A 226,684-nucleotide genomic window follows, 5' to 3' on the forward strand; every position below is an offset into this window, starting at 1 on the left:
ATCCGCCCAATATCACCGGTAGTCCACGCCCAACACCTCCTGCCTCCGGCGGTTTAAGGACTCCGCCCTTAAAAATCCCGAGCGCGCACAGACCGGGTGCGTGTAGAAGGCGCAGCCGTCACCCCTGTCAGGCTCCCGTTCGAGGAGATGTTCTTTATGGGGGCTTTGTGCCCTAAATGGGCGGCGAGCATCATTAGGAGTCGTCGCCCAGCACCTCCTGCCTCCGGCGGTTTAAGGACTCCGCCCTTAAAAATCCCAAGTGCGCACAGACCGGGTGCGTGTAGGAGGCGCAGCCATCACCCCTGCTAGGCTCTCGTCCGAGGAGATGCTTTTTATGGGGGCTTCAAGTCCTAGAAGGACGGTGAGAATCCCTGTCCTACGGTTCCCCTTTTTGTATTGTGTAAATTCCATTGTCCCTACACCTATTCAGGCCCACCACCACACGCCCGCCACCAACACCCGCGTAAAGCTCCCGGTCAGCCCGCTGATCCTGCCACACAAAAGTGGACCATCAGTTAAGCCACTTCCTTCATGTCGAGATGCTTTTCGAATTCTGCGGGCGACATCCAACCATTTGAGGAATGTCTCCGCCTTCGGTTGTAGTAGGCCTCGATGTATTGAAACAACGCCAGCTCCGCCTCAAAACGGTCTGAAAACCGTTGATGCCGGATGAATTGGGTCTTGAGGGTGTGGAAGAAGGATTCTGCCACGGCGTTGTCCCAGCAATTCCCTTTACGGCTCATACTCTGGTTACAGCCATGCCGTTTCAGTTCAGCTCGGAAATCGTAGCTGGCGAACTGAATTCCCCTGTCGCTGTGGACCAGAAGGCCGGGCGACGGTTTCCTTCGCGCAAGAGCCTTGTGAAAAGCCCTGATGGCCGAATGTCTTTCGAGCGAATCGCTTAAGTCCCCACCCAACGATAATGCGCGAGAACAGGTCGATGAAAACCGTGAGATAATCCCATCTGCGGCCGACCTTGAGATAGGTGATATCTGTGAGCCAAGCGATGTTGGGGGGCGATACCGTGAATTCTCTATTGAGCAGATTGGGAGCAATCGGTTCGGCATGCTTCGAGTCCGTTGTCACGACGAACCGGCGAGAGGTCTGGCAGCGCAATCCAAGCTACCGCATGAGACGAGCAACCCGTTGGCGACTTCCATGCCGGAAGTCGGTTTCGGCACGGAGATCGGCAGTGATCATGGGGCTGCCTACACATCCAGAATGCTCTTCGTAGAGTTGAGAAATGCGATGACGGAGCCGTGTCGTCTCGGCGGTCAGCCGTGACGGCCTGCGGCCTACCTATGCATAATATCCGCTCTTGGAAACCTTGAGCGCATGACACATCCTCTTCACCGAATATTGCGAGCGGTGGTCCCTGATGAAACAGAATTTCATTTAGGTGCCTTGCTGAAGATGGCCAATGCTTTTTTTAATATATCCCGATCAAGTTCGGCATCCTTGAGCTGCTTTTCAAGCTCCTTGATGCGCTGTTGTTCCGCTGTAAGCGATTTCGTTGCCTTGGCCTGGAAAAGCGATGTGCCCATGCAGTTGTGTTTCACGTCGCCAGCGGTAAATGAGGTCGACGCCAATTCCAAGGCTCTTAGCAACCTCAGTCGCTGTGCGAGCTGATTCCTCAACCATGAGCACAGCGTTTCGTTTGAATTCTGCATCGTATGTCCTGCGAGTTTTGCTCATCCACGTCTCCTGTTTGGTCGTCAGGATAGTGGCTTAACTCCGTGTCTACAACGTTGTAGCAGGATCACATCTTGTATGGTAAAATTACACGCGAAATTCAACCTCAAATGGAGCTCTAAACATGAAAACTTCAGCCATCATTTCAGACTGCGGCCAATACCGTTACGAACTACGTCGAATTTGGAACTCCTCAAAGCCCTTGGCCCTATTCATTTGTCACAATCCTTCAACCGCAGACCACGCCACTGACGACAGAACTTCTAAACGCTGTATCAATTATGCAAAGGATTGGGGCTACGGAGGACTACTCATGGGCAATCTCTTCGCATTTCGATCCACAGATAGAACGGCACTTAGGCACACACCTGACCCAGTTGGTCCGGAGAATGACTATCATCTTCGCCGCATGATTAATGAAGCGAGCATCACAATCTGTGCATGGTCTTGCTATAATGTACCACTTAAAAGAGATCTCGAAGTTATCAAATTTATTCCCAGCCCTATGTGTCTAAAAATAAATCCAAAAGGGAGGCCTTATCACCCTTTAATGCAAAAAAAGACGCTCACACCAATTCCATATGTGGTGTCATCTTGCTAAAGCGGAAACTCGGCTGCTGCCATTGAGCGGATGAGCTCGCGGGGGGATTTCATCCGTAGTCCTTTGTGGTGTGTCTCACGTGTACCGTTGAACCCTCGGGCAGTTGGACGAACAGTGGTTCGTGGCGGGCCGATCATGCACCTAGGCATAATTGCGCTTCGAGGTGTGCACAAAGGCCTCGCGAACTACGTACTGGGTGAAACAGCTCTCCAGTCCCAGCCAAGATACGAATTCAATGGTTTCCTGCGCTGTGTAGCAGAAGCTCCCTCTTGCCGGCCATCTTCTGAGATGGCCGGTTTTTTTGTGCCCGGCGTCTGGTGGCGGTGTTGGTAATCAGGCTGGGGAGGGGCTGACAGCCGCTTTATATAGTCGCTGGGGAATGCCGGGAAGGGGGATGCGGTGAGCATAAAACGTCCTGAAAACACGGACAAATGTTGACGCCTCAAGTTGAAATTGAATATAGATTTCATTGTTTAAGGTGTTGAACTCAGTCTGCGGGGAGTGGCGGTGCCTGCATGAACATATGACCAACCGTGAGAGGGTATTATGGCGGAGATGAATCGTCGTGAAATGATGAAGGGTGTGGCGGCGTTTGTAGCGGCTGCGTTGTTGCCGTCTGGCGTGTCTGCAGCGGTAGACACGGAGCAGAGGAGTAAGGGGCTGAGAGTTTTTGAGTCGTTTCGTGGGCGCGTGGATATTGAGGCCGCGGACAACAAAATCTATGCCTTTCTGGACGCAACTGAAAGTGGACTGGAGATGGCAGAATCCGTGGACATCATGCTGATTCTGCAACGCACGTCTGCCCCGACACCGTGGCCGGAATTCACACTACGTGACGCGAAACTCCATATGTCGGATCGGGGCGCTGTTTTGTATTCCGACGTAGACAAGGTTGTGGTGTGCCTCTTCCTTGACGAGGGAAGTGAGTTTCCGGACCTTGAGGTGTTTCAGGGGTACCGCAAGGTTGTGTACAAGGGATTTGGTTTTACCCGAAGCGTGTTCCCTGCCGAAACACCCAATCGCGTGCTGGCCGGAAAGGATGTGAAAACACAGTGCCCAGCCACCACCAGCGCAGGTGGTCCGGGGGCCACTGCGTGCAGCTATTTTGCTTATGGCTATGGATGCCGCGTTTCGTGCACAAAGGGATACTTCCCTTGCGCAGGGCCGGAGGGCTGCGGCTGCGTGGAAGGCCACGGCACCATTGTGAAACAGTAACCGGCAGGAGGGCGTTCCCAGCCCCGGCTTCGCTGTTCGCTCCGGTGGGGAAGGCCCTACGCCCGACACCGCATGACCGCCCAGCCTGCGCCCACTGCGCGCCCGTGGGGGAGTGGCGCGGGCGGAGCGGCGAGGCCCTTTTCGGTCAAGGCGTCTTCGGGCGAGGGCAAGGCCTCATCTTTTCGCTGACGGCGCTTCGCATAGACCTGAACTCTCCGTAACTCTCCGCCGACATCTCGTTTTTCACCCTCCCGTGGATTTTTCTCATTCTTACGATTCGTGGCATTGACCCGCAACATCCCGCGATTGCAGACAGTTGGGAGTCGCCGCCACACGGGGCTTTTGAGAAAAGCATTGGTTGCTTGACCAAACAATCACATACTCCTTGACAGAACGATGACGACATTGCATGTTTCACATGTTTCGGGCGTATTTTTGACATGTCCGAAATTGACGGAAGCGTACCATGACCCGGCCTTAGCGCCAAGGTGACAAGGAGAATTGATGCGGATTGCGTGTGTTGGCCCTTCTGATTCCATAGCAGTGATGCAGGAAGCTGTGGAGCGCTACTTCCCCGACGTGACGTTCATCATGTACGTTCGGGAGAAGACCGAGGATTCGTGGGAAGTGCTCGAATCCTGCCAGCGCGAGGCCGACGGCATTCTGTTCTCCGGTATTGGTGTGCAGGAGGCCGCCAAGGCGCGCGGCATTGTCACCAAGCCGTATGCGCACATCCCGCGCGGGGCGTACAGCCTGATGCGCGTGCTTTCCGAAATTTCCCGCAGCGGTCTGCCCCATGGCCGCATCAGCATTGACGTTGTGCTGGATAATGTCCTGCACGAGGTCATCCGCGAGTTCGGCATTTCCTTCGATAAAATCCACTCCATGCCTTTTGCCATCCACCGCCGCGAGGACGACTACCTTGAGCGGCATCTTGACCTGTACCATTCGGGCAAGGTGGATGTGATGGTCACGGGTTTTGGCTCCGTGTACCACCGGCTGTCGGGCATGGAACTTCCCGCCTTTCGTATGTACCCCAGCGCGCTGCAGGTGCGCGAGACGGTGGAACGCCTCATTGGCATGATTGACGCCCGCGGCCTGCGTTCGGCTGGCATTGCCATCCAGAACGTGAAGCTCAACGGCATCAGTCAGGACTCCATCAATCAGTACGACGACATGAAGAACAAAGGGCGCTTCTATCTGGAGCTTCTGGAGTATGTCCGGGCGATTCAGGGCAGTATCTTCAACTTCGGCAAGGAAGAGTACGTCATTTTCTCCACGCGCGGCGTCATTGAGAGCGAGGTCCATATGGACATGTTCCGCCGCCTGTTGGAGTGGGGCCGCCGGAACAATATTCTTTTTGCCTCGGGCATCGGCATTGGCGGAACGGCCTTCGAGGCCGAAAAGTCGGCCCGTAAGGCGCTGAGTAATGCCATTCGCCTGCCGCAGGGCGGGCTGTTCATTGTGAATGGCGATCATATGCGCGGCCCCGTGGGCGAAGAGGGCGAGATTGCCTTTCGGACGCGGGTTTCGGACGAGGCCTCGCTCAGGGCCTCCCGCGAGATTGGCATCAGCGCCAGCCATGTGGAGAAAATCCGCGCGCTGATGGACAAGACCGGTAAAGACACCTTTGACTCGGGCGACCTGGCCGCACGCCTTGGTATAGGCGAGCGCAGCGCCCGTCGTCTCTTGAAAAAATTCCTTGATAGCGGCTACGCCGAGCTTGTAGGCAAGGAAACGGCCCACCATGTGGGGCGTCCGAAAAACGTGGTTCGGATTCTTTTGTAACAGGGTCTTTTACGGCCATTTTCGGACATGTTTGTGACATGGCCGAAAGGGGGCGGAGGGATGGGCCCGCGTAGACCAGGGAAAGGGGTGGCACACAACACGAGGCAGCAACACAATCAGAGGGTTTGATGTTGGGGATGCATCACATGGGGCTTTGGTTTGAGGCTCCAACGCGCAGGTGGCTGCCGTGGTGGTGCGAGGTACTAAGATTTTTAACGTTGTAGGGATGACTTATGATGGAAGCAATCAAGAACGTCAAAGTGCACCTTTTGGTGTTGGCGCTCGTTGTGGGTTCGGAGTTCATCGGCATTTTGGGCTTTAACGTTGGCCCCGGCAAGCTGGTGCTGCTGCCGATGTTGTACGCCGTGTTCATCGGCACATTTCTTGGCCCGAAGTTTTTGAAGGTGGTCAACGACAAGGACATGCTGAACGCCAGCTCCCTTGTCAGCCTGACCCTGATGCTGCTCATGGCGCGTTACGGCACGCTGGTGGGCCCCAAGTTCTTTGAGATTCTGAAGGCCGGCCCCGCGCTTATCCTGCAGGAGTTCGGCAACATCGGCACGCTGCTGATTGGTATTCCGCTGGCCATGTTCATCGGCCTGAAGCGCGAGTCCATCGGTGCGGCGCACTCCATCGCCCGTGAGCCCAACGTGGCTCTTATCGGCGAGGTGTACGGTCTGGACTCCGCGGAAGGGCGCGGCGTTATGGGCGTGTACATCTGTGGTACGGTCTTTGGCACCATTTTCTTTGGCCTGACCGCATCCTTCCTGTCCATTCTGGGCATCTTCCATCCGTATGCTCTGGCCATGGCCTCCGGCGTTGGCAGCGCGAGCATGATGACGGCAACCGTCGGCAGCCTGAGCGCCATCTATCCTGACATGGCCGAAAATATTCAGGCCTTTGGCGTTGCCAGTAACACCCTGTCCGGGCTGGACGGCGTGTACATGTCCATGCTCATTGCCCTGCCCATGTCCAACAAGCTCTACAGCCTGTTGTACCGCCTGAAGTTTGGGAAGACCCAGGAGGCCTAGTCATCATGAATAGCATTGTTGAATCCGCTATCGTTCTGCTGCTTGTCGCTGCCATCACTCTTGTCGGCAACAGCATTGGCTACGACTTTGGAATCGTTGAGGCTATGCCCGGCATGGCCGTTCTCTTTGGGATTTGCTTGGCTGGTATTCTGGCCAACCACTTTGTGTGGAAAAAGCTGCCCACGGTTTTGTATGTCATCACCTTTGGCATGATTGTGACTCTGCCCGGCTTCCCCGGCGCTGAAACCTTTACCGCCTGGGTGAGCAAGGTGAACTTCCTCGCCCTGACCACGCCTATCCTCGCGTACGCTGGTGTTGGCATTGGTAAGGACCTTGACGCGCTCAAGAAGACCGGTTGGCGCATCGTGGTGGTCAGCATCTTTGTCATGGCTGGCACCTACATCGCCTCCGCCGGCATTGCCCACGTCGTGCTTAACGCTTTGGGAGAAATCTAAATGCCCCTGCATCCTGAGATTGAGGCCCGTTTCGACGAATTGAAAGCCATTCGTCAGTATCTGCACACGTGTCCGGAAATTGGCACCGATACCAAGGAAACCTGCGACTACATCAAGGCCCGCCTTGACGAATGCGGCGTGGATTACGAGGACATCGGCGAGAACTCCGTTCTGGCAAAGGTTGAAGGTCGCGCCGCTGGCAAGACCGTGGCCTTTCGCTGCGATATGGACGCGCTGGAAATGCAGGAAGAGACGGGTCTGCCGTACGCCTCCAAGACGGACGGCAAGATGCACGCCTGTGGTCACGATGGCCACACGACGACCCTTTTGGCCTTTGCCGGCTATCTGGCAAATCACCGCGATTTTGACGGCACGGTTTTGCTGCTGTTCCAGTCCGGTGAGGAAGGCTTTGGCGGGGCCAAAAAGGTCATCGAAGACGGTTTGTTCGAGAAGTACAGCATTGACTACATGTTCGGCTACCACAACTGGCCCGCACATGGAGAAGATAAGGTTGTCATCCATATGGGTGCGGCCATGGCTTCCGAAGACCGCTTCACCGTCCGCGTGACCGGCCGCAGCGGCCACGCTTCCGTGCCGCATGGATGCATTGAGCCCTTCGCCGCTGTGGCGGACATCATCAAGGGCGCGCAGTCCATCATCGCCCGCAAGGTCGATGCGCACGAGAAGGCCGTCATCAGCATCACGCAGGTGCACGGCGGCAGCGCGTTCAACATCATCCCCGATGATGTGCTTATCTGCGGCAATGTCCGCACCTGCGACGACGCGGTGCAGGACCTTGTGGAACAGTCCATTGGCGAAGTGGTGGAAGGCGTTGCCAAGATGTACGGCGTTACCACCGAGCTGACCTACACGCGCAAGCACCCGGTGCTGACCAACTCCACGCCGGAGCTGGCCGTGGCCGCTGCCGAGCGTGTGGTGGGCAAGGACAACGTCTGCACGGACGTTTTGCCCGCCATGGGCTCTGAGGACTTCGCCTTCTACCTGCAGAAGACCAAAGGGTCCTTCCTGTGGGTGGGCAACGGCGTGGATTCCCCTGTGCTCCATAACAGCAAGTATGACTTCAATGACCACGGCATGCTCATTGCCGCCAGTGTGTTCATTGAGCTGCTTGAGGAAGTCCTGTAACCGCCGCGGAGAGACGACGTATGGATTCCTTGAAGGAACTCTACAAGCTGGGCAACGGTCCATCCAGCAGCCATACCATGGGACCGCAAAAGGCCGCCCGCCTGTTCCGGGAGCGCACGCCAAGCGCGGCGCGCTACCGGGTCACGCTGTACGGCAGCCTTGCCGCCACGGGCAAGGGTCACCTGACGGATTGGATTATCGAGGAGACCCTGAAGCCGCTTCCGACGGACATCGTCTGGAAGGCGGACGTGGTGAAGCCGTTCCACACCAACGGCATGTACTTCGAGGCGCTGAGCGAGCAGGGCGAACTTATCGACCTGTGGGAGGTCTACAGCGTGGGTGGCGGCACCATCGCCGAAGCCGGTCAGAATGACCGGGGAGCGCGCAATGTGTACCCGCATACCAAGCTGATGGACATCATGCGCTACTGCCGCGAAGAGAACATCGAGCTGTGGGAATACGTGGAGCGGCATGAGGACGAGGACCTGTGGCCGTTCCTGAAGGACATCTGGCAGGGCATGTGCGAGAGCATAGAGTCCGGCCTTGGCAAGACGGGCGTTTTGCCGGGTTCGCTCAAGTACCCGCGCAAGGCCAAGTCGTTCTTCAAGAAAGCGCGGTTGCAGTCCAAGCGGTTGCGGTCCACGGGCATGACCTTTGCCTACGCCCTTGCCGTCTCGGAAGAGAACGGCTCCGGCGGACGCGTGGTCACGGCGCCCACCTGCGGCTCTGCCGGGCTGGTTCCGGCCGTGTTGCGTTCTCTCAAGGAGGAGTACGACATCAGCGAAGACGAGATCCTCCGGGCGCTTGCCATTGGTGGGCTTGTCGGCAACCTGGTGAAGGAGAACGCCTCCATCTCCGGCGCTGAAGTCGGTTGTCAGGGCGAGGTTGGTACCGCGTGTGCCATGGCCGCCGCCATGACCGCTTATCTCTTCGGCGGAACGCTGAGCCAGATCGACTATGCGGCAGAGATGGCCCTTGAGCATCATTTGGGCATGACCTGCGACCCCATTGGGGGATACGTGCAGGTGCCCTGCATTGAGCGCAACGCCGTTTCGGCGGTGCGCGCCATCAATGCCGCTGAATATACGCTGTTTACGGACGGCGAACACTGCATAAGTTTCGACCAGGTCGTGGTGACCATGGGAGAGACGGGCCGCGATTTGAAATGCGGCTACAAGGAGACCTCCCTGGCGGGGCTGGCGAAATATACGCCGGACTGCCGTTTCCAATTGTAGGAGGGAGCGCCTCCGCGCCGCGTCCGCCCAACTGTTGGGGTTGTGGAGCGGACGCGGTTTGCGAAGAAGTGGGTGGATGCAAGCCCCACCCGCATGACAGGCCCGGAGGAGCAATCCTCCGGGCCTTGTTTTATGCTTTTCAAAGGGATGGTTGCAGTGTGATGCCGCTGTCGCGAGCGGCGCGCTGGCGGCGCCCGGTGTGTTATGGCCCGTTCGCAACGTGGGCGCGGTGGCGCGGCGGATGCGTTGTGGAGCGTTTCCGCGTCGCCGCGTAACGTGCCGCAGTGGATGTACTTTTTTCGCGTATGAGTTTCCCTTGCCGTGTGGTTGTGGTATCGTTTGCCCACTCTCTCCTGCAATCCTACTGTGAGGACGGTTGGTTATGGATATTCGCGGCAAACGGCTTCTGGTCATTGGTGGTGGGGGATTCATCGGCTCGCACGTTGTGGACCTGCTGACGCGGGAGGACGTGGTGGAGGTCCGGGTGTTCGATAACTTCTCGCGCGGCAGTGAGGAGAACCTGCGCGACGCCCTGCGCGACCCGCGGGTGAAGGTTTTTGAGGTGGGGGGCGAACTGCTCCAGCGTGATGTGCTGTCCGCCGCCATGCAGGGCATAGACGGCGTGTTTCATCTTGCGGCCCTGTGGCTGCTGCACTGTCAGGATTATCCGCGCTCTGCCTTTGAGGTGAACATCGGCGGAACCTTCAACGTGCTGGAGGCCATGCTGGAGCGTGGCGTGAAGCGGCTGGTCTATTCCTCGTCCGCCTCGGTGTACGGCGACGCTGTGGCCGAACCCATGACCGAGGACCATCCCTACAACAATACGAATTTCTACGGCGCGACCAAGATTGCGGGCGAGCATATGTGCCGCGCGTTGCATCACCGCTACCATGGCACGGCCCAGCATTTTGACTATGTGGGCCTGCGCTACATGAATGTCTATGGTCCGCGTCAGGACTACCACGGTGCGTACATCGCCGTAATCATGAAGATTTTGGACCGTCTGGATAAGGGCGAGCCGCCGCAGGTGTATGGCGACGGCGCGCAGTCCTATGACTTTGTGTACGTAGAGGATTGCGCGCGGGCCAATGTGGCCGCCATGAAGGCCGAGGCCACGGACCGCTTCTATAACGTGGGCACGGGCATCAAAACATCCATCCGCGAACTGGCGGAGCGCATTGTGGATGTGGTGGGTGTGGACGCGGCCATTGAGTATTTGCCCGGTGGGCAGACCTTTGTGAAGAACCGGGTGGGCTGCCCCGAGCGTGCGGCCAAGGAGCTTGGCTTCCGCGCCGGCGTGGAGCTGGCGGACGGGCTGAGGCAGTTGGTCAGTTGGCGGGCGGCGCATATGCAGGACGTGGAAAGGAGGCGGCGCGATGCAGGACTGGAATGACACCGAGCGCATCCCCCTGACGCGCCCGGCCATTACGCAGGCCGCGCGCGAACGCGTGATGGCCGTCCTTGAAAGCGGATTCTTGACCGAAGGCGCTGTGACGCGTGAGCTGGAGGAGAAGTGGGCGCGGTTTACGGGCGCGCGTGAGGCCGTGGCCGTTACCTCCTGCACCACGGGGCTGGAGCTTGCGCTGCGGTGCATGGGCATTGGCGCGGGCGATGATGTCATTGTGCCGGATTACACCTATCCGGCTACGGCGCTGGCCGCGCTGTCCCTTGGCGCGACGGTGACGGTGGTGGATGTGTCGCCCCGGACCATGCTCATGGAGCCGCAGGCCCTGTGGGACGCGGCCGGGGAGCGGACCCGCGCCGTGATTCCGGTGTCGCTTTTTGGCAATCCGCTGGACGGGGCGTGGCTGGCCGCCGTGCGGGAGCGGGGCATGGCCGTTATTGAGGACGCGGCGTGCAGTCTTGGAGCCATGTGGAACGACCGCCACGCCGGGCTGGATGCCGACGTTGCCGTGTTTAGCATGCACCCGCGCAAGACCCTGACCACGGGTGAGGGCGGCATGATTATCACGCAGGACGGCGCACTTGCCGCGGCCCTGCGCTCCGCCAAGCATTTTGGCATGGAGGCCGTGGCGGGCAGTCCGCGTCCGGCTTTTGTCCGTGACGGGACGAATTTAAAGCTGTCCGATGTGTTGTCGGCCATGGGCGTGGCGCAGATGGATGTGCTGGACTCCCTGCTGGACCAGCGCCGCAAGCTGGCCGAGCGCTACACCGCTTTGTTTACGGACATGCAGGGGGTGACGTTGCCGACGGTGACGCCCGGTGGCCGCCATGGCTGGCAGACCTTCGCGGTGTGTGTGGAGCGGCGCGACGCGGTGATGGACCGCCTGCGCGCACGCGGGGTGGAGGCGCAGATTGGCACCTACGCCCTGCATATGGAGCCGGTGTTTTGCGGGACGGAGCGGGTGCGCTTTCATGGCGAGATGCGCGGCAGCGCCCGCGCTTTTGCCACATGCCTTGCCTTACCGCTGTTTCCGGGCATGACCGAGGCCCAGCAGGACCGCGTGGTGCGCGAGTTGCGCCGCGCGCTGGATGCCTGCGCGGCCGGGGCGGCGTCCGCATGAGCGTATCCGCGGCCAGTGTGGCGCGCGATGGGCGGGGGGCGCGCTGATGTGCGGCATCTGCGGCATGCTGGACTTTCGCGGCGCGCCTGTGGTGCCGGATGTTTTGCGGCGGATGACGGACGCCCTTGCCCACCGGGGACCGGACGGGCGGGGCGTCTTTATTGATGGCGGGGTGGGCCTGGGGCACAGGCGGCTGGCTATTCTTGACCTGACCCCTGCCGGACGCCAACCCATGACCACTCCGGACGGGCGCTTCACCCTTGTCTACAACGGCGAGGTGTACAACTACCGCGACCTGCGTGCCGGGTTGGAGCGGCAGGGCGCCTCATTTGTGTCGCAGTCGGATACCGAAGTTGTGCTGCATTTGCTCTCGCGCGAAGGGCCGCAGGCCCTCAGCCGTCTGAACGGCATGTTTGCCCTTGCCCTGTGGGACAGCCGGACGCGGCGGCTGCTGCTGGCGCGCGACAGGTACGGCATCAAGCCGCTGTACTGGACCATGGCCGGGGGCGCGTTTCTGTTTGCCTCGGAGCAGAAGGCCATGCTCCGGCATCCGGCCTTTTCGCCGCGCCTCGATACCGAGTGCCTGCTGGAGTATTTTACCTTTCAAAATATGTTCACGGACCGGACGTTCTTTGACGGCGTCCGGCTCTTTCCGCCCGGTTCGTACGCGGTGGTGGACGCGCGCCGTCCCGGCGCGGCGCTGTCGCCCGTAACCTACTGGGACTACGACTTCCGCGAGCCGGACGCCCCGGCGGATGAGGGCGAGTATCTGGAGGAGCTGGAGCGGCTGTTTGCGCAGGCGGTGACGCGTCAGCTGGTGAGCGATGTGCCCGTGGGCGGCTACCTGTCCGGGGGGATGGACTCCGGAGCCATCACCGCCGTGGCGTCGCCGCGTTTGCGGGAGATGCGCACCTTCACCTGCGGGTTTGACATGCACTCGGCGTCCGGGCTGGAATTTGGCTACGACGAGCGCGAACTCTCGGAACTGATGTCCTACCTCTTTCAGACTGAGCACTATGAGATGGTCCTCAAGGCGGGCGATATGGAGCGCATTATGCCCCGGCTGGCCGCCGCCATTGAGGAGCCGCGCGTGGGGCAGAGCTATCCGAACTACTACGTGGCGCAGCTGGCCGGAAAGTTCGTGAAGGTCGTCCTTTCCGGCACGGGCGGGGATGAACTCTTTGGCGGGTATCCGTGGCGCTATTACCGCGCGGTGGTGAACCATGATTTTGAGGCGTACGTGGACAAGTATTACCTCTTTTGGCAGCGTCTCATTCCAAACCGCGCCATCCAGAGCGTGTTCGCCCCCATCTGGAAGGATGTCTCCCACGTGTGGACGCGCGATATCTTTCGCGACGTCTTTGGCCGTCGTCCGCCGCGTCTGTTGTCGCCGGAGGAGTACGTGAACAGCTCGCTGTACTTCGAGGCGCGGACCTTTTTGCATGGGCTGTTGGTGGTGGAGGACAAGTTGACCATGGCGCACGGGCTGGAAATGCGGGTGCCGTTTTTGGATAACGACCTTGTGGACTTTGCCATGCGTCTGCCTGTGTCCATGAAGCTGGGCAACCTTGGCGAGGTGGTACGCATTAACGAGAACGAACCCGGCAAGCTCCGCCGTTTTTACGCCAAAACCCGCGACGGCAAGCTACTGCTGCGCAAGATGATGGCCAAGCTGGTGCCGCAGGAGATTGCAGGCGGGGTGAAGCGCGGCTTCTCCGGCCCGGACGAGGCGTGGTTTAAGGGCGAGAGCCTTGAGTACGTGCGCCGCACGCTCCTTGGCCGCGACGCCCGCATCTACGACTATATGGACCCGGCGGCGGTGCGCGCGCTGGTGGAGGAGCATCTGGACGGGCGCACGAACCGGCGCCTGTTTATTTGGTCGCTTCTGAGTTTTGAGTGGTGGCTGCGGACCTATTTGCCCTAGGCGCAGCCTGGGCGGCGCGTTCTGCGTCTGGCCCGGCGTCCTCCTGTACAACGCTTTCCTCTGTTTCCCTTTCTGCCATGGCCTTGGTGCGCGTCCGTGTGGTTTGCGCCGTTAGGGCGTGCTCTCCGCCGATCCGTTGTAGCCCAGCAGAACAAGGGTGAGGTCGTCGCGCGGGGGGGCGCCGTTGCCAAAGGCCATAACGTCCTGCACCACATGCTCCACCATTTCCGGCAAGGGCGCGTCGCGGTGGGCGGTGAGCGCCTGCGTGAAGCGTTCCATCTCGTAGAAGTCATGTTCGGCGTTTTGGTGCTCGGTGATACCATCGGAGTACATGGCGATGCGGTCTCCGGCGGCGAGGGTGATTTCGCCCTCGGTAAAGGGCAGCGCGCCGCTGAGGCCGATGAGTGGCCCACCCTTGTCCAGAAGGGCGGTGCTGCCGTCGGCGCGCAGCACAATAGGGGGCGGGTGCCCGGCGACGGAATAGCGCAGGGTGCCGGTGCGGATGTTGAGCACCATGTAGAGGATGGTGAAGAACCGGTTGCCAAAGCGCGCCATGGGAAATTGCCGGTCCAGAAAGTCCATGACGATGGCCGGGGGCAGAATCTCCCACCCGCGTTGGGGCGGAGGCTTGCGCCGCGCAAGATACTGCGGTTCCAGCACCTGCGAGACGGAAACCGCCACCAGCGCGGCGGGGACGCCGTGCCCGCTGACGTCCAGCACGTAAAAGGCGTAGTGCTCGTCGTCCAACTGCACAATGTCGAAAATATCACCGCCGATGTGCTCGCTGGGCATAAAGCTCCAGTGGATGTCAAAAAACGGCGTCTGCGGCGGCGCAGGCGGGATGAGGCTTTTTTGGATTTCCGCCGCGGCCCGCAGGTCTTCCTCCAGCCGCGCCTGCTTGTGGCGCAGGTCGTTTTCAATGAGGCGGCTGTGCGTGATGTCGCGTATGATGCCCTGCACCACCTGACGGCTGGGATATTCAATGATGTTGGCGGTTATCTCCGCCCAGAAGGTTGTGCCGTCCTTGCGGCGCAGTTGGGTCTCAAAGTGTGTGCTTCCCTCGCGCGCCACGTCCTTGACGGCGTTTTTCCCTTCATGCTTCGTCTCGTTCGTACTCAGAAAAGTGACGTGCTGGCGGATCATCTCCTGCCGGCTGTAGCCGAACATGTCCTGCGCCTTGACGTTCACGTCCAGAATCTCGCCCTCGGGAGTGTGGATGATGATGCCGTCATTGCTGTGGCGAAACAGCGCGCTGTAGCGCTCTTCGCGTTCTGTCAGGCCCATTTCGATGAGCTTTTGCCGGGTGATGTTCCGGCGCATGACGATGTAGTGCGACGGCTCGCCCAGTGCGTTGGTCATGGGGACGATGGTTTGTTCCTCGTGGTAGATGCCGCCGTCCTTGCGGCGCGAGGTTATCTCCCCCGTCCATGTGTCGCCGGAGCGGATGGTGCTCAGGATGCCTTGGTAAAATTCTTCGTTATGCTCGGGGGAGCGCAGCACCTTGCCCGCCACGCCAAAGACCTCGTCCAGCCCATAGCCTGTGGTCTCCGTAAACATGGGGTTCACCCATATGATGCGCATATCCGCGTCCGTAATGACGATGGAGTATGGCGCGGTGATAAGGGCGGTCTGATAGAGCTGAAACTGCTCAAAATCGAATTGGTCCGGCAGCTCGCGGATGCCCAGCATGACGACGGGGCCCTGTTCGGTTACAAGGCGCGAGCCCGTGACTTCCACCGTGACAATGCCTGAGGGGGTGGTGAGGTTCACAACCTCTCGCGTGGCGGTTTTGCCTTCAAGCAGGGCGGAGAGGGGGTGCGCCGCGCGGGGGAGGACGGCGGCGTCCTTGCGCATGGGCAGCAGTCTGGCAATGTCGCGCCGGACAATGTCGCTCTGCGCCTGCTCCGTGAGGGCGGCAAAGGCCGCATTGCACCAGATGCCCTGCCCATCGGCCCCCACAAGGACAAAGGCGTCCTCAAGGCTGTCAAGGCCCTGCTGAAGTAGGCCAAGGGTGAGGCTGGGCGCGGTGGGCGTTTGCGGCTGAGACATAGTCGTGGCTCCTTATGGACGAAGACGAGTCGTCAAGGGAGTATACCACACTGCGCCCTGTGGCGCGCAAGGGGGTGCGTGTTGCGCCGTGGGCAGCTGGCGCGGGCACCGCTTAGGGGATGATGGGGCGAGGCGGCGTGGCATCTGGCCGGGCAAAAAGATAGCCCTGCACAAGGTCCGCGCCGTTGTCCTTCAGCCACAGCCATTCCTCGCGTGATTCCACGCCCTCGGCAATGATGCGCACGTTGAGCTTGGCCGCAAGGTCCAGAAGGTTTTTGGTGATAACGGCCTTGTACGGGTCGGCGTGCACGTCGCGCACAAGCTCAAGGTCCAGCTTGATGTAGTCCGGTTGCAGTTGCGCCAGAAGATTCAGCGAGCTGTACCCCGCGCCGATGTCGTCAAGGGCCACGCCAAAGCCGCGCTCCTTGTAAAAGGAGAGAATTTTGACAAGGTGCTTGGTGTCCTTGACCTGTTCGGACTCCACCACCTCAAAGGTCACTTGCTCCGGGCGCAGGTTGTGTTTGTTGATGGCGGCAAGGGTGGTTTGCAGGCAGAATTCCGGCGCGTAGATGGCGGTGGGGATGAAGTTGATGAAGATATTGCCGGTGATGCCCGCCAAGGCCGCCCCACGTACCGAGGCAAGGCGCGCCGCGCGGTCGAGGTTGAACATAAGGTCCGCCGCACTGGCGATGGAGAACATTTCGCCGGGCATGATGAGGCCGTCCTTGCCTTCGCCCCGCAGCAGGCATTCGTACCCAAACACCTCGGCAGGGTCGGCGCAGGAAACGATGGGCTGAAAGTGGGTGACCAGTTTATCCGTCTGGAGCAAGTCAATAAGCCACTCCCCCTGAATGCGCGAGTTCAGCACCGACAGCGGCTCCATCTCCGTCAGGTGATAGACCGTAAATTCTTCCTCCTCCTCAAGGATGAGGCACTTGGTGTCCTCCTGTTCCGCAAAGCTGAGGGTGCAGAAATATTGTGAGCACAGGTTCTTGAGGTCGTTCTTGTGGAAGGAGATGACGTAGATGTTGGGCAGGGGCTGTTCATACCGGAAGCCCAACGAGGTGAGAAAGCTCTCAATCACCTGCCCGGTGTGCGAAATGGGCGGGACAATATACAAGACGCCGCGCTCGGGCAGGGGGGAAGGAAGCGTTTCACAGCGGCTGCATGTGCCGTGGCTTTGATCCTGATGGGGCATGCGAAGCTCCTTGCGCGTCTGATTCTGGCTGAATAGTCTTATGATTATCGGAATTGCACTTTTCCGTCCAGACTGCGCAATGGGACGGGTGCTCACATGGCAGTCCGGGCCACTTTGCACGCCGGGGCTGGCGTGGTAGCATCGCGTCCATATTGAAGAAGAACAAAGACCGCACAACAAGGAGAAGCGCCATGCAAAAGCTGGAACGCGACTACAAGGGCTGGACCATCCGCCTGACGCCGGACGGCGAACTGTGCTCGGAATTCGCCATGGTCCTGCTCAATCCCGAGGGCGAAGAGGTAAAGCACGTCAAGGCCGCCGGCGCCACGGAGGACCGCGCCTTTGAGCGTGGGCAGGAAATGGTGGATATGGAACTTGCCATCGCCGGCCAGCAGTAGCCGTCGCCTCGTGCCCTCCGCCGGGGCTTCCGGCCGGGGACAGGGGGGGGACGAAGAGAGCGAGGCCGAGCCTGCCGCCGCGTCCCATGAGACGGAAACGCCCAGCGGCGTGCGTGAGCGGGGAGGCCTTCACGGGCACCTGCGCGAGGTGAGAGGCCGTACTGATCCCGTGGCCCCCCGGCAGGGGGTGAGCCAATTGGGAGCACCCTTTGCAAGCGGCGCGGGCCTACGAAAACGGCGCCGCCCACGCGCAAAAGCGCAGGCGACGCCGGGGTGTGCCGAGAGTGGCGGTTGCCGCGCCGCTGGCGGTGGTTAGGCCTTGGCGCTGTCCTGTTTCCCTGCGGCGATGGAGGCCGCTTCGGACAGGAAGGCGTCCAGCCGGTCCGTGAGGTCCTGCAGGGAGTCGAGACACAGGTGCTCGTTTGGGCCGTGCTGGCTCATCTCGCCCTGCGCGCCCCAGATTACGGCGGGCACGCCGCTGTCCGTCAGGAAGCGGGCGTCGCTTGCGCCGTGGGCGAACTCGGCCTCAAGGCCGGGGTTCTGCGCACGAAGCAGGTCCAGATAGGGGGACGTTCCGGCGTAGAACATGGGTTCGCGCGCCAGCACGTCAATGGTGCCGTGGGTGGCGGCGTCCATTTGGGCCAGCAGGTCATCCACGTCGTCATGTTCGGTGTAGCGGATGTCGATGATGGCTTCGGCCGTGCCGGGAACCTTGTTCGCGGCGTCCTTGCCCGCGCGCACGATGCCGAAGTTCATGGTGCGGTGCCAGTGGGCGTCGTCGTCACCCATGGGGAAGAGCGCCTTCAGGGCCGCGTAGTCTTCCACCAACAGGTCAAAGGCGCTTTCGCCCAGCCACGGACGTGCGCCGTGGGCGGCAGTGCCGTGGGTGGTCAGGCGCACATCAAGAATGCCCTTGCCTTTGGTGACCACACGCTGCGGCGCGCCGCCGTCGATGGCAATGCTGAAATCCGTGGAGATGCGGCGCAGAACCTTGCCCGCGCCGTCGTGCCCGCCGCGCTCCTCGTCGCCGGTAAACAAGAGGCCGAAGGGCATGTCCGCAAGGCTGCCCCCGGCGGTTCGGATGGCTTCCAGATGTTTTTTGAACAGCGTCAGGGACAGGGCGACGGCGTATTTGTCGTCAATACTGCCGCGGCCGTAGAGGCTGCCGTCCTTGATGACGGGAGTGAACTGTTCCTCGCTGTCGGCCGCGACGACGTCAAAGTGGGCCATGAGCAGCACCGGGGCGTAGCGCTCCTTCGGCAGGGCGGCGACGCAGGGCACGCCGTTGAAGGAAAAACGCTCCGGCCGCACGCCAAGGGCGCTGATGTATTCCGCAATGGTGTCGGCGCAGGCCGCGATGGCCTCCGGGTGCGCCGCCGTGGACGGAATGCGCATAAGGTCTTGGGTGAGGTCGAGGATGTGTTGCACGTCGTCGGAAAGTTGCATGCTTGTGCGCCTTGTTGCTGCGTCGTGGTGTCCCGCTGTTTGGGAGGGGCGCAGGTTGTGGTGAGTGATGGTTTGGGGCCGGCCAAGGCCTTCACGAATAGCCCTTTTGCGCAGGCCCTGCAAATGTCTGAAACGGCAGTATTGTCGCTTTGCGGACGGTTTTGACATTCTTTCAAGACAAAAGGATACCAGTCACTTGCCAAACAGGGCCCCCTTGGGGCAAAGAATTGCGGCACAGGTTACACCGAGCAAACCTTGAAACGGGGATAGAATGGGCTACACGAATTTACAGGATTGTCTGAGCGACCTTGAGGCGCGTGGCGAACTGGTCCGCATCGATACCCAGATGGACCCGTCCATCGAAATCGGAGCGGTGCAGCGCCGGGTGTTTGAAGCCGGAGGTCCGGCGCTCCTGTTTACCAACGTCAAGGGAACCACGTTCCCCATGGCGGCCAACGTCTTTGGCTCGTTGGACCGCGTCCGCTACATCTTTCGCGACACCTTGGACACCGTTGAGCGCCTCTTAAAGCTCAAGGTGGACCCCTTTGCCGCGTTGAAGCGGCCGTGGCAGTACCTTGGCGCGCCCCGCGCCATGTGGAACTCCATGCCCCGTACGGTGCAGGAGGGTTCTGTCCTCGCCAACACCACCACCATCAGCGAGTTGCCGCACCTGAAGTCGTGGCCTATGGACGGCGGCGCCTACGTCACCCTGCCGCAGGTCTATACCGAAAGCCCCAATAAGCCGGGCTACGCGCGCTCCAACCTTGGTATGTACCGCGTGCAGCTCACGGGCAACGACTTTGAAAAGGATCAGGAAGTGGGCCTGCACTACCAGATCCACCGCGGCATCGGCCACCACCACGCCGAGGCCATCGACCGCCGCGAGCCGCTGGACGTCAACGTCTTTGTCGGCGGCCCGCCTGCCATGACCCTTGCGGCCATCATGCCCCTGCCCGAAGGCATTGCGGAGCTGCTGTTCGCTGGCGTACTGGGCGGCCAGCGCATGCGTATGGTGCGCCGGGGCAAGGAGCTGCCCATCCTCGCCGAAGCGGATTTCTGCATCTGCGGCAAGGTCTACTCCACGCACCAAAAGCCGGAAGGGCCCTTTGGCGATCACCTTGGCTACTACAGCCTCAAGCACGATTTTCCCGTCCTGCACGTGGAGAAGGTCTACCACCGCGACGGTGCGGTGTGGCCGTTTACCACGGTGGGCCGTCCGCCGCAGGAAGACACCATGTTCGGCACGTTCATCCACGAACTCACCGCCGAGCTTGTGCCCTCGGTCTTTGCCGGTGTGCACGAGGTTCACGCCGTGGACGCCGCGGGCGTGCACCCGCTGCTGCTGGCTATTGGCAGTGAGCGCTACGTGCCCTACGCCGAGGAGCGCATCCCGCAGGAGCTGTTGACCTGCGGCCTGTCCCTGCTTGGCAACACGCAGACCTCGCTGTCCAAGTATTGCCTCATTGCCGCGCGCGAGGACGACAGCGCCCTGACCGCGCACAATGTGCCGGGATTCTTCCGCCATATGCTGGAGCGCACGGACTTTACCCGCGACCTGCATTTCATCACCAGAACCACCATGGACACGCTGGACTACTCCGGCATCAGCCTGAATCAAGGCTCCAAGCTCCTGTGGGCGGCCACAGGCCCCAAGCGGCGCGACCTTGCCTATGAGCTGACCGGGCATCTGCCGCTGCCGGAAGGCTTTGGCGAGCCGCGCGTCTTCGCTCCCGGCATTCTTGTGGTGCAGGGACCGGCCCACGACAAGGGGCGCGACCAGCACGACCCGCGCATGCGCGAGCTGGCGGACGCGCTGGAGCACGCCGAGGGGCTGGACGGTTTCCCGCTCATTGTGGTGGTGGATGACAGCAGCTTTACTGTGGAGGACTGGAACGCCTTCCTGTGGGTGACCTTCACCCGTTCCGACCCGGCCACGGATATGTACGGCGTGCATGAGTTCACGCATTGCAAGCATTGGGGCACGCGCGGCCCGCTCATCGTGGACGCCCGCCTCAAGACCTACCATGCTCCGCCGTTGGAGCCGGACCCCGATGTGGAAAAGCGGGTGGACGCCCTTGGCGCGCCCGGTGGACCACTGCACGGCATCATCTAAACGCACAGCGCCGCGGCCCGGATTCGGGTCGCGGCGCTTTTTTCGTATGGGGGACGGGCGCGCAGAGCGTTGCCGGGGACCAGTCCGGCGCGGTGGAGATGCTGATGCCGCTTCATGCCAACCGCTGCGGGGCGGCGCGCAAAAAGCCGTTAAGGGATGCGTTATCATGAAGCAGGTACCGGCCCTGCATCCCGCCTGATGGAAAGAAGACTCCGGCATGATGTACACGGCACGGGAATGCCGCTATGCTGAATGCATATCTCCCCCGCGCGATTCTTGTGCATGGAGGTGCCTGTGAGAGCGGCTCTTTACTCTGTGTTTGCCGCAGTTGTCATCACGCTGTACAGCGGCAAGGTCTGCCCGCTTCTGGAGGGGCTTCCGGTTTGGAAGCTGGCAGTGCTGATTAGTCTTCCACTGGCGTTGTGTTTTGGCCTGCGGCAGTGGCTGGAGCCTCTTGTTGTGGATGGCAGCGCGGTGCGCTTACGGCCGCTGCGGCAGTTTCGGCTGGATTTTGGCTTGTTCGTCATCGCGGGGCTGGCGTCCGGGATTGGCGGCGCTGTGCTGTTTGGGTTTTCGTTTCTTTACAGCGGGTCCAAGGTGGTGCTGGGGATGCTGACCGTTGGGGTCTTTGCGGCGCTGGACCTTGCCCTTGAACGAGAGCGCGGCTTAGTGCGCAGCGCCATCCGCACCTATGGCCTGATGCATGCTCCGGTGCATTTTTCGCCGCTGGCGCGGCGCGTTGCCTTTGTGGCCATGGTGGTGGGGGTGCTGGCAACCTGCATTCTGCTGCTGGTGACCATGGGCGACCTTGTCTGGCTGGCGGATGTGGCCGGGGAGGGCGCGTCGCCCGTGGATATGGCGTACGCGGTGCTCAAGGACATTGCCGTGGTGATGGGCGTGTTCCTTGTGTTGCTGCTGAATCTTCTCTTTTCGTATTCCCGCAATGTGAAGCTGCTGTTTGGCAACCAGACCAAGGCCCTTGCGCGCGTGAGCGAGGGCGATTTTGACGTGTGGGTGCCTGCCATGACCAATGACGAGTTTGGCGTTATTGCCGTGCACACCAATAGGATGATTGAGGCACTGCGGGGCAGGATGCGGCTGGTGGAGGGGATGTGCTCGGCCCGCGAGATGCAGCAGGCTGTGCTTCCGGATGCGCCGCCCTTGGTGCCGGGGCTGGATATGGCGGCCATGGGGCGCTTTCATGGCGAATTGGGCGGCGGGTATTATGATTTTGTTCGTGTGGGAGCGGGGGAGAACGCGCGCGTTGGCGTGGTGATGGGCGATGTGACGGGTGGCGGCATTGGCGCAGTGCTACTGATGGCGTCGGTACGGGCTGTGACGCGCATGCGTCTGGAGCATGCGGGCGCGCTGGCTGATGTGCTGCGGGAAGTAAACGCGTTTGCGGCCCAGAATCCGCACGGCACCGGACGTGTTCGGGGGCTGTTCATGCTGCTGGTACGTGAGGCGGACCGTGAACTGACGTGGGCTGGAACAGGCCATGGAGCCGCTTTTCTCTATGACGCCGCCACAGATTCCTTCCGCGAACTTTCGGGCGGCGGCGCGCCTCTTGGGGCGGCGAGGGACGCCGAGAGCCGTGAGGCCGAGGGAGCGCGGCTGGATGCGGGGCAGGTGGCGCTTGTGACGGGGCATGGGCTGTGGGGAGCGGTAAATCCCCATGGGGAAATATTCGGCAAGGCCCGCCTGCGAGAGGCAATCCGCCGGAACGCCCACCGCAATGCGGCGGAAATGGCGCAAACCATACTGGACGCCGTGGAGGACTTTACCCACGGCGCCCCGCACCGGGGCGACCTGACGCTGGCGGTGGTACGCGCCGCTGGCGCGCCAGCCGAGAAGCCAGCCGAACTGCCAAATGAGCATCCGGGCGCGTAGCCAGCCAAAAGGCCAGCCGGGGGGCGAGGCGATGAGCCGGACGAGATGCCGGGCGATGCGTGTGGCGAGCGGCCGGACACCCCCCGCGCTTGGAGGCGGTTCCGCGTGCGACTGAACAGTGTGTCCCGTTGCCGGAAATGTTGAATACGCCGTGGTTGTTTTTCTGCTGCCCGTGCGCGCCCCGGCTCCGTCCTGTGCCGGGAGCCGTTGGTCCGCCATGACCTGTCCCCACACGCCGCACGGGCTTCCTCCCGTCCTTCACCTCGGGAAAGGGATGCCTGTTTTGGTCCTGAATGCCCCGCGCGTTCTTCTGCGTGATGGTGCGTGTGGCGGCACCTGTTTTCAGGCGCGTTTGCTCCACGAGTGGCCCCGGCGGTCCACAATGTCCTGCATGGTGTCGTTCATGATGGCATAGGCGACGCTGATGTCGTGGTGGTTCAGGGCGTATTCCCGCGCCGCCGCGCCAAGGCGTGAGCGCAGGTGGGCGTCATCCGCCAGGTGACCGATGGCTTCGCCAAAGGCCGCCTCGTCCGTGCCAGGGACAATGCAGCCTGTTTCACCGTCGCGGACCACCTCCTTGGCGGCTTCGGTATCGGTGGCGACCACGGGCAGTCCGCAGCTTTGCGCCTCCAGATACACCATCCCAAGTCCCTCGGTACGGCTGGGAAAGGCAAAGATATCCGCGCCGCTAAACACCTCGTACAACTTGGCGCGCGGCATCATGCCCAAAAAGCGTACCTTGCCGGGCATGAGGTTGACGGCAAGGCGCTCCAGCCGGTCCCGCTCCTTTCCGTCGCCAGTGACGATGAGCATGATGTCCTTGCCCTTTTCGCGCAGGGCGGCGCAGGCGCGGATGACGGTTTCCACACCGTCTGCCTTGACGCCGGGACGCATCACCGCCGCCGTGGTGACGACAACGCTTTCCCGCGCGCCCCAGCGGCGGCGGTATTTTTGCCGCATCAGCATATCCGGCCGAAACAGGCGCACGGGAATGCCGGGACGAATCTGGGTTAACCGCTCCGGCGGCAGGATGCGCTGGAGCGGCTCCATGTCCGTTGTTTTGTTGACGAAGATATGGTCCGCCGCCTTCAAGGCGCGCAGGTTCAGGAGAGCGCCGGGCAAGGTCTTGGGCGAGCGTTTGCGCTCTGCGGCGTAGGCGCCGGAAAGGATGAAATAGGGCAGGCCCATGCGGGCCAGACGCGGCCCCAGCAGGTCCGGGGATTTGTAGAAACTGTGGTAGGTCAGCCAGGCGTGGATGCCCTGCGAACTGCACGTCCGCCGCGCAAGGATGTACTCCAGCAGGGCGTCGGGCCAGCGCCACGGCTTCCAGTAGAGCCAGGTGGTCTCAAGAGGCGAGATGACCGAGGTGCTGTGTCCACTGCGGACAAGGAACTCCATGGCGTCGCGGGCGATGGTGACATCGCTGGAGATGCGGGCGTGGTTCAGTGGCTTGAACGGGGCATAGAAGGCTAGACGCATCATAACGGTGGCTGTGTGTCCGCTGTGTTGCCGCGGGCGGGCGCGGGGTCATTTGCCGGAGCGGGCCGGGGTATGCCGCCGCGCTCGAAGGCGCGGGCAAGCTCGGGAGCGAGCTTGCGGTTGTCGAAAATCCGTTCCACCTGTCGGTGCAGGGGCGTCCCCTCCTCGCGGGGAGCCGGTGCCGGGAGAGGGCACCTCCTCCGTCTGCCCTCGGGGAGTGACGGCGGTGCGGATGGCCTGCGCACAGGGGCCGCCGTCGCCCAGAACATATGAAAATGCCATACGCTTTTTCTTCTGTAACGCCAATGCGTGTGGCGCGTCTAGTCGCCCTTTCTTGGGCGATCGGCGCGCTATGGACATGATGCGGCAGGGCGTGTGGGGCGGGGCCGGACCCTGTGACGCGGGCGGTTCGGTTCTGGCCATATCCGGCAGTGATTTGCAGTGCAGGTCATACGCCGCAGGAGTGCAGCGCAAGGCTTATGCGCGGCGGCGGGCAGGGGGCGTCGCACTCAATGGCGCGGGCCGTTTTGGTCAGGCGCGCGCCGGCGCCATATTCCGGCAGGGCGCGGCAGATGCTGATGGCTTGCTCGCGTTTGCCAAGGGCGGCAAGGGTGGCCGCAAGGTTTGCCGTGAATGTGGGGTTGCCCGGTTCGTTTTTGAGCGCCATGGCAAAGTGCCGCTCCGCTTCGGACAGGTTCTGGCAGTCAAATTCGATGACGCCAAGGTTGTTGGCGGCAGGGGAGAGCGAGGGGTTCAGGAGCAGGGCGCGGGTGAAGGCGGCTTTGGCCGTAGAGGTGTCGTTGACGAGGCTGTAGCGCAGCCCCTCCACCATGGCGCGCTGGGCGTCATTGAGCACCACGTGGTCCAGTCCCCGGCAGGGACAGCGCGACACGCGGCAAGGCTCGGGCGCGTCGTTCAGGCGGACGCCGTCAAGGATGTTGCCCATGATGGTCATGTCGCCGGAGCAGCGGTAGACCGTTCCGTCCGGCTCCATGCGGATGAACGTCCGCCCGGCATTGCAGGGCACGCCCTTGAAGTTGAAAAGCATTTTTCTGCCGGCATCCGGTGTGCCCGCGAAGATGCGCTTGGCTGCGGAGCTGTAGGCGGCGGGATATTTGTGCCCATCATGGGCGCCCTTGAAGGGACGCGGCACCAGCGTAATGCCGTGGCGCTTGAAGAATCGTGCATCCTCCGGGTAGCGCCGGACAAGGGTGGGATGCAGCACGTAGTTCACCTTGACCCGAAAGCCCCGTTTGCGCAGCAGGCGCACGTTGTCGATGAATTGCTGCGTCCCGCCGATGCGCTCGCGCTCTTCAATATGCAGGGAGGCGTGAATGTCCTGCACGCGCTCCGGCGGCACGGTGTCCGCCAATTCGCGCACCTGTTCCGTCAGGCTGAGGTTGGTGTCTATGGCCAGCCGGTGCGTCTTTGCCAGTGTTCGGCAGACCTCGGAAAAGTTTGGGTACAAAAGCGGCTCTCCGCCCGTCATGAAGATGCCCCATTGTTTCCCCGTGGCGTCCAAAAAGGATTGAACTTTTTCGGTTGGAATCAGGGGGCGCTCCGGAGGCGTGGCGTGCGGGAAGGAGCAGTAGGCGCAGTGCAGATTGCATGCGTGGGTCATGTCCCACGTGAGATTGTGTGTATCTGGTTTCATATGATGTATGTGCAATATTTGGCAAAAAATGTCCAACCGCTGTGTGGTGTGCGTGGGGGGCGGTGCAGGCGGGGTGGGGCGGCGTGGACGCGCTGAGACAGGACAAGGAGCAGGGCGCGTGGACCAAAGGACAAGCGCGACGCTTTGCCCGTGCAGGCCGGTGGAAGTTGCGCCGTCGCGGCCCGTGCAGGGGCGGGCCGCCGGGATACGCGGAGGCTCTTCTCCGCAGGCGTGGCCCCTGCGGCTGGTTAGGTCAGGGAAAGCAGGATGGGGGCGAGACGTTCGGCATCGATGAGCGGGGCGCTGGCGTCGGTGACAAGGTCCGTGTCGATAACGCGCACGCCAAGGGCTTCCAGCTCACGGATATGAACACCGCCGGGATAGTCTCCGCGTTCGGAATCCACCAGAATAAAGTCCACCAGCCGGGCGACGGGCGTTGTGGCCATGGTGTCGCGCCGCAATTGCACGATAAGCCGCCGGACCTGCTCCGTGAGGGGGATGGCGCGGCTTTCCGGGTCGTCCCCAAGGTTGGGGATGAAGACTTTGGGGCAGTCCGTGCCTGCGATGGCGCGTCCAACGCCCCGCGGCAGCAGGTTGGCCATGAGGCTGGAGTAGAAGCTGCCCATGGGGTAGCAGATAAGCTCCGCCGAGTTGATGAAATCCTGAATCTTGTCGGGGATGGCGGCGCTCACCGGCGCGGTGTCGTCAAGGGACGCCGTGAGGTGGACCTCCGCGATGGGGGTCGGCGGGGGCGGCGTTTCCTTGCCCGTCAATTTGTGCTGCCCCACGATGACGGAGCCGTCCTCAAGGCGCGCGGCAAGGTGCAGGTCCGCGTTGAGAATGGGGTGCACTTCGCCCCGCACCCGGACCAGCTTGGAAAAAATGTAGATGACCGGCGAGACATGGCGGCGGTTTTCCAGATAGCCCGCCGCCAGAACAATGTTCCCGATGCTGGCCCCGCGCAGGTCGAAGGACGCGGGCATCTTCTCCAAAAAGACCGACAGGTAGTGCCGGATGATTTTCCGCATGGGGTTCGGGATGTTCGCCACAAGGGGGTGCTCCCCGGCGTTCATGCGCCCCAGCTCGCGCAGGAGCTGCGGCGCGGGGGCGGCCTTGGGCAGGCGGTAGGCGAACAGTTCGAAAATTTGCGGATTGCCGTGCAGAGAGTGGTCCGCAAGGGCCATGAGGCGATTGCGGATGTCCCCAATGGCGGGCATGGCAAAGGCCTTGCGCAGTTTGGCGGAGCTGCCTCCGGAGTCAAAGGGCGTGATGAGGTGCACGGAGTTGTAGGTGGAGCGGATGAGCGTGCTGGACAACTCGCGCAGGGCCGTGCCTCCGCTAAAAAAGAGAATGCGCGGCCCAAGCTCCGGGCTTTTTTCGTAGCGGGCCAGCTTTACCGGGTCCGGTAGCTGCGCCTTGCGCGCGATGCGGATGCTCCGGGGGCGCCTTGTTGGGGACGTGTCGCTCATTCGCATATGATTACGGGAAAATCGGTTCAAAATCCAGAATGTTGACGCGGGCGTGCCCGGTTGCGGGCGCGGATACGGCGCTGGGCCGCGCATTTTGGGCCGATGGCTGTTTTGAAAATGCCGCGCTTCGTAGTATTATGCGCTGAATTCTGGTCCGTGGGGGATTGGAGCGATCTGGAGGGGGGAGCATGATTGTCCAGTGTGTAACCTGTCAGAAAAAATACCGCCTCAAGGCCGAGGCCGTGCCCGAAAGTGGGGCCAAGGTGTCGTGCTCCGGCGGGTGCGGCAAAGCGCTCATCATCTCGCCGCGAAAGAACCTTGTCGCCGACGCCACGGGCATTCCCGTCACCAAGCGCAAGCATCAAAAGGAAGTGAAGTGGTTCGGCCGTATGGCGCAGCTCCTGCGCGATTGGGGCTATGAGAAGAAGACCGCGGAATACAACATGCTGTTCTATTTCCTGCGGGAGCTTCGCAAGCGGCGCGGCATCACTTTTTTTGACATTTCCTGCGCCACGGCGCTGATGCGGTACGACAGGGAGCTTAAGTACAATTGCCTCGCCTTTATGGGCGCGTGCTGCGTCCCCCCGCGCGACGGCGTAGAGAGCTGCGTGCCGGATATTATCCTCGCCCTCGCCGAGACCCTGCGCGGCCACGACAGCGCGGGGGTGTTCACGGTGGATGCCGTCATGACCACGCCCTACGAGGATTCCTTTCCGGCGGTGTTCAGCTTTGTCCATGGCGCGCAGTTCGCGGCGTCGTGGGGGGAGCAGGTGTACGGCAGCGTGACGGAGGTTCTCATCTCCGCCGATGCGGTGCGCGAAATACCACCGGACTTTGACTTCTCCCGTCTGCACGAAGTGGCGCGGGTTGAGGTTTCCCGCGCGCCTGTGGACAACGGCAGGCTGTCCTTTCGCGACAAGGTCGCTCCGGCGCGCATCGTGAATCCCGAGCCTGACCCCGAACTGCGCTGTGCGGATAAGGAGCTGAAAAAGCTGCTTGAGGGATACACGGCGTAGATCGTTCCAAAGTTCACAACCGGGCCGAAATTCAGCCCTCCCGCAACAGTGCGGGAGGGCGCTCTTTTTGCGCGCCGGATGAACGCGCGCTGGAGAGGTGAAGGTGCAAAAATCCATGTCGCGCCGTGCAAAGTGGGGCAAGATGCGCTTTTTGAGGTGTTCATTACCATAATAGTATGCAAAGAATGAACGGCTTGCTGGATTGCAAAGCGATTCCGGTGTATACGCCTTGGCAGGTCCCGCATGTTTGGGCGGCGGATGGCTCGCTGATGCGGCAGAGCGGGGCGGGGGTGTCGCCGTGCTGACAGTCTTTTCCATTTCGGCAACAGAATATGTGAAAAGATGTGCAAGCCGGGGCTGCGCGGCGATTGGGCGCAAAAGCTTCCCGTTTTTATGGTGATTGCAAAACGTGTTGAATTTCAGTGTGTTAGAACTTGAGCGAAACGTTCACGATTGAAAAAATGGGCTTGTGATGTCCTGAAATATTTAGGCGCGTTATGGGCAAAATTCTGGACAAACCCAGTGTGACAAGTTTAAGGGTGGTCGGGAAACTTCAAAGCATTCGAGAAGATACACAGGATATCAGAAAACCCCAAACCGTGTGACGCCACCGGCGTTGGAAGGAGGGCTATGGTGGTTTCTGCAAAATGGAACTGGGAACCGGGCGAGCGCGTAATTGCGGACCTCGGGGCCAGCAGAGACAAGTACGAGTGGGTAGAGGAACTTCATGCAAGCCCGGACGGCGAACAGATTGCCGCCGTGGTCAACGTGGAGGGAGAGTTCACCCCGTCCATCAATGGTGAGGAACCCTGGGAAAACACGTATGAACGTGTGTGGGGTCTTAGGTACTCTCCGGATGGACGTTTGTGCGGTTTTGCTCAGGACATGGGCGAATGGTACGTCGTTGTCGACGGCACCGCCTGGGAAGGCTCCCTCGGTTACGCATGGAATTTCATGTTCAGCGAAGACGGCTCCAAAATTGGTTGCGCCGTGCAGCAGGACATGAGGTACGGCATCGCGGTAGAGGGACAGCTGTGGGACAACCTCTACGCAAACGCCAACAACTTCATCATGAGTCCCGATGGCACCGCCACGGCTGCCGCTGTGCAGACTGTGGACATGGGACAGGCCGAGATCTACAAATTTGAAGAGGGCACCTACTCCGCCGCCATCAATGGTCAGGCGTGGGATCGCAACTTCACCAACATCTTCGGATTGGCCTTCTCGCCCGACGGCAAACGCCTTGCCGGCGAGACCCGCCTGTCCCTGTATGACTACACCATCACCGTCGACGGCAAGCCCTGGAACCAAGTGTACCAGAGCGTGTGGCGTCCTGCGTTCAATCCGTCCACCGGCTCCGTTGTCGCCCCCGTGCGACAGGGCGGCAAGTGGACCATCGCGCAGGACGGCAACGTGGTGTGGCCGTTCTTTATCCAGTGTTGGCACGCGCAGTACAGCGCGGACGGCAACGCTCTGGCCGCCGTCGTGTCGCCCAAGTTCGGCCAGTGGACTGTGGCCGTAAACGGCACCGCCTGGAACACCACCTTCGGCGAAATGGTTACGGACCTCACCATCTCCCCCGACGGCAAGACCATTGCCGCACTGGGCAAGGAGAATGGCAAGTGGACCGTCATGGTCAACGGCGCAGCATGGTCTGGCCGCTACGACATGGCTTGGGCCCCCACCATCAGCCCCGACGGAAAGCACGTTGGCGCGCTGGTCGAGAAGGGCGGCAAGTATACCGTTGTCGTGGACGGCAAGGAATACGGCCACGCCTGCGAATCCTGCTGGACGCCGACGTTCAGCCCGGATTCCAAGAACGTGATGGTCCGGTGTGTCGAAGGCGGCAAGTACTACCGCCGCGTGATGCCTGTTTCCGAAATCACCGGATAGGAGGGAGAGATGCAAAGCGTATACAACTTCGTAAGCGGACCTCTTGTCTGGGTGACTTTTGCCGTGTTCATCATTGGCAGCATTTGGCGTCTTGCCTCGCTGTTGAGCCTTGCCAAGCAGAAAGACAACTACGTCTTTGAGTACTGGAGCTGGAGCCACGCGCTCAAGTCCATGCTCCATTGGCTCATCCCCTTTGGCAGCACGAACTCCCGTCTGCAGCCGGTGATGACCATTGTGACGTTCCTCTTCCACGTGGGACTCATCCTCGTGCCCATCTTTACGCTGGGTCACGTTGTCCTTCTTGAAGAGAGCTCTCTGGGCTGGAGCTGGCCCACGCTGCCCGATCAGGTGGCCGACATCGCCGCCTTTGTGGTCGTGGCCGGCTGTCTGTACTTTGGCTGGCGCAGGATTGCACTGCCTCACGTCAAGTATGTCACCAGCGCCTCCGACTTTGCCATCCTGGCTGTTGTCGCGGCCCCGTTTTTGACCGGCATCCTTGCCTACCATCACATTGGTGATCCGCTGCTGCTGACCACCCTGCACGTGCTGGCTGGCGAACTGATGCTGGTGTGCATTCCGTTTACGCGGCTTGCGCACATGCTCTACTTCGTCTTTACCCGTGGCTACACCGCGTCCGAATTCGGCGCTGTCCGTCACGTGAAGGACTGGTAGGCAAGGGACGCGACAATATTTCTTGAAGGAGAAAGGAATATGGCTGAAAACACCGAACGTGTGGAAAACGCCGAAGCCTCGATGACATACGTTGAGAAGGTTCGTGCCAAGGCCGTTACCGATAAGGCCGACGGCAAGTACGACTTTGACAGCATTGAGGACTACGCCCTCGAAGAGGGCATGAAGAAGCTGACGCCCGAAAAGATTGAATCGACCATTAATCAGGTGCTGCAGGGCGAGTGCGGCGCACGCCTCAAAGCGTACGTGGAAACCTGCGTGCACTGTGGCCTGTGCTCCGAGGCTTGCCACCACTACCTCTCCAACGACAAGGACCCCAAGTACTCCCCCGTTGGCAAGGTAAAGCGCACCATCTGGCAGATGCTGAAGAAAAAGGGCCGCCTGACCCCGGAAGAGGTCCGCGAGTGTTCCGTGATTTCTTCCACGGAATGCAACCTCTGCCGACGCTGTCAGCAGTACTGCCCCTTTGGCATTGATATCGCCTATATGCTGCAGACCGTGCGCCGCATCTGCTCGAAGCTGCGCATGACTCCGCAGTACATTCAGGATACCGCCAACAGCCACTCCGCCACCATGAACCAGATGTGGGTCAAGGAAGACGAGTGGGTGGACACCTTGCAGTGGCAGGAAGACGAAGCCCGGGACGAGTTCCCAAAGCTGCGTATTCCCGTCGCCAAGGAAGGCGCGGACTTCATGTACTCCGTCATCGCGCCGGAGCCGAAGTTCCGTACCCACCTCATCTATCAGGCCGCAGCCATCTTTGAGGTGGCTGGTCTGGACTGGACCATGCCCGAGGAACCCGGCTGGGATAACTCCGACATGGCCATGTTCACCGGCGACTTCGAGACCATGGGGCGCATCAAAAAGGCCCACTACGAAGCCGCTCAGCGCCTGCGCGTGAAAAAGATCGTCATGGGCGAGTGCGGACACGCCTTCCGAAGCGTCTACGACGTGGGTAACCGCTGGCTTGGGTGGCGCATGCCTCCCGTACCGATGGTGCACTCCATTGAGTTCTTCTTCCAGCTTATCCAGGAAGGCAAGCTCAAGTGCCGCGAGAAGTTCCCCGAAAAGGTGACCTTCCACGACCCATGCAACACCGTGCGTGGTCGCGGCCTGCACGAGCTTGGCCGCCATGTCGCCAATGTCTTCACGCAGGGCGTTGTTGAGATGGAGCCGAACCGCGAACACAACCTCTGCTGCAACGCAGGTGGTGGCGTCATCAACTGCGGACCGCCGTGGAAGACCAAGCGCGTGCTGTCCAACAAGGCCAAGGCCGAGCAGTTGGCACGCATGAAGGATCAGGGCATCAACACCATCGTCTCCCCGTGCCATAACTGCCACGGTGGACTTGATGATATTATCCATCACTACGGCTTGGAGATGGAGCTCAAGTTCTTGGGCGATATCATCTTCGAGTATATGGAAAGGCCCGAATCCGAATAGCGGAAAGCCACGACTTGTAATCAGCTGTGTGCCCGCCGCCGTGCGGGCCGCGCAGCAGAGGGGATACGACCATGAAAATGAAGAGACTGGGCATCTTCGCGGCCGTGGCTGCCTTGGCGACGTTCCTGTTCATCGCCACGGCCTATTCGCAGGACGACATCGTCGAGCTGAGCGACCCGGCCTTTATGACGGACCAGCGTCCGCCGGCGACCTTTAAGCACGATGAACATAACGACAAGGCGGAACTCTACGACTGCGCCTCCTGCCATCACTACTATGAGGATGGCGAGCTGGTCGAAGATATGGACTCCGTTGGCATTCCCTGCGCGGACTGCCACACTCCGGAGCCTCAGGGTTCCACCCCCGGACTGCGCCTCGCCTACCACAAGCAGTGCAAGAGCTGCCACGTGGAAATGGGCAAGGGTCCGGTGACCTGCGGTGGCTGTCACGAAGTGAAGTAAGCACCCGCCATAGCGCCTATAAGGCCGCCTCTTCGTAAGAAGGGGCGGCCTTTTCTATGGATATGGGGCATGAGGGGTGGGGCCAGTTCAGGGGGAGGGGGGGGCAACCCGGAACATGGGTAACACTTCTGTCCGGGAACAGAGGTAACAGGTTATGGCGGCACAGGGGCGTGCGGCATGGCGGGAGTGCGGGGCGGGGCGCTCTACGCGCTCTTTGGGGGCGGAGTCTTTGTCCGCGCCGCCAAGCCAGGACCCTATGCTGTCGCCTCTCCTTTCTGCGTGTTTCTGGCATCCAAAGGGCTATGCCGCTCGTGGTGGCCGCAGGTTGGACCGGGCGGCGTTGGCAGGTGGGTAAGGCAGGGTGCGCATCCGCGCGCCGCGCGTCTCTCAGGTTGGAGCTACCATCTGCAGAGTCATTACAGGCCACTTGCTTCCGCCACTTTGGGCGCTTTACGTGCCCTTGCGCGGGCCGCGCATTTTGGGCTTGACGGGGTGGCGGGAGTTCTTTAAGTTCCCGCCTCAAGGCACCGGGGTTTCTTTGGAAACCAGAGCGTGCAACGGTTTTAGGCACTGCCATAAAGAAAATGACACTTTCTCAAAAAAACCGTTGACAAGCGCAGGGTGTCTGGCTATTTAGCTGTTCCCGGTTGCGGGGAAAGGCGGGGCGGTTAGCTCAGCTGGGAGAGCATCGGCCTTACAAGCCGAGGGTCACAGGTTCGAGCCCTGTACCGCCCACCACCACAGCCACAATGCGGAGCCGTAGTTAAGTCGGTTATAACGCTGGCCTGTCACGCCAGAGGCCGCGAGTTCGAGTCTCGTCGGCTCCGCCATTTGAAAGTACAGGCCCGGTTCGTCCGGGCCTTTCTCAAGCCCCAAAGTGTGTTCGGGTTTTGCGGCGGGGCGCCGCATCATGGTGAGGGTTCCCAGGGGAAGCCCGTGTCCGGAGGGACATAGCCAGATAGAGGCAAGAGCCTGACCCGGCAGATCATTTATATAGCGGAGCCGTAGTTAAGTCGGTTATAACGCTGGCCTGTCACGCCAGAGGCCGCGAGTTCGAGTCTCGTCGGCTCCGCCATGCTTACTTTGCCCCGAAAGCGGGCCTTATATAGATTATGGCCGGGGAATTTCCCCGGCCACATTACGCCGAAATCTGTCTGCTCTTGCTGGCAGTTTCCATATAGCGGAGCCGTAGTTAAGTCGGTTATAACGCTGGCCTGTCACGCCAGAGGCCGCGAGTTCGAGTCTCGTCGGCTCCGCCACAGAAATCAAAGGGTTACACATCACTGTGTAACCCTTTTTTTGTGTGGTCTTCCCACTGAGCGTGGCGGCGTCCGCGTGCTCTGTCTGCTCACTCCCGCGCTTTGTTCAGTGCTCTCACGGTCTGTCTACGCCGCCACCATCCTTACCAACCAACAGCGCGCGCCCCTATTCCTCGCCCCACGCCTTGGCGCTGCGGTCCACCTTTTTGCGGACGCTTTTCCATGCGGTATCGCGTGTGAACATGGACTCCGGCAGAGCGCCAAGCATCTTCTCATACAAACTTAGCGGCGTGGTGAACGTGAGTTCGTCGGTTTTCATGAACTTTCTGGCGGAAGGATCAAAGCCGCCCAGCACGGCCTTTTCCTCGCCCCGCTCCTTGTAGTAGAGCGGCCAGCCAATCATGTTGGTGCAGCCCGCGCCAAACGGCGACACCACACACTGCATGTCGCCCGTGGCGAACGTGGCCTGGGTGAACAGCCCGGACACAACCTCCGGGCGCGCGAAGAAGATGACGAATTCCGGCTGCTCTTCCTCCGTAAAGTGCGACAGCGGCTTGAAAATGCAATACTTCGCAGGCGCCTTGCGAGGGTTTACCTCAAGCATGAAGTCGCGCATGGCATCGGGATTTGGCATATAGCGTTCGCCCTCCACAGGTGTGCCCTCAAAGCCCGTCGACACATACCGCTCAATGAAGCGAAGGTGCGGCGTGAGCATGGAACAGTAGTACACGCCGCCGGGACAGCCATAGTGCTCCGCCGAGATGAACGCGGCCGCCTTCTTTTTCCTCGCCAGCCACACGTTTCCCATTACGCAGGAGAACGATTTCATAACCTCCTGCATGTTCAGATCGCCCTTGTCCTCCAGCTCCCGCGAAATCGGTACCCCTTTCTTAGGGCCGAACGACTTTTCCGGCGTGGTGTCCGCAAAGTGCACACCGAATGGCTCTTCCGTGAGGCCAAGGTGCTCCATGAAGGTTGCTGTCTCATCCAGCACTGATTGCATCGGCATGCTTGCCTCCGTATCTTTTGATCGTTTTCGCAGACGGTTGCGGGCGTATTGCCTTTCTTTGACCCTTCTCATACCATGCTCATGAGTAAAATAAACACCTGAAAAGGAAAACTCTGTCCCATGAATGAGCATAGTCTTCAAGGCTTCTTGAGTGATATTCCGTTGCTGGTGGAAGTGGCGAAGCACAAGAGCTTCACCAAAGCGGCCAACTCCCTCGGGATAGGCTCCTCCACGTTGTCACGCCGCATTCGGCTGCTCGAAGAGCGCATGGGCGTGCTCCTCTTCTACCGCGACACGCGAAATGTCGAGCTCACGGATAACGGCGCGTATCTCCTTGATCGCTGTGGTTACATTCTTGATGAAGTGCACAAAGCCCACGACGCCGTGGTGATGAATATGCAAGATCCGCAGGGGCTTGTTCGCGTCTGTATGTTTTTGGATCTCTACGACGGACTTCTCAAACGTGTGCTTCTTGATTTTGCCGCAAAGTGGCCGGACATTCAGCTTGATGTCACCTTTAATGATCAACCCGTGGACATGCGCACCGCGCCCTTTGATGTGGCCTTTGTCACCGGCACAGCCATTCATCCCGCCCTTATCACCAGAAAACTCCTTACCATAGAGCCGCATCTTTACGCGTCGCCAAGTCTTCTCAAGCGCTACCCCGCCCCCAAACAGCCCGTCGACCTGCATCAACTCCCCTGCATTGTGTTGCAGCGCTACGGTCGCCGCTGGCCCATGCACAACGGAAACCGTCAGATCATCGTTGATATCGACCCGCAGTACAGCTTTAGCTCCGTCGAGATGTGCCGCGATTTTCTCTTGGCAGGGCGCGGCGTTGCCATGCTGCGCAAAGAGCGCGCCGCACCCGACGAACGCGAAGGACGCCTCGTGCGGCTGCTGCCAGACTGGAGCGGCGGCTTTATTCACGACGTCAGCATGGTCACAGGCAGCCGACAACTCCCCAAACGTGTGCGCCTCTTCATGGACCACGTCGCAGCGCATGTGGCGCAGTGAGGGTGCCTTTGGATGGGCCGGGTCGTTACGCCGGGGTCAAGAGGGTGCCTCCGGCGGTTTAAGGGGTGCGACCCCTTAAAAATTCCGAGGTTTTCGGGCTGGAAGCCAGCCCGAAAAAAGGGGTGGGAGGCTTTTTCCTCGCGTTGGGGGAGTTGCCCGCGTGGACGTGGCGCCGTTGCGGGGGCCTGATAGAGGCCGCGTGTCTGGTACGCATCACTGGCGTATAAATGGGATAGTTAAGGGCCCACGGCCCTTAACCCTGCGGAGCATCTTCTTTGTGCCGGGCCGGATCGTTATGCCGGGGTCAAGAGGATGCCTCCGGCGGTTTAAGGGGTGCGCCCCCTTAAAAATCCCGAGGTTTTCGGGCTGGAAGCCAGCCCGAAAAAAGGGTTGGGTGGCTTTTTCCTCGCGTTGGGGGAGTTGCCCGCGTGGACGTGGCGCCGTTGCGGGGGCCTGATAGAGGCCGCGTGTCTGGCACGCATCACTGGCGTATAAATGGGATTGTTAAGGGCCCACGGCCCTTAACCAGCTCTGCTATCTTTATCTCTAAGCCCCTTCGCCCTTTCCAGGCCGAACGGACTAAGAGCTAAAGCCGCCGGAGGCATCTTCCTCTTCCGCAATAGCTTCGCTCTTTCATCCCTTACGATTCTTCCACCTGAATATCAGCAACCAGCGGCAAATGATCGGAAGCGACCTTGGCTTCTGGGGTGTTGTGGCGGGCGAGATGGCGCAGTCGCCCTGCGGGGGTGACGTGGATGCGGTCGAGGGCGAAAAGCGGGCAGCGTGCGGGGAAGGTGCGGGGGGCTGGGGCGTGGCCGAAGGCGAGGCGGAGCCGCCGCCGAAGGGGGCTGAGGGGAAACCAGTCGTTGAGGTCGCCCAGCAGGATGTTGACCTCTGGCGCGCCGCGTTGAAAGAGCGTGTACAACTTGGTGAATTGGGCGCTGCGCTCTCTGGCGCTGAGGCCGAGATGCGTCGCGAAGATGCGCACGGTTCCGGCGAAGGCGAACGTGGCTTCAATGACGCCGCGCGGTTCGCGTCCGTGAATGGCAAGGGAGTGATGCTTGACGATTTGCGGCTTCTGGCGGCTGAGGAGTGCGTTGCCGTAGCGCGTGTCGGGGCGAAGCATGGTCTGGCCGAAAATGGCGTGATAGCCAAGCTCCTGAGCGAGCTCCGTAAGCGAGCAGGGGACGCCTGCCGCATTGGGTGAGACGACCTCCTGCAGGGCGATGACGTCGGCGTTAAGGGCCGTGATGACGCGGAGAATGCGTTGCGGGTCGGCTGTGTTGTCTGCGCCTTGCCAACTGTGAATGTTGTAGGTGGCAACGCGCAGATGCTGGGCGCCGGGGCTGGTCACGATTGATCCCCGCTTGGTTTGGCGTCGAGATCGGCTTTGACGCGCCTGAGGCGGCGGCGCAGAAGCATGCCAAGGCCGATGACGAGGGCAATGATGGCGCCCAGCACCCCAAAGGTCATGGGACCGGGGTTGCGGATGGCGTTCATGAGTTGGCCGCCGAAGAGCGTCATACCGATGATGCCGGGAATCATGCCAAGGACGGTGCCGGTAAGGAAGACGCGCCGCTTGATGTGCGATGCTCCGGCAACAAGGTTGATAATGGAGAAGGGGGCCACGGGCAAAATGCGCACGACCACGATGGACGCAAGACCATGCTTGCCTAGCTGCTGGCTGAGGGCGTTGATGCGCGAGCCTGCAAGCTGGCGCACGGAGTCGTGCCCGAGGTATTCGCCAATGGAATAGACCGTGAAGGCGGACAGCAGACACCCGGCGGTGGAGATGGCAAAGGATTCCGCAGGCGAAAAGATGCTGGCGGTGAGGACGATGAGCAGCGTCACCGGGAACATGACGAGCCCGCCAAAAACGAAGGCCAGCGGCGCAAGCAGCGGCGCGAGGGGCAGCTCGCGAATGTGCGCCGCCCAGTGCAGGAGTGCGTCCGGCGTTACGTAGCGCGAGAGCGGAGTGTACCGCCACAGAACGGCGAGGAGGACGAAGGCGGCGAGCATGGCGCTGAAGGCGAGTATTCGGGCAAAGCTCTTCTGCGAGTTGTCCGGCCCGGAGTACTCGTCAAGGATGGAGTCGTACAGCGCGGGGTGTGGGGAGTCCAGCGGTCGCGCAAGCTCTGGGTCCACGGGCAGCGGCGCGGAGTAGCGGCTTTCTGGTTCGGGAAGCAGGCGGCCCTTGCGTGATTGGAGGGCTTTGACGGCCTCCAGCATACCGGAGCGTTCCTCTTCGTTGGCGTATTCTTCATCGCTCACGCCAAGATGGTGGGCGATGAGGTGGCGGCGCAGGTCCCGAAGCGAAGCGGCGTCCCCGTCAGCTTGCCGCAGGGCAAGGTTGCATTCGGAGTCCAGCCCCATGGAGCGGTCGTTGAGGTTGGCGGAGCCGACAGTGACGAAAGCGTCGTCAATTAGCAGCAGCTTGGCGTGGACCTTGACGGAGGTCTGGAAATTTTTGTCCGCATAGGGGCAGTAGACCGCAAGGCGGCCGTGCGTGTCCTGCTCGTAGAGCGCATCGAAGACGTCGGATTGTAGCGGCTCCATGACGAGCTGCTCCAGAAGGCCTGTGGGCATCTCGTTAATGACGATGAGGATGTCCGGGCCGTTTGCTTCGGCAAGGCGCTTGGCGATGGCGTCGCGGATGCTGGCGGAGGTGAAGTACTGATTCTCGATGTAGATGCGCTGCTGGGCCTTGGCGATATTGTCCAGATAGAGCGCTTCAATCTCGCGCCGCGCCCGGCGGCCTTTGTAGGGCGGCAGCGTCAGCGCCATGGCGAGCACATGGTCCCGGAGCGCCGGGGTGACGCTTTCTGGCCATGGGTCGCCAGCGGGTGACGGCGGCGGGGAAAGGGCTTCCTCTGTGGCCCACAGCCAGCGCTTTCGGGCCATATTGCCCAGCAGAGTTGCCATTTCGTCATCAACTACCATCTGAATATCGTGGTAGGGACCGTATTCGTCGCCACCCGGCGTGGTGCGGCGTGGGTCCTGCGGTTGGTGCTCCGGTGTATCCCACCGCGCTCCTGTCACGTCCATGCCGCCTACATAGGCCACCGCGTCGTCAATCACGATAACCTTTTGATGGTGCGACGAGCCGACCGGGAGTTCGTCATCAAGGTGAAAGTGGATGTTCTTGTGCGTTTTGCGGGGGAAGTTGACTTCCTGCAGGGGTTCGCGATCAAAGCTGTAGGGCAGGGGAAAGTCCCATATCAGCACGTGGATGTGCAGGTCCGGGCGCTCTGTGACCACGTGGTTGAGGAGTTCGTGCAGGCGCATATCGTCGTCACCGCGCAGGCGGATGCGGCTGTCTATGTCCCAGCCGAGAATGATGACGGAGCGCTCCGCCTTGATGATGGATTCCGCAACGGCCCGGAAATAGTCCTGCGCGTCAATGAGAAACGCCGTGCGGTTGCTGCGCGCTGTCGCGGCGTCGGAGGTGGCTGTATCTGGAAGGTTGTGAATCTGCATATGTTCCGTTTTGGCTGAGGTGACTTGAGGAAGCGGACGCTGGGCGGGACGTGATGCGGTCAGTCCTTGTGCGGCGTGCCCTCCACGTCTTGCTCCTGCTCCTTTTGTTGTTCCTGTTTTTGTTCGGCAACGGCCTCCACGTGGGCTATTTCGCCGCCGGTGCCGCTGCGTCTGTCGTCCAGACTGCGGATGGCTCCGGCGCGGCCATAGACGACAAGCGTATCCGCGGCGCGCAGGGTGGTGGCGCCCTTCGGCGTTCCTAGGAATGTACCGTCCGCACGTGTGATGGCGAGCACCACGACGCCTTCGTCCTGCAAGCGCAGTTCGGCAAGAGTGCGGTTCGTCATCCAGTCCTGTTTCTGTACGAAGACCTCCCCAATGGAGTAGTCGCCCGTCAGGTGCAGCAGTGCGGCATAGTCGCGGACGTTAAGCGCCGTGTAGCGCTTCATTGCCCGGAAAACGATGCGCGATAGGAGCCTGTCGAACCGTTGGCTGGTGGTCAGCGCCAGCAGTGCGGCAAGGCCAACAATCAGTAGCCCCGCCCGTAGCCACAGCGACCCGGTATTTTGCACATTGATGAAGCCGATAAGCAGCGTGACAATCGCCGTCGCCACACCCGCATTGCCCAGCAGCATCAGCAGAAGCAAAATGCGCCGCCGCACAGGGTGATTGACCACCTTTTCGGACTCCGACGTGGTGAATCCAACACCAGTAAATGCCGACCGTGCCTGAAATTTCGCGGCCTGACGCGATAGGCCCGTGTGAGTGAGCGCTAGGCTCGCCATGCGCGTGAGGATCATCGATACGATGAGAATAAGCAGTAATGTGGCAATCGCTATCATTGTGTTCCGTCTGTATTGTGCCGTGTTATAAAGTGTTTCCGCCCTTTTGGGAGTTCCTAAGACCATAGGCGAATTGTAGTGCCGTATCAAGGTCGTCCATCTTTTGCTCTGTACGTCGCAGTGTGTTCGCGTATTCCACAGTCATCCACCTCGCCTTGTGTGGTCATGGATCTCCTGCGGTGTATGGACGCTTTTCCTGCACCTGCGTTGCTCTCATCCTCCGCAGTCTACCATCGTCTTACCATGCAAAATTACACCGCATTGTGCCGCTTCAGGAGGTGAGAAAATCGGGCGAAATTCGCTGTTTTGCGTTGACATACCGGGCAAAATTCGCCATTGTCTCCTCAGACGACGCGAGGCGTTGTCTCAAATGCGGAGCCGTAGTTAAGTCGGTTATAACGCTGGCCTGTCACGCCAGAGGCCGCGAGTTCGAGTCTCGTCGGCTCCGCCACGCAAATCAAAGGCTGCACCACCAAGGTGCAGCCTTTTTTTGTGCCTTGTGTCTCGCGCGTTGTGCGCCGTGCGACGCCGTGCGGGTGGGGTGCGCGTGGATGGGCCGGGTCGTTATGCCGGGGTCAAGAGGATGCCTCCGGCGGTTTAAGGGGTGCGACCCCTTAAAAATCCCGAGGTTTTCGGGCTGGAAGCCAGCCCGAAAAAGGGGGTGGCCTTTTCCTCCACGTTGGGACAGTTGCCCGTGTGGGTGTGGCGCCGTTGCTGGGGGCTGATAGAGGCCGCGTGTCCGGAACGCATTGCTGGCGTATAAATGGGATCGTTAAGGGCCCACGGCCCTTAACCCGCCGGAGGCAAGTTTTTAATGCCGGGCCGGGTCGTTATGCCGGGGTCAAGAGGATGCCTCCGGCGGTTTAAGGGGTGCGACCCCTTAAAAATCCCGAGGTTTTCGGGCTGGAAGCCAGCCCGAAAAAGGGGGCGGGTGGCCTTTTTCTCCACGTTGGGACAGTTGCCCGTGTGGGTGTGGTACCGTTGCAGGGGCCTGATAGAGGCCGCGTGTCCGGAACGCATCACTGGCGTATAAATGGGATTGTTAAGGGCCCGCGGCCCTTAACCCGCCGGAGGCAAATCTCCCCTTTTCCTCTTCTTCCCTCTTTTTGGGCCTTCTTCGAGTACACCACCCGCATGGTATCCTCCATGATAGTACATGACAAAAAAGACCGTACTTGCGCAAAAGTCTTCGTGTGCAATAGAGTGTCGTGCATATGCCCCAGAGGTCTTCGCGACGCGTATTGGCATATGAAATGGTGTTCAAAACGGACTGTGAAGCGGCCTGTTACGCAGGGTTCCTGTGTGTGCGGCAAGATGGTCCTGTGACATGCCGCGACATGCGGCGCTACTGCGAATAAAGGAGTCTTGGTATGTACGTTGTTGCTATTAATGGAAGCCCTCGCAAGGGCGGGAACACGGAGAATTTGCTTCGCACTGCGCTTGAGCCGCTGGAAAAGGCTGGCTGGGAGACGGAGTTTGTGCAGCTGGGTGGGAAGAAAATCCGCGGCTGTATGGCGTGTGGCAAGTGCTGGGAAAAGCAGGACGGCCACTGTGTGGTGGACAACGACGCGTTCAACGACGTGATGGATAAGATGGTGAAGGCGGACGCCATAATTATTGGTTCGCCGACGTATTTTTCTGATGTGAGCGCGGAGACCAAGGCGCTGCTGGACCGCTCCGGATTCGTGGCGCTGGCCAATGGCGGCCTGTTTGCGGGCAAGATTGGCGCAGCGGTGGTTGCTGTGCGCCGGGGCGGCGGTATCCATGTGTTTGATACCATTAACCATATGTACCAGATGTCGCGCATGATTGTGCCCGGCTCCACGTATTGGAACCTTGGCTACGGCCTGGAAAAGGGCGAAGTGCAGGGCGACGCCGAAGCGCTTGCAAACATGCGGAATTTGGGCGAGACCGTAAGCTGGCTCGGCAAGGCGATGGCTCCGAATATGGCCAGCTTCCCTGCCGCTCCCTAAAATATGCCGTATAACGCGCCGTAAGAACCTTACGGCCAGGAGAAGGAATGCATACAGATATGGTCGTTGTCAGCGCGCGGTTTCGCGCGCTGCCCGGACAGGAAGAGATGCTGAAAAGTATGGTGCAGCAGCTTGTGCAGGATTGCGAGGGGCAAAACGGCCTCATCCTGTACAGCGTGCATCAGGACGTTGCCGACCCGGCGCTGTTTCAGTTTTATGAGCAGTTTGCCTCGCAGGCGGCGCTGGACGAGCACGCGGTCTCGAAGCCGCTCAAGGACTTTGAGCGCGACGCCGCGCAGTATATGGACGGCGAAGCGGAAGTGCGCATTATGCGTATGCTGGCCCGGGTGACGGGCTAGCGCCAAGGGCTAAAAAAGCCAGTATGAAAAACGCCCCGGCGGGTTCCTGCCGGGGCGTTTCGTTTTAGGCTTTGGCGGCGATGACGGTGAGCGGGTCCTCGTCGCTGGTGTCGGCAAAGAAGAATTCTTTATCAAAGGGGCCGACGTGTCCTTCTGCGGCCATGCGCTCAAAGAAGTTCAGGCGCGTGTAGCGGCGGGTGCGCTCCGGCGAGACCTTAAACTTTACGTAGTAGTCGAACTTGGGCATGGAGTGGCTGGACTCGGTGAGGTCGATGACCCTGTCCGCGAACTCGCACCAGCCGTGAGTCTGCCACGTGCCGTCCTTGAAAATCCAGCCGTGGACGACTTCGGTCTCGGGGTTTTCGCTCGCGGCCTCAAGGCAGGACTCGAAACTTGTGGGCTTGCGGTCGAACATGAATACCTCCGTTGGCGTGTTGTCGGCGCTGTGGCCTGTGACGGTGTGCACGGGCGGGCATGGCCGCCGCGCGGTTTACTGGTCGGCCTTGGTGCCGATAAGGGCCGCGCCAAGGGCGTTGCCGACTTCAAAATGATCCGGGAAATGGATGGGCGCGCCAAGGCGCTGCGCCACTTCGGGCAGCAACATCCGGGCGGCTGCGCCAATGCCGACGATGGGCACGTTGAGGGCGGCGCTGAAGCGGACAAGGGACATGGAGTCCTTGCGGGCGATGAATTCGGCCATGCTTCCGCCAACTTCCTTGCGCACCACATGGTCGAGCAGGGCGTTTTCAATCTTGCGCTGGGCTGTGGTTATGACTGCTTCGCAAAAGGCCTCGGCGTCCATGCCGTGACGGCGGGCGAGAACCTCTGCCGCGGCCTTGGCCTGCGCGGTGTCGCCGATGCTCAGGCGACCGAGCACGTGCAGGGCGTCCGTTGGGGTGAAGCCGATTTCCGCCACCTGCTGGGCGCGGACAAGGCGCTGCAGGTGCGCGGACAGCGCAATTTCGCTAAGGCCCGTGGCACGCATGAGGGATGCGGCAGACATGGGCCCGGCGCCGCTGAGAATTGTCAAAATGGGGTCGGCGGCGATGACGTCCGGCTCCGGCGCTTGGTCCATGGTGATGAGGCGCGAGGCGTCGCCAGTGTCCAACCACGACTCGGGAGCCGGGACGTTTGTGGCCATGCAAACGGGCAAAACGCGTGCTGGTCCAACGGCGATGGACCCCGCCGCTGTGGTGCGGACCTGCGAGTCTCCGCCGATGCCCACGGTGAACATTTCCACGGCTTCGACGTGCGTTTCCCATTGCCCTATGCGGCTGCCGCCCTTTTTGATGGTGGGCTGGCCTGCGCGGATGAGGGTGACGTCTGTGGTGGTGCCGCCAACGTCCACGATGAGGGCGTCGTCGCCGGGGGCGAAGGCCATGCCGTAATGGGCAGTGGCGGCGGGACCGCTGGCGAAGGTCTCGGCCGCGCGGCGCAGGGCGCTGTCTAGCGTCATGGGCGCGCCGTTGCCGCGCACGATGCGTACCGGACAGGTGAGGCCGTGTTCTGCAAGGGCGGCGCTGACGCCGTCGATGAATTCCTGCATGACGGGCATAAGGCGGGCGTTGAGCACAGTTGTGGCGGCGCGCTCCTTCATGCCTGCCTTGCCGCTGACCTCGTGGGAGCAGAAGACGGGCTTGGGGTCCACCAGTTCGATGGCTTTGGCGGCCACCTGCTCATGCGTGGGATTGGCGTAGCTCATGGCCGCGCTGACGGCGTAGGCGTCCACATGGCCGCGCAGATTGCCCACGCCATCGACGATGGCTTCCACGTCGAGGGGGGCTTCCTCCTTGCCGACGATGGAGTGCCCTCCGGCGGCGTATTGCACGGAGACGACGGGCAGGTCGAAGGCCTTGGTCATGCCGATGACGAACAGCCCCACGCGTGCGCCTTTGTCTTCCACCACGGCGTTGGTGGCGAGGGTGGTGGACACGGCGACCACATCCACCAGCTGGGGCGGAGTGGCGCTTTCGCGCATGACGCGGGACAGGGCGGACGACAGGCCGATACTGAGATTTTTGTGTGTGGTCGGTGTCTTGGCGGAGGCGACAACGTCACCGGACGCGCGGTCCAGAAGAATGGCGTCCGTGTAGGTGCCGCCGGTATCGATGCCTATTGCATAGCCGTGTGTCTGTGTCATGATGAATCCTTTGCCGTTTTCGTGGTCTGTGACGGCTGTATGTGCAGTACGTGGTGATACTGCCAAGGCGCGCGGTTGGCAACCGTGCATCGTGAAAAATCGGCCAAGCGGGCGGATGGGAGCGGATTTTCACGCTATGCGGGGTTTTGTGGCGTATAGATCAGGCTCTTTTTTGTGGAAGGGATACACTGTTTGGGGTAAGGGAAGTTTGGAAAATTTCCCTAAGTATTGGTGAGCTATTGACGAGTGGCGCAAAATCTACTAATTGGCGCGCTCCATCATATCGGGCAGGCGTGGGCGGCGGTTTCGGCGCAGTGTAACACTGGCGCGAACAGCCACCCTGTGCGGCTTTTCCCCGAAAAGTTCCGATGGGTAAGGAGGGTGCTGCGATATGGCAAAGAAACCCGTGCTTGAGCAGTGGAACGCAACGTGTTCCGCCGACCTGTATGGCGTCAATAACTGGGGCAGTGGGTACTTTGGTGTGTCCGACTCCGGCGACGCCGTCATCACCCCGTTTGCAGAACGCGGCCCGGCCGTCTCCATCCCCGAGGTCATCAAGGGCCTTAAGGAGCGGGGCATGGACCTGCCCGTGCTTCTGCGCATCGAAAATATTCTCGATTCCCAAATTTCCGTCCTGCACGACTGCTTTAACCACGCCATGCGCGACCTTGAATACCAAGGCGAATTCCGTGGCGTGTACCCCATCAAGGTGAACCAGCAGGAGCAGGTGGTGGAGCGCATCACCGAATACGGCGAGCCGCATCACCATGGCCTTGAGGTGGGCAGCAAGCCCGAACTCATCGCCGCGCTGTCCTACCTGCATGACCGCGAGGCCTGCATCGTCTGCAATGGCTACAAGGACCGCGAATTCGTGGACCTTGCCCTTTATGCCAACAAGATGGGCTATAACTGCATCCTCGTCCTTGAAATGCCGAGTGAGCTGGCGCTTATTCTGGAGCGTTCGCGCGCGCTGGGCATCCGGCCGCGCATGGGCATCCGCATCAAGCTGGCGGCCCGCGCCGGTGGGCACTGGACCGAGTCCGGCGGCGACCTGTCCATCTTTGGCCTGTCCACGGCCGAGGTCGTTGACGTGGTGGACGAGCTGCGAAAGCACGACATGCTGGACTGCATGCACCTGCTGCACTTCCACCTTGGCTCGCAGATTCCGAATATCCGCGACATCCGAAACGCCCTGCGCGAGGCCTGCCGGGTCTATGCCGGGCTGGTGGATGAAGGCGCGGCCATGGGCTATCTGGACCTTGGCGGCGGGCTTGCCGTGGACTACGACGGCTCGCACACAAACTTCCTGTCCAGCCGCAACTACACCCTTGGCGAATACTGCGCCGACGTGGTGGAAACCGTGATGAGCATTCTGGATGAGCGTGACATTGCGCATCCGCACATCATTACGGAGTCCGGCCGCGCTACGGTGGCGTACTACTCCGTGCTGTTGTTTGAGATTTTGGACGCCAGTCGCCTTGAGGACCGGGCCATCCCCATCGACCTGCCCGAGGACTGCCCCGAGCCGACGGAGAACCTGCTTGAGGTCTACCGCTCCATCTCGCTCAAGAACCTGCAGGAGTGCTACAACGACGCCATTTTTTACCGCGATGAAATCCGCCAGATGTTCCGCATGGGCACCTGCTCCCTGCGCGAGCGCTCCGTTGCGGAATCCCTGTTCTGGGCCATCATCAAGGAAATTGCCGCGCGCGTGGACGAGGTGAAGCGCCCCACCAAGGAACTGGCGGGCATTCAGGATTCACTGGCCAGCATCTACTACGCGAATATGAGCATTTTCCAGTCTCTGCCGGATTCGTGGGCCATTGACCATCTGTTCCCGGTCATGCCTGTGCACCGTATGGACGAACAGCCCACCGAAAAGGTGGTGCTGGCGGACATTACCTGTGACTGCGACGGCAAGCTGGACCGCTTTATCGACGAACGCGGCGTCCGACGCACGCTGGACGTGCACGACCTGCGCAAGGGCGAGCCTTATTACATGGGCGCCTTCCTCGTCGGCGCGTATCAGGAGACGCTGGGCGACCTGCATAACCTTTTTGGCGACACCAACGTCGCCTCCATCCATATCAATGAGGACGGTTCGTTTGACTTCGTGCGGGAGCTCGATGGAGATTCCGTGGCTGACGTGCTGTCCTACGTCGAGTATGATCCGAAGATGGTCCTGGAGCGCTTCCGCAACGTGGCGGAGCGTGGCATCCGGGAGGGGCGCATTACCCCTCAGGACAGATACGCCATCATGAAGGCCTTTGAACAGGGCCTGAGAGGATCGACCTATCTGAACGGCTTGCGATAGCACAATCCCTTTTGACAAGGAGGGACACAAGGATGTCCAGAGTACTCATCGTCGGCGCTGGCGGTGTGGGTCAGGTTGTGGCTCACAAATGCGCGCAGCTTCCCGAAGTGTTTCACGAAATATGTCTTGCCAGCCGCACCGTCTCCAAATGTGACGCCATTGCTGCGCAGCTTCCCCGCCCCATCCGCACCGCACAGGTGGACGCGGACAACGTCCCCGAGATGGTGGCGCTGATCAACGACTTTAAGCCGGACCTCGTATTGAACGTGGCCCTGCCGTATCAGGACCTGAATATCATGGACGCCTGCCTTGAGACCGGCGTCCACTACCTCGACACGGCCAATTATGAGCCGCTGGACGAGGCCAAGTTTGAATACAAGTGGCAGTGGGCCTATCAGGACCGCTTCCGCGAAAAGGGCCTGATGGCGCTTCTTGGCAGTGGCTTCGACCCCGGCGTGACCAACGTCTTCTGCGCTTATGCCCAGAAGCACCACTTTGATGAAATCCACCAGCTGGACATCATCGACTGCAACGCGGGCGACCATGGCAAGCATTTTGCCACCAACTTCAATCCGGAAATCAATATCCGTGAAGTGACCGCGCGTGGCCGCTACTGGGAGCGCGGCGAATGGGTGGAGACCGATCCGCTGTCCTGGTCCATGTCCTATGACTTCCCCGAGGGCATTGGCCCCAAGAAGTGCTACCTCATGTACCACGAGGAGCTGGAGTCGCTGGTGCAGAACCTGCGCGGCATCCGTCGCGCCCGCTTCTGGATGACCTTCTCCGACAACTACCTGAAGCATCTGGAAGTGCTGGAGAACATCGGCATGACCCGCATCGACGCCGTGGAGCACAACGGCTGCGAAATCGTGCCGTTGCAATTCCTTAAGACGCTGCTGCCGGACCCGGCTTCCCTCGGCCCGGACACCAAGGGCCGCACCTGCATCGGCTGCCTGATGCGCGGTGTGAAGGACGGCAAGGAAAAGCAGGTCTACGTGTACAACATCTGCGACCATCAGGACGCCTACCGCGAGGTGAAGTCGCAGGCCGTGTCGTACACCACGGGCGTGCCCGCCATGATTGGCGCGGCCATGATGTTGACCGGCAAGTGGAAGGGCGAGGGCGTCTTCAACATGGAAGAGTTCGACCCCGACCCGTTCATGGATATGCTGAATACACACGGCCTGCCATGGAAAGAGATCATCTCCTAGCCGCGTTGGAGCGCGTCCCCGCCACGCCATGCTTTGTGGTGGACGAGGCGCTCCTGCGCCGCAACCTGTCGGTGCTGGACACCGTCCAGCGCCGGACAGGGGCCAAGATTCTGTTGGCCCTCAAGGGGTTTGCCATGTTCAGCGCGTTTCCGCTGTTGCGGGACGCGCTGCATGGCGTCTGCGCCAGCTCCCCGCACGAGGCGCGCCTTGGCCGCGAGGAATTCGGGCGCGAGGTGCACGCCTTTGCCGCCGCCTATTCCGAAGCGGATATGCGCGAGCTGGTCACCCTGTGCGATCATATTTCCTTCAACTCCTTTGCTCAGTACCGGCGCTTCAAGCCGTTGGTGGCCGCCGCGCCCGTACCCATTGAGTGCGCCATCCGCGTGAATCCGGAGCACTCCGAGGGCGCTGTGCCCATCTATGACCCGTGCTCCCCCGGCTCGCGCCTTGGCGTGCGTCTGCGTGATTTTGAGCCGGACGCCCTTGGCGGCATCTCCGGTCTGCATTTTCACACGCTGTGTGAGCAGAATGCGGATTCGCTGGATCGCACCCTTGCGGCGTTTGAGGCTTCATTCGGTCCGCATCTGCACGGCATGAAGTGGCTGAACATGGGCGGTGGGCACCACATCACGCGCGAGGATTACGACGTGGACCTGCTGTGCCGCCTCATCAACGGCGTGCGCGAGCGCTACGGCGTTGGCGTCTATCTTGAACCCGGCGAAGCCGTGGCGCTGGATACCGGTTTCCTCGTCGCCACGGTGCTGGACGTCATCAACGCGGATATGCCCGTCGCCATTCTCGATGCCTCCGCCGCCGCGCATATGCCCGATGTGTTGGAGATGCCGTACCGTCCAGACGTCATCGGTTCCGGTCAGCCTGCGGAAAAGGCGTGGACGTGCCGCCTTGCCGGGCATTCCTGCCTTGCGGGCGACGTGATAGGCGAGTACTCCTTCGACCGCCCGCTGCGCCCCGGTGACAGGCTCATATTTACGGATATGGCCCACTACAGCATGGTGAAGACCAACACCTTCAACGGCCTTAAGCTGCCCTCCATCGCCCTGCGGCGCACGGACGGGACGCTGGAGGTCGTGCGCGAGTTCGGGTACGAGGACTACAAGACCCGCCTGTCCTGACCGTTTTGCGTTCAGGCGCGGGCATGGGCGGCGCTTTTTCATTTTCGCCGCCCCAAACGCCAACGACCATATCGACCAGCGAAACAAGGAGCAGAGCCGTTGAGCGGACTTTATCCTGATTTTATGGCCACAGACCTGGAACCCACCGCTCCGGGCGAGAGCCTGTTTCATATCATCCCCGTTCCCTACGAAAAGACCGTCTCCTATGGCGGCGGGACCGTTGACGGGCCACAGGCCATTCTTGAGGCCTCGGACCAACTGGAAATGTGGGACGGCTTTTCCGTGCCCGCCCGCCGTGGTATCGTCACGCACGACGCCGTCGAGTGCTCCGGCGCGGCAAAGACCGTTATGGACCGCATCGCCGACGCCGTGAAGACCGTGCGCGGCCATAACGGCATGCCCGTCGTCCTTGGCGGCGAGCACACCGTCACCCTCGGCGCGCTGCGCACCCTTGCCGAGGAGCACGGCACCTTTGGCATTGTGCAGTTCGACGCCCACGCCGACCTGCGCGACAGCTACGAAGGGTCGCCCTACAGCCACGCCTGCGTTATGCGCCGCGCCGTGGCCGACCTCGGACTGCCCCTTTTCCAGCTTGGTGTTCGCGCCCTGTGCGAAGAGGAAGTCGAGTACCGCCGCGAGCAAGGCATAGGCCACATCGACGGCTGGGAACTCGGTACCATGCCCTTCCCCCGCGCGCTGCTCCCCGAAGGATTCCCCGACAAAATTTACGTCACCTTCGATGTGGATGGCCTTGATACCTCCATCATGCCCGCCACAGGCACCCCCGTGCCCGGCGGCATTATGTGGCATCAAGCCATGCAGCTGTTGCGCATGGCCATTCGCGGACGCCGCGTTCTCGGCTTCGACGTCGTCGAACTCGCCCCCATCCGCGACATGCACGCCTGCGACTTCACCGCCGCGCAGCTCGTCTACAACATCATGGGCATCATCGACCGTGACGCCGTGTTGCCCTAAGCCGGGCGCGCCCCTTGGACAAAAGAAAAGGCCGACGATGGATTCGTCGGCCTTTTTCTTTTTTCGGGAGGAAGAGGCGGACGGGGAGAGGGGAAATTGCTCCGCAGGGTTAAGGGCCGTGGGCCCTTAACAATCCCTTTTATACGCCAGTAATGCGTTCCGGACACGCGGTCTCTATCTGGCCCCGGCGTTGGTGCCACGCCCACGCGGGCAACTCCCCCAACGTGAAGAAACGGCCACCCAACCCTTTTTTCGGGCTGGCTTCCAGCTCGAAAACCTCGGGATTTTTAAGGGGTCGCACCCCTTAAACCGCCGGAGGCATCCTCTTGCCCCCGGCATAACGACCCGGCCCGGCACAAAGAAATTGCTCCGCAGGGTTAAGGGCCGTGGGCCCTTAACGATCCCATTTATACGCCAGGAATGCGTTCCGGACACGCGGTCTCTATCAGGCCCCGGCGTTGGTGCCACCCCCACACGGGCAACTCCCCCAACGTGGAGGAAAAGGCCACCCACCCCCTTTTTCGGGCTGGCTTCCAGCCCGAAAACCTCGGGATTTTTAAGGGGTCGCACCCCTTAAACCGCCGGAGGCATCCTCTTGACCCCGGCATAACGACCCGGCCCATCCACGCGCACCCGTCAGGCGGCGCCGTTTTCGTAGCGGCGGGTGACTTCGTACCAGTCCACGAGTCTGTCGAGGATGGCTTGCACGTAGGCTTTTCTGCGGTTTTGGTAGTCGAGGTAGTAGGCGTGTTCCCACACGTCCACGACGAAGAGCGGCACGTGTCCCATGGTGATGGGGGTGTCGGCGTTTTGTGTGCCGATGATGTCGAGGCCGCTGCCAGTATCCACCAGCCAGACCCAGCCGCTGCCGAAGACGCTGGCGGCCTGTGTGACGAAGCGTTCGCGCAAGCGCCCGAAGGAGCCGAAGGAGGCCTCTATGGCGGCGGAGAGGGTGTTGCCGGGGCGGCCGCCGCCGAGGGGGGCGAGGCCGCGCCAGTAGAAGGTGTGGTTCCATGCCTGCGCGGCGTTGTTGAAGATGGCTTTTCGGTCGGCGCGGCCGGATGTGGCGGTGATGATTTGGGTGAGCGACATGTCCTGATAGGGCGTCCCGCTGATGAAGCGGGCGGTCTTTTTGTAGTAGCCGAGGGTGTGCTTGCCGTAGTGATAGGCCACGGTCTTGGCGGAGATGATGGGTTCAAGGGCGCTGACGGGGTAGGGCAGTTGATGCGCCATGCCGTGGTGCGCGGCCATGAAATGCATGGGCATGTGGCGGTAGCCTTTGTCTTTGGCCATGTGGTGCCCGGCGTGGGCGAAGGCGGCGGGCAGCAGTCCTGCTCCGGTGAGGGCCGTGGCTGTTGCCGCCAGCTTGAAAAATCGGCGGCGGCTTATGTGGGGGGCACGATTGGAGCTCATAGGGCCTCCTTGGGCTTTGCATGGTGCTGAGCACGGATTCTTCAATCGTAGCCCATCAGGATGATGACGCAACAAAAAAACCGGCCGGACGTGAAGGCGTCTGGCCGGTTTTGCGTTGCGTGAGGGGTTATTCCGTTGGCACGTGGTAGTTTTTGACGAAGGCCTTGACGCGGCGCTGAATGCGTATGGTGCGCCCGATGAGCTCGGCAAGGCCGAAGAGCGCAATGGAGAGGATGAGCGAGAAGAGGAGAAAGCCGCACCCGCCGAGGATGAACAGCAGGTTGATTTCATCGTTTGGGCTGTCCGTTTGCCAGAGGAAGGTGATGCACCCGATGGTCCCGAGGAGCCATGACAGATGCGCCACCACGGTCAGAATGTGTTCCATGGGCAGACGTGAGATGGGGTTGACCATCTTGTAGCCCACAAAGTCCTCGCTGCCGCATTTGGGGCACTCGCGGTAGCTTTTGCTGAAGGTCTCGCCGCAGACTTCGCACTGGAACATCTTTTTAACGATGGTACGTGTGGGCATGAGTGTGCTCCTGTGTTGGCGGTCATGCCGCTGCGGTATGCGGGGTGCCGGACTGCGTGCGCATGCGTTGCATCATCCACACCGCGCCCCAAATGATCAGCCCGGCGGGGTAGACCCAGTAGCGCTGGTCGTGCGGGATGCCGGTTAGCTGGGCGATGAGGTCCGGGCGCATCATGATGAGGGTGATGCTGAGCAGAATGGGGACTTCCCAGAGCTTATTGCGCGTGATGAACCACCCCTGCGTTGCCGAGGCAAAGGCAAAGTTGCCCACGCAGGCCATAAGGAAGATGAGTCCACCTTGCAGCCAGCTATCCACATTGTGGAGGATGAGGTCGTGGTTGAAGATGAACATAAAGGGCAAAATGGCTGTGCGTATGTCGTAGAGGAAGCCCTGAATGCCTGTGGGAATGGGTGGCGACTCGGCAATGGCCGCCGCGGCGTAGGCGGCAAGGCCCACGGGCGGCGTATCGTCGGCGAGAATGCCGAAGTAGAAGCAGAACAGATGCGCCGCCATAAGCGGAACGATGAAGTCCTGCGTTGCGCCAAGGGTGACGATGGCTGGCGCGGTGAGGGACGCCATGACGATGTAGGTCGCCGTGGTGGGCAGACCCATGCCGATGAGCAGGCTGGCGGCGGCGGTGATGACGAGCATCAGGAAGATGTTGCCACCGGAAAGCTGGTCGATGACCTGCGTGATAAGGCCGCCAAGGCCAAGGGCCACAACGCCCACGATGATGCCCGCCGCGGCGGTGGCCATGGCCACGCCCGCCATGTTGCGCGCGCCGTCGGCCATGGCGAGTACGATGTCGCGTATGCCTTGTCCAAAGGCGGGGCGCATGGGCTTGCCGCTTATGCGGGCGCGGATGGGACGCTGCACCAGCATGATGACCGTCAGCACGATGATGGCGCGGAACGCGGCAAGCTCGGGAGAGTGCCGCAGGATAATCAGTTCATACAGCAGCATGGCCAGCGGCAGCAGAAAATGCAGCCCGGCGAGAAGCGTGGGCACAAAGCGTGGAAGCTCGGCGCGCGGGATGCCCTGAAGCCCCAGCTTGCTGGCCTCGATGTGCGAAATGTAGATGAGCGCCGCGTAGGAGACAAAGGCCGGAACCGCCGCCGCCTTGACGACCTCAATGTACGGCACGTTGACGTACTCCGCGATGATGAAGGCCGCCGCGCCCATGATGGGCGGGGCCAGCTGACCGTCTGTTGAGGCGGCTACCTCAATAGCCCCGGCCTTGGTGCCGGGGTAGCCGACTTTTTTCATCATGGGGATGGTGAAGGTGCCGGTGGTGACGATGTTGGCAATGGATGAGCCGGACACCATGCCGGTGAGTCCGGACCCGAGGATGGCGGCCTTGGCCGGTCCGCCTTTGAAGCCGCCCAGCAGGCACAGGGCTAGCTGAATGAAAAAGTGTCCGGCTCCGGCCTTCTCCAGCATGGTGCCAAAGAGGACGAAGAGGAACACGATGGTGGCGGAGACGTCGAGGGGGATGCCGTATATGCCCTCGGACGACATGGTCATCTGCCCGATGAAGCGGTTTAGGGACACGCCCTTGAAGGCGATAACATCGGGCATGTACGGCCCGAGAAAGGCGTAGATGATGAAGAGAAGCGCGATGACGGGCAGGGCCGGACCGATGACGCGCCGCGTCCCCTCAAGCAGCAGCGCCACCAGCAGGATGCCGAAGACAAGGTCGCGCGTGGTGGGCGCGCCGTAGCGCATGGATATGCCGTCATAGTCCAAAAAGATGTACAGCGCGGCCAGCGCCGCAAAAAGGGCGAGGATGTAGTCCAGAATGGTCACGCGGTGCATGGCGAGGAAGAACCGCAAGTCCGGCCGCCAGTTGGGCGTGAACTTGAACATGGGAATATTCAGATACACCAGCACTATGGCGAAGCCGAGGTGAAAGGCCCGGATATAGAGCGTATCCAGAATAAGCCAACTGGCCGTGGACAGCTGGAACAGGGACCACAGCACCGCAATGCCAATGGTCAGAGCGCGCGTGACGCCGTAGCTGTCGCTTTGCAGGCCGTGTTCGGCTTCGGCAAGGCGCTTGGCGTACTCCACACCTTTGATGTCGGGGTCGTGTTCAGTCTGGTGGCGCGGTGCGTGTGGCATGCGTGGCTGCACTCCTAGGCTGCGGGTTGCGGAGGACAGTCGTCCGCCATGCGGGGATGACCGGGGACCGGGACGCCGCGCGGGCGTCTGTAACGAAAGGCGAGGGAGCGCGCCGGACCGGCCTTGGCCGGTCCGGCGCGCGTGGAAGCTACATCAGCCCGGCTTCCTGATAGTAGCGCATGGCGCCGGGATGGATGGGAGCGGACAGGCCCTGAAGCATGCCGCGCTTGGTCAGCACCTTGTATGCGGGGTGCAGTTTTTTGAATTCCTCAAAGTTTTCAAAAACTTCCTTGGTGATGGCGTACACCACGTCGGCGGGGACCTTGGAGGAGGTCACAAAGGTGGCCTTCACGCCAAAGGTCTTCACGTCTTTTTTATTGGTGGCACCGGGGTAGAACTCGATGGGGATGTCCGAGGGCGCGTAGTAGGGGTACTCGCTGAACAGGGAGTCCACGCCCGTGATGTCGATGATGCGCACGGCGCGCTTGCCGGCGGTGGCTTCCTTGATGGCGCCGGAGGGGTGGCCAACGGTGTAGAAGAAGGCGTCGATGCGGCCGTCCTGCAACAGGCCGGGAGCCTCGGCGGCTTTGACGCCCTCGGCGGTGAGGTCCTTATCAATGTCGAAACCGAGGGCCGTCAGCGCGTCAATGGCGTTTTGGCGCTGGCCGGAACCGGGGTTGCCGATGTTGATAATTTTGCCCTTCAGGTCCTGCACGGTGGTGATGCCCGCATCCTCTGCGGCCACCAGCGTGACGGACTCGGGATGGATGCTGAACACGGCGCGCAGGTCGCGCTGCGGTCCGCTGTCCTTCCATTCGGCCATGCCCTTCATGGCCTGATACTGCCTGTCGGACTGCACAATGCCGAATTCCAAATCGCCCGCCATAATGGCGTTGACGTTAAACACGGAGCCGCCCGTGGATTCCACGGTGCAGCGGATGCCGTATTCGTCTTTCTTTTTGTTGACGATGCGGGCGATGGCGCCGCCGGTGGGGTAGTAGACGCCGGTGATGCCGCCGGTGCCAATGGTGATGAAGGTGGTCTTGGCTGCTGCGCCCGTGGGCATGGTGCCCATGAGGAAGACTCCCAGGCACAGGGTGAAGGTAAGCATGAACCATTTCCGCATGTGTCGCCTCCTGCCGGATGAGGTGTGGACTCGGTGGCCCCCGGGGTGGAGGCTGCCGTGTGGTGGTATCGACCTTCCCTGATGTCAGGGACGTCAGCGCAGTTGTGATAACAACCTGTTAGCAAAGACCATTTGTGATTATTCATCGTTCGTTACCAAAACTTAAGAAAAATGGCAAATTTTGTCGTAAGTTTTGTAGTGATCTGTGAATTTCTTCATTCTTTCATGCAGTGTGCGATGAAGTCTTGCGTTTTTTGGGAAATAGGGACAACACTTTATGGCATACACCGCCATCAAGCGAAGGGGCGCATATGTACCGCCAGTTTGTCCGTCTTGAAGATGGGGTCTACTACGTCGTCTACGTTGGCGAGGTAAAGGCCTGCTGTCTGAATGCGTACGTCGCGCAGGCGTTTCGGCGCAGTATTGGGCAGGAAGTGCGTGTGATTTCAATCGTTCCCGACATGATGATGGAGTATCGGTGGACTGACGTGATGGTCGTCAATCCACCTGCGGAGCGGCTGCGGTGGGTGCTGGGGCGCGATGTGGCGCGCCGGGTGCCGTCCGCGGCCTTTGCCGCCGGAGTCTGCGCCGACGCCGCGGTCCTGCGCCTGCTGACGGAGCTGGTGCGGCGGCAGGGCGAGGTGCCGGTGTGGATGTTCGAAAGCCGTCCGGAGCTGAGTGTGCGCCTTGCCGGGGGCGTGCGCCTTGTGGGGCCGGACGCGGACCTGACCCGGCTCATCAACGACAAAACATGGCAGTACGCCGCCTTTGCGGACATTGTGCCCGTGGTGGAGCACAGGGTGTGCTCCGGCCGTGAGGCCATGTGCCGCGCGGCGGGTGATATGCTGGAGTATTGCGCCGAGGGCGTGTTCGTCTCCATGGCGTACTCCGCCGGCGGCGGGGCGAGCATGGTTGCCGCCACGGTGACCGATTGCGCGGCGCGGTTTGAGGAGGCGGACGCGCAGTATTTCGTCTGCCGGTACATGCCGCACTGCTTTGATCCAACGGTGCTTGGCGTGGTGGCGGGACCGGATGACGTCTATGTGGCGGGCGTGGCGGATATGGCCATTGAAAACGGCACCGCCTTTCGCGGTTCCACCTTTCCCTCCATCTTGCCCGCCAATGTGCAGCGGAGCCTGCGCGAGGCCACGGAGCGCGTGGGGCGGCGGCTTGGGGAAATGGGCTTTCGGGGTATCTTTGGCTGCGACTACATCGTGGATGAGCGCGGCGAGTATTATTTCATTGAGGTAAACCCCCGCAAGCAGGGCACAACCATGGAGTTTTGCGCGTATCTGGAGCAGCACCTGCCCCCCGGCGCGCCCAACCTGCCGGAATTGGAATACCACGCCGTGCTGCATGGGCGCTTTCCGCCGAAGACGGTGCGCCCCGGCGAGGCGGGAACGCGTAGCGCGCCGCTGTGGTGGGGGACGTACAATTACAAGACGGACGTGGGGGTGACCACGCACGACGCCGCGCCCCAGATTATGTCGGAGCGGGAGTTGTTCGCCTCGGTGGCGGAGCATGGCGGGCGCGGGCACATTGTGCGCGAGCATGTGGGCGCGGGGATGATGGTTCTGCCCGGAACCTTCCTTGCGCGGGTAGTGGCGGCCGCGCCGACGCGGGACGCCATGCTGGAGGAGCTGGAGGCGGGCAAGGCGCGCATAGCGCAAACGGTGGCGGTGGACGGCGGATGCGGCTGTGTGGCCTAAGGCCCGCGTGGGCAGCAGAACCTGGAGGTAAGCGTGATACAGGCCAAGGAGACGGCGGTGGATGCACTGACGAAGGACTTTTTGGACAAGCTTGCGGGAGGCGGCGCGCCGTCCACGGAGCAGCGCGAAACGGTGATGCGCCTGTATGCGCTGGCGCGCGAGGCCGCGGGCACGGCGGCCATTGTGGCCTTTTTCGCCGCCTTGCGCGAGATGAAGCGCGCCAGCGGTCTTGGGTACGAGGCCTTTGGCCTGACGCGGGAGGCGCTGGTGGACATCGCGCGCCTGCATGCGGAGCGCGATGAGCACGGCGTGAGTGTCGGCGGACGGGTTGGACGCGCCTATGATGTGCTGGAGGCCGCCAACGACCGCGTGGAGACCTATCTTGCCCAGCAGGAGGCTGTGCCCGACGGCGAGGCGCTGTGGGAGCGCATGCAACAGAATGCGGCGCGCATCAGGTCCGTCCTCGGCATGAGCGACGATGACTGGAACTCCTTTTCCGGCCAGCTACGCCACGCCATAAACGACGTGGATACGCTGGCCAAGTGCGTGGAACTGCCACAGGCCACCATCCGCGAGGTCACGCGGGTGACGGAAAAGTACCGCATGCGGCTGACGCCGTACTACGCCAGCCTCATTATGCCCGGCGTGGTCAACGACCCGGTGCTGCTGCAGGCCGTGCCCACAGCCGAAATGGTGGACAATATGGGTGTGGAACTGCCGCCCGTGGCGTCGGACCATTCCCCGGCGCGGCTTATTGATCAGTTCTACCCCCGCGTGGTGGCGGTGAAGGTGACCAATATGTGCGCCATGTACTGTACGCACTGCCTGCGCATTGCCCACATTGGCAAGGCGGACCGCGTCTTCCCGCGCGAGGCGTATACCGAGGCGCTTAACTACATCCGCAGCAATCCCCGCATCCGCGACGTGCTCATCACTGGCGGCGACGCTTTTATGCTGCCCAATGAAACGCTGGGGTGGCTGTTGGAACAGCTGGACAACATCCCCCATGTGCAGATGAAGCGCCTTGGCACCCGCGTGCCCGTGACCACGCCCCAGCGCGTGGACGAAGCGCTTCTTGGCATTCTTGCGGCGTCCAATGACAAAAGCCCGGTGCGCGTGGTGACGCAGGTGAACACCGCGCAGGAGCTGACGCCCGTCTCTCGCGCGGCGTTCAAGGCCATCTCCGGGCAGGTGAGCGCCATTTTGAATCAAGCCGTGCTGCTGCGGGGGATTAACGATTCCAGACCAAAAATGTGGAAGCTGTGCGAAACCCTGCACGCTTCGTATATCCGCCCGTATTACGTCTTCAACTGCAGTTACAGGAACCCGCAGTATACGCATATGCGCGTGCCCGTGGAAAAGGGGCGCGACATCATCGAAAGCATGTACGGCAACATCTCCGGAGACGCCATCCCCCGATATATCGCGGCGGCTGGCGGCAAGATTCCCCTGCACCGCAGCAACGTGGTGGGCCGCGCCGAGGACGGCGGCCTGCGCCTGCGCAAGCCGTGGAACGGCGAGGAGACCGTGTACCCCGACGCGGACGCGGACCTGTATGCGGACGACGACCACTTTGCCTTTGCCCGGACGGAGGGAGAGGACACGTGATGCGCGCTGAGGTGTTTCGACAGATTCGGCGGAACGTGGCCGAGCGCGAGGGCGAGATGCTGGCGCTCCTTGAACGCATCGTGCGCATGAACAGCCATTCCGCCAATCATGACGGCATCAACGCCGTGGCGGGCGTCTTCGCCACACAGTTGGAGGCGCTGGGCTTTGCCGTGGAGGTCCGCACCCGCCACCACAGCGGGAACATGGTTCTTGGCCGCAGTCCAGCCCGGATGGCCGCGGGCAGCCGCACGCCGCAGGTGCTTCTGGTGGGGCACATGGACACGGTCTTTCCCGTGGATGCGGGGTTTGACTGCTTCCGGCGCGAGGGCCGCAATATCATCGGTCCGGGCATCATCGACATGAAGGGCGGTCTTGTGACCGCCCTTTTTGCGCTTATGGCCCTTGATGACGCTGGCGAATTGGGGGACATGCCCGTCACTTTCGTCCTGAATCCGGACGAGGAAATCGGCTCGCCATGGTCGCGTGAATGCATTGAGGAGGAGGCGCGGCGCAGCGGGTGCGCCTTTGTCTTTGAATGCAGCGGCCTGCTTGGCGAGACCGTGACCGGGCGCAAGGGGCGCATGCCCTTTACTTTCAGCGTCAGCGGGCCGGGGGGGCACTCCGGCGCAACGGGCATGCACAAGCCCAGCGCCATAGTGGAACTGGCCCGCCGCATTGTGACCGTGGAGGGCTTGAACGAGCCATACCGGGGCCTTTCCGTCAATGTTGGCGTGATTGAGGGCGGCACGGGGCCTAATGTGGTGCCCGAGCAGGCCACGGCGTACGCGGAGGCGCGCTACATGGAGGAGGCCGACGGCGACACCCTGCGCGCCGCGCTGGAAAACGCCATGCTGCGGCCCGGCATTCCCGGCACGGTATGCCGCGTGGAGTTTGGCAGCGGCCGCCCCGCCATGGAGCCAACGCGCGAGAACCGGGCGCTGTTTGGCGTGGCGGGCGTTATGGCTGCGCGTCTGGGCATTCCCATTGGCGAGGACTTCCGGGGTGGGGTGTCGGATGCGAATTTCATTGCGCGGGCGGGGTGTCCTGTGCTCGACGGCATGGGGCCATCCGGCGCGCGCGACCACTCCCACGACGAATATATGGTTGCGGATTCCCTTGTGCCGCGCACGCAGCTTGCCGCCATGACCATGACCGAATGCTGGCGGCTGCTCGCGCGCGGGCGGCTCTTTGACGATTAGGGCGGCGGGTGCACGGCGGGAACACTGCGCTGCTTTGGCGCAGGCGGCGGGCGGCGTATGGCCTTGCCGCTCGGGAAAAAAGCATGTCCGCAAGCTGACGAACGGCAGGTGAGTACTTGCGCAAAACAGGTTTCGGGTATAGTTCAAATAACCGATCACTCAGTTTTTCGAAGCGACATGGGGGAGTTATGCAGAGTCGCTTGCGGATTCTGTTACGACATGACGGTGAAGACGACCTGTTGCACCTGCGAGAGGGGCTGGTGCGGGAGGGGCTTCACTGCACCCTAAAAATCGTCCGTGATGACGCCGCCCTTGACGCCGCACTCCGTGAGGAGTGGGACGCCATAGTCTATGTCCCAGCCCGCGGCGTTGACCTTTCCGCCGTTCTCCGCCGTATTGAGCGCAGCCCGCGCCAGCCGTCCCCCATCGTCCTGCGCGAGGAAATGTGCGCCGAACACACCATGCAGGCCCTGCACGCTGGTGCGGCGGACTGCATCTGCCCTATGGATATGGCGCGCCTTGCCGACAGTATCCGGCGCTCGTGCATGGAGCGGCGGCTGCCGGGGCTGACCTGCCGCGTGCGGCGCAAGCTCCTCGACACCGTGATGAAGTGTACGCTGGCCGGGGTGTTCATCACTGACGAGGACGGGGAGTTCCTGTTCATCAACGACGCGGCCGTGCGCATGCTTGGCCTTGGTGGCGACTGCCTCAAGTGTTGCCCCGGCGCGGACCTTGGCACCATCTTTCAGCCCGAAACATCGGCCAGCATCATGCAGCGGTTGCGCGGGGAGGGCGAATTCCGGTTCGATACCCGCATCCATGCGCAGGGCGGGCATGTGTTCCCTGTGGAGGGCGTGCTTTCCCTTGTGGAGGAGGCCGGACAGGCCTACTGCATTGGCGCGGTGTACGACGTGGCGGACCGCCGCGCCGTGGAGATTGCGCTGGAGGAAAAGGAAGAGCGCTACCGGCGGCTGTTTGAGGACTGTCCCATATCGCTGTGGGAGGAGGACCTTTCCGGCTGCCGGCAGTATTTCGACACCCTGCGCGAGCAAGGGGTCACGGACTTTTACGACTATTTCCGAAGCACCCCCCAAGCCGTGGCCGAATGCGCGCGGCGCGTGAAAATCCTCAACGTGAACAAGGCCTCGTTGGACCTTTTGGAGGCCCGCTCCAAGGACGAGTTGATGCAGTCCTTAGGGCGCATTGTGTCCCCGGCGTCTTTGCCCGTGCTGGCGGAGGAATTCGGGGCGCTGGCATCCGGCGAAACGAGCTACGACGGCGAGCTGGAGCATATAACGCTGAAGGGCGCCATCAGGCGGGTGGAGGTGCACTTTCGCGTTGCGCCGGAAAATGTGAAGGACCTGCGGCGCGTTGTGGTGTCGCTGCTGGACGTGACGGAGCGCCGCACCGTGGAGCGCCAACTGCGCGACGTGCGCGCCCAGTTGGAGCAGCGCGTGGAGGAACGCACCCGCGAACTCAACAGCGCCAACGCCCGCCTGCGCGCTGAGGTGGCGGAACGCCGCCGCACGGAAGAATCCCTGCGCCGCAGCGAGACCGCCCTGCGCGAGGCCCAGAGCATAGCCCGCCTGAGCACGTGGGAGTATGACCCCGTCGCCCGGCGGTTTCATCTGCCGCGCGAGGTGTTTGTCCTCTTCGGGTATCCCGCCAATGATGACGGCATCAGCACGGAGATGTTTTTACAGCTCGTGCATCCGGGGGACCGGGATGAGGTGGTGCAGTCCTACTACACCGCCCTTGAGGGCGAGCAGCCGTATGACATGGAATTTCGGCTGCGGCGGTGTGATGGCGGCTACCGGTGGGTGCATGTGCGCTGCCGGGTGCGCCACCGCGAACAGGACGGGACGCCAGTCGCCTTTGGCACCGTGCAGGACATCACCGACAGCGCCGACGCGCGCGAGCAGATCCGCCACCTGTCGCAGGAGCTTATCCGCGTGCAGGAAATTGAGCGCCAGCGCATGAGCTTGGACCTGCACGACAACGTGGCGCAGACGCTACTCTCCATCAAGCTCGCCAGCACCACTCTTTTTGACGATTACGAAGACATCCCGGAGGAACTGCGCCGCCGTTTGGCGCGGCTTTCCAGCGGCTTGCAGGACGCCATCAACTCCGTGCGCGATTTGTCCTACGACCTGCGCCCCCCGCTTTTGGACCAGTTTGGTCTGGCCCGCTCGCTGGAGCTGCACTGCCGCGAGTTGCAGGACAAAACCGGCGTCAGCATGGATTTTGCCGCAGCGGGGATGGACAACGTCCGTCTGGATTCCGAGATGGAGATCAATTTGTACAGGCTTGTGCAGGAGGCCCTGCGCAACGCCGTGAATCATGCCAAGGCCCGGAACGTGGCGGTACGCATTGTCTCGTCATCGCCGGACATCCTGCTGCGAGTGGAGGATGACGGTATGGGCTTCGACCTTGAGCGGCGGCGGACCCTCGCCCTGCGGGAGCGGCGCATGGGCCTGTCGTCCATGGAGGAACGCGCGCGACTCGTTGGTGGATCGCTGACCGTGAAGAGCCAGCCGGGCATGGGGACGAAGATACTGGCCGAAGTGCCAGTCAGGGAGAGACAACGTGCCAGATGAAAACAAACTGAGCATCATCATTGTGGATGACCATCCCATGTTTCGGGAGGGCCTCAAGTCCATTATCCGCCGCGACACGCGTTTTGAAATCGTCGGCGAGGCAGGAAACGGCCGCGAAGGCATGGAACTGGCCTACAAATTCAAGCCGGACCTCGCCCTTGTGGACATTTCCCTGCCAGACCTCAACGGCATCCACCTGACCGCCGAGCTTAAGCAGACTCTGCCGGAAACGCGTGTGGTCATCGTGAGCATGCATTCCAAGATTGAGCACATCACCGAGGCCTTCAAGGCCGGCGCGTTTGGCTATGTGGTGAAGGAATCCGCCTCCGAAGGATTGCTCAAAGGACTGGAGACCGTGGCCCTTGGCGATTATTTTCTGGATAGCTCGGTTTCGCCCACGGTGGTCAAGAGCCTTATGGAGTCTCCCTTGCGGCGTGGTCCGGGCAAAGACGCCGAATACGGCACCCTGACCCCGCGTGAGCAGGAAGTCATGCGCCTGTTGGCCGAGGGACTGACCACCCGGCAAATTGCCACCAAGCTCTACATCAGCCCGAAAACAGCGGAAAACCACCGCGCCAATCTGATGCGCAAGCTGAACCTGCAAAGCAATATCGAGCTTATCCGCTACGCCGCCCGTCTTGGGCTTATTGACCTTGATTTATGGGTGGATGCGTCCGAGGCAGGTAAAGTATAAGCGCAAATTCAATTTTCTTGGCTTTTCCCAGCCTTTTTGGCGGAAAGCTCCCGGAGTGGGAGCATCCCCCAGAACCTAGGACGGAAACGCAAAAACGCACCAAAGCCCCTTCGGTTTCGAGGGGGCTTTTTTTCATTTCCTTCCGTCATCCTTGGATTTTATGACCCCCAGACCGTCTAGGGGTTTCCCCTATATAAATGGGTGTAATCCTGAAAGTTTGGATAGATTTCCCTATATACAAAGTTTCGTGGATTTTTTTAGATGCATCATCGGCAGAAATCCTAAGCAACTCAATTGAATAGGAGAAAAGCGATGACCAAGGCTGGGATGGTGGAACAGATTAAGGACAAGGCAGGCCTGCCCACGAAGGTCGCGGCAGAAAAAGTGTACGACGCTGTTTTGGACACCGTGCGCGAAGCCCTTATCGGTGGCGACTCCGCCATCTTTACGGGACTCGGCTCGTTCCATGTCGTGCAGCGCGCGGAGCGCGCGGGCCGCAATCCCGGAACCGGTGAAGTGATTCGCATTCCTGCTTGCAAGGTTGTGCGCTTCACTCCCGGCAAAAAGATCCGGGCGATCCTGAACTAGCACAGCTGCTTCGGGGAGAGCCTTGTAGAGACCCCGCTGGGCGAGGCGGGACGATGCGGCACCGGCTTTTGCCGGTCTGTGCCGGGGGACGCGACGCACGCGTTGCGGCCTTGGCAATGATGTCCTGTTGTCTGGTGGCAACAACCAACTTTCAGCGCCTTCTTCCACTTTGTCGCTTCATGGAAGCGCTGGCGCGGTGAGGAACCAGAAACAGCAGCCACCTGTCCGGGGAAGCGCCCCCAGAGGGCGAGAGAGGGACGGGGGTTGTGGCTATGTGGAAAGCAGGGTGACGAGCATGGCTCGCCGCCCTGTTTTTCGTTGGTGGACGGGGGAAAGTGTGGGCGTGGTGTCGTAGGGGCCGCATCGCCATCTGCGCAAGGGACAAGGCCTGCAGGGCTTAGCATGCGGCGCCTGTTTTGTGGAGCGCAAAGAGGAGCGGTGAGGCGGGTGATGAGGCTGTGCTGCGGACGTGAACAAGCTTGAGAGGATTGGATGGCGTGTAAGGTGTGGGCGGAAGCTCTGTCATCACGGAGTGGGGCGAGGTCGGGAAGGCCGAGAAGCAGAGGCAATTGATGGAGCGGTGAGGCGCTGTGAAATGACTCCGGGTTGCGGCTGTCTTGTGGCGAGGGGGGCCGGTGCTGGTTGGTGCGGCGGCCGGAGTGCGGGATGTCCAGCCTCAGGTGGAGGGTCTGCGTGCTTGCCCCGGTCTTGTTCCGGTAAGGACGGCCGCGGCCTCCACGCGCAGGATAAGGGCGTGTGTGGGGGGGGGCGCGCTTTTCCGCGTTATTCGGCGGCTTCGCGCAGGGCGGCGTCGATGCTGGCGGCGAGGTCCTTCTTGAGCATGGGCTTGAGCAAAAAGCCCCTGATGCCGATGCTGCGGGCGCGTTCGGCGCTGATGTCCTCGGAGTAGCCCGTACAGATAATGATGGGCACGTCCGGGCGCAGGGCCAGTATTTCTTTGGCGAGGGCTTCGCCGGTCAGGCCGGGCATGCTTTGGTCCGTGACCACAAGGTCAAACTCGTCCGGCGCGGATTTGAAGACCTCCAGCGCGTCTAGACTGCTGGTGGTCACGCTGGTGGTAAAGCCGAGGCTGTCGAGCATTTCGCCGCCGATGGTGGCCAGGGCCTTTTCGTCGTCAATGAACAGGGCGCGGCCCTTGGCGCTGGGGCGCGGCGTGGCCGGTTCTTCCGTTCCGGTGGGGACGATGTCCGCTGCGGGCAGCACCACGCGGAATGTGGCTCCCTCGCCGGGGGGCGAGTCCACGGATACGGTGCCGCCGTGGCTGCTGACAATGCCATGCACCATGGCCAGCCCCATGCCGGTGCCCTCGTCGGGTTTCTTGGTGGTGAAGAAGGGGTCAAAGACGTTGTCGAGAATATCATCGGGGATGCCCGTGCCTGTGTCCGCTACGGTCAGCAGCACGGCGGCGCGGGCCGTGCCGTCCTCGGTGACGAGGGTGGTGTCCGCCAGCGACACGCGCAGGGTGCCGCCTGTGGCGCGCATGGCGTGCGCGGCGTTGGTGCACAGGTTCATGATGACCTGATGAATCTGGCTCAGGTTCGCCATCACTGCGGCGGATGCGGGCGGCAGGTCCGTGATGATGTTCACGTTGGCGGGCAGAGACGCCCGGAGCATTTTGGTCACTTCCTTCACCACGCTGTCCAGTTGCAGCGGGCGCAGGGCCAGCTCTTCCTGCCTGCTGAAGGTGAGAATCTGATGAATGAGGTCGCGGGCGCGGCGTCCGGCGTTGATGATTTCCGTCAGGCGGCGCTCGGTGACGGTCTCCGGCGTGGCGTCCTCCAGCGTCATTTCCGCATAGCCCATGATCACGCCGAGGATGTTGTTGAAGTCATGCGCGATGCCGCCGGCAAGGGTGCCGATGGCCTCCAGCTTTTGGGACTGGCGCAGTTTGGCTTCCAACTGTTTTCTGCTGCTGATGTCGTGGGCGACCAGCACAAAGCCGTCGGCGTCCTCGTCCACGGCGCGGTCCACATGAAAGGGCGACACCGAAACAAGAAAGACGCCGCCAAGGCCGGGCAGATCCATTTCCACCACTTCGCCGTCGCTTTGGGACATGGCGCGCAGTTGATGCAGGGCGGAGCCGTGGTCATCCATGGGCGGCAGCAGCTTGGACCAGTGCAGGCCCACGGCCTGCTTGGGATGCAGACCAAGGCGCGTGGCAAGGGCCATATTCATGCGCCGCAGGGTGAAGTTGCGGTCCAAAATGGCGATGACGTCGGGCACGCTGTCAAAGGTGCGCTCCCACTCCTGCTTGGCGCGGATAATCATGGCCTCCACGCGCTTGCGCCGGTCGATGTCCTCAATGGAGCCTTCCACAGCGGAAAATTCGCCGGACTCGCCCCGGATGGCGCGCGCGGAGAGCGACACCCAAATGGACGAGCCGTCCACGCGGTGGATGCGGGTTTTAAAGTCGCGGATGCGTCCATGCTCCTCCACCAGCGTGAGGATGCTTTCCTGCGTTTCGGCGTCGAGATGCGGCAGGTCCAACGCGGCCTTTCGCGCAGTTTCAAAGGCTTCCGGCGATTCGTAGCCGAGGATGCGGGTAAAGGCCGGGTTGTAGCTGGTCAGCCGGCCCCACGGCGTACAGCGGAAAATGCCAACCATGGAGTCATCAATGACGCGGCGGTATTTTCCCTCGTTCATGCGGTGGGTTTCGAGGGAGATATTCAGTTGGCGGTAGGCGTTTCCATGGATAAGGGCGCGCTGGACCGCCGGGGCAAAGCTCCAATCCGTCAGGCACAGGTAGTCGTCGGCGCCGTCGTGCATGGCGGCGATGGCGGCCTGCGCGCTGGGTTGCTCGGCAACAAGGAGAAACGGCAGATGCTCGCGAGCGGCGCGGGTGATGGCAAGGCTTTCCTCCCATGGCATACCGGGCAGTTCCGAGGCGGCCATAACGATGTCCCACGGCTCATCCGCCAGGGTCTGCGCCAGCCGGAGCGGCGAAGACACGACATTATACGCGGGTTCCAGCCCGTGGGCCGACAGGCGGGTGACAATGGCGGACGCCAGTTCTTCGGAGTCCGAGATGACGAGCAGACTGAATCGGGTCATCGCAGGGCCTTTGCTGGATGCCGTGCCTTCGGGGCAGGGGCGCGGGGCATCCTGTGTTTTGCGTTTCCGGGCAGGCGGTTAGGATGCTAACCGTCGTCACGATGGATACCAGATTGCCTGCTGGCCGTAAATCGCGCGGGCTGTTGACCCACCCGTGCGCGCCCCGTATTCTTCAGGATGAAAACCTGTAAAAACTATGGGAGGCCGCATATGGCGGACCGGAAGTTACCTCTCATCTATATTGCCAGTAGTGGCCGCTCCGGGTCCACTTTGCTGGATATGCTTCTTGGCGCGCAGCCGGGCATATGGACGGCGGGCGAGGTGCAGATGCTGCCCTTTGAGCTGGCTCGGGGCAAATCCCCCTGCGGATGCGGTGAGCGCGTGGCGGAGTGCGACTTTTGGACCGAGGTCGCGGCCCGGTGCCCGCAGGCGCTGGCTTCGGGCGAGATTGGCCGCTTTCGTGATGAGAATGGCTATGGCAAGGCGCTGCGCTGGGCTGAGATTCGCGCCCTGCGTACGCCCGTGCGGGAGGTTGGGCCGGACCGTTCGGCGGAGTACTTCCACCACGGCAGGGCCAACCGGGAACTGCTGGACACCGTGCGCGCCGTGGCCGAAGAGCGCACCGGAAAGCCTCTCTCGTGGCTGGTGGACGCGTCCAAGGATGTGTACCGCTTGTCGTGGCTTATCCGGAGCGGACTCTTTGACATCCGCGTCATCCATGTTCTCAAGGACCCACGGGCCTTTGTGTACTCCAAAATTCGCCGTCTGCCGCGCCTTGGCGGCTGGCGTTACGCCCCGCGCATGACCCTGCGCTGGGTGGTGGAAAACCGACTGCTGGCGCGGGTGTACCGCACGGAGCTTCCTTTGGAGCATGCCTTGCTGCTGCGGTATGAAGACCTTGCCGGACAGCCGGAGAGGACCATGCGTATGGTCCTCCCGTGGCTGGGGCTTGTGGATGCGGAGCCGAAGATGGATTTTCGCAGCGGCAACCACGCCCTGTCCGGCAACGCCATGCGTGCTGCTGTGGGCGGCATTATGCTTGATGACCGGTGGCGGTCGGCCATGCCCGCCCTTATGCGTGGGGCCGTTGGACTGGCCACGGCCATGGAGGCCCGCCGTTACGGTTATTGACTGGCGATGACGTCGGCCTCGCAGGGGAGCCATGGTTCATTGATCATGCGCCGGGAGCTGGTGAGGGTGATGGCGTCCGCCAGCATGCCGCCGATGAGTGGCGTTACCGGCGTATACGGACAGCGGACTTCCACCTCCATCATGGCGCAGGGGCGTCCTGCGTTGCCCTCGGTGGGCGCGCCTGTGCCCAAGGTTGTGGGCCAGCTCCGTACGGTGATGGTCAGCGGCCCTGTCGGCTCCGGCAGGGCGATGGTATCCGACAGGGTGCGGACCGTGCCCGTGATGCGCGCCAGTCTGTCCCCTTCCATGTCCCCTTGGCCGGTCACGGCAAAGCGTGCTCCGGCGGAGGCGGCCTTTTCCAGTGTGGACTGGGTGAAGTACAGGTTCCCCAGCTCCACAATCAGCAGAATCATTCCCAGCACAACAGGCAGCAGAAGACTGAATTCCACCACGGACAGCCCGCGCTGACGCGCGCGCCTGCCACGGCGGGTGGGGCGTGTGTGGTGCATGGTGTCCTCCCTTGGGCTAGCGCAAAAGCCGCCACCCCAGCTGGCGTCCTATCTTTTTAAACACGTCGCCAATGTCGTAGGGCGAGGGCGCGTTGAAGTAGTGGTCGTCCGTTCCCGGCGTGCTGGACGCCGCGGCTTTGAGCAGGCGTACGTCTTCGGCGTCGGAGGCGCCATAGCGGATGCAGAAAACCTCAATACCGGCGTTGCGGGCGAGCATGGCCTCGGCGAGCAGGTCCTCGTTCAGGCGGCCGCCGTCCTCGCAGTGGGCGTCCATGTCCAGCATGCCGAAGTAGGCGTTGGTCCAGTAGTTGTTGGGGTGGTACGACACCGCGTGCGAGCCGCCGCACATGCCGTCTTCGGTGTCGCCGTCGGTGAGCAGGATGAGGATTTTGCGCATGTCGCCACTGGCGTCGCCCTCGGTAAAGGGGGCCTGCGGCGTGAGGACATGGCGGCCCCACTTGATGCCCTCCGAGATGACGGTGCCGGACCAGTCCCCACGGCCGTCCTGTTCGTGAATGGCGCTGAGGATGGCGTATTTGTCCTGCGTGAGGGCGTGGGTGAAGGGGATGCTGTCGCAGGTGCCGGAACTGACGCGCAGGCTGGACCATGAGGGCACGCGGTATTCGCGTTTGTAATATTCTTCATTCAGGCCGTCGTTGAAGGTGCCGTCGGCGTTGCGGCACCCGGCGGGCAGGCCGTCCACCCCGGCGGGGATGCGGACCTTGCCGCGAAACGGCACCAGACCGATGCGGACCGAGGCGGCCATGCCGTCGGGCATGACAAGGTCCACCAGTTGGCTGGCGGCGGCGTTGGTCTCGTCAATGGGCGCGCCCTTCATGCTGCCGGAGTTGTCGATGACGAAGACGATTTCCAGATTGTTGAACCCGGCCATGGCGCTGGCCTCAATGCGCTGTGAGCTCAGGCCAATAACGGGCAGGAGCATCAGGTCCACATCCGCTGCGGCGGTGATTTCCACACTGCGCACCGCGCCGCCGGGTGTGAGGCCTGTCAGCTCTGCGCCGGGGTGGTTTTCATCCAGATATGTGGTTGCGGCATCCCGGACGAGGCCCTTGTCCATGTCCGGGTCGTAGGGCAGTTGCAGGCTGGCGGCAAGGGCTGCGGAGTCCACAGCGGCTTGCAGCCGGGAGTGGGCAAGGTACAGATTGGCGGAGTCGAGTGCGAGGCCCATCAGGGCGAGGAGAGCGGGGAGGAGGACGGCGATGAGAACGGCGGCGGAGCCTGAGTCGTGACGGTTAGAGCGCTGGCATGCTGGTTCGCGCCCGCAGGGTGAAGGAGCGCGCGCCGGACTGCCCAAAGCCGGGCACGGCGGCGAGAAGCGTTGAATAGACATAGCTGACCTCGACGGTGAGTTTGTCTGTGCTGTCGTCTGTGGTCACGGCGGCGGAGAGCATGTCCGCGTCCAAATCGGGCGCGAGCCGCCGGACCAGTTCCGTTACATCGGGCGGGGCGGGCGAGGACGCCAGAAGCCGCGCAGCCTGTCTGCTGCAGTCGCGGATGTCCGTATAGGCGCCCAGCATGTTGCCGCCCTCCACGAGGGTGGCGATGAAGACGGCCAGAAGCGGCAGGATAAGTGCCACTTCCAGTGCCGCCAAACCGCGTTCACGGTGGTGTCGCATGGGTGCTTCCTCCTTGTGCGTCAGGTGTTGCTTTTGGCCCCGGTGGCGGGGGTGCGCTTGATGATGCGCAGGTTGCGGTAGCCGTGGTCCCGCTTCAGGGTGCGCTGGAGTTGCTGCGCGCTTTGCAGTTCCATGAATTCACCGGCGGTGACGCGGTACCACTTGCCCTTGCCGCGCACCTTCACACTGGACACATGGGCGTTGTAGCCCTTGCGGATAAGCTCGCGCGCAATGCGGCGGGCCTTGCCCACGGAGCGCCATGAACAGACGTGCACCGTGTACACGGGCAGGTCGCCAAGGGGTGTGGGTTCCAGCGTGCTGTTGTCGATGCCCACGGAGTCGAGGAGGAAGTTCAGGGTGGAGTCGGCTTTGGTGACCGGGGTGCCGTCTGGGGTGTAGGAGCGCACGTCGTGGGCGCGCTGCGCGGGGGCGGCCTTTGTCGGCGTGTGCGGCGCGGACTGGGCAAAACTGCGGGCAAGGCGCGCGCGGCGCAGATTTTCGCTGGCGCGCTCGTAGTATCCGGGCTCAAGGCGGATGGCGGTTTCAAAGCAGGTGATGGCGTCGTCGTAGCGCTCCTGCATCAGGTGCACGTAGCCGAGGTTGTTGTAGGCGCCTGCGTCGCCCTCGGCGCTGCGGAAGGCCTCCAAGGCTTCGGGGTAGCGGCCCATGCGCGCAAGGGCGAGGCCCATATTATTGGAGGTGCGGCGCAGGGGCGCGCCAAGGCGCAGGGCCTTGGCAAAGGCGCGTACGGCGTCGGCTTCGCGCTCCATCATGGTGTAGGTCATGCCGAGGTTGTTCCATACGGCGGCGCTGTCTGGAGTGCTTTCGGGCGCGATGTCGAGAGCAGTGCGGAAGGCCGTGACCGCGGCGGCGAATTCGCCCCGGTAGTTGTGGATGGCCCCAAGGTGCGCGTAGGCGCGGTGCAGGGATGGATCAAGGCGCGCCGCGTGGGTGAGGCGCGCTTCGGCTTCGTCGTACAGCCCGTTTCGAAAGGAGACGATGCCCGCGCCTTCAAGGGCCTTGGCGTGGTCCGGGTCTGCACTGAGGACGGCGTTGAAGGCCTCAAGGGCGCTCTCGCTACGTCCTTGCTGGAGGAGCGCCATGCCCATGTGATAACGCGCGGGAATGCACGAGGGCGCAAGGGCGGCGGCGCGGGCGTACTGGCTGAATGCGGCTTCGCTGCGGCCTGCGGCGTCGAGGCGGCGGCCCTGGTCCACGAGGGCGAGGGCCTGCGTGGCGTTCACGGAGGATGCGGCGGACCGGACCTGTGCGTCTTGCGCGGGATGGGCGGCGCTTTGGCCCGGTGTGTGCGCGGCGCAGCCGCACAGCCCTGCAAGCAGCAGAGCCGCCGAAGCCGTCAACAGTGAAGTGGTGCGTCGAGTCATATGCCGTCTCCCTCGGTGTTAGAATCTGGAAAAAACCTTCATAAGCTGGATGGCAGCCGGACCCATAATGGCGACGAACAGCGCAGGCATGATGAAGAAGACAAGAGGAAACAGAAGCTTGACCGGCATCTTGGCCGCGCGTTCTTCTGCGCGCTGGGTGCGGGTGGTGCGCAGCGCGTCGGAGTAGACGCGCAGGGTGCCCGCAATGCTGGTGCCAAAGGTGTCCGCCTGATTAATCAGCGTCACTAAGCTGTTCATGTCTTCAAGGTCCACGCGCCGGGCAAGGCTGCGCAGTGCGTCTGCACGTTTCATGCCTGCCCTCAGCTCAAGAATCAAGGTCTTGAATTCTCCGGATAAAGTTGGCGCGGCGGCGCGGAGCTCGCTCCCCACCCGCGCAAGGGCCTGATCCAGCCCCATGCCTGACTCCACGCAGACCACAAGCAGGTCCAGCGCGTCGGGCAGGGCGTGCAGAATGGCCTGCTTGCGGCGCTTTATGGCAAGGCTCAGCCAGATGTCCGGCAGGTACAGCCCCACCGCCGCGGGGACGATGGTCAGCAAAAGTGACCCACCAACGCCCTGTCCATCCAGCAGAAATTTCCCACCAAGGCCGATGAGGGCACCTGCAACCGTAGCCGCCAGCTTGGCCCCCCAGAATGCGGCGGGTGCGCCGCTGTCGGGGTAGCCGGCGCGCAGCAGCCGCAGCGCCAGCTTGGACATTTCGTCCGGGTCCGCAGGGGCAACGCGCTGGCCGAGGGTGGCGGCGGTGCGTCCCATTGTCCCCGCGAGGCGTTGGCGTAGGGGGTGCTTGGCCGCCTGCCGGCGCGGGCGTCCGCTGAGGCGTTCCTCCAGCCGCGAGAGCTTCCCGCGTGAGGACAGCGCCCCGCTGATGCCAAGGACCAACAGCAAAACGGAGACGAATCCGGCGCAGGCCGCCGTGATGGGGAGCAGAAGTGGTGCCGACATAACCGCGCCTCCTTTAGACCTTGATGGCGATGAGCTTTTTCAGCACCGCCGCGCCGACGCCCATCATGATGATGGCCATGGTCATGACGGACCGGCCCTGCGGTGTTTCGTAGAGCAGGCTCATGTACTCGGGGTTGATGAGATTGATGACCAGCCCCACGCCGCCGGGCAGCGCCAGCAGAATGTAGGCCGTCAGCCGTCCCTCGGCGGAGAGCACGCGGATTTTGCCCTGTAGCTTGAAGCGCTCGCGTATCAGGCGCGAGATGCCCGCGATGATTTCCGCGAGGTTGCCGCCGGTTTCGCGCTGAATGTTCACGGAGACGATGAAGAAGCGCAGGTCCGGGCAGTCCACACGCGCGGCAAGGTTTTCAAAGGCGTCGTCCATGTCGACGCCGAAGTTGATCTCCTCCAGCGTTCTGCCGAATTCCGGCCCGATGGGCGGGGCGAATTCGTCCGCGACAAGGCGCAGGCCGTGGGTGAAGGCGTGTCCGGCCTTGAGGGCGCGGGCGACAAGGTCGAGGGCTTCGGGCAGTTGGCGCTGAAAGGCGCGCATCCGGCGGTTTTTGGCGCGGCGAATCCAAAAGAACGGGGCGTAGCCCAGTATTGTGGTGGGCACCATGTGGAAGAACATATTGTCCGACACCGCCCGCGCCAGATGAAAGCCCACCGCCGCGCCAAGAAGCGCCATGAGCAGGAGCGTGCCCACGCTGATGCGCTTGCCGGATTGGCGGATGAGGGTGTCCAGCCGCTGGGTCCACGACAGCCTGCCCAGCAGGCTGTGGAGCCACGCCACGTCCGAGAGCGAATGCTGGCGCTGGATGTCTACCTCCTGCGGGGCAAGGCGCGCCAGACGCTGCATGCGGCGGCGGGCGAGGCGTTCGCCTTCGTCACGGCGGCTGCGCAGCAGGGTGATCACGGCGCAGGCCGTGGAAAAGAGGCCTATGACGGTGGCAAGGGCGATGAGGGTATTCATGGCGTTTCCTCCCCAACGCTGAGCAGGGTTCCGGCGCGAAAGAGGTCGGCGTCCAGTTCCACGCCGAGGGCGGACAGGCGCTGGGCGAACTTGGGGCGGATGCCCATGGACTCAAACACCCCGCGCACGCCGTGCGTGGCCGTGACCCCCGTCTGCCGGAAGCGGAAAATCTCCTGCATGGTGATGGCCGGGCCTTCCATGCCCGTAATTTCCTGCACGCTGATGAGCTTTCGCGTGCCGTCGCCAAGGCGGGTGGCCTGAATGATGACGTCGATGGCCGAGGCAATGGTGCGCTTGGTGGATTCGCCAGTCAGGTTCAGTCCGGCCATGGCGGTCATGGTTTCAATGCGCATGAGCGCGTCGCGCGGGGTGTTGGCGTGCACGGTGGTCAGGGAGCCGTCGTGGCCGGTGTTCATGGCTTGGAGCATGTCCAGCACCTCCGCGCCGCGAACCTCGCCCACGATGATGCGGTCCGGGCGCATGCGCAGGCAGTTTTTGACGAGGTCGCGCGCGGTGATTTCGCCGCGGCCCTCAAGGTTGGCCGGGCGGGTTTCCAGACGCACCACGTGGTCCTGCTTGAGCTGCAGCTCCGCCGCGTCCTCAATGGTGACGATGCGTTCATCGTGGGGCACAAAGCGCGAGAGCACGTTAAGCAGGGTGGTCTTGCCGCTGCCGGTGCCGCCGGAGATGAGAATATTCAGCCGCGCCCGCACAATGCCGCGCAGCACGTCGCCAATTTCCCGTGTGAGCGCGCTGAAGGCGATAAGGTCGTCCAGCTCCAGCGGGTCGCGCGAGAAGCGGCGGATGGAGAGGCTGGGCCCGTCGATGGCCAGCGGCGGGATGATGGCGTTAACGCGTGAGCCGTCCTCAAGGCGGGCGTCCACCATGGGCGAGGATTCATCAATACGCCGCCCCATGCGCGAGACAATGCGCTCGATGATTTGCCGCAGGTGGGCGTCGTCCTGAAAGCGGGTGTCCGTGCGTTCCAGCTTGCCGCGCCGCTCCACGTAGACCTGCGCGTAGCCGTTGACGAGGATGTCCGACACGGCGGGGTCCTGAAGCAGCGGCTCCAGCGGCCCAAGGCCCAGCACCTCGTGGCGCATTTCGCTGATGATGCGTTGGCGCTCGGCCATATTCAGGGGCGCTTGGCGGAAGTCCTCGGCAAGGATGCGTTCCACAAGGGCGGCGATGCGGCGGCCGAGCTCCTCCGGGTCCAGCCGCTCCACGGCGGCAAGGTCGATGCGCTCGATAAGGCGTTCGTGGAGCTTGGCCTTGACGGTGTAATATTCATCGCCCGTGGCATCGGGGGATGCGGGGCGCATGGGACGCTGGGCGGCGTGCTGCGCGCTGGGCGTGGGCGGGGCGCACGGCGTGACGCCGGGTGCGGGGGCCGGGCCTGTACCCGGTGCGGGCTGCGCCGCGTGCGTAGGTGTTGCCGCGCCGGGGCCGGGCGTTTGCGGGCGACGCTGCGGCGTGTTCCACGCGCCGGTGTTGCGGCTGAGGCGGTCGGTGAGGCTCATGATTCACTCCGTGCGGCGCGCGGGGCGGGCGTCAGGCTTATGGCGCGGGTGCGCGAGACAAGGCGCGACAGAATGCCCCGCGCCGGGGCGGCCTCGGTCTGCGCGGTGTGGCCGAGGGTGGCGGCCAGCCGCGCGATGGAACGCGCCACCGGCGAGGTGGGCGCGCATTGGCGCAGGGGGCGGCCCTGATTGATGGCCGATAGCGTGGCCGCGTAGTCGTTTTCAATGCGCCAGAAGACCTTGCGCCCAAGGAGTTCTTCGGCCTCGCGCACGGAGATTTCCGCCTTGGAGAGGTGGCGGTTGACCACAAGGCGCACCTTTCCGGCAAGGCCGGGGCGCATGGCGTCGAAGTTTTCCAGCAGCTTTCGGACATTGGCGAGGCAGGGCAGGCTGAGTACGCAGACGAGGTAGATATCGTCGGCGTGATCCATGGCGGCTACGGAGATGTCATCCAGATGGGGGTTCCCGTCCACCACGGTGACGGCGTAGTCCGCGCGCAGCCGCGCCATGAGCGCGTCCACGGCATCGGCGGAGACGGCTTCGGCGTCGTCTGGGCGGCTGGGGGAGGGCAGAATATCCAGCCCGCTGGCGTGGCGGACCATGAGGCTGGCGAGGAAGGTGGCGTCCAGCCGCGAGATGTCACGCGCGGCCTCGCCCCAGGTGTTGGCGTATTCAATGTCCAAAAACAGCGGCACCTCGCCAAGGGGAACGCGCATGTCCATAAGGGCCACGCTTTCGCCGCCACCGGCCAATTCCACGGCAAGGTTCACGGCCACGGTGGTGGCCCCCACGCCGCCCTTGCCGCCGATGACGTGGATAATGCGTCCGCCCGCGTCTTCGCCCTGCGCGGCTGTGGGCGCGGCGGTCTGGGGCGCGTCGTAGCGCTCCACAAAGCGCGAGAGCGCAGCGGCAAGGTCGTCATCGTCGCACGGGGCGGGGAGAAATTCCGACGCCCCGGCGCGCATGGCCGCAATGATGAGGTCCGGACTCTTTTCCCCGGCGGTGACGAACACCTCGTGCACCAGCCCGGTGTAGAGCATGCGGCGGATGCGGGCGAGGTCGCTGTCGTGGTCGTCGCCCATCTCGTACAGGCAGGCCCCGCCCGAGCGCGTATCGTCCGCGCGGGTGGCGGTGAAGCGGGGGTGGCGCTCCACAAGGGCCGTGACGCGCCGCTGGGCGTCGTGGTCCCTGAGGATGATGCGTATGGGATACATGGTCTGCATGGCGTGCTCCGCTTGGGCTTGGGTGCGTCGTGGCTACGGTCCGCCGGGAGTGACGGTGCCAAGTTCCAGCGACATGGTCGCTTCGCCGGGCGCCTCCTGCGGCGTGGCGTAGCGCCGCGCCGCGTGGTCAGCGAGTGTGCCGCTCAGGCCCTCGACGGGCGTGGGCGGGGCCGGGCCGGGGGTGACCTGCTGGTACAACAGCTGCTGGTGGTAGGCCGCGCCAAGGGGCGTGGTCTTTTGGGTGGTGCAGGCCGCGCAGGTCAGGGCCGCGCACAGGGCGGTGATGGCGATGAGGCGTGTCATGGTGCGTCCTCCCGCAGGGGCAGAATGTGGCCGAATTCGCCCTCCATGCCCGAGGGCGGCGCGCCGTCGCGTCCGCCGCGGGAGCGCACGGAGGCCGGAGTGATGGACAGGGGCGCGCTGTCGTCCGTGTCGCCTTCCATCTTGCCGAGGACGAAGAATTCAAATTCATCCGGCTCCGTAAAGTGGTCCGTGGGCAGGGTTTGGCGGGCCATATCCGTTGGCTTGGCAAGGTGGGGGGTGACGATGATGACGAGTTCGCTCTCGGCCTTTTGGAACTGCTTGGAGCTAAACAGCATGCCAAGGACCGGGATGTCGCCAAGGGCGGGGTACTTGTTCACGTCCTCGCGCACGGCGTTTTGCAGCAGACCTGCGATGGCAAAGCTCTGCCCGTCGCCAAGCTCCACCACGGTCTCCGCGCGGCGCGAGGTGATGGCCGGGATGGTGAAGCCCTGAATCTGGAGGGCGTTTTGGTAGTCCAGCTCCGAGACCTCGGGCCGTACGTCAAGGCTGATGCGGCCATCGGCCAGCACGGTGGGGGTAAAGCTGAGGCCGACGCCGTAGGGCTTGTATTCAATGGCGACGGAACCAAGGGCTTGCGGGACGGGGATGGGGATTTCGCCGCCGGCGAGGAAGCTGGCCTTCTCGCCGCCGCGGCAGACGAGGGTCGGCTCGGCCAGAATTTTTACGAGTCCGTTTTGCTTCAGGGCCTGTAAAAAGCCCGTGATGGTGGCTTGTCCGCTGTGGAAGCGGAACATGCCATTGCGCGAGGGACTGATGCGGACCTGACCGCTGCCAAGGCCGCCGTTTTGCGCGGCGGCAGGGCCGACCACGGGCAGGGGGCCGTTTTTGTTGTCCAGCGCCCACAGGTCGTTGAGGATGGTGTAGAAGAAATCGCCATTCATGTAGTAGCTGAGGTCAATGCCCAGCTTTTCCATGACGGTGCGCGACATTTCGGCGACTTTGACCTCCAGCAGCACCTGATGCACGCCGCCGACGCGCAGCAGGTTGGTCACGCCATCCGGCGCGGGCGCAAAAGCGCGGGCGAGGTCAAGGGCGGTGGAGAGGCTTTCGGTGCTGGAGACGGTGCCGGAGAGGGTGATGCTTTCATGGGCGGCCATGACCTGAATGCCGCGCTCATTGGGCAGGATGCGGTGGAGCATCTCCTTCAGGCGGGAGAGGTCCGGCGTGACGGTAACGGTGAAGACGCGCAGGACGGCGTCGCCGCCGGCCCACAGGGTGAGTGTGGTTGCGCCGGGGGTCTTGCCGGTGACGTAGACCTGCCGGGGCGACAGAACCATCACGTCCGCAATGGCCGCATCCGCTACGGAAACGCGGGTGACCGGACGCGGCGCGTCCACGACCATGGATTGCCCGGTGGCGATGCGGACGGTACCGGGCGGATATCCTGCGGCCTGCGCTGCCGCCCCACAGGGCAGAAGGCTGGCCATCAGCAGCAGGAGAAGGATGGTGACGGGGCGCGACGGCATGGCGTCTCCCTCCCTGCATGCGCGGCGATGCGCTACATGCTGCTTGTCACGAGGACCTCAATGCGGCGCACGGGCTGAAGGTGACCCTCCGCCACGATGGTTGCGCCATCGATTGATGTACTCGTTTGGTTCGTCTCCGCACTCATGGTGGCGCTGAGGGACGCGGTGCTGGGCGAGGACGAAGGACGAAGCGTGACGGTCGCGGCGAGGATGGCCGTGAAGATGAGCATGCCTGCAAGGATGTGTTTGGGAGCGGAGAGCATGATTAAAACCTCAAGGTTGTGCGTGTTGTTCCTGTAATAAGCTCCACGCGCTGGCGGCGCGGGGCCGGGGCGGCCTGTTCGGGGGCCTTTGCTGTGCGCAGTGCGGCCAGCGTGCGCGGAATGTCGGTTCCGCTGGTGCGGATGTTGTCGTTGTCTGCCGGATTGCGCAGGGCAAAGTGCAGGGTGCCGCGCGTGGCGGCCAGGGCGAGGCGCTCGGCCTCATCCGGCGTCAGCTCCAGCGTGTAGGTGTCCACGGAGGCTGGATCGTCGCTTGCGGTACGTTCCCACTCGGTGCCCGACGCCAGTACGCGGATGTTTTGGAGCACCATCTTGGTGACGGTGCGTTCGTTTCGTGAGCTGTCGTCGTCAATGGTGACGAGGACGTCTACGCGGTTGCCCGGACGGACGAATCCCGCCAGCCCAAGCACCTTGTTGCCCTTAACGCCAACGGCGCGCTTTCCGGGCGCCACAAGGGCGCTGACGCCGCCGGTCTGCACGTCCGGCGCCACAAGGCGTGATGCCGTCACGGCTTCACCGGCGGCAAGGTCCGTAAGCAGGACGCGCCCGGTCAGGGCCTCGGCGCTGTCGTATGCGCCGTCCGGGCGGTTGGCGGGCAGAAAGTCGGCGGAGCGCAGGTGCTCCGTAGTGAGGGCCGTGCCTTTGGCGAGCGGGGCGCTGGCGACGACCACGGCCACCGTGGCGGGCGCGGCGTCGGCGTTGGGGCCGGCGTTTTGGGCGCGCATCCACAAAAAGATGAGTCCCCCGGCAAAGAGCGACAGCGCAAAGGCAAGGCTCAGTTGTACGATGGTTGTCCTGTGCATGGCGTCCTCCCTGTCCTACAGACCGCTTGCCGGGGTGAGCGCGCCGGAGCCAAGAAGCATGGCGCAGATGCTGCCGAAGGCGATGGCGACGCCGTAGCAGAGCTTTGGCAGGTGCGCGGCGCCGGGGTGCGGTGCGTAGTCGAAGTGCCGGGTGGCGGGCAGCAGCACGGCCGCGCGCCAGAAGTTGCGCAGGATGGCGCCAAACAGGCGCTGGTGCAGGAGCAGAATGCCGCAGGCGTACAGCCCGCCGAGCAGGGTGGTCAGGATGAAGGCGTCCAGAGCGCCGCCAAGGCCCAGTAGCGCGCCCACGGCGGCCATGAGCTTGACGTCGCCCGCGCCCATGACGCCGAGAAGGTACGGCGCCAGCATCACGCCAAGGCCAAGGGCGAGGCCGCCAAAGCTAAACAGCAGGCCGTCCGTGCCATTGGTCAGACCGTGATAGACCAGTGCGGCGATGATTGCGGGGTAGGTGAGGGCGTTGGGGATGCGCTGGGTGGTGAGGTCGGTAGCCGCCGCTACAAGGAGTATCGCGGTGAGGGTGAGGTGCATGGGTGTCATCATGACGTTCTCCCTCCGGGTGCTTCGAGGTGAGTTGTGGCGGGACCGGGGGGATTGAGGGGGAGAGTTCCGGTCCCGCCACATCTTCGCTACGCCCAGTGCGATGCGAATCCTCGTGATAAGGGCTGTTCTGCGGGTTGTGGTGAGGGGGTACAACCCGCGGAATGCGCCCGGCTGTTGGCATGTCGCTCCGCCATGCAGCTGACGGGGGCGGACCATTCGGGGAGAGAGGGGATGTCTGGTCCGCCGGTGCGACGCGCCGGGTATTGGAGGCTATCTCCAAATATGGGTTTCCTGCGTGTACTAGGGCAGGGCGTTCGCGATGGTTTCAAATGCACTGTTGACCTTGGTGCCAAGGGTCGTCACAGCCGTAACGATGACGGCGGCGATGAGGGCAGCGATAAGGCCGTATTCAAGGGCGGAAACGCCTTCCTCGTTACGGGTAAGGTTGATGAGCCTGGTCATGGTTCTCCTCCTTGCCTAGCGACGGAAAAAATTTTCCATTGTGGCGGTGGCGCCATGCGCCGTTGCCCCTTTGCGCTCTCCTTAGGCAAGGCGTGTGCCATGGACGGGGGATGGTGCGCAGAAAGTGTTTAACATGCTGAATTTGTATGCAAAAAAAATTCTCATCGTGCGAGTGAAGACCGAGCGATGCGGCGCAGGGACGCGCACCCGGCAAAAAAGTCCAAAAAAAATAGATTGCAAAGAGCGGTGTTTGTGCGTGCAATCAGCAAAAAAATCCCCCAGAACCGCTGGGGTGGCGAGTAAAATGGAGAATCTAATAAATATAGACTAAACAGCGGGCGGCGAGAGGCGGTGGCGTCTGGCGATTGCGCAGGGGGAAAGAGTTGTGTCGTTTCGCCCCGTGTGCGTCACGGCAGTGCAGGAAAAGGTGAATCTAAAAAAAGTAGATTACTGGGTGATGGTCTTGGGGTCGATGCCGTGCTTTTTGAGCTTGGCCCAGAGGTTCTTGGGCGTCAGCCCAAGGGCGTTGGCGGCTTCGGTCTGGCGGCCGCCCGCCCCGCGTAGGGCCTTGATGATGAGGCTGCGCTCAAAGGCGGTGACGGCGTCCTTGAGGCTGCGGGTGGGCTGGGGTGAGGCAGAGGGGCCACCGGTCCCCATGGCGCGGCGGATGTCGCCTTCCTCAATGGTGCCGGTGGCGCTGATAGCCGCGCCTTCCAGCACGTTGGAAAGCTGGCGGATATTGCCGGGCCAGTGGTACTCGCAGAGCAGGGTCAGCGCCGCCGGAGACACGCCCTCCAACTGAATGCCGAGGTCGGCGCGGATGCGGCGGCAGAAGTAATCCACCAGCAGGGGGATGTCTTCGCTGCGTTCGCGCAGGGGCGGTAGCTGAATGGTGGCAACGTTGAGGCGGTAGTACAGGTCCGCGCGGAAGTCCTTGGTGCGGATGCGGTCCAGAAGGTCCTGATTGGTGGCGGCAATGATGCGGACGTCCACGTCCACAGGGCGGGCGGCGCCAAGGCGCTCCACCTGCTTCTGCTCCACCACGCGCAGCAGTTTGGGCTGGATGGAGAGGGGCATGTCACCAATTTCATCCAGCAGGATGGTGCCGCCGCGGGCGAGTTCGAACTTGCCGGGCTGGGCGGAGTTTGCGCCGGTAAAGGCGCCGCGCTCGTGCCCGAAGAGTTCGTTTTCAAACAGGTGCTCAGGGATGGCGGCGCAGTTGACCTTGATGAAGGGGCCGGAGGGGCGCTGGGACAGGGCGCGGATGGTGTCCGTCACCAGCTCTTTGCCGGTGCCGGATTCGCCGGTGATGAGCACCGTGGTGTCCAGCGGGGCCACGCGCTCCACCTGCGCGATAACGTCGCGGATGGCGTCGCTGTGGCCGATGATGCGTGTGGACGGGCCTTCGGTACGCAGCGAGGCACGCAGGGTGCGCACTTCGCTTTGCAGGCGGCGCTTTTCCATGGCCCGGCGGACCACGATTTCCAGCTCCTTCAGGCTGAAGGGCTTGGAGAAGAAGTCGTACGCGCCAAGGCGGACGGCCTCCAGCGCCATTTCGCGGCTGGAGTAGGCCGTCATAACGATGATGTCCGCCCCGCGTCCGGATTTGAGCAGACGCGGCAGGGCTTCCACGCCGGACATGCCGGGGAGCTTGACGTCCGTCAGGATAAGGTCGAACCGGTCCTGCGCCAAGTGGCGCAGGCCGTCCTCCGCCGTGGAGACGGGGCTGACCGTGTGGCCGCGTCCCTGAAGGGCTTCCACGAGCATGGTGCGGAAGGCGGCGTCGTCTTCTATAAGGAGTATGTTGCCTGCTGGTGTGTTCACGGCGGGAGTGTACATTGGCTTGGCAGTATTGACAATCTGCTTGGAACATCACCCCTCTTGTGGCAGGATTGGACCTCTGTGTGCGAATTTGCGCGTGCCCTCGCCCTATTGGGCCGTGAGCGCGCGCTGCAACGCGAAATCAATGGACAATCAGCAAGGAGTCAATCTGTGACTGGTCGATACCGGTTTGTATGCACTATGGTGGCGGCGCTGGTGCTGCTGCCCGTCTTTGCCATGGCGGCGGGGCAGGAAGGTGACGAGCGTCAAACAACCTTTGGCGCGGCGGTTGGCCCGCTGGACCGCGAACCCTTTGCGGTGGAGGCCTTTGGCGGCGTCATCGGTGCGGGGGATGTGGAGGACACGGACGGCGACGTCAGTGTGACGTCCGCCGGGGTGGTGCTCCAGTACGGGAACTTCGGCCTCAAATACAATGGCGCCAGCTACGACTGGGGCAACGTGGACGACCTGCCTTTTGGGTCCGGTGACGAGGACCCGTGGGACGCGCTGCACTCCCTGTCTCTGACCTACCGCCATGTGGCTTACCGCGAGGGCGAGGTGACGTGGATGGTGTCCGGCTCCCTGCTGTCGGGCTTTGAGGAGGAGATGGACAGCTCCGTCAGCGCCGGGCTGTCCACCATTGTGCGCTACGCTTTTGACGATGACTGGAGCGCGGGCATCGGCGCGGCGGTGCAGGTGGAGCCTATCGGCATCCGCGCGTTTCCGGGCCTTGTGGTGCTGTACCGCTCCGCGCGGCAGGAGGGGCTGTCCGCCATGTTCGGCATGCCTACCAGCACGGTGGCGTACCGCTTCTCGCCGCAGTGGGCCGTGAAGGCGCAGGCCAGCATGAGCGGCGGCCTTTACCGCCTTGCCGATGACAGCAGTGTGCGGGAAAAGGGCTATGTACGCGTTTCCGGCGTGGCTTCGGGCCTGTACGCCGAGTGGACGCCAACCCCGCGCGTGCGCGTGACGGCCGGACCGGAATACCACTTTGGCCGCGGGTACACGTTGTATGATGACGATGGCGACGAAAAGGACACCTACGATGTGGACGCCAGCATTGGCGCGTCTTTGAAAGTGTGGGTGACGTTCTAACCGCGCCACATTGCGTGCGGTGGACGAGAGTTGTGCCGCCCCCGGCCATGTGGTCCGGGGGCGGTTTTTCGTGGTGGAGTGGGGGGAGGGTTTGCGCGTGGGCGTCAGGATGGTATGGTGGATGGATGTGTACTACGAGCCATGAACCATAACGCACCATAACCGCCCATGGGCGGGAGGAGACGGGACATGACGGACATTACCAAACTGCTCGGCGATGACGCCGGATATCTGCTGGACCACACCTGCACGACCTTTACCAAGGAGACTCTGCACTTGCCGGGGCCGGACTTTGTGGACCGTGTGATGGTGCAGACGGACCGCTCGCCCCGCGTTTTGCAAAGCCTTGGGACGCTGTACGGGCACGGGCGTTTGGCCGGGACGGGGTATATGTCCATCCTGCCGGTGGACCAGGCCATTGAGCATACCGCCGGGGCGTCCTTTTCGCCCAATCCCATCTATTTTGATCCCGAAAATATCGTCCGGCTGGCCATTGAGGGCGGATGCAGCGCCGTGGCGTCCACCCTTGGCGTGCTGGGGTCGGTGGCGCGCAAGTACGCGCACAAGATTCCCTTCGTGCTCAAGGTGAACCACAACGAGCTTATGACCTACCCCAACAAGTGGGATCAGATTCCCTTCGCCGCCGTGGTGCAGGCCTTTGAGATGGGCGCGGTTGCCATTGGCGCAACGGTGTATTTTGGCGCGCAGGAAAGTAACCGCCAGCTCCGCGAAATTTCCGAGATGTTCCGGCAGGCGCATGACCTCGGCATGGCGACCATCCTGTGGGCCTATACCCGCAACGCCGGGTTCAAGACCATGGATGCGGACTACCACACCGCCGCGGACCTGACCGGACAGGCCAACCACCTTGCCGCCACTGTGGAGGCGGATATCGTCAAGCAGAAGCAGCCCACCACCAACGGCGGCTTTACCGCACTGAGCTTTGGCAAGTCGCACCCCGCCATGTACGACAGGCTGTGCACGGACCATCCCATCGACATGACGCGGTATCAGGTTGCCAACTGCTACATGGGCCGCGCTGGCCTCATCAATTCCGGCGGCGGCGCTGGCGGCGACGACCTTGCCGACGCCGTGCGTACGGCCGTTATCAATAAGCGCGCTGGCGGTATGGGCCTCATCCTTGGCCGCAAGGCCTTCCAGCGCCCCATGTCCGAGGGCGTTACCCTGCTGCACGCGGTGCAGGATGTGTATTTGAACGGCGACATCACCATCGCCTAACCGGCAGGGCTGAAGGAGAGGGCGGGCGCGCCGCTGGCAGGTGGCGCCGTGCCCCGCAGCGTTCTTCCCAGTGCTGGCTCCGGCACGGCGAAAGGCTTTTGCCGTATACGGCACGTTTGGCGGCCCGCATCCTGTGGAGGGTGCGGGCCGTTTTTTGGCGAGGGGGCGGGCGCGCGGTCAAATTCAATCAAACGATTGACTTGCTGGCGATGCGTGCCTATATCCTCAAAAGAACAGGACTCTTGTGACAGGATGAAGAGAGGAGGAGACAGCCCCGCATGACGGCATCCGGGAAAGCACAACAGCGGACAACACCGCGCGGCGTGGCAACGCGCATGCGCCTTATTGAGGAGGGCGGCAAACTGTTTGCCGCCAAGGGGTTCGACGGCGTCAGCACCCGCGACATTGCGCGGGCCTGCGGCGTGAATTTGGCGTCCATTGCCTACCACTTCGGCGGCAAGAAGGGGCTGTACAACGCCGTGCTGGAGGACATTTTTGCCAACATGCAGCGCGCCAGTCAGCCGCTGGTGGCCGCCGCCATGTCCGGCGCGCGCGAGGCGGACGGCGACGCCCGGCGTCTTGCGCAGGTGGCGCGGCGGTTTGTGCACGGCTTTTTGGAATTTTCCCTCGGCAATCATAAGAACTACTGGGCCGTAGATTTTTTGCAGCGCGAGGTCATGAACGGTTCGGACACGTTGGAGCGGTTTTACCATACCGTTATCGGCCCGGTGTACGAGGCCGGGAGCGAACTGTGCCACGCGGCCAGCGGCGGCCGGCTTTCCGCGCAGGAGCGGGTGCTGCGCGGGCACGCCCTTGTGGGCATGTGCATGAGCTTTGTGCGCGGGCAGTGCATCTTGCTGCACCGCGCCCAGTGGGACGCCTTTACCCCGGAGCGTGTTTCGGCCATTGCCGGGACGGTGGCGGAAGCCGCGCTGAATATGCTGGGGCTGCCCGCAGTGGAGCATGCCGGTAATGAGGGCGCGTAAACGCATGATGAACGCCCTTCGCGTGAACCCCGCGCGGAGGAATCCATATTCTCCGCGGCCATGCGCCGCGAAAGGACGGACAATGGTTCCATTTCGACACAGGGCGGCGCTTGGCCTGTTTGGGGCATGGGCGGCCGTATTTCTGCTGCTGGTTGGCGCGCCGGCGCTACACGCGGCGCAGTCGCGCGTGGTTATTGGCGTGGTCTGCGACGGCCCGTCCCCGCAGGCGCGGGCGGTGCTGCGCGATGTACAAAAGGAACTCGCCCCCCTTGTGGACGAGGGGACCGAGGTGGTGTGGAAACGGCCCGCACAGTTCAGCGCCGGGTGGGACCCGGCGGCGTCTGCCGGCGCGCTGCGCGCCGCCCTTGCGGACCCGGAGGTGGACATGGTGTTCAGCCTTGGCATCATGCCGTCCTACGCCGCCACCCTTGGCGAGGGGGCGCTCCCGAAGCCCGTGGTGGCCGCGCCGTTTCTGGACGAGGAGACCATGCGTCTGCCGTACCGGGACAACCGCTCCACACGCCGCAACCTCAGTTATATCGTGCTCCCCCAACGGGTGAAGCGCGACCTGACCGCCTTTAAGGACCTTGCCACGTTCAGCCGTCTGCATGTGTTGGTGCAGGCGGAGTATCTGGACGCGTTGCCGGGGCTTCAGGACGTGGCGGACAAATACTCCCGCCTGCTGGGGGTGGATATTCAACTGGTGCCCGTGGGGGACGATGTGGAGGCCGCGTTGGCCGCCCTTGGCGACGCCGAGGCGGTGTACATCACCCCGCTGATGCGCCTTGATGACGCGCGCCGCGCTCGGCTGGTGGCGGGGCTGAACCATCGTGGCGTGCCGTCCTTCTCCTTTGTGGGGCGGCAGGATGTGGAGCAAGGCGTTTTGGCCGGGATGGCCAGCTTTTCCGGCACGCACCTTGCCCGCCGCATCGCCCTGAACCTGCGCGACATTATGGACGGCGCCGCGCCGGATTCGCTCCCGGTCATCCTGCCCGAGGAAGAGCGTCTGTTCGTAAACATGCGCACCGCGCGGGAGATTGGCTTTTCCCCCAAGTATGAGACCCTGCTTACCGCCACGCTTCTTGACATGGAGGAGGACGAGGGCGGCGGAAAGCCCCTGACCTTGGGCCGCGCCATGCGCATTGCCGCCAAGGAAAACATCGACCTTGCCGTCAAGGACGCCGAGGTGGCCGGAGCGGAGCAGGACAGCTTGCTTGCCCGCAGCGCCATGCTGCCGCAACTGGGCGCGGGCATGAATTACACGCAGATTGATCAGGACCGCGCCGTGGCCTCACAGGGGCTGTACCCGTGGGACGTCACCACCGCCGGGCTGAACCTGACGCAGATGCTCTATGACGACGCGGTGGTCAGCCGCTACCGCGCCTCCACCCGCAGTGTGGAGGCGGAGCGCCTCTCGCGCGAGGCCGTGCGTATGGACGTGATGCGTACCGCAGGGCGGCGCTTTTTGGCCTATCTGTCCGCGCGCTCGCTCCTGCGCATTGAGCGGGAGAACTTTGCCCTTATCGGCAAGAATTTGGAGATGGCGCGCGTTCGCCGCAGCGCCGGAGTTTCCGGGCCGGAGGAAGTCTACCGCTGGGAGGCCGCGCAGGCCGAAAGCCGCGCCCGCGTCATCGCCCGCAAGTCCGACGTGCAGTCGGCGCTGACGGCGCTGAATCAGTCCCTTGACCGTCCTGCCGGGACGCAGTGGGAGGTGAAGCCTCTGACGGCGGATGAGGCGCGGCGCGCGTTCTTTGGCGTGGAGGCGTCCACCATTGGTGGGACGCTGAAGCAGCTCTCGCGCATTAGCGAGACGGCGGCGGAACTTTCGGACGACAGGCCCGCCGTGCGCGCTGTGGCGCACTTGGTGGAGGCGCAGTCCATTGTGCTGGCGCAAAAGCGCCGCACGCGCTGGGTGCCCAAGGTGAGCGCCTCGGCGGAGTATGGGCACGAGATAGACAAGCACCAAGCCGGGCCGCGCATCATTCAGGACCCGGACCCCAACGAGGATACGTGGACGTTTAGTGTGGACGCCAGCCTGCCGCTGTTTGCGGGCGGCGCCATCTCCCACGACCAGCGCAAGGCCAGCGCCGAACTGCGGCGGCTGGACGCCACGCGCAGGCGGCTGACGCAGCTTGCCGAACAGCAGGCGCGTACGGTTGTGGACAACATGGCGCGCTCGTACCCCAAGATGGAGCTTGCGGCCCTTGCCGCGGACCGGGCGCAGCGCAATCTGGACGTGGTGCGTGACAAGTACGCGCGCGGCGCGGTGTCCATTTTGGAGCTGCTGGACGCGCAGAACCAGTCCCGCGTGCAGGAGCAGTCGGCTGTCCTGGCCGTATATTCCTACCTTGGCGACGTGTTGGACTTCCAGCGCGCTGTTGGGTGGTTTGAGATTGACAAAACCCCCGCCGAGCGGCGCGAGTTTCTTTCGCGCTTTGGCGTCGGGACCAAGGAGTAGCCATGCGATTTTGTGGAAAACGAGTCCCCGTCCTGTGCGCCGCGCTGGCGCTGTGCCTTGCGCTGGCCGCATGCGGCGGGGAGCAGAAGCAGGAAAAGCCCGTGCTGCGGCCCGTTGTGACCATGACGGTGCCGGACCCGCAGGCCGGACGCGAGCGGACTTTTCCCGGCACGGCCCGCGCCGCCATTGAAACGCGCCTGAGCTTTCGTGTTTCCGGCGAGATAGAGCATCTGCCCGCCCGCATTGGCATGCGGGTAAAGCAGGGGGACGTGGTGGCCCGTCTGGACCCCACGGACTACCGCCTGCAAGTGGGCCGCGCCGAGGCCGCCGTGGCGCAGGCCGAGGCGTCCACCGCGCAGGCGCGCTCCGACTGGGAGCGAACCCGCGCCCTGTATGAGGTGGGCAACACCTCCCGCCGCGACCTTGACCGCGCCCGCGCGCAGATTGACGCGTCCGAGGCGTCCCTGAAGGCGGCGCGGCGGCAGCTGGAACTTGCGCGCCAGCAACTGCGCTATACGGTGCTGCGCGCGCCCATGGACGGCGCACTGGCCGAAGTGCCGGTGGACGTCCACCAAACGGTCGCCGCCGGACAGCCCGTGGCCCTCTTGACCGCTGGTCAGCGCATGGAGCTTGAGGTGGGCATCCCCGACAGTCTTATCGCCAGCATCCACGCGGGCGACGCCGTTACCGTGCACTTTGACGCCCTTCCCGGCGAGGCCTTTGACGGCTCCGTGGTTGAGGTGGGCGTGGAGTCGCGCGCCGTTTCCACATACCCCGTCAAGGTTGCCCTGACCAACAAGGCACAGGGCGTGCGCCCCGGCATGTCCGGCGAGGCGACCTTTGCCTTTGACGCCAAGAGCGCCTACGTGCTGGTGCCGCCCGTTGCCGTGGTGGGCGAAGTGGAGCAGAAGCGCTCCGTGTGGGTGGTGGACGAGGCGTCCGGCACCGTGAAACAGCGCGCTGTCACCATCGGCAAGCTGACGTCCAGCGGGCTGGAGGTGCTCTCCGGCCTTACTCCGGGCGAGAAGGTTGTCATCCGCGGCGTCCACCGCCTGAAGGACGGCCAGCGCGTGAAGGTGCAGGAGGGCAAGGCGCAGGAGGCGTGGTCGTGAATATCGCCGATTGGTGCCTGAAGAATAACCGCACGGCGGGCGTGGTCATTGTGCTGGTGGCGCTGGCGGGCATTTTGTCCGCCGTGACCATGTCCAAGCGCGAGGACCCGGACTTTACCATCCGCGTGGCCCTTGTGATGACGGTGTTCCCCGGTGCGTCCCCCCAGCGTGTTGAAGAGCTGGTGACCGACACAATAGAAGAGAGCATCCGCGATATTCCGGAGGTGACAACGCTGGAATCGCAGTCACGCACGGGCGTTTCCATCATCAAGGTGGAGTTCCACGACGGCATCCGCAATATGGAGCCGCTGTGGCGCAAGCTGCGCGAGAAGGTTTCGGATGTGACGCCGTCCTTGCCCGAGGGGTGCCGCACGCCCATGGTCAACGACGAATACGGCGACGTGTTCGGCATCTGCGTGGCGCTCACAGGCGATGGCTACTCCTACCGCGAGCTTAAGGACGCCGCGGACATGACCCGCGACGAACTGCTCAAGCTGAACCTTGTGGGCAAGGTGAACCTGTGGGGCGTTCAGGAAGAGCGCGTGTTTGTGGACTTTTCCAACGCTCGCGTGGCCGGGCTTGGCATTTCGCCCTTTACCCTTGCCCGCGTTATCGACGCGCAAAATACCATCAAACCCAGCGGCCACGCCAAGGTGGGGCCGGAGCGCATCGTTATTGAACCAACGGGCGAGTTTACGTCCGTGGACGACCTGCGAAACCTTACCCTGCGCCAGCCCGGACAAAAGACGGGCATAGCCCTGTCCGACATTGCCACGGTGCGGCGCGGATTTGTGGACCCGCCATCGCGCATGGTGCGCTTTAACGGCCAGCCTGCGCTGCTGCTGGCGGTGTCCATGGCCGAGGGCGGCAATATCCTTGAGCTGGGGCGCGAAGTTTCGGCCCGGCTGGACACGCTGCAAACCATTCTGCCCGTTGGGCTGGACTACCATATGGCGCTGTATCAGCCGCAGTACGTCAAGGACGCGCTGGGCGACTTTGGCGTGAACCTTTTGGAGTCCTTCGTCTTTGTGGTTGTGGTGATGCTGCTGTTTGCGGGGCTGCGTACTGGCCTTGTGGCGGGCACGTTGGTCCCCATGGCTATGCTCGCCTGTATGGCGGTGATGCCCGCCTTTGGCGTGGGCCTGCAACGGATGTCCATTGCTTCGCTGATTATTTCCCTTGGCATCCTTGTGGACAACGGGGTGGTGGTGAGCGAGAACATCCTTGTGCGCATGGCCTCGGGGCAGGAGCGGCGCAAGGCCGTGACCGAGGCGGTGCGCGAGCTGTGGATGCCGCTGCTTGCGGCGTCGCTGACGACAATCTTCGCGTTTTTGCCCATCCCCTTTGCGCCGTCGCAGACGGGTGAGTACACGTTTTCGCTGTTTGTGGTTATCACGTGCACGCTTTTGGCGTCGTGGCTGCTGGCGCTGACCATGGTGCCCATGTTGTCCTTTCATGTGCTGCGGCCCAAGCTGCAACGGCAGAACTTTGAAAATCCCGCCTACCGGGCTTACCGCAGCGTGCTGGAGTGGTCCTTGCGCCACCGCGTGCAGTTTTTGCTGGCGGTGGTGGCCGTCTGTGCGGTGAGCGTGTGGGCCTTTCGCTACGTGCCGAAAATCTTCTTCCCACCCAACGAGCGCGACCAGTTTATGGTGGACTTTTGGCAGCCCTACGGTTCGGACATCCGCACCACCACCGAGCGGGTGGAGCGCCTTGAGCGCGTGCTGATGGACGACCCGGAAGTCAAGGACGTGCTGACCTTTGTGGGCGCAAGCGGTCCGCGCTGGTACCTGCCCCTGGACCTTGAGGAAAGTTCGCCCAACTATGCCTCCCTTGTGGTGCGCACCACGGATACGCAGGCCGTGCAGGACGTGATGCCCCGCGTGCGCCGCGCGCTGGACGAGGGCTTCCCGGACTGCCGCCACACGGTGAAGGAGCTGATGTACGGCCCGCCCGTGGGCGCGCCCATTCAGGTGCGCATCTCCGGGCCGGATATCACCACACTCTACGACCTGCGCGCCAAGGTGGCGGACGTTGTGTCGGGCACGGATGGCGTGGTGTCCGTGTGGGACGACTGGGGCCAGTGGACCAAGAAGCTGGTGGTGGATGTGAATCAGGAACAGGCCCGCCGCGCGGGGCTGACCAGTACGGATGTGGCGCTGTCCCTGCAAACGCATATGTCAGGCATGCAGGCGTCCACCTACCGCGAAGGTGACGACGCTATCCCCATTGTCCTACGCTCCGAGGACGCCATCCGCGACGACCTTGGCAGGCTGGAGAATCTGAACGTGTATTCCTTCTCCGGCGGAAATTCCGTGCCGCTCTTGCAGGTGGCGCGCACGCGCCTGACGTGGCAGCCGCCGGACATCCGCCGCCGCGACGGCGCGCGCACCCTGACCGTGAAGGCCGACCTTGAGGGGCGCTTTCCCTCGCAGGCCATGGCGGACATTGCCCCGCGCATTGCGAAGCTGATGGACTCCCCGGATTGGCCGGTGGGCTATTATGTGGAATACGGCGGCGAGCAGGAAAAGAACGGCGAGTCGCAGGCGTCCATTATGCAGAACTTGCCATGGGCGCTGGGGCTGCTTGTGTTCATCCTTGTGGCGCAGTTTAATTCGCTGCGGCGGCCCACGATTATCCTGCTGACCCTGCCGCCCATGATGGTGGGCATTACGTGGGGCATGCTGGCGACCAATGCGCCTTTTGGCTTTATGGCTATGCTGGGCATGATTAGTTTGACGGGCATTATCGTCAATAATGCCATTATGCTCATAGACCAGATTGAGCTGCTGCGCGCCACGGCGCTGGAGGCGCGGGACGCGGTGATGCTGGGGGCGCTGAAACGCGCGCGGCCCATCCTGATGACCACCGTGACGACCATTATCGGCATGATTCCGCTGGCCCTGCAGGGCGGCGAGTTGTGGCGGCCCATGGCGGTGTGCATCATCTCCGGATTGGCCTTTGCCACGGTGCTGACCCTGCTCTTGTGCCCCGTGCTGTATTCGCTGGCCTTTGGTATACGCTTCAAGGGCTGGCACTGGGACCCGGACGTTGCTGACAAGGCAGACGGCTGACGGGCGACACAAAGACGACACGCGGCCCGCATTCCCTTAGGGGGAGTGCGGGCCGCTTTTTTTGCGCTGTGGTGGCGGGGCGGGCCTTAGGGCGCGCCCACCTTGTCGATGACGGCGTCGAGCAAAACGCCCATGTCCGCAAGGGGTTTGATGAACACATCGTCACTGGTCATGCCGATGTCTTTAAGCTCCGAGGGCAGCTTAAAGTTGGTGGAGCCGGTGTGGATGAGAAAATACGTGTGCGGGCTTTTGCCATGGGCCTGCACGATGAATTCGCTCCCGGCCATGCCGGGCAGGCGCATGTCGATAACACCGAGGGAGATTTCCCCGGTGGCGATGATGGTCATGGCGTCCTCGCCATTGGAGGCGGTGCGCACCTCGAAACCTTCGTCCTCGAAGTAGGCTTCCAAGTTTTCACGCACCATCTGCTCGTCATCAAGGATGAGTATGATCGGGTTCGTCTGGCTCATTGGTTTCCTGCCCGATTGGCAGCCACAGCTTGAATGTCGTCCCCTTGCCGGGTTCGGCCTCAACATCAAAGCGGCCACCGTGATTGTTCGTTATGATGAAGTAGGACACTGACAGGCCAAGGCCCGTGCCTATGCCTACATCCTTGGTGGTGAAGAACGGTTCAAAGACGCGCTTGCGGGTCTTTTCGTCCATGCCGGGGCCGTTGTCCTGCACCTCTATGCGGGCCATGGACCCTTCACGCGCGGTGCGTATGGTGATGCGCGGCTTCCAGCCCTCGCCGCCTGTATATTCGCTCATGGCTTGGGCGGCGTTTTTGAGAAGGTTCAGCAGCACCTGCTCCAGCTCCGAGGCAATGCACGAGATGCCGGGGAGGCTGTCGTCGTATTCCCTGATGATGGCCGTGTTGCGGAAGTCGTACTTCTTTTTCAGGTCGTAGTCGTTTTCGGCCAGCTCGATGCTTCTGTCCAGCAGGGAGCCAATGTCCTCCATGGACCGGCGCGACTCGCTCATGCGGCTGAAGTTGAGCATGTTGCGCACAATGCGCGCGGCGCGTTCGCCGGATTCGCGGATGCCGTCAAGAAACCGCAATATCTTTCGTTGTTCCATGAAAGCGCGGATGGCGTCAATTTCACAGCCCACGTCCTGCGCGGCTTTGACCGATGCCGGCAGCTCGGTGGACAGGCGGCGCTGGATGTTCTGCACGCCCTGCAGGATGGCCCCGAGGGGGTTGTTAATCTCGTGCGCCATGCCTGCGGCCAGCCCGCCAACGCTCATCATCTTCTCCGTCTGGATCATCATGTCCTCAAGGCGGGCGCGCTGGGTGACGTCGTCTATGCGGATAACCGCGCCCACGACGCCGCTGACCACCAGCGGGTAGATGAGGATGTCCACATACACGTCATCGCCCGAGGGGCCGGCCATGGTGACCTTTTCCTCCGTGACCGGGGCGCTTTGGCGGATGGCGCGTGTGGCGGAGGCGGCAAAGGGCGCAAAGCCCGGCCAGCAGGATGTAATATGCTGTTTGATGGCGTTTTTTTCCTCGACGCCGGTGAGCTTCTCCGCCGCGCGGTTCCAGTGGGTGACGTGCCCGTGTACGTCCACACCGATGATGACCGAGGGCATGGAATTGATGATGTTGTCCAGATAGCCCTGCGTTTGGCGCAGTTCCTCTTCGGCGCGTTTGCGGTCCGTGATGTCGCGCACGCTGGCAAGGATGAGGTCGCGCTCGTTGATGGTGATGGGGCAGAGGTAGACCTCCGCCAAAAAGTAGGAGTCGTCCCCCGGGCGGCGCGTTTCCCATTCAAAGAGGTCCGTTTGTCCGCGCAGGGCCTTTTCCCAATGGTGGCGCAGGGTGTCCACGGGCGCGCCGGGGCCGGAAAGGTCGCGGCTGATGGACAGGGTGAGCGCCTGCTCGCGCGTAACGCCAAACATCTGGAGCATACGGGCGTTGGCGTCCACAATGAAGCCCTTGTCGTTATGCAGGATGACGGCGTCGTGCACGCTGTTGAAGATGGTCAACAGCGACTGCTCCGACTCGCGCAGGGAGCTTTCGGCGCGGCTGAGTTGGCCGATGCGCAGTTCCAGCACTTGCAGGGTTTCCTGCAGGCGTGTGGTCATGAAGTTGAACGCCTGCACCAGAATGCCCACCTCGTCGTGCTGGTCGAGGGCGATGCGGCGGCTGTAGTCGCCGTCGGCAATGGCGAGGGCCATGTCTTTCGCCATGGTGATGGGGCGGGCAATGCGCGCGGCCACAAACCACATCACGCCAAGGCCAAGGAGGAGCAGCAACGCCGAAATGCCGCCAAGGGTCCACGCGCGGGTTTTGGCCTGCTGGTGAATGATGCCGGAGGGCAGGCTGACGTACACGCTCCATGGCGCTTCCAGCGCGCCGAACTCAATGGGGAGGAAGACCTCGTACACGTCTTCGTCCGTGGCGGGGGAGGCCCAGGAGTCGCCGCGCAGGATGCGGTCGAACGCGGTGGTGTAAAAGTCGGTGATAAGGGTGTTGGCGGGCTGACCGAAGAGGTCCGGCTGTCTGGTGACGCCGGCCAGCATGCCGCTGTTGGTGATGATGGCCAGCGTGCCTTTGTCGTGCATGATGTTGGCTTCATCCACCATGCTTTGGATAAAGCCGACGCTCAGGTCCGCCCCGGCCACGCCGAGAAATTCCCCATACACGATAATGGGCACGCACACACTGACCATAGCCAACTGGTGCCCGCGCACAAGGTATGTTTCCGGGTCGAGTATGAGGGGCTTTCGGTAGAGTTTGGTGAGGGTGTAGTAGTTGCCGCCGGGTTTGTCGTAGTCCACGCTGGGCTCCAGATGGATGCCGCCCCAGCGGTTCCAGTAGGGCAAAAAACGGCCCGTGCTGTCGTGTCCGGGCGCGTTGCGGAATTCCTTGTCGCGCCCGTCAAAGGCGTCCGGCTCCCACACGCACCATACGCCCAGCAGGTCGGGGTGCTGGTCCAGCACCTCTTTGAGCATAATGTTCACCCGTTGGCGGTCGTTCGGCATGCCGCCCTTTTGGGTGCTTTCCAGCACAACGCCGATATTGAGCGCGGTGTTGACGACCTCCAGAAGCTGGTTGCGCACCACGGATGCGGCGTCCGCCGCCACGGTGCGCGCCCGCTGCACGCCCAGTTCCGTGGCGTCGTTCCAGAACTGTATGCCTGTGTAGACGCTGAGAATGATGGCTGTGGCAACAAGGCACGCCCCAAAGGAGAGGATGATTTTAAGCTTGAGGGAGCGCAGTTCCAGCATCGTCCTTCCGGGTGGCTCCGCCAGAGCTTGTGCGGGCCGGGCCAAATGTTGTGCGGGGTACGAACGTGAACGCTCTTTTACAGATAGCAGAAAAGCGCAGATAGGTGAATGTTGCCGTGCTGTGGGGATGCATTTGGGATGGCGGAAACGCGCAGGGCACCGGCAGTGCATGACGTGCCAGCGCCCGGAGCTGAAAAATCAGGCGCCCCGCCTCTTGTGCGCTGGGTGGCGCAGGCCGCTTGGATAGAGGTGCCCGCACATTGTGTATGGAAGGCGCGAAGGTGCACGGAGCGGGCGGTTGGGGGACAGGGGCCGGATGGGCCAAAGGGAGCCGTACACTGTGGCACAGCGGCGGAGCGCCGGGCGTCACGTCAGGCGTCACGCAGGTCGCGGCGTGGGGCTGTGCCGAGCGCGGTGGCCGGGAGCCGAGCGCGGGAGCCGGGAGCCTCGGCCTTTAGGCCTCTGCTGCGGCGCTGTGCAGCATGGCGCGCACGCAGCGGAGCTGCTCGTAGGAGTAGGCGCCGCCAAAGGCCTCGTGCACCGGGCCGATGCCGGGGATGCCCTTCTCCTGCGCCGAGGTGATGGCCGTGGCGATTTCCGTGGCGTTGGATTCGCTGAGTCCGGCAACGTCCGTGGCGGCAAGAAGGTCATGCTCCACGGCGGTGATGAGGTGCTTCCAAATGGTGGTGGCGGCCAGACCGCGCGCCTCGGTCACGGCGTCCACGGAGCCGTGCTCCCGGAACAGGTCGATGCTCTTTTGGACTGTGGCGGTGATGGCTTCGCGCTTGGGCTTGGGCTTGGGCTGGGCGACGGGGACGTCCGGCAGGTCCGGCACATCGTCCGGGCGGCCGTTGTCCTCTTCCCACTGACCGATGGCGTCCAAAAAGGGCGCGGCGTAGGCCTTGAGCTTGGCCTGTCCCACGCCGTGCAGGACGCCCATCTCCTCCGGCGAGTGGGGGCGGAAGCGGACCATCTCAAGCAGGGTCCGGTCCGGCAGGACGGCGTAGGGCGGCACGCCCTGCTGTTTGGAAATGGACAGGCGCAACTCGCGCAGGACGTCGAAGAGGCCGCGTGCGTCGGCTGTGGCGAGGGTGTCGTGCTCGTCGGCGCGCACGGCCTTGGAGCGCGAGCGGCCAGCCCCGCGCGCGGTGACCGGGTCCTTGCGCAGGGTGACGGTACGCTCGCCGCGCAGCACTTCCCAGCTTGCGTTATTGAGCAGCAGACTGCCGTAGCCTTCCATATCCACGCGCAGCAGGCCAACGGCGGCAAGCTGGCGGTACACGGACTGCCAGCCCTTGCGGTCCAGCTCCTGCCCGCAGCCAAAGGTCTTGAGGCAGTCGTGCCCCATATTCTTGACGCGCACGGTCTCCTTGCCCATCAGCACGTCCGCAAGGTGGCCTGCGCCAAAGCGTTGCTCCGTGCGGAAAATGCAGGACAGCGCCTTCTGCGCCGCGATGGTGGCGTCCCATGTTTCCACGGGGGTGAGGCAGTTGTCGCAGTTGCCGCAGCCGCCGGAGTGCTCCTCGCCAAAGTAGCCGAGTAGGGCCGTGCGGCGGCAGGTGGCTGTTTCGCAAAAGCCGAGCATGGCGTCCAGCTTGCGGGCCTCCACGCGCTTTCTGTCCGTGCTGGCGCCGCCGGAATCCAGCATGCGGCGGAGCATAACCACATCCGCAAGGCCATAGGCCATCCACGCATCGGCGGGCAGGCCGTCGCGGCCCGCGCGGCCGGTTTCCTGATGGTAGGCCTCCAGACTCTTGGGCGGGTCCATGTGCGCCACAAAGCGGACGTTGGGCTTGTCCACACCCATGCCAAAGGCCACCGTGGCGACCATCACAAGGCCTTCCTCACGCATAAAGCGCTCCAGATGCAGGCGGCGTTCCGCCTGCGAAAGGCCCGCGTGGTAGGGCAGGGCGGCGATGCCCTGCTTGCTCAGCCAGTTGGCGGTGTCCTCCACCTTTTTGCGCGACATGCGGTAGACAATGCCCGCGTCGCCCTTGTGCCGCTGGGTGATGAAGCGCAGTAGCTGGCGCTTGGCGTTGTCTTTGGGGACGATGGTGTAGGTGATGTTTGGCCTGTCGAACCCGGCGGAAAAGACGCGTGCGCCCGTAAAATTCAGTTGATTGATGATGTCCGCGCGGGTGGGGCCGTCCGCCGTGGCGGTGAGGGCGATGCGCGGCACGCCGGGCCAGTGGTCGGCCAGTGTGCCAAGCTGGGTGTACTCCGGGCGGAAGTCGTGCCCCCACTGCGACACGCAGTGCGCCTCGTCAATGGCAAACAGGGCAATGGGCAGGCCCTTGAGCATGTTCAGAAAATGCGGCTGAAGCAGGCGCTCCGGCGCAACGTAGACGAGGTCGTACTCTCCGGCGACCATGCGGCGCTCCGCGTCGGCGGCCTCCTGCGGGGGCAGGCTGGAGTTGATATACGCGGCGCGCACGCCCATCTGGACAAGGCTTTGTACCTGATCCTGCATCAGGGCGATAAGCGGCGAGACCACAATGCCCACCCCATGGCGAACCATAGCGGGAATCTGATAGCACAGGGACTTGCCGCCGCCCGTTGGCATCAGCACAAGGGCGTCGCCCCCGTCGCATACATGTTCAATGATGGGCTGCTGGAGTCCCTGAAAGTCGCGGAATCCGAATGTGTCTCGAAGAATGTCCAAGGGTGCGGGTGCCATTATACCTCCTGACCTGCGTCGTGCCCCGGCGTGATACCTGAATCCGCCGCCGAACACAAAGGGGGAGGCAGGGGGGCGGGTCATGAAGATGTCACACAGAATTCACATCCGGGTCACCTGCGCTGCAATGAGTGGAGTATGTGTCGGACGCGAGGCGCCCACGGGAGGGAACAACCGGTGTTGTCCGGGGCGTTTGGCGTAACCATTTACGGGGAGAGACCATGCTGGAAGCCATACGTGGATTCGGGCAGGGATTGTTATTTGGGCGCGAGGATGCCGCCCGCCTTTCGCAGGATGATGCAACACATTTTGCCTTTTTGACCGGGCATGGCCGCCTGCGGCTGGAGCGTTTTTTGGGGCAGGGGAACCCTGTGGCCCTGTTTCTGCTGGAGGCCGACAACTTTGTGGTCTTCCGCGATATCTACGGCAGCCTTATTGCCGACCGCATCAACAGTGCCATGCTGGACGAGGCGCAGGCGCTGGCCGATGAGCTTTTGCGCGGGTGCCACGTGCGCTTTGTGGAGAGCATTGAACCCGGACGCGTGGTGGTGCTGTGCGGCGAGGACGAATGGGACAGGGACGCCCTTGAGGACGTGGCCCTCGCCTTTCGCCTCAAGGTGCGAAGCCGCATCAAGCAGGAGGCGTTGAACCTGACGGGGCAGTCGCTGAACGTGCAGTCGGGCTTTGGCCTGTTGGATGGCGGCGACAAGGACCTTGAGGCCAGCGTCTACCGCGCCCTGAGCGATGCGCGCCGCGTGGCCGCCGGAACGCTGGACAGCACCAAGCTGGCGCTGTTGACGGAGTTTCGTGATGTGCTGGACCGCCAGCTTATCCGCGCGGTCTACCAGCCCATCGTGAGCCTGTCGTCCGGCAATATTTTGTCGTGGGAGGCGCTGACGCGTGGCCCGTCCGGGTCCAATTTCCGTTCCCCTTCGGTGCTCTTTGACTTTGCCGAGGAGGTGGAACAGGTCTTTGCGCTGGAAAAGGCCTGCCGCGAGCGCGCCATCAGGGACGTTGGCCCCCTTGGGCAGGGGCGCAAGCTGTTTTTGAACGTGCATCCGCGCACGCTGGTGGACCCGCAGTTTTCGCCGGGGCAGACCGTCCACCTTTTGCGGGAGTATGGGCTGGAGCCTGTGGACGTGGTGCTGGAAATTACCGAGCGCCACAGCATCAAGGACTTTTCGCTCTTCCACCGGACGCTGGAGCACTACCGCAGTCAGGGCTTTCGCATTGCCGTGGACGACGTGGGCACCGGCTACTCGGGGCTGTGGTCCATCGCCCAGCTCCGGCCGGAGTATCTGAAGGTGGATATGTCCCTAGTGCGGGACGTGGACGCGGACCCGGTGCGGCGGGCGCTCCTTGAGACGCTGGTGACGTTCTCGCGCAATATTGGGTGCCAGCTTATTGCCGAGGGTGTTGAAACGGCGTCGGAGCTGAACACGCTGATGCGCCTTGGGGTGCACTATGGGCAGGGGTATTTTCTGGCGCGTCCGGCCTACCCCAAGCCCGACCTGACGCCCGAGGTGCTGGGGAACTTCTCCCGCGTGGGGCACAGGGAGGAGGCCTCGCGCCGCTCATCGCCCATTGGCTCCCTTGCGTTGACGGTGCCCACGGTGCCGCGCGGGGCAACGGTGAGCGAAATTCGGCAGATGTTTGGCGACACCTCGCAGCCGCTGAGCTCCGTTGTGGTGGTGGACGACAAGGAGCGCCCGCTTGGTCTTGTCATGAGCCATCATCTGGACCACGCCCTCAGCACGCAATACGGGCTGTCGCTGTATATGAACCGCGCGGTGGAGCTCATCATGGACCCCGCGCCCCTGTACGCCGAAAGCTCCGCGCCCATGGAAAATGTGGCGCGGGAGGCCATGCAGCGGCCCAAGGCCAACATTTTTGACCATGTGGTGGTGACGCGCGGGGAAACGCTGGTGGGCGTGGTGACGGTGCAGGCCATGCTGGACGCCCTCGCCACCGTGCAGGTGGAGATGGCAAAGGGCGCCAACCCCCTCACCGGGTTACCGGGGAATGTGGTCATTGAGGCGGAAATGGAGCGGCGCATTGCCGCGCGCGAGTCCTTTTCCATTGTGTACGCGGACCTTGATAATTTTAAGGCCTACAACGACGTGTATGGCTTCCGTAACGGCGACGACATCCTTTTGCTGTTGGCGCGTCTGTTGCGCTGGGCGGTGAATCGCCATGGCGATGGCGGGACGGATTTTGTGGGGCATGTGGGCGGCGACGACTTTGTGGTCATGTGCACCAGCGCGCGGGCGGAGCGCATTGCCAAGGCGGTGACGCGCTGCTTTGGGCGGCTGGTGCGCAAGCACTACTCCCCGCAGGACCGCGAGCGCGGCACGGTGCGCGCGCGGGGGCGCGATGGGGTGGTGGCGGAATTTCCTCTGGTGTCCGTCTCCCTCGCTATTGTGGATTGCCGGGGAGAGGGCGAGATGGGCGCGTTGTCGCGCCACGCGGCGGAGATGAAGCACTACGCCAAAACCCTGCCCGGCAATGTGTGGGTGCGCGACCGCAGACGTATCACCGCGCGCGAGGGGGAGGCGGATGCGAAAAGTGCCAGTGCGCCGGGATGTTGCCAGCTTGAGACCTGTGCAGAGGACGCCCCGAAATAAGCGCCATGGCGCTGGAGGGGGGCAGGGGGCGAGGTGGGCGCTGCACGGGATGCGGCGTGAGGGAAGGAATTTCGGCGTTTGGCTGCGCTTTGGCGCTGTCTTTCATGGACAAGGCGACGTGATTTTTCTATCGTTCCCGTTTCGGTGGATGCGCCGGTACTCCAATGCGGAGCCGGCTACAGGCCGCCGTGATGCGCCGTGTGAGATACAGCGTGAATGGCGCTGGCGTATCGCAATGCTCCGCCGCGTGTGCTGCATGGGGCATGGCGCGTCCGTGGGAAGGGACAACGCAACATTTCATGAGAGAGATTCGCATGCAGAAGACCGTGTACTATATCGAGGGCGACGGCATCGGTCCCGAAGTGTGGGCCGCAGGCCGCCCCGTATTGGACGCCGCAGTGCAGAAGGCCTACGGCGGCGAGCGCCGCATTGAGTGGGTGGAACTGCTGGCGGGTGAAAAGGCCCACCGCGAAACGGGCGAATATCTGCCGGGGGCCACCATGCAGGCGCTTCGCGGCGCGCAGCTTGCCATGAAAGGCCCGCTCACCACTCCGGTGGGGCAAGGCTTTCGCAGCCTGAACGTCACCCTGCGCCAGACGCTGGACCTGTACGCCTGCATCCGCCCCATCCGCCACTTCAAGGGCGTGGAGTCGCCTGTAAAGCACCCGGACGCCGTGGATATGGTCGTCTTCCGTGAGAATACCGAGGACGTGTACGCGGGTATTGAATACGCCGCAGGCTCGCCCGAGGCGCGCCGACTGCTGGAATTTCTGCGCGACGAACTCGGCGCCAATGTGGACGCCGCCGCAGGTGTGGGCGTGAAGCCCATCACGGAGCACTGCTCCAAGCGGCTGGTGCGCAAGGCCATCACCCACGCGCTGGATACCGGGCGCTCCAGCGTCACCCTTGTGCACAAGGGCAATATTATGAAGTACACCGAGGGCGCGTTCCGTGGCTGGGGCTACGAGGTCGCGGCCGAGGAATTCGCCGGACGCGTGGTCACCGAGGATTCCGGCCAGAGCGCGGATGTGGTGATTAACGACCGCATTGCCGATGCCATGTTCCAGAACGCGCTGATGTACCCGGAGCAGTACGATGTGCTGGCCACCACCAACCTGAACGGCGACTACCTCTCCGACGCCCTTGCGGCGCAGGTTGGCGGGCTGGGGCTTGCCCCAGGCGTGAACATGGGCGACACCCTCGCCTTTTTTGAGCCGACCCACGGCACCGCGCCCACCATCGCGGGCAAGGACAAGGCCAACCCCGGCAGCCTCATTCTCTCCGGCGCCATGATGCTGGAGCACGCCGGAATGCCCGAAGCCGCGGCCCTTATCCATGCATCCATGGACAAGGTTGTGTCCTCGGGCCGTGTGACAGTGGACCTTGCCTCCCAGATTCCCGGAGCCACCACCATCGGGTGCGCGGCCTTCGGGCACCTGCTGGGCGAGCATCTGTAGAGTTTTCTCCTCCCCGGTTTTCCGGGGCAGGGACAACGCGTAAAAAAACGGCGCGGCCAATGTGGCCGCGCCGTTTTGTCGTTTGTGCGGTGCCAGCGTCAGCTGGGGCTGACTGCGTGGCGGTTTCGGTGGGGGAACAGGCCAATAAGCCGCGCGCCAATGCGCCGGGACCGGCCCGGACGGGGCGGCGTATCGTCCGGCGTGGACGTGGCAGTCAGCGCTTCCTGCTCGCGCAGGTAGTCGCAAATATCCATATGGCCGTAAAATTCGGCAATCTGGATGGCCGTGTGCCCGTCAAAATCCGTCTGGCCGATGTCCGCGCCGTGCTCCACAAGCTGGCGGACCACGGCAAGGTGCCCCTCCATGCTGGCGGTGACGAGGACCGGCTCGTCAAACTCATTGCGGATGGACGGGTCCGCGCCATGCTCCAGCAGAACCCGGACAACTTCGTCATTGCCCTCATAGGCGGCGATGCACAGGGGCTGTTCGCCGTCCTCGTCCGGGGCGTTGACATTGGCCCCTGCGGCAATGGCGTCTTCCGCCGCGTCCGGGGCGTTGTCCAGTATGGCCTGCATCAGCCGTCTGGCGCCTGCGTATTCGTCGTGCATGGGACCCTCCTCTGGGATGCCCCGCCGCTTGTGGAAATCAAAACAGGGGGAATCCTCCATGCTCCGGTTATACACCGAAGGGTCCGCGCTTACAACCGCGAGTATGCCACAAATCTGTGACAATACTGTCAAAGTCAGGCGCTTCGGGAGGTTATGGCGTGCCGAAACCGCCGCCGCCCGGGGTCTCTATGCGAACGCGCTGGCCCGCCTTGAGGGCGGCGTGGAATTTTCCGGGGCAGTCGCGCGTGGTGCCGTCCGGGTCGATGATGCTGTTGCGGCCCGGCGTGCCGGGTGCGCCGCCGTCCAGACCATAGGGCGCGGTGGCGCGGCGCTCGGACAGGACGGTTATTTCGCAGTCCGACAGCAGTTCAATGTCGCGGATAAGGCCGCTGCCGCCGGTGGTTTTGCCCGCGCCGCCCGTGCCGCGCCGTACGGCGTATTCGCGCACGCGGAAGGGGTAGGCGTATTCAAGGGCCTCCACCGGGGTGTTGAGGGTGTTGGTCATGTGCGAGTGCACGGCGCTTTCGCCGTCGCGCAGGCGGGTGGCACCGGTGCCGCCCGCGAGGGTTTCGTAGTAGGCGAAGGGCGTACCCGTCCGCGCGTCAATGCCGCCGATGGCGGTGTTGTTCATGGTGCCCTGACTGGCGGCGGGAATGTCCGGCGCGCCCTCGCCGCGCGCCTGCGCCAACGCGCCAAGGATGACGTCCACAACGCGCTGCGAGGTTTCAACATTGCCGCCAGCCACGGCGGCGGGGGGCAGGGCGTCGAGGATGGAGCCGGGGCGCGTCACCACGCTGATGGGCCGCATGCAGCCCGCGTTGGTGGGTATATCGCGCCGCACCAGACAGCGGAACACGTACAGCACGCCGGAAACCGTGATGGCACGCACGGCGTTGACACTGCCCGCCACTTGGTCGGCGCTGCCGGTAAAGTCCAGCCGCGCGGTGTCGCCCTCGATGGTGACGGCGACGCTGATGCGCATGGCGTGGGCGTCCACGCCGTCGTCGTCCATCACGTCCTCAAAGGCGTATTCGCCGTCGGGGATGCTGGCGATGGTGGCGCGCATAACGCGCTCCGAGTAATCGTTGAGGGCTTCGGCGTAGAAGCGGACCTTCTCAAGGCCGTACTTGTCCATCAGCTCGCCAAGGCGGCGGGTGCCCGTGATGTTGGCCATAATCTGCGCGGAGAAATCGCCCTCGCGCTCGGCGGGGGTGCGCACGTTGTTGAGGATGAGGCGCATTAGGCTGGTGTCTATCTCGCCACCGCGCACAATGCGCACGGGCGGGATGATGATGCCTTCCTGATGGATGGAGGTGGACAGGGGCATAGAGCCGGAGGCCATGCCGCCAACGTCGGCGTGGTGGGCGCGGTTGGCCACATAGAATACGGGCGCGTCCTGCTCCGGGGCAAACACCGGGGCCACGATGGTGATGTCCGGCAGGTGGGTGCCGCCCTTGAAGGGATCATTCACCATCACCATGTCGCCGGGGGCAAGGTTGCCGTGCTCGATGGCGGCCTTGACGGACATGGGCATGGACCCAAGGTGCACGGGAATATGCGCGGCCTGCGCAATCATGTCGCCCGCAGCGTCGAACACGGCGCAGGAGAGGTCGCGCCGCTCCTTGATGTTGGGCGAAAAGGCCGTGCGGGTGAGGGTGACGCCCATCTCCTCAGCGATGGACGAGAACCGGTTCTTGAACACTTCCAGCAGGATGGGGTTTACGGTGGGCTGGTTCATGGGGGCCTCATGTGCGGGGCGGACGCTGTGTGGTCCGGTGGTGTGCGTCTGGCGCGTGGTGGTGGTCTGCATCAGCGTGCCTCAATGTCCATGATGATGTTGCCGAAGGCGTCAACCCGCGCCGTGGCGAAGGGGGGCACCGTCACGGTGGAGCTGTATTCAATGAGAATGGCCGGGCCGGGAACGACGTTGCCGGGCAACAGCTCCCCGCGCGCAATAATGCGGGTTTCGCGGATTTCGCCGTCAAAGACCACGGGCTGTACGCCTTTTATGGCGGCGTCTGGCACCTGCTCCGTCAGCGTCTGCGCCGGGGTGAGCTCCGGCTTGGCGGCGCGGCCTCTGGCGCGCAGGCGGATGTTGACGATTTCCACGGGGCGGCCGGGGTTGCGGTAGCCGTAGCTGCGCTCGTGCAGGGCCTCAAAGGCGTCCACAACGTCGCCCTCCATGGGCACCATGATTTCAAAGGACTGTCCGGCGTAGCGCATATCAAGAAAGCGCTCGAACGCGATGGCGTCGTCGGCAAATCCCTCGCCGCGCAGTTCCGACAGGCCTTGCTCCTCCAGCGGGGCAAAGCTGCGGCGCAGGTCGTCTGTGGTGACGTCCTGCGCGGTCTGCATGACGGTTTGACTGTAGTCCTTGATGACGTCGGCCATAAGCATGCCCACGGCGGAGAGGATGCCCGCGTTCACGGGGACGAACACACGGGGCATGTTCAGCAGGCGCGCAAGGAAGGCGCAGTGCATGCCGCCCGCGCCGCCAAAGGAGAACAGCGTAAACTCGCGCGGGTCAAAGCCGCGCTCCACGGAGATGACGCGGATGGCGCGCTCCATGTTGGCATTGGCGACGTCGAGAATGCCCTCGGCAAGTTCCTGCGGGCTGAGGCCTGCCTCCTGCGCCATGGTCTCCATGGCGGTGCTCAGGCGCTCCGTCTCAAGGCGCATTTCGCCGCCGAGAAAGTGGTCCGGAACAAGGCGGCCAAGGTAGAGGTTGGCGTCCGTCACCGTTATGCGCGTCCCTTTGCCGTAGCAGATGGGACCGGGGTCCGCGCCAGCGCTTTCGGGACCGACAGCAAGGCTGCCGCCTTCGTCCAGCGAGGCAATGGAGCCGCCGCCCGCGCCCACGGTGTGGATGTCGATCATGGGCACCTTGACCGGGTAGCCGGAGATGGCGGACTCCATGGTCAGGGGCAGGTCGGCGTCCAGCAGGGCCACGTCCGACGAGGTGCCGCCCATATCAAATGTAATAAGCTGGTCGTAGCCAGCGGCTTTGCCGATGCTCATGGCGCCCACCGCGCCGCCCGCGGGGCCGGAGAGGATGGTGCGGACGGATTCGCTCATGGCGGTATCCACGGAGATGGATCCGCCGTTGGACTGCATGACGCGCAGGGGATTGTTGCCCACGGCGGTTTTCAGGTCCGTGAGGTAGGCGCTCATCTTGGGCGAGACGTAGGCGTTGACCACCGTGGTGGATGTGCGCTCGAACTCGCGGAATTCCGACAGGATTTCATGCGAGGCCGACACCGGGATGTTCAGTTCGGCCAGCATGTCGCGCATGGCGCGCTCGTGCGAGGGCTCCAGAAAGGAAAAGAGAAAGCACAGGGCCACGCTTTCGGCCCCGGTTTTACGGATGGCCTCCACGGCGGCGCGGGCCGAAGCCTCGTCAAAGGGGGCGACTTCCTCGCCGTCCTGCCCAATGCGGCCGCCCACGCCAAAGCGCAGGTCCGCCGGGACGATATGCGGCTGGCGTCTGTAGCCAAGGTCGTAGAGGTCCGCGCGGTTTTGGCGGCCGATTTCCACAACGTCCGTAAAGCCCTCGGTACTAATGAGGGCGGTTTTGACGCCCTTGCGCTCAAGGATGGCGTTGGTGGCCACAGTTGAGCCGTGAACAATGTTCATGGAGGCGGGGGGGATATCGCCGCCGCATATATGCCGGATACCTTCAATGACGGCCTTGGACGGGTTGTCCGGTGTGGACAGGCGCTTGTGGACGCCCCAATTGTCCCCGTCCCTGTAGATAAAATCCGTGAAGGTGCCGCCAGTATCGACGCCGAGAATGAGCATGAGTCCTCCAATTTTCCAACTTTGGCAAAGTGGCGACCAAAACGCCGCGTTATGCCGTCCTGCCCTGTGAGCAAAATGTATTCCATGCGGGCATCAGCGGAAAAATGCCGTTTTTTTGGTGGAATATAGGGCTTTCGCGCAGAATTTGTAAAATTTCGAATGCCTGTTGACTATTGGATGAAAAACACAATAATGTCAAAGCGAAAGCTGCAATTGGCAATATTGTGAAATTTTGGCTGATCGGTGGCGGCGGGTGGAACGTGTGGAAAACCGCATGGTTTCTTGCCCCGGAGCAAAGTGGAGTGGGCTGGTGCAACATGGCATGCACATTGCTCAGTCAGGAGTGTGGCCGAGGTCTCTCGGTCGACGTATCGCAACACTCCCTTTGACCGGGTTTCAGGGGGCCAACGCGTCTCCCCACGCTTCGCGCCCCCTGTCCGGTCCCCCTCACAGTCACCTCAAGGAGGCCCACATGCTCAAGCGAATTCTGCTTGTCCTTTGTCTGCTGCTCATCGCGGCCCCCGCCAGCGCCGCCACGGTGCGCATGAACTGCAACGCTATCTATGGTCCCAATAATTTCCATACGAAGGGTGCGGTCAGCTTTGCCGAAAAGGCGAAAAAGTACACGGACGCAACGGTCGTAATCGAGGTGCACCCCGGCGGAAGCCTTGGCTTCAAGGGGCCGGAACTGCTCAAGGCCGTCAAGGACGGCACCTTGCCCATGTCCGACATCCTCATGGGTGTTGTGGCGGGCAGTGACGAGGTCTTTGGCCTGTCCACCATCCCGCTGATTGTGGACTCCTACGACGAAGCCATGCGCTACTACGAGGCCTGCCGCCCCCAGTACGAAAAGGCCTGCCGCAAGTGGAATCAGAAGCTTCTTTACGCCGCCCCGTGGCCCCGCAGCGGCCTGTACACCAAAGGCCCCTTTGAAAAGCTGGCCGACATTGAAGGCCTGAAAATCCGCACCTACGACAAAAACGGCGCGGACTTCCTCAAGCGCGCCGATGCCAGCCCGCAGTCCCTGCCGTGGGGCGAGGTGTATTCCGCGCTGTCCACCGGCCTTATCGACTCCGTGCTTACGTCGTCCGTGTCCGGCGTGGACGGCAAGTTCTGGGAAGTGCTGAACCACTTCACCAAGGTGAACTACGCCTATCCGCTTAATATGCTCACTATCAATATGGACTACTGGAACGCGCTGGACGCGGGCCAGCAGAAGGCCCTGATGCGCGCCGCGAAGGAAGTGCAGAAGGAACAGTGGGCTGCCTCGCGCAAGGCCGTTGAAGACTCGCTGAAGATTCTGGCTGAGAACGGCATCGTCATCACCGAGATGACGCCCGAAGTGGCCGCAGGTCTCAAAGCCGTTGCCGACGACATGCTGAAGGAATTTAAAAAAGACGCCCGCAGCGGTTCGCTGAAGGCGTTGGCCGCCTACGGCAAGTAAGAAGGACGCTATGTCTCGATTGATTGCCGCGCTGGAGCGCCTCTCCGTGGGAGGGGCGCTTCTGTCCGCAGTATTTATGGGCCTGACGGTCCTGCTTATTGTGGTGGAGATTCTGCTCCGCGCCACCAGCGGAGCGTCCACCTTTGTCGCCAGCGAGTACAGTGGGTATTTTCTGGTGGCCATTGTGGTCTTTGGGCTGGGCTTCACCCTGAAGGAGGAAGCCCATATCCGCATCACTTTGCTGCATTCGCGCCTTTCCGCGCGGTGGCGCAAGGTGGTGGATGTGGTGGTGGCCCTGACCTCCATGGCCCTGACCATGTATATCCTCGTCTACTCCGTTCAGCTCGTTTACGAGACGTATTCCCTTGAAATGACGGCAGACACCATTTCCGAGACGCCGCTGTGGATTCCGCAGTGCGCCATTCCCTTGGGGTTGGCGGTCTTTTTGCTGCAATTTGTGGCGTTTATCGCCGGGAGGGTGCGAAAATAATTTCCGATCCGCTTCTTCTGGCCGTGGCCGTTATGGCCGTGATGATGATTCTGCTCCTGTCCAGTAAATGGATTGGGTTTTCGCTGTTCGCCTCGGGTGTCGCGGGAATGCTGCTCTTTGAGGTGCATCTGCCGCCCACCATTTCCATATGGGACAAAATAGGCGACCTGCTCGCCAACTCCGTGTGGAATTCCCTGAACTCGTGGGCGCTGACGGCGCTGCCCCTGTTCATCCTGATGGGTGAGATTCTTTACAGAACGGCCATCTCCACGCGCCTGCTCAATGGCCTTGTTCCGTGGCTGTCCGGGGTGCCCGGACGTTTGTATCATATCAATGTGGTGGCGTGTTCGCTGTTTGCGGCCGTATCTGGCTCCAGCGCGGCAACCACCGCCACCGTCGGAAAGATCACTCTCAGCGAACTCACGCGCCGGGGCTACCGCAAAAGCCTCGCCATCGGCTCCCTTGCCGGGGCCGGGACGCTGGGGTTCCTCATTCCGCCAAGCCTCATCATGATCATCTACGGCGTGCTGTCGGATACATCCATCGGCAAGCTGTTCATTGCCGGGGTCATTCCCGGTGTGGTGCTGGCGACCATGTATTCCGTCTACATTGTGGCGCGTGCCAAGATGGACCCGGATGCCATCCCCGGTGAGGATGAAACCTACACATGGGCGGACCGCTTCGCGGCCCTGCGCGACCTTGTTCCGGTGTTTGGCCTCATTGTGCTGGTGCTTGGCGGCATCTATGTGGGGCTGACCACGCCCACCGAGGCTGCGGCCATCGGTGTGGTGGGCGCGCTGGGGCTTGCGCTGTATTTCCGTAACCTCACGTGGGCGAATTTGCAGCAGGCTCTGCTGTCCGCCGTAAAGACCAGCGGCATGATTTGCTTCATCATCGCTGGCGCGGCGTTTTTGTCGCAGGTGGTGGGCTTTGTGGGCATTGCCCGCGCCATCAGCACCAGCATTGCGGACCTGAATCTGTCCCCGTACACGTTGATATTGGTGCTGGGCCTGATGTATCTGTTCCTCGGCATGATTTTGGACGGCATTTCCATTGTGGTCATGACGCTGCCCATCGTGCTGCCCATTGTGCAGAGCGCCGGGTTCGAGGCGCTGTGGTTCGGCATCTTTGTAGTGTTTATGGTGGAGCTGTCGCAGATTACGCCGCCGGTGGGCTTTTCCATCTTCGTCATTCAGCACATCGCCAAGGAGGACGTGAGAACAATCCTCAAGGCGACGTTCCCGTTCTTCTGCATCATGGTCATTATGGTGATATTGGTGACGGTGTTCCCGGACATTGTCTTCTTCCTGCCGCGGCATATGATGTAGCCGTCTGGCCGGAGTGTGCCCAAAACGAAGCCCCCGTGTCCGTTTGTGATGCGGGGGCTTTTTGGTGGGTGTGTGGCGGGGTTAGTCCGCGGTGGCGATGGTGTTGCCGCCACGCTTTTTGGCGCTGAGCATGGCCGCGTGAGTGCGGTCCAGCAGGGCCTGGGCTGTGGAGTCTTCATCGGCAAGCTCTGCAACGCCTATGCTTATGGTGGCGCCAAGTTCCACCCCCGCGCATTTGAACGCTGTGGTCTCCGTGCGCTCGCGGTGCTGCTCCGCCGAGGCGTACGCGCCGTCAAGGGGTGTGCCGGGGAGCAGGATGCCGAATTCGTTGCCGCTGAGGCGGGCAACGGTGTCGGTCTTGCGGCTGTTGCGGGCGATGGAAGAGGCTAGTTGCTTGAGCAGCGCGTCACCCGTGCCATGCCCGTGCTGGGTGTTGACCTTCGAGAAGTCGTCAATGTCAAAAATGATGCACGACAGCGGCGTCCCGTAGCGCACGGCGCGGTTGTATTCGCGCTGGGCAAAGTCCATGAATGTTGGGCGGTTGTAGACGTGGGTGAGTTGGTCTTTGGTGCTCATGTCCGACAGCGACCCCGCGCACCGGGCAAAGACGGCGGCGCTACGTACGTGCCAGACGCACGAGGTCAGCACAAGGAGCGCCGCGCAGATGCCGAGGATGATGTAGGGCGTGAGCGAGGTGTACAGCGGGGCGTCCACGCTGGAAGTGGGCTGGACGGCAAAGGCGACCAGCGGCGCATCGCGCAGTTCAGTGACGGCCACGAACCGATCGTTGCCGTCCAGCGGCGATTCCACAACAAAGGGCGATTCCGGGATTCTGTGGTGGGCGGTGATGTTTTGGTGCTCCAGCAGCATGCTGGTGCTGGCCTGGGTCTCGGGCAGGGAAAAGACGGTTTTGCCGTCCTGCCCCAGTATGCCAATGCTTTGGCCGTCCGGGATGGCCATGTCGGCAAAGGTGTCCTCCAGCGCCTTGATGGAGACGATGGCGACGATGATGTTTTCAATATTGCCGCCCGGGGCGCGCATGGCGATGCTGGTTCCGATGAAGCGGCGGCCGCTGACGCGGGACTTCAGCGGGGTGCCGACAAAAAGACCCTTGTGCCCGTGGGTCAGGTGCGCGGAGGCGTAGTCGCGGTCTTGCACGTAGGGCGGGGAGCCGGTTTGCGTCCAGTGGGTGATGTGTCCGCGTTTGTCGAGCACCATCATATCCAGCAGGTAGGGCAGGTTCTCCTTGCGCCGTTTGAGGAGCGAGATGATTTCCTGCCGGGTGGCGTTGCCGTCATTCTCCAGCGCGCTGATGGTGTCGCGTACGCCGATAAGAACCTGCCGCGTGCTGAGAAAGGCTCTGTTCGTCTCAATGGCGACAACGTGGGAGCGGTGGGCAAGGCGGGCGAGGGTGGAGTCGATAAGGTGCTGTTTTTCAGCGTTGGCCGCGTAGGCAAGGATGAGGGCGAGGAGCACAAAGATGGCGGCGGAGAGGAGGAGCGCACACACAACGGCGCGCTGCGACGTTTCAGGCGCATGCGGCTGTGCGGCAGGAGCATCGTGTGGGACTTTTTCCATCACGTCTTCGTCCACCGTGCAAGGAGTTGACCGGTATGTCAGAGACCCTCAGTTGTCCTTGTATTGTATGGATGGACAGGGAAACTGTAAACCTTCGCCCTCGCGGGAGCGCGTACAGGTGCTAACCTGCTCCATTTCTTCACGAAAGGGTGCGTTGGCGGGAGTCGCGGCGTCCTCCTTGGGCGTTTGGGGTGGCGCGCGCAATGAGCGGGCGCTATCCGCCGAAGAGGACGGTCAGTATCACCACAAGGACCAGCGACGGAAGAAGGTTTGAGAGGCGGATGCGCTTGATGTCCAGCACGGTGAGGCCGATGCCAAGGATGAGAATGCCGCCGGTGGCCGTCAATTGGGTGATGATGGGGTCCGAGAACCAGCCCTGAAGCGCGCTGGCAAGCAGGGTCAGCCCGTACTGAAAGATGAACAGCGGAATCACCGAGAACAGGACGCCAACGCCAAAGGTGGCGGCAAGAACGATGGCGGCAAATCCGTCGAGCATGGATTTGGTCAGCAGTAGGGTGGGGTCGCCGCGCAGGCCCTCGTCAAATGCGCCGATAATGGTCATGGACCCGACGCAAAACAGTAAAAATGCGGTGATGAGGCCGTCAATGAACAGGTCGTTCTTGGAGCCGACGCGTTTTTTGATTGCTCCGCCGAAGTTTTCAAAGAGGGTTTCCAACTTGCACAGCTCGCCAATGATGCCGCCAATGACAAGGCTGAAGATAATGGGGAGCGGATTGGTCATCTTGAGCGCCATACTCATGCCAAGGACCAACGTGAAGAGTCCAAGACCCTGAAAGACGATGCTCCGGATATTCTCCGGCATGCGGGTGCTGATTATGAGGCCGGCTGTGCCGCCTGCAAGAACTGCTGCAACGTTGATGAGGGTGCCTGTTGGAATAATCATGGGGCCATGTTGTAGTGGAAAATAAGAGAGGATACAAGAAGGAACTCGGCGCGCCGCAGTGTTTTGTGCCGAAGACTGCGGCGCGTTGCCTCTGGGCTGCGCATGTTGACCATTCTTGCACGCAGCGGCAGGGAATCGCTGCTTTTGATGGGGGGCGTAGGCGCGGGGCGCGGCAGGAAGGCGGTAAGGATTAGGGGGGGGCGACGCGGCAGGAGGCGCGCGGCGTGGCGCGCATGACGAATTGGCTTGACGAAAAAGCAAGGGCTTCATAGTGAACCCCGGGGGGTGCAAGCCCTTGCGTAGGACCACGTTCCCGAAATGGCGGTATAATCCTTTGCGCCGGAAGGCCTCTGATGAATGCAAACAACCTGATAAACCTGCAAAAAATACTCGCCGCGGTGGAGGAACTCCGCCGTGAGGCCGGTGAAACCATGCCCTCGCACCAGATGGCCGCGTTTTTGTACATTGCGGCGTCTGGCGGGTGCTCCATGGCCGCGCTTGCGGAATTCCTTGGCATGGCGCAGTCCACGGCCTCGCGCACGGTAACCACCCTCGGCCCGCGCCACGCAACCATCAAGGAGCGCCCGGGCTACGACCTCATCACCGCAGAAGAGGACCCCCGCGAACGCCGCCGCAAAAACCTGCGCCTGACCACGAAGGGCAAGGCGTTGGCAACGCGCTTGTCAAAAATTATAGGTGATGACAAAAAGATACAAGGTGATGGCGCGATTAACGCTTGACCACGCGCCGCGCATCATATAAATGCCAGTCCCAGCCGCTGAGGACACTCTCCCAGACGGCACTTTTCCCCATACCTTGGCCCACGCCAAGGACCAATATGGCCGGGTGGTGAAATTGGTAGACACGCCGGACTCAAAATCCGGTTCCAGCGATGGAGTAAGGGTTCGAATCCCTTCCCGGCTACCACAAGTATATCAAGGGTTTACGACGATTTGAGCAATCGACGTGAACCCTTTTCTTTTGCCCAAATTCATTCCAGTCCCATAAGAGTCCCACATCTGTCCCCCAACTGTCCCCCATTTTTGAGGCAATGGGGGCCTTCCATTGTCTTTGGTCCATCGCCCGCCAGTTTGTATTCTCGAAGAGTGCTGCTGTGAGATGAGAGATTTTTTGTACGAAAAGGAAGGAGAGAGAGGGCGGGGTTGTGGAGCGGCCCTGTGGCGAGCGTTGTGGGCCACAGGGCCGTTTTGTTATGCGCCTAGGGCCCCTAGGTGGTTGTGGCGACCACGGAGCGGATGAGCCATGCGGTGTAGGCTGCGTAGACGAGGACGAGGGTTGTTCCTTCAATGCGGTTGATTCTGCCGGGGCGGTTCCAGAAGCCGTAGCCGAGGATGAACAGGGACGCGGTGAGGCCGCCCATAAGGAGCATGTCTCGGGTGAGCGTCTCCGGCGCCACGGCAAAGGGGTGGATGGATCCGGCGATGCCGACCACGGCCAGCGTGTTAAAGAGGTTGGAGCCGATGACGTTGCCGAGGGCGATGTCGTGTTCGCCTTTTCGCGCAGCGATAACCGACGACGCCAGCTCCGGCAGTGAGGTGCCGATAGCGACGATGGTCAGGCCGATGACCATGTCGCTGACGCCGAAGACGCGCGCGATATCAACAGCGCCCCAGACAAGCAGGCGTGAGCTGGCGATGAGCAGTACAAGGCCGCAGACAAGCCAAAAAACCGCGCGTGCGAGGGGCATATGTTTTTCATGGCCCTGCGCGGCGATTTCGTCGCCGAGGGCGTCTGGCTTGCGCCTCATCCCTTGGACAATGGTCCACGTCATCAGCAGGGCGAAGACGGCAAGCAGAATGGCGGCGTCTTGCCGCGAGATGGAGAAGTCTAGAATCAGCGCGGCGCTGAGCAAGGTGACGGCCAGAAGGAGAGGCAGCTCTTTACGCAGCACCGTAGACTGCACCCGGATGGGGTGAATGAGCGCCGTAACGCCCAGAATCAGCGCGATGTTGGCGATATTTGAGCCATAGGCGTTGCCGAGGGCAATGCCCGGACTGCCTTGAACCGCCGCGAGGGCGGAGACCACCATCTCTGGCGCTGACGTACCAAATCCGACGATAATCATACCAATGAGCAGCGGTGGCATGCCGAAATGGCGTGCAGTTGCAGCTGCACCTTCCACAAAGCGGTCCGCACTCCAAACAAGCAGTGCAAGGCCGCAGACCAAAGCGAAAAGTGCCAGTTCCATTCGATGTTCCTTATCGATGTGTTGCATGTGAGGCGGTGTGACTGATGGCTTTGTAGCGGCAATGGCCGGTACGGGCGTGCGGCGTCAGCCTTGGGTGAAGGCGTGTTGTGGGCGCACCATGTATGCACGGTGGCCGGGCCACCATTGCCGTGAGCCGTCAGGGAGGGAATTCATCCCTTAGGATGGAGCTATAGCGAAATGCGTGTTGGGGCTCAAGCGTGGTGTTGGGTGAGATAAAAAGAAAATGAGCTAATGAAATAGAAGTGTTGCCCTTTTGAGGCTTGAGCCAGAGAAAAGAGCCTCTTGTGCGTGATACGTCGCGTTTGTATATTATAATTTGAGGTGCGTGTGTTGTGTGAAGAGTTAATGGATGAAACTCAATGAATTGAGGGGGGCAGTTATGGAAATTCGTTGTCAAAAGTGCGGGCATACGGAGGAAACTACGCTTGGCTTTTTTGTAAGTCTCATAGGTGGTGCCATGCCATTAGGAGGGTTCTGGGCTTGGACTGCGTATATTTTTGCAGGCACAGGGTTTGCGATGCCGATAGTTATTGCCATTATAACAGGGGGGGTCGGCTTGCTTGCGTTTAAAAAACAGATTGTAGAGTGGGTAATTAACAAAGGATATACGTGTTCAGGTTGCGGCGCGATAGATTGGGATGCCTAGCCCTTCCGCCCCTTGAGGGCGCAAAAAAGCCCCCGGTTTGTGCCGGGGGCTTTGGTTGTGGTTGGGGGCGATGGTGTGCCGCCGGGTGGCGGGGTTAGGCGTCGCGCAGGCGGTCGATGACGGTGGAGAGCCTGCCTGCGAGGGTGGTCAGCTCCGTGACGGCGCGGGTGGACTCGTCCATGGCCTGCGCGTTTTCCTGCGCGATGGTGTTCACCTCTTCCGTGCTGTGGCTGATTTGCTCGCTGGCGGCGGACTGTTCTTCCGAGGCTGTGGCGATGTTGCGGACCTGATCGGCAGTGGAGTCAACGATAGAGACGATGCGCTCCAGCGCTTCCCCGGCCTGCTGCGCCAGTTCCGTACTCTTGGTGACCTCGGCCGTGGCCTGCGCCATGTTTGAGATGTTGGTGTGTGTGCCGTTCTGGATGGATTTGACGGAGTCGCCAACTTGTTTGGTGGCGGCCATGGTCTTTTCCGCCAGCTTGCGCACTTCGTCGGCAACAACGGCGAATCCGCGCCCGGCTTCGCCAGCACGTGCGGCCTCGATGGCGGCGTTGAGCGCCAGCAGATTGGTTTGGTCCGCAATGTCCGTAATCACATTCATAATTTGACCAATGCCCTCGGCCTGCTCGCCCAGCTCGCCAAGGCTGCGCTCCAGACTGGTGGACATCTCGTGCACGCGGGTGATGTTGGTGACCACGTTGCCCACCACATCGCCGCCGGACTCGGCTTCCTTGCGGGCCTGATCAGCGGATTCGGCGGCCTGCCCGGCGTTCTGCGCCACTTCCAGCACGCTGGCGTTCATCTGCTCCATGGCGGTTGCGGCTTCACTGGTGCGCTCGCGCTGGACATCTGAGCCGCGGTTGGATTCTTGAATCTGCGCGGCAAGTTCTTCGGTGGCGCTGGAAACCTGCGACACAATGCCCGCCAGTTCGTCGGCGGCCTCAAGCATGCCTTCGCGCTTGGCGTTTTCCGCCTCTTCGCGCGCCTTTTCGGCGTCCCGCAGGGCGACTTGCGCCTTGGCGGTTTGGTCCTTGGCTTCTTTGGTCATCTCCTCGGCCTTGGAGATGTTTTTCACCAGCCCGGCAACCATGGTCTCCATGGCGGAATGCAGGGTGAGAATTTCGCCCCCAAAGCCAGAAGCATCGACCTTGGCGTCGAAGTTGCCCTGCGCCACTTCCTGCGCGGTTTGAGCCATGATGCCCATGGGCTTTGAAATGCTGCGCGCCACAAAGTACAGAGCGACGAGCAGGAGAAGTACGGTGATGACGGCGGCAACGATAATGGCCTGCGACAGCGCCGTGGCCTCGGCGGTGATTTTCGCGATGGGCGCGTTGATGCCAAGGTACCAGTACTGCCCGGTCTGCCCGAGGGGGATGGGGATGTACTGTACAAGGGAGCGCTCGCCGGTCACCTGCGAGGTGTGTTCGCTGGAGAAGGGCTTGCCCTGCGCCATGGCGGAGCGCAGGTCGCGCTCGTGTTCCAGGTTCACCACGTCAAAAATATTTTTGAGGACGTAGTCCTTGTTCGGGTGCGCCACCACGCTGCCCCCGCGGGTCATGAGAAAGGCGTAGCCCGAGTCGTAAGGGGTGATGGTGTCCACCATGTCGTTCAGGCCTTGAATGGACAGGTCGAGGGTGACGACGCCCTTGAACGCGCCGTGGACCATGATGGGGGCCGACGTGGTGGCCAGCAGCAGTTCATTGCCATTGATGGTGTAGTGGTAGGGCGGTGTGACGAAGGACTTTCGGGTGCGCTTAGGCACCAGATAGTAGTCGCCATCGCCGGGGACGTCGTATTCCGGCAGGGCCGTGACTTTGTACGTGCCGCCCTCGGGGTAGACGTAGGGCACAAAGCGCCCGGTCTTGTCGTGGTAGGGGGCGTTTTGGAACTGCGCGTCCATGCCGTCAAAGGCGTTCGGTTCCCAGCCCGTGCTGCCGCCCTGATAGAGCGTGTTCTTCGCGATAACGCTTTGGACCAACTGTACGGCGAGGTCGCGGTCCATTACGTCGCCGTTTTCGCGCATGCCGGCAAAGGCGCGCGCTAAGGCCTCGGCCTGATTCAGCCCCACCTCAATGCGCGCCTTGACGGCGTTGCCGTATTCTCCGCCAAGGGCCTCCATCTCGCGCTGCGCCACGTGCCGCAGCGCGTCCGTGCTTTTTTGTGAAATGGTGTACCCGATTGCGCCAAACGCGACGATGAGGAGCAGCGTCGTCGGCAGCATGATCTTGTACATGGTTTTGAGATTTCGAAACACCTTCACGATCGCCTCCTGATGGCCGTGGGAGCACGGCGCTGACTAAAACGGTTCCTTAAGAGCAGGATTGTGTGAGAAATACGTAAGTCTTTTGACAAATTATCGACAGGATTGTTGAGAAACTTAGGGATGTATTGAGAAAAATGCAGGAATAACGGGTGGCAAGAGGCGAGAGCTGTGCCACAGCGGGTGACTGTGCGCACAGTTTGGGCGGGCAGTGTCGCCCTGCGGACAGGGGTGGGGTCCGCTTTGTAGAACAGCGAAAATCAGCCTGCCATAGTCGATTTTGGGGAATTGGGCAGAGGCAGGAGTGGGCGAAAACGGAAAAAGCGGTGGGAGAAAGGCAAAAGGGGGGAGCCTAGCGGCTCTCCCCCCAGAAAAGGTCGATGACGCGGGGGTGTGTGGGCGGTCCTGCAAAGGAGCCAAGAACGAACGCCACAAGGGACGCCAGCGTTGTTGGCACAATGGCGTGCACGCCGCCCATGTCCGGCTTGGCGATGGTCAGGACGAAGAAGGTGCTGACGCCTACAAGGATGGACGCCACCGCGCCGGTGCTGTTGGCCTGCTTCCAGTACAGTCCGAGGATGATGGGCCACAGGAACACGGCCTCCAGCCCGCCAAAGGCAAAGAGGTTAATCCACACCAGCAGGTCCGGCGGCTCAATGGCGGCCAAAAAGACCAGCAGACCGATGACGGAGGTGGAGATGAGGCTCTTTTGCTTGAGGCTGGCGGAGGTCATGCGCGAGGCGTCGCCCCCGAGGCGGTAGTGAATGTACAGGTCCTTGATGATGGCGGCGGAGGCCAACAGGAGCATGGAGTCCACGGTGGACATAATGGCCGCCAGCGGTCCGGCGATGAAGACGCCCGCCCAAAACGGCGACAGGAGCTGCATGATAAGGCTTGGCATGGCAAGGTCGCCCGCTGGCAGGTCCGGGAGCACGGCGCGGCCAAGCGTGCCGGACAGATGCGCGCACAGAATCATGAAGCCAATGATAACGGTGCCGATGATCATGGCGTTGTGCATGGCGCGCGAGTCGCGGTAGGCCATGCACCGCTGCGTGGTCTGGGGCAGGCCGAGGATGCCAAGGCCAACCAGTATCCAAAAGGACAGGATAAAGGGCTGAGGCACGGCGTCCTTGGGACCGGTGGGAGTGATCAGGCCGGGATCAATGCTCTTCAGCGTGGCGATGCACTGGCTCATGCCGCCGCCTGCGGTTACCACCGCGTTGAGCACCACAACAGCCGCCACCACCATAACAATACCCTGAATGGCGTCCGTCAGCACCACGGCGCGAAAGCCGCCAATGGCGGTGTAAAACACCACGGAGATGCCAAACAGCGTCAACCCGACGATGTAGGGATAGCCCGTCACGGCCTGAAACAGCCGCGCCCCGCCGATGAACTGCGCCAGCATGGCCGCCATGAAAAAGACCAACAGCGCCACACTGCACAGGATGACGACGGCGTCACTTTTGTACCGGGCGCGCAGAAAGTCCGTCAGCGTTACGGAGTTGGTCTTGCGCGCCATGATGGCAAAGCGCTTGCCCAGAACGCCCAGCGTCAGGAATGTGGCCGGAACCTGAATCATGGCCAGCAGTACCCAGCTCAGGCCAAGGGCGTAGGCCACGCCCGGTCCGCCCACAAAGCTGCTGGCGCTGGTGTAGCTGGCGATAATGGTCATGGCGAGGACAAAGCCGCCCATGGACCGACCGCCAATGAAGTAATCCTCCAGAAAGCCCTGCGAGGAGCTTTGCGCATTGGCCTTGCCCCGTGCCCATAGCGCAACGGCAAAGGAGAAGGCGAGGTACAGGATAACGGGGATTATGGCCTGAACGTGCACGCTCATGAGGCTTCGCTCCCGGCCGTTGTGGTGGCGGGGCGCTTTCGGGGCGGCTCGTCCGTGCCGCTGTGCTCGGCGACCTTGTCGTCCAGCGGGATGTCCTTAAAGAAGACCCGCACCATAACCCACAACAGGCCCACCACCAGCGGGTAGCCAACGATGCAACTGTAGAAGAACCATGCGGGAAGGCCCAGCACGTATGTGTATGTGTCCGGGTCGCCGTCGCCCAGTCCGTAGGCGCAGACATACCACCAGATGAAATACAGCCCGTATGCGCCAAGGGCGAGGAGCGCCTCGCGGTTGGCTTGCGCAAAGCGGCTGTCGGTTTTGTGGGTGCTCATACTTGAATCCTTGATGGATGAACAATGCGCCATCCACGCGGGGCAGCGTTCCCCATGCGGAGCGGGCGCGGTAACGAGGCAATGCAAAAACACGGTTGCCGCTATGTGTCTACTCGAATTTTGCGGGTATTTGCAAATGATTATGTGTTTTTTTGTGGCCTTCGAATTTGTTCCCGTATGGCGGGCGCTTGCCAAAGAGCTAGGGGCCGCGCGTGCCACTGCGTACACAGAAAGAGGAAATTTTAGTTTGACATTCAAACAATCCGAAGACTAGAAAGTTTGAAAATCAAACTTTATGGAGCTGTAGGTATGGATGCTGGGACCTATTTTCTTGTGGCAGTGCAGAGTGGGCTTGTGCTTGGGCTGATTCATGGTGTGAATCCCTGCGGGCATTCATGGGTGGTGCTGGCGCCCTTTGTGGCGGGGGAGAAAAGCGGATGGCGCGTGTCGCTTTTGACGGCGGCGTTCATCAGCGGAACGGCGGCGGGGTGCATTGCCATTGCGGTGGCGCTGGGCGCGCTGTCGACGGGCTTGCCGGAGTCCGCGCGCTATGTGGTGGACTGCGTAACGGCGGGGCTGATTATTATCTTGGGGGCCATTATGTTGGTGAAGCCCCAGGTGCTCCACAGCCACGACCATGATCATGACCATGACCATGAGGACGGCGGGCACCATCACCACGGGGCAACGTGCTCGCACGACCATGCGCACGACCACGACCACCACGGCGCATGCCAGCATCACGGGCACCACAGCCACAACGGGGACATCCGCCGCAAAACCGCCTTTGGACTGGCCACCATCGGCTTTGTGAACGTTATTGTTCCGTGCCCAACACTTGCCATGATGTATTCCTACGCGATAGATGCGGCCAGCATTCCCCGCGCGGTTGGGGTGTTTGGCGCGTATGCCTTGAGCACCGGCGTTGCCTTGGCGGGCGTGATTTTTGTCATATTCAAGGTGACGAGTATGATTCGCCGCTTGCAGCAACCGTGGATTGAACCGCTGGTCATGCGCACCGTGGGGATGATGACGATGGTTTTCGGCGCGTGGTCGTTATATATAGACATGGCCTAGGAGGCGGAGTGAGCGATATATCGAATCTGACGAATCAGATTGTGGAATTTTATGAAAAGCTGTCTTCGTGGGAGCTGAGCGTGGTGCGCGAGCAGGGCATGACCCTGCCGCAGATGCATACGTTGGAAATCCTCGGCACGCACGAGCCGCTGCGTATGAAGGAGCTTGCCCAGCGCATGGGCGTGACCACCGGCACGCTGACTATTCAGATCGATAAGCTGGAGCGGCTGGAAATGGTCCGCCGTCGCCCGCATGAGGAGGACCGCCGCTCCATCCTTGTGGAGCTGACTCCCAAGGGCAAAGCCCTTGCCGAAGAGCACCACACCCTGCATGAGCAACTCACACGTGACATTACAGCGCAGCTTGGCAGTGAGGAGCGCCGCGCCCTCGAAGAAGCCTTCCGGCGCATGAACTGCGAATTCTAGAACGCTTCACATCACATGCACTATAGCGCCCCGGTGGAAAGGACACAGCTCCTTCTGCCGGGGCGCTGTGCGTTGGGAGTTTTTCCTTGTATGACGGGAAGATGTGCCAACTTAAGAAGGCAGACTGTTGCCCGTGGTTGGCACGTGTGGGCCGGAGGAAAGGGGCTTTTCAGAATGGGACGAGGCGGGATGTTCCAATAAATCAGAGTGTTATGCTTCCATAGCGCGCGGTGGGCAAAGGTGGAACCCTTTTTGCTGAGAATGTGGTTTGTTTCACAAGGCCCGCGATATGGGGAAAATCACGTGACGAGGAAAGGAAGGGGGAAGTCTCTTGTTGAAGAGTGCTCAGACGCTGAAAGTGAAGCTGGCCGGAGTGGTTGGTTTTTGTATTGTGTCCATTGCGGGCATTTTGCTGCTGTCCTTCATGGAACTATTGCAGGTGGAACGCGACTTCAAAATCATGAAGCAGGAAGCCTTGGACGGACAGATGGCTTCCCTCGCCATCACGCGCGATGTGAACTATATCAGCCGCCTGACGCGAAACATTATGCTGGGCAGCGATATTGAAAAGGACCTTGGCAAGCTCAATGCGCGCATCGCCGCCATAAAATCGAATTTTGACGTGCTGGAGGCTTCCGCCACTTCTCAGAAGGAACGCCAGCTTATGCGGCAGGCCCGGTCCGCCGCCCTTGGCTTTGTGGAGGACGGCAGGCGCTTTGCCCGCGAACTGCGGGGGCTCCCAAAGGCGGAGCGTTACACGAAGTATCCGGACTACGGGCGTTCCGCCACGCCGCTGGCCCAGAAGTCCCGCAAGCATTTTGGGACGTTGGTCAAGCAGAAGGATGAACTCTACAAGGCTTCCGTCGCGGCCTATGACGCGCAGCTACGCGAGGCGCGGCGGACGGTGGTTCTTGTAGGCTCTGTGGTCACGGGCTTCATCGTTGTGCTGAGCGTTTTGCTTCTGCGGGCGGTGCTGGGGCCGCTCCGGCAAGCCACCGCGTACACCGAGCGTATCGCCGCAGGCGAATACGACGCCAGCGTTGACGCCTCGGCCCTGAAGGGCGAAGTGGGCGACATGGTCAAGGCGCTGCAGCATATGGCCGACAATCTCAAGGTGAGCATGGCCGAGGCGCGAGAGCAGGCCGACAAGGCGTGCGAACAGGCCGAGAGCGCCCGCCGCGCGCAGGAGGAGGCCGACGCCGGACGCCAGCGTGTGACGGCGCTCCTTGGCGAAGTGACGACTGCGGCGCAGCGTGCCACGGGCATCAGCGCGCAGATTGGGCGCGAATCCAACGAGCTGTCCGAGCAGATGCAGGGCATCAATAGCGGCGCCAGTCTGCAGCGCGACCGCGTGCAGGAAACCGCCACCGCCATGGAGGAAATGAACGCCACCGTGGCGGAGGTGGCCAGCAACGCCGCCCGCGCCGTGGAGGAGGCCGACGTCGCCCGCAGCAAGGCGCGCGAGGGCGCGGATATTGTCCATGAGGTGGTGGAAGCCACGGCCGAGGTCAATACGCAGGTGGACTCCATGCAGACTGCCTTTGAGGATTTGGGGCGCCGCGTGGAGGAAATCGGCCAGATTATGAACGTTATTACCGACATTGCGGACCAGACGAACCTGCTGGCGCTCAACGCCGCCATCGAGGCGGCGCGCGCGGGCGACGCCGGGCGCGGATTTGCCGTGGTTGCTGACGAGGTCCGCAAGCTGGCGGAAAAGACCATGCAGGCCACCAAGGAAGTTGGTGGTTCTGTTACCGGCATTCAGGCCGGGGCCAATTCGAATATGGCGGCTATGGAAAAAGTGGCCGCTGCTGTCTCGCGCAGTAGCGATTTGACGCACAACGCAGGCCAGGCACTGGGTCAGATTGTGGACATCGTCAGCGAGACCGCCGACCATATCCAGTCCATCGCGACGGCGGCGGACCAGCAGGCATCCGCCAGTGAATCCATCACCCGCAGCACCACGGAAGTGAACCGCGTGGCGAATGAAACCTCGGAAAACGTGCACCAGTCCGTGGAATCCATCGCCAACGTGGCGCAGCTAGCGGAGGATTTGAACACGCTGATGGCGCAGCTTGAGCAGCGCCGTGAGGCCGGAGCCTAAGCGCTTCGCCTCTGCCGCAACAGGCAACAAGCGGGCGCCCCCGGGACGAGATGTTCCGGGGGCGCTGTTGGTTGCGCAGTGTGCCCCCGCGCTAAGGGGGGCAGGCCGGGGCGGCGCGTTTGCCGGGCGGGGTGTTAGGCCGCAAAGCCGAAGTGGACGATTCTGTTGGACAGGTACGGGCGCAGTCCGGGGCACCGGCCGATGTAGCCCCACCATCTCCAGCGGTCCTTGAAATAGTCGTAATAGTCCCACTCCTCAATGAACGTGAGCTCCGGACTCCAGCTTTCGATGTCGCGGCTTCTTTTGAGGCCCCACTTGAAGTCGCTCAGGGTGCCCAGTTTGTTGATGGCGTCGTGGTGTTTGCCTTTGCCCACAAGGAAGGGCGGCAGCATGTCAAAGAGCATTTCGCTGCCGGGAAATCGCTGGGCCAGGCGGCGGAACAACGGGCGCAGGTGCCGCTCGTCAATGTACATGAACAGCCCCTCGCAGATGAACAGCACGGGCTTGTCATGGGCGTCTATCCGGTCCATCCAGTCGTGGTCAAAGGCCGAAGCGGCAAGAAATCCGTTGCGTTTGCCCTCCGTAAAGAATTGCCGCCGCATGCCAATGGATTCCTGAACGTCGAGGTCGTACCAGAAGGTGATGTTTTCGTTTTTCATGCGCTCCACGCGCGTATCCAGCCCGGCCCCGATGTTGACGATAACCGCGCCGGGATGGCGGGCGATAAAGTCGCGCGTTGCGTTGTCGAGCAGCATGGTCCGGACGGACACGCCAACCTGCGACATCCACGATTTTTCAAAGACCGAAAAGTCATAGGCAATGCGAGAGACCATCTCGACGGCTTTTTCGTCGCGGATGATGGGGTGGGGTTTGCCGGTTTCCACGGCCCGCGCCCAAAGGGGGATGAGCATGGTTTCCGGAATCCCCGTCAATGTATCCTGCATGGTGTTCTCCAAGAACCGTCCAAAAAATCGGGTGATGTGAATGAATGATGAAATTCACACCTAGCGCCAATTGATGTTGAAAGTCAATATCAAGAGTGGTAGGGGTGAAGCACACAAGGGGAAACGAGGTGAAGGGCGCCCAGCCCGAGCCCGCCGCGCGGCCCTTCTGCCTCCCCCTTGCCGCCGCCATGGCGCGGGCTGGTAGCGGGGACGCGGGAGTTGGACGCGCGAGAAGACGAGAAGGACACACAAGGACGACGAAAGATGACGCACATGGAGCTCACAGGATTTTTGCCACACATGGCGCCTCACTGTATGGAACTGCTTTCCCCGTGCGGGAAAGCCCGGTGCTCTGCGTGAGCACGATATCAATTCGATATGCAGAGAGGTTTGTATGAGTAAAGTACTGGTCGTCTACGGTTCCACCACGGGCAACACGGAAAGCGTGAGCGAGGTTATCGCCAAGGCACTGACCAACGGCGGGCATGCTGTCGAGGTGCAGAGCGCAGGCGATGTCAGCGCTGAGAACCTCGCGGAAGGCTACGACGCCGTCTTCTTTGGCTGCTCCACGTGGGGCGACGACGAAATTGAACTCCAAGACGACTTTATCCCCCTGTATGACGATTTGGACAAGGCCGGACTCAGCGGCAAAAAGGTTGCCGTCTTCGGCTGCGGCGATACGTCCTACGAGCACTTTTGCGGCGCGGTGGACGTTATTGAAGAAAAATCCGAATCCCTCGGCGCCATCCTCCTTGGCGACACCCTTAAAATAGACGGCGACCCAGAAGCGGACGAGGTCGCCACCTGGCTCACCCCCATCAGCGCCAAATTGTAATCCGCTTCGCCGCGCCACCGCATGAGTATCAAAGGGAACAGCCCATGGGCTGTTCCCTTTTTGTGTGGAGCAGGGGAGAATGATTTTTGCATCAATGCAGGCGAGCGCGCCGCCACAGCCGCTTGCGCCGAAGCCGGGGGCGCAGTAGTGCTGTGTGGACGCGTCTTCCGTGAGGCGTTGAAAGATGAGTCGCCCGTAGGTTGGTAGTAAAACGTCGACCGATTCAAATGCAGCAACTCGCGCTGCCGTCGGATACTGAGCGCTGGGTGGCCCTTATCGACCAGCCCACGCCTTCGCGCGCAGCTCAGATTTTGGCGAAGGCTTGTTGTAAAAAATCCTTTTCCACCGTTAGCTGACCAATTTGGGCATGTAATTTTTTAATTTGTGTTTCATAGCTCTGCTGATCATTTGGGATCTTGCAAGTGAATGACGAGACCACCTCTTCTTTGGCCTGCTTTTTCTACTGGGAAATTTGATTGGGGTGAACTCCATACTTGGTGGCCAACTCGGAAAGAGTGAGTTCCCCGGTCATCGCATCAAGCGCGACCCGAGCCTTGAACTCGGCACTGAATTTTCTTCTTTTTTAGACATGAACTGCCTCATCGCGACAGCTTATGTCCACCTTAGCGGCTGGTCCAGTTTTCTGAGACCATTTCTATGTCCGAGCTTTCCTCTTAAATGCTTTTCAGTGAACTGCGGGACATCGTAGACGTCCTTGAGCACGTCGGCGAAAAGGTGGACGGAGCCGAGAGCGTGGCGCTGAACTACCTTGCTGAAAAGCTCCACGCCTTGTCCAAGGCCATGCATCCCGCTGCCCCGTCGGTGATCTCCAACGCCGAAGGGGATGCGTCATGGCTGAACTAACACGGAGACGCAACAAGAGGCCGTGGCAAATCTCATAGATGCGGCTGCAACTTTACAGGCCTTGGCTAAGTGCCACGAAGACGACGAAACCAACCTCGTCCCCGCACTTCGCCTCCTGAGCCGCTGCATCTACGACAATGTAGAAAAGTTCCTGCCTCTGTATTCCGGGCAGGAGTAAGACAAAAACAAGCCCCGGTGCCGAAAGGTGCCGGGGCTTGCTAGTGCATTCTTTGCACTGACTTCTTGACTGAGTGCAAACAGTGCACTAGTTTGGTGGTAACGAGGAGCACAATGCCGACCATCGTACGCTTTAGAAACAACGTGATTAGAATCTACGCGTCAGACCATTTTCCGCCGCATTTCCATATTGTTGGGCCAGATGGCGCGTTGGTGGTCGAAATTGCTACCCTGAATGTTCTTGCCCAGAAAGGGCGCATGGATAGCCGCGAGGCTATGGAGTGGGCGAAAGCCAACACTTCGACCCTTTGGGCAGAATGGAATAGGCTGAATGCTTAGCAAGGAGGCAGGCATGGCTAAGAAGCATGAACTTCCGCAGATCAAGACGGCAAGCGCCCTTGCCCCGCACACTGTGCGCGTTACGTTTGATAACGGCGTAACGGCCACCGTAAGCCTGACCAGTCACCTGAACCGTCATAAGAAGGTGTTTGCCTCCTTGCTGGAGGACGCCGAACTGTGGCGGCAGTTGGCAGTGGATGAGTGGGGGTGGGACATCAACTGGGGCGAAGATGTGGCCGTCCCGGCGGATCTGCTCTGGAGACTCCACCTCTACCAGTCCGGCGAGGCCATGGCTCCGCAGGACTTCATAGACTGGATGGACCGCCACAGCCTCACCCTCGACAAGGCTGCCGCACTTCTCGGCATAAGCCGCCGCCAAGTGGCCTACTACAAGAGCGGTGAACAGCTCATCCCCAAGACGGTGCGCTTGGCTTGCCTAGGCGCAAGCGTGGAGCTTGGGAAGGCTAGCTGACGGAAAAGAGAGAACGAAGGAAACGCCCCGGTGCCGAAAGGTGCCGGGGTTTTTATGTGAGGTGTCATAAAAGTTGCGCACGCATCTACCCCGCCGAAAAAACGAACTTTCACCCACCCCCGCCTGCGGTGTTTTTCGTCGTTTTTTGGCAAGTTCGGTGTGTGGTGCAATGGGATGTGGAGGGTGTGGTGGGCGGTGTTTCGGTGGAGGAAGGGCGGTTGCACGGTGTGCTAGGTTTGGCAAGATCGTGCAATGGGAGTGGGGGAAAGAGTGGAAAGAGCGTTCACGTGGGAAGGCTGATGGAATAAGGGGCATTGTCACCTTTTTCCGGAATGGAGCGTCAGGCAGCGCCGAGGGACAGAATGGGGTAGCATTTAGGGTCGCACTGGCGGATGGCCCGGAGTGAGGGACAAACGAGGGACAGGCGCTCGGGCTGCCTTTGCACAGAATGGCGTGGGATTTCAGGCGGTCCCCAGAGGGAGGGCGCAATCACGATGCGTAAAGTTTACGCACGTTGGGTAGCAATAGGGTAGCAAGACAAGAAAAAGGGTTTACGAGAAATCCTCGTAAACCCTTGTATTCTCTGGAGCCAGCGATGTGAATTGAACACACGACCTGCTGATTACGAAGAATATGAGAAGTGACGGTATTGCTTGGTTTGCGGGGGGACTTTACGCAAATTTTACGCGTTACTTGATTCGGACAAGGGGGAAGTTTACGCGCTGGATTTCGTCCTGCAGGTGGTCGTCAGACAGGTGGGCGTAGATTTCTGTCGTGGCGTATCGGGTGTGACCGAGGAGGTCTTGCAAGGTTCGGAGATCGCCACCGCCTTCGAGGAAGAGCACCGCGAAAGAGTGGCGCAGATCGTGGAGGCGCATATTGCCGAATCCCGCTTTGACGAGTGCGGCCTTCACGTTGTGGCTGATTGTGTCCGGGTGTTCCCAGCGCGAGAAAATGCGGCCTTTGCCTTTTGGGATACTGTCCAAGATAGTCTTGAAGGTTTGAGACATTGGATACCAGCGGCAAAGATGGGTTTTGCTTTTGCGGATAAAGTAGCGGTTGCGCTTCCAGTCTATGTCTGGCCACTCGAGGTTGAGCAGTTCCGCACGGCGGCGGCCTGTAGCAAGGTAGGCCATAACGAGGGCGCGCAGATCGGCGTCTTCGATGGTCGAAATAATGCGGGCAACATCTTTCTTGTCGAGGAAGGCGGGGGCCTTTTTCTCAGCACGCAGTTCTTTGACGCCCTTGAACGGATTGCTCTTGAGGTACTTCCATTCGACGGCTTTGTTGAACACTGAACGCAAGTGGCGGATGTAGTTATTTATGGACGTTGGTTTCAGCCCGCGTTTACGGCAGGCGGTGATGAGCTTGTCGGCTTCTTTAGCGCCGAGCCTGTCTAGGCGTGTGGTGCTTCCCGTGACTTGCCTGAGGTTTTTGACCGCCAGCTTGTCAGCCCGAGCGGTTGCAGGGCTTCGGTTTACGTCGGCCCATTCTTCATACTCTGCGGCGAACTCCGCCAGCGTGATGCCGCATTCTCCCGTAAGGGATTGTAATTTGCCCGCAAGGTACTGGCGCTTGATTTCATTGAACAAGCGTAGAGCTTCCGCTTTATGAGGCGTTCCGAGGGAACGCCTCTTGCGGTTCAGCTCGTAATAGTAGTTTGGCGAGCCGGGTATTTTGAATGGTTTACGAAGCCCCATGCCTTTCATTACCGCAGGCCTCTCACATGCTCAAGCACTCTTGCTTTAAGTTCACTGCCCTGCAACAGGGCATGGCAGCTATCTTCGGATATTCTCCAGTCCATCCGGTTTCCGGCCGGGATTTGCTCCGCCTCGACGATGCCTTCAACACAGTAGCGCCGCATGGTCTTGCGGCAGACGTTGAGCAGTTCGCAGGCTTGTCCCATCTTGAGGAATCTACTCATACCGCCTCCTTCGTATTTGATACTGCCAACCACGCACAGTTCGCTTTAGCGAGCGCTGCGGCGAGAGGCGGGCAGACAGAATTTCCACACATCCGTACTTGGGCAGCGCGAGAGAAGTTCTCGCCGTCGGCTCCGTGCTCGATGATGTAGGATTCTCGGAACCCCTGCGCGCGGAACAGTTCCCGTGGGTTCAGCATCCGCATTCCTATGTCTGCGATGACGTATGCTTGTCCACGAACGGTGACCAAGCCGAAGCGGTCCTTGGTCGTCGCTGTGCCCATGGGACGCTTGAGGTTGTGCCCGCCTGCTTCACTCCCGTAGTATTTCATAAGGAAGGCTCGCACCTCTGCATGGTGCTGACCGCCTGCTGATACCGTGCGAAGTGGCTCTTGTTGAGGCTGGCCGATATTCTGCCCGCGCATCTTGATGAGGCTACTTGCGATAAGCGCGGACTTTCCACCACCTCCTGCTGTAGTGGTTCCAAGCGGTGCCTTGACCGCGTTGCCGTGAGATTCGCCGAACTGGCGATCAATATGGGCCATCACAACGGCGTTGTGGTCTTTGGTTGTGATGGTCGGGACCGGGGTACGCGTGTCCGCGCCCACTACGCCTGTGAAATGCTTGGCGAGGAACGCGCTTACGAGCGCATGCTTCACGCCGCCGGCTACAGCCGTCCCAAGAGGCCTATCCAGTCCCGGAACACGCGGGCTTTGCCCTGCCCGTTCGCCGTATCCGGTCTGAATAAGCGTCGGGCACACCACCGCGTGCCTGTTTTCCGTGGTTTGTGTTCGCAGCGGGACACGCAAGGATTGCCCCCGGAATTCGCCGGGGTGGATTTCTCCATAATAGGTCGAGAGGAACGGGGCGACCACGGAAAACCCCGGCGCTTTGGTCACGGTTTGCAGTGGCTCGGCAATGCCCTGACCACGGAAACAATTATAATAGCTGGCCGTGTGATTTGATTTGACGATGAAAGGCTCGGCAATCTCCAGAACGTACCGCCGGATGCCTTCCGCAATACGGCGCAGAGTGGCGTCGGCCAAGGGCCGCTTGGCCCGGAGTCCGTATCGCTCTTTTATTTTCGCGCTGGTGTCGAAAATTGACGGGCACGGTTGTGTCCAGTCGATGCACTCAGCGGCAGTTCGCCATGGCGCGCGCAGGCCTGCCCTTACAGCTTCGCTCTTTGGGTCTCCATGGGTCGGCTCAGGCCACACAATAGGCAACCCGTCCCGCCGAGCAATGAGGAACAACCGCTTGCGGATTGTTGGCGCTCCGTAGTCGCATGCCCGCAGTTCACGGTACTCAACGCGGTAGCCGTGGCGACGAAGGCGGCGGAGGAACATCCGCCAGGTATCGCCGGCGGACTCCTTGATGGGACGCCCCTGCGCATCAAGCGGTCCCCATGTCTGCATTTCCTCCACGTTTTCCATGATGATCACGCGGGGGTGGGTTTCGGGCACCCACTTGTCGGTGATGACCAGCGCAAGGGAACGGATTTTGTCGTTTCGAGTTGGGGCGCCCCCCTTGGCTTTGCTGAAATGTGTGCAGTCCGGGCTTGCCCACAACAGGCCCACGGGACGGCCCTTGGTGGCATAGGTAGGCGGGACATTCCAAACATCCTCGCACATGTGCAGCGTATCGGGGTGGTTGGCCCGGTGACAGGATACGGCCTGCGGATTATGATTGATGGCTATGTCGGGGTTGCGCCCCATGGCCATACGGATACCCTCAGACGCGCCGCCGCCACCTGCGAACAGGTCGACGATGATTTCTTCTCCCGCGTCAGCCGGACCGCCCAGCATGTCGTATAGGCTACGCATGCGGCCACCCCTCCGGCTTCTCGCAGCGCTCGAACTGGATGACCCACACCCACGGGTTGTCGGCCCACCGCACGCCGGACTTGGCGAGGTCATCCCAAAGGACCGCAAATCCTCCAATATAGTTGAGAAGGGGGCAGCCATTTTCGCGCTGGCAAACGTCCATTGTGCAGTCTTTTGGGTCAACGCGACATTCAATTGATACGCCTTCGGCTACCGCATCTGCCTCTGTGATGTCCTGTAACCGCTCAACCCGCACATCGACGACACGGAGCCACAGGCGGCAGGCCCACTTGGGCATGTGAATGGAGGGGCACCACTTGGCGCTTGGCCCAATCTCCCATTCGTCCCGCTCTGCCGTTGCGCGATAAACGGCGGAACCGCCGCCCGCTATTTCCGCCCACGTCTCACGCACCCACAACACGTCGCCGACGGCGTAGGGCGCTTTCACCTCGCAAAGATCGGCATCGCCATTTCCGTCGAAGACAGCCCAGCCCTCCAGCAAGGTAGACCAAGCGAGACGCCCACGTGTGCAGCCTGTCTGTTTCGCGATTTGCATAAAATCGATAACCCGCCGCGTCTGAGTCTTCTGGCCCGCGAGGATGGTGCGGACCATAGACCCGTTGAAAAGGATTGGTTTAATCATGCAGCACCTCCTCGGGGTCGGGCAGGTCGGGAATGTTGTCGGCGAGGTTGTTGAACAGCTCGTCGTCTGGGTAGTGCAGAAGGTAGAGCACGCTAATCATTCTGCGGAGTTCGTGGAGCCTGTTTTGCGCCTCGTCGAGGAAGTCGAATGGCAATACTTCTTGGTGCTCTTCGACAAGCCTCACGATGTCGGCGTATGCATCGCCGAGGGCGAGGCGCAGGCCGTCTATGTTCACAGACATCACGCAGCCCTCCTTTCCATTTCGTCAGCTCGTTCCCGCATGGCTTTCATAATGTCTTTTACGGAGTCCCATGGGATGAAGAGCTTTTCTATGGTGGCTTCGTCCTCATCGCCCACGATTTCGCGGGTAAAAGAGAACTCGCCTGAAAACGCGACCTTGGTTGCTTTGGTCGGTTTGATCACCTGTTCGAGGGCTTCGCAGCGGGTTTGCGTCGCGCCGAGTTGGCGCGTCAGTTCGGCGTTTATGGTGTCGAGCTGGTGCAGTCGGCGTGCGATCTGTCTGAGGAATCTTTGAGACAGGGGGACGCTTGTTTGCGCGATGGTCCGTATGAGTTCGTCCGTTGTCGGTTCCTTCATTGTCTAAACCTCGCCGTTACACAGCGCTTCAAAGAGCGCGTTGAAGGGTGTGTATCCTTCATTCCAGAAGGCCCACCACTGGCCGCCCCAGCCTTCCCTTGAATCAAAGGTGGCGATTGCTTCGGGGGCGAAGCCGAAGTCTTTGGCCGCCGTGTGGGCCAGCTCCTGCATCCAATCCGTGAAGAGTGCCATAGTCGTATCTCCAATGCGTTCAGAGTGTCGGCTGATGCATCAGGCCATGAACAGGGGCCGCGCCCATGCGCGGGCCTTGGTGATGGCGTGATGGCAAGGGGGCCGGGGAGGGGAGGCCCGGCCCCCTTGGGTGGGTTAGGCGATCACACTCACGCCTTCGGGCAGGTTCGTCTGGAGGTACTTCCGAATGGCGATGGCTACGCCCTGTTTCCATGCGCCGCCATCGGCGTCGATGAGTCTGCACACGACACCGCGTTCGCTCTGCGACATGCGGAACACGAACTGGCGTTCGGGCTGTTCGATTTCATGGAACGTGCTGTACGGGTACAGCTTGCAGGGGTTGGGCAGCTCTACCTGCTGCAAGCGTGCGACTCCGGCGCGGGCGTTGACGTGCTGCGTGACGCCGTCGTCGATGATATCGGTGGAGGATTCCACGCGGACTCCTGCAACAATTTTCAGCATGGCTTCTCGGTCGCCGCCTTCGCCGAACTGCGCCTGCAAGTTCGTGATGAATTCATCCGTCGAAATCCACTGGTCGAAGACATACGAAGGAAGCAGGGGGGCGGCGGTCACGTAGTTCGGGCGCTGGAGGAAGTCGTCCGTCAGCTTGTCGCGCACTGCCACTTTGGTCGGGCCATCGACGTGGACGACAAGGTTTTCCAGTTCCAAGTTGTCACGGTTGTCGGTGAGGTAGTTGACCAGCGCGGTCAGCGTAGAGACGCGCAAGGTTTCCGGCATGGGGGCCAAGACTTCGTGCGCCGATTTGGTCAGGTACTTGCGTCCCTCAATTTCAATGACTTCGGGGCGTTCATTTTCTGCGCCCACTTTGAGAACGCTTTCGAAAAGGGATTTGAGCATTAGTTAGCGCCTCCTGCTTTGCGGAACGGGGTGACGTTATCGGGTTCGACTTCAGGTAACAGGTGCTGGCCGGGGTTGTAGGGGCCAAGCTCGGCGGCTACGGCCGTTCCGGTCTGGTCCTTATCCACATAGAGGGTGGAATCCATGGGGGCCTGTGGGGCAAGGGCCGTCTTGGTGCCGATCTGGCACGTGACGTTCTGGCGGTCCGCGCTCGGTGTGAGGGTGATTTCCAGCGTGACCTTGCGTTTTTTCTTGGGGTCCGTGTTGGGGTCCAGAATGTTGTCCCACGCCTCGCTCAAGCAGTAGTCGAATGCCTCGATAGCGGCACCGCCTTTGAGGTTGGCAAGAGAGACGTATCCATCTTCCATAAGAAGAACCTCCGGTTGCGGGTTTGGTTGGTTTTGCATCTGTCAGTACTGTGCGCTATTGGTCTGGCTGTATCTTGCTTCACCTATTAACCAGTAAAGGAGTATGAAAGATGCAGTTCGAAGGTGCCCTGATAAAAGAACAGGGCGTGACATTTGCAATTGTCGTCGTGAAACAGCATGTGCTGAATAATTCCACTCAGCGGGAAGATGTTCAGCGACAATTCACGCATTTTTTCCAAAACCCTGTTGTGCTGATGGCTCAAGATAGCAGCGGACGTTCTAAGTTTTGGGGACGCCCGGATTTAGTGGACTTCCTTGTGAATGTCCCCGTTTCACTTATTCCGTGGAAGAAATACACCATCAGTAATTGATAGTTGCCTAAGGTACTCCAGCGCTTTCGTGAGGGCCTCGGAACTTTCGCGAAGGCGCTGGGGTGAGGTGGACAGCAAGACGTTGTTGTCGGCGTAGAAGCCAAAGATCACTTCATTGCCGTCTGAGACTTCAATGTTGACTCCATTCGGTCTCCATTCGGCTTGCCTGTTGTCCTCATCAGGCATTTTCCCTCCTTTTACTTTGCGGGTTAGATGGTGCCGGTTATCCACTGCCCTGCGGCCACGAGGGCCATGTATGCGGCGAGGAAACAAACGGCTCCTACGGTGCGCCACGCAAGAAGGGCGACGGTATGCAGGGTTCTACGGAACTGTGCAGGCATGGTGTTGCCCTCCTTGTGTGGCGGGTTTTGGTTGTTGATGATTTTGTGGAGTCAGTTAGCGGTTGCCTTCGGTATGTCTGCAATCCAAGCAAGCATGTCCTCCACGGGCATGCTTGTTAGCTCTGCGAACGACCATCCTGTGTAGTTCGCAAGAAGAAGCACGCACCGCCGCGCCTCAGGCGGCGTTAAGAAAAAAAATCCCGGTAGGCCTCCTGAAGCTTGGTATAGTCCTTGAGGTCCATGTCTTTGAGCACCTCGGGTGACACCTCGCACAAGTTTGCGAACAGGTTAAACTCCTGTTCTGCGCTGCTCTCTGTCTCGCTTTGGACGGCGATTTGGTCACGTACCTTAGGGCGGCGCATGTGGAGGGTGTCCAGACGCTGGCCTTTAAACTCCACAGGGTAATCAAGCGATATCCGCTCCACTGCTTCCTCCTTTTGATGTCGCAGATGTCGGGCAGTTCTGAATGGATCGGTATTCACAGACAACGGGGTACTTGCCGGGGATACGCAGCTTCCGGCGTGCTCCAGTCCGCCGCATGTTCGTCTAGCTCCGGGGAGCGCCTAGCGAACGGCTCAGAGTGGGAGGAAGTGTTGCGTTGAGATAGAGTGTTTCATCAGCGGAACATTTTGGTCAAGAAAAATTTCACCGATGAAACAGGAAGGGCAAAAAGAAACCCCGCCGGGGCGGGGTTGGTGAATTAGTTCGCGGTGTAATCTAGAAGATTCGCTTGTTCTGAAAAGGGTTCCGAAGCAAATTTAAAATTCTTTAAAGAGGATAGAGGAACGGAATCTGTGCGAGGCTCTCCAATACCTATGATGGTGGCATGCTTTTCGCCATTAATGATGTCTAAGTTGATTTGTAGGTTTAGTCGCGGGGATGTTCCTGCATGCATGTACTCAGATGCTAGCTTGCATATAGTCTGTTTATCTTTTGGGTTTAAGTCTGTCATGCTCGCATTGATGTACGTGCTTCTATAAAGACGGGCTAAACATTTTTCAAAGCTGTAGTCTGTGACTTTGTATAGTCCATCTATATGAAATCTATCGTGAGAAATCTCTTTCTTTTTGTCTGCAACGACAAGCCTTAATTCTGATCCGGATATGGGAGCAGTATTGCCTAATGTTACGGTTGCGTTGTCGCTTATAAATTCTGAAACATTTTTAGGTGTTCTATGGTTTTTTTTGAGTATATTCTGAGTCCTTGCTATTTCAGCGGTATCAATATTCGCCTCTGCCTCGATTTTCTTGATCATATAGTCGATTTCTTTGCATCTGACTTGAGCTTCTGTCTCAAGCTCTTTGCATTTTGTTTCGGCTTCTGCCTTTATGCTCGCACAATTTTTTTCAGTGTCAGAGCTTATAGCTTGGCATTTTATTTTGGTGTAAGAATCGATTGCACGCCCTGAAAGCCATGCAGTGATGGAGAAGCCAATGATGCCGAATATGTATTTAAGAACTAGCATTTTATTTTCTGGTGAGAATTGGGATGCATAAGCGAAAACATCGTGCATCCCTTTCCATACATATTCGAGGCAGCCGTCGTTCAATTCTACTTTTACAAGTAGTTGTTCATGTTTATGTACGTCTTTGAGGGCAATGTGTTGCCCCGTGATAGCATTGTATATACCAAGTATATCTTTTTGGAGACTTTCTACAATTCGTGCTGATTTATAGTCAATGATTGTGGAATCATGCCACCCTTCGTCGTCGATTTTCAACACGAAATGAAGATTTTCACTTATGAGAAATTCATCAAGTTTAATTGCTCCCGACATTTGGAGTAATGAGGCGAGCAGTAAGCCATTGGGAGTTCTTGCCGTGAAAGTTTTTCTCATAAGTATTTCGTTGGGCGTAATGTTTTGAGAGTGCGGTGTCTAATAATTTATTGGCGTTTAAAGCTTTTACTATACAGGTAGATATACCAATGCTTCTCAGGATCATACCTCACCGTAGGCCGCGGTCGGCCTCCTCCCTCAACCACCCTTAGGCTGTGTGCCTAGTGGTGTGGTCGTCTCCTGATTCTTCTTCGTAGAGTTCGGTGGCCCGTTCGAGAATTGTCGTCGGGGTTATGCCGATTGCTTTGCAGATGCTTATAAACTCGCCGACGGTCATGGTCTGATCGCCGCTAAGCATGTCGTGGACGTTTTGTGGCTTTGTTTGGTCGCCGAACGCTTTATAGGCAATGGTCTCGGGTTTTTGGCCGAGGGCTGTGGTCGTGGCTTTGAGAGCTGCGGCCACGTGTTTTTCGTAAGGCGTTGGGATTGGGAGGATAGGGGCGTCTATGTCTATGCCGTAGACTTCTTCCAGAGGAATGCGAAGGGCATCGATGTACCTGACCATGTCACGGAAGGAGATGCGGTCTCCCCCTGCGCCATAGTCCAGCCATCTCTTCACTGTCGCTCGGCTTACTTTCAGTAGTTTGCCGATGGCGTCGAGAGTTTTTCCTTCCTCACGGAGTTTGCGAACCCTAAGCATAACCGCGCCCCAAGCGCGTTCATTAACCCTGTAACTTTCCATGCTTTCATTCATAGGATGTTCCTTGTTCCGTGGGTGAAAAACGTCGTTGACTAATCTGTTACACTGTGGAAACATTTCGGGCATGCCAAACGTACTTGAACAATTTCGGCTGTGTAACGCGCTGAGTTTCGCTGAAATAGGCAGGCGTGTCGGGCTTAGCCGCGTGTCTGTCCTTATGCACTGTAAGGGTGAGCGGCCAATAGGTGGGGAAGCGGCCATCCGTTATTCCGTCCATTTGGGTATCCCGCTCCAGCAACTGCGTCCGGATTTGTTCAAGGCGTTTACATGCGTCGCCAAAGGTGCGCCAAAGAAGGTCGCCTAAGTTTGGCACAGTATAACCCAAAAAGCTGCGCGTCAGCTAAGCGAACGCGCGGGGTGGTGTCTCCAAGGGGGCGAGGATGAAAGATGGTCTGCAACCGTGGGAGATGATGCGCGAGGCGAAAGACGCGCTCGGCATCGCGGCCTTGCAACGGATTTACGTTGTTGGGGTCAAGAGTTTGTACAAGCAAATGAAAAATCCGGATTACGCGGGCGAGACGCACAAGCCTGTCATCCAGCGTGTTCGGATGATGCTGCACGACCTCAACAACGCTGGAGCAAGTGAGCTTGCACGGGCCATGCTGAACTACATGGCGGTACCCCTTGAGGTTCATGTCGTGCCCAACGCCTCGGCTAGGCCGGACAAGGACAACATGCAGGATGAGTGCTTGGACGACTACCCGTGTCTCGTCGCCCTGCATGATGCAATTCGCTCCGGTCAGGACGTGCGGGCGATTGAGAGCTTGGCCGAGGAGGTTAAGCGCGAAGTGGATGAAACCGTGGTGGCATACCGCAACGAACAGGAAGGGAGGTAGCTATGGCGCAAAACCGCTGCCCGATCTGCGGCGCGCCGACTGCGCGCCCGTACTGTAGCGCCGGGTGCTTCAATGGGCGTAACGGCCTGCGCAGGTATCCTGATGTTGGGAAGGTGAAGACGGTTGGTGAGGTGAAGGCCGTGAAGATTAAGAACGTAAGGAGGTAAGGACGATGGCGGAAGCTGAAAAGGTACAGCTCAAGACGAAAGTCGAGAGTGAGCTTGGTTGTGAGCTGGTGGATATCGTGAATGTCCTTGGAGACTTGGGCGTCCCCAAGGACAAGATTTTAGACGTGCTTGGTTGTCGGCTTAACGAGGCTTTCTGTCAGCTTCGTTAAGGGCGTCAAGTGTGCTCTCAAAGACTGCGCTGGGGCTGAGGTCTGCACCGCCTTTTGCGGCTGCATAAGCGAGTACATAGGCAAGCTTATAGTTGTCGGGTTTGTCATTCAGCAGAGATCTGATGTGATACAGCTCATTTTTAGGGGTAGATTCTGACATGATTTCTCCTTTCTGGTTAGGTGGTTAATGAATTGGACAAGAAAGGCGATACCAGAAAGGCGAATGCAAAAAAAGCCCCCCGGCGGCTACCGAGGGGCAGGGTTCTAGCGAGCGCTAGATACCTAAAAGACGAAACCAAAGTATGCCACGGAGCATGCGAAAACGCAAGGAAATGGGTCGCATGAAAACATACGCTCCCTTGACAATACTTCGGACCTTGGGCAATGGTGGCCTCACTAAATCTGCTGGGGGTCCCTCCGCCCTCGCGTCTCAGGCTACTGGGTCGCATTCGGAGGTTTTGTTTTCTAAGGCTTCTCAGTGCCGCGTCTTTGGACGTGGTAAAAAGAGCGGCACAGTGTCCGGTATCCGTGAGGACCGGGGGTTCCCAGCAGAACCTAGTAGCACTGTGTCGCTCTTTTTTTGTTATGGGCGACACCATACTAAATCTGCTGGAGGTGCCGTTATGGTCCCGACCCCCACCCCTTCCCCTCAAGAGGCTGTTTGCCGTCTCTTCACCATCAGTGACGCCCTGTCTGAGATTTCCGATCTGGTTGAAGATGAGCGCCCCGGTGTGGCCGCCCTTGTGCGCGTGCTAAGCGAGCAACTTGGCGATTGCGCGGAAGTTATCGACGTTGCCCACCCAAGGCCGATCTACGACGAGAAGGGGGCGGCATGAACAAGGACTTCCGAGTTTCCACAGGCTTCTTCCGCCACCACAAAACCATCAAGCTCAAGCGCCGACTTGGATTAGCAGGGCCGTATGCCGTGCTGGCCTTGTGGGCCTATGCCGCCGAGTTGAAGCCGGATGGCTCGCTCATAGGTATGGATGCGGAGGATATCGCCATTGCCGCAGAGTGGGAAGACGACCCGCAGGCCTTGGTGGAAACCCTCTGTGAGGTTGGCTTCTTGGAGCAGTGCGAAGAGGGCATCTACCACCTCCACGACTGGCAAGAGCACAACCCGTGGGCGTCCGAGGCAAAGGAACGTAGCGACAAGGCGCGGCTCTCAAAGTTGAAGCAGTTCAACAAGGCGGCGTTCCTAGAGTGCGAGGCCAGGGGAATCGACCGCCTGACCCCCAGCGAATACGCAGGGTGGAAGGACTATCGTCCAGCGACTGCTGGGGAACCCCTGAGCGATTCGCCAGCGACCCCCGACACACCCGCAGGGTACCCTGTGGGTACCCCCGGGGTACCCCAAGACACCCCCGGGGGGCACCCTAGGGTTTCGCTAGCTCCTTCTCCTTCTCCTTCTCCTGCTCCTGCTACGCAGGAAGAAGAGAAGAGAGCTTCTTGCGAAGCTTCGTCACCGTCTGCCGACGGCGACACGTCGCGCCCTGCTCCTGAACAGCCTGAAACGACCTGCGAAGTGGAAGACACCGAGCCTACACCAGAAGCGCCAAAGAAAGCCGCTTGCCCGTATAAGCGCATCGTGGAGGCCTACAACGCACGGCTTGGGCAGTATCTTCCCTCCGTTCGTGAGTTGACCGACAAGCGCAAGAAGCACTTGCGCGCACGGTGGCAAAGCAACCCGGAGCGGCAGAGCGTCGAGTGGTGGGACAGCTATTTCGAGTACGTCTCTCGTTCGCCGTTCCTGTGCGGCCAGAAGAATGGCTTCCGCGCCAACTTTGATTGGCTGGTAAACCCGAGCAACCTGACCAAGGTTGTCGAAGGCACGTACCACGATCAGGCCGAGGCAAGCGCCAAGGGGGCGCCGAAGGGTAAGCAGAGTGTGAGCGAGAAGAACCGCAGCGTGTTCGAGCGACTGGCGGCGGAGGGGTAGCGACATGGAATGGAGCAACAAGAACGAACGGATGCAGTTTTTGGCGAGCTTTGCGGCCTTGTGCGAGACGTTTGGCAAGGAGTGCACAGAGCAATTGCCCAAGATTTATCATCGCGCCTTGCAGGACTTCACCGTGGAGCAGGTGAAAACGGCCATCGGCAAGGCCATTATGCACGGCCGTTTCTTTCCGCGCCCGGTTGAGTTGCGCGAGCTGGTGCAAGGCCGAGTTGAAACCCGCGCTGAGCTGGAGGCAGACAAAGTGCTCAAGGCCATTGCGGAGTATGGCGCATACAACGCCGTAGCCTTTGACGACCACGTAACCGCCGCCGTGGTGTGGCGAGGGTTTGGAGGTTGGGGGCTGCTGTGTGACAGCGTGCGCGAAGGCGAAGAAAAGTGGTTCCGCAAGGACTTCGTGCGGCGGTATGTGGCGTTTGCCGAGGAAGGCATCACGCACGCCAAGGCGTTGCCCGGACGCAGGGGGACAGAAAGTGTTGCCCTTGTCGGTGATCGGAAAAAGGCGCTCGCCGTTTTGGAGAGGGCCGAACCGAAGAGGTTGCAGTGATGGGGTGTTGGATAGAAATCCCGGCGATGGTTGCCGGACGCCTCCCGGTGGAGTTCCTGCCGCCGCGTGGCGAGGTGGTGGAGTTTGAAGTTGATTGCCATGAGCATTTGGGCGGGCGGCGTGTGGACGTGATTTTGATGCGGGGTGCTTTCGATGGCGAGCGGTTTGACGTCTTCGAGAGGACCATCAACACCGTGTACCCAATCATGCGCGCGGCACGCTGGCGGCAGATCTGCGCCACCGAGGCCGCATAGGAGCGATGATGTTTTATACCTGCAAGTGGTTTCGCATTGAAGAACTGGTGCCGCCGCCGGAGTTGTTGCCGGAGAATATGCAGCGTGTGTATCGGCATTACCCGGCTATGCTGTTCCGGTGCTTTGATCGTCGGCTGTTGGTGACGCTGGACCTGTTCCGCAAGCGGTACGGTGTCTTTACCGTGAACGACTGGCTATGGCGCGGGGATGATCCGAACGCTTTGCGGTATAGCGGATGGCGTCCCTTTGGGTGCGGCGTTGGCGCGGACCTGTCCGAGCACTACTGGTTTCGCGCCTTCGATGGGCACTTCCGCTATGTGACCCCGCAGGAGATTTGGGACGACATGCTCAAGAATCCCACAGACCCGACCTTCGCACATGTAGAACGCATCGAAGCCGGGGCCGGGATGTCGTGGGGGCACATCGATGTCGGCCAGCACAAGCGCTACGGCCAAGCCATCCGCGTCATCCCCGGCCCACACGGGGACCGGGCTGGCTTGCCGGGGTATATTGAGAAGGTGGCGGCGTGAAAGGGTGCCGCCCGCTAACTGAGGACGAAATCCGCCGAGCGTTTTCGTCGTTCTCTGGAAGGCTCGCCGTGCGCAATAGGTGCTTGTTTGTACTTGGCGTTACGGCGGGCTTTCGCGTTTCCGAAATGTTGTCCCTGCATGTGCAGGACGTTGTGGCGCAGAAGCGCGTACGGCGTTCCGTGCGGGTGGCGCGGCGGCATATGAAGGGGCGACACGAAAGCCGGACGGTCTACCTCGCGCGCGAGGCCCGCGTGGCGATCTTGGAGCAGATCAGGGCGTTGGGGTGGCCGTCGCCGGATACGCCGCTGTTTCTTTCGCAGTCGGGCCGAGGGGCGATCTCGCGTTCACAGGCGTACCGGGTATTGATTCATGCCTTCGAAGCCAGTGGCATCAGCGAGAATCTTGGCACGCACACATTGCGCAAGACGTTTGCGAATCGGCTCTATGATTACATGTTGGAACAGGTGGCGGCGGGCAAGGCCGTGGACCCCTTCACGGAGGTGAGCCTTGCCCTCGGGCACAAAGACCCGGCCAGCACGCGCCACTATTTGAGTTTCCGCGACGAGCGCCGTAGGGCCGCTATCCAATTTATGGGAGGCATTTTTGATGGGGAAGACGCTGACGGTGCGGCAGGTCGCCGAGCGGCTTGAATGCCGCCCGGAATACGTCCGGGGGCTGATCCGGCGCGGGGAACTGCGGGCCAGCAACCTCGGCACGGCTGAACGCCCACGCTACCGCATCCGCGCGATAAGCCTTGAGGCGTTTTTGGATGAACGTGAAGTGGTGGGGATAGAGGAAGACTAATGCTCAGTTGTCCACGGTGCGGAGCGGATACGATGGTTGTGCGGTCCTTGGATGATTACAGAACTGTTGTCCGTCTGCGGGAGTGTAAGCGCTGTAGTCATAGGTTCACCACAACGGAGCTGATGAATACAGAAATGAATGGATTTATCGAGGCTCTGGCCCGGACGCACATGCAAGAAGAACAGACATAGAATAAAAGATACCGCGTATCCATGTATATAGGCGTCGCCATTATGGCGGCGCTTTTTTATTTTGTATGGCGATTGTGTTTTATCGTCTCAAAATTGTGGAGGTTAGCATGGACGATGTGAAACCTATCTATCAGTCTCGCACCTTTTGGGGTGTGGTTGTGTCCTTCATCAGCACCATTGCGGCCCTGTGGGGCCATGGTGTGGGCGCAGAGGCGCAAGCGGGCATGGTTGATTGCGGGGTGGCTATCGGCGCGGCGGTGGGCGCTGTGGCGACCGTGTATGGCCGCATGAAGGCGTCCAAGAAAGTGAGCGTCAAGAAGGGGGCAAAAGGGGGCGCAAAGCCCCTTGTGGTGCTGGCGCTGTGCCTACCGCTGTCCTTGCAGGCGTGCGCGTTGGCCGATCTGTCGCCGCAGGATCGCGCCCTCGCCGTCGGGGAGGAGCTGAGGATCAACTATGTCGGCCTGTATGCCGAGTATGGCGAATTGCATGACGCGTTGCCGCCCGAAGGCGTGGCGTTTCTGCACGCCAAGGTGGCCCCGGCCATGGATACCGCCAAGCGTGCCATCGTGGCCTATCGTGACGCCGCACAGGTCTACGCCCGGACCGACACGGAGCCGGAAGGATATGACGCCTTGCTGCGCGATGCGCGGCGGGCGTTTTCGTCGTGCGCGGCATTGCTCATGGACGCAAAGCAGTATCTCCACGGAGGTGACAAGTCATGAAAGCTGGAACCCTTGCCCTGATTGAATCCGGACTGCGCCTTGGCGTGCAGGCCTACGAAACCGCCATGCGCTTGAAGGCGGAAGGCTATGACGTTCCGGCTTTGGATGACTTTCAGCGCCGGACCGATGAGCTGCGCGACCTGCCTGATCTGGCTCCCAAGGGTGCCCACGGACTGCGCGTGGTCCCCCCGTCGGACGGTGACGGGGCCGCGTAATGCCGGAGCGCATGAGCATTGAATCCTTGATGCAGTTGATGGGGGGCGTTCTGCCCCCTGTCCTGCTGGCGTTGTTTGGCGGCACTGTGCGCGTCCTGCGCGGGCCGGGAGCGTGCTCCGCCCGGTATGTGTTCGCCACCATCGTTACTGCGGCGTTCACAGGATACATGGTTCACCTGCTACTGGAGCCTGTCGCCTTCGTTCCCGAAGGGATGCGGCAAGCCTGCGTCGGCGTTGCCGGCTACGCGGGCGGGCAGCTCCTCGACATTATCGCAGACCGTGTGTGCGCCGCCGCCAAGACCTTTAACCCAACAAACAAGAGGTAAGACACCATGCAGGCGTTGCCTCCTTTGCCGCCGACGGCGCAGGTCGTGGCGGAAGTCATCGGCAGAGCGCGGACGCTGGCCCTTGCCAAGGCGTGCCGCTTTCGTTCGTTGTACGTGCCCCAGCGTTTGCCCGCCTGCCATTGGTTGCGGGATGTGGTGGGTGATCAGGCAGCGCAAGCGCTGGTGGATGAGTTCAGGGGGATGCAGTTGCCGTTAGCCCGCTGCGCACGGGTGGAAAAGGCCGAGCGCGACGCACGCATCATTCATATGCGGGCCGAGGGCTTGAGCGCAGGGGAGATAGGGCGGCGGCTTGGAGTGCCCGCAAGCACAGTGAGGACGGTGGTTCACAGGCACAGGCTTGCCGCCGCAGCATGATTCTAGGCAGCGAAATGCAACATTCCCCATAAAGTTTACGGATTGAGAGCTAGACGCCGCTAGACGCTTGCAAACGAAGCTAGGAACACAACGGGTCCTTCCCGAAGGGGGGAAAAGAGTGGGTCGAGCTGAGGCACGAAGTTTTCTTTCTGCGTGGCTTCGGGAAATGACTTTCTGTTTCGACGATCAAAACCCTGTGAACAACTTTGATAACTGGTTGAAATAATGGGCGAAGTGAAAAAGAAAAAACAGAAAACGGAGAAGCAGACCGCACAAGCCGTGGTGGACATGCAGGGACTGGCCCTTGCGCTGGGCCTGTCCTTGCCCACGGTTCGGGCGCGGGTGCGCGAGGGGATGCCCTGCGTGCAGGAGGGGGGCAGGGGTAAGGCGTGGAAGTTTGACCTTGCGGAGTGTGTCGCGTGGCACACGGAGCGGGCGGTGTCCAAGGCGGTTGGGGATGTCGAGGACGGCATCAGTAAGGGGGAGTTGGAACGCTTGCTCCTTGTTGAGGAGCTGAAGATCAAGCGCGTGTCGGCGGCGCGGGAGTTGGGCGAGGTCGCGCCCATTGAAGAGATGGAGCGCGTCATAGCTTCCGCCTTTGTGGAGGTGCGGCAGGCGATGCTTGCCTTGCCTGACAGGCTGGCGCTGCGCGTTATGGCCGCCACTGATGAAACGGCGGTGAAGGAGATACTTCGGGAGGAAATAGACTTGGCGTTATCCTCGCTCGCGGAAACTGATTTGCTGGAGAAGATTGAAGATGCCGCAGACTGATATAGACCTGAGCAATGAGGAAGGCATTCGGCGGGCTATCCGTGGACTTATGGGAATGTTTAGGCCGCCAGAGCGCTTGACGGTTTCCGAGTGGGCAGACAAGTACCGCCGCGTCAGCGTCGCCAACGCGATGCCCGGCCCATGGCGTACGGACAATGCGCCGTATCAGCGTGGGCCTATGGACTGCATGAGCGATGCGCGGACCTATAGGGTGTCGCTCATGTGGTCGGCGCAGGTCGGCAAGACCGAGTGCGAGAATAACGCGATTGGGTATTACATCGACTTGAACCCCAAGAGCTGCATCATGATGCAGCCCACGCAGTCCGACGGCAAGGTGTGGCTGGAAACCAAGCTCACGCCGCTTATCAATGAGACGCCGCAGGTTGGGGAGAAGGTCGCCAAGCCGAGGGGACGTGACGGCGTGAACAACGCCACCATGAAGTCATATCCCGGCGGCTTTTTGCTGCTCGCCTACAGCGGCAGCACGCGGACCATGCGCGGCAGATCTGCGCCAATAATCATATGTGATGAGGTGGACGGCTACAGCATGACCGAGGAAGGCGATCCGATTGAATTGCTGTGGCAACGTGCCTCGACATTTGGCGATCAGAAGAAGCTGATCGAATCCAGTACGCCCACCATCAAGGGATTCTCCCGCATCGAAAAGGCGTTCGAGGCTGGCGACAAGCGGCGCTATTACGTGCCGTGTCCGCATTGCGGAGCCTTCCAGACGCTACAATGGGGAAATGTGAAATGGGATCATGATGAACAGGGCGGGCATCTTCCGGAAACAGCATATTACGTGTGCGAGTCCTGCGGGTGTGTGATCGAGGACAAGGACAAACCCGCGATGTTGGCGGCTGGTGAGTGGCGCGCGGAGAAGCCATTTCGGGGGCACGCGTCGTTCCACTTGAATGAACTGTATTCACCGTGGCGGCGCTGGCGCGATATTGCGCAAAGCTTCTTGGACAAGAAGCACAGGGGCGACCTGCAAAGCTTCGTGAATGTTTCGCTTGCCGAGACATGGGAAGAGGAAGGCGAGCAGGTTGACGAGACGGGGCTTCGCAACCGTTGCGAGCAGTACGCCGCGCCTGTGCCCTTGCGTGGCCTGATATTGACCGCTGGCGTCGATACGCAGCCGGACCGCTTAGAAATTGAGCTGGTTGCGTGGGGCCATGAGGAAGAATCGTGGAGCATTGATTATCACGTGATCTACGGTGATCCGGATCACTCCTCCGTGTGGGAAGCTCTCGACGATTACCTTGACCAGCGCTGGTTGCATGAGTCCGGGGTGGAGCTGTCGATCCATGCGGCGTGCATCGACTCCGGCGGCAGCAATACGCAAGCCGTATACAACTACTGCCGGAGTCGCTGGGCCGCCCGTCGTTGGGCGATCAAGGGCAAGGGCGGGGAGGGCGTGCCGATTGTCGGTGCTCCCCGCAAGCTCAAGACCGGAAAAGGAAAGGGGCGGCCTGTCCGCTTGTTCTCCATTGGCGTCGATCAGGCAAAGACGTTGCTCTACAAGCGCTTGCCGTTGGACGGATCAGGGCCGGGGCGTCTGCACTTCCCGGCGACATATGCGGAGTTCGACGAATACTTCCAGCAGCTCACTGCCGAGAAGTGCATAACCCGTTACGTTAAGGGCTTCCCCAAACGTGAGTGGGTGAAGACCCGGCCACGTAACGAGGCGCTGGACTGCCGAGTCTATGCCTATGCGGCCCTCCTGATTGCCCGTCCGAATTTCCAGAAACTTGAATCCCGTCTGCAATCCCAAAGCGAAGTCGTGGCTCTCTCTGAACCTGCCGAAGCGTCCCAAAACGCAGTGGTTTCAAAAGCCGAGGTGCAGGAAAATCCTCCGAAAGAACGGAAGAAGAGAAAAGTCAAAAAACGTCGGAAGCGTCGTTCTAACTTCGTGATGGGATGATGATCAACGAGCTACCACGCCAGATTGCCATAAGCGAAAGCACCTCCTGTAGAATCCTCCTTGGGCTTCCTGCATCCGAGGGGTGGGCGGCAACGCTCGCCCTTCGGGGGCAGGGTTCCACTGATGTTGAAGGCGTTGCCGATGGTGATGCCTTTGTCTTTTCGTTTGTTTGCACACTGCCTGCGGGGCGGCACTGGTGGCAGATCATTGCCACGCGTGGCGATGAGCAGCGTGTTGTGCAGTCCGGAAAGCTGGAGGTGGTCCCTAACTTCCTTGGCGTCGGTGGACCTTATGACGGGCGGACGGAAGCCGAGAAGGCTCTAGAGGCCGTGGACGCCGCGCTGTCTGGTTGCGCGGGGGATGCCGTGTGGTCATACCAGATCGCAGGGAGGCAGCTCCAGCGCTACAGCATTGACCAGCTGCGGAAGCTGCGTGGCCAGCTAGTTGTCCGCGTTCGTTCTGAGCGTGGGCAAAACGGATTCAAAACCATAGGGGTTCGCCTGTGAGCCTGTTGGATATTTTCCGGGGGCGCGCGGTTGAGGCAGACCCGGCCCCACGTCGCAGGACGCTGCCGCCCCGGTTTGGGCGGCGGAATTATGGGGCCGAGTCCGGCTCGTTTGACGCTGCGTCAGCGAATCGGACAACCGCAGGATGGACCAGCGAGCCGATGAGCGCATCCGTATTGGTTGAACGCTCGTGGCGTGTTTTGTGCGCGCGTGGGCGCGAGGCCGCAAACAATATCGACCATGGCAAGCGGTTCCTGCGGTTGGTGCGGACAAACGTTGTTGGGCCTCGCGGTGTCGCTGTGGTGCCGACTGTACAGCTTGCGGATGGAAGCCCCGATGCGTTGGCCCGGCAGGCGTTGTCTGATGCGTGGAAGCATTGGGGCCAGAACCCTGAGGTGACAGGCACACTGACATGGCGCGAACTGCAAGGGTTAGCCGTTCAGACCGTCGCTCGGGATGGCGAGGTCTTTGTCCGCCGGCTGCGCGGTCGGCGCTTTGGAGCCTATCACTACCAGCTCCAGTTGATTGATCCCGTGCGTGTCCCGGTGCAAATGCGCGAGAAGCTGACAAACGGGAATCGCATTCGGGCTGGTATTGAGTTCACGCCGGAAGGCCGTCCTGTCGCGTACTACCTGCGTGGCGATCAGGACGACTACATCAGTGGTGTCGATTACGGCGGCGCGAGGTACGAGCGTATCCCCGCAGAAGAGATGTATCACCTCTTTGTACCGGAGATGATCAACCAGCCGCGTGGGGTGTCGTGGATGGGGACGGCCCTGACACGTATGCACCACCTGTCGAAGTATGAGACAGCCGCAGTCATCAACGCCCGTATCGGTGCTTCTAAGATGGGATTCTTTGAGACCGATCCCGAAATGGAAGTTCCGGAGTTTGATGACGAAGACGAAGAGGTCTTCCCCATGGACGCCGAGCCGGGAACCATGGAGCGCTTGCCCTATGGGTACAAGTTCCGCGCATGGGATCCGCAGTACCCACAAGGCGAGTTCGGTGTTTTTGTGCGGTCATGTTTGCAATCCATTTCCGCAGGCCTTGGCGTGTCCTACGCCTCGTTGTCTGGCGACCTGTCAGGCGTGAACTATTCCAGCATCAGGGCCGGAGTGCTCGACGAGCGGGACCAGTGGATGGACCTGCAACAGTGGTTCATCGACAAGCTGGTGCAACCCGTCTTTGAAGATTGGGTGGCGACGGCGGTGTTGGCCGGGGCTATCAAGATTGGCCTGACTCCCTTACGCGCTGAACGCGTCGAGCAGTATAAGCGCGCGCGATACCAGGCGCGGCGCTGGCAGTGGGTTGACCCACAAAAAGACGTGAAGGCCGCCCGTGAAGCACAGAACGGTTTGATGCGTTCTGTTTCCGACACGATCAGGGAACAGGGGCGTGATCCTGAAGAGGTCTTTGAAGAGATCAAGGAAGATAGGGATCGGTGGGAGGAATTGGGACTGGCCCCGGCCCCGGTGAAACAAACCGCTCCGAAGGGGCATGAGCATGGAGGCGATGATGCCGAAGACGAAGCCGACGCTTGAGCAGATTCAGAGCCAGAATTGCCGAGCGTATTTCCCGGTTGAGATGGTCCGTTCCGTCGATGAGGAAAAGCGCACGGTGGAAATCGCGTTTTCCTCGGATCGGGAGATTGAACAGTTTTGGCTCACGATCCTTGTGTTGGAGCATAGCGCATCCGCATGTGACCTGAACCGCCTGAACAACGGCGGGGCTGTGTTGTTCAATCACAACCGCTCGGCTCATATCGGCGTTGTGGAGTCGGCCCGAATTGATGGAGACGGCAAGGGGCGCGCGGTTGTGCGCTTTAGCCGATCACCACTCGGGGAAGAGAAGTTCCGGGACGTGGTTGATGGCGTTCTGCGGCATGTTTCCGTCGGGTTTGAGGTGGATGAAGTCAAGCTGGTGGAAAGCCGCAAGGATGATGTGGATGTGTACAGGGCGACGAAATGGACGCCCTACGAAATTTCGTTCGTGACCATCCCCGCTGATGATTCTGTGGGTGTGGGGCGTGACCACGGTGGCGCGCCGAAACCTGAAACGATGGAGGGAAGAGGAATGCCCCAGAAAGGCGCAACTCCTAAAGGTGAAAACGGCGCGGGCGTGCCCCCTGTTGATGTGACCGCCGAGCGCGACGCCGCTGTGCTGGCCGAACGGCAGCGCATGGACGATCTGTTGAAGATGGGCCGGGAGTATAACGCCCCGGAAGAGGCCGAGCGCTTTGTCCGTGAAGGCAAGTCGCCGGATCAGTTCCGTCAGCTCCTGCTGGAGCGGATGAACCAGAAGGCTGACAAACCCAGCCCCGACGAGATGAACGCTGATGTGGGCCTGAGCGAACGTGAACTCAAGCGTTATTCCTTCGTGAAGGTGCTGCGAGCGCTGGACCCGAACAATCTGCGCGCACGCGAAGCCGCAGCCTTCGAACTGGAAGTTTCCAATGCCGCCGCCCAGCACCTTGCGCGTGAAGTGCAGGGCATCGTTGTCCCCCCTGAGGTGCTGCAAACGCCGCTCGCCCGCACCTACACCACCGACAGCGGGGCCGCTCCGCACGGTGGTGCACTGGTCGGCACCGAGTTGCTGGAAAGCAGTTTCATCGAGCTGCTGAGGAAACGTTGCCTGCTGATGCAGCTGGGTTCCAAGCTCGGCGGACTTGTCGGCAACGTTGATATCCCGAAGCAGATCAGCGGGGCTACTGGATATGTTGTTGGTGAGGATCAGGACGTGCCGGAGTCAGATGGCGACTTTGGGACGTTGAGTCTGTCGCCGTACACCATTGGTGGAATGTGCGAGGTCTCGCGTCGCCTGCTGATGCAGACCAGTCTGGACGTCGAGGCGACGATCCGTTCCGACCTGTCGAAGGCCGTGGCGCTGAAGCTGGATAGCCTTGGTTTCTACGGCACCGGCACCGACGAGCCTTTGGGCCTCAAGTTTACCGCCGGGGTTAACGCCATCACCTTCGGAACGGCCAGCCAGCCCACGCATAAGGAAATGGTCCAGATGGAAAGCGAAATCAGCGCCGACGACGCTGACGTTGAAAGCATGGCCTATTTGCTTAACGCGCGGATGCGGGGACACTGCAAGACCACACCGCGTATGCCGAGTGGCGAGAAGGCAATTATGACCGATGGGGGGCAGATCAATGGCTACCCCGTCGGCGTTACGAATCAGGTGCAGGGTTCGGATGTCTTTTTCGGCAACTGGGCTGACTTGATGATCGCCATGTGGGGTGGGCTGGAATTGACGCTGGACCCGTACACTCACAGTCAGAAGGGACGCCTGCGCATCATTGCCATGCAGGATGCGGACATCGGTGTCCGTAATGCAGAATCCTTCTGCGTGGGCACGAGCGCCTAAAGGGGGAGTCATGAGAAAGCAGAAGAAAAAGGAAATGACCGTCGTTGTGGTGGCACCGGAGGGTGCCGCCAATGTGGGTATTCTGATTGATGGGGAGATGTGCCGCGAGGGTGATGAAGTGACGGTGCCTCTTTCTGTGGGAAAGAACCTCATCTACCGCGAACGTGCTGTTCCGGCTGGCAGTGCTGCCGCCAAGGCTATTGTAGCCTCCGCCGAGGAATCCCGAAAGGCTTCCGCAAAGGGTGGGGGCAAGGGCGGCGGGAAGGGTAAGTGATGCTTACTGACCTCGACGGTTTCTTCACCGGGCTGGACGCAAAGGACGTGACGGCGGTCTTGGCAGACGGAACCCGGCGCACGTTCAAAGCCTACTTTGATGCGCCTTATCTGGAGCCGCGCTTGGAAGACTTCGCGGTGGAAACTGCCGCGTACAAGTTGACGTGTCAGGCTCGGGACGTTGCAGGTGTCACAAGGAAGAGCACAGCGGTATGGGTTGATGGTGCTGAATACGCCGTAAGTGCCGTGCGTCCTGATGGTACGGGAATCGTCGAGGTCATGCTGGACGCCACATGTGATGTAACCGTGCAGGTGGACTGGTAATGTCCACCTGCGGTGTGGCGGAAATCCCCTTGGACGCGGCAAGTGCAGACCGGATCGCGCGGCTGTTTGCTGCGGATCAAAAGCAGATTGAGGCGGCCATGCGGCGTGCCGTCAATAAGCTGGGGCGCTGGGTGCGGTCCACAGCGCTGACCGAGGGGGCGCGGGATTCGGGCGTACAGCGAAAGGTTTTAGCCGACCGCGTACGCCTGACTCTTGGAAAGAACAAACGAGGTGTTCAAGTTTGGTTTGGCCTGTGGCCCGTGCCTTTGAGGTTGCTGAAACCGAAGCAGACGGCCACTGGTGTCACTGCTGGTCCGGTAGATCGCCGACATGCGTTTATCGTTACAGGCCGTGACGGTCAGCGGGACGTTTACCGTCGTTCGGGTGATTCGGCGTATCCAATCTTTAAGCAGTACCACAGTGTGGATGATGAAATTCGCAGAGTTTTAGAGGTTGATGTGTTCCCCCGTTTGGACGCGCAGTTCGCAAAGTTTTTTGAACAAGAACTCCGCTGGGAAGTGAGTAAGGCGCGGTGAGGTGGGTGGTGATTGACGCGGTTCATGCTGAGATATGTGCGGCGCTGAGGCAGGGGCTGCCGGGGCTGCGGGATGTGGTGGACTATGGCGTTGAGAGGAAGCTCAACGCGCCGCTGGCCGTGGTGCATTTGGCCGGGATGGAGCGGGCCGGGGAGGCTGATGACGGCACAGAGCGCCTGTGGGTGCAGTGCCGCTGGGAGGTGTTCCTGGTGGTGGCCGCGCGCGTTTGCGGCGTGGAGCAGGAGCTTCGGCGTATGGCGGCGGCTGTGGCTACGGTAGTGCAGGGCAATCGGTTTGGGGCGCAGGTCGCGCCCGCGCGGTTTTTGACGGCGGAGCCGAACGAATTTGAGCCGAGCTTTTCCGGCGCGTTGTCGTGGCGGGTGGAGTTTGAAATTGACGTGCCGCTGGGCGAGAGCGTGTGGGATGGCGAGGGCGTGCCCGTGCAGCAGGTTCTGGCATCGTATGCGCCGTTGGTCGGCGAGGACCACAAGGACAAGTACACCGAGGTGACGGCTGATGAACTTCCGAGTCTCTGACATGGAGCGGCGGCTTGCGTCGGTGATCCGCGTGGGCACCGTGGCCGAGGCTGACTATTCTGCCGCGCGGCTGCGCGTGGCCTTTGGCGAGGCGGTTTCGGACTGGCTGCCGTGGCTGACGCTTCGCGCCGGGAATGACCGTACGTGGTGGGCGCCGGAAGTTGGGGAGCAGGTGGTGGTGCTGTCGCCGTCGGGCGATACCGCGCAGGGCGTAGTGCTTGGCAGCATCTACCAGTCTGCGCACCCTGCGCCCGCGTCTTCGCCTGATGTTGACCGCCGCGTCTACGCGGACGGGGCCGTCATCGATTATGACCGCAGCGCCCATCGCCTGCACGCCGTCATCCCCGGCGACATCGTGGCCGAGGCGTCCAAGAGCGTGACCGTGCAGGCTGGCGGCGTCATCAGCGCTACGGCCGGGAGCGCCGTGGAAGTCACCGCGCCGCAGATCACCTTGAACGGCACCATATTCCTAAACGGTCCTATGACGCAGGGTGGCGGCTCCGGCGGCGGCAACGCCACGTTGAAGGGCGATCTGCACACCGTGGGCGATATCACCACGGACGCGGATGTGCATGCGGCGGTGTCCCTGAACGGCCATGTTCATCCTTGTCCGCATGGCGGCGACACCGGAGGACCGAAGTAGTGCGCGGCATCGATGCCACAACAGGCCACGATCTGTCCGGCCTCGACCATCTGCGCCAGTCTGTGCGCGACATTCTGACGACGCCTATCGGCTCGCGCGTGATGCGCCGGGAATACGGCTCGCGTTTGTTCGAGCTGGTGGACGCGCCACTTAATGGCGAGACGCTGGTGGAACTCTACGCGGCCACGGCGGAGGCTATCGCCATGTGGGAGCCGCGCTTTCGTGTGGAGCGCGTCACCGCGCGCGAGGCAGGGCCGGGGCATGTGGAGCTGGATGTGGTGGGCACCTACCTGCCGGACGGCAAACCCGTGACCATGGAGGGCATCATCATATGAGCGGGTTCTCGGATATTGATCTTTCCCTGCTCGCGCCGCCGCAGGTGGTGGAGGAGCTGGACGCCGAAACTGTGCTCGCTGAAATGCTGGCGGACTTTCGCGCGCGGCATCCGGAGCATACCGCGTTGGTGGAGTCTGACCCCGCGTACAAGATTCTGGAGGCCGCAGCCTACCGGGAAACCTTGCTCCGCCAGCGCGTGAACGATGCGGCCCGGAGTGTGATGCTGGCCTATGCCGGGGGGACGGACCTTGATCATCTTGCGGCCTTGGTGCCGCTGGAGCGCAAGCTTGTTGCCCCCGGCGAGCCGGACGCCTATCCGCCCGTGCCGCCGACATGGGAGGCCGATGCCGAGTTCCGCCGCCGCATCCAGCTTGCGCCCGAAGGCTTTAGCGTGGCCGGGCCGGACCGCGCGTATATCTTTCATGCCCTGACCGTGCCGGGTGTGCGTGATGCTGCCGTAAGCAGCCCCGCCCCCGGTGAGGTCGTGGTCCATGTGTTGGGCCGCGAAGGGAGCGGCACGCCGGACCCCTCGGTGCTGTCTGCCGTGGAAGCCGTCTTGATGGCGGCGGAGACGCGCCCGCTGACGGATCATGTCACGGTGCAGGCGGCTGAGGTCGTCACCTACGCCGTGCGCGCTAGCCTTGCCATTCAGCCCGGCCCCAGCGCTGAGGCCGTCCGTGATGAAGCCTTGGTCGATATGTGGACCGTGGCCGAAGCGGGGCATGTGCTGGGCGCGGGCATGCCGCTGTCCAAGGTCTATGCGGCCTTGCAGGTGGAGGGTGTCGCGCGCGTGGCGCTTATCGAGCCTACGGCGGATGTGGCGTGCGCGCCGCATCAGGCTGCCTACTGCACAGGCGTAGAACTGGAGGTAGAGCGTGCCTAGGCACCTGATGCCGCCAAGTGCCACGGCCATGGAACGGGCGCTGTCCGAAGCCGTGGCGCGGCTGTCTGCCGTGGGCGTGCCGCTACGCGCCGTGTGGCGTGCAGGGGATTGCCCTGAGCCGCTGCTGGCGTGGCTAGCGTGGTCGCTGTCCGTGGACGCATGGGACGAAAGCTGGACCGAAGCACAAAAGCGCGAGGCCATCCGCGCTGCCGTATGGGTGCACCGGCACAAGGGAACGCGCGGCGCGGTGGACCGGGCAGTGCGCGCCCTTGGCTACCGGGTACGCATCCGCGAATGGTGGGAGGAAACTCCGAAGGGCGAGCCGTATACCTTCGCCATTGAGATCGAGGTGGATGATCGCGGCGTGGATGCAGACCTGTACGGCATGCTGACGCGCGTGGTGGATGCGGCAAAGAACACCCGCTCGCACCTGCGCGGTTTTGCCGTGGTCTCGACCACGCGCGGACGCGTTTATGCGGGGATGGCCCTGCACACTGGTGCGGCCCTCACGGTGCTGCCGTGGCGTCCGGAGAATATCGAGCAGGCTTCGCCGCTGCATGTCGGCGCGACGCTGCAAACGTTTACGACTGTAACCGCTCAACCCTAGCGAGGACGATATGGCTAAGGATTTTTTTGTCATCCTCACCGAGACGGGCCGGGCCAAGCTGGCGAATGCCGTAGCGCTTGGCCGGACTGTATCCCTGACGCATTGCGCCGTAGGCGATGGCGCGGGGCAGGCGGTGACGCCGGATGCGGCGCAGACGGCATTGACCCGCGAGGTCTACCGCGCCCAGCTCAATACGCTGGAAACGGACCCGGACAACCCGGCGTACATCGTGGCCGAACTGGTCATCCCGTCCGAGGAAGGCGGCTGGACTATTCGCGAGGCAGGCATCATCGACGCCGATGGCGATCTGTTTGCCGTGGGCAACCTGCCCGAAACGTACAAACCGCAGATTGCCGAAGGCTCTGCCGCCGAACTGCGCGTGCGCCTTGTTATGGAGGTGAGCAACACCGCCGCCGTGGAGCTGAAGGTGGACCCGACGGTGGTGCTCGCAAGCCGCGGCTATGTGGACGCGCAGGTTGTAGAAGTCCGCACCCTGCTGGAAACCCACACCGCCCGCACCGACGACCCCCACCACACCATCCCCGAAGGCGGCGAGCCGGGGCAGGTGCTGGTGATGCAGGAGGATGGCAGCGTGGCGTGGGGAAGTGTCGCGGGGGTCCCCGTGTCTCAGCTGTGCTGGTCAACCACAGGTGTCCCCCTGCCCGGAACGGTCCCCGCCAACGTCAAACAGAAGTTCCTGAGGGGGACGTATCCGCAGCTGGACGAGGCCGTCCTTGCCGCCGGGAACTACCTGACGGACGAGGCCGCGTGGGACGCGGAAGCGGCGGCGCAGGACGGCTCGTGCGGGCGGTACTGCGTGACGGCGGAGCATATTATCCTGCCGTGCTACCGCCACTACATTGCGGCGGCGCGTTCGGGTGTAGCTGGGAAAGAGGCTGGTGATTGGTTGGCGGATGAGACGGAGAAACATCAACACACAATACCATGGGGTGCTGTACCAGCAGAAAGTACAACTTGGACACCCTGGGGTGTAAATCCCGATTATACGGACAGATACGGTGCAAATACTGCAGACACAGACAACACGTGGGTAATGTCCGAACCAGTTGGTGGAGAAGAAACCCGCCCCAAAACCCTCTACGCCCTTCCCTGCATCAAGGTCGCCGACGTGGCCATCAACGCCGCGCAGGTGGACCTGCTGGCGCTTGCTGACCAAGTGGCGGCTATCAACGGGAGCAAGGTAGATAGAAGCGAGTGGACGCAGAATCTGGGGACCAGCGGCTGGCAGAAGTTGCCGAGTGGGTTGATTTTGCAGTGGGGTGTTGCACCAGAGGTCACGAACGGAGTACGTACTCCGGTTAGCTTTCCGATAGCTTTCACAACCGCATGCTTATCTTTACAGATTACGCTAAGAGACAATGGCTCCGGGCAGGGCGTTGGCGTTTCACCAGCATATGAAAACCTTGCGGTGACGGGTTTCGATTTCTCATGTCAGAATGGATACCCCGGATTATGGCAAGCGATTGGCTACTAAGGAGACACCATGAAATATAGCGCTACAACGAACGCATTTTACATCCCGGAACTGCATGGCAACAACATACCCGCCGACGCAGTAGAAATCACCGCCGCCGAACACCGCGCTCTGCTCGAAGCACAGGCTCGCGGCAAACTCATTCAACCCGACGCCAACGGCCGCCCCGTCGCCGTGGACCCGCCCCCGCCGCCAGAACCCACCGAGGCCGAACTCGCAGAGCGCGCCCGCGCCGAGCGGGACCGCTTGATGCGTGAGGCCTATGACCCCGCCGTGATGCAGCTGCTGCGGAAGCGGCGCGTTATTGTGGCTGCCTCGGGCGATCCGACGGGCATCGAAGCGGAGCTTGCGGCGTGGGATGACTACGCTAACGCCCTTGAAGCCGTTCCGGATCAGGTAGGTTTTCCCCGTGACATCATTTGGCCGCAAGCCCCTGTCGAGCCGTCTTTAGCCGGAAGTGAAGACGCTTCCGGTGAGTCTGCCTCTGAACCTGCAACCAGTGAGGGTTAAGCAATGCCTGAACAATTTCTGCATGGCGTGGAAGTCGTCGAGATTGACGGTGGTCCGCGTCCCATTCGTACCGTGAAAAGCTCCGTCATCGGCATTGTGGGCACGGCTCCCGACGCCGACGCCAGCGTCTTTCCTCTGAATACCCCGGTTCTCGTCGCGGGGAACCGCCGCGAGGCCGCCAAGCTGGACACCGTGGGTGACGGCGCGGGCACGCTGCCTGCCGCCATGGACGGCATCCTTGATCAGTCCGGGGCCATGGTTGTGGTGGTGCGTGTGGACGAGGGCGCGGACGACGCCGCGACCATGACCAACGTTGTCGGCGGCGTGGACGAAACCACCGGGCAGTACATGGGCGTGCAGGCCTTGCGTGCCAGCGCGTCTGTCCTTGGCTTTACCCCGCGCATCCTGCTTGCTCCCGGCTTTACGCATCAGCGCGCCGAGGATGCGGACAATCCCGGTACCTTCTTCAAGAACCCCGTCGCCGCCGAACTGGAAGGCATTGCCGAGCGCCTGCGCGCCGTCGTTATCGTGGACGGTCCGAACACCAATGACACTGACGCCATCGCCGCCATGGGCGACTTTGGCACCGCCCGCGTGTTCATGGTGGACCCGTGGGTGAAGGTCTACCGCGATGGCGCATATGTCGCGGAACCAGCGTCTGCCCGTGTAGCGGGCATGATTGCACGTTCCGATAACGACCGGGGCTTCTGGTGGTCGCCGTCCAATCGGCAGGTCTTTGGCATCTCCGGCACCGCGCGCCCCGTGGACTTCACCCTTGGTGACGTCAATTGCCGCGCCAACATGCTGAATGAGAAGAACGTGGCCACCATTATCAACGAAGGCGGTTACCGCCTGTGGGGTAACCGCACCGGATGCACCGATCCCAAGTGGTCCTTCCTGTCCGTGCGCCGTACGGCGGACATGATCAACGAGTCCATCCTTGCCGCGCACCTGTGGGCCGTGGACCGGAACATCACCAAGACCTACGTGGACGACGTGGTGGAAGGCGTGAACGCCTACCTGCGCCACCTTGAGGCCGTGGGCGCGATTCTCGGCGGCGAGTGCTGGGCGGATCCGGAACTGAACACGCCCGACCAAGTCCAGCAGGGCAAGGTCTATTTCGACTTTGACTTCACGCCCCCGTACCCGGCGGAGCACGTCACGTTCCGCAGCCATTTGGTCAATGACTACATCGAGGAGGTCTTCAAGTAATGCCCGCAGAGAACATCCTGAAAAACTTTGCCCTGTTCGTGGACGGGCGCGGCTACGTTGGCGAGTGCAAGGAACTCCAGCTCCCGGCGTTGAGCCTTGTGACCGAGGACTTCCGCGCTGGCGGTATGGACACCTCCATCGCCATTGATATGGGCATGGAGAAGATGGAGGCCACGTTTACGCTGTCCAAGCAGTGCGAGCATATCCTCGGCAGCTTTGGCGTCATTCAGAACAACGGCATTCAGCTTACGGCGCGCGGCGGTCTGCAAAGCCTCGACGGCGTGGTGACGCCCGTGGTGGTGAAGATGCGCGGCACTGTTACCAAGATCGAGGACGGCGCGTGGAAACCTGGCGAAGCGGCTTCGCTGTCCGTGACTGTGGCGCTGACGTATTTCAAACGCGAACAGAACGGCAAGACGCTGCACGAAATTGACGCCCTGAACATGAAGCGCGTCATTGGCGGCACCGATCAACTCAAAGAACTGCGCGACGCCTGCGGCATCTAAAGGAGGACACAGTGGAACGGATTACGCTTGAGTACCCGGTGGAATACAAGGGGCAGAAGCTGGAGACGCTGAACATGCGTCGCCCCAAGGTGCGCGACCAGATCGCCGTGCAGAGCGCCGGGACCGACGTGGAGCAGGAGCTTCGGCTGTTCGCCAACTTGTGCGAGGTGTCGCCCGAGGTGCTGGAAGGCATGGACCTGAAGGACTACACCAAGCTTCAGGAGGTGTACCGGGATTTTTTGTCCTAACGCCGCGAGAGGCGCGGCGGTGCGTGCTGCTTCTTGCGCGCTACACGGGGTGGTCGTGCGCGGAGCTGACGGGCATGGCCGTGGAGGACATGCTTGATTGGATAGCTGAACTACCGCAGGAGAACGCGAGCTGATGCGCAAGAAAATGTCCGCCGTGGTCGAGATTGGCGCGGCGGTATCCGATTCCTTCCGCACGACGACCAAGGCCGTGAAGGGCGACTTCTCCGGCATTGGGGAGTCCATCCGTACCGTGAAGGAGCAGCAGGACAAGCTGCAAAAGTTCAACCCGCAAGGGGTGCGCGAGGCGGGCCGCGAGTACCGGACATTGAAACGGGAGGCGGCCCGCCTTCGCCGTGAGTATGAGCGCTCCAAAAAGCCGACCAAGCGGGCACGGCAGCAGGTGGAGCGCGCCGAGAAGGCCGCGCGCAAGGCTGGCCGCGCCTATCAGTCCCAGCGCGAGAAGTTGAAGGGGCTGGAGAAGCAGCTTGAAGCCGTGGGCGTGGACACTAGCGCGGCGGCGCAGGAGACAAACCGCCTTGGCCGGGAAATGGATCGCCTGCAAACGAAGTACAAGCGTATGCAGGACGTGCAGGAGCGCGCCGCCCGTCTCAAGAGCATGATCGGGACCACGGCGCGCTATACCGCAGTGGTTGGCGGCACCGTTGGCGTTGCTGGCGCGGCCATGACCATGACGAACCAGCTCACGGCCAAGCAGACCGCGCTTGCCAAGTCCCTCAACGTCAGCGCCGACACCTTTGCCGCGTGGGGCGGCATTGCCAAGGAAGCCGGGTTCGAGGCCGACCACGTTGGCGACCTCATGGAGGAGATGAACAACAAGCTCGGCGAGTCCGCAGGGCTTGAGGAGATCACCCCGGTTAAGGAGTCTCTGCAAATCCTTGGCCTCGGCTTTGAGGACTTGCAGAACCTTGCGCCGGAGGAGCAGTTCCTACGTCTTGCCGCAGCCATCAAGGGTGTGGACGACCACGCGCAGGCCGTGAGCGCCGCAGACATCCTGATGGGCGGCGAGGCGAATAAGTTCTTTGGCTATCTGCGCACCCGTGAGGAAAGCGTAGAGACGCTGCTTGCCCAGCAGCAGGCGTTGAACCAGCTTTCCGACGAGGGCCGCGCCGGGGCGGAGCAGTACAACCGCGCTTTCGGGCGGCTGAGTACGGTGGTCGGCAGTACGGCGGGCGAGTTCGCGGGGTTGATCGGCGGCGCGCTTGCGCCGCTGGTGGACGGTATAGGCATCCGGATGGCGGCGTGGGTGCAGGACTTGCGCGACGGGCTGTTTGGCGTGGGCGATGCCGTGAGCATGGCCGGACGGGTGGCCGCATGGGGGACGCTGACGGCGGCCATTGGCGGCGTGGCGTTCGTGGGCGCTAAGGCGGCGATGGGAATGGCGCGCCTTGGCCGTGGCATTGTCGGCACCGTTGGCGCGATGGGCAAGCTTGGCCGTGCGGCCAGCGGCAAAGGCGGCGGGCGCGGTGGAGCCATTCCCGTGCGCGTGGTGAACGGCGGTGGCGGCTATGGCTCCGATGATTTTGGCGGCTCGGGCAGCAAGGGCAAGGGGCGGCGCTCGCGCCGTTTGGGCAAGCTGGGCAGGCTGGGAAAGCTCGGCAAGCTTGGGCGCGTGGGGAAGCTCCTGCGTGGCGGCGGACGGTTGCTTGGGAAGTTCGCCAAGCCCCTCGGCGTGATGATGGCGGGCGCTGGCCTGTACAGCGCAGTACGCTCCGGCGACAAGGAGGGCGTGGGCAAGAACCTTGGCAGCCTTGGCGGCTCTGCTGGCGGCGCGTTGGCCGGGGCTGCAATCGGCTCCGTGGTGCCGGTTGTCGGCACGGCTGTGGGCGGCCTGATCGGTGGCATCCTCGGCGGGTTTGGCGGCGAGGCGCTGGGCGGTAAGGTGGGCAGCATGCTGGCCGAGAAGGAGAAGAGCACGGCCAGTGGGGCGCGCACCGCGTTGAACGTGCCGGAATCCCTGCCTAAGGCGGGCGGCGCGGGCGTAGCCATGGAGGTCGGCGGCATCACCATTAACGCCGCGCCGGGGCAGGACGAGGAAGCCCTTGCGTCGGCGGTTATCCGGAAACTGAACGGCATGCAGCGCACCGCAGAGCGGCAGGCGCTGTATGATTGGTAGGCGATATGTCGGACATCATGATGAAGCTGGGGCGGTATGCCTTCGGACTGAACTCCGCCGCGTATGATCAGTTGCAGCGCAGCACCGCGTACCGCTGGGCCGCGCAGGAGCGGCACGGGCGCGAGGCGGCGCTTCAGTTCCTTGGGCCGGGAGAGGAATCCATCAGCCTGTCCGGCGTGGTGTATCCACACTTCCGTGGTGGCCTATCGCAGGTGGAGGACATGCGGCGCGAGGCAGGGCAGGGCAAGCCACAGCTCTTGGTTGATGGCCTTGGCCGTATCCATGGCAGGTGGGTTGTGCTGAACGTGGACGAAACACGGGGCACAGCCTTTGCCGACGGCGTGCCGCGTAAGATCGAATTTACGTTGAAGCTGAAATACTATGGAGAGGCCGATGCGCAGTTCTCGCCCCCGGTTAGAAGAACGTTGTCTCAAGGGGTAACGAGTGGAGGTGTACAGGGTGATCGTAAAGAGCATCCTGATATCGCGGGCGCGATGCCTGCGGGAATTGCGGATTCGGCCAAGGCAGCGGGGCTACTCAAGCAAGCTGTGGGCGGCATGAACTCCCAGTTGGCAAGTGATGGGCTGGGCATGCTGTCGGGCATTGGTGTGTCGAGCATGGGGGATATTGCCAAGGCTGCGGAGGGAATGGCGCGACGTGGCGTAGATAGTACAATGTTTTCCAGTATGGTTGACCTTGGCGCGCCGAGCATCAATACATTTGCGGATGCTGCCGGACTTGATGGATTAGGCGCGTTGTTCTCTATGGGAACAGGGATGCAAATGATCAAGATGGGCGCGGATAGTCTTGGTGCGGCAGGGGTAAATACAGCCGTCATGAAGACTTTGGCCGGGGGCGCTGTCGATAAGCTGACGGGGTTGGGGCTGAATACGGCCACTGCGTCCGGTAGGCTGCCGGGAGTTGATAATGTTGTGGGGCAGCTAATAGCCAAGGCCGATGCTGGGGCGGAGTTGGGTGCTGTGTTTGAACCGGATGTGGTTGATACTTTTCATGGCGTCGCATCAAGTTATCGAAAAAGAAACATGCTTGGTGGCTTGAATGATTGCGTCAGCGGGGGGGCTGATTATCCCGCTGGAATGTTCCTCAAAGGGGACGCGTGATGCTGTATCGCACCAAGGATGGTGACATGGTAGACGCCATTTGCCAGCGCCATTACGGGCGTACGGCGGGCGCGGTGGAATCGGTGCTGGAGGCGAATCCCGGTCTTGCTGACCTCGGCCCTGTGTTGGATGCGGGCGTGGTTATCGTTCTGCCGGAGCTGCCCGAGCCGGAGCCTGATGAAGGGGTGAGTCTGTGGGATTAGACCGCAAACTCTACGCGCCCGCCTTCCGCGTTGTGGCAAACGGGAGCGACATCACCAGCGCGATCCGCGAGCGGTTGGTGTCGCTGTCCGTTACGGACGAAGCCGGGATGCAGTCCGATGCGCTGAGCATCACCCTTGCTGATACTGCGCCGCACATCCGCCTTCCGGCCACGGGCGCGGAACTACGCGTGTGGTTGGGGTACGGTGACCGCGCGCGATATATGGGCCTGTACGTCGTGGATGGCCTTACCGTGTCCGGTCCGCCGGAACAATTGGCCATCACGGCTAGCGGCGCACCCTTCGAGAAGAGCGGTACCTATTCGCAGCTCCAGACGCAGCGCACGCGCTCATGGACGCCGGGGACTGTGGGCGACGTGGTGCGGACCATAGCGGCGGAGCATGGCCTTGCCCCCGCCATTGCCGAAGACGTGGCGGGCGAGCCGCTGGGGCACCTCGACCAGATCGGGGAAAGCGACATGAACCTTCTTACACGCGTTGCGGCAGACATGGGCATGATCGCCAAGGCCAACGGCGGAGCGCTGGTGTTCGTGAAAAAGGGCGAAGGCAAAACCGCCAGCGGCAAGCCCCTGCACACCGTGACGCTGACGCCTGAGGACGTGACCAGCTGGAGCGTGGATATCACCGAGCGCGCTGCCTATCGCCGCGTCATAGCAACATGGCGCGACAAGGACGCCGCGCAGGACGTGGACGAAACCGTGGGCGAAGGCGAACCAGCCTTCCGCATACGCCACACCTACCCTTCCCGAAAGGCTGCAACCAAGGCCGCCCGCGCCAAGCTGGAAGCCTTTCAGAAAGGAAAGCAAACGGTAAGCCTAACACTCCCCGGAAGGCCAGACCTGCAGGCAGAGTGTAAAATGGAACTGAGAGGCTTCCGCCACGGCATAGCCGGAACGTGGAACGCCACCAAGGCCGTGCATCGACTCGGTGGCGCTGGGTTTGTGTCGCAGGTGGAGGGGGACGTTTGTGCGTAAACTCTTTACGCAAACTTTACGCATCGGTGCGTAAAATTCGGCCTAAAATTGCCTAGTCTTTCCTAGTACGAAAAAAGGCCCGACAGGGATAAATCCTTGTCGGGCCTTGTATTCTCTGGAGCCAGCGATGTGAATTGAACACACGACCTGCTGATTACGAATCAGCTGCTCTACCGACTGAGCTACGCTGGCTAAGTGCGAGAACGGAAATAAAGCATGACCCTGTGGGGGTCAAGGGAAAAATTGGTGTTTGGTGAACTTTTTTGATTTTAGCCTACTTGGGTGGTTTCGGGAAGGGGTTTTGTTGGGGGAGGTGGTGGTGTTAGGTGGTGGCGGCGACGGCTTCGGCGAGGGCTGTGGGGGGGAGGTTTGTGGCGGTGAGGGTGAGGGCGAAGGGGGATTGGGTGCTGGTGAGGAGGTGGCAGTGGGTGTGCTTGGGGCGGAAGGTGAAGAGGTGCTCCAGCGGCAGGCTTGAGGCCATGCACAAGGCGACGCGGATGACTCCGGCGTGTGTGACGGCGAAGGTGATTTCTTTTGCTTCTGCCAAGCTGGTGATAGTGGGGAGGCAGCGGGCGGCGAGGTCCTCGAAGCTCTCACCCTGCGGTGGGCGGAAGCCTGCGATGTTGTGTCCCCGTGCGGCGTAGTCTGCGGGAAAGCGTGTGCGGATGTCGTCGAATGCAAGGCCGTCCCACGTACCGAGGTTGATTTCGGCGAGTTCGGGGATGGTGGTGATGGGCAGGCCGCATGCCTCCGCCACGGGCTGCGCTGTGTGCTGCGTGCGCTGCAACGGGCTGGCCGCGAGGGTGGCGATACTCCCCTGTGGAACATGCTGCGCCAGCCACAGCGCCTGACGTCTCCCGGTCTCAGACAGCGGGAGATTCGTTTGCCCAATGGCGCGTCCGCGAGCGTTTTGCGCCTCCCCATGGCGGCAGAGGATCAGCATGACGGTGCTCCGCTCATGGCCTCCGTCAGCAGGTCCGGCAGGTGGGTGCGGGCTTCGGTTTCGTAGCGGGTTTGCAGGGCTTTGGCGCGGTCAAGGCGGCCCTTGATGGCTTTGACGGCGTCCGGGTCGTGCATCCATTGGCGCAGGCGCTGGCCGTAGCGCTTCTCCAGAGCCACGATGTGGGTGCCCCGGACGTACTTGTCCGCGAGGAAGACCATTTCCCGTTCGCTGAGGGGGGCGTCGGGGGTGATGTTGGTGTCGCGGTGCGAAGCCACAATGTCGGCGATGTCCGAGAAGCCGTAGCCCGCGAGCAGACTGCCCCCCGTGGCCTCGTGGTTGCGGCTGCCCTTGGCGACATCATGCAGCAGGCCAGCGGCGCGGATGATGGCGGTGTCCAGCTGCAGGGCAGGATTCACGGCGGAGAGGCGTTCGGCAAGGATGCAGGCGGCATCGGCCACGCAGCGGCAGTGGGCGCGGGTGGCCTCGGGCGTATCTGCGATGTCCCACAGCGCCTGACATTCCTCCGGAAGCGGCGTGTTGTGCAGGCGCAAAAGCTCCTTGGCGCGCTCGTATTCCGTGGGGATGTCCATGTCATTAAGGATATGGCTGTCGGGCATGTCCTTGTCGCAGGCGTCGCTTTCAAAGCGGGCGAGGACGCCGCGCATGCCGTCGTGCTCATCGTCGTCAAGAATAGCCGGGATGAGCCTGGCGTTGATGAGCGGCGGATGGCCGCGTTCGCCATTGAAGCGCGGATAAATGATGGCGGGTTGGCGTTTGAGGAACGTCAGCATCAGCGAGCGGACTGTAGAGGACCGCACAAGGGGGATGTCCACGGGGAGCAGGAAAAAGCCCTCCGCGTCGCGGGGCAGGGCCTGCACGCCTTGGCGGATGGAGGTGAACATGCCTTGTTTGTAGTCGGGATTCATCACGGCGCGGGCGCCGCAGCGTGCGGCCTCGGCGCTGACGTCCTCACTGCGGTGGCCGGTGACGACGGTGACGTCCATGGCGCCGCCGTCGAGGAGGGTATGCACGCACCGCGAGAGCACGCTCTGGTCCCCAAGGGGCAGCAGCGCCTTGAGGCACCCCATGCGCGAGGAGAGTCCCGCCGCGAGGACGATGCCGTGGAGCCTCATGCTAAGGCTCCTGAGCGGATGGCGATGAGTTCGGCAACAATGCTGACGGCGATTTCCTCGGGGGTTTGCGCGCCAATGCTGAGGCCGATGGGCGAGTGGCAACGGTCAATATCCTGTTGGGTAAAACCGTCGGCCAGCAAGGCGTCGTAAATGGCGTTTCGCTTGCGGGTGCTGCCTATCATGCCGATGTAGCGGGCTGGAGTGCGCAGGGCCTGCGCCAGCACGGTTTTGTCGTGAATATGCCCGCGCGTGACAATGACGATGTAGGCGTCCTCGTCCACATCCGCGCCGGTGAGGGCGGTGTCGAAGTCGGACAGGATGCGCAGTTCGTCGGCGTGGGGAAAGCGCAGGTCGCTGGCGAATTCCGGCCTGTCGTCAAGGACGATGGTGCGGAAGTCCACCATGGACGCCAGTTGCGCCGTGGGGCGGGAAACGTGCCCCGCGCCGTAGATGAAGAGGCTGGGCATGGGGGAGAAGCTTTCGGCCACAAGGCGCGCGCCGTCCATGGTGTGGATGAGGGGCTTGCCCGAGGAAAGCGCCGTGGCGCATAGGGATTTGGCATCCTCTGGTTGGAGGCCGGACCATGCTGGGACGGGCTGGTTTGCCGTGAGGACGGCGCGGCTGCTGACGCGGGGCGAGGGGCCATCCTGCAGCAGGGTGAGCAGGACGGTTTTTTGGCCGTGGCGGAGTCTGTCGTCCAGTGTGGCGTAGGCGGCGCTGGCCCAGCTGGTGGCAGGCAGATGCTCCAGCATAACGCGGACGTGCCCGCCGCAAATCATGTCCGCATTGGCTGCGAGTTCGTTGGAGAGGTCAAAGTCCTGAAAGGTCGCCGCGCCCTCGCCTGCGTTAAATAGGTCTGCGGCGGCGCGCTGGACCAGAGCTTCCACAAGGCCGCCGCCGACGCTGCCGTCAATGCAGCCGTCGCGGTGGATGGCCATTTTACTGCCGGATGAGCGGGGCGTTGAGCCGTCGTGGTCCACGATGGTGGCAAGGACAAGATCGTTGCCGGATTCCAGTTGCTGGCGGATGCTGTGAACGAGTTTTTTCATGGGAGTGCAACCTCTTTATGGCGGTAGGCGATGGTCCGCTTTGCAAATGCAGTAGCGATGGTGCCATCCGACGCTTCGACACTGGCGCAGAGGCGCATGCCGCCTGCGTCCATGGCATTGCTGATTGCGGGCAGGGCGCTGAGCGCCGTGGTGAGGGTGGAACAGCGCGGCGGTACGGCGTGCTCCCCCGTGGTGTACAGATGAACGGTAAGGGTCGCCGATGGCGGGTCGTAGGTGGCTGTCACGTCAAGGACGCCGGGCAGGGCGAGGGCCACGCGGTCGATGTCGCCCATGGTGAGGCGGGTGTTGTCCGGAAGGGGAATGCCGCCGTCCAAGCGTCCCGAGAGGGCCTCTAGACGCGGAAGCGGCGAGCCGCAGGGGCATACCCCCGGAGCGATGCGGGCGACATCGCCCGTGCGGTAGCGGATAAGCGGCATGGCGCGGCGCGAGAGCGTCGTCAGCACAAGCTCCCCGTCCGCGCCGTCCGGGACGGGAGCGCCCGTTACGGGGTCAGTCACTTCGCAGAAGAGGTCCGGGGCGCGCAGGTGCATTCCGGTGCCCAGCAGGCAGTCCACCCCGCCGCCGAGGCAGGTTTCAGTCATGCCCCAGTGGCGGAAAGTCACGCAGCCGAGGGCTTTGGTGATGGCCGAGGCCACAGTGTCGTGTACGGTGTCCCAGCACAGCAGGGCGGCGCGCATGGGCGAGTCGGTCTTCCACGCGCGAAGGAGCCGCGCAAGAGCCAGCACATGCACCGGCGGGCCCACAATGCACCGGACCTTGGCGTCCAGCACTGTGCGGCAGAGCGAGGGAATGTCCGTAGGGTCGGCGGCGGTATGCACGGCCCCGCCGCATCGCGTGACTGCATCCCCAAGAATATGGCTGACGCCGCCCGGACGCGACGCCGGAAGAATGGCCAGCACGCTGTCGCCGGGTGCAATGAACTGCGCCATGCCATGCCGGAAAAAGTCCGTGGTGCGTTCGAGGTCACCCGCTGTGAAGAACAGCCGCTTGGGTGCCCCACTGGACCCGGAACTGGATAGCGTGACGGCGCGGGCGACGTCGTCCTGCGAGGAACACAGCAGGTCATGCGGCCTTTCGCGCAGGATGTGCGGCTCCAGCCGGGGGACGCGTTCCATGTGCGCGGTGGCGCACAGCGATTCCGGGGTGATGTGCGCAAGCTGATGGCGGTAAAAGGGGCTACGCTCTTTGGCATGGGCAAGAGTGCGGCGCAGGCGCTCCATCTGCCAGCGGCGAAGCTCATCCGGGGAGGGCGGCGGTCCATCTGCTGGCCGCCCGAGGCGCTGGTTGACCCAGCGGTCAAGAGGCCGGAGTGGCATGGGTTGTCTCCCTGTAGAGGGTGGCGCCGTCATCGGCCGTCAGGTTGTAGGCGCAGAAGGGCACAAGGCGCCCGTCCGGCGCGGCCACATGGATGCAGCACCCGCGCAGGCGCTCAAGGTCGAGGGTCCACGCGTCCTGAAAGGCCATACCCGACACCGCTAGAATGTGCGTTTTGGCGCGCAGGATAAAGGCGTCGAGGTCATCCTGTGGGGCGTCTGGCTGGCCGGCGGCTGTGGCCTGCGGCGCGGCCCACTGGCGCTTGACGAAGGCGCGGGAGTTTTCCGCACCTTCGGCGGCGGGCTGTGGCGTACAGCAGCATGATTCGCGCCCGGCGGACAGGCGTTTGAGGCTGCCGTCCTCCATGACGAGGTAGTTGCCGTGGAAGGAGCACCGCGCGTGTTCGCAGCCGGGAGGCAGAAAATCGTTCGCCTTCACTGCGCCGCTGGTTTGCGCCTCCAGCCCGGCCATGATTTCCGGCAGGGTGATGCGCATGCTGTCTGCGGGATGTTGGGGGTAGCGGCCAAAGTAGCTGACGGGCTGAAAGTGTACGCCCCGCACGCCCGGCGACAGCGAGGCTGCCAGATGCAGAATTTCGCCGAGGTTGTCGTCATTGACGCCGGGAACCACCGTGGGCACCAGCACAACGCCAATGCCCGCGCCGACAAGGTTCTCTATGGCGCGGAGTTTGGTTTCCACTAGCGCGCGGCCGCGGATGGTGCGGAAGATTTCGTCCCGTGTGCCGTCGAATTGCAAAAAGGCCGAGTCCACACCGCCATTGGCCAGCCGGTGGGCGAACTCCGGATGCCGCGCCACGCGCAGGCCGTTGGTGTTGATTTGGACAAAACCGAAACCGCGGCGTTTGGCGAGGGCGGCGATTTCCGGCAGGTCATCGCGCACGGCGGGCTCGCCGCCGGAGAGTTGCAGATTGCACGTTGGCGCGGCGCTGTGCACTCTGGCAAGGAGTGTGTCCAGCTCGGCAAGGCTTGGGTCCGGTCGGACGGGACCGCCAGCCGAGGCAAAGCAGAATTCGCATCCGAGGTCGCAGCGCCACGTCACCTCGACAAGGGTGGTGCAGGTGTGCTGGTTGTGGTCCGGGCACAGGCCGCAGTCAAAGGGGCAACCCTTGGCGGCATCGGTGGCGGTGACGGGCGGACAGGATGGCGTTTTGGGGCGCGACCATGCACTGAACGCCGGCTCGCCGCGCCAGACCGGCGTGGAGAATTCCCCGTGCTCCGGGCAGGTTTTGACGAGGCGCGTTTCGCCGCCCTGCGTGACGTTGCGCGCCGGAATGCGGCGCAGGCACACGGGGCAGACGCTGGCCGTGGCGGCGGTGAGGTCAAATTCACGAGGCATCGGCATCATCCCGGCTGAGGGTGGGGTCAATGCCGTTGTCGGCGAGGATGCGCAGCACTTTGTCCGCGGCTTCGGCAAGCAGGGTACCGCAGCGGTCAGGCGAGGGCGTGGGACAGTCCGTGCCCGCAATGTCGCCGCAGGTGATGCCGCCAAAGCGCTCCACGGCGCGGCCAGCGAACCAGTCCCGGAAGGTTTCCAGCAGCAGGGGCTGCCTGTCGTCCGGGGTTTCGGTGTCCTCGCCTTTGCCGGCGTACAGGGACAGGGCGCATGCGCCGCCTGTAAGAATGCCGCAGGTTCCGGCGCAGTCTCCGCCCCCGACGCACAGGCCGCTGACGGCGCGAAGCAGGTCGGGGTTATCGCGCTGCATGGTGTCGAGGCACAGTTTGACCATGATTTGGGCGCAGCAGTAGCCCTGTCCGGTCAAGGTCATGATGTGCAGGGAAGTATCGGTCAGCATGGCATGTCTCCGCATGATGTTGGCGATGTGGCGAGAAAAAGCATGTAGCCGGGCGCACGGCAACCGCCGCCGGGGAGCGCCTGCGCCGGAAGCCCGGCAAAGACGAGGCGCGCCGCCAACTCCGCCAACTGGCGGGAGCGGTCTTGCTCCTGCGTGATGGTGTAGCCGAGGCGCGCGAGGCTGGCGCGCAGGGCGGCGGGGTCCAGCGCGTTGGTGGCGCAGGAGGGTGCGGTGTCCTGCGCCGTGCATTGCGGCGCGGCGTCTGGGTTCGTGTGATGTACGGTGGTGTTCGCGGAAGGGCGGGCGCCCGGGCAGGATGGGGCGCGCCGCCGCTGCACAAGGTCCGCGATGATGAGGTGACCACCGGGCCTGAGAATATGGGCTATTTGGTGGAGAACGGTTTCCGGGTCCGGCATGAGGGAAAGAACGCATTCACAGAAGACCGCGTCAAACCCGCCCCGGCGGTAGGGCAGGTGCATGGCGTCGGCGCAGACAAGGGCCGGAGCGCCCACGCCAGCAGCGGGCGCGGGGTGTGCGCCGCTGCGCAGTTGCCGGAAGGAGAGGTCGCATCCGGTGGCGCGCAGGCCGTGGACGTCACGCAGGTGGCGCACTGTGGCGCCAAGGCCGCACCCAATATCGAGGACCCGCGCTCCGCGTGGCACTGCGGCAAGGCGTACGGCTGTGTCGGTAAGGGCAAGCCCGCCGGGGCGGAGGGTCTCTCCGGCAACACGCCGCAAAATGGGCTGTTCCCAGAGGGGGCGGGCAGCGGTTTGCGTCACTTGTCCTCCAGAAGTCGCTCCACTTCGGCCATCTTGCCGAGGGCGATGTTTTCGGGAATGAGCACAAAGCCGCAGTCCGGACAGGCCGGAAGTTCCACATTGAACCGGCTGTCCAGATACACAAGCTCCACGGGGCTGGGCGTCAGGCGCGCGCCGCAGTGGATGCACTCCCAGTTGGAAAAGTCGTCGTCCAGTATCTTTAACGTACTCACAGTGTGCCTCCGGCGATGCGCATGCGGTGGCTCCACAGATTGTGGACCACGGCGGTGTCGCCATCCATTTCGTATTCCACCCAGTATGTCACCACGGCGGGGCGGTGCGCGGCCAGCAGGCGGCCGTTTGTGGTGTTGCGCAATCCTTTGCCCGAGGCGTGCGCGGCAAACAGCGTTTTTTGCACGTCGGAGAGCAGAATGCGCCGCTCTTCCATGCGCTGTGCGGCTTCGTCCGTGAAGCGAACGGCAACGGATTCATATGCGGGCCGGGGGGCGGCGTCGGTGTCCCATAGCTCTCGGAGGAGGGATTCACGCAGGCGGACGCGGTTTTCGCGGCGCGTGGAGTGGGTGGGTGCCGGGCGCGCCGCCGGGTCGTCGTCCCCGCCGGGGAGGATCAGGTCAAAGACGTGCAGACAGCGCTTTCCCGCCTTGGCCAGCAGATCGCGGCACATGGCGCAGTAGGTGACGGCGTCGCCGTCAAGGCGCTGGGCGCGCTCCGCCGCCACGGTGGCGGCCAGCGGGGCGTTGGCATCGGCCAGCAGACCGCCAAAGCCGCAGCATTCCGTCAGCAGGCCCGAGAGTTTCGGCTGGGTGACGGTCACGCCAAGGCGTTCCAGAAGGTGCCGCACGCTGTCCTGCATGGCGCTGTTGTGCCGCGCGGTGCAGGGGTCGTGCAGGGCGAAGGTGCCCTGAGCAGGCGCGGGGAGGGCGTTTGGGTGCTCTGCCAGCACGTCCCACAGGGAGCGGATGTCCGCGCCGTTGAGGGCGGCTGTGAGCATGGCGGTGCAGGTGGGGCAGGCGGTGATGATGACCGGTTGCCCCAGTTCGTCCCACTGCTTGTGGATGGTGGCGATGACCTCGGCAAAGCGCTCCGGGCGTCCGCCCCATTCGGCGGGCGCGCCGCAACAGCGCAGCATAAGGCCCACGCCGCCGTCCAGCGTGTCCTGCAAGAGCCGGTAGGACTGGCGCACGGCATCCGGCATGGACGCGGTGAGCTGGCAGCCCGGAAAATACATGAATGCGCTGGTCTGTGTGCCCGGCTGGTGCGCGGTGAGCGCGCAGGACTCGCTGCCCGCAAAGTCCATGTCCCGCAGGGCGAATTCGTGGGCCGAGGGCGGCATTTTGTCGCGCTGGACCATGTCGCGCCGGGCGTCCAGACATAGGTCCGTCATGGAGAAGTCTTCGGGGCACAGTTCGGTACACAGGCCGCAGAGCATGCAGGAGTTGATGAGTGTATTGGCCTGCCGCGTGCCCATGACGATGGAGGCGTTGTTGTAGACCTGCCGGGCGTAGACCTTGGGATAGCTGCCGAACTTGCGCAGGTAGGCGCAGTTTTTGACGCACTCCATGCACTCGCATTGCAGGCAGCGGCGGGCCTCCTGCGTGGCGGCGTCCGCGTCGTAGCCTTCGGCCGGGACGGGGACGGCGGGGGCTGGCGCGACGCCCTCGGTGTTAGTGTACAGGGGGGAGGTGTACGGGTCTTCGCGGTCGCGGCCCTCGCTGATGGAGGCCTTTTGCGCGGTGCGCTCAATGCTGAGGGCGGCCTTACGCCCAATGGCGGCGAGGGCGGCGGCGGAGAGTGCGCCGCCGTTTTCGTCCGGGCGCGTGGCCGCAAACAGGCCCGGCGTGGCGGTGGTCAGGGTCGCCGGGTCCGGCGCGGGGATGCCCAGACAGTCCGCCGGGCACACCAGCGGGTCCGCAAAGATGAAGTCCACATCGCCGGAGATGGCGGCCACGGTGTCCGGCGTTGGCTGCGCGCCTTTGTGGAAGGTGACGCCCATCTTGGCGAGGGTGGCGATTTCGCGGTGGAGGATATCCGGGTCAATCTGCGGCAGATGCGGATGCGCGGAGAGCATGTCGTCCGGGGATTGGCAGTGGATGACCACCGTAAAGCCCTTGCGCCCAAGGTCCCATGCGGCGGCAAGGCCGGGGAGCGTGGCGCCAAGGATGCCTACACGTACGCCGCGAGCGGGCATGGGGCGAAGCGGCGGTGACTTGCGTGCATTTTCGGCGCAGAAGCGCTCCAGCGCGCCCATTTCGATGCCGCCGCCAAGGGGGGCGCGTAAACAGGCGGCGCGGCAGGGGGCGCTGCATGTGCGGGCAAGAACGCCCGGCAGGGGCATGGTGCGGCAGAGGGCGGCCCATGCGGCGTCCACCTTGCCTGCGGCGATGTTGCCGCATACGGCGCGTGCATCCACATGCAGGGGGCACGCGGCGCGGCATTGGGGCGGCTCTTCCTGAATACAGCGTGCTTCCAAACGGCGCAGTTCGGCCTGATCCATAGTGCTGGTGCTCGAATAAATGCGGCCTGACCGCGTGCCGCAGAGGGCGCGCGGTCAGGCCGGTTTGGGTGCTTAGTTGGCGTCAGAGGACGCGCCGAGTGCGGCGAGGACCTTTTCCGGACGTGCCGGGAGCTTGGTCACGCGGGCGCCGCATGCATTGTAGATGGCGTTGATGATGGCCGCGTGAGGCGTGGTCAGCGGCAGTTCGCCGACGCCGGAGGCGCCGTGGGGGCCTTCGGGACGGGCGGTTTCAACGTAGATGATCTCCATGTCGTCGGGGATCTGCTTGATGTAGGGGAAGCCTGCGCCCACCATGGTGGAGTGCTTCTTGATGTCCTCGTAGTCCTCGGAGAGGGCGAGGCCAACACCCTGCGCCAGACCGCCGTATATCTGCCCGTCAACAACCAGCTTGTTGTTGATCTTGCCGATGTCTGCGACGGCCACAAGGCGTTCCACAGTGGTCTTGCCGGTGGCGATTTCCACCGCCACTTCGGCGAGGAACAGACCGTACATGTAGCAGGCAAAGGGGCTGCCCTGACCGTTTTCGTCGCAGTCGGTCGCCGGGGCGGTCCACTTGCCGTTGTAGCGCACGGCGATGTTTTCCTTCAGCATCTCGTCGTAGGTGCGGTAGGAGCCGTCGCTCTTGCGCATGCCGCCAAGGAGCAGCTCGCACGCGGCCTTGATGGAGCGGCCAACCACAACCTGCGAGCGGCTACCGCCGGCGGGGCCGCCGTTGGGGCAGTAGCGGGTGTCGTTCATGACCAGCTTGATCTGCTTTGGCGTCAGGCCGAGGGGACGCAGGGTTTCGTGGGCCGTGCCCAGAACGCCCATGTCCGCGCCCTGACCATGGTCGTGCCAGCAGGCGTAGACCGTGACGGTGCCGTCGGCGTTGAGTTCCACTTCGGATTCGGCGGTGTCCGGGCCGTCGAGGCCGGAGCCGTACACGCCGAGGGCGATGCCCACGCCGCGCTTTACGTCGTCCGTGGAGTTTGCGGCGACGCGCTTTTTGGCTTCCTCGTACTTGGGACGCATGGCCTCGAAGATCTCAGGCAGGCTGAGGACTTCCGGCGTCTGGCCCGTGGGCGTGGTGGAGCCTTCGCGGTAGATGTTCTTGAACCGCAGTTCAAAGGGATCCATGCCCAGCTTTTCGGCCAGTTCGTCCATGAGCACTTCGGACGGGAATTCGCTTTCCGGCGCGCCGTAGCCGCGGAAGGCGGAGCCCCATGCGTGGTTGGTGCACACGGTGCGGCCTTCGCCGCGGATGGCCGGGATGTCGTAGCCCGCGCCAATGAACTGCGCGCCGCGCAGGGTCAGCAGGTCGCCGAACTCGGAGTAGGGACCATGGTCGCAGGTCCAGTCCGTTTCCATGCCAAGGAGCTTGCCGTCCTTGGTGGCGGCCATGCGCACGTTGGTGAAGAAGGGCGAGCGCTTCCCGGTGTAGGTCTGCTGCTGGTACCAGCTGTATTTCAGGAAGACCGGACGGCCGGTGGCAAGGCTGGCCGCGCCGACGAGAGCCTCCATGGTGGGGCTGAACTTGTAGCCAAAGGTGCCGCCCGTGGGGTTCTGCACCATGATGAGCTTGGCCGGGTCCACGCCGAGGCCGGGGGCAATCATCAGGCCGTGCAGGTGCAGGCCGATGGACTTGGAGTGGATGCACAGGTTGCCTTCGTCGTCGGTGTAGGCAAAGCCGACGTCCGGCTCGATGGGCATGTGCGGCTGACGGCCGACGTAGAAGTCGTCTTCCACGACAACGTCGGCCTTGTCGAAGATGGGCGCGGTTTCCTCGCCCTTGGCAATCTTCTGGGTGAAGTAGATGTTGGGGGTGCCGGGGTGGATTTCCAGCGCGTCCTCTTCCATGGCGGCGTAGGCGTTCATGTATTCGGGAAGCTGCTCCAGCTCCACCTTGACCTTTGCCGCGGCGGCCTGCGCGTTCTTTTCCGAATCCGCACAGACGATGGCGATGGCGTCGCCGTACTGGAAGACCTTTTCATCGCAGAGGATGGGACGGTCCCAGCCGTCGCCCTTGTTGGACGGGAAGGTAATCAGGCCGGTGATGCGGTTTTTGCCCTGAATGTCCTTGTGGGTAACCACCTTGAACACGCCGGGCATCTTTTCGGCTTCGCTGGTGTCGATGGACAGAATCTTCGCGTGGGAGATTTCCGCCTGCACCAAGGCGCATTTGAGGGTGTTGTCGGGCATCTTCAGGCCGAGGTCCGCGCCGTAGTCCAGCGTGCCGGTCACCTTGGCGACGGCGGTAGGGCGGGGGTACTTGGAGCCCCAAATGCGGCCGTCCTCGGGCATCTTAAAGAGCAGGTCGTCCAGCTTCATGTCGCCACGCATAACGGCGGCGGCGTCCATAACCGCGTCCACAAGCTGCTTGTAGCCGGTGCAGCGGCAGGCGTTGCGGTGCTTCTGGAACCAGTCGCGGATGTCTTCGCGGCTGGGCGAGGGGGTGCCCATGATGAGGGCGTAGGTGGACACGATAAAGCCCGGAGTGCAGAAACCGCACTGCGCGCCGCCGTGTGCCATCCACGCAACCTGAATGGGGTGAAGCTGATTCGGGGTGCCGATGCCCTCCAGCGTGACGATTTGCGTGCTGTCGGCCACGCGTTTCATCTTCAGGGAGCAGGAGCGCTTGAGCTTGCCGTCCACAATGACGGTGCAGCTGCCGCACTGGCCGGTCCCGCAGCCAACCTTGACGCTTGTCAGGCCAAGGTTTTCGCGCAGGACAGTGGCGAGGGATGTATCGTTTTCAACGATGACCATCCGCTCTACGCCGTTGACGTTGAGGGTCCTTTTGATCATGAAATGATCCTCCTTCTGATTACTGCTGTTGCCTCATATGGAAAGGGTGTCCGTACAGGGCACCGGACCATCACTACTTGCCAAAGGAGCAGAGCGGATAGCGGCAGGTTTCGCATCCTGCACAGAAGCCGCCATGTCCCAGTTCCACGATGTCCTCGCGGGTGGGCGTTTCGCCCGCCACAATGCGTGGGACGACGAGGTCGAAAATGCTGGCGCGGTAATACATCACGCAGCCGGGAAGCCCGACGATGGGGACGTCGCCAAGGTAGGCGAGCAGGAACATCACGCCGGGAAATGTGGGGGAACCGTAGGTGACCACCTCCGCGCCTGTGGCACGGATGCTGGCGGGGGTCTGGTCGTCGGGGTCCACGCTCATGCCGCCGGTGACTACCACCATCTGCGCTCCGGCGCGGACCTGAGCCAGAATGGCGTCGCGGGTCATGTCCGGGTCGTCGCTGACGAAGGTTTGGTCCATGACTTCGGAATTGAGCGCGGCGAACTTTTTGCGGATGACGGGGCCGAATTTGTCCTTGATGCGGCCTGTGTAGACCTCGCTGCCGGTGGTAACCACGCCAACCTTGAGCTGGCGGAAGGGCTTCACGCTGACCACGGGGCCGGTTTCGGCGCAGATGGCCTCCACCTGTTCAATCTTCGCTTCGTCTATAACCAGCGGCACCACGCGGGTACCGGCCACGGCGCGCGACGCGCTGACCTGCAGGCCGTTGTGCATGGTGGCGAGGACGACTTCTTCGATGGAGTTGATGCGGCGCAGGGCGTCCACATTGATGGACAAAAGTCCGGGGGCGGCGGTCATGTTGATGCGGCCTTCGCACACATCGGAGAGGGAAATTCCGGGACCTGCAGCAGCGGCGGCAATGCGCGCGGCGGCGTCGTCCTCATGGAGTTGACCGTCTTCAAGGGACAGCACGTAGACGTGCTCCTTGCCTATTTCGAGGAGTGTGGGGATGTCTTCCGGGCTTATGACGTGCCCTTTGCGGAAGGCTGGACCCTTAAATTCGCCGGGGACGATACGGGTCATGTCGTGGCAGAGAACACTGCCAATGGACTCGTGGACTGGGACGGCTTTCATCATTTCTGGTCGACTCCGAGATTTTTCGCTCGCAGTGCGCACCTGCGGGCGACCTGTCGCTATCTGTCGGAAAAAGGCCTTTTTTGTCCGCTGTTTCCATGTATTGGGAATTTTATATGTTCGGCAAAACATAATAAGTCAATCCCTTTCCCGAAAAAATCTGTGACATAGCGCTTGGGTAGGGTACGGATGAAATGCTAGAAATCCCCGGCAGTCGTGATTTATGACTTTTTTAGGGGGGAATTGATTTGTCGATGAAAATGCGAATGAAATTGTGGCTGGAGAAGGACGGCGAAATGGCCTTCGGTCCCGGACCGGCAGCTATCCTGCGCGAGGTGGAGCGTACCGGGTCGTTGGCCGGTGCGGCGCGGGCGCTTGGCATGTCGTACCGCACGGCGTGGGGGCGGATGAAAAAGCTGGAAAATGCGCTTGGTACGGCGCTTGTCGCCAAAAAGGGCGGCAACAAGGCGGGCAGCACGCTGACGGCGTACGGGCAGGTGCTTCTGGAGGCCTATGAGGCGTGGGAGGTTTCAGTTCGGGCCGAGGCCGCGAAAAAGGCCGAGGAGCTGTTTCCCTTCCCCGTGGAGGTGAAACGCTGACGCAGGCGCGCCCGTGAAGCTCTTTATGGTAAAGGGCCGGGGGGAAACTGGAGGGGGAAATTGCCAAGGGGGCGAAGGCGCACGGTGCGTCTTCGCCCCCTTGGCCGTGAAGGAGGACGGTGGAAAGAAACTGGCCCAGCCAGTTGGCTACATGCTTTCGCAGCAGAAGCGGTCCCAGCCCATAAGGTCGGCGGCCGCGGCGATGGTGGTGCCAAAGAACAGCACGGGTTTTTCGCCAAGGAAGGTATCCACGGTGCCGTTGACGAGGGTTGACCCCGTGACCAAGAGCAGGTCCGCCCACTGTATGGCGGCGTCCGTATCGTCCGGACCAAGGACCGTCAGCCCGCACTTGTGCGCGCCGATATTGTCCGGGTCGAGGTCCACGATGCGCATGGAAAAGCGCGGGGCGAGGGTTTCGAGCATTTTGGGCTGGTAGCCGATTTGCGTGATGCGCACGCCCGCGCCGTAGGTTTCCGTGATGTAGTCGGCCAGCTTGGGCGCGCAGTGGCTGGGGCCTTTGTCGCGGCAGTGGATGGTGTGGTCCGTTTGCGCAAGGCGGCGCTGCACGGCGTTGAGGGCGGCGACGAACAAGGCGCGGCGGAAGTTGTTTTCAAGGGGCATGTCGCAAATCTCGCGCAGGGAGGCGTCAAAGTCGCCGTAGCGGTCCGTAAAGGCCTGCCCGCGCGCGTCGCCAAAGGCGGCTTCCATGAGCCGCTCCTTGCCGCGCTGAAGGGGAAAGTCGTCGCCTTCGGGGTCGCCGATGGCTTCCTCGACGCTGAGGGTGCGGGCGTGCACGCTGACGCGCTCGTCGAGGATGCCGTTTTTGTGCCAGATGTCGCGGGCCTTGGTGCGGACGGATTCCAAAATGGGAGTATGCATGTGAAGGGCCTCCTTGCGCCGCTTTAGACGGCGGACCATTTTTTAAGCAAGGTGAAGATGCCGACGGATGCCACGCCGATGATAACGGACAGGACGGCGGCGCGTTCGAATTCGCCGTTGTAGACGGCGTTGTAGATTTCAAGGGACAGCGTGTTGGTGCGGCCAATGACGTTGCCGCCGAGCATGAGGGTCATGCCCACTTCCCCAAGGGCGCGGCCAAGGGCGAGGAGCATCCCCGCGGCGATGCTGCGCTTGGCGCAGGGGATGAGCACGCGCAGAAAGATGGTATGCGGGGCCTTGCCCAGCACGGCGGCAACCTCCGCCAGCCGCGCCGCTTCCGCCGAACGTAGCGCCGCCTGAATAGGCTTGACCGCAAGGGGAAGTCCCGCCACAAACGCGGCCACAACAAGGCCGGGAAAGCCAAAGATGACGCCCTCGCCCAGCATGCCGCCCAGCGGACCGCTCCGGCCAAGGAGCAGAAGCAGCACAAACCCCGTGGCTACGGGCGGAAACACCAGCGGCAGGGTGACGAGGGTGTCCACAGCCTCACGCAGGGGGCCGCGCGCGTGCGCCAGCCAGCATGCCAGCGGCACGCCCAAAACGAGCAGCAGGCACCCCGCCACGCCAATCACGCGCAGGGAGAGTGTGAGCGGGTGGATGGTGGCGGCGTCCGTAAGGATGTGCAGAACCGGCATGAATTCGTCCTACAGACCGTGGCTGGCGACGATGGCCCGCGCCTGCTCCGTCGCAAGGAAGGCGGTAAAGTCCGCGCACTGCTCGGGATGCGGCGCGTCCTGCATGCGGGCGATGATGATGGCGATGGGGTCGTAGGTGGACTGGTCCAGTACGGTGTAGCCGCCAATGGCGTCGCCGAGGCGCCGCGCGTGGGTCAGGTTGATGAAGGCGTAGTCCACCTCGCCGCTGGTAACGTAGGACGCGGCCTGCGGCACGGTGAAGACGATGAGCAGCTTTGTCTGCACGGCGTCCGCTACGCCTGTGCTTCGCAGGTAATGCGTGGCGGCGTTGCCGTAGATGGCGCGGACCGGGTCGGGAATGGCGATGCGGGTGACGGCGTCCCTCAGCAGGTCGTCAGGGCCGGAGTACGCGCCGCCCTTGGGGTAGGCTACCACCAGGCGGCCCATACCCACAGGGGTAACATCCGCAAAGCTCAGGTTGGCGGAATCCAGATACGCCTTGTCGCCAAGGACGAGGTCCACAGCCCCCGTCAGGCGCGCTTGCGCCGTCACGCGGGCCATGTTGCCGTAGATACGGTCCACGGCGCAGCCTGTTGTGGCGGTGTAGGCGTCGGCAAGGTCGTCCACGAGGGAGCGGTAGCCTGCGCCGGCGGCAAGGACCGTGGCGGCGTGGGCCAGTGCGGGAGAGGCGAGAAGCGCGGCGATGGTTACAGCGAAGAGGAAACGGCGCATTGCTGTGGCTCCTTGTGGGGCATGTCGGTACCGGGGATGGGCGCGCGGCGCGAGGTCTGGCGCGCCAGCCATTCGGGCGAGGCGTGGCCGTCCTCCACGGCGACGATGTGGTCTGCGAGGTAGAAGGCTTCCTCAAGGTCGTGGGTGACGTGGACCACCGGGATGTCGAGGTCCTTCTTGAGGGTTTTCAGCTCCCGGCGCAGGGCGTCGCGCGTGGCAACGTCCAGCGCGGAAAAAGGCTCGTCCAGAAGCAGCAGGGTGGGCTTTCGGGCCAGCGCCTGACAAAACGCCGCGCGTTGGCGCTCGCCGCCGGAGATATTGGCGGGCTTGCTGTCTGCGATGTGCGTGATGCGAAAGCGCTCCAGCAGGTCATCCACACAGCCGTCGTCCTCGGCGGCGAAGGCGACGTTCTTGCGCACCGTCAGGTGCGGAAAGAGGGTGTAGTCCTGAAAAACAAGGCCCAGCCCGCGTTTTTGCGGCGGCAGAAAGGTGCGGGCGGCGGTGTCGTTCCACACGGCGTCATTAAGGGTGATGGTGCCGCGGTCCGGGCGGGCCAGCCCGGCGATAATGCGCACCAGCGTACTTTTGCCCGCACCCGAGGGACCGACAAGGGCCGTCAGGGTGCCGGGCGCGCAGGTGAGGCGCATATCCAGCGTAAAGTTGGCCAGCGCCTTGGTGACGTTGACGCACAGGGTCATGAGTTCCTCCCATTGACGCGGTTGATGGCAAGCAGCGCCACGAAGCTGACCGGGATGAGCGCCAGCGACATGTACATGGCGTCGGTGTAACGCAGGGCTTCCACGGCTTCGTAGATGGCGATGGAGGCGACCTTGGTGGAGCCGGGGATGCTGCCGCCCACCATGAGGATGACGCCGAATTCGCCAAGGCTGTGGGCAAAGACCAGCATGGCCGCAGCCGCGATGCCGGGCAGGCTGTTGGGCAGCACCACACGCAGGAAGGTTGCCGAAGGGGACAGGCCAAGGACGGCGGCGCTCTCCAGCAGGCGCACGTCCAGCTTTTCAAAGGCGGCGCGCATGGGCTGGACGGCAAAGGGCAGGTTGTACACCAGCGAGGCCAGCACAATACCGGTGAAGCTGAATACCAGTCTGTCGCCCGTGGCGGACTCCCAAAGGCCGCCCAGCGGTCCTTCGGGACCCATAGCGATGAGCAGGGCAAAACCGAGGACCGTGGGCGGCAGGACCATGGGAAGTGAGACAACAGCGTCAATCAGACTTTTGCCGCGAAAGCGGCAAAAAGCGAGAATATAGGCGGCTGGCGCGGCCACAATGGGGATAAGTACCGTGGTGACCAGCGCCAGCTTGGCGGAAAGCAGAAGCGGAGTCAGGTCCATGCTATTTGTAACCGTACCTGCTCTTGATGGCTTGCACTTCGGGGCTGGCAAGGAATTCCACAAAGCGCTGTGCGGCGTCCTTGTGCTGGGCGTTTTTCAGGATGCAGGCGGCCTGCACTACGCTTGGCGCGTTGTCCACAACAACGTAGGAGCCAGCGCGGCCCTGGTCCGAGAACATGGACGAATAGGCGCAAAAGCCCGCGTCAGCCGCGCCGGTTTCGGCGTACTGAAACACCTGCGCGATGGTTTGAGCATAGACAAGGCGCGGGGCCAGCGCGTCCCACAGGCCGGCATCCTTGAGGGCGTTCATGGCGGAGGTGCCGTAGGGCGCGGTTTCAATATTGGCAATGGCGATTTTGCTCAGCTTCGGGTCGGTGACGGCCTTTTGCCATGTGGTGGCGGAAAAGTCGGCGGACTTGGACCAGAACACAATTTGGCCCTTGGCGTAGACAAAGGGTTTTTCGGCCTTGCCCGCGGCAAACAGCAGGTCTGGGCGGCGCTGGTCGGCGGCGAGGAAGACGTCAAAGGGCGCGCCGTGGGTAATCTGCCCATACAGCTTGCCGGTGGAGGTGTAGGTGGCCTGTACGTCAAGGCCGGTCTTCGCCTTGAAGGCGGGGATGATTTCCTGCATGGCGGGCATAAAGTTAGCGGCCTGCGCGACAAGCAGGTCCGCGGCCAGCGCCGACGAGGCCGGAAGGCTCAGTAGCGCGGCAAGGACAAGGGCGAAAAGGCGTTTCACGGTGAATCTCCTGAAATGTAAAAGGATTCAGCGGTTGACAGAACCGTCAGCGCAGGGACAATACGGTCAGAACACGGAGAAGAACAACCCGGTCACGCGAATGCGTGAAAGCGTGACTGTGAAGGAGAAAACGGCATGACGCAGGATTCACCGCGCGGCACCAACGCGGACAGGCTGACGCCTTCGGACGTGTTTGAAGTGCCCGAGGGTGTGGAGCATCTGGACGCAGGCGCATTGGCGCGGCTGGAGCAGGCCTTTCGCCGTTGGCGCGATGGCGCGCAGCGGGTGGACCACCAGCGTTCGCGCACGCGGGTGCTCTTGCTGTTTCTTGTTCTGCGCCACAGCGGTGCCAAGCTGGGCGAAGTGCTGGACCTTGATGAGCGCGAGCATGTGGACGGCGGTCGCGATATGGTCCTGCTGGGCAAGGGCGAAGCCCGGCGCGAGGTGCCCCTGCCGCGCGCCGTCTGCCGCGAAATTCGGGCCTTTATGGAAAGTCCTCTTGCCGCGGGGCTGGACGGGCAGGTCTTTCATCTGGACCCCGGCTACGTGCGCCGGATGTTCTATTCTCGCGCCGAGGACTGCGGCATACCACGGCGGCTTGGCGCGCCCAGCGCCTTGCGCCGGTCCCGCGCGGTGGAGATGCTGCGTAGCGGCGTCCCCCTCGGCGTGGTGCGCGAGGTGCTGGGGCAGTCGTCCGCGAACCTTGCGGAGGTGTACCAGCAGTGGTCGCGGCAGGATGTGCGCAGCATTGTGCGGCGGCTGGCCATTGGCGATGGGCCGGTGAAGTCCAGCGCGCGCAACTCCTTTGCAGGGCATGTACGGCACGTGCGGCGTGATGTGGTCATGGCGGAAGTGGAGCTGGAGACGGCTTCGGGCCAGCGGCTGTGCGCGGTCATCACGGCGGAGAGTTTGGACGCGCTGGGCATTGAGCCGGGCGTGAGCATTGCCGCCACGGTGAAGGCGCCGCATGTGGAAGTCCGCCCCGCGCCGGACGGGAGCGTGCAGAGTACGCGCAATTGCCTGCTGGCAACGGTATCCAGCGTGCGCTCCACCGAGGTGCTGGCCGAGGTGTCGGGCGTGACCCCGGACGGCTTTGAGGTCTGCGCCCTTGTCTCCACCAGTTGCCTGAACGACGCGCCGCTGCGCCCCGGCGATGTGGCGGAATTTCGCTTTAAGGCGCTGTCCGTCGTGCTTGCCGTACTGTAGCGCGGGCGGGGTGAGAGGGCGCTTCTGTTCGTGGGAGGGCACGTTGTGGCGGCGCACAGGGCTGACCGGGGCGCATGTGGCGCGCCGGGAGAACGAGGGGCGTCTGCCAGCGCAGCACCGTGAAGACCCCGCCTACGGGAAGCATTCCGGTACACAAACGAAGAAGGGCGGCGTAGCCCCCCTCTTTTTAGAACTCCTCAAAACGGGAGAATCAGCCCGCCACGTCGGTTGGAGGGTGCCTCTCGGAGAATGTGTTCGTCCTGCGGTTTTCCCTACCGCAGTCATGGCGCGTCCGCGCCGAATCCTCTCTACAGTCCGTATTGATATTTGATGGTGAACCGCGCTGTGACGGGCATGGTGCCGGTGGCGCTTGGGCGCGTGATGCGTCCACTGGTGGCGCGGATGGCCTCGCGCGCGGCGGCGTCAAGGGCGGCGTCTCCGGAGGAGCGCACAAGGCGGATGGCCGTAAAGCTGCCGTCTGCCGCGATGGTCAGGGCAAAGCGCGCCTTGCCGATGAGGCGTTCGCGCGTTGCGCCTGCTGCGCGGAATTTGGCGCGTTCCACTTCCTTACGCACGGTTTCAAGGTATTGCCGTAGCAGGCGCTGTTGCCGTGCACGGTCCGATTCCTCGCCGCCTTCGCCTTCGCCGGACGGCGCGGCCATGTGCTGGCTGAGAGACATGCCGCGCGGGGCCGTGGACGCGCTGACGTCAAGGCTCACCGGGATGGCGGTCACCGCCGCGCCTGTGGACGCCGTTGGCGCGTAGCCGCCGTGCAGCAGCAGGAAATGGACGAAGACCGACGCCGCGAGGCAGGCGGTCCAGAGGTTCTTGGACATTACGAGGCCGCGTCCTTGGTCGAGCCTGTGGCGATGACCATATTATCCACACCGCACCCGCGCGCCACGTCCATGGTGGCGATAAACGCGCCGACATTGGCCTGTGGCGAGGCCTTGAACAGCACCTGCGCCGGGCGCTGGGCTGGCGGGGCCTGCATGGCGTCGCGCAGGATGAAGCCAAGGTCGTGCAGGGTGATGTGCTCGTCGTTGCAGGTGAGGGTGCCGTCGGCGGCGAGGGTGATTTCCAGCGACTGGCCCGTCACCGGGCGCGAGGTTTCAGCGGGCGGCAAATCAACGTCCATCCCCTTGGCCGTGAAGACGGCGGACACCACAAAGAAAATGAGCAGGATGAACACCACGTCCAGAAGCGGCGTCATATCTGGCCGCGCCGGACGGACCGTGCGTTTGACCAGTTCAACCATCGCGGCGCTCCATGGCGTCGATGAGGGTGTTTGCCGTGCGCTGCATGGCAAAGGCCGCCTTTTCCTGCTGACGGCGGAACCACGCATGGGCCAGCAGGGCCGGGATGGCGACGGCCAGCCCTGCGGCTGTGGTCAGCAGTGCCTGCCAGATGCCGCCGGCAAGGGTGGTGATGTCCACTGCGTTGCCGGCCGAAGACAGGCGCGAAAAAGCGTCAATCATGCCCAGCACAGTGCCCAGAAGCCCCAGCAGCGGCGCGGCGCTGGCCGTGGTCGCCAGAAAGTCCAGCCGCCGCCCCAGCGTAAAGAGGATGCCCTCGCCCGCCCGCGTCGCGGCGGCTTCGCGCTGTTCGCGGCCGGAATTCGTGAGGATGGAGCGGAACAGCGGCGCGTAGGCCGGCGCGGCTTCCTCGGCGCTGTGCAGGGCTGAGTCGGTGTTGCCGTTAGCGGCGGTTGCCGTAATGTCCTGCACGGTGTCGTCACCGGGAAAGCGTGACGTGCTGAAGAGAATGAGCCGTTCAATGATGACGGCAAGGGCGAGGACGGACAGGATGATGATGGGCCAGAGCATCACTCCGCCCTGTTCGAGGTAGGTCATTGCGCGGTGTCCTGTCGTATGGCTCCGGGCAGGCAGTCCAGTCCGGAGGCTTGGGGATTGCGGCCGATGGCAACGAGGAAGGAGGTGTCGTCAAATCCATCGCCCAGTGGGGTTATGTCGTAGCGGCCTGCCACATACTGCACCACAAGCGGCTCCTGCGCGTCCGAGCAGCGGACAATGCCCTTGATGCGGAAAATGTCCGCCGGGCAGGCGCTGAGAGCCTGCGTGAGTGCGGCGCGCGGCAGGGGTGCGTCGTAGGTGAACCGCGCGGCGCTGAAGCCTTCGTCCGCATGGGAGCCGTGGGAGTGCTCCGGGACAGAGGGCATCAGGCCGGGCGCGGTTTGGGTAGGGTCGTCGTTGTAGAGCAGGCCGGGGTTCATCTGCGCGTGGGTGGTCTCCACCAGTGGCGCGCGGGAGTTGAGCTCCCGGATGCGCTGCTTCAGCGCGCCAAGCGCGTCCGCGCTGACAAGGTCGCATTTGTTCACAAGGATGATGTCCGCCGCGCGCACCTGATTGCGGGCGATGTCCGTGTCGTCAAGGACGGCGGCGTTGGCGGCGTCCACAAGGGTAGTGACGGAGTCGAACCGCACCAGATGGCGAAGCTGACCGATTTCATCCAGCAAATTGAAGGGATTGGCGAGGCCTGTGGCCTCAAGGACGATGGTCTCGGGGCTGTAGCTGGCCATCAGGCGCTCAATGCCGCGGGCAAGGCTTCCGGCAAGGGTGCAGCATACGCAGCCTTCATCAAGCTCCACAATGGAGTCGTCGCCCTGCAGGAGCTTGCCGTCCACGCCGGTTTCGCCGATTTCATTTTGAATGATGGCGACCATTTCGTCGCGCGCGGCGTGGTATTCCAGAAGCTGATTCAAAAATGTCGTCTTGCCCGCGCCCAGAAAGCCGCTGAGCACGATGAGGCGGGGGCGCATGTCAAAAGCGGCGGCGTGCTCGCCCTGCGTAGCAAGGGCGGCGAGGTCGTGGGTGCGCCACCACAGGGCGGTACGGATGTCCTCTGGCTGGTCGGCCTCGGCAAGGGCTGTGTTGTCTCCTCCGGGAAGGAGGACCGCCAATGCTTCGCTTGAGGGGCGGTCCCCCCATCCGAGGCTGTCGATGAGGGTGGAGGAGGCGACAGCCCGGAAATGTCCTTCCCGTCCGGGGATGCTGGGCGATTGCGGCGCGGTGGTGGTGCGCCCGTAGCGGCAGGGGGCCTCGCCAAGGCTCAGGGACAGGGCCGCGCCCATGGCAGTGAACAGCGGCAGAGCCAGCTGACGTTCCGGCAGGTCCTCTTCGGCTTCGCCCGGAGCGATAAGCCATCCGCCGTCCGGCAGGGGCACGCCGTTTTCACTGATGACGCGGCGGCGCTCGCTGGCGCTGAGGGCGAGGAGCAGGGCGCTTTCGTCATCCTTGAGCATGAGGGTGACGACGCCGATGCGGAAGGCGCACAGGGCGTCTCCCCAGTTTTCGAAGGCGCGCACGCCGTCGTCGTAGCCCGGCTGGGCCGCGATGTAGGAGGCGACAAGGGCCATGGATTCTAAAATCTCTTCATCCTGCGCGGGGAAATAGTACAGGTTCAGTGTGGCCTGCGGGCCGCTGGGCGTAGCGGTAACGTCTGCTGTGGCAACGCCGTAGACGCCGGGGCGGGCGTCCAGCTTGCAGGTCCACGCCCGTCCGCCGCCAATGCATGGGGCCATGCCGCGCCAGCCGGTCAAACGCTTGAAGGGGCGCTCCTGACAGGCCACAAGCAGGCTGTTGACGATCATGCCGGGAAGGCTGGCGGCGCTGACAGTGCCGCGGGATGGGGGCAGGATGGAGGAAAGATTCATGGTGCGTGTGCCTCGCGCTGGAAATATGGGCCCCGGCCCGCGTGCGCGGGCCGGGGAGGATGGGGACGAGCGGAGTCCCCGCTAGGGTACTTGGCTAAACGCCAAAGGTTATCTTGTCACCGTTGCCGAGGTAGTCCTTGGACGCCGAGCGGAAGCGTGCGGTGCCGCGGACCACGGGGTATCCGGCCTCGATGAACTTTTTGGCGGTAAGGTGACCGGTGCAGTGGTTGCAGCCAATGCGGTCAAAGCCCCAGTCGCCAAGGGAGATGACGAGGTCGTCGTATTTGGGATCCCAGTCCTCAAAGGGCGAGATGTGCAGGCCGCCGTAGATGCCGTAGAACTTGTCCTTGTCGTACTTCAGCTGGGTGTAGGCGAAGTCCGCAAACTTCAGGATGCCCTGATGGCAGCAGCCGGAGATGAGCACAAGGCCCTTGCCCTTGACGTTGAAGGCAAGGGAGGTCTCGCCAAACACGCGGTTGATGATGGGCACGTCGAACTTGAGCAGCGCCATGCCTGGCGTGATGTTGGTCACGGGCTGGTCGGCGATGTGCAGATTGCCGGTGTGGCCGCAGTCCTTGATGTACTGCAGGCCTTCCTCGTAGAAGCCGTCATGCACGTAGAGTTCAATGTTCGGGTCGTACTTGGTGGTGACGGGCAGGCCCCAGAAGTGGTCCCAGTGCTCATGCGAGATGAACAGCCCCTCGATTTCACCGGCCTGCAAGAGCTTGTCGATGCCCTCGCGCTTAAAGGCGGCGTCCATCCATGTGTAGGACCAGCCGGTATCCAGCAGGTACTTGTGGATGGTGCCGTCCATGGCCTCCACCTCGATGAGGCAGGAGTAGCCGCCGGCGTTTTCGGGGTGCAGGGTCAGGCCCTGCTGGATTTCCCACGCCTTTTCGAGGTCGTGCGGCAGCAGGTGCTTGATGGAGTCAATACCTTCCTTATACGAGCCCTTGGCCGAACCCTTGCCGTTGCCGAAGGGGGGCCAGTTCAGGGTGTACTGGTTCACCAGCAGGCCGCCGGCCTTGTGGATGTCGCCGATGAGGTGGGCGTTGTTGAACCAGCTGGTCTCGGAGATATTGGTTACGCGCACGCTGCGGCATTCGCCGAAGTCCTGCATTTTGCGCTTGGGGTCGGGCATGCGGTCGTAGGCGGACGGGGTGTAGGAATACAGGCCCATTCCGGCAAAAGCGCCCACGCACAGGCCTGTGGCCGCGCCTTTCATGAAGTCGCGTCTGTTGACGCCGTTTTCGTTCTTGCTCATTGTCGTGCTCCTTTGGCCTTCGCGCCTACTTGATGATGGTGATGTTTTCGCCGACCCAAGGCAGGACGGTGATCATCAGCCAGTACAGCCCGACGCCGCAGGCGAGGCCCACGGCCAGACCCTTGGCCAGCGCGGACGTCCACTTCACGTCGCTGGCGACGATTTCCTCTTCCACTTCGCGCAGTTCGGCTTCGGTCTTGCGTTCGGCCTTCCAGCCGGGCCAGCCGTCCATGAACCACACATTGATGAGGAAGATGTTGATGAGCCAGATCATCGGGATCATCGGGAACTGCTGCGGATGCGAGAAGCCCTTCTGCGTGCCGAGGAACAGGTGCGAGGTCTTGTAGTAGATAACGTAGACCACAACGGCCATTACGGCGGTGAGCAGGGTGCGCAGGCACACGTTCACCGGGCGGCTGAACTTGTTGGGCCAGTTGCCGCAATAGAAGTTGAGGTACAGGGTGGGCACCAGCCAGAAGATGGCCATTTCGCCCACGTGCAGCCAGCGCCAGTCCGGAGCCATCAGGCGGCGGGTGCCGCGGATGGTCTCGCCCCAGACGAGGTCCTGCGCATAGAAGAGGAAGTAGCACAGCGCCAGCGCCACGCCGATGATGCCGAAGAACGATGCCGTGCGGCGCAGCCAGTCCGTCTTGATGAGGTTGAAGGGATAGCGCTCCCAAATGGTTTCATACAGCCACACCACCACGGTGCAGCACATAATCCACGCAATGTGGAAGTTGCCGGACACGGTGTTGGCAAAGCTCTCCCAGTAGGGCGGGCAAATGGCGGTGAACTTCTGCCAGGGGTAGAAGAGAATCGCCATGTGCGAGTGCATGGTCAGGAAGTAGACAATCATGCTGAAGAAGAACGTCACCAGCACGATGGTGATGCCGCGCGCGGGCTGCTTCAGCTTGCCCCACGGGGCGTTTTCGCAGGCGACCACCCAACTGGGGGACAGCCACGAGGCGATGGCGGCAAACATCATAATGGCCTCGGCCGCGTACTCAATGGCGTAGAAGTCCGAAATGCCCATGTCGATGAGGCGGTCCGGGTCAAAGTAGGCGATGCCGAAGTTGCCGAGGATGTCGACGAAGAAGCCCTTAATCAGCAGTACCATGGCGGCCACGCTAAACAGCGTAAGCACGGAGCCTTTGATAAGCGGGTGCGTCTTTTCAAGCCATGAGCGCTTGAAGGGCCAATAGTCGAAAATGTAGGCCACCCAGATGAACAGGATGAGGAGCCAGCGGCACACCATGTAGCCCACGTACGGGGTGTACATGCGCATCATGCCGCGCGGGTCCTGGAATATCCACCAGGTCACGTAGAAGAACACGGCAATAAGCAGCGTGTTCACAAGGGCCGGGATGGGCCCGTTCCAGCGTTTGACCAGCTTGCGACTCTCCAGATAGCTGAAACTGCTGTGGTCCATGCTATTCTTTCTCCTTTGCCGAACGGTTGGACGGGGCGATGCCGTCACTGTGTTGCCGTTCGTCAGCTCTCGTTGATTGCGGTTCCGCGTCCGGAACCAGTTCACGCAATTGCCCGGGCGTGACCGTAGCCGGATCGATGCCCATCGCCATGGCGCGCATAAAGAGTTCCCGTTCGCTCAGGGGCTGTGGGGCGTCCTCGTCCTGCGCCGCGGCGAATCCACCAAGGATGCGGCTGAAGAATTCTCGTCGTTTCATGAAATCGTATGTGAATCGTTCGTGCGGCTAGTCCGCCAGCACAAGACGGCTGAATGTATCAATGCAGCTTTCCGCAAGGCTTGCGGCTTCCTTCATATTGCCGGTGCGGATGGCGTTGATGAGTTCCACATGGCTGGCGAACAGCGCGTCCACCACCACTTCCGACAGGCCCGTACCGCCGATGGACAGCCCCTCGGCGGCGGTGGCCAGCTCGCGCAGGAGCAGGGTCAGAAAGTCGTTGCCCGTGGTCTCCGCCACAGAAAGGAAGAACCCGATGTACTGGCGCGCCACGTTTTCCATATCGCGGTTGACGATGGCGCGGCCAAGGCGCGCGGTGGCGTGCTCCAGCTTGTCGATGTCCGACGCGGTGTGGTGTGCGGCGGCGCGCCGGACCAAACCGGGAACAGTGACGGAGAAGGCCTCCAGCAGTTGCCCCGCCATGCGCGAGTTTGCGCCGGTACGCAGGGCCTCCCAGCTCAGGCGGCCTTGGGGATTTTTGACGTAGCATCCACTGCGGCGGCGGATTTCCACGTAGCCCATGGTTTCAAGATTGCAGAGCGCCTCGCGGATGGTATTGCGGCTGGTGCCGAACAGTTCCGCAAGCCGTCGTTCTCCGGGGAGTCTGTCCCCTTTGGAAAAACGGTTGCTTTGAATCATGGCCGCGATTTTTTCGCAGACGGAGTTTTTTTGCGCGAGCTGCATAGTCTGGTCCAACCAGTTTAAGGTGAATCACCATGTGTAATGTGCACTGCTCACTGGATTATAAAGAGGCCACCAGTGCGGCAAGGATTTTGTGAAAAACATGGCACAAACTGGTTGGGCCAGTAGGCCTGTGGAAGTGGCGCGTGGCGCAGTGAAAAAGGCGAAAAGGCAGGAGTGACGGGGAATTTGCGCGGGCAGGGTATGCGGGCGCTTCACGTCGGGCAGGTCAAAAAAACGCGGCGACCCGCGCAACAATGTGCAGGAATCGCCGCGTTATGCAGACTCTGGATGGACCAGTTGGGCGGAACTGGTCAGGAGGTGGATAAACAGCGTTGCAGTTCGCGCTGGAAGTCCGTGAAAATGGGGCTGAACAGGGCGGGGGAGTCCTCGTCGTAGTTGCCGACTGTTGTGGAACAGAAGATGAGCACAAAGCAGATGTCGCCGTCCTTGAAAAAGGGCTGCGCGTAGTAGGAGCGGATGCCGCGGGGGATGAACAGCGCCCAGTCGATGGGCTTGATGCTGCGGGAGGTGTCGTTCACCACAAGGTGGGTGAGGCCGAATTGGACGATGTTTTCAGCTATGGACCCGGTGTAGGAGTGGGTGTCGTTTTCCCGCACGCCCTCAAAGGGAAGCCCCGCACCGGTCACCTGTATGGTGTCGTTGTCCGGGAAAATGCGCGAGAGCATCACCGCGTCCGTCCCCGTGCCCGAGGGCAGGTTGTGCAGGATGGCGGCCAGCAGGTCGCGCAGGCTGGTGCTGGCGTGCATGGCGCCGGCGATGTCCGGCACGGACAGGCCTGTTTGGGGCTCCGGCGTTTTGCGGTGGGCCACGGGGGCGGAGGCTGGGTTCAGGGCCAGCCACAGCAGGTTCTGCCCGTCGCGGGCAATGGCCCGGATGCGCGCGTCGGCCACATGCACTGCGCCGGATTTGTCCGTGATGCTGACCTCGCCGTTCCAGCTGTCCGAAAAGATGAGGCTTTCGTAGGCCGCATGCAGGGTGGCGCTGGTGGTTGCGCCCAGCAGGGCTTTAACGTCCAGCGTGCGCAGTTCCTGCTCCGTGTAGCCGAGCATGGCGCGCGCGGCGGCGTTGGCCATGGCGACCCGGCGGTCATGGAAGCGCAGCAGGATGACGGGCGTGTCAAAAAGATCAATTTTGGTGGCAAGGCCGGGGCGTTCGGACAGGATATGAAGGCTGTTCATCTGCCGGGTGAAGTCCATCAGAAAGCCCACGGAACAGCATGAGAACACCGGGTCCGGCATGCCCGCCATCTTAATCCATTGGAGGGTGCCGTCGCTGTTGGTGATGCGGAAGATGCCGCTCATGGGGCGGCGGCTGCGGATGCTGTCGAAACACTCGCGAAAGCGGGGCCAGTCTTCGGTCAGGACCAGCTCGCGGGCAAAGGTCATGTTTTTGATGAGCAGGTCGGACTTTTCCGCCAGTCCGGGCAGGCGATGGGTATTGAGCAGGGTTATCTCGTTTTTAATGATGTCGATTCGCCAAAACAGGGCGGGCACGGCGTTGAGATAGGCGGGAAGCGTGTCCCGAAGCTGCTCTATGGCTTCGGACGGGGTTTGCCGTGAGGTCATGATGGTTTCCTTCGCTCTAGAAAATGCGTTGCTGTGCGGCGCTTCCGTCGTGGTGCCCCTGACGGCGCGGCCTGCGTGGCGCATCCGCCGGCAGGGCCGCGGTGCGCAGATGTCGCCGGGACGGCCATCGTCCGGGCGGGTGGTGGGGATAGACCGCTTCCTTCACGTGCGCAAGCAGGAGGAGGTGTGGTCCAACCAGCCGTGGACGCAAGCTTTACGGGGTCTCCACTGTGGCAGGGATACGCCATGGTGACTCCCCTGTCCAGTGAGCAAGGGCCGCACGGCAGGGGGTGGACTATCTCCCGGTGGACTGAAAATGAGGAGAGATATGACTTGACGTCATGCGCTGTGTGCGTGAGAGTCCTGCCATGCCACTTGCCGATGTGAATCTGAATCTTCTTGTTTCCCTCAAGGCCCTGTTGGACGAGCGTCACGTCAGCCGTGCGGCGGCGCAGTGCAACGTCACCCAATCCGCCATGAGCAAAAACCTTGCGCGGCTGCGCGATATGTTTGGCGACCAGCTTCTGGTTCGCAGCGGCAACCGTCTTGTGCGCACGCCCCTTGCGGAGCGCATTCTGCCGCAGCTTGACAGCGTTCTGCGCGATGTGAGCGCTGTGGTGGAAGCCGGTGGATTTAATCCCGCCATCAGTCGCCGCAGCTTTACGGTGTCCATCACGGACTATCTGGCCCAGCATGCCTTTCCGCAGGCGCTGGCTACGGCTTTTTCCGAGGCTCCGGGCGTTTCCGTGGACCTGCGCATCTGGGACGTGAATGCCGAGGACGCCCTGCGCGACGGACGCGTGGATGTGGCCTCGTGCATGCTGTACGGGCAGACCGCGCCGGACATCGTCTACCACACCCATGGCGAGGACGGCTTCCAGTGCCTGATGCGCGAGGGACACCCCGCCGCAGATGGCGTGCTGACCCTTGCCGATTATATCTCCCAGCCGCATGTGGTCATCACTTCCGGCACGGACAAGCAGCGCGTTATCGACACGGCCCTTGCTCACACGGGCAAACGCCGCCGCGTCGCCCTGCGCGTACCGCTTTATGCCGCCGCCATGCGCACCGTGGCCATGACGGACCTTCTTCTGACCCTGCCGGGGCACATTGCGCGGCATCTGGCCAGCCACCATGGGCTGGTGGTGCGGGATTTACCCTTCCCCTCGCCGCGTTTCAAGTATGGCCTCATGTGGCATCGCCGCACCGACGCGGACCCGGCCAATGTGTGGCTGCGCGGTCACCTGTGGCATAACTTGCAGGCCTTCGGCGTCATGCCCTGACGCGGCGGTATTCCTTTTGGGCATGAGAACCGTGCCTATTAATCATTTCCAAACATGTTTTCGGAGCGTTATCCCCCTCATCGGCGCAATGGCGCCAATCAGGAGGATTTTGAGAATATGTTTGAAACGCTTGCTACGCTGCTGACTGTGGCCTTTGTGGCCCAAATCAGCCCCGGACCGGACATGATGATGCTGGTGCGGCATTCCACGGGCGGAACGCGCGTTCCCGCCGTGGCATGCGCGCTGGGCGTGACCGCAGGATTCTGCGTGCACGTGAGTTTGTCCGTGCTGGGACTGGCCGTGTTGTTGCAGCAGAATGTGATGGTGTTCAACGCAGTACGCTATGCCGGTGCGGCATACTTGCTGTGGATAGGCGTCAGTTGCTTGCGAAGCCGCTCCGGGCTGGACCTTTCCGGGACCGACGGGTGCGCGGCGGCCAGCTGGCGTATGGGCTTTCGTGACGGGCTGTTCTGCAACCTGCTGAACCCCAAGGTGACGCTGTTCGTCCTGAGTGTGTTTACGCAGGTGGTCAGCCCGGAGACGCCCATGCCGCAGAAGCTGGTCTGCGGCGCGGCCCTTGTGGCGGAGTGCTTCGCCGTGTGGCTGCTGTTTGTGCTTTTCCTGCACACTCCGGCCCTGCGGCGCATTCTGGAGCGCAGGCAGGGCGTGCTCAACGCCTTTGCCGGGGTGGTGCTGTGCGGCCTTGGCGGGGCGATTCTTATCGCCTAGTCCCCGCGCCACATAAGAGTCTTTTGAAAAAGGCGGTCTTCCTGAGGGAAGGCCGCCTTTTTGCGTGCTATGCGCCGTATTCGGCGTCCAGCAGGACGAGGGATTCGTCCGGGACGGTGATGGCGATGGGGTCGCCCACCGGGGGCGGCGTGGGCGCGAGAGGGAGCAGAACGCGTACCAGCGTTTGCGCCGTGGCTTCCAGCGTTATCTGGATGCTGTGGCCGAGGAAGGTTCGCTCGCGCACGGTGCCGGAAATGATGGATCCGCAGTCCGGGTGCTTCGCCATGGCGGCGTGGATGTCCTTTGACTTGGCGATACGCGCTCCCTCGGGCCGGATGAGCAGGTGTGTTGGCTCCTCAGCGGCCTGCGGCGCGCGCAGGGTGCCAAGGGCCGTCCGCACCGTGCGTCCTTCGGCCCCAAGAACGGGGTAGATATTACGAAAGCCCAGAAAGCGGGCCACGGTTTCGCTTGCCGGGCGGGTGTAGACATCCTCCGGCGCGCCCATTTGCAGCAGTTTGCCGTCGTCAAACACCGCCACCTTGTCCGCGATGGCAAAGGCTTCGGATTGGTCATGCGTCACAAAAATAGCCGTGACGCCGACGGTTTTAAGGATGTTTCGCAGGTCGCGGGCGAGGCGTTCGCGCAGGGCGCGGTCCAGGGCGGCCAGTGGTTCGTCCAGCATCAGCAGACGCGGCTGGGGCGCAAGGCTGCGCGCAAGGGCCACGCGCTGGCGCTCACCGCCGGACAGGTCTGCGATGTTGCTGTCCTCCCGTCCTTTAAGGCCCACCAGTTGGAGCATCTCCGTCACGCGCGCCGCGCGCTGCGAGGGGCTGTCGCCGCGCATGCGCAGGCCAAAGGCCACGTTCTGCGCCACATTCAGGTGCGGAAACAGCGCGTATTCCTGAAACATCATGCCGAATCCGCGCTGGTGGGGCGGGATGGCGTGCAGCGGCGCGCCGCCAAGGTGCACCGCGCCGGAGTCCGCGCGCTCCAGCCCGGCGATAATGCGTAGCAGGGTGGTTTTGCCACAGCCGGATGGTCCCAAAAAGCACAGCACCTCGCCCTCATCAAGGCCGAAGGAGATGTCGCTGAGGGAGTAGCGCGCGTCGAAGCGCTTGGTGATGGCGGAAACGTGAAGTAAAGACATGCTAGAACTCCCCCCGGTCGCGGGGCGTGCATTTTTCAAGGATAAGGAAGCCGATGGCCGTCACCAGCATGAGCAGGGAACTCATGGCCATGGCTTGTGTGTAATTTACCGCGCCGGGCTGGCCCAAAAAGCGATAGATGGCCAGCGGCATGGTGGGCGTCTGCGGGCGCGCCACAAAGACCGTCGCCCCGAATTCCCCAAGGCTGATGGTAAAGGCGAATACGGCCGCCGCCGCCACGGTGCGGCTGATGATGGGCAGGTCGATGCACCGCCACACCCGCCAGGGCGACGCGCCAAGCAGGGCGGCGGATTCCCGCAGGTTATTCGGAATGGAGCGCATAACGGGCAGAACCGTGCGTACCACAAAAGGAAACGCCACAAGGCTGTGCGCCAGCGGCACCAGCAGTAGCGAGGACCGCAGGTCCAGCGGCGGTTCATCCAGCGCGATGATAAATCCAAAGCCCAGCGTCACCGCGGAGGTGGACAGCGGCAACATGAACAGCGGATCAAGTACCGCATTCAGCCGCCGCGAATCGCGCGACAGGCCATGCGCCGCGCACAGCCCAACCACCAGCGCAATGCCCAGCGTGGCAAGGCCATAGCCCACGGAGGTCGCAATCGCCTGCCCCGGCGGCACAAAGAAAATGGAGTCGCTGGTGGCGGTAAACAGGCGGGTGTAGGCGTCGAAACTTAGCCCCCGCGCCGAGCGCAGCGATTGCAGCACAAGGGCGGCCAGCGGCAATCCACTCAGCAGCGCGATGCCGCCGCAGACGCACCCGACCAGCACGCGTTGCCGGGAGCCAGCGCAGGTGCGCGGCGTGCGCCGGGCCGCGCTGGTGGAGCGCGGTGCGCGGCGTTGCAGGCGGGTATAGACCCACATCAGCGCAAAGGTGAACAGAATTTGAATCAGCGACAGCGCCGCCGCCATGGGCAGGTTGAAGACGTGCACCGCCTGCCGGTAAATCGCCACCTCCAGCGTGGCAAAGTGCGGCCCGCCAAGGACGAGGATGACGCCAAAGGAGCAGAAGCAGAAGATAAATACCAGCACGCCCGCTGCCGTGAGCGCAGGCATAAGCAGCGGCAGCGTCACAGTGCGAAACGCCCGCAGGGGTGACGCGCCAAGCATCCGCGCGGCGTCCTCCAGCGCTGGGTCCAGCGTCTCCCAAAAGCCACCCACAATGCGCAGGACCACGGTGAAATTATAAAACACGTGCGCCAGCAGGATAATCCAGATGGTGTTTTCCAGATGTACCGGCGGCGCGTTGAGGGAGAAAACGCGCATGAGGGCGCCATTAACAAGGCCGCTGGGGCCAAGCAGGGCGCTAAACGCCGCCGCCACAACAATGGTGGGCAGAACAAACGGAATGCCCGTCACCGTGCGCAGCAGGCGTTTGCCCGGAAAGGCATAGTGCGAAAAGACATACGCCGCAGGGATGCCCGCCAGCATGGTCAGCGCTGTGCTGGCCGCCGCCTGCCATGTGGTGAACCACAGCGTGCGCAGGTAGTAGTCCGAAGCCACAAGCCCACTCAGCCGCGCCGGGTCAAACGTTCCATCCGGAAAGAAGCTCAGGCCAAAGATGGAGAGCAGCGGATAGAAGTACAGCACGGCCAGAAAGAAAACCGGCACACTTATAATGATATGAACGGCGCGTAGGCGGATGACCGATGCCTCCGTTGGAGTGCGGTGAATGCGTGCAAGGGGCCGCCAGTGCGGAACAACCGCCATGACAGCCCCCACGCGTGAATGTGCTTGATGACTCGCCTTAGCGCAGGACGGTGGTGGTCCAGCGCTGGATGAAGCGCTCGCGCCCTTCGTCGATGGCCTTTGGGCTTAGCGTGGCCGGAGCGTCCAGCGTGGCGGCGTAGGCGCGGAAGACCTCGGGCAGTTCGGCCTTGGCGTTTGCCGGGTATACCCACATTTGCAGCGGAATATCCTGCTGGACTTCGGCGGAGAGCAGGAAGTCCACAAAGCGTTCGGCCAGTTCGCGCTGCTTCGTGCCCTTGAGGATGCCGGCGAACTCCACCTGACGGAAGCCGGACCCGGCCGTCAGCACGGCGGCGGTGGGGGCGTCGTCTGGCTTTTCCTCGGCGTAGTAGACCTCGGCCGCGGGGCTGGAGGCATAGCTGACCACAATGGGCCGCGTGCCGTCAGAGGCGGCGGAGAATTCGCCCCAGTAGGCGTTCTTCCAGCTATCGGTGATTTTGACGTCGTTCTGCGCGAGCTGCTGCCAAAATGCAAACGCGCCCTCTTCGCCAAAGTGCCCCACCGTTGCCAGCAGGAAGGACAGACCGGGAGATGACGTGGCGGGGTTCTGCACCACGGTCAGCCCCTTGTATTCCGGGCGCGTCAGGTCTTCCAGCGAGGTGGGGGCGGGCAGGCCCTTGGCCGCGAACCATGCCTTGTCGTAATTCAGGCACACATCGCCAAAGCTGACGGGCAGCAGCCTGTGGGCGCTGTCCAGCTTCAGGCTTTCCGGGATGTCCGCAAGAGCCGGGGCGTTGTAGGCTTCAAAGATGTCTGCGTCTATGGCGCGGCTCAGAAATGTGGTATCCACACCGATGAAGATGTCCGCCAGCGGATTGCCCTTGGCAAGGATGCACTGGTTCAGTCCCGCGCCGGCGCCGCTGGTTTTCAGGAACGCGACCTTGGCCCCGTGTTCCTCTTCAAAGCGCTGTACAAGCTCTTTGCTGATGCTGAAACTATCGTGGGACATGACTGTCAGCGTTGGCATTTCGGCTGGCTTGTCCTTGGCGGACTGCGCCGTGGTGGCGCTGTCGTCGCCGCACGCCGCAAGGGCGAGGGTCAGGCACAGGGCGGCGAGGGTGAGGAATCTGGACATGGTGGAGTCTCCTTTACTGGTGACGGAATTGGCCTGAGGCGGGGCCGGGCCTTCCCCGCCGCGCTTTTGAGCCGCGTTGCGCGAGCTTTCGGGCTACGCGCAAACTGGGCGAAAAGCCCCGGACGAAGCGCGCTGGCAGGGCGCGCGCAGTGGTCGTATGGTGCACGTACATCAATAGGAAAAGGGCGGTGTTGTCAACGTCCGTGCGTCAGACAACGGTTTCGCGATTTGCTTTTTTCCCGTATTCAGGTGAGAAACCCTTGACGAAAGCGCCCTAAAGATGGTTACACCCTCCGCCCCGGAGTCCGTGGTTTCGGCATAAATAAACGGTTCTTTCAACAATCACAAAGAAGAGATGAAGCGAAACACCCCTCAAAGACAAGCCATCGTTCAAGTGTTGAGTGCTGCCCGTCGTCCTCTGAAGCCGGAGGAGATACTCAGTCGCGCGCAGGCCATAGTCCCGCGTCTGGGCATTGCCACGGTCTACAGAAACCTCGCCAAACTCACCGAGCTTGGCGAAATTGATCAAATTCTCCTCCCCAACCAAAAGGCGCACTACGAGAAGCGCCGCCGCAAACGCCATCACTTTTTCCAGTGCCTCCGGTGCCACAGGGTTTTTGACCTGGAACCAGCAGAGGAGGACTTCAGTGAGCTGTTGCCCACAGGCTTCACGCTGGAAGGATACGAAGTTGTTTTGCAAGGGATTTGCGAGGGCTGTCAGGATTCCGGAGACGACGCTCCGGCCTAGCCGCCGTTCCGTTCCGTCCTGCCGTCGCTCAGACAGCGCATCTCGTGCGGGTGGCGGCCTGCGTCTGCCGGGAAACCGGTGCGCCCTCAGCCCCGCCGCATCGGCGTAGACCGACGTTCCCCGGTCATCCCGCGCCCCGGTCATTCTTCAACCGTATCGCCCACGCCTCAGGCAGCCCCGTCGTGCCGTTTTGTGCGGCGGAGCAATATCAGCGTAACTCATGGAATCGACACTTCTTCTCGGCCTCGCCGCCGGGTATCATTATGGCGATGTGCGGCCCTTTGCCGCGTCTCTGGAGCAGTCCGGATTTCGCGGCGACTGCGTTCTTTTTATTACGCCCACCACCCGCGGCGCAGATCGCATTGCCGCCCACGGCGTGACGACCGTGCCCTTTGAGCGGCCCGCCGAAAAGGCGCACATACCCTATAATGCGTGGCGGTACGTGCTCTATCGCGATTGGCTCGCAAACGCCCCGCGCCGTTACTCCCGCATTCTGCTCACAGACGTGCGCGACGTTATTTTTCAGGCTGACCCCATGGCCTACGCGTGGGGCCCCGGCGTCAACGTCACCCTTGAGGACGCCTGCACCAGCGTTGGCACCTGCCCCTACATGACCAAGTGGGTCACCGGGCATCTTGGCGACGCCGCGTGGCGCGCCATGGCACAGTGCCGCGTCTCCTGCTCCGGGACCACCGTGGCCGCGCATGGCCCCATGCTCGATTATCTGGACCGCATGATTGCCCATCTCAAGGGCTACGTGCCCCAGAAGGGTATGGCGGGCTACGATCAAGGCGTACACAATCATCTTCTGCACACCGGGCAACTGCCCGAGGTGACCTGCCACGACAACTCTGGCCCCATCCTCACCCTCGCCATGAAGCCCTCCGCCCCGGCCATCGATGCCGAGGGCCGCATTCTCAACGACAACGGCGACCCCGCCGTCATCGTCCACCAATACGACCGTAAACCCGACCTCTTCGCTACCCTGCGTCAGCGTTACGCCCAATAGGCGGCGCTGTGGCGTGCGTCGTGGTAACGCCATACTGTTGTTACCTCCGGTGGGTTAAGGATTTCATCCTTAACAATCCTCTTATGGGGGGGACGGGAGTGGGGCGTGTGGCGCGGTGTTTGTGAGCGCCCTGCACGGCGTAGCCCTCCATATGGGGATCCATAAGGGAGTCACTCCCTTATGTCGTCGGAGACAAAAGCGTGTGGCGTTGGCGCGCGGTAGGCTGTGGCACGTCGCGGCGGCGCTGTGGCGTGCCGTGTGGTGGCGCCATGCTGTTGTTCCCTCCGGTGGGTTAAGGATTTCATCCTTAACAATCCTCTTATGGGGAGATGGGAGCCGGGCGTGTGGCGCGGTGTTTGTGAGCGCCCTGCACGACGTAGCCCTCCATATGGGGATCCATAAGGGAGTCACTCCCTTATGCCGTCGGAGACAAAACCGTGTGGCGTTGGCGCGCGGTAGGCTGTGGCACGCCGCGGCGGCGCTGTGGCGTGCCGTGTGGTGGCGCCATGCTGTTGTTACCTCCGGTGGGTTAAGGATTTCATCCTTACCAATCCTTTTATGGGGGGATGGGAGTCGGGCGTGTGGCGCGGTGTTTGTGAGCGCCCTGCACGACGTAGCCCTCCATATGGGGATTCATAAGGGAGTCACTCCCTTATGCCGTCGGAGACAAAAACGTGTGGCGTTGGCGCGCGGTAGGCTGTGGCACGTCGCGGCGGCGCTGTGGCGTGCCGTGTGGTGGCGCCATGCTGTTGTTACCTCCGGTGGGTTAAGGATTTCATCCTTAACAATCCTCTTATGGGGAGATGGGAGCCGGGCGTGTGGCGCGGCGTTTGTGAGCGCCCTGCACGGCGTAGCCCTCCATATGGGGATCCATAAGGGAGTCACTCCCTTATGCCGTCGGAGACAAAAGCGTGTGGCGTTGGCGCGCGGTAGGCTGTGGCACGTCGCGGCGGCGCTGTGGCGTGCCGTGTGGTAGCGCCATACTGTTGTTACCTCCGGTGGGTTAAGGATTTCATCCTTAACAATCCTCTTATGGGGGGGACGGGAGTCGGGCGTGTGGCGCGGCGTTTGTGAGCGTCCTGCACGACGTAGCCCTCCATATGGGGATTCATAAGGGAGTCACTCCCTTATGCCGTCGGAGACAAAACCGTGTGGCGTTGACGCGCGATAGGTCATTGGGTGAAGCTGGAAATGGGGTGCGTGGGCGATGTTTTGGGGCGTTGGGTGAAGCTGGTGTCAGGGTGCGGACAGCTGTATTGTCGGCTTGGTGACGCTTTCTGGTGGCGATTTTGGAAGGATTTTCGCGAAAAAATTAAAAAAGAGCCGCCCGGTCAAGGACGGGACCGGGCGGCATTCGGTAGGCATCACGCGCAGTACGGGGTGCGTGGTGTCTTTTTTCCCTCCGCGCCGGGAGTTTCACAAGGAGGAAAGCGCGGAGGCGCGGAGGGAAAGTGAACGATTTTGGCTAGGCGTGCAGTGCTCCGGAGCCGGCCGTGGAGGCCGGAGCGGGGATGAGTTCGACGCGTTCTGCGGCGGTGGTTCCCTTGTCACTGCGCAGGAAGCCCTTACGGATGGTCTCCAGCAGGTCATTTTGCTGGTAGGGCATGGCGAGGTAGCCTTCGGCGCCCTTGAGGCCCTGCAGCATGGTGACCTTGTCCTGTCCGGCGAGAACAACCACGGCGGTGCGCGGCGCGCGCTGCTTCAGGTTTTCGAGGGAGCGGCGGGTGCAGAGGTTCGGCGTGGTGGAGTCGATAACCACGGCATCCAGATATTCCGGCATCTTGTCGAGTGCCTGGGAGCAGCTCTCGGCGGTCAGCACGTAGCAGCCTGCTTCGCGCAGAAGGGTGGAAGCCTTTTCACTGCTGTACGGATCTTCGATAACGAGAACGGAAAACATCGTTTGCATTTTGGTACCCTCCGGGGAGGTTTTGTGAAAAAATTAACGCTGTGTTGGACGTTTTGTATATCGTTTCAGAGCAAGCCTGTGGGGTGTGAAGACTGTCTTCTACCTGACATAGAGCTTGCTTAAGAGAGTTAAGCAATGCAACTACAGTGAACAGTGTGTGTTGTGTGTGATGTTGCATTGATGTAACTGAAAAAAATTTCAAAGAACTTGCTTTCTCTTAAAGAGACTCATGCGTCAGTTTTGCGTTGGTGTCAAAAGTGTCGCGTCCATGACATTCTGTCTTGCAGTCAGGGAGATGATGGGCGTTGTTTTGGAGTGAAAGAGGGATGGATAGGGTTTATAGACGCACAATGAAAGATGATAGTATAATTCTCTCTGATGTGAGAGAGATGAAAATTGAAGGAACAACTGTGAATATGAATGGTGTGATGTGTTTAAGATGTTCGTCTTGTTCGGTGTTATAGAGAGTTTAGTTTTATTTTGTTCCATAAAAAGTGGCTCTGCATGCCGAAAAAAATCTATGCTGGTTTGCAGGTACAGACAAATTTTTTGAAAAATTTTGTCTTTTTCGCGTGGCAGAGTGCGGCATGTCTTGCTTGCGAAGTTTTTCTCAATCGGATAAGAAGCTCCTCGCAACGAATCGAGGCGATGAGGGGAAAGTTGGGAATGCTGCCGGTACCCCCAGTCTGAAATGAGAGTAATTCTCTGCTCGCAACTGGAAAATCCGGCAAAATCGCCCAAAATCGGGATTGATAACTTGGCCATGGTTTGGCACCATCGGAACCCGTAAACTTGATCAGCATTTGACACCACACCCAGGTTGGCTGCCCGGAAACTGGCGCAAAGGCTGACACCCAATACGCGGGAAACCCGAGCCGAGGAAGACATGAGTATGATTACACACACGAGTCTGGCACCCATGAATATGCTGGAAGTTCTGGAAAGCCCCGAACACGCGGAATTCTCCGAGCTGTTTCGCGAACGGCGCTACCTGAAGAACAACATGATCCTCACCCCGTCCGAGGCCGGGAACCAGATCTTTGTGGTCAAGCGCGGCCGCGTCCGGGTGTTCCTCGCCGACGATGACAAGGAATTCAACCTTGCCATCCTGAAGGAAGGCGATGCCTACACCACGCACACCCGTGCCTGCCTGCAGGCCCTGACCGATACGACCATCCTCGTGTCCGAGATGCAGACGTTCGGGCGTCAGGCTGCGGACAGCCCGTACTTTTCCATGGCGACCCTGACCCTCTTGGGCGAGCACCTGCACAACACGCTCAACATCATCAACCGCCTTGCCTTTAAGGACATCAAGATGCGCCTGTGCGACTTCCTGCTGCAGGAAGCAAACGACAGAGGCGAAGAAAACCGCGCTGGCGTGGTGGTCTCCACGGGGCTGTCCGTGAAGCAGATTGCCGATTTTGTCGGCTCCACGCGCCAAACCGTGTCCACCCTGCTCAATGAGATGCAGAAGGACGGCGTGCTCACCAGACTGAGCCGCGGCAAGTATGTGGTGCATGATGTGACATCGCTGGAAGCAGGAGCTTCGTCGCAGCAGCGCCCGTCAATGTTGCGCCAGCAATCCGCATAGGCTGTGCAGGCGTGAAGGCGCGAATTCACTGGTATCCGGGAGGATAAGACGTCGTAGAGACGACAAAATATTGCGAAGTGTCAGCCAGATTACGGTTTTTTACCTAGACGTAATGTAGGTTGCCCTTGTCTTTGTGCGTACCTTAAGGGGGGTATTTTGACATGGACACTGTGCAACCTATCTACTCGATTTCGTTTGCAGTCTGTCTTGGCGCTATCATCAGCCTGATAGCGCAGGTCGGCGCGCTGAAACGATACCGGAATGTCCTGCAACTCATCGCGCTGTCGTGCGTGGCTGAGGTCGGGGTCGCTCTGGTTGGTTTTGGTGCTGGGTCTTTTTCCGGCATTGCCGGTGGTGCGTTGCACCTGTTCTATCAACTCGCAACCCGTGCACTGGCGCTTATAACCTTATATGCGCTGTCCCGCAGGGCTGGGTCCTTCTCGCTGGACCGGCTGCGCGGTGTGCACGCCAAAAGCCCGCTTATGGCTCTGGGCTTCGGCTTTGCCATGTTCGCCGCCCTCGGCTTTACGCCGTTTAAGGGTGCGGTGAGCAAGCTTGCCGTGGTCTATAGTGCCATTGAGACCGGGCACCTCGTCAGCGCAATCCTTGTGCTGGCTGGCAGCATTCTTGCTGTTTGGTACACACTCAAAATCGTACAGGCCGTGTGCTTTGAGAAGAGCGGTGACTGGGACGCAGACGATGCGCCCGCGCCGCAGACCCCGTCATGGGTGCCGTTTGCCGCCGGCGGCCTTGCCGTTCTGGTGGCGTACATGCACGCACTGCCCGATGGTATGATCCATATGGTGCAGGACTGGGTCGCTTCCGGCTACAACGTGCCGCACAACATGCCGCATTTTGAATCTCCGTGGCCCATGGCCGCTGTGGTTCCCTATGTTGGTGCTTTTGTGCTTCTTCTTGTCGCCCGCTTTGCTCCTCGCGAAATTGCGGGCGTTCGTGTACGTGAGGGTGGGGCGGTTCTTCTCTCCGTCATCACTTTGGTGATGGTGCTGGCTGCGGATGGTCTGGCTCCGCTGTCCAGCCTGTTCGCGACGATTATGGCGTTCATCGGTCTGGCGGTGACGGCATACTCTGTCGGGTACATGGATGAGACGAAGAACGGCGACCGCTATTGGTTCTTCCTGCTGCTTATGCAGGGCTCGCTGGTCGGGCTGTGCATGGCGGGAGACCTTGGCTCCGTGTACTGTTTCTGGGAGCTGATGACCTTTACGTCCTACTTCCTGGTCATCCATGCGCAGACTGATGCCGCCATCAAGGCCGGCTTCAAGTACTTCTTCATGTGTGCTTCCGGCGCGTACGTCATGCTCTTTGGCATGCTGCTTCTGCATGCGAATCTCGGCACCTTTGAGCTTGCGGCTTTGTCTGGGGCCGCCAGTTCCCTGACGCCGGGCGCTGCTGCGAGCATCCTGCTGGCATGTTGCGTTGGATTTGCCGTTAAGGCCGGTCTGATGCCCATGCACAGTTGGCTTCCCGAAGCGCACCCTGTGGCTCCGTCGTCCATCTCCGCGCCGCTATCCGGCATCCTGACCAAGACTGGCATCTACGGCATCGTGCTTGTCGGTTTCAGTATCATGGGTGCGGGAGTGATGCAGGGGCATGGCGGGGCGTTCCACGTGGGTTCGCTGCTGTCCTTCGTCGGTGCTGTGACCCTGCTGTACGCAGAGGTTATGGCGTACCGGCAGACCAATGTGAAACGCCTGCTGGCGTACTCCACCATGGCGCAGGTTGGTGAAATTACCATCACCCTCGGCATGGGCACGTACCTCAGCGTTGTGGGCGGTTTGGCGCATGTGTTCAACCACGCCATCATGAAGAACCTTCTCTTCCTGTGTATTGGCGTCATCATCATGCGTGCCGGAACCTACTCCATTGACAGACTCAAGGGCATGGGACGCGTAATGCCCGTGACCGGCGTGTGCTTTTTGATGGCCACGTTGTCGATATTGGGTCTTCCCCCCTTTGGAGGCTTTGCGAGTAAGTTCCTCATGGTCTACGCCGCGCTCGACGCCGGACATTGGATTTTGGCTGCGGCCATACTGGGCGGCGGGCTGATTGCCGTCCTGTATTACATGCGCCTGGTCCGCGTTTTGTTCTTTGAGCAGTATGAAGGCCCCGCGGTCAAGGAAGCCTCGGCGTTCTGCCTTGCTCCTATGGCTGTGCTGGCGTTCTTTACGCTCTACATGGGCATCAATCCGCAGGCTTTGCTTGGTTTTGTTGTCCCGGTGGCGGATTCTTTGGTCTCTGCCGGCAAGCTGGCTTCCCAGCCTATGCCGAACCTTGGAATCGCTTGGCCTGCCTTCGCGCTCATCCCCATGATCTGCGGCATCGTGCCGTATTTCCTGCGCAAAGACCCCCAAAAATGTGGATGGGCTTCCGTTGGCGTTTTGGCCGTCACCTTCTTTGTGGTGCTCCTGTACTGGGGCAGCCTTGACACCATCTCTCTGTGCTACGCCCTGCTTGTGGCGCTGATGGGCATTTTGAACACGGTGTACTCCGTGAGCTACATGGACCACAGCCATACGCAGTGGCGGTACTACAGCTTCCTGCTCCTGATGATTGGCGGACTTCTTGGCGTGGCCGGAAGCACCAATCTCTTCAGCTTCTTCCTCTTCTGGGAGGTTATGAGCAGCTGGACGCTGTACTTCGTCATCAGTCATGAAGAGACTCCCGACTCGCTCCGGGAGGGCTTTAAGTATTTCATCTTCAACGTGCTGGGCGCGACGTTCATGTTCTTTGGCATCGTCCTGCTCAGCTCCTCTGCCGGAACCTTTGAGATTGGCGAACTGGCCAAGTCCATCGGGCAGCTGCCCGGTTGGGTGGGCTTTACGTCCATTGGACTCATCGCCCTTGGCTTTGCCATGAAGGCCGCCATGCTGCCGCTGCGCATCGACATCTGGATGCACCCATCCACGGCGCCGACGCCTGTTAGTGGCTACATCTCTTCCGTCCTCCTGAAGTCCGGTCCCTTTGGCCTGATGAAGCTCTTCTTCATCCTTGGCGGGGCAGGGTTCTTTGCCGGGAAGTCCGGCATCTGGGGACAGCCCGCCATCATGTATGTGCTGGCGTGGATTTCCGGCATCACGATCTTCTATGCAGCGGCCATGGCTGTTATTCAGTCCGGCCTGAAGCGGATGCTCATCTACTCCACGGTGTCCCAGCTTGGGTACATCCTGCTTGGCATCTGCGCCGGTACGTCCCTGACGGTCTCCGCCGGTTTGCTGCACTTCGTGAACCACATGTTCTTCAAGAACCTCGCCTTCCTGTGCGCAGGCGCCATTATGTACCGCACGCATGCCGACTCGCTCTCGCAGCTGTCGGGCATTGGCAAGAAAATGCCGGTGACGCTTGCGGTGTTCACCATTGCGGCGTTCTCCGCCGTTGGCGTACCGCCCTTTAACGGCTTCACCTCCAAGTGGATGCTCTACCACGGCCTCATGGCCGAGAATGAGATTCTGCTGGCGCTGTTGTCCCTGACGGGCAGTGTGCTGACGATGGCTTACTTCGTGAAGTTCCTGCATTCGGCCTTCTTCGGGCAGCCGTCCGAGGATTTGGCTCACGTGACGGAAGTTGCGAGGCCCATGCGCGTTCCCATGCTGATTCTTGCCGGTGGCTGTGTGCTGTTCGGCGTGTTTCCGGGTCTGCTGCTTGGTCCCATCAACTCCATCATTGCCGACACCGGCTTTGCGCCCCTCGACATTTCGCTGGGCGGCGTGGTTTCCGGTGCCGGGTCCTGGGATGCGTTCGCCACGGCTGTGCTGATGGCACTGGCCTACGGCTTCGCGCGGCTTATCCTGCGCTTTATGAGTAAGAACGAGAGAACCAGCGCCATCCATACCTGCGGTGTGGACGACCTGAGCTCCCGTCAACTGAACATTGGCGCTGACAACCTGTACGAGCCGGCCATCACCGTGCTGCGGCAGTGGATACGCATTCCCGCTTCACTCCTTGCAAACAGGAAGGGTTAGTCATGGAAAACATCTTCTCCTACGCCTTCCATATGCTGGTGTTCCCCGGCGGCGTTTTCGCCCTGTGCCTTGGGCTGTTGCTCAAGGGTATTGATAGGAAGGCTCTGGCGCGCTTGCAGCGGAGGGTTGGCCCTCCCATTGCGCAGCCGTTCTTCGATATCGTCAAGCTCGGCCGGAAGGAGACCATCCTTCCGGCCACGGGCCACACCCTGATGTTCCGTTTTGCGCCCATTCTTGGGTTCATGGGAATGATGGTTGCGGCCATGGTCATGCCGGTTCCCGGCGTGTGGAATGGAGCAGAGGGCCTCGGCGACATGCTGATGATGCTCTATCTGCTGCCCATGCCCGCGCTGGCGCTGATGCTGGCCGGTTCCTCGTCCAGTTCGCCTTATGGCGCCATTGGCGGCTCCCGCGAGATGATTCTTATGTTCGCGTACGAGATTCCGCTTTTGGTGGTTCTGCTGACCGTGGCCTTCAAGGTCGGTCTGGCAACGGGCGGCGTTGCGGAGTTCTCCTTCGCCAAGATTGTGGACTACCAGTTGCAGAACGGTTCGTTCCTGTTTGACTGGACCATGTTCCCGGCGTTTGTGGCGTTCCTGCTCTTCATCCCCGGCACCCTTGGTACGGTGCCCTTCGACCTCGCCGAGGCCGAGACGGAAGTGCTGGAAGGACCGCTGCTGGAGTACTCCGGCCCCAGCCTTGCCATGTTCCAGCTTGGCGGCGCGCTGAAGCTGGTGGTGGTTATGGCCCTTGGGGTGGTGCTGTTCTTCCCGGGCACCATTGCCGGCGGCTGGATTGTGAACCTGGTCTGGTTTGCGGTGAAGTGCATGCTGCTCATGCTGTTCTCCGTCACGCTGGTGCGGGCGTCCATGGGGCGTCTGCGCACGGACCAGACCTTTAAGTTCTACCTGAAATATCCCGCGACTCTCGCCTATGTCAGCCTCGGGTTAACCTACTTCATCAGATAGGCAGGTGAGTGACATGCAGATTGAAGAAAAACTGCAAAGCATGGCGGCTCGCTCGCCTTGGCTGTACCGCATTAATGCGGGGTCCTGTAACGGGTGCGACGTGGAGCTTGCGACCACGGCGCTTATTCCCCGCTACGACGTGGAGCGCCTTGGCTGCAAGTATTGCGGCAGTCCCAAGCATGCCGACATTGTGCTGATCACCGGTCCGGTGACGGCGCAGGTGAAGGACAAGGTGCTGCGCGTCTACAACGAGATTCCGGAGCCGAAGGTCACCGTGGCTGTGGGCATTTGCCCCGTGTCCGGCGGCGTGTTCCGCGAGAGCTATTCCATCCCCGGTCCGCTGGATTCCATCCTGCCCGTGGACGTGAATGTGCCGGGGTGTCCGCCCAGGCCGCAGGCCATCATTGAAGGCGTCGCCAAGGCCCTCGAACTCTGGAAGACCCGGATATAGGAGGTGCCGATATGCTGACCTTTCTGAAAGTCCTGTGGAACAACCTCCTGCAGGGTCCGGCAACGGAGCCGTTCCCCTTTGGAGAGACGCATACGCCAAAACGCCTGCGCGGCCTTGTGCGCGTGGACGCGGACAAGTGCGCCTGTTGCAGCATGTGCATCAACGTCTGCGCCGGCGGCGCCATCCGGCAGGAGGAGCGCGAGGACGGCTCGGGCAAGGACTTCTACGTGTGGCACAACACCTGTACGTTCTGTGGCATGTGCGAGAAGTATTGCCCAACCGGAGCCATCAAGCTCTCCAATGACTGGTCCACCGCGCACTTCAATAGCGAGAAGTACTCCTTCCGCGAGCAGGTGTTCATTCCCTTCGAGAAGTGTGAGGAGTGCAATACGCGCATGCCCCGCGTGCCGTATGCCATGCTGGAAAAAATATACGGTGAACCCACAGCCGACATTGTGCAGCTGTACACGCTCTGCCCCGAGTGCAGGCGTCAGAAGGCTGCGCAGCAGTTGGGAGCGTAACCAATGAAAGTAGAACGCAAAAAGTCCATCGAGGCCCTGGCGCAGAGCATTGCGCCAAGCCTTGAAGTCACATGGACCACTGACGACAAGAATAACGACTACGGCTGGGTGGAGCTGCCAAAGGCCGATGATCTTGTGCCGTTTGCCAAGGGGCTGGTTCCCCTTGAGGCGCGGATTATGACCATCACAGCCCATGCGCCGGAGAATCCTTCTGAGAAGGGCTTCTTTGAGGTGTGCTACCACTTCATCATCAAGGGCACCGCGCTGACCGTTCGCGTCATCCCCGAGGGCACCACGCCCACGGTGCCGTCCATCACACCGTGGCACAAGGCCGCGGACTGGGCGGAGCGCGAAGTGCACGAGCTGTACTGCATTGAAGTGGCAAACCACCCGAACCCCAAACCGCTGTTCCTGAACAACGAGACGCAGCCGCTCGCTATGGAGCGCCTTGTCCCGCTGTCCACCATGGGCAACGGTGCCTGCACCAATACCCTTTGGGAAAAGATCATGGGCGATAAGTCCGGGGAGGCCGTACACTAATGGCGAATTACACCATTCCTGTCGGTCCGCTGCACGTCGCGCTGGAAGAGCCTATGTACTTCCAGGTGGACGTGGAGGGCGAGGTCGTCAAAAACATCGAGATGTACGCGGGCAACGCCCACCGCGGCATGGAAGCCCTCGCGCGGGAGCGCAACCTCTTCCAGAACGTGGTGCTCACCGAGCGCGTGTGCTCCCTGTGTTCCAACAACCATCCGCTGACCTACTGCATGTCCGTCGAGCACGTGGCAGGCATTGAGGTGCCGGAGCGCGGGCAGTACCTGCGCACCATCGCCGACGAGGTCAAGCGCATCTCCTCCCATATGTTTAATGTGGGCATCGGCATCCATGTGAACGGCTTTATGTCGCTGTTCATGCATGCCATGGAGCTGCGCGAGAAGATGCAGGACCTCAAGGAAACCGTGTGGGGCAACCGCATGGACATCTGCGCCAACATCATCGGCGGCGCGAAGTACGACCTTGACGACGAACTCATCGCGTACATGAAGCGGACCCTTGAAGAGCTGAAAAAGCCTTGCGAGGAGTTCCTGCATATCTACACCACGCACCCGCAGATTAAGGCCCGTACCGAGGGCGTCGGCATGTTCCCGTACGAGGACGCCGTCCGCTACGGTGCCAACGGCCCGGTGGCGCGTGCTTCCGGTCTGGACAACGACGTGCGTAAGGAATCCCCCTACGCCGCGTACGACCGCGTGAAGTTTGACGTTGTGCTGGAGGACGGATGCGACGTCCGCGCCCGCGCCATTGTGCGCCTGCGCGAGATTTTCGAGTCCATCTCCATTCTGGAGCAGTGCCTGCGGGATATGCCCGAAGGTCCCATCGTCTGCGATCCGCTGCCCGAGATTCCCGAGGGCGAAGCCATTGCGCGCTCCGAAGCGCCGCGTGGCGAGCTGATCTACTACCTGCGGACCAACGGCACCCTGAAGCCGGAGCGTCTGAAGTGGCGCGTTCCCACCTATGTGAACTGGGAAGCACTGCGCGTGATGCTGAAGGACTGCAAGGTCGCCGACATCGCGCTCATCGTGAACAGCATCGACCCGTGCCTCTCCTGCACGGAACGATAGCCAGACCGGATCTGCCAAGGCCGGAGTAGAACGAAGCGCATATGCATGAACTTGCGATTGTGACCAGCATTCTAGAGATTGCAAAACAAGAGGCGTCGAAGTATGACGCGAAGCGCATTACGCGGGTGCGCCTGAAAGTCGGGGAAATGTCCTGCCTGGAGGCGAGAACGCTCACGTCGTGCTTTGAGATTTGCGCAGAGGGGACTCCGGCCCAAGGGGCCGAGCTGATCGTCAACACGGTCCCCGTCACCTGGAAATGCAAAAACTGTCAAAACGAGTTCGAGGAGCCCGTCGATTACGCTTGCCCATCGTGCGGCAGCAAGACGCTCGATATGATGACTGGCCGCGAGCTTCTCGTTGAAAGTCTTGACGTTGAAACATGAATCGAGAGGTGCGGAACATGGATAAGCAGGAAAAGCAGCAATATATCATTCATGCGGACCCTTCAAAGTGCAAGGGATGCAAGAAGTGCGAAATCGCCTGTGCGCAGGCGCATTATAATCTGACCAAGAAAGAGATCATCAAGAACCGCTCCAAGCTGGAGCCGCGCATCAAGGTCTACAAGGCCAACGATCTCAAGATGCCCATCCAGTGCAGGCACTGCCAGAACGCGCCGTGCTCCAAGGTGTGCCCCACCGGCGCCATTGTGCAGGACGGCAATATCGTGCGTGTGCGTCACCAGTACTGCGTTGGCTGCCGCATGTGCGTTATGGCATGCCCCTTCGGCGCCATTGTGGTGGCGGACAAGGACCCCGTGTTCGGCGACAATGCCCCCGTGCAGACCAGCCGCGCCGTGGCCCTCAAGTGCGACCAGTGCGAGGAGTGGCGCGCCGAGAATGGCAAGGACGTCAGCGCCTGTGTTGAGGCCTGCAAGTTCGGCGCGCTCCAGTTCCTGACCATTGAGGAATACCGCGCCATGAAGATGGCTGAGGCCGCGCAGAACATCGCTGCGGAAAACGGCCTGTGCGACTGCGCCGAAGAGGAGCAGAAGCAGGACGAGGAGCCTGCTGCCAAAGAGCAGCCCCGCGTTCAGGCCTAATGGCCAAATGACATACCGCAGGCCGCTCCGCGAGGGCGGGCCGCGCGGCGCGGGCAGAGTGCACGGCCTTCGCGCCACTCTCCGACGGGAGAGCCGCACAGCACGCCGCGCCGGCGTTGGCCGCCACAGCCGGGCCGCCTGCATTCCGCGCAGCCGGACAGGCCGCGTGGACGCGCAAATGATCCTCGCTCCCCTCCCACAATGGGAGCGACGACCATAGCGAGTACGCACGCAGTACTCACAGATTGGACATGACCCCCGCCTTTCATCCCACACCGGAAGGCGGGGGTCCCTGTGTCTGGCGGGCAGGTTCGCCAACGCCCGCACAGGAAAAAAGGCCCGCAACACTGATGTTGCGGGCCTTTTTTCGTGGCAATGGACAGGGCGTGGAAGTGTCTACTCGACCTTCTTCCCGGTTTCTTCCTCGCGGATTTCCACGATGCCGGGACGCTGACCACGCAGATGCTTTTCGCGCTCAAGGCGGGCAATCTGGTAGTTGTCGGTGTTGTAGATGACGTCTTCCTTGCCGTTGTCGATAAGGACGAGATTGTACATGCGGATAACTCCTTCTGGATTCTGCCATCCGGGGAACGCGGACCGGTGGGTTGCGGCGTTGCCGTGCACCTTCCGGCGTGTTCATGTTCCAGGCGACGGGTAGCAAGAATTAGTGTTCCTGCCGCTCAAGTCAAGCGCTTGTTGCACCATGGGGCCAAGGTTTTTCTGCGAAGGGGGATGTTCAGCCCCCAGGCAGATGGCTCGTGATGTGCGGAAGTGACGTGGGCAGTGTTCCTTTGGCTGTGAATCTGATAGTATTGCGTGTGGATTGTCATCGTTTGACAGGGCGCCCCGAGCGCCCGGCATGTGAGGGACGCATGAGACGCCGCAGTACACTGCCAGCTTGCACCGCACGCCCCGCCCGGCGGGGACGTGCCGCCACGGCCTCTGCGCGTGTGAGAGTGTCCATACACTGCGGGGGGCGGGCATGAGGCGCCGCGCTATCCCCATATTCCGCGCCGCGCTGCTTTTCCACCTGCTGGCGGGAGCGATCTTGATTGCCACGGTGGGGCTTGGCACCTCAACGCAGGTGCGCCGCGTTGTTGAGGACTATCAGGATCGCCTCATCGATAGCCGCGTGCAGTATGTGCAGCACGCCATAAGCGCCTTTTTGATGCACAATCTTTCCGAGCTTCAAGGCCACGCCGCGTTTCCTTTTCTTATCGAGGGGCTGGCAGCGCCGCAGCGCGACCAGCGCATCGCCTTCCGGGAATTCCTCAATGAACTGTCACTGCTGGGCTACACGCCGCAGTTCGTTTTGCTGAGCCGAAGCGGGGCGGTTGCCCATGCTACGCGGGAGTGGCCCCGCTTTGATTACAGCCAGGACGAAAGCCTCCGGCTCATCCTGCAAGGCATGGCGGATTCCGCCTTTTCTTTGAATTTCTTTCAGGATGATGCGTATTGGCGCATTGCTGTGCCTGTGTATTCCCTTGTGGGGGTGGAGGGCGTGCTGCTGACGGAGCTTCCATTTTCTGCGCTGGAGGATGAAGGAGGGCTGACGGACCTTGCGAAGGGCGTGTCGTTGCGGCTGGTGAAGGACGGCACGGTGCTGGCGCAGTATGGGCCACCGGGCGAAGGACAGCCGCGTGTGGAGGTGCTGGAGAATATCCCGTCCGTGCAATTGCAGTTCTTTTGGGACAAGGCCGCCCTGCAGCATGAGCGGAACATCCTTGTGGCGCGCATTGTGGTGGGGCCGGTTATTGTGATTATGGGCGTTTTGGCCCTTGTGCTGTTTTTGGTACGCCGGATGTTTACGTCGCCGCTTCGCGAGTTTCGCGTGGTGGCGCACTCCGTGGCCGAAGGCGGGAATGAAGTGCTGGTGCCGGAGCGGCAGATTACCGAGGAGTTGGCCGTTCTTGCCCGTGATTTTAATACCATGACCGCCCGTGTGGCCGCGCGTGAAGATGCCCTGCAGCGTACGCGGGACGTGCTGGAGGTGCGCGTGCGGGAGCGCACGCGAGAGCTGCACTCCGCGCTGGAGTCCGTCAGCGAGCGGGAATCCGTGGTCCGCGCCATGAATGATGCCGCGCTGGACGCCATGGTCATGATAGATGCGAAGGGCGTCATACTGTTCTGGAACAAAGCGGCCGAGGAGCTGTTTGGCTACACGCCGGAGGAGGCCCTTGGGCAGAACGTACATGAGATTATCGCCCCTGCTGATGCGCGCGCCGAGGCCCGCGCAGGCATGGAGCAGTTTTCTCACAGCGGGACGGGCCGCGTTGTTGGTTCCGTGTTGGAGTTTGAAGCCATCCGTAAAGACGGCTCTCGCTTTTTGGTGGAGCGGGCGGTGGCGTCGTTTGAGCATCAGGGCGAGTGGTACGCCATTGGCAGCATTCGCGATGCATCCCTGCGCCGCGAGACCGAGGAGGAGCTGCACCGGTTGTCTCTTGTGGCGCGGCAGACGGATAACGCCGTTATCATTACCAATTCCCAAGGACGTGTGGAATGGGTCAACGAGGCCTTTACCCGTATGACGGGCTATACCATTGAGGACATGGCGGGGAAAAAGCCCGGCAGTGTCCTGCAGGGGCCGGAGACGAACGAGGATACGGTCCGCTTCATGTCCCAGCGGCTCAAAAAGCGCAAGGGCTTCAAGACGGAGCTTATAAACTACACCAAAACGGGACAACGCATTTGGCTGGCCATAGAGGTAACCCCCGTGCGCAATGCCGAGGGCGCGGTAACGCACTTTATCGCGGTGGAAAGCGACGTGACGGAACGCAAGGCTATGGAGGCGGAGCTTGTGCGCTCCAAGCTGGAGGCCGATGCCGCCAACGCCGCCAAGGGGGATTTCCTCGCGCGGATGAGCCATGAAATCCGCACGCCGCTCAATGCCGTCATTGGCCTTGGGCATTTGCTGCGCAAGTCGGACCTGAGCGGCACGCAGGCGGATTATGTGGAGAAAATCAGCGTTGCGGCGCAGTCGCTGTTAGGCGTCATTAATGACATTTTGGACTTTTCGCGCATTGAATCCGGGCGGCTGGAGATTGAGGCCGTTCCGTTTTCCGTGAGGACCATGGTCAAAAATGTGGTCAGCATCATGGGCCTGCTGGCCGAGGAAAAGGGGCTGGACCTGCGCGTGCGGGTGGCGGAGGACGTGCCGGAATGGCTGGAGGGCGATCCTTTGCGGCTTCGCCAAATCGTCACCAATTTCCTCAGCAATGCCATCAAGTTCACGGAACGCGGCGAGGTGCGGCTCCGTGTGGGGCTTGTGCATACGACGTCCTCCCACGCCGTTGTGGAATTTGTTGTAGCCGACACCGGCATAGGCATGAGCGAGGAGCAACAGCGGCGGCTGTTTACGGCGTTTTGGCAGGCGGAGGCGTCCACCTCGCGCCGCTTTGGCGGGTCTGGCCTTGGGTTGGTTATTTCCAAGCACCTTGCGGAGCTTATGGACGGAACTGTCACTGTGGAGTCCGCCGTGGACGAGGGGAGCACCTTTACCTTTACCGTGCGTCTGCCCATCAATGAGACACAGGAGCAGCACATAGGCGACGAGGCGCTGGAGGGTAAACGGGTGCTGGTGGTGGACAACAGCGAAACCTCGCGCGAGCTGCTGCTTGCCGTCGTGCAGAACCTGCACATGGCGCCGATGGTCGCCGATTCCGGCGCGTCGTGCCTTGCTTCGCTGCGGCAGGCGGCGGAGCAGGGTCAGCCTGTGGATGTGGTGGTCATGACGTGGCGTATGCCTGGAATGGACGGTGTGGAAACGGCCCGCGCCATTGCCGGTGACGCGACCATTTCGCCAAAGCCCGGCATTGTCCTTATGACGGCCTTTGGCAAGGAAAACCTGAAGAAGTACAGCGCCGGCGTCGCCATTGATGCGGTTGTGGATAAGCCCGTGGATCCGGAGGAACTTGCAGAGGCGCTGCGCGAGGTCTTTGCGCCGGGTGTTGGCCTGGGCACGCAGGAGCAGGCCCCGCCGCCATCCCCGCACGGCACACAGGCGCCACTTGAGGGCGTCCATCTGCTGGTGGTGGAGGACAACAGCATTAACCAGCAGGTGGCGCAGGAAATATTGCAGGACATGGGCGCGGAGGTGACCCTTGCGGCCAACGGCAAGCTGGCGCTGGAGGAGCTTGAGAAGCAGACGTTTGATGGCGTGCTCATGGATATCCAGATGCCCGTCATGGACGGATACGAGGCCGCGCGGCATATCCGGGAGGATGCACGCTTTTCGCAGCTTCCCATTGTGGCCATGACGGCGCACGCCATGGCGGGTGACCGCAAAACCAGCTTGGATGCCGGAATGAATGAGCACGTCACCAAGCCTATTGACCCGTCTGTGCTCCTTGAGGTGTTGGAGCGCATTATCCTTGGGAAGGAGTCCACCGGGAAGGCCGGCGTTTCCAGAGGGGTCGCTCCCGCGCCGTCCGCAGCGGCGCAGGAGGCGCGGTCTGAGGAACGGCCCGCGCTACCGAATCTTGTGGGGGTGGACGTGGTGAAAGCGCTGGGCGCTCTGGGCGGCAAGGTTGGGCTGCTCCGCTCGCTGCTTATGCAGTTTGGCGAGCAGTATGCCTTTGCGCATGAGGAGGTGCGGCGGCTGCTTGACGCCGGGGACGCTGAACAGGCGCGGGTGTATGTGCATACGGTGAAGGGCGTGTCCGCCAATTTGGGGATGGATTCCCTCAGCTCCGTAAGTAAGGAACTGGAGGCCGCAATTGTGGCGTCTGGCACCGATGTGGCGCAGGACTTGATGGAACGCTTTGAGCGCGAGCTTTTTGCCGTTGTGCAGGGCCTGCATGTTCTTGAAAACACGCCAGAGGCCGGGAGCGCCCCGCAGTCTGCCGCAGAACGCTTGGATGACGCCGCGATTCGCGCTACCCTGCGCGAATTGAACCGGGAGGTAAGCTCCCGGAGCTTTACGGCAGGCCGGGTGGCCGCGCGGCTTGTTTCGGCACTCGGGGACCAAGCGGGCGCGCAGGATGCCGAAGCCATTGTGACGGCGCTGAAGGCCTTTGATTATGTCCGCGCCGCGGAAGTGCTGGCCGCTTTGGCCCAGCGGCTTGATGCGCCGCTGGTGGATGAAGATGACGACGCCCCGGAAGAACCATAGAAACATCCCGGAAATGCTCTGCCAAAGCGGCATGGCTGGTGTGAGGTCTTGGGCGCGCCCTGATACAAGGAAAGGAGTTGACCGTGGACGAGATGATACGGCGGGTTGCCGACGAGGTGGCCCGCTGGCTGGGCGAGGCGCATGACCCCGCACCGGCGTTGACCCATTACGCCGAAGTGACGCTGGGGACCAGCGAGGCCGCCGCCCTGCGCGGCGCCTTGGCCGACTCGGATCACCCCGAGAGAGAGGTTCTGCTGGAGCTTCTCTTTTTCCCCGACCACGCCCTGAAGGTGCAGGTTGAACCGCATGTGGCCGAGGGAGGCGCTACCGGACTGGATGATGCCGTCACGCGCGAGGTGCTCGCCCGCGTGCAGGAAGGGCGTTTTGTGCTTGCAGGGGGTGAGGTGCTGACCGTGCCCCTGAGCGAAGAGGCCGTCCTTGGATTGGTGCGCCGCCTTCGCATAGGGGCGACGCCGCCTCAGGATGTGCGCCGCGCCGCTTTGCAGCGGCTGGATGCGTTGATGGCCGTCCGGGTGGGGGTGCTGTTTCGCCATGCACGCCTTGAGTGGAGCATGGAGCAGGCGAATTTCGTTGTGGACGCCCTACGCAATCTGCCGCAGGCGGGCGAGGAGATGCTGGATATGCTCGGCTGGACGGCGGCCTTTCTTGGCGCGCTGGGTGCTGGTCAGGACATCTTGGACGGCTTGCGCGTGCGGTGGCGGGAGGCCTACCGCAATGTGGGCCGCGCGGAGCGCTTTGCCAAGGCGCTTGCCTCGTCCAACTATGAGACCATGATTATGCAGGGCATCCGGGAGCCGCATTTTGATACCGAAACCCTGCGCGAGGATATGTACCGCGCGGATGAGTTGGCCCGCGCCGTGTTTCGGGAGTCTGTGGTGGAAGTGCAGGGCGAAGGGCCCCGCGATGTCGGCTCCATTGAAACCGCGGACGACATGCACCGCGTCTTGGGCCTGATGGGAATGTAGGCGCGACCGCTCTTGCCTCCCCGTGGCCGGACAGGCCGCAACGTTTTTGCGCCCCCGCATGATTGTGCGGGGGCGTTGTCTTTTGGACTGGCGCGGTGGTTACGGGCAGTGTGGCTGGTAGGACTCTCCGGTGGCGCTTCCGTTTGCTGGTTTGCCCTGAATGGCGGCGTCTATGGCCTGGCGCAGCGCCTTGGGGCGCAGCGGCTTGGCGATAAAACCGTTCATCCCCACATGAAGAAGGCGCTCCATGGTGCCCTTCATGTTGTTGGCGGTCATGGCGACGATGGGTGTTGGCGTGGTGGTCTTCGTTGCGTCCTCGTACTGGCGGATGAGGGCCGTGGCCTCAATGCCGTCAAGCTCGGGCATTTGGATGTCCATGAACACAAGGTCGAAGGACTCGCGTTTGAAGGCCTCCACAGCCTCGCTGCCGTTGGGGGCGATGGTGACGGTGTGCCCAAAGTTTTCCAGCATGCTCCGGGCAACGTTTTGGTTGATTGGCGTGTCCTCGGCCAGCAGGATGCGCAAGGCCGGAGTGGTGGCCCGCGTTGGCGGCCCTTCGCTATTGGGCAGGCCGTCCAGACATGGGGGCGTGTCGTTTTCCACCCCAAAGGCGACGGCGAGCGCCTTCATGAGCACAAGGGTTTCAACGGGTTTGGGGATGCAGATAATGTTTTTCTTTTGCGCTGTGGCGTAGGCGACAAGCCGCCCCGTGGCGTTGAGCATGACGGCGCTGAGGTCTGGCTGGCCGGTTGCGCCGCGCACGGCTTCGGCCATGGCGATGCCGTCCAGCCGGGGCGGGCGGTGGTCCGTGATGAGGGCAACACGTTTGGGCGCTCTTTGCGTGATGATGGCGGCGGCCTCGTCGGCGGACTCCGCAATGTGGACTTCCACGTCCCAGAGCCGGAGCTTGGTATGCAGTAGCTGCCTGCTTGTGGGGTTGTCGTCCACCACAACGGCCATCGTGTCCCGGAAGAGGGCAGGGGCAGGGTAGTCCGTTGCTTGCAGGGCGTCCTCTTCGGCAAAGTCCAGCAGGATATTGAAGGAAAAGGTGCTGCCCTTGCCCGGTGTGCTGGTCACACCGATGCGGCCGCCCATAAGTTTCGTTAGCTGGGCGGTAATGGCAAGCCCCAGTCCGGACCCGCCATAGTGACGCGAGGTGGACGTATTCTCCTGCTCGAAGGATTCAAAAATGTGGGCGATGCGGTCCGGGGCGATGCCAATGCCCGTATCCGACACCGAGACGTCAATCCGCAGTCGATCGTTGTGCATTGTGTGGCGGACGCGAAGGAGAATGTCGCCATGCGCGGTGAATTTGATGGCATTGCTGACAAGGTTCAGCAGAATCTGGCGCAGGCGCGTGTCGTCACCCACCACATGGTCCGGAACGTCGTGGGCGAAGTCGATGAGCAGTTCCACGTCCTTGTCCGCCACCAGTGGCGCTTGGAGGGTTATGACCTCTTGCAGGCACTGCCGCAGGCTAAAGGGTTGCACGTCCAGCGTCAGCTTGCCCGCCTCCACCTTGGAAAAGTCCAGAATATCCCCCAGCAGATTGAGGAGCGTATTGCCGGAGTTGCGGATGGTGCGCACAAATTCATATTGGTGCGGCGTCAGGGACATTTGCATCAACAATTCCGCCATGCCGATGACCCCGTTTAGAGGGGTGCGGATTTCGTGGCTCATGTTGGCGAGGAATCTGCTCTTGGCCTGACTGGCCTGTTCCGCGGCCTTTTCCGCTTCCTTCAGCCGGGTGACGTCCGTTTGCGTGCCCACGGCGCGCAGGGCTGTGCCGTCCTCCGCCCGGCTGACAACGCGCCCGCGCGAGAGCACCCAGCGGTAGCCGCCAAGGCTGGTGCGCATGCGGAATTCAAGATTCCAGATGCCATCCTGCGAGGTGAGAAAGGTGTTGAGCTGTTTTTCAACAAACTCCCGGTCCTCGGGGTGGATGAGGCTTACTGCCGACTCCGGCGTGGCAGGGAGTGAGCCGGGACCGTAGCCCAACATTCTGAACCAGCCCGGACTGTAGTAGACCTCGCCCGTCACAAGGTCCCAGTCCCAAATGCCATCGGCGTTGGCGTCCATGGCGAGGGCGAAGCGTTCCTGACTTTTGCGGAGGGCAAGCTCTGCGGCCTTGCGCGCCGTAATGTCCGTCTGCGTGCCCATAACGCGGTAGGGCACGCCCTTCACGTCGCGGTCCGTACCAATGCCCTTGAGCTGTATCCACCGCGTGTTCTTGTCGCGGTCCAGCAGTGGGATTTCCAGTTCAAAGCCGTCGGTCTCGTTGTGGGCCAGCTCTACAATGCTGGCGGAGAGGCGCGTGCGCTCCCCGGCGGGGATATGTGTCAGCCACTCCTTCATGGTCTGCGGCCCCTGCGGCGGCGTGTAGCCCAATATGCCCAGCGAGCGCCTGCTCAGGTACAAATCGTCCGTTGTGATATTCCAGTCCCATATGCCCTCGGAGGCGGCGTTAATGGCGATGGAGTAGCGCTCCTCGCTCTTTTGCTGCGCCTCGCGTGCGTCACTGTAGGCGCGCCCCGTGGCCAGCAGCATGGCTGCGTGCTCCAGCGTTTCTACATCGTCGGGGCTCCACGGCGGGGGGCAGTGGGTGCTGTCTGCTGTGATGAAGCCAAAGGAAAGCCCCCCCGCGTGCAGTGGTGCGGTGATGAGAGCGGCAGGGTTCCAGCCCGGCGGCACAAGGCCGGTGCCCATAGGCCCTTGCGTGTCGCAGGGGAAGGCCCTTGGCTTTCCTGCCAGCGGCGCTTCGGTGAAGGTCTTGTAGCTGTGCACCGGAATGTTGCGGACGATGTCCGCGATGGGGCGTACGCCTTCGGCCGTCCATTCCTGAGTGATGCCAAAGCGCGTTCCCTCGCGCGTGAAGACGAGCAGGCAGACCCTGTCCGCTCCCAAAAATTCTCCCAGCAGACCAAGGGCGTGCTCCTGCGCGCTTGGTCCCGGATTGGCGATGAAGGTGCTGGCAATGTCCGCAAGGGCTTTGTTTCGCTCGCGCACGCGTGTGGAGCGGGCCTTGATGGACTCGTTCTCTCGCCGCATCGCATGCAACCGCAGCACAAGCCACGTGATGCAGGCGCACAGGGTAAGTCCCGCGCCGACGGTGGTGAGCAGGAGAGGGTCCATCAGCATGTTTGCTCCGCTTTGGTCAGAGATGCCAAGCAGTATACACCATGCGCCGCACCAATGTCATGAGTCTGTGAGTTTGTTTGTCGAATTTCACTAGAGGGAACTTGATTTTCCTAAACACGTCTTGCGTTTTTCCGGGCGGATGACATACTAGCCGATAGTAGGTGTGCCCTCGCTGTCTTTTCGTACAAAAAGGCGGAGTGGCAGGAATTTTCGGATATTACAGTGACATGTGTACGTGGCGGTGGACGCGGCCGCCCATGGCGGAGCTTCGGATGTGACGGCTTATCGATATGAGCGCGTCCGGCGCGACGCCCTTTGACGCCAAAAGGGAGGAACCAGCCCCGTGCGTATTCTCATAGCCGAAGATGAGACCATACCACGCAATGTGTTGCGCAAAACCCTTGAATCATGGGGGCATACCGTTATCGAGGCCGCCAACGGAAGGGAGGCGTACGACTTGTATGCCGGGGTGCAGACTCCGGTGGATATGCTGGTGACGGACTGGATGATGCCGGAAATGGACGGGCTGGAACTGGCGCGGCGCGTGCGCCGGGCCAGTAATGAGACGCTGTATACCTATATCATCCTGCTGACTGCGAAGTCGGACATCGACGACATGGTCAGAGGGTTCAGGGAGGGCGAAGTGGACGACTATGTGGTCAAGCCGTTTGATGCCTCGGAACTCGAAGTGCGACTGCAGGTGGGTGAGCGGTTGTTGTCTCTGGAACGGAGGCAGAGGGAGATAAACCGCTCGTTGCAGGAGTCGCTGGACGAGCTGCACCGCACGCAGCAAAAGCTGGTGCAGTCCGAGAAAATGGCGTCCCTTGGTGGACTGGTGGCCGGAGTCGCCCATGAAATCAATACCCCAGTCGGGTTGGGGCTGACAGCGGCCTCGTTCCTCGGGCGCAAGGTGCACGACCTGCGCGGCATGCTGCAGGAGGAGGCGCTGACGCGGTCCAAGCTGGAGGCGTTTTTGGATAACGTCGATGAGGCGTCACAATCCATCCTGACCAACCTCGGCCGCGCCGGGGAGCTTATTCAGGGCTTCAAGAAAGTGGCCGTGGACCAGACCACCGGCGAAAAGCGCGCCTTTGGCGTGGCGGAGTACATCAGCGAGGTGCTCCTGAGCCTGCGGCATGAGTACCGCCGCGGCGGGCATGAAGTGGTTGTGGACTGTCCGGATGATTTGACCATTGAAAGCTATCCCGGCGCCTTTGTGCAGGTGCTGACCAATCTGGTCATGAATTCCCTGATGCACGGCTTTGAGGACCGCGAGAACGGCCAGATTACGATTGCCGCCCGCGAGGACGGCGATGACGTTGTGGTGGAATACACCGATAACGGCGCAGGCATGGACGCCAAAACCCTAGACAACATGTACGAGCCGTTTTTTACCACCAAGCGCGCCCGTGGCGGAACCGGGCTGGGCATGCAGATTGTCTTTAACCTTGTGACGCAGAAGCTGGGTGGGGAAATCCGGTGCGAGAGCAGCCCCGGCGAGGGGACCCGCTTTTTCATAACCGTACCAAAGCTGGTGGGGAAGTAGCATGGGCAGACAAGGCTGGCCGCCAGACGATGCGCCTCGCGACGAGCGTCCCTTTGCCTTCGCCAGTGAAGGGCAGCAGCCCGAGGCGGATTCCGGCGCATGGAAGCTGCTTGTCGTGGACGATGAGCGGGAAGTGCACGCGCTGACCCGTCTTGTGTTGGGCGATTCTCGGTTTTTGGGGCACCGGCTTCAGTTTTTGCACGCCTATTCCGCGCAGGAGGCGCAGGACATCCTGCGGCGGCACGATGACATCGCGGCTATCCTGCTGGACGTCGTTATGGAGACCTCCACGGCGGGGCTGGACCTTGCGCGCTGGGTGCGTGAGGACCTGAAAAACACCCTGGTGCGTATTGTTCTGCGGACGGGACAGCCCGGCGAAGCCCCGGAAAAGGCCGTTATCGAGCAGTACGAAATCAACGACTATAAGTACAAAACCGAACTGACCGACGACAGGCTGTTTACGTCGATAACCACAGCCGTACGGTCCTACAGGCATTTGCAGGACCTTGAGGACAGCCGCAGGGAGCTTGAAGTCGCGCGGGACAAGGCCGAGGTGGCAAACCTCGCCAAGGACCAGTTCTTAGCCAATATGAGCCACGAACTGCGCACCCCCCTCAACGGCATCCTTGGACTGACCAATCTTTTGCTGGACGCCTCCCTCACCGGGCAGAACCTTGAATACTGCAAGATGATCAAAAAGTCCGGCGAAGGGCTGCTTGCCATCATCAACAACGCTCTTGAACTCTCCAGCCTGCGCGAGGGCAGCCTTGAGCTTAATGAGCGTCCGTTCAACCTTCGGGCGGAGCTGCGCAAGGTCATTGAGGTGATGGAAATTCAGGCCGGGTGGAAGGAACTGGAACTGCGCTGGAGCGTTGACCACAAGGTGCCGGAGCGCCTGCTGGGGGACCCGGCGCGGCTGCGGCAGGTTGTGGTGAACCTGCTCGTCAATGCCATTCGGTACACGGATAAGGGCGCGGTGAGCCTTGCCGTGCAGGAACTCACGCCGGACCTTGCCGAAAGCCTTGAAGGCAAGGCGCCCATGCCGCGCTGCGCGGACGGGGTGGCGCTGTTCCTTGTCGTGAGTGATACGGGGGTGGGTATTCCTGCGGATAAGCGCGAGCATATTTTTGAGCCCTTCGCGCTTGCCGAGGACTACATGACCAAGCGTTTATCCGGGGCGGGGCTTGGCCTTGCCATTACGCGGGACATTATCCAGCGGATGAACGGCGGGATTTGGGTCGAAAGCGACGAGCACAGTGGCAGCCAGTTCTATTTTTCCTTGTGCCTTCGCAGAACCGAGTAACGCAGACCGTGGGGTACGTTGCGTATGAGCCAAAGCAGGCAGAATGATCTCTTTGCTGCCGAGCATGAAGAAGAACATGCGGTCCATGAGCCGGCTTGGAAGCTCATGATCGTTGATGATGAAGAGGAAGTGCACACCGTCACCCGGATGGTGGTCCGGGACTTCACCTTCGATGGCCGCGGGTTTGAATGCATCAGTGCCTACACCGCTCGGGAAGGGCGGGAACTGATCCGTCAGCATCCGGATACCGCGCTCATCTTGCTCGACGTCGTCATGGAGACGAATCAGGCCGGGCTTGAATACGTCAAATTCATCCGTGAGGAGTTGGACAACAAACTCGTGCGCATCATCCTGCGCACCGGGCAGCCGGGCCACGCGCCGGAGCGGCAGGTCGTGGTGCAGTACGACATCAACGACTACAAGCAAAAGACGGAGCTGACGGAAGAGCGGCTGTACACCACCATCATCGGCGCGGTGCGGTCCTACAAGGACCTTGTGACCATTGAGCGCAGCATGCACGGGCTGGAGCGTGTTATTGAATCCTCGGGGCATCTTTTGGCGCAGCGGTCGTCGGATGAGTTCTGTCAGGAGTGGCTGCACGCGTTCAGGGACCTTGTGCGGCAGGAGTGCCGAAAGCATGCCCCGTGCGAGGCCGACGGCTTTGCCGTGATGGAACGTCATGGCGAAATGCCCATTGTGGCGGGCATTGGTCAATACCGCGAGCGCATTGGCCGTGATGCGCGCGAGATTGCGCCAGACGCCGTGAAGGCCATGCACAGCGCCACCCAAAATGGCGGAATCCAGCGCGACGGGCGGGCCTTTGCGGTGAGTTTTCAGGGCAAAAGCGACATCCCAAGCCATGTGTATCTGGAGTGCTGCCGCCCGCTGGAGGACCTTGAGCATCGGCTTCTGAGCATCCTTGGAACCAATGCGGGGATGGCCCTCGACAACCTCACCTTGAATCACGAGCTGATCAACACCCAAAAAGAGCTCATCTTCACCCTTGGCGATGTGGTGGAGAGCCGCTCGCACGAAACGGCAAACCACGTGCGGCGGGTGGCGGAGTATTCGTACTATCTCGCCATGGAATATGGCCTTGAGGAAGCCGAGGCCGGGCTGCTTCGCCTTGCCTCGCCTATGCACGACGTGGGGAAAATTGGCATTCCGGACTCCATCCTGCTCAAGCCGGGGCGGCTGACAAAGGAGGAGTTCGAGGTCATGAAGACCCACACCACCATTGGCTATAAAATCCTCAGCACCTCCGGGCGCAAGATTATCCGTTCCGCGGCGGTGGTGGCCCTGCAGCACCATGAGCGCTGGGATGGCGGGGGCTATCCCAATGGTTTGCAGGGCGAGGAAATTCATATTTTTGGACGCATTACCGCGCTTGCAGATGTGTTCGACGCGTTGTCCTCACCCCGTGTGTACAAGGAAGCGTGGGAGACACAGCGCATTCTTGAGCTGCTTCGCGAGGAGCGTGGCGGCCTTTTTGAACCGGCACTCGTGGACCTTTTGCTGAGCAACCTTGATGCAATACACGCCATCCAAGAGGCCTATCCCGACGAAGGGTGAGGCCGGATCCTTTGCGCCGCAAGGGGGCGGCCCACGCACCTGTACGGGGGCAAGGCTGTGTGCCGTCCTCGTCCTTGCGCTGGTGCTGTGCTGCGTTGTGGGCCGTGCGGCCTCGCAGGATGTGGAGGGCGCGGGGGGACCGCTGCGGGTGGTGTTTATGGATACCCGGCCCGTCTACTTCCCAGGGCTGGATGGCGAGGCCCGCGGCATTGCCGTGGATTATTGGCAGATGTTGGCCGCACGCAGCGGCTTTGAGTTTACCTTTGCGTTTACGTCCATGGCCGAGGGACTCCGGCGCGTGGAAAGTGGCGAAGCGGACATCCTTGCCGCGTATTTCCGCGTTCCGGGCATGGGGGAAAAGCTGGAGCCGGTTGGTCCCTACGCCCGGACCGGTCTGTACCTGTATTACGTCAAGGACGCCTTTGGAAATATGCCGCCCCAGCGCATCGCGGACCTCAATGGCTACGACATCGGCGTCATAGCCGGCAACGCCAACGAGGACATCATCCGCAGGGCGAACCTCGACAGCGACGTGACCGCCTTTAATGACTACCGCGAGCTGTGCCTTGCCCTTGCGGAGGGGCGGGTGGACGCCGCTGTGATGGGTCGCGAGGTGGCCTCGGCCTTTTTGGCGGAGGCAGGCGCGACCGGGCGTGTGAAGTTTGTCTCCCCGCCCGTGGTCAGCGGCAAGGTTTTCGCTGGCGTCAAAAAGGGCCGGACCGAGTTGGCAAGGCGGCTGAATGCGGCCATGGAGGCGGTAACGGATGAGGAAGTGGCCGCCGTTATCAGCGAATGGGTTGGCCATGACGCGGAGGCGCTTCTCGGCGAGCGCCAATTTGAGGAGCTTGGCGAGGTGAACGTGGCCCTGCCCGAGGCGTTGCCGCCGTATTCCATGAAGCGTGCGGGCAGAACGGCGCAGGGACTGTTGCCGGACCTGTGGCGGGCATGGAGCATGCGCACGGGGGTGCCGGTCAACTTCGTCTATACCGAAGGCTGGGGCGAGACGGACCTGCGCGCGGGCACGGTGGATGTCACGCACATGTTCCGGCAGGCGGACGAAGAGCCGTTGACCGGAGCCATGGATTTGCGGCTCCCGCTGTGCGTGGAGGAGAACTTTTTCTTTAGCCGCCAGCTCTACGGCGTCAAGACCATGGAGGACCTGCACGGGTTGCCTGTAGGATATGCTTGGCCTGTGCAAGAGGACGTTGTGAGCGGGCTTTCGCCGGGGATGCGTACCCTCTATCCGTCCATCAAGGAACTGGAAAAGGCGCTGACGCAGGATAATCTGTTGGCGTTTGTCCTGCCGGTGGAGACGGGCCTCAGCCTTTTGCGCGGTGCGGGGAAGCTGGAGGAGTTTAGTTACCACCAGGACCGCCCCCTGTGGACGGGCGGCGTCCATGCTGCCGTGCGCGAGGATGACGCGCTGCTCTTTCAGGCCCTGCGCGAGGGCATGGCGGCTATTGGGTCCGATGAACTCCGCTATATGCGCCGCAAGTGGCACCCGCGGCAGAGCATGGTGAGCGGCGGTCCTCTTTTGGTTGCGCTGGATCGGTATAGTCCCCCTTTGAGCTTTGCCACGGACGACGGCCAGCCAGCGGGCTTGCTGGTGGACATCTGGCGGCTGTGGGCTGAGCGCAGCGGCCATGATGTCCGCTTCATCCTGAATGACCGGCACGACGTTATCCGCGATGTGCAGACCCGCATGGCCGACGTGGCCGCAGGGCTGCCGAACGAGCCGGGCCAGTCGCAAAAGCTGGCCTTTGCCTCGCCTGTGTATGGCGAACAGTGGGCGCTGTTTTACCGGTCGGACAGATATGCCCCGCAGGCGCTGGACGACATGCTGGGGACAACCGCCGCCGTGGTGGACGACCCCGAC

200 protein-coding genes, 7 tRNA genes and 2 pseudogenes (1 of these 209 cut by a window edge) are annotated in these 226,684 nt (G+C 61.8%); 115 read left to right on the forward strand and 94 right to left on the reverse strand.

Annotated features, from left to right (window positions below; translation table 11 throughout):
• Positions 1–515 precede the first annotated feature (515 nt).
• Positions 516–1,695: pseudogene (locus tag ACI3L3_RS11255) on the reverse strand (IS3 family transposase).
• 121 nt (positions 1,696–1,816) lie between these two features.
• Between ACI3L3_RS11255 and ACI3L3_RS11260 the strand changes: the two are divergent.
• From ACI3L3_RS11260 to asnB, 10 genes are all read left to right on the forward strand, one after another.
• Entirely contained in the window at positions 1,817–2,293 is a 477-nt protein-coding gene (locus tag ACI3L3_RS11260) for a DUF1643 domain-containing protein (RefSeq protein WP_404845230.1), read from the forward strand.
• Between the two features lie 546 nt (positions 2,294–2,839).
• Positions 2,840–3,508, forward strand: coding sequence for a hypothetical protein (locus ACI3L3_RS11265; RefSeq protein ID WP_404845231.1), 669 nt, complete (start codon positions 2,840–2,842; stop codon positions 3,506–3,508).
• 504 nt (positions 3,509–4,012) lie between these two features.
• Positions 4,013–5,296, forward strand: coding sequence for a hypothetical protein (locus ACI3L3_RS11270; protein WP_404845232.1), 1,284 nt, complete (start codon positions 4,013–4,015; stop codon positions 5,294–5,296).
• Positions 5,297–5,529: 233 nt separating this feature from the next.
• Positions 5,530–6,327: a DUF3100 domain-containing protein gene (locus ACI3L3_RS11275; protein WP_404845233.1), complete on the forward strand. Its 798-nt coding sequence runs from the start codon at positions 5,530–5,532 to the stop codon at positions 6,325–6,327.
• A gap of 5 nt (positions 6,328–6,332) precedes the next feature.
• A complete protein-coding gene (locus ACI3L3_RS11280) occupies positions 6,333–6,782 on the forward strand; it encodes a hypothetical protein (RefSeq protein WP_404845234.1) in 450 nt (149 codons plus the stop codon).
• Positions 6,783–7,928, forward strand: a complete 1,146-nt coding sequence (locus ACI3L3_RS11285; RefSeq protein WP_404845235.1) for an amidohydrolase — start codon at positions 6,783–6,785, stop codon at positions 7,926–7,928.
• A 20-nt stretch (positions 7,929–7,948) separates the two neighbouring features.
• On the forward strand, positions 7,949–9,163 hold the full coding sequence (locus tag ACI3L3_RS11290) for an L-serine ammonia-lyase, iron-sulfur-dependent, subunit alpha (protein WP_404845236.1): 1,215 nt from the start codon (positions 7,949–7,951) through the stop codon (positions 9,161–9,163).
• Between the two features lie 382 nt (positions 9,164–9,545).
• Positions 9,546–10,556 (forward strand): NAD-dependent epimerase/dehydratase family protein, encoded by a 1,011-nt coding sequence (locus tag ACI3L3_RS11295; RefSeq protein ID WP_404845237.1) that lies wholly within the window; start codon positions 9,546–9,548, stop codon positions 10,554–10,556.
• Positions 10,540–11,688 carry a DegT/DnrJ/EryC1/StrS family aminotransferase gene (locus ACI3L3_RS11300; RefSeq protein WP_404845238.1) on the forward strand — a complete coding sequence of 383 codons (1,149 nt, stop codon included), beginning with the start codon at positions 10,540–10,542 and terminating at the stop codon, positions 11,686–11,688. The genes ACI3L3_RS11295 and ACI3L3_RS11300 overlap by 17 nt, the downstream gene beginning before the upstream one ends.
• Positions 11,689–11,734: 46 nt before the next feature.
• Positions 11,735–13,612 (forward strand): asparagine synthase (glutamine-hydrolyzing), encoded by a 1,878-nt coding sequence (asnB, locus tag ACI3L3_RS11305; RefSeq protein ID WP_404845239.1) that lies wholly within the window; start codon positions 11,735–11,737, stop codon positions 13,610–13,612.
• A gap of 111 nt (positions 13,613–13,723) precedes the next feature.
• On the opposite strand, the gene ACI3L3_RS11310 is transcribed toward asnB, so the two are convergent.
• Together ACI3L3_RS11310 and ACI3L3_RS11315 are read right to left on the reverse strand one after the other, a co-directional pair.
• Positions 13,724–15,661, reverse strand: coding sequence for a SpoIIE family protein phosphatase (locus ACI3L3_RS11310; protein ID WP_404845240.1), 1,938 nt, complete (start codon positions 15,659–15,661; stop codon positions 13,724–13,726).
• Positions 15,662–15,773: 112 nt separating this feature from the next.
• Positions 15,774–16,859 carry an EAL domain-containing protein gene (locus ACI3L3_RS11315; protein WP_404845241.1) on the reverse strand — a complete coding sequence of 362 codons (1,086 nt, stop codon included), beginning with the start codon at positions 16,857–16,859 and terminating at the stop codon, positions 15,774–15,776.
• 191 nt (positions 16,860–17,050) lie between these two features.
• Here ACI3L3_RS11315 and ACI3L3_RS11320 point away from each other — a divergent pair, with 191 nt between their 5' ends.
• Positions 17,051–17,257 (forward strand): hypothetical protein, encoded by a 207-nt coding sequence (locus tag ACI3L3_RS11320; protein WP_404845242.1) that lies wholly within the window; start codon positions 17,051–17,053, stop codon positions 17,255–17,257.
• Positions 17,258–17,569: 312 nt separating this feature from the next.
• Here the strand turns inward: ACI3L3_RS11320 and ACI3L3_RS11325 are convergent, their stop codons facing one another.
• On the reverse strand, positions 17,570–18,703 hold the full coding sequence (locus ACI3L3_RS11325; protein WP_404845243.1) for a M20 family metallopeptidase: 1,134 nt from the start codon (positions 18,701–18,703) through the stop codon (positions 17,570–17,572).
• Between the two features lie 271 nt (positions 18,704–18,974).
• Here ACI3L3_RS11325 and ACI3L3_RS11330 point away from each other — a divergent pair, with 271 nt between their 5' ends.
• Positions 18,975–20,816 carry a UbiD family decarboxylase gene (locus ACI3L3_RS11330; protein ID WP_404845244.1) on the forward strand — a complete coding sequence of 614 codons (1,842 nt, stop codon included), beginning with the start codon at positions 18,975–18,977 and terminating at the stop codon, positions 20,814–20,816.
• A gap of 294 nt (positions 20,817–21,110) precedes the next feature.
• Positions 21,111–22,706 (forward strand): SpoIIE family protein phosphatase, encoded by a 1,596-nt coding sequence (locus ACI3L3_RS11335; protein ID WP_404845245.1) that lies wholly within the window; start codon positions 21,111–21,113, stop codon positions 22,704–22,706.
• A 342-nt stretch (positions 22,707–23,048) separates the two neighbouring features.
• Here ACI3L3_RS11335 and ACI3L3_RS11340 read toward each other — a convergent pair whose 3' ends face one another.
• The 3 genes from ACI3L3_RS11340 to ACI3L3_RS11350 all read right to left on the reverse strand — a co-directional run bounded on the left by ACI3L3_RS11340 (position 23,049) and on the right by ACI3L3_RS11350 (position 27,308).
• Positions 23,049–24,188 carry a glycosyltransferase family 4 protein gene (locus tag ACI3L3_RS11340; protein ID WP_404845246.1) on the reverse strand — a complete coding sequence of 380 codons (1,140 nt, stop codon included), beginning with the start codon at positions 24,186–24,188 and terminating at the stop codon, positions 23,049–23,051.
• 445 nt (positions 24,189–24,633) lie between these two features.
• Positions 24,634–25,839: a radical SAM protein gene (locus ACI3L3_RS11345; protein ID WP_404845247.1), complete on the reverse strand. Its 1,206-nt coding sequence runs from the start codon at positions 25,837–25,839 to the stop codon at positions 24,634–24,636.
• Positions 25,840–26,087: 248 nt separating this feature from the next.
• Positions 26,088–27,308, reverse strand: a complete 1,221-nt coding sequence (locus ACI3L3_RS11350) for a GAK system CofD-like protein (RefSeq protein WP_404845248.1) — start codon at positions 27,306–27,308, stop codon at positions 26,088–26,090.
• A gap of 188 nt (positions 27,309–27,496) precedes the next feature.
• Between ACI3L3_RS11350 and ACI3L3_RS11355 the strand changes: the two genes are divergently transcribed.
• The 9 genes from ACI3L3_RS11355 (at position 27,497) to ACI3L3_RS11395 (ending at position 34,070) form a co-directional block, all read left to right on the forward strand.
• The gene (locus ACI3L3_RS11355) at positions 27,497–28,324 is read left to right on the forward strand and encodes a zinc-ribbon domain-containing protein (protein ID WP_404845249.1); all 828 of its coding nucleotides are present in this window, start codon (positions 27,497–27,499) and stop codon (positions 28,322–28,324) included.
• 630 nt (positions 28,325–28,954) lie between these two features.
• Positions 28,955–30,217, forward strand: a complete 1,263-nt coding sequence (gene tmcD, locus ACI3L3_RS11360) for an electron transfer complex subunit TmcD (RefSeq protein ID WP_404845250.1) — start codon at positions 28,955–28,957, stop codon at positions 30,215–30,217.
• 9 nt (positions 30,218–30,226) lie between these two features.
• Positions 30,227–30,889, forward strand: coding sequence for a TmcC family electron transfer complex membrane anchor subunit (gene tmcC / locus ACI3L3_RS11365; RefSeq protein ID WP_404845251.1), 663 nt, complete (start codon positions 30,227–30,229; stop codon positions 30,887–30,889).
• Between the two features lie 180 nt (positions 30,890–31,069).
• On the forward strand, positions 31,070–32,350 hold the full coding sequence (tmcB, locus tag ACI3L3_RS11370; protein ID WP_404845581.1) for an electron transfer complex ferredoxin TmcB: 1,281 nt from the start codon (positions 31,070–31,072) through the stop codon (positions 32,348–32,350).
• A gap of 71 nt (positions 32,351–32,421) precedes the next feature.
• On the forward strand, positions 32,422–32,811 hold the full coding sequence (tmcA, locus tag ACI3L3_RS11375; RefSeq protein ID WP_404845252.1) for an acidic tetraheme cytochrome c3 TmcA: 390 nt from the start codon (positions 32,422–32,424) through the stop codon (positions 32,809–32,811).
• 662 nt (positions 32,812–33,473) lie between these two features.
• Positions 33,474–33,549 (forward strand) — tRNA-Val (locus ACI3L3_RS11380).
• Between the two features lie 15 nt (positions 33,550–33,564).
• Positions 33,565–33,641 (forward strand) — tRNA-Asp (locus ACI3L3_RS11385).
• 168 nt (positions 33,642–33,809) lie between these two features.
• Positions 33,810–33,886 (forward strand) — tRNA-Asp (locus tag ACI3L3_RS11390).
• A 107-nt stretch (positions 33,887–33,993) separates the two neighbouring features.
• A tRNA-Asp gene (locus ACI3L3_RS11395) sits at positions 33,994–34,070 on the forward strand.
• Between the two features lie 166 nt (positions 34,071–34,236).
• Here ACI3L3_RS11395 and ACI3L3_RS11400 read toward each other — a convergent pair.
• Entirely contained in the window at positions 34,237–35,079 is an 843-nt protein-coding gene (locus tag ACI3L3_RS11400; protein ID WP_404845253.1) for a DUF169 domain-containing protein, read from the reverse strand.
• A gap of 120 nt (positions 35,080–35,199) precedes the next feature.
• Between ACI3L3_RS11400 and ACI3L3_RS11405 the strand changes: the two genes are divergently transcribed.
• The gene (locus ACI3L3_RS11405; protein ID WP_404845254.1) at positions 35,200–36,096 is read left to right on the forward strand and encodes a LysR family transcriptional regulator; all 897 of its coding nucleotides are present in this window, start codon (positions 35,200–35,202) and stop codon (positions 36,094–36,096) included.
• A 640-nt stretch (positions 36,097–36,736) separates the two neighbouring features.
• Here ACI3L3_RS11405 and ACI3L3_RS11410 read toward each other — a convergent pair.
• From ACI3L3_RS11410 to ACI3L3_RS11420, 3 genes are read right to left on the reverse strand one after another with little or no spacing between them, the layout of a single operon-like run.
• The gene (locus ACI3L3_RS11410; protein ID WP_404845255.1) at positions 36,737–37,450 is read right to left on the reverse strand and encodes an endonuclease/exonuclease/phosphatase family protein; all 714 of its coding nucleotides are present in this window, start codon (positions 37,448–37,450) and stop codon (positions 36,737–36,739) included.
• Positions 37,447–39,573, reverse strand: a complete 2,127-nt coding sequence (locus tag ACI3L3_RS11415) for a VTT domain-containing protein (protein WP_404845256.1) — start codon at positions 39,571–39,573, stop codon at positions 37,447–37,449. The genes ACI3L3_RS11410 and ACI3L3_RS11415 overlap by 4 nt, the downstream gene beginning before the upstream one ends.
• Positions 39,574–39,632: 59 nt before the next feature.
• Positions 39,633–40,415, reverse strand: coding sequence for a TrkA C-terminal domain-containing protein (locus tag ACI3L3_RS11420; RefSeq protein WP_404845257.1), 783 nt, complete (start codon positions 40,413–40,415; stop codon positions 39,633–39,635).
• A gap of 374 nt (positions 40,416–40,789) precedes the next feature.
• Here ACI3L3_RS11420 and ACI3L3_RS11425 point away from each other — a divergent pair.
• From ACI3L3_RS11425 to ACI3L3_RS11435, 3 genes are all read left to right on the forward strand, one after another.
• Positions 40,790–40,866, forward strand: a tRNA-Asp gene (locus tag ACI3L3_RS11425).
• A gap of 919 nt (positions 40,867–41,785) precedes the next feature.
• Positions 41,786–42,388 (forward strand): flavodoxin family protein, encoded by a 603-nt coding sequence (locus tag ACI3L3_RS11430; protein ID WP_404845258.1) that lies wholly within the window; start codon positions 41,786–41,788, stop codon positions 42,386–42,388.
• Positions 42,389–42,435: 47 nt separating this feature from the next.
• On the forward strand, positions 42,436–42,747 hold the full coding sequence (locus ACI3L3_RS11435) for a putative quinol monooxygenase (RefSeq protein WP_404845259.1): 312 nt from the start codon (positions 42,436–42,438) through the stop codon (positions 42,745–42,747).
• A gap of 64 nt (positions 42,748–42,811) precedes the next feature.
• Here ACI3L3_RS11435 and ACI3L3_RS11440 read toward each other — a convergent pair whose 3' ends face one another.
• Together ACI3L3_RS11440 and ACI3L3_RS11445 are read right to left on the reverse strand one after the other, a co-directional pair.
• Positions 42,812–43,162: a hypothetical protein gene (locus ACI3L3_RS11440; protein WP_404845260.1), complete on the reverse strand. Its 351-nt coding sequence runs from the start codon at positions 43,160–43,162 to the stop codon at positions 42,812–42,814.
• A 75-nt stretch (positions 43,163–43,237) separates the two neighbouring features.
• Positions 43,238–44,887 carry a hydantoinase/oxoprolinase N-terminal domain-containing protein gene (locus ACI3L3_RS11445; protein ID WP_404845261.1) on the reverse strand — a complete coding sequence of 550 codons (1,650 nt, stop codon included), beginning with the start codon at positions 44,885–44,887 and terminating at the stop codon, positions 43,238–43,240.
• A 391-nt stretch (positions 44,888–45,278) separates the two neighbouring features.
• Between ACI3L3_RS11445 and speA the strand changes: the two genes are divergently transcribed.
• The 4 genes from speA (at position 45,279) to speB (ending at position 50,520) form a co-directional block, all read left to right on the forward strand.
• On the forward strand, positions 45,279–47,201 hold the full coding sequence (gene speA, locus ACI3L3_RS11450; protein WP_404845262.1) for a biosynthetic arginine decarboxylase: 1,923 nt from the start codon (positions 45,279–45,281) through the stop codon (positions 47,199–47,201).
• Positions 47,202–47,233: 32 nt separating this feature from the next.
• The gene (locus ACI3L3_RS11455) at positions 47,234–48,412 is read left to right on the forward strand and encodes a saccharopine dehydrogenase family protein (protein ID WP_404845263.1); all 1,179 of its coding nucleotides are present in this window, start codon (positions 47,234–47,236) and stop codon (positions 48,410–48,412) included.
• Positions 48,391–49,545, forward strand: a complete 1,155-nt coding sequence (gene nspC, locus ACI3L3_RS11460; protein WP_404845264.1) for a carboxynorspermidine decarboxylase — start codon at positions 48,391–48,393, stop codon at positions 49,543–49,545. Before ACI3L3_RS11455 ends, nspC begins: the two co-directional genes overlap by 22 nt.
• A gap of 123 nt (positions 49,546–49,668) precedes the next feature.
• Positions 49,669–50,520, forward strand: a complete 852-nt coding sequence (gene speB / locus ACI3L3_RS11465) for an agmatinase (RefSeq protein WP_404845582.1) — start codon at positions 49,669–49,671, stop codon at positions 50,518–50,520.
• A 636-nt stretch (positions 50,521–51,156) separates the two neighbouring features.
• Here speB and ACI3L3_RS11470 read toward each other — a convergent pair.
• The 4 genes from ACI3L3_RS11470 to ACI3L3_RS11485 all read right to left on the reverse strand — a co-directional run bounded on the left by ACI3L3_RS11470 (position 51,157) and on the right by ACI3L3_RS11485 (position 55,710).
• Positions 51,157–51,933: a superoxide dismutase gene (locus ACI3L3_RS11470; RefSeq protein WP_404845265.1), complete on the reverse strand. Its 777-nt coding sequence runs from the start codon at positions 51,931–51,933 to the stop codon at positions 51,157–51,159.
• A gap of 127 nt (positions 51,934–52,060) precedes the next feature.
• Entirely contained in the window at positions 52,061–52,462 is a 402-nt protein-coding gene (locus ACI3L3_RS11475) for a hypothetical protein (protein WP_404845266.1), read from the reverse strand.
• 22 nt (positions 52,463–52,484) lie between these two features.
• The gene (locus tag ACI3L3_RS11480; protein WP_404845267.1) at positions 52,485–54,584 is read right to left on the reverse strand and encodes a TRAP transporter permease; all 2,100 of its coding nucleotides are present in this window, start codon (positions 54,582–54,584) and stop codon (positions 52,485–52,487) included.
• Positions 54,585–54,732: 148 nt separating this feature from the next.
• On the reverse strand, positions 54,733–55,710 hold the full coding sequence (locus ACI3L3_RS11485; protein ID WP_404845268.1) for a TAXI family TRAP transporter solute-binding subunit: 978 nt from the start codon (positions 55,708–55,710) through the stop codon (positions 54,733–54,735).
• A gap of 311 nt (positions 55,711–56,021) precedes the next feature.
• Between ACI3L3_RS11485 and ACI3L3_RS11490 the strand changes: the two genes are divergently transcribed.
• The 6 genes from ACI3L3_RS11490 to ACI3L3_RS11515 all read left to right on the forward strand — a co-directional run bounded on the left by ACI3L3_RS11490 (position 56,022) and on the right by ACI3L3_RS11515 (position 64,105).
• The gene (locus tag ACI3L3_RS11490; protein ID WP_404845269.1) at positions 56,022–57,419 is read left to right on the forward strand and encodes an ATP-grasp domain-containing protein; all 1,398 of its coding nucleotides are present in this window, start codon (positions 56,022–56,024) and stop codon (positions 57,417–57,419) included.
• Between the two features lie 33 nt (positions 57,420–57,452).
• Positions 57,453–59,027: a KamA family radical SAM protein gene (locus tag ACI3L3_RS11495; RefSeq protein WP_404845270.1), complete on the forward strand. Its 1,575-nt coding sequence runs from the start codon at positions 57,453–57,455 to the stop codon at positions 59,025–59,027.
• A complete protein-coding gene (locus ACI3L3_RS11500; protein ID WP_404845583.1) occupies positions 59,027–60,226 on the forward strand; it encodes a M20 family metallopeptidase in 1,200 nt (399 codons plus the stop codon). Before ACI3L3_RS11495 ends, ACI3L3_RS11500 begins: the two co-directional genes overlap by 1 nt.
• A 188-nt stretch (positions 60,227–60,414) precedes the next feature.
• Positions 60,415–62,823, forward strand: a complete 2,409-nt coding sequence (locus ACI3L3_RS11505; protein ID WP_404845271.1) for a PAS domain S-box protein — start codon at positions 60,415–60,417, stop codon at positions 62,821–62,823.
• Complete coding sequence (locus ACI3L3_RS11510) at positions 62,813–63,517, forward strand: response regulator (RefSeq protein WP_404845272.1); 705 nt, start codon at positions 62,813–62,815, stop codon at positions 63,515–63,517. Before ACI3L3_RS11505 ends, ACI3L3_RS11510 begins: the two co-directional genes overlap by 11 nt.
• Before the next feature lie 312 nt (positions 63,518–63,829).
• A complete protein-coding gene (locus ACI3L3_RS11515; protein ID WP_404845273.1) occupies positions 63,830–64,105 on the forward strand; it encodes an HU family DNA-binding protein in 276 nt (91 codons plus the stop codon).
• Between the two features lie 783 nt (positions 64,106–64,888).
• Here ACI3L3_RS11515 and ACI3L3_RS11520 read toward each other — a convergent pair.
• Positions 64,889–67,177 (reverse strand): PAS domain S-box protein, encoded by a 2,289-nt coding sequence (locus tag ACI3L3_RS11520; protein WP_404845274.1) that lies wholly within the window; start codon positions 67,175–67,177, stop codon positions 64,889–64,891.
• Positions 67,178–67,387: 210 nt separating this feature from the next.
• Between ACI3L3_RS11520 and ACI3L3_RS11525 the strand changes: the two genes are divergently transcribed.
• Positions 67,388–68,308: a sulfotransferase gene (locus ACI3L3_RS11525; protein WP_404845275.1), complete on the forward strand. Its 921-nt coding sequence runs from the start codon at positions 67,388–67,390 to the stop codon at positions 68,306–68,308.
• On the opposite strand, the gene ACI3L3_RS11530 is transcribed toward ACI3L3_RS11525, so the two are convergent.
• From ACI3L3_RS11530 to ACI3L3_RS11600, 15 genes are all read right to left on the reverse strand, one after another.
• On the reverse strand, positions 68,302–68,817 hold the full coding sequence (locus ACI3L3_RS11530) for a TadE/TadG family type IV pilus assembly protein (protein WP_404845276.1): 516 nt from the start codon (positions 68,815–68,817) through the stop codon (positions 68,302–68,304). The two genes, ACI3L3_RS11525 and ACI3L3_RS11530, sit on opposite strands and share 7 nt — an antisense overlap.
• Positions 68,818–68,833: 16 nt before the next feature.
• The gene (locus ACI3L3_RS11535; protein ID WP_404845277.1) at positions 68,834–70,168 is read right to left on the reverse strand and encodes a vWA domain-containing protein; all 1,335 of its coding nucleotides are present in this window, start codon (positions 70,166–70,168) and stop codon (positions 68,834–68,836) included.
• Positions 70,071–70,454, reverse strand: coding sequence for a TadE/TadG family type IV pilus assembly protein (locus ACI3L3_RS11540; RefSeq protein ID WP_404845278.1), 384 nt, complete (start codon positions 70,452–70,454; stop codon positions 70,071–70,073). Before ACI3L3_RS11540 ends, ACI3L3_RS11535 begins: the two co-directional genes overlap by 98 nt.
• Positions 70,455–70,474: 20 nt before the next feature.
• Complete coding sequence (locus ACI3L3_RS11545; RefSeq protein ID WP_404845279.1) at positions 70,475–71,839, reverse strand: tetratricopeptide repeat protein; 1,365 nt, start codon at positions 71,837–71,839, stop codon at positions 70,475–70,477.
• Positions 71,840–71,857: 18 nt separating this feature from the next.
• Positions 71,858–72,802 carry a type II secretion system F family protein gene (locus ACI3L3_RS11550; protein WP_404845280.1) on the reverse strand — a complete coding sequence of 315 codons (945 nt, stop codon included), beginning with the start codon at positions 72,800–72,802 and terminating at the stop codon, positions 71,858–71,860.
• Between the two features lie 13 nt (positions 72,803–72,815).
• A complete protein-coding gene (locus ACI3L3_RS11555; RefSeq protein ID WP_404845281.1) occupies positions 72,816–73,775 on the reverse strand; it encodes a type II secretion system F family protein in 960 nt (319 codons plus the stop codon).
• Positions 73,772–75,295: an ATPase, T2SS/T4P/T4SS family gene (locus tag ACI3L3_RS11560; RefSeq protein WP_404845282.1), complete on the reverse strand. Its 1,524-nt coding sequence runs from the start codon at positions 75,293–75,295 to the stop codon at positions 73,772–73,774. Before ACI3L3_RS11560 ends, ACI3L3_RS11555 begins: the two co-directional genes overlap by 4 nt.
• Positions 75,292–76,518 carry a CpaE family protein gene (locus ACI3L3_RS11565; RefSeq protein WP_404845283.1) on the reverse strand — a complete coding sequence of 409 codons (1,227 nt, stop codon included), beginning with the start codon at positions 76,516–76,518 and terminating at the stop codon, positions 75,292–75,294. The genes ACI3L3_RS11560 and ACI3L3_RS11565 overlap by 4 nt, the downstream gene beginning before the upstream one ends.
• A gap of 33 nt (positions 76,519–76,551) precedes the next feature.
• Positions 76,552–76,821: a hypothetical protein gene (locus ACI3L3_RS11570; protein ID WP_404845284.1), complete on the reverse strand. Its 270-nt coding sequence runs from the start codon at positions 76,819–76,821 to the stop codon at positions 76,552–76,554.
• Positions 76,818–78,308, reverse strand: a complete 1,491-nt coding sequence (locus ACI3L3_RS11575) for a type II and III secretion system protein family protein (protein WP_404845285.1) — start codon at positions 78,306–78,308, stop codon at positions 76,818–76,820. Before ACI3L3_RS11575 ends, ACI3L3_RS11570 begins: the two co-directional genes overlap by 4 nt.
• A 32-nt stretch (positions 78,309–78,340) precedes the next feature.
• Entirely contained in the window at positions 78,341–78,571 is a 231-nt protein-coding gene (locus ACI3L3_RS11580) for a hypothetical protein (protein WP_404845286.1), read from the reverse strand.
• Between the two features lie 2 nt (positions 78,572–78,573).
• The gene (cpaB, locus tag ACI3L3_RS11585; RefSeq protein WP_404845287.1) at positions 78,574–79,392 is read right to left on the reverse strand and encodes a Flp pilus assembly protein CpaB; all 819 of its coding nucleotides are present in this window, start codon (positions 79,390–79,392) and stop codon (positions 78,574–78,576) included.
• A 15-nt stretch (positions 79,393–79,407) separates the two neighbouring features.
• Positions 79,408–79,953 (reverse strand): prepilin peptidase, encoded by a 546-nt coding sequence (locus ACI3L3_RS11590; RefSeq protein ID WP_404845288.1) that lies wholly within the window; start codon positions 79,951–79,953, stop codon positions 79,408–79,410.
• A gap of 300 nt (positions 79,954–80,253) precedes the next feature.
• Positions 80,254–80,415: a Flp family type IVb pilin gene (locus tag ACI3L3_RS11595; RefSeq protein WP_404845289.1), complete on the reverse strand. Its 162-nt coding sequence runs from the start codon at positions 80,413–80,415 to the stop codon at positions 80,254–80,256.
• Positions 80,416–80,862: 447 nt separating this feature from the next.
• Entirely contained in the window at positions 80,863–82,239 is a 1,377-nt protein-coding gene (locus tag ACI3L3_RS11600; protein WP_404845290.1) for a sigma-54-dependent transcriptional regulator, read from the reverse strand.
• A 168-nt stretch (positions 82,240–82,407) separates the two neighbouring features.
• Here ACI3L3_RS11600 and ACI3L3_RS11605 point away from each other — a divergent pair, with 168 nt between their 5' ends.
• The 6 genes from ACI3L3_RS11605 (at position 82,408) to ACI3L3_RS11630 (ending at position 92,200) form a co-directional block, all read left to right on the forward strand.
• On the forward strand, positions 82,408–83,331 hold the full coding sequence (locus ACI3L3_RS11605; RefSeq protein WP_404845291.1) for a hypothetical protein: 924 nt from the start codon (positions 82,408–82,410) through the stop codon (positions 83,329–83,331).
• A gap of 189 nt (positions 83,332–83,520) precedes the next feature.
• Entirely contained in the window at positions 83,521–84,570 is a 1,050-nt protein-coding gene (locus ACI3L3_RS11610; RefSeq protein WP_404845292.1) for a class I fructose-bisphosphate aldolase, read from the forward strand.
• A 278-nt stretch (positions 84,571–84,848) separates the two neighbouring features.
• On the forward strand, positions 84,849–85,556 hold the full coding sequence (locus tag ACI3L3_RS11615; RefSeq protein ID WP_404845293.1) for a CerR family C-terminal domain-containing protein: 708 nt from the start codon (positions 84,849–84,851) through the stop codon (positions 85,554–85,556).
• 82 nt (positions 85,557–85,638) lie between these two features.
• On the forward strand, positions 85,639–88,014 hold the full coding sequence (locus ACI3L3_RS11620) for a TolC family protein (RefSeq protein WP_404845294.1): 2,376 nt from the start codon (positions 85,639–85,641) through the stop codon (positions 88,012–88,014).
• A gap of 2 nt (positions 88,015–88,016) precedes the next feature.
• Positions 88,017–89,126: an efflux RND transporter periplasmic adaptor subunit gene (locus tag ACI3L3_RS11625; protein ID WP_404845295.1), complete on the forward strand. Its 1,110-nt coding sequence runs from the start codon at positions 88,017–88,019 to the stop codon at positions 89,124–89,126.
• On the forward strand, positions 89,123–92,200 hold the full coding sequence (locus tag ACI3L3_RS11630; protein ID WP_404845296.1) for an efflux RND transporter permease subunit: 3,078 nt from the start codon (positions 89,123–89,125) through the stop codon (positions 92,198–92,200). Before ACI3L3_RS11625 ends, ACI3L3_RS11630 begins: the two co-directional genes overlap by 4 nt.
• Before the next feature lie 86 nt (positions 92,201–92,286).
• Here the strand turns inward: ACI3L3_RS11630 and ACI3L3_RS11635 are convergent, their stop codons facing one another.
• From ACI3L3_RS11635 to recQ, 3 genes are all read right to left on the reverse strand, one after another.
• The gene (locus tag ACI3L3_RS11635; RefSeq protein WP_404845297.1) at positions 92,287–92,670 is read right to left on the reverse strand and encodes a response regulator; all 384 of its coding nucleotides are present in this window, start codon (positions 92,668–92,670) and stop codon (positions 92,287–92,289) included.
• Positions 92,636–95,434, reverse strand: a complete 2,799-nt coding sequence (locus ACI3L3_RS11640) for a PAS domain S-box protein (RefSeq protein ID WP_404845298.1) — start codon at positions 95,432–95,434, stop codon at positions 92,636–92,638. The genes ACI3L3_RS11635 and ACI3L3_RS11640 overlap by 35 nt, the downstream gene beginning before the upstream one ends.
• A 454-nt stretch (positions 95,435–95,888) precedes the next feature.
• Positions 95,889–98,111 carry a DNA helicase RecQ gene (gene recQ / locus ACI3L3_RS11645; RefSeq protein ID WP_404845299.1) on the reverse strand — a complete coding sequence of 741 codons (2,223 nt, stop codon included), beginning with the start codon at positions 98,109–98,111 and terminating at the stop codon, positions 95,889–95,891.
• A gap of 221 nt (positions 98,112–98,332) precedes the next feature.
• Between recQ and ACI3L3_RS11650 the strand changes: the two genes are divergently transcribed.
• Both ACI3L3_RS11650 and icd read left to right on the forward strand, forming a co-directional pair.
• Positions 98,333–100,735, forward strand: coding sequence for a GGDEF domain-containing protein (locus ACI3L3_RS11650; RefSeq protein ID WP_404845300.1), 2,403 nt, complete (start codon positions 98,333–98,335; stop codon positions 100,733–100,735).
• Between the two features lie 314 nt (positions 100,736–101,049).
• Positions 101,050–102,192, forward strand: a complete 1,143-nt coding sequence (icd, locus tag ACI3L3_RS11655) for an NADP-dependent isocitrate dehydrogenase (RefSeq protein ID WP_404845301.1) — start codon at positions 101,050–101,052, stop codon at positions 102,190–102,192.
• Positions 102,193–102,290: 98 nt separating this feature from the next.
• On the opposite strand, the gene ACI3L3_RS11660 is transcribed toward icd, so the two are convergent.
• The 3 genes from ACI3L3_RS11660 to ACI3L3_RS11670 form a co-directional block, all read right to left on the reverse strand.
• Complete coding sequence (locus ACI3L3_RS11660; RefSeq protein WP_404845302.1) at positions 102,291–102,800, reverse strand: ankyrin repeat domain-containing protein; 510 nt, start codon at positions 102,798–102,800, stop codon at positions 102,291–102,293.
• A gap of 151 nt (positions 102,801–102,951) precedes the next feature.
• The gene (locus ACI3L3_RS11665; RefSeq protein ID WP_404845584.1) at positions 102,952–104,538 is read right to left on the reverse strand and encodes a hydantoinase B/oxoprolinase family protein; all 1,587 of its coding nucleotides are present in this window, start codon (positions 104,536–104,538) and stop codon (positions 102,952–102,954) included.
• A 71-nt stretch (positions 104,539–104,609) separates the two neighbouring features.
• Positions 104,610–106,598 carry a hydantoinase/oxoprolinase family protein gene (locus ACI3L3_RS11670; RefSeq protein WP_404845303.1) on the reverse strand — a complete coding sequence of 663 codons (1,989 nt, stop codon included), beginning with the start codon at positions 106,596–106,598 and terminating at the stop codon, positions 104,610–104,612.
• Positions 106,599–107,070: 472 nt separating this feature from the next.
• Between ACI3L3_RS11670 and ACI3L3_RS11675 the strand changes: the two genes are divergently transcribed.
• Genes ACI3L3_RS11675 through ACI3L3_RS11685 form a run of 3 tightly spaced genes read left to right on the forward strand, consistent with a single transcriptional unit; the run spans position 107,071 to position 109,860 of the window.
• The gene (locus ACI3L3_RS11675) at positions 107,071–108,042 is read left to right on the forward strand and encodes a TRAP transporter substrate-binding protein (protein ID WP_404845304.1); all 972 of its coding nucleotides are present in this window, start codon (positions 107,071–107,073) and stop codon (positions 108,040–108,042) included.
• A 10-nt stretch (positions 108,043–108,052) separates the two neighbouring features.
• Positions 108,053–108,532, forward strand: a complete 480-nt coding sequence (locus ACI3L3_RS11680) for a TRAP transporter small permease subunit (protein ID WP_404845305.1) — start codon at positions 108,053–108,055, stop codon at positions 108,530–108,532.
• The gene (locus ACI3L3_RS11685; protein WP_404845585.1) at positions 108,529–109,860 is read left to right on the forward strand and encodes a TRAP transporter large permease; all 1,332 of its coding nucleotides are present in this window, start codon (positions 108,529–108,531) and stop codon (positions 109,858–109,860) included. Before ACI3L3_RS11680 ends, ACI3L3_RS11685 begins: the two co-directional genes overlap by 4 nt.
• A gap of 81 nt (positions 109,861–109,941) precedes the next feature.
• Here ACI3L3_RS11685 and ACI3L3_RS11690 read toward each other — a convergent pair whose 3' ends face one another.
• The gene (locus ACI3L3_RS11690) at positions 109,942–111,438 is read right to left on the reverse strand and encodes a diguanylate cyclase (protein WP_404845586.1); all 1,497 of its coding nucleotides are present in this window, start codon (positions 111,436–111,438) and stop codon (positions 109,942–109,944) included.
• A 214-nt stretch (positions 111,439–111,652) separates the two neighbouring features.
• Positions 111,653–112,342, reverse strand: a complete 690-nt coding sequence (locus tag ACI3L3_RS11695) for a DUF554 domain-containing protein (RefSeq protein ID WP_404845306.1) — start codon at positions 112,340–112,342, stop codon at positions 111,653–111,655.
• A 353-nt stretch (positions 112,343–112,695) separates the two neighbouring features.
• Here ACI3L3_RS11695 and ACI3L3_RS11700 point away from each other — a divergent pair, with 353 nt between their 5' ends.
• Positions 112,696–113,082: a MarR family winged helix-turn-helix transcriptional regulator gene (locus tag ACI3L3_RS11700; protein ID WP_404845307.1), complete on the forward strand. Its 387-nt coding sequence runs from the start codon at positions 112,696–112,698 to the stop codon at positions 113,080–113,082.
• Positions 113,083–113,182: 100 nt separating this feature from the next.
• Positions 113,183–113,269: transfer RNA gene (locus ACI3L3_RS11705), tRNA-Leu, on the forward strand.
• 301 nt (positions 113,270–113,570) lie between these two features.
• On the opposite strand, the gene ACI3L3_RS11710 is transcribed toward ACI3L3_RS11705, so the two are convergent.
• Positions 113,571–114,551, reverse strand: coding sequence for a calcium/sodium antiporter (locus tag ACI3L3_RS11710; protein ID WP_404845308.1), 981 nt, complete (start codon positions 114,549–114,551; stop codon positions 113,571–113,573).
• 370 nt (positions 114,552–114,921) lie between these two features.
• Here ACI3L3_RS11710 and ACI3L3_RS11715 point away from each other — a divergent pair, with 370 nt between their 5' ends.
• On the forward strand, positions 114,922–115,218 hold the full coding sequence (locus ACI3L3_RS11715) for a hypothetical protein (protein ID WP_404845309.1): 297 nt from the start codon (positions 114,922–114,924) through the stop codon (positions 115,216–115,218).
• Between the two features lie 94 nt (positions 115,219–115,312).
• On the opposite strand, the gene ACI3L3_RS11720 is transcribed toward ACI3L3_RS11715, so the two are convergent.
• The 3 genes from ACI3L3_RS11720 to ACI3L3_RS11730 all read right to left on the reverse strand — a co-directional run bounded on the left by ACI3L3_RS11720 (position 115,313) and on the right by ACI3L3_RS11730 (position 119,653).
• Positions 115,313–117,478 carry a methyl-accepting chemotaxis protein gene (locus ACI3L3_RS11720; protein ID WP_404845310.1) on the reverse strand — a complete coding sequence of 722 codons (2,166 nt, stop codon included), beginning with the start codon at positions 117,476–117,478 and terminating at the stop codon, positions 115,313–115,315.
• Positions 117,479–117,830: 352 nt separating this feature from the next.
• Positions 117,831–119,318: a sodium/pantothenate symporter gene (panF, locus tag ACI3L3_RS11725; RefSeq protein ID WP_404845311.1), complete on the reverse strand. Its 1,488-nt coding sequence runs from the start codon at positions 119,316–119,318 to the stop codon at positions 117,831–117,833.
• Complete coding sequence (locus ACI3L3_RS11730) at positions 119,315–119,653, reverse strand: YhdT family protein (RefSeq protein ID WP_404845312.1); 339 nt, start codon at positions 119,651–119,653, stop codon at positions 119,315–119,317. The genes panF and ACI3L3_RS11730 overlap by 4 nt, the downstream gene beginning before the upstream one ends.
• Positions 119,654–119,962: 309 nt before the next feature.
• Between ACI3L3_RS11730 and ACI3L3_RS11735 the strand changes: the two genes are divergently transcribed.
• The 3 genes from ACI3L3_RS11735 (at position 119,963) to ACI3L3_RS11745 (ending at position 123,259) form a co-directional block, all read left to right on the forward strand.
• Positions 119,963–120,730 (forward strand): sulfite exporter TauE/SafE family protein, encoded by a 768-nt coding sequence (locus tag ACI3L3_RS11735; protein ID WP_404845313.1) that lies wholly within the window; start codon positions 119,963–119,965, stop codon positions 120,728–120,730.
• An 8-nt stretch (positions 120,731–120,738) separates the two neighbouring features.
• Positions 120,739–121,155, forward strand: coding sequence for a MarR family winged helix-turn-helix transcriptional regulator (locus ACI3L3_RS11740; RefSeq protein WP_404845315.1), 417 nt, complete (start codon positions 120,739–120,741; stop codon positions 121,153–121,155).
• A 331-nt stretch (positions 121,156–121,486) separates the two neighbouring features.
• Positions 121,487–123,259: a methyl-accepting chemotaxis protein gene (locus tag ACI3L3_RS11745; protein ID WP_404845316.1), complete on the forward strand. Its 1,773-nt coding sequence runs from the start codon at positions 121,487–121,489 to the stop codon at positions 123,257–123,259.
• A 134-nt stretch (positions 123,260–123,393) separates the two neighbouring features.
• On the opposite strand, the gene ACI3L3_RS11750 is transcribed toward ACI3L3_RS11745, so the two are convergent.
• Positions 123,394–124,203: a class I SAM-dependent methyltransferase gene (locus ACI3L3_RS11750; RefSeq protein WP_404845317.1), complete on the reverse strand. Its 810-nt coding sequence runs from the start codon at positions 124,201–124,203 to the stop codon at positions 123,394–123,396.
• Between the two features lie 394 nt (positions 124,204–124,597).
• On the opposite strand from ACI3L3_RS11750, the gene ACI3L3_RS11755 reads away from it, so the two are divergent.
• Positions 124,598–125,038, forward strand: a complete 441-nt coding sequence (locus ACI3L3_RS11755; protein WP_404845318.1) for a flavodoxin — start codon at positions 124,598–124,600, stop codon at positions 125,036–125,038.
• Positions 125,039–125,498: 460 nt separating this feature from the next.
• Here the strand turns inward: ACI3L3_RS11755 and ACI3L3_RS11760 are convergent.
• Positions 125,499–125,609: pseudogene (locus ACI3L3_RS11760) on the reverse strand (transposase); the annotation flags it as partial.
• 107 nt (positions 125,610–125,716) lie between these two features.
• Between ACI3L3_RS11760 and ACI3L3_RS11765 the strand changes: the two are divergent.
• The 4 genes from ACI3L3_RS11765 (at position 125,717) to ACI3L3_RS11780 (ending at position 126,890) form a co-directional block, all read left to right on the forward strand.
• A complete protein-coding gene (locus tag ACI3L3_RS11765) occupies positions 125,717–125,902 on the forward strand; it encodes a hypothetical protein (RefSeq protein ID WP_404845319.1) in 186 nt (61 codons plus the stop codon).
• Between the two features lie 22 nt (positions 125,903–125,924).
• Positions 125,925–126,080 carry a hypothetical protein gene (locus ACI3L3_RS11770; protein WP_404845320.1) on the forward strand — a complete coding sequence of 52 codons (156 nt, stop codon included), beginning with the start codon at positions 125,925–125,927 and terminating at the stop codon, positions 126,078–126,080.
• Between the two features lie 113 nt (positions 126,081–126,193).
• Positions 126,194–126,418 carry a DUF4160 domain-containing protein gene (locus tag ACI3L3_RS11775; RefSeq protein WP_404845321.1) on the forward strand — a complete coding sequence of 75 codons (225 nt, stop codon included), beginning with the start codon at positions 126,194–126,196 and terminating at the stop codon, positions 126,416–126,418.
• Positions 126,419–126,431: 13 nt separating this feature from the next.
• Entirely contained in the window at positions 126,432–126,890 is a 459-nt protein-coding gene (locus tag ACI3L3_RS11780) for a DUF2442 domain-containing protein (RefSeq protein ID WP_404845322.1), read from the forward strand.
• A 689-nt stretch (positions 126,891–127,579) separates the two neighbouring features.
• Here the strand turns inward: ACI3L3_RS11780 and ACI3L3_RS11785 are convergent.
• From ACI3L3_RS11785 to ACI3L3_RS11825, 9 genes are all read right to left on the reverse strand, one after another.
• Positions 127,580–128,599 carry a tyrosine-type recombinase/integrase gene (locus ACI3L3_RS11785; protein WP_404845323.1) on the reverse strand — a complete coding sequence of 340 codons (1,020 nt, stop codon included), beginning with the start codon at positions 128,597–128,599 and terminating at the stop codon, positions 127,580–127,582.
• Positions 128,599–128,814: a helix-turn-helix domain-containing protein gene (locus ACI3L3_RS11790; protein WP_404845324.1), complete on the reverse strand. Its 216-nt coding sequence runs from the start codon at positions 128,812–128,814 to the stop codon at positions 128,599–128,601. Before ACI3L3_RS11790 ends, ACI3L3_RS11785 begins: the two co-directional genes overlap by 1 nt.
• Positions 128,811–130,634, reverse strand: a complete 1,824-nt coding sequence (locus tag ACI3L3_RS11795; protein ID WP_404845325.1) for a DNA cytosine methyltransferase — start codon at positions 130,632–130,634, stop codon at positions 128,811–128,813. Before ACI3L3_RS11795 ends, ACI3L3_RS11790 begins: the two co-directional genes overlap by 4 nt.
• Positions 130,627–131,277 (reverse strand): hypothetical protein, encoded by a 651-nt coding sequence (locus ACI3L3_RS11800; RefSeq protein WP_404845326.1) that lies wholly within the window; start codon positions 131,275–131,277, stop codon positions 130,627–130,629. Before ACI3L3_RS11800 ends, ACI3L3_RS11795 begins: the two co-directional genes overlap by 8 nt.
• Complete coding sequence (locus ACI3L3_RS11805) at positions 131,270–131,521, reverse strand: hypothetical protein (RefSeq protein ID WP_404845327.1); 252 nt, start codon at positions 131,519–131,521, stop codon at positions 131,270–131,272. Before ACI3L3_RS11805 ends, ACI3L3_RS11800 begins: the two co-directional genes overlap by 8 nt.
• Positions 131,518–131,874: a hypothetical protein gene (locus ACI3L3_RS11810; RefSeq protein WP_404845328.1), complete on the reverse strand. Its 357-nt coding sequence runs from the start codon at positions 131,872–131,874 to the stop codon at positions 131,518–131,520. Before ACI3L3_RS11810 ends, ACI3L3_RS11805 begins: the two co-directional genes overlap by 4 nt.
• Positions 131,875–131,877: 3 nt before the next feature.
• Positions 131,878–132,066 carry a hypothetical protein gene (locus ACI3L3_RS11815; protein WP_404845329.1) on the reverse strand — a complete coding sequence of 63 codons (189 nt, stop codon included), beginning with the start codon at positions 132,064–132,066 and terminating at the stop codon, positions 131,878–131,880.
• A 135-nt stretch (positions 132,067–132,201) separates the two neighbouring features.
• Complete coding sequence (locus ACI3L3_RS11820; RefSeq protein ID WP_404845330.1) at positions 132,202–132,924, reverse strand: hypothetical protein; 723 nt, start codon at positions 132,922–132,924, stop codon at positions 132,202–132,204.
• Positions 132,924–133,292 carry a hypothetical protein gene (locus ACI3L3_RS11825; RefSeq protein ID WP_404845331.1) on the reverse strand — a complete coding sequence of 123 codons (369 nt, stop codon included), beginning with the start codon at positions 133,290–133,292 and terminating at the stop codon, positions 132,924–132,926. The genes ACI3L3_RS11820 and ACI3L3_RS11825 overlap by 1 nt, the downstream gene beginning before the upstream one ends.
• A 110-nt stretch (positions 133,293–133,402) precedes the next feature.
• On the opposite strand from ACI3L3_RS11825, the gene ACI3L3_RS11830 reads away from it, so the two are divergent.
• Positions 133,403–133,663: a hypothetical protein gene (locus ACI3L3_RS11830; protein WP_404845332.1), complete on the forward strand. Its 261-nt coding sequence runs from the start codon at positions 133,403–133,405 to the stop codon at positions 133,661–133,663.
• 209 nt (positions 133,664–133,872) lie between these two features.
• Here ACI3L3_RS11830 and ACI3L3_RS11835 read toward each other — a convergent pair whose 3' ends face one another.
• The 4 genes from ACI3L3_RS11835 to ACI3L3_RS11850 form a co-directional block, all read right to left on the reverse strand.
• A complete protein-coding gene (locus ACI3L3_RS11835) occupies positions 133,873–134,004 on the reverse strand; it encodes a hypothetical protein (protein ID WP_404845333.1) in 132 nt (43 codons plus the stop codon).
• 185 nt (positions 134,005–134,189) lie between these two features.
• Positions 134,190–134,429: a phage tail assembly protein gene (locus ACI3L3_RS11840; protein WP_404845334.1), complete on the reverse strand. Its 240-nt coding sequence runs from the start codon at positions 134,427–134,429 to the stop codon at positions 134,190–134,192.
• Between the two features lie 275 nt (positions 134,430–134,704).
• Positions 134,705–135,841, reverse strand: coding sequence for a hypothetical protein (locus ACI3L3_RS11845; protein ID WP_404845335.1), 1,137 nt, complete (start codon positions 135,839–135,841; stop codon positions 134,705–134,707).
• Positions 135,842–135,989: 148 nt separating this feature from the next.
• Positions 135,990–136,535 (reverse strand): hypothetical protein, encoded by a 546-nt coding sequence (locus ACI3L3_RS11850; RefSeq protein ID WP_404845336.1) that lies wholly within the window; start codon positions 136,533–136,535, stop codon positions 135,990–135,992.
• Positions 136,536–136,921: 386 nt separating this feature from the next.
• Here ACI3L3_RS11850 and ACI3L3_RS11855 point away from each other — a divergent pair, with 386 nt between their 5' ends.
• Positions 136,922–137,377, forward strand: a complete 456-nt coding sequence (locus ACI3L3_RS11855; protein ID WP_404845337.1) for a hypothetical protein — start codon at positions 136,922–136,924, stop codon at positions 137,375–137,377.
• A gap of 308 nt (positions 137,378–137,685) precedes the next feature.
• On the opposite strand, the gene ACI3L3_RS11860 is transcribed toward ACI3L3_RS11855, so the two are convergent.
• Positions 137,686–137,874, reverse strand: coding sequence for a hypothetical protein (locus ACI3L3_RS11860; RefSeq protein WP_404845338.1), 189 nt, complete (start codon positions 137,872–137,874; stop codon positions 137,686–137,688).
• A 672-nt stretch (positions 137,875–138,546) separates the two neighbouring features.
• On the opposite strand from ACI3L3_RS11860, the gene ACI3L3_RS11865 reads away from it, so the two are divergent.
• The 33 genes from ACI3L3_RS11865 to ACI3L3_RS12025 all read left to right on the forward strand — a co-directional run bounded on the left by ACI3L3_RS11865 (position 138,547) and on the right by ACI3L3_RS12025 (position 162,764).
• Positions 138,547–139,653 (forward strand): hypothetical protein, encoded by a 1,107-nt coding sequence (locus ACI3L3_RS11865; RefSeq protein ID WP_404845339.1) that lies wholly within the window; start codon positions 138,547–138,549, stop codon positions 139,651–139,653.
• Between the two features lie 4 nt (positions 139,654–139,657).
• On the forward strand, positions 139,658–140,215 hold the full coding sequence (locus ACI3L3_RS11870; protein ID WP_404845340.1) for a hypothetical protein: 558 nt from the start codon (positions 139,658–139,660) through the stop codon (positions 140,213–140,215).
• Positions 140,215–140,469: a hypothetical protein gene (locus tag ACI3L3_RS11875; protein WP_404845341.1), complete on the forward strand. Its 255-nt coding sequence runs from the start codon at positions 140,215–140,217 to the stop codon at positions 140,467–140,469. The genes ACI3L3_RS11870 and ACI3L3_RS11875 overlap by 1 nt, the downstream gene beginning before the upstream one ends.
• A 5-nt stretch (positions 140,470–140,474) precedes the next feature.
• A complete protein-coding gene (locus ACI3L3_RS11880) occupies positions 140,475–140,999 on the forward strand; it encodes a hypothetical protein (RefSeq protein ID WP_404845342.1) in 525 nt (174 codons plus the stop codon).
• Positions 140,996–141,649: a tyrosine-type recombinase/integrase gene (locus ACI3L3_RS11885; RefSeq protein WP_404845343.1), complete on the forward strand. Its 654-nt coding sequence runs from the start codon at positions 140,996–140,998 to the stop codon at positions 141,647–141,649. The genes ACI3L3_RS11880 and ACI3L3_RS11885 overlap by 4 nt, the downstream gene beginning before the upstream one ends.
• Positions 141,606–141,803: a helix-turn-helix domain-containing protein gene (locus ACI3L3_RS11890; protein WP_404845344.1), complete on the forward strand. Its 198-nt coding sequence runs from the start codon at positions 141,606–141,608 to the stop codon at positions 141,801–141,803. Before ACI3L3_RS11885 ends, ACI3L3_RS11890 begins: the two co-directional genes overlap by 44 nt.
• Positions 141,804–141,835: 32 nt before the next feature.
• The gene (locus ACI3L3_RS11895) at positions 141,836–141,994 is read left to right on the forward strand and encodes a hypothetical protein (RefSeq protein WP_404845587.1); all 159 of its coding nucleotides are present in this window, start codon (positions 141,836–141,838) and stop codon (positions 141,992–141,994) included.
• 107 nt (positions 141,995–142,101) lie between these two features.
• Positions 142,102–142,716: a hypothetical protein gene (locus tag ACI3L3_RS11900; protein ID WP_404845345.1), complete on the forward strand. Its 615-nt coding sequence runs from the start codon at positions 142,102–142,104 to the stop codon at positions 142,714–142,716.
• Positions 142,713–142,931: a hypothetical protein gene (locus ACI3L3_RS11905; RefSeq protein ID WP_404845346.1), complete on the forward strand. Its 219-nt coding sequence runs from the start codon at positions 142,713–142,715 to the stop codon at positions 142,929–142,931. The genes ACI3L3_RS11900 and ACI3L3_RS11905 overlap by 4 nt, the downstream gene beginning before the upstream one ends.
• Positions 142,932–142,942: 11 nt before the next feature.
• On the forward strand, positions 142,943–143,257 hold the full coding sequence (locus tag ACI3L3_RS11910) for a phage holin family protein (RefSeq protein ID WP_404845347.1): 315 nt from the start codon (positions 142,943–142,945) through the stop codon (positions 143,255–143,257).
• Between the two features lie 6 nt (positions 143,258–143,263).
• Entirely contained in the window at positions 143,264–143,632 is a 369-nt protein-coding gene (locus ACI3L3_RS11915) for a helix-turn-helix domain-containing protein (protein ID WP_404845348.1), read from the forward strand.
• A 225-nt stretch (positions 143,633–143,857) separates the two neighbouring features.
• Positions 143,858–144,403, forward strand: a complete 546-nt coding sequence (locus tag ACI3L3_RS11920; RefSeq protein WP_404845349.1) for a hypothetical protein — start codon at positions 143,858–143,860, stop codon at positions 144,401–144,403.
• Positions 144,390–146,327 (forward strand): phage terminase large subunit family protein, encoded by a 1,938-nt coding sequence (locus ACI3L3_RS11925; protein ID WP_404845350.1) that lies wholly within the window; start codon positions 144,390–144,392, stop codon positions 146,325–146,327. Before ACI3L3_RS11920 ends, ACI3L3_RS11925 begins: the two co-directional genes overlap by 14 nt.
• Positions 146,324–146,833 (forward strand): hypothetical protein, encoded by a 510-nt coding sequence (locus ACI3L3_RS11930; RefSeq protein ID WP_404845351.1) that lies wholly within the window; start codon positions 146,324–146,326, stop codon positions 146,831–146,833. The genes ACI3L3_RS11925 and ACI3L3_RS11930 overlap by 4 nt, the downstream gene beginning before the upstream one ends.
• Entirely contained in the window at positions 146,830–148,377 is a 1,548-nt protein-coding gene (locus ACI3L3_RS11935) for a phage portal protein (protein WP_404845352.1), read from the forward strand. The genes ACI3L3_RS11930 and ACI3L3_RS11935 overlap by 4 nt, the downstream gene beginning before the upstream one ends.
• Entirely contained in the window at positions 148,340–150,205 is a 1,866-nt protein-coding gene (locus ACI3L3_RS11940; RefSeq protein ID WP_404845353.1) for a phage major capsid protein, read from the forward strand. Before ACI3L3_RS11935 ends, ACI3L3_RS11940 begins: the two co-directional genes overlap by 38 nt.
• Positions 150,206–150,215: 10 nt before the next feature.
• Entirely contained in the window at positions 150,216–150,479 is a 264-nt protein-coding gene (locus ACI3L3_RS11945; RefSeq protein WP_404845354.1) for a hypothetical protein, read from the forward strand.
• Positions 150,476–150,802, forward strand: coding sequence for a hypothetical protein (locus tag ACI3L3_RS11950; RefSeq protein WP_404845355.1), 327 nt, complete (start codon positions 150,476–150,478; stop codon positions 150,800–150,802). Before ACI3L3_RS11945 ends, ACI3L3_RS11950 begins: the two co-directional genes overlap by 4 nt.
• Positions 150,802–151,338 carry a hypothetical protein gene (locus ACI3L3_RS11955; protein ID WP_404845356.1) on the forward strand — a complete coding sequence of 179 codons (537 nt, stop codon included), beginning with the start codon at positions 150,802–150,804 and terminating at the stop codon, positions 151,336–151,338. Before ACI3L3_RS11950 ends, ACI3L3_RS11955 begins: the two co-directional genes overlap by 1 nt.
• Positions 151,339–151,346: 8 nt before the next feature.
• Entirely contained in the window at positions 151,347–151,874 is a 528-nt protein-coding gene (locus ACI3L3_RS11960) for a hypothetical protein (RefSeq protein WP_404845357.1), read from the forward strand.
• Positions 151,855–152,517 (forward strand): phage baseplate assembly protein V, encoded by a 663-nt coding sequence (locus ACI3L3_RS11965; RefSeq protein ID WP_404845358.1) that lies wholly within the window; start codon positions 151,855–151,857, stop codon positions 152,515–152,517. Before ACI3L3_RS11960 ends, ACI3L3_RS11965 begins: the two co-directional genes overlap by 20 nt.
• Positions 152,517–152,852, forward strand: a complete 336-nt coding sequence (locus tag ACI3L3_RS11970) for a GPW/gp25 family protein (RefSeq protein WP_404845359.1) — start codon at positions 152,517–152,519, stop codon at positions 152,850–152,852. The genes ACI3L3_RS11965 and ACI3L3_RS11970 overlap by 1 nt, the downstream gene beginning before the upstream one ends.
• On the forward strand, positions 152,849–153,736 hold the full coding sequence (locus ACI3L3_RS11975) for a baseplate J/gp47 family protein (protein ID WP_404845360.1): 888 nt from the start codon (positions 152,849–152,851) through the stop codon (positions 153,734–153,736). The genes ACI3L3_RS11970 and ACI3L3_RS11975 overlap by 4 nt, the downstream gene beginning before the upstream one ends.
• A complete protein-coding gene (locus ACI3L3_RS11980) occupies positions 153,729–154,343 on the forward strand; it encodes a phage tail protein I (protein ID WP_404845361.1) in 615 nt (204 codons plus the stop codon). Before ACI3L3_RS11975 ends, ACI3L3_RS11980 begins: the two co-directional genes overlap by 8 nt.
• A gap of 10 nt (positions 154,344–154,353) precedes the next feature.
• Entirely contained in the window at positions 154,354–155,838 is a 1,485-nt protein-coding gene (locus ACI3L3_RS11985) for a phage tail protein (RefSeq protein WP_404845362.1), read from the forward strand.
• Positions 155,839–155,847: 9 nt separating this feature from the next.
• Positions 155,848–156,348, forward strand: coding sequence for a tail fiber assembly protein (locus ACI3L3_RS11990; RefSeq protein ID WP_404845363.1), 501 nt, complete (start codon positions 155,848–155,850; stop codon positions 156,346–156,348).
• Positions 156,349–156,351: 3 nt separating this feature from the next.
• Positions 156,352–157,560: a phage tail sheath C-terminal domain-containing protein gene (locus ACI3L3_RS11995; RefSeq protein ID WP_404845364.1), complete on the forward strand. Its 1,209-nt coding sequence runs from the start codon at positions 156,352–156,354 to the stop codon at positions 157,558–157,560.
• Complete coding sequence (locus tag ACI3L3_RS12000) at positions 157,560–158,066, forward strand: phage major tail tube protein (RefSeq protein ID WP_404845365.1); 507 nt, start codon at positions 157,560–157,562, stop codon at positions 158,064–158,066. Before ACI3L3_RS11995 ends, ACI3L3_RS12000 begins: the two co-directional genes overlap by 1 nt.
• 11 nt (positions 158,067–158,077) lie before the next feature.
• A complete protein-coding gene (locus tag ACI3L3_RS12005; RefSeq protein ID WP_404845366.1) occupies positions 158,078–158,314 on the forward strand; it encodes a phage tail assembly protein in 237 nt (78 codons plus the stop codon).
• A 133-nt stretch (positions 158,315–158,447) separates the two neighbouring features.
• Complete coding sequence (locus ACI3L3_RS12010; protein ID WP_404845367.1) at positions 158,448–160,448, forward strand: hypothetical protein; 2,001 nt, start codon at positions 158,448–158,450, stop codon at positions 160,446–160,448.
• Between the two features lie 5 nt (positions 160,449–160,453).
• A complete protein-coding gene (locus tag ACI3L3_RS12015; protein WP_404845368.1) occupies positions 160,454–161,569 on the forward strand; it encodes a phage tail protein in 1,116 nt (371 codons plus the stop codon).
• Positions 161,569–161,772: a tail protein X gene (locus ACI3L3_RS12020; protein ID WP_404845369.1), complete on the forward strand. Its 204-nt coding sequence runs from the start codon at positions 161,569–161,571 to the stop codon at positions 161,770–161,772. The genes ACI3L3_RS12015 and ACI3L3_RS12020 overlap by 1 nt, the downstream gene beginning before the upstream one ends.
• On the forward strand, positions 161,763–162,764 hold the full coding sequence (locus ACI3L3_RS12025) for a phage late control D family protein (protein ID WP_404845370.1): 1,002 nt from the start codon (positions 161,763–161,765) through the stop codon (positions 162,762–162,764). The genes ACI3L3_RS12020 and ACI3L3_RS12025 overlap by 10 nt, the downstream gene beginning before the upstream one ends.
• Before the next feature lie 116 nt (positions 162,765–162,880).
• Here the strand turns inward: ACI3L3_RS12025 and ACI3L3_RS12030 are convergent.
• From ACI3L3_RS12030 to ACI3L3_RS12085, 12 genes are all read right to left on the reverse strand, one after another.
• Positions 162,881–162,956, reverse strand: a tRNA-Thr gene (locus ACI3L3_RS12030).
• A gap of 130 nt (positions 162,957–163,086) precedes the next feature.
• Positions 163,087–163,707 (reverse strand): histidine phosphatase family protein, encoded by a 621-nt coding sequence (locus tag ACI3L3_RS12035; RefSeq protein WP_404845371.1) that lies wholly within the window; start codon positions 163,705–163,707, stop codon positions 163,087–163,089.
• Complete coding sequence (locus ACI3L3_RS12040; protein ID WP_404845372.1) at positions 163,701–164,840, reverse strand: DVU_1551 family NTP transferase; 1,140 nt, start codon at positions 164,838–164,840, stop codon at positions 163,701–163,703. The genes ACI3L3_RS12035 and ACI3L3_RS12040 overlap by 7 nt, the downstream gene beginning before the upstream one ends.
• Positions 164,837–165,889 (reverse strand): XdhC family aldehyde oxidoreductase maturation factor, encoded by a 1,053-nt coding sequence (locus ACI3L3_RS12045; protein WP_404845373.1) that lies wholly within the window; start codon positions 165,887–165,889, stop codon positions 164,837–164,839. Before ACI3L3_RS12045 ends, ACI3L3_RS12040 begins: the two co-directional genes overlap by 4 nt.
• Positions 165,886–167,226: a DVU_1553 family AMP-dependent CoA ligase gene (locus ACI3L3_RS12050; protein WP_404845374.1), complete on the reverse strand. Its 1,341-nt coding sequence runs from the start codon at positions 167,224–167,226 to the stop codon at positions 165,886–165,888. Before ACI3L3_RS12050 ends, ACI3L3_RS12045 begins: the two co-directional genes overlap by 4 nt.
• Positions 167,207–168,580, reverse strand: a complete 1,374-nt coding sequence (gene trsS, locus ACI3L3_RS12055; RefSeq protein ID WP_404845375.1) for a radical SAM (seleno)protein TrsS — start codon at positions 168,578–168,580, stop codon at positions 167,207–167,209. The genes ACI3L3_RS12050 and trsS overlap by 20 nt, the downstream gene beginning before the upstream one ends.
• Entirely contained in the window at positions 168,570–169,037 is a 468-nt protein-coding gene (locus ACI3L3_RS12060; RefSeq protein WP_404845376.1) for a DVU_1555 family C-GCAxxG-C-C protein, read from the reverse strand. Before ACI3L3_RS12060 ends, trsS begins: the two co-directional genes overlap by 11 nt.
• Positions 169,031–169,816: a DVU_1556 family methyltransferase gene (gene trsM, locus ACI3L3_RS12065; RefSeq protein WP_404845377.1), complete on the reverse strand. Its 786-nt coding sequence runs from the start codon at positions 169,814–169,816 to the stop codon at positions 169,031–169,033. Before trsM ends, ACI3L3_RS12060 begins: the two co-directional genes overlap by 7 nt.
• Positions 169,813–170,028, reverse strand: coding sequence for a DVU_1557 family redox protein (locus ACI3L3_RS12070; protein WP_404845378.1), 216 nt, complete (start codon positions 170,026–170,028; stop codon positions 169,813–169,815). Before ACI3L3_RS12070 ends, trsM begins: the two co-directional genes overlap by 4 nt.
• Positions 170,025–172,310, reverse strand: coding sequence for a pyridine nucleotide-disulfide oxidoreductase/dicluster-binding protein (locus tag ACI3L3_RS12075; protein WP_404845379.1), 2,286 nt, complete (start codon positions 172,308–172,310; stop codon positions 170,025–170,027). The genes ACI3L3_RS12070 and ACI3L3_RS12075 overlap by 4 nt, the downstream gene beginning before the upstream one ends.
• 72 nt (positions 172,311–172,382) lie before the next feature.
• On the reverse strand, positions 172,383–175,115 hold the full coding sequence (locus tag ACI3L3_RS12080; protein ID WP_404845380.1) for a molybdopterin-dependent aldehyde oxidoreductase: 2,733 nt from the start codon (positions 175,113–175,115) through the stop codon (positions 172,383–172,385).
• 73 nt (positions 175,116–175,188) lie between these two features.
• Entirely contained in the window at positions 175,189–176,208 is a 1,020-nt protein-coding gene (locus ACI3L3_RS12085; RefSeq protein WP_404845381.1) for a molybdopterin-binding protein, read from the reverse strand.
• Positions 176,209–176,471: 263 nt separating this feature from the next.
• Between ACI3L3_RS12085 and ACI3L3_RS12090 the strand changes: the two genes are divergently transcribed.
• A complete protein-coding gene (locus ACI3L3_RS12090) occupies positions 176,472–176,804 on the forward strand; it encodes a winged helix-turn-helix domain-containing protein (protein WP_404845382.1) in 333 nt (110 codons plus the stop codon).
• 147 nt (positions 176,805–176,951) lie between these two features.
• On the opposite strand, the gene ACI3L3_RS12095 is transcribed toward ACI3L3_RS12090, so the two are convergent.
• From ACI3L3_RS12095 to modA, 6 genes are read right to left on the reverse strand one after another with little or no spacing between them, the layout of a single operon-like run.
• Positions 176,952–177,683 carry a Rossmann-like domain-containing protein gene (locus ACI3L3_RS12095; protein WP_404845383.1) on the reverse strand — a complete coding sequence of 244 codons (732 nt, stop codon included), beginning with the start codon at positions 177,681–177,683 and terminating at the stop codon, positions 176,952–176,954.
• Positions 177,684–177,706: 23 nt separating this feature from the next.
• Entirely contained in the window at positions 177,707–178,378 is a 672-nt protein-coding gene (locus tag ACI3L3_RS12100; RefSeq protein WP_404845384.1) for a molybdate ABC transporter permease subunit, read from the reverse strand.
• Positions 178,379–178,387: 9 nt separating this feature from the next.
• Complete coding sequence (locus tag ACI3L3_RS12105) at positions 178,388–179,110, reverse strand: molybdate ABC transporter substrate-binding protein (RefSeq protein WP_404845385.1); 723 nt, start codon at positions 179,108–179,110, stop codon at positions 178,388–178,390.
• Positions 179,086–179,808, reverse strand: coding sequence for an ATP-binding cassette domain-containing protein (locus tag ACI3L3_RS12110; protein ID WP_404845386.1), 723 nt, complete (start codon positions 179,806–179,808; stop codon positions 179,086–179,088). Before ACI3L3_RS12110 ends, ACI3L3_RS12105 begins: the two co-directional genes overlap by 25 nt.
• Positions 179,805–180,461 carry a molybdate ABC transporter permease subunit gene (gene modB, locus ACI3L3_RS12115; RefSeq protein ID WP_404845387.1) on the reverse strand — a complete coding sequence of 219 codons (657 nt, stop codon included), beginning with the start codon at positions 180,459–180,461 and terminating at the stop codon, positions 179,805–179,807. Before modB ends, ACI3L3_RS12110 begins: the two co-directional genes overlap by 4 nt.
• Position 180,462: 1 nt before the next feature.
• Positions 180,463–181,200, reverse strand: a complete 738-nt coding sequence (modA, locus tag ACI3L3_RS12120) for a molybdate ABC transporter substrate-binding protein (protein WP_404845388.1) — start codon at positions 181,198–181,200, stop codon at positions 180,463–180,465.
• A gap of 135 nt (positions 181,201–181,335) precedes the next feature.
• Here modA and ACI3L3_RS12125 point away from each other — a divergent pair, with 135 nt between their 5' ends.
• Entirely contained in the window at positions 181,336–182,406 is a 1,071-nt protein-coding gene (locus ACI3L3_RS12125) for a TOBE domain-containing protein (RefSeq protein WP_404845389.1), read from the forward strand.
• Between the two features lie 308 nt (positions 182,407–182,714).
• Here ACI3L3_RS12125 and ACI3L3_RS12130 read toward each other — a convergent pair whose 3' ends face one another.
• The 9 genes from ACI3L3_RS12130 to ACI3L3_RS12170 form a co-directional block, all read right to left on the reverse strand.
• Positions 182,715–183,242 (reverse strand): TonB family protein, encoded by a 528-nt coding sequence (locus tag ACI3L3_RS12130; RefSeq protein WP_404845390.1) that lies wholly within the window; start codon positions 183,240–183,242, stop codon positions 182,715–182,717.
• Positions 183,242–183,664 (reverse strand): ExbD/TolR family protein, encoded by a 423-nt coding sequence (locus tag ACI3L3_RS12135; protein ID WP_404845391.1) that lies wholly within the window; start codon positions 183,662–183,664, stop codon positions 183,242–183,244. The genes ACI3L3_RS12130 and ACI3L3_RS12135 overlap by 1 nt, the downstream gene beginning before the upstream one ends.
• Positions 183,657–184,259 (reverse strand): MotA/TolQ/ExbB proton channel family protein, encoded by a 603-nt coding sequence (locus ACI3L3_RS12140; protein WP_404845392.1) that lies wholly within the window; start codon positions 184,257–184,259, stop codon positions 183,657–183,659. The genes ACI3L3_RS12135 and ACI3L3_RS12140 overlap by 8 nt, the downstream gene beginning before the upstream one ends.
• Positions 184,256–186,079 (reverse strand): CobW family GTP-binding protein, encoded by a 1,824-nt coding sequence (locus ACI3L3_RS12145; protein ID WP_404845393.1) that lies wholly within the window; start codon positions 186,077–186,079, stop codon positions 184,256–184,258. The genes ACI3L3_RS12140 and ACI3L3_RS12145 overlap by 4 nt, the downstream gene beginning before the upstream one ends.
• 94 nt (positions 186,080–186,173) lie before the next feature.
• Positions 186,174–187,343 (reverse strand): MBL fold metallo-hydrolase, encoded by a 1,170-nt coding sequence (locus ACI3L3_RS12150; protein WP_404845394.1) that lies wholly within the window; start codon positions 187,341–187,343, stop codon positions 186,174–186,176.
• Positions 187,344–187,368: 25 nt separating this feature from the next.
• Positions 187,369–188,772, reverse strand: a complete 1,404-nt coding sequence (locus tag ACI3L3_RS12155) for a hypothetical protein (RefSeq protein ID WP_404845395.1) — start codon at positions 188,770–188,772, stop codon at positions 187,369–187,371.
• Position 188,773: 1 nt separating this feature from the next.
• Entirely contained in the window at positions 188,774–189,028 is a 255-nt protein-coding gene (locus tag ACI3L3_RS12160) for a hypothetical protein (protein ID WP_404845396.1), read from the reverse strand.
• A gap of 27 nt (positions 189,029–189,055) precedes the next feature.
• Positions 189,056–189,730: a FadR/GntR family transcriptional regulator gene (locus ACI3L3_RS12165; protein WP_404845397.1), complete on the reverse strand. Its 675-nt coding sequence runs from the start codon at positions 189,728–189,730 to the stop codon at positions 189,056–189,058.
• Positions 189,731–190,041: 311 nt separating this feature from the next.
• On the reverse strand, positions 190,042–191,316 hold the full coding sequence (locus ACI3L3_RS12170; protein WP_404845398.1) for a diguanylate cyclase: 1,275 nt from the start codon (positions 191,314–191,316) through the stop codon (positions 190,042–190,044).
• Between the two features lie 368 nt (positions 191,317–191,684).
• Between ACI3L3_RS12170 and ACI3L3_RS12175 the strand changes: the two genes are divergently transcribed.
• The gene (locus tag ACI3L3_RS12175; protein ID WP_404845399.1) at positions 191,685–192,599 is read left to right on the forward strand and encodes a LysR family transcriptional regulator; all 915 of its coding nucleotides are present in this window, start codon (positions 191,685–191,687) and stop codon (positions 192,597–192,599) included.
• Between the two features lie 117 nt (positions 192,600–192,716).
• A complete protein-coding gene (locus ACI3L3_RS12180; RefSeq protein ID WP_404845400.1) occupies positions 192,717–193,328 on the forward strand; it encodes a LysE family translocator in 612 nt (203 codons plus the stop codon).
• A 67-nt stretch (positions 193,329–193,395) separates the two neighbouring features.
• Here the strand turns inward: ACI3L3_RS12180 and ACI3L3_RS12185 are convergent, their stop codons facing one another.
• Genes ACI3L3_RS12185 through ACI3L3_RS12195 form a run of 3 tightly spaced genes read right to left on the reverse strand, consistent with a single transcriptional unit; the run spans position 193,396 to position 197,315 of the window.
• Entirely contained in the window at positions 193,396–194,475 is a 1,080-nt protein-coding gene (locus ACI3L3_RS12185) for an ABC transporter ATP-binding protein (RefSeq protein WP_404845401.1), read from the reverse strand.
• Between the two features lies 1 nt (position 194,476).
• Complete coding sequence (locus ACI3L3_RS12190; RefSeq protein WP_404845402.1) at positions 194,477–196,201, reverse strand: ABC transporter permease; 1,725 nt, start codon at positions 196,199–196,201, stop codon at positions 194,477–194,479.
• A 37-nt stretch (positions 196,202–196,238) separates the two neighbouring features.
• Positions 196,239–197,315, reverse strand: a complete 1,077-nt coding sequence (locus tag ACI3L3_RS12195; RefSeq protein ID WP_404845403.1) for a thiamine ABC transporter substrate binding subunit — start codon at positions 197,313–197,315, stop codon at positions 196,239–196,241.
• A gap of 355 nt (positions 197,316–197,670) precedes the next feature.
• On the opposite strand from ACI3L3_RS12195, the gene ACI3L3_RS12200 reads away from it, so the two are divergent.
• Both ACI3L3_RS12200 and ACI3L3_RS12205 read left to right on the forward strand, forming a co-directional pair.
• Positions 197,671–198,063: a transcriptional repressor gene (locus ACI3L3_RS12200; protein WP_404845404.1), complete on the forward strand. Its 393-nt coding sequence runs from the start codon at positions 197,671–197,673 to the stop codon at positions 198,061–198,063.
• 220 nt (positions 198,064–198,283) lie between these two features.
• Positions 198,284–199,072: a hypothetical protein gene (locus tag ACI3L3_RS12205; RefSeq protein ID WP_404845405.1), complete on the forward strand. Its 789-nt coding sequence runs from the start codon at positions 198,284–198,286 to the stop codon at positions 199,070–199,072.
• A gap of 1,465 nt (positions 199,073–200,537) precedes the next feature.
• On the opposite strand, the gene ACI3L3_RS12210 is transcribed toward ACI3L3_RS12205, so the two are convergent.
• Positions 200,538–200,978: a response regulator gene (locus tag ACI3L3_RS12210; protein ID WP_404845406.1), complete on the reverse strand. Its 441-nt coding sequence runs from the start codon at positions 200,976–200,978 to the stop codon at positions 200,538–200,540.
• 892 nt (positions 200,979–201,870) lie between these two features.
• Between ACI3L3_RS12210 and ACI3L3_RS12215 the strand changes: the two genes are divergently transcribed.
• The 9 genes from ACI3L3_RS12215 (at position 201,871) to ACI3L3_RS12255 (ending at position 211,153) form a co-directional block, all read left to right on the forward strand.
• Positions 201,871–202,569, forward strand: coding sequence for a Crp/Fnr family transcriptional regulator (locus ACI3L3_RS12215; RefSeq protein WP_404845407.1), 699 nt, complete (start codon positions 201,871–201,873; stop codon positions 202,567–202,569).
• A 161-nt stretch (positions 202,570–202,730) separates the two neighbouring features.
• Positions 202,731–206,552, forward strand: a complete 3,822-nt coding sequence (locus ACI3L3_RS12220; protein ID WP_404845408.1) for a proton-conducting transporter membrane subunit — start codon at positions 202,731–202,733, stop codon at positions 206,550–206,552.
• Between the two features lie 2 nt (positions 206,553–206,554).
• On the forward strand, positions 206,555–207,520 hold the full coding sequence (locus tag ACI3L3_RS12225) for a respiratory chain complex I subunit 1 family protein (protein WP_404845409.1): 966 nt from the start codon (positions 206,555–206,557) through the stop codon (positions 207,518–207,520).
• Between the two features lie 13 nt (positions 207,521–207,533).
• A complete protein-coding gene (locus ACI3L3_RS12230; RefSeq protein ID WP_404845410.1) occupies positions 207,534–207,971 on the forward strand; it encodes an NADH-quinone oxidoreductase subunit B family protein in 438 nt (145 codons plus the stop codon).
• An 11-nt stretch (positions 207,972–207,982) separates the two neighbouring features.
• Positions 207,983–208,492: a 4Fe-4S dicluster domain-containing protein gene (locus tag ACI3L3_RS12235; protein ID WP_404845411.1), complete on the forward strand. Its 510-nt coding sequence runs from the start codon at positions 207,983–207,985 to the stop codon at positions 208,490–208,492.
• Positions 208,493–208,495: 3 nt separating this feature from the next.
• The gene (locus tag ACI3L3_RS12240; protein WP_404845412.1) at positions 208,496–209,032 is read left to right on the forward strand and encodes an NADH-quinone oxidoreductase subunit C; all 537 of its coding nucleotides are present in this window, start codon (positions 208,496–208,498) and stop codon (positions 209,030–209,032) included.
• A complete protein-coding gene (locus ACI3L3_RS12245) occupies positions 209,032–210,114 on the forward strand; it encodes a nickel-dependent hydrogenase large subunit (RefSeq protein ID WP_404845413.1) in 1,083 nt (360 codons plus the stop codon). The genes ACI3L3_RS12240 and ACI3L3_RS12245 overlap by 1 nt, the downstream gene beginning before the upstream one ends.
• A gap of 41 nt (positions 210,115–210,155) precedes the next feature.
• The gene (gene hypA / locus ACI3L3_RS12250; protein WP_404845414.1) at positions 210,156–210,497 is read left to right on the forward strand and encodes a hydrogenase maturation nickel metallochaperone HypA; all 342 of its coding nucleotides are present in this window, start codon (positions 210,156–210,158) and stop codon (positions 210,495–210,497) included.
• A gap of 17 nt (positions 210,498–210,514) precedes the next feature.
• Positions 210,515–211,153 carry a 4Fe-4S dicluster domain-containing protein gene (locus tag ACI3L3_RS12255; RefSeq protein ID WP_404845415.1) on the forward strand — a complete coding sequence of 213 codons (639 nt, stop codon included), beginning with the start codon at positions 210,515–210,517 and terminating at the stop codon, positions 211,151–211,153.
• A 396-nt stretch (positions 211,154–211,549) separates the two neighbouring features.
• On the opposite strand, the gene ACI3L3_RS12260 is transcribed toward ACI3L3_RS12255, so the two are convergent.
• Entirely contained in the window at positions 211,550–211,708 is a 159-nt protein-coding gene (locus ACI3L3_RS12260) for a hypothetical protein (RefSeq protein WP_404845416.1), read from the reverse strand.
• 427 nt (positions 211,709–212,135) lie between these two features.
• Between ACI3L3_RS12260 and ACI3L3_RS12265 the strand changes: the two genes are divergently transcribed.
• Together ACI3L3_RS12265 and ACI3L3_RS12270 are read left to right on the forward strand one after the other, a co-directional pair.
• Positions 212,136–216,263: a PAS domain S-box protein gene (locus tag ACI3L3_RS12265; protein WP_404845417.1), complete on the forward strand. Its 4,128-nt coding sequence runs from the start codon at positions 212,136–212,138 to the stop codon at positions 216,261–216,263.
• A gap of 83 nt (positions 216,264–216,346) precedes the next feature.
• Positions 216,347–217,249, forward strand: a complete 903-nt coding sequence (locus ACI3L3_RS12270) for a hypothetical protein (protein WP_404845418.1) — start codon at positions 216,347–216,349, stop codon at positions 217,247–217,249.
• Between the two features lie 99 nt (positions 217,250–217,348).
• On the opposite strand, the gene ACI3L3_RS12275 is transcribed toward ACI3L3_RS12270, so the two are convergent.
• The gene (locus ACI3L3_RS12275; RefSeq protein ID WP_404845419.1) at positions 217,349–220,387 is read right to left on the reverse strand and encodes a response regulator; all 3,039 of its coding nucleotides are present in this window, start codon (positions 220,385–220,387) and stop codon (positions 217,349–217,351) included.
• 343 nt (positions 220,388–220,730) lie between these two features.
• On the opposite strand from ACI3L3_RS12275, the gene ACI3L3_RS12280 reads away from it, so the two are divergent.
• The 4 genes from ACI3L3_RS12280 to ACI3L3_RS12295 all read left to right on the forward strand — a co-directional run.
• Positions 220,731–221,933, forward strand: a complete 1,203-nt coding sequence (locus ACI3L3_RS12280) for a sensor histidine kinase (RefSeq protein ID WP_404845420.1) — start codon at positions 220,731–220,733, stop codon at positions 221,931–221,933.
• Between the two features lies 1 nt (position 221,934).
• Positions 221,935–223,236 (forward strand): ATP-binding protein, encoded by a 1,302-nt coding sequence (locus tag ACI3L3_RS12285; protein ID WP_404845421.1) that lies wholly within the window; start codon positions 221,935–221,937, stop codon positions 223,234–223,236.
• Between the two features lie 105 nt (positions 223,237–223,341).
• Complete coding sequence (locus tag ACI3L3_RS12290) at positions 223,342–224,808, forward strand: HD domain-containing phosphohydrolase (RefSeq protein ID WP_404845422.1); 1,467 nt, start codon at positions 223,342–223,344, stop codon at positions 224,806–224,808.
• Positions 224,765–226,684 carry the start of a transporter substrate-binding domain-containing protein gene (locus ACI3L3_RS12295; RefSeq protein ID WP_404845423.1) on the forward strand. 3,960 nt of this gene lie beyond the right edge of the window, so only the first 1,920 of its 5,880 coding nucleotides appear in the window; it begins with the start codon at positions 224,765–224,767; its stop codon lies off the right edge, out of view. Before ACI3L3_RS12290 ends, ACI3L3_RS12295 begins: the two co-directional genes overlap by 44 nt.

Origin of the sequence: Desulfobaculum sp. SPO524 (assembly GCF_044987625.1) — a bacterium.
Classification (GTDB): domain Bacteria; phylum Desulfobacterota; class Desulfovibrionia; order Desulfovibrionales; family Desulfovibrionaceae; genus Desulfobaculum.

What these genes read in the sequence shown, in the direction of transcription:
- ACI3L3_RS11270 (WP_404845232.1), top strand. Translation starts at nt 4,013, where the DNA reads ATGCGGATTGCGTGTGTTGGCCCTTCTGATTCCATAGCAGTGATGCAG.
- ACI3L3_RS11265 (WP_404845231.1), top strand. Translation starts at nt 2,840, where the DNA reads ATGGCGGAGATGAATCGTCGTGAAATGATGAAGGGTGTGGCGGCGTTT.
- ACI3L3_RS12145 (WP_404845393.1), bottom strand. Translation starts at nt 186,079, where the DNA reads ATGAATCTTTCCTCCATCCTGCCCCCATCCCGCGGCACTGTCAGCGCC.
- ACI3L3_RS12190 (WP_404845402.1), bottom strand. Translation starts at nt 196,201, where the DNA reads ATGGCGGTTGTTCCGCACTGGCGGCCCCTTGCACGCATTCACCGCACT.
- ACI3L3_RS12090 (WP_404845382.1), top strand. Translation starts at nt 176,472, where the DNA reads ATGAAATTGTGGCTGGAGAAGGACGGCGAAATGGCCTTCGGTCCCGGA.
- ACI3L3_RS12215 (WP_404845407.1), top strand. Translation starts at nt 201,871, where the DNA reads ATGATTACACACACGAGTCTGGCACCCATGAATATGCTGGAAGTTCTG.
- ACI3L3_RS11715 (WP_404845309.1), top strand. Translation starts at nt 114,922, where the DNA reads ATGAAACTCAATGAATTGAGGGGGGCAGTTATGGAAATTCGTTGTCAA.
- ACI3L3_RS11830 (WP_404845332.1), top strand. Translation starts at nt 133,403, where the DNA reads ATGCAGTTCGAAGGTGCCCTGATAAAAGAACAGGGCGTGACATTTGCA.
- ACI3L3_RS11635 (WP_404845297.1), bottom strand. Translation starts at nt 92,670, where the DNA reads ATGAGCCAGACGAACCCGATCATACTCATCCTTGATGACGAGCAGATG.
- ACI3L3_RS11890 (WP_404845344.1), top strand. Translation starts at nt 141,606, where the DNA reads ATGGGGAAGACGCTGACGGTGCGGCAGGTCGCCGAGCGGCTTGAATGC.
- icd (WP_404845301.1), top strand. Translation starts at nt 101,050, where the DNA reads ATGCAGAAGACCGTGTACTATATCGAGGGCGACGGCATCGGTCCCGAA.
- ACI3L3_RS12290 (WP_404845422.1), top strand. Translation starts at nt 223,342, where the DNA reads ATGATCGTTGATGATGAAGAGGAAGTGCACACCGTCACCCGGATGGTG.
- ACI3L3_RS11990 (WP_404845363.1), top strand. Translation starts at nt 155,848, where the DNA reads ATGAAATATAGCGCTACAACGAACGCATTTTACATCCCGGAACTGCAT.
- ACI3L3_RS12140 (WP_404845392.1), bottom strand. Translation starts at nt 184,259, where the DNA reads ATGACCTACCTCGAACAGGGCGGAGTGATGCTCTGGCCCATCATCATC.
- ACI3L3_RS11520 (WP_404845274.1), bottom strand. Translation starts at nt 67,177, where the DNA reads ATGACCCGATTCAGTCTGCTCGTCATCTCGGACTCCGAAGAACTGGCG.
- ACI3L3_RS11835 (WP_404845333.1), bottom strand. Translation starts at nt 134,004, where the DNA reads ATGCCTGCACAGTTCCGTAGAACCCTGCATACCGTCGCCCTTCTTGCG.
- ACI3L3_RS11785 (WP_404845323.1), bottom strand. Translation starts at nt 128,599, where the DNA reads ATGAAAGGCATGGGGCTTCGTAAACCATTCAAAATACCCGGCTCGCCA.
- ACI3L3_RS11750 (WP_404845317.1), bottom strand. Translation starts at nt 124,203, where the DNA reads ATGCAGGATACATTGACGGGGATTCCGGAAACCATGCTCATCCCCCTT.
- panF (WP_404845311.1), bottom strand. Translation starts at nt 119,318, where the DNA reads ATGAGCGTGCACGTTCAGGCCATAATCCCCGTTATCCTGTACCTCGCC.
- speA (WP_404845262.1), top strand. Translation starts at nt 45,279, where the DNA reads ATGGCAAAGAAACCCGTGCTTGAGCAGTGGAACGCAACGTGTTCCGCC.
- ACI3L3_RS11340 (WP_404845246.1), bottom strand. Translation starts at nt 24,188, where the DNA reads ATGATGCGTCTAGCCTTCTATGCCCCGTTCAAGCCACTGAACCACGCC.
- ACI3L3_RS11355 (WP_404845249.1), top strand. Translation starts at nt 27,497, where the DNA reads ATGATTGTCCAGTGTGTAACCTGTCAGAAAAAATACCGCCTCAAGGCC.
- ACI3L3_RS11480 (WP_404845267.1), bottom strand. Translation starts at nt 54,584, where the DNA reads ATGCCACACGCACCGCGCCACCAGACTGAACACGACCCCGACATCAAA.
- ACI3L3_RS12010 (WP_404845367.1), top strand. Translation starts at nt 158,448, where the DNA reads ATGCGCAAGAAAATGTCCGCCGTGGTCGAGATTGGCGCGGCGGTATCC.
- ACI3L3_RS11690 (WP_404845586.1), bottom strand. Translation starts at nt 111,438, where the DNA reads ATGGAAAAAGTCCCACACGATGCTCCTGCCGCACAGCCGCATGCGCCT.
- ACI3L3_RS11525 (WP_404845275.1), top strand. Translation starts at nt 67,388, where the DNA reads ATGGCGGACCGGAAGTTACCTCTCATCTATATTGCCAGTAGTGGCCGC.
- ACI3L3_RS11610 (WP_404845292.1), top strand. Translation starts at nt 83,521, where the DNA reads ATGACGGACATTACCAAACTGCTCGGCGATGACGCCGGATATCTGCTG.
- ACI3L3_RS11915 (WP_404845348.1), top strand. Translation starts at nt 143,264, where the DNA reads ATGCAGGCGTTGCCTCCTTTGCCGCCGACGGCGCAGGTCGTGGCGGAA.
- ACI3L3_RS11800 (WP_404845326.1), bottom strand. Translation starts at nt 131,277, where the DNA reads ATGATTAAACCAATCCTTTTCAACGGGTCTATGGTCCGCACCATCCTC.
- ACI3L3_RS11515 (WP_404845273.1), top strand. Translation starts at nt 63,830, where the DNA reads ATGACCAAGGCTGGGATGGTGGAACAGATTAAGGACAAGGCAGGCCTG.
- ACI3L3_RS12050 (WP_404845374.1), bottom strand. Translation starts at nt 167,226, where the DNA reads ATGCCACTCCGGCCTCTTGACCGCTGGGTCAACCAGCGCCTCGGGCGG.
- ACI3L3_RS11870 (WP_404845340.1), top strand. Translation starts at nt 139,658, where the DNA reads ATGGAATGGAGCAACAAGAACGAACGGATGCAGTTTTTGGCGAGCTTT.
- ACI3L3_RS12260 (WP_404845416.1), bottom strand. Translation starts at nt 211,708, where the DNA reads ATGTACAATCTCGTCCTTATCGACAACGGCAAGGAAGACGTCATCTAC.
- ACI3L3_RS11295 (WP_404845237.1), top strand. Translation starts at nt 9,546, where the DNA reads ATGGATATTCGCGGCAAACGGCTTCTGGTCATTGGTGGTGGGGGATTC.
- ACI3L3_RS11650 (WP_404845300.1), top strand. Translation starts at nt 98,333, where the DNA reads ATGCTGGAAGCCATACGTGGATTCGGGCAGGGATTGTTATTTGGGCGC.
- ACI3L3_RS11695 (WP_404845306.1), bottom strand. Translation starts at nt 112,342, where the DNA reads ATGATTATTCCAACAGGCACCCTCATCAACGTTGCAGCAGTTCTTGCA.
- tmcA (WP_404845252.1), top strand. Translation starts at nt 32,422, where the DNA reads ATGAAAATGAAGAGACTGGGCATCTTCGCGGCCGTGGCTGCCTTGGCG.
- ACI3L3_RS11825 (WP_404845331.1), bottom strand. Translation starts at nt 133,292, where the DNA reads ATGGAAGATGGATACGTCTCTCTTGCCAACCTCAAAGGCGGTGCCGCT.
- ACI3L3_RS11470 (WP_404845265.1), bottom strand. Translation starts at nt 51,933, where the DNA reads ATGAGCTCCAATCGTGCCCCCCACATAAGCCGCCGCCGATTTTTCAAG.
- ACI3L3_RS11490 (WP_404845269.1), top strand. Translation starts at nt 56,022, where the DNA reads ATGTACCGCCAGTTTGTCCGTCTTGAAGATGGGGTCTACTACGTCGTC.
- ACI3L3_RS11350 (WP_404845248.1), bottom strand. Translation starts at nt 27,308, where the DNA reads ATGAGCGACACGTCCCCAACAAGGCGCCCCCGGAGCATCCGCATCGCG.
- tmcC (WP_404845251.1), top strand. Translation starts at nt 30,227, where the DNA reads ATGCAAAGCGTATACAACTTCGTAAGCGGACCTCTTGTCTGGGTGACT.
- ACI3L3_RS12240 (WP_404845412.1), top strand. Translation starts at nt 208,496, where the DNA reads ATGAAAGTAGAACGCAAAAAGTCCATCGAGGCCCTGGCGCAGAGCATT.
- ACI3L3_RS12205 (WP_404845405.1), top strand. Translation starts at nt 198,284, where the DNA reads ATGGAATCGACACTTCTTCTCGGCCTCGCCGCCGGGTATCATTATGGC.
- ACI3L3_RS11905 (WP_404845346.1), top strand. Translation starts at nt 142,713, where the DNA reads ATGAAAGCTGGAACCCTTGCCCTGATTGAATCCGGACTGCGCCTTGGC.
- ACI3L3_RS11415 (WP_404845256.1), bottom strand. Translation starts at nt 39,573, where the DNA reads ATGCAGATTCACAACCTTCCAGATACAGCCACCTCCGACGCCGCGACA.
- ACI3L3_RS11925 (WP_404845350.1), top strand. Translation starts at nt 144,390, where the DNA reads ATGCCGCAGACTGATATAGACCTGAGCAATGAGGAAGGCATTCGGCGG.
- ACI3L3_RS11505 (WP_404845271.1), top strand. Translation starts at nt 60,415, where the DNA reads ATGCAGAGTCGCTTGCGGATTCTGTTACGACATGACGGTGAAGACGAC.
- ACI3L3_RS11625 (WP_404845295.1), top strand. Translation starts at nt 88,017, where the DNA reads ATGCGATTTTGTGGAAAACGAGTCCCCGTCCTGTGCGCCGCGCTGGCG.
- ACI3L3_RS11780 (WP_404845322.1), top strand. Translation starts at nt 126,432, where the DNA reads ATGGCTAAGAAGCATGAACTTCCGCAGATCAAGACGGCAAGCGCCCTT.
- ACI3L3_RS11580 (WP_404845286.1), bottom strand. Translation starts at nt 78,571, where the DNA reads ATGCTCTCCGCTCCCAAACACATCCTTGCAGGCATGCTCATCTTCACG.
- ACI3L3_RS11755 (WP_404845318.1), top strand. Translation starts at nt 124,598, where the DNA reads ATGAGTAAAGTACTGGTCGTCTACGGTTCCACCACGGGCAACACGGAA.
- ACI3L3_RS11290 (WP_404845236.1), top strand. Translation starts at nt 7,949, where the DNA reads ATGGATTCCTTGAAGGAACTCTACAAGCTGGGCAACGGTCCATCCAGC.
- ACI3L3_RS11660 (WP_404845302.1), bottom strand. Translation starts at nt 102,800, where the DNA reads ATGCACGACGAATACGCAGGCGCCAGACGGCTGATGCAGGCCATACTG.
- ACI3L3_RS11550 (WP_404845280.1), bottom strand. Translation starts at nt 72,802, where the DNA reads ATGTCGGCACCACTTCTGCTCCCCATCACGGCGGCCTGCGCCGGATTC.
- ACI3L3_RS11845 (WP_404845335.1), bottom strand. Translation starts at nt 135,841, where the DNA reads ATGAGAAAAACTTTCACGGCAAGAACTCCCAATGGCTTACTGCTCGCC.
- ACI3L3_RS11530 (WP_404845276.1), bottom strand. Translation starts at nt 68,817, where the DNA reads ATGCACCACACACGCCCCACCCGCCGTGGCAGGCGCGCGCGTCAGCGC.
- ACI3L3_RS11545 (WP_404845279.1), bottom strand. Translation starts at nt 71,839, where the DNA reads ATGACTCGACGCACCACTTCACTGTTGACGGCTTCGGCGGCTCTGCTG.
- ACI3L3_RS11555 (WP_404845281.1), bottom strand. Translation starts at nt 73,775, where the DNA reads ATGAATACCCTCATCGCCCTTGCCACCGTCATAGGCCTCTTTTCCACG.
- ACI3L3_RS11920 (WP_404845349.1), top strand. Translation starts at nt 143,858, where the DNA reads ATGGGCGAAGTGAAAAAGAAAAAACAGAAAACGGAGAAGCAGACCGCA.
- ACI3L3_RS11795 (WP_404845325.1), bottom strand. Translation starts at nt 130,634, where the DNA reads ATGCGTAGCCTATACGACATGCTGGGCGGTCCGGCTGACGCGGGAGAA.
- ACI3L3_RS11485 (WP_404845268.1), bottom strand. Translation starts at nt 55,710, where the DNA reads ATGCGGAAATGGTTCATGCTTACCTTCACCCTGTGCCTGGGAGTCTTC.
- ACI3L3_RS11445 (WP_404845261.1), bottom strand. Translation starts at nt 44,887, where the DNA reads ATGACACAGACACACGGCTATGCAATAGGCATCGATACCGGCGGCACC.
- ACI3L3_RS12125 (WP_404845389.1), top strand. Translation starts at nt 181,336, where the DNA reads ATGACGCAGGATTCACCGCGCGGCACCAACGCGGACAGGCTGACGCCT.
- tmcB (WP_404845581.1), top strand. Translation starts at nt 31,070, where the DNA reads ATGAAGAAGCTGACGCCCGAAAAGATTGAATCGACCATTAATCAGGTG.
- ACI3L3_RS11475 (WP_404845266.1), bottom strand. Translation starts at nt 52,462, where the DNA reads ATGCCCACACGTACCATCGTTAAAAAGATGTTCCAGTGCGAAGTCTGC.
- ACI3L3_RS11590 (WP_404845288.1), bottom strand. Translation starts at nt 79,953, where the DNA reads ATGATGACACCCATGCACCTCACCCTCACCGCGATACTCCTTGTAGCG.
- ACI3L3_RS11430 (WP_404845258.1), top strand. Translation starts at nt 41,786, where the DNA reads ATGTACGTTGTTGCTATTAATGGAAGCCCTCGCAAGGGCGGGAACACG.
- ACI3L3_RS11640 (WP_404845298.1), bottom strand. Translation starts at nt 95,434, where the DNA reads ATGCTGGAACTGCGCTCCCTCAAGCTTAAAATCATCCTCTCCTTTGGG.
- ACI3L3_RS12080 (WP_404845380.1), bottom strand. Translation starts at nt 175,115, where the DNA reads ATGATCAAAAGGACCCTCAACGTCAACGGCGTAGAGCGGATGGTCATC.
- ACI3L3_RS11535 (WP_404845277.1), bottom strand. Translation starts at nt 70,168, where the DNA reads ATGTCTATTCAACGCTTCTCGCCGCCGTGCCCGGCTTTGGGCAGTCCG.
- ACI3L3_RS11300 (WP_404845238.1), top strand. Translation starts at nt 10,540, where the DNA reads ATGCAGGACTGGAATGACACCGAGCGCATCCCCCTGACGCGCCCGGCC.
- ACI3L3_RS12105 (WP_404845385.1), bottom strand. Translation starts at nt 179,110, where the DNA reads ATGCGCCGTTTCCTCTTCGCTGTAACCATCGCCGCGCTTCTCGCCTCT.
- ACI3L3_RS11910 (WP_404845347.1), top strand. Translation starts at nt 142,943, where the DNA reads ATGAGCATTGAATCCTTGATGCAGTTGATGGGGGGCGTTCTGCCCCCT.
- ACI3L3_RS11565 (WP_404845283.1), bottom strand. Translation starts at nt 76,518, where the DNA reads ATGCAGACCATGTATCCCATACGCATCATCCTCAGGGACCACGACGCC.
- ACI3L3_RS12175 (WP_404845399.1), top strand. Translation starts at nt 191,685, where the DNA reads ATGCCACTTGCCGATGTGAATCTGAATCTTCTTGTTTCCCTCAAGGCC.
- ACI3L3_RS11620 (WP_404845294.1), top strand. Translation starts at nt 85,639, where the DNA reads ATGGTTCCATTTCGACACAGGGCGGCGCTTGGCCTGTTTGGGGCATGG.
- ACI3L3_RS11420 (WP_404845257.1), bottom strand. Translation starts at nt 40,415, where the DNA reads ATGATAGCGATTGCCACATTACTGCTTATTCTCATCGTATCGATGATC.
- ACI3L3_RS12085 (WP_404845381.1), bottom strand. Translation starts at nt 176,208, where the DNA reads ATGATGAAAGCCGTCCCAGTCCACGAGTCCATTGGCAGTGTTCTCTGC.
- ACI3L3_RS11985 (WP_404845362.1), top strand. Translation starts at nt 154,354, where the DNA reads ATGGCTAAGGATTTTTTTGTCATCCTCACCGAGACGGGCCGGGCCAAG.
- asnB (WP_404845239.1), top strand. Translation starts at nt 11,735, where the DNA reads ATGTGCGGCATCTGCGGCATGCTGGACTTTCGCGGCGCGCCTGTGGTG.
- ACI3L3_RS12170 (WP_404845398.1), bottom strand. Translation starts at nt 191,316, where the DNA reads ATGACCTCACGGCAAACCCCGTCCGAAGCCATAGAGCAGCTTCGGGAC.
- ACI3L3_RS11500 (WP_404845583.1), top strand. Translation starts at nt 59,027, where the DNA reads ATGCGCGCTGAGGTGTTTCGACAGATTCGGCGGAACGTGGCCGAGCGC.
- ACI3L3_RS11325 (WP_404845243.1), bottom strand. Translation starts at nt 18,703, where the DNA reads ATGCAACTTTCCGACGACGTGCAACACATCCTCGACCTCACCCAAGAC.
- trsS (WP_404845375.1), bottom strand. Translation starts at nt 168,580, where the DNA reads ATGCCTCGTGAATTTGACCTCACCGCCGCCACGGCCAGCGTCTGCCCC.
- ACI3L3_RS12245 (WP_404845413.1), top strand. Translation starts at nt 209,032, where the DNA reads ATGGCGAATTACACCATTCCTGTCGGTCCGCTGCACGTCGCGCTGGAA.
- recQ (WP_404845299.1), bottom strand. Translation starts at nt 98,111, where the DNA reads ATGGCACCCGCACCCTTGGACATTCTTCGAGACACATTCGGATTCCGC.
- ACI3L3_RS12230 (WP_404845410.1), top strand. Translation starts at nt 207,534, where the DNA reads ATGCAGATTGAAGAAAAACTGCAAAGCATGGCGGCTCGCTCGCCTTGG.
- ACI3L3_RS11575 (WP_404845285.1), bottom strand. Translation starts at nt 78,308, where the DNA reads ATGCCGTCGCGCCCCGTCACCATCCTTCTCCTGCTGCTGATGGCCAGC.
- ACI3L3_RS12015 (WP_404845368.1), top strand. Translation starts at nt 160,454, where the DNA reads ATGTCGGACATCATGATGAAGCTGGGGCGGTATGCCTTCGGACTGAAC.
- ACI3L3_RS11320 (WP_404845242.1), top strand. Translation starts at nt 17,051, where the DNA reads ATGCAAAAGCTGGAACGCGACTACAAGGGCTGGACCATCCGCCTGACG.
- ACI3L3_RS12195 (WP_404845403.1), bottom strand. Translation starts at nt 197,315, where the DNA reads ATGTCCAGATTCCTCACCCTCGCCGCCCTGTGCCTGACCCTCGCCCTT.
- ACI3L3_RS11455 (WP_404845263.1), top strand. Translation starts at nt 47,234, where the DNA reads ATGTCCAGAGTACTCATCGTCGGCGCTGGCGGTGTGGGTCAGGTTGTG.
- ACI3L3_RS11560 (WP_404845282.1), bottom strand. Translation starts at nt 75,295, where the DNA reads ATGAGCCTCACCGACCGCCTCAGCCGCAACACCGGCGCGTGGAACACG.
- ACI3L3_RS11945 (WP_404845354.1), top strand. Translation starts at nt 150,216, where the DNA reads ATGAGAAAGCAGAAGAAAAAGGAAATGACCGTCGTTGTGGTGGCACCG.
- ACI3L3_RS11280 (WP_404845234.1), top strand. Translation starts at nt 6,333, where the DNA reads ATGAATAGCATTGTTGAATCCGCTATCGTTCTGCTGCTTGTCGCTGCC.
- ACI3L3_RS12200 (WP_404845404.1), top strand. Translation starts at nt 197,671, where the DNA reads ATGAAGCGAAACACCCCTCAAAGACAAGCCATCGTTCAAGTGTTGAGT.
- ACI3L3_RS12060 (WP_404845376.1), bottom strand. Translation starts at nt 169,037, where the DNA reads ATGCTGACCGATACTTCCCTGCACATCATGACCTTGACCGGACAGGGC.
- ACI3L3_RS12135 (WP_404845391.1), bottom strand. Translation starts at nt 183,664, where the DNA reads ATGGTTGAACTGGTCAAACGCACGGTCCGTCCGGCGCGGCCAGATATG.
- ACI3L3_RS11880 (WP_404845342.1), top strand. Translation starts at nt 140,475, where the DNA reads ATGATGTTTTATACCTGCAAGTGGTTTCGCATTGAAGAACTGGTGCCG.
- ACI3L3_RS11975 (WP_404845360.1), top strand. Translation starts at nt 152,849, where the DNA reads ATGAGCGGGTTCTCGGATATTGATCTTTCCCTGCTCGCGCCGCCGCAG.
- ACI3L3_RS12100 (WP_404845384.1), bottom strand. Translation starts at nt 178,378, where the DNA reads ATGCCGGTTCTGCACATCCTTACGGACGCCGCCACCATCCACCCGCTC.
- ACI3L3_RS11765 (WP_404845319.1), top strand. Translation starts at nt 125,717, where the DNA reads ATGCTTTTCAGTGAACTGCGGGACATCGTAGACGTCCTTGAGCACGTC.
- ACI3L3_RS11345 (WP_404845247.1), bottom strand. Translation starts at nt 25,839, where the DNA reads ATGAAACCAGATACACACAATCTCACGTGGGACATGACCCACGCATGC.
- ACI3L3_RS11670 (WP_404845303.1), bottom strand. Translation starts at nt 106,598, where the DNA reads ATGCTCATTCTCGGCGTCGATACTGGCGGCACCTTCACGGATTTTATC.
- ACI3L3_RS12210 (WP_404845406.1), bottom strand. Translation starts at nt 200,978, where the DNA reads ATGCAAACGATGTTTTCCGTTCTCGTTATCGAAGATCCGTACAGCAGT.
- ACI3L3_RS11790 (WP_404845324.1), bottom strand. Translation starts at nt 128,814, where the DNA reads ATGAGTAGATTCCTCAAGATGGGACAAGCCTGCGAACTGCTCAACGTC.
- ACI3L3_RS11875 (WP_404845341.1), top strand. Translation starts at nt 140,215, where the DNA reads ATGGGGTGTTGGATAGAAATCCCGGCGATGGTTGCCGGACGCCTCCCG.
- ACI3L3_RS12275 (WP_404845419.1), bottom strand. Translation starts at nt 220,387, where the DNA reads ATGCTGATGGACCCTCTCCTGCTCACCACCGTCGGCGCGGGACTTACC.
- ACI3L3_RS12150 (WP_404845394.1), bottom strand. Translation starts at nt 187,343, where the DNA reads ATGAGCAAGAACGAAAACGGCGTCAACAGACGCGACTTCATGAAAGGC.
- ACI3L3_RS12110 (WP_404845386.1), bottom strand. Translation starts at nt 179,808, where the DNA reads ATGACCCTGTGCGTCAACGTCACCAAGGCGCTGGCCAACTTTACGCTG.
- ACI3L3_RS11735 (WP_404845313.1), top strand. Translation starts at nt 119,963, where the DNA reads ATGGATGCTGGGACCTATTTTCTTGTGGCAGTGCAGAGTGGGCTTGTG.
- ACI3L3_RS11540 (WP_404845278.1), bottom strand. Translation starts at nt 70,454, where the DNA reads ATGCGACACCACCGTGAACGCGGTTTGGCGGCACTGGAAGTGGCACTT.
- ACI3L3_RS12155 (WP_404845395.1), bottom strand. Translation starts at nt 188,772, where the DNA reads ATGGACCACAGCAGTTTCAGCTATCTGGAGAGTCGCAAGCTGGTCAAA.
- ACI3L3_RS12220 (WP_404845408.1), top strand. Translation starts at nt 202,731, where the DNA reads ATGGACACTGTGCAACCTATCTACTCGATTTCGTTTGCAGTCTGTCTT.
- ACI3L3_RS11965 (WP_404845358.1), top strand. Translation starts at nt 151,855, where the DNA reads ATGAACTTCCGAGTCTCTGACATGGAGCGGCGGCTTGCGTCGGTGATC.
- ACI3L3_RS12045 (WP_404845373.1), bottom strand. Translation starts at nt 165,889, where the DNA reads ATGAAAAAACTCGTTCACAGCATCCGCCAGCAACTGGAATCCGGCAAC.
- ACI3L3_RS12165 (WP_404845397.1), bottom strand. Translation starts at nt 189,730, where the DNA reads ATGCAGCTCGCGCAAAAAAACTCCGTCTGCGAAAAAATCGCGGCCATG.
- ACI3L3_RS12235 (WP_404845411.1), top strand. Translation starts at nt 207,983, where the DNA reads ATGCTGACCTTTCTGAAAGTCCTGTGGAACAACCTCCTGCAGGGTCCG.
- ACI3L3_RS11675 (WP_404845304.1), top strand. Translation starts at nt 107,071, where the DNA reads ATGCTCAAGCGAATTCTGCTTGTCCTTTGTCTGCTGCTCATCGCGGCC.
- ACI3L3_RS11995 (WP_404845364.1), top strand. Translation starts at nt 156,352, where the DNA reads ATGCCTGAACAATTTCTGCATGGCGTGGAAGTCGTCGAGATTGACGGT.
- ACI3L3_RS11900 (WP_404845345.1), top strand. Translation starts at nt 142,102, where the DNA reads ATGGACGATGTGAAACCTATCTATCAGTCTCGCACCTTTTGGGGTGTG.
- ACI3L3_RS11260 (WP_404845230.1), top strand. Translation starts at nt 1,817, where the DNA reads ATGAAAACTTCAGCCATCATTTCAGACTGCGGCCAATACCGTTACGAA.
- ACI3L3_RS11275 (WP_404845233.1), top strand. Translation starts at nt 5,530, where the DNA reads ATGATGGAAGCAATCAAGAACGTCAAAGTGCACCTTTTGGTGTTGGCG.
- ACI3L3_RS11665 (WP_404845584.1), bottom strand. Translation starts at nt 104,538, where the DNA reads ATGAACCAGCCCACCGTAAACCCCATCCTGCTGGAAGTGTTCAAGAAC.
- ACI3L3_RS11315 (WP_404845241.1), bottom strand. Translation starts at nt 16,859, where the DNA reads ATGCCCCATCAGGATCAAAGCCACGGCACATGCAGCCGCTGTGAAACG.
- ACI3L3_RS12075 (WP_404845379.1), bottom strand. Translation starts at nt 172,310, where the DNA reads ATGGATCAGGCCGAACTGCGCCGTTTGGAAGCACGCTGTATTCAGGAA.
- ACI3L3_RS11820 (WP_404845330.1), bottom strand. Translation starts at nt 132,924, where the DNA reads ATGCTCAAATCCCTTTTCGAAAGCGTTCTCAAAGTGGGCGCAGAAAAT.
- ACI3L3_RS12265 (WP_404845417.1), top strand. Translation starts at nt 212,136, where the DNA reads ATGAGGCGCCGCGCTATCCCCATATTCCGCGCCGCGCTGCTTTTCCAC.
- ACI3L3_RS11680 (WP_404845305.1), top strand. Translation starts at nt 108,053, where the DNA reads ATGTCTCGATTGATTGCCGCGCTGGAGCGCCTCTCCGTGGGAGGGGCG.
- ACI3L3_RS12035 (WP_404845371.1), bottom strand. Translation starts at nt 163,707, where the DNA reads ATGCTGATCCTCTGCCGCCATGGGGAGGCGCAAAACGCTCGCGGACGC.
- ACI3L3_RS12185 (WP_404845401.1), bottom strand. Translation starts at nt 194,475, where the DNA reads ATGTCTTTACTTCACGTTTCCGCCATCACCAAGCGCTTCGACGCGCGC.
- ACI3L3_RS11710 (WP_404845308.1), bottom strand. Translation starts at nt 114,551, where the DNA reads ATGGAACTGGCACTTTTCGCTTTGGTCTGCGGCCTTGCACTGCTTGTT.
- modB (WP_404845387.1), bottom strand. Translation starts at nt 180,461, where the DNA reads ATGGACCTGACTCCGCTTCTGCTTTCCGCCAAGCTGGCGCTGGTCACC.
- ACI3L3_RS11810 (WP_404845328.1), bottom strand. Translation starts at nt 131,874, where the DNA reads ATGAAGGAACCGACAACGGACGAACTCATACGGACCATCGCGCAAACA.
- ACI3L3_RS11310 (WP_404845240.1), bottom strand. Translation starts at nt 15,661, where the DNA reads ATGTCTCAGCCGCAAACGCCCACCGCGCCCAGCCTCACCCTTGGCCTA.
- ACI3L3_RS12040 (WP_404845372.1), bottom strand. Translation starts at nt 164,840, where the DNA reads ATGAGGCTCCACGGCATCGTCCTCGCGGCGGGACTCTCCTCGCGCATG.
- ACI3L3_RS12285 (WP_404845421.1), top strand. Translation starts at nt 221,935, where the DNA reads ATGGGCAGACAAGGCTGGCCGCCAGACGATGCGCCTCGCGACGAGCGT.
- ACI3L3_RS11615 (WP_404845293.1), top strand. Translation starts at nt 84,849, where the DNA reads ATGACGGCATCCGGGAAAGCACAACAGCGGACAACACCGCGCGGCGTG.
- ACI3L3_RS11570 (WP_404845284.1), bottom strand. Translation starts at nt 76,821, where the DNA reads ATGACACGCCTCATCGCCATCACCGCCCTGTGCGCGGCCCTGACCTGC.
- ACI3L3_RS11405 (WP_404845254.1), top strand. Translation starts at nt 35,200, where the DNA reads ATGAATGAGCATAGTCTTCAAGGCTTCTTGAGTGATATTCCGTTGCTG.
- ACI3L3_RS12000 (WP_404845365.1), top strand. Translation starts at nt 157,560, where the DNA reads ATGCCCGCAGAGAACATCCTGAAAAACTTTGCCCTGTTCGTGGACGGG.
- tmcD (WP_404845250.1), top strand. Translation starts at nt 28,955, where the DNA reads ATGGTGGTTTCTGCAAAATGGAACTGGGAACCGGGCGAGCGCGTAATT.
- ACI3L3_RS11330 (WP_404845244.1), top strand. Translation starts at nt 18,975, where the DNA reads ATGGGCTACACGAATTTACAGGATTGTCTGAGCGACCTTGAGGCGCGT.
- speB (WP_404845582.1), top strand. Translation starts at nt 49,669, where the DNA reads ATGGCCACAGACCTGGAACCCACCGCTCCGGGCGAGAGCCTGTTTCAT.
- ACI3L3_RS11435 (WP_404845259.1), top strand. Translation starts at nt 42,436, where the DNA reads ATGCATACAGATATGGTCGTTGTCAGCGCGCGGTTTCGCGCGCTGCCC.
- ACI3L3_RS11860 (WP_404845338.1), bottom strand. Translation starts at nt 137,874, where the DNA reads ATGTCAGAATCTACCCCTAAAAATGAGCTGTATCACATCAGATCTCTG.
- hypA (WP_404845414.1), top strand. Translation starts at nt 210,156, where the DNA reads ATGCATGAACTTGCGATTGTGACCAGCATTCTAGAGATTGCAAAACAA.
- ACI3L3_RS11440 (WP_404845260.1), bottom strand. Translation starts at nt 43,162, where the DNA reads ATGTTCGACCGCAAGCCCACAAGTTTCGAGTCCTGCCTTGAGGCCGCG.
- ACI3L3_RS12130 (WP_404845390.1), bottom strand. Translation starts at nt 183,242, where the DNA reads ATGTCCAAGAACCTCTGGACCGCCTGCCTCGCGGCGTCGGTCTTCGTC.
- ACI3L3_RS11940 (WP_404845353.1), top strand. Translation starts at nt 148,340, where the DNA reads ATGGAGGCGATGATGCCGAAGACGAAGCCGACGCTTGAGCAGATTCAG.
- ACI3L3_RS11400 (WP_404845253.1), bottom strand. Translation starts at nt 35,079, where the DNA reads ATGCCGATGCAATCAGTGCTGGATGAGACAGCAACCTTCATGGAGCAC.
- cpaB (WP_404845287.1), bottom strand. Translation starts at nt 79,392, where the DNA reads ATGCACAGGACAACCATCGTACAACTGAGCCTTGCCTTTGCGCTGTCG.
- ACI3L3_RS12255 (WP_404845415.1), top strand. Translation starts at nt 210,515, where the DNA reads ATGGATAAGCAGGAAAAGCAGCAATATATCATTCATGCGGACCCTTCA.
- ACI3L3_RS12095 (WP_404845383.1), bottom strand. Translation starts at nt 177,683, where the DNA reads ATGCATACTCCCATTTTGGAATCCGTCCGCACCAAGGCCCGCGACATC.
- ACI3L3_RS12225 (WP_404845409.1), top strand. Translation starts at nt 206,555, where the DNA reads ATGGAAAACATCTTCTCCTACGCCTTCCATATGCTGGTGTTCCCCGGC.
- ACI3L3_RS11285 (WP_404845235.1), top strand. Translation starts at nt 6,783, where the DNA reads ATGCCCCTGCATCCTGAGATTGAGGCCCGTTTCGACGAATTGAAAGCC.
- ACI3L3_RS11850 (WP_404845336.1), bottom strand. Translation starts at nt 136,535, where the DNA reads ATGAATGAAAGCATGGAAAGTTACAGGGTTAATGAACGCGCTTGGGGC.
- ACI3L3_RS11775 (WP_404845321.1), top strand. Translation starts at nt 126,194, where the DNA reads ATGCCGACCATCGTACGCTTTAGAAACAACGTGATTAGAATCTACGCG.
- ACI3L3_RS11855 (WP_404845337.1), top strand. Translation starts at nt 136,922, where the DNA reads ATGAAAGATGGTCTGCAACCGTGGGAGATGATGCGCGAGGCGAAAGAC.
- nspC (WP_404845264.1), top strand. Translation starts at nt 48,391, where the DNA reads ATGGAAAGAGATCATCTCCTAGCCGCGTTGGAGCGCGTCCCCGCCACG.
- ACI3L3_RS11700 (WP_404845307.1), top strand. Translation starts at nt 112,696, where the DNA reads ATGAATGCAAACAACCTGATAAACCTGCAAAAAATACTCGCCGCGGTG.
- ACI3L3_RS11895 (WP_404845587.1), top strand. Translation starts at nt 141,836, where the DNA reads ATGGTTGTGCGGTCCTTGGATGATTACAGAACTGTTGTCCGTCTGCGG.
- ACI3L3_RS11865 (WP_404845339.1), top strand. Translation starts at nt 138,547, where the DNA reads ATGAACAAGGACTTCCGAGTTTCCACAGGCTTCTTCCGCCACCACAAA.
- ACI3L3_RS12180 (WP_404845400.1), top strand. Translation starts at nt 192,717, where the DNA reads ATGTTTGAAACGCTTGCTACGCTGCTGACTGTGGCCTTTGTGGCCCAA.
- ACI3L3_RS12020 (WP_404845369.1), top strand. Translation starts at nt 161,569, where the DNA reads ATGCTGTATCGCACCAAGGATGGTGACATGGTAGACGCCATTTGCCAG.
- ACI3L3_RS11815 (WP_404845329.1), bottom strand. Translation starts at nt 132,066, where the DNA reads ATGGCACTCTTCACGGATTGGATGCAGGAGCTGGCCCACACGGCGGCC.
- ACI3L3_RS11955 (WP_404845356.1), top strand. Translation starts at nt 150,802, where the DNA reads ATGTCCACCTGCGGTGTGGCGGAAATCCCCTTGGACGCGGCAAGTGCA.
- ACI3L3_RS11930 (WP_404845351.1), top strand. Translation starts at nt 146,324, where the DNA reads ATGATGATCAACGAGCTACCACGCCAGATTGCCATAAGCGAAAGCACC.
- ACI3L3_RS12160 (WP_404845396.1), bottom strand. Translation starts at nt 189,028, where the DNA reads ATGAAACGACGAGAATTCTTCAGCCGCATCCTTGGTGGATTCGCCGCG.
- ACI3L3_RS11730 (WP_404845312.1), bottom strand. Translation starts at nt 119,653, where the DNA reads ATGAGCACCCACAAAACCGACAGCCGCTTTGCGCAAGCCAACCGCGAG.
- ACI3L3_RS11595 (WP_404845289.1), bottom strand. Translation starts at nt 80,415, where the DNA reads ATGACCAGGCTCATCAACCTTACCCGTAACGAGGAAGGCGTTTCCGCC.